Genomic DNA, 230686 nt, shown 5'->3' with positions numbered 1-230686 from the left:
AAACTTCTTGATATCCTGTACTCTTAAGCATATTTCTAGCTTGCTTTACTAAAGTTTCCTTTGATTTTTCTCTAACTGGTCTATAAATCATACCAGCTTGACAGAATCTACATCCATTTGTACAACCTCTGAAGGTTTCAAGAACTATTCTATCGTGAACAATTTCTGTATAAGGCACTATCATGTTTTCTGGGAATGATACTCTATCAAAGTTATTTATTATTCTCTTTTTAACAACTGCTGGAACATCATCATACTTTGGCTTAAAGCTCTTTATTGTTCCATCTTCATTGTATTCCACATCATAAAGTGAAGGTACATATATACCTCCAATCTTTGATATCTCTCTTAGGAAAGCCTTTTTGTCCCACTTTCCTTTCTTGTACTTGGCATAAACCTCAAGTACATCATCCATCATTTCTTCACCTTCACCAATTTCAAAGAAATCAACTATTCCAACTAACGGTTCTGGGTTGTAGGCACAAGGTCCCCCTGCCATAACTAAAGGTTCATCTTCTCCTCTTTCTTCTGCTCTTATAGTTACCCCTGACATATCAAGCATATTTAATATGTTTGTATAACTCATCTCATATTGAAGAGTGAAACCTAATATATCAAACTCTTTTAATGGAGTTTTAGTTTCTAATGTACATAGAGATATATTATTCTTTCTTAATTGCTCTTCCATATCTGGCCATGGAGCAAATACTCTTTCACAGTATGTATCTTTTCTTTCATTTATAGTATGATATAGTATTCTTGTTCCTAAGTGAGACATCCCCACTTCATAAACATCTGGAAAACAGAATGCAAATCTAATATCTACTTCTTCTGGATTTTTAATTATTTCATTTAATTCTCCACCTACATATCTAGCAGGCTTTTCTACTTTACATAGAATGTGATCTGTTATTTTATTCATTAATAGATCCTCCTAAGTTTATTTACATAATTTATTTCATATCTTCTAATTCTATCATAAAGCTTAGTGGCTTTCAAAAAGAAAAATAAGACAGCGTATAATTTGGATAAGAAAGATTCCAAAATTCTTTAAAGCAAATTTTCGATTCAATTTCTATAAAATTTAAAATACAAAAAATACATATTCAAATATTGTTTTAAATATAAAAAGAAACAAATATATAAATATATAAATATGGACCTAAATCCAAACAAAAAATTCTGCCTAAGCAGAACCTATCCTTATCTTTATTATTAATATTATTCTAATCAACTTATTTTTTTCTATAATTATTCGTGATGGAATCTTTCTTCTTACGTTCTTTAAAAAGTATTTTATTATTCTATTGCTTTAAGATTGTTAAATAAGAAACTCCCCTCTTCTTTTATTTCCTTTTCTAGCCTTCTAGGATGTTCAATAAACTCATCCTTATTTTCATCCAAATATTTGTTTATTAAATTTAATTGTTCAATTAGTAAATTCATGCCTTCCATCTTTTTATTATATATACCATCTATAATATCTGCCGTTATAGCTTCATATATATTTAATTCATCCCCACCAAAACTTTTTACGCCCACTTCTTTTATATAACTTTCTATATTTTCTACTGAAACTCTTGTATTTAGCTCTAAATTATCTGGATACTCACACTCATCTCTAATCCCCTTACACATCTTGCCTAAATAATCAAAGTTATCAATTAATCTTTTTGAAGATATCTTCTTTTTATCATTTATAGCAATTCCAAGCAATATATTAAGAGAAATTGATACTATAAGAACTATTATAAGAAAAATTGTTTTTCTCTTACTCATATTTCTCCCACTCCTTAATATTACTACGTACAAATTTCATATTTTCATTTAGAGAGTTAAGTCTACAATATTTAATTATCATGTATATATTTAAAAGTAATGAAATTAGCAAAATTATAAAAAAAAGAGAAACTGCATAGCAATTTCTCCACCTTATCTATATTAACTATTCTTACCTTATTATCTTAAGGAAGTGTATTTCCTGCTGCCTTAAATATATCGTACCATTCTTTCCTTGTAAGAACTATATCTGATGCCTTACAAATTTCCTTTAATCTTTCTACATTTGTAGTACCTGCTATACCTTGCATCTTAGCTGGATGTCTTAAAATCCAAGCCATAGCTATTGTTGTATTTGAAACCCCATATCTAGCTGCAATTTCATCAATTGTCTTATTTAACTCTGGGAACTTATCATTATTTAAGAAAACTCCTTCAAAGAATCCATACTGGAATGGTGACCATGTTTGTATTGTAATATCATTTAATCTACAATAATCAAGAACACTTCCATCTCTATTTATTCCTGCTTCATTTTCCATATTGACATTTAGTCCTGTTCTAATCATTCCTGAGTTAGTAACACTTAATTGAAGTTGGTTAAAGACAATCTTTTGATCTAAGTACTTTTGTAATAATTCTATTTGAAGTGAATTATGGTTAGAAACCCCAAAGTTTCTTACTTTTCCAGAGTTCTTTAATATATTAAACGCCTCTGCCACTTCTTCTGGCTCTACTAAAGCATCTGGTCTATGAAGTAAAAGAGCATCTAAATAATCAGTTTTTAGTCTTTTTAAAATTCCATCTACTGATTCTAAAATATACTCCTTAGAAAAATCATAGTTGCCATCCTTTTGATTTATTCCACACTTTGATTGAATGAACATCTTTTCTCTTAAAGAACTATTCATTCCTATAGCTTCTGAAAAAATTTCTTCAGACTTCCCTTTTCCATATATATCAGCATGATCAAAGTAATTTATTCCTTCATCTAATGCAGTCTTTACTAATCTTTCAACCTCATTGTTAGTAAGACCTGCTATTCTCATACACCCTAAAGATATTTGCGATACTTCCATATCTGTATTAGCTATTTTTATTTGCTTCATTTATATAACCTCCATCGCCTTTGAAAATGTTTTCTTTTATAGCTTACCACCATATATATAATTAAAGCAACTAAATTCTGTTCTTTCTAGTAATGTATATATAATTTATATAACAATATAAAATTAAAACTATAGGGATAAGTATTGCCCCTACAGAATATCCCCCAAAAAATTGAAATACCTTCGTAGATATTAGCTTATATGATATTAATTTTATCCCATCACCGCCTCCATTAACCCCCAATATTATTCCAATAAATATAATTACTCTCATTATTATTGAAACAGCTTTTTCACTAATCTTTACATCTCTAATTACCATAAATATATTTAAAATAAATGCCATTATTATAAAAGATACATATAATCCTCTTGCCCCTATTACTAAAGCATTACTTGATTGAATTACATACATAACTATAATTATAGGTGAAAAACCTACTAAAACTAACAGTTGTCTTATAAAGATACCAATTTGTATATCTTCCTTCTTTATAGGTAAATAATCTCTTATCTTTTCACCTTGAAATTTTAAATTCTCCCTATATTGACTATATTCAACCAGCAAAACTAGAACAGCACAAAGTACAACAAACATATACGCGTTAAATATATTTTCCATTAAAGGATTAGAACTGCTTAAGACATCTATAACCTTAATCCATCCTACAAGAAAAGATGCCCCTATACAAAAAAATTCAACTATATAAAAAACTACTCCATTTTTTAATCCACCTGAAACTACTCCTAGAAAATAAGGATTAAAATACTTTTTCCCCTTTTTTTCATTAACTATATAGGTGTAACTATAATAAACAGAGTAAAGTATAATGCCCATAACTACTATAGCTGCAGATCCCCTACTTCCAAAAAACTCTGGTATTGCCATGGAGCTTAAGGTTTGCAGTATTTCATTAGCTCTAACATTTATAATATCAACTTGTGGAACTCCTATATCTATAATTATTATAATATTCAACACAAATAATAGGATAAGTAGTAATCTATTAAGAATTTTTATTCTCTTACAATCTTTACCTAGGCTTTTATGGATATTTTTTTTAGTTATTAAATACACTACAAATATAGAATATAAAATTATTATTCCTTTTAATCCAGGCATCTCATCTCCAGATTTAAATAAGAATAACATTCCTATAGATGAAATAACTGTTCCAATATTAATTAACATTCCTATAAAATTTACAATAAAATAATCTCTATCCGTTATAGGTAAAACTTCTGATATTTTGCTCTTTCTACCAAATACAGGTCTATCCCCTATGTTTAATGAAATGCTAAGCAATATAAGTAGAACTCCACTAAAATTAAATTGAATAATATATTCATTTTCCCAAGGTTCTAAACTCCTCATCCCTATAAAAACTATACAAATACATATAAACAAATTTCCTATATTAGTTAATATACTTGCTCTTAAATCCCCACTTATTCCCTTGTAATAATCTAAACTAAGATACTTCCTCATAGTTTATTTCCCCCTCACCATAAACTATAGCATTAGATTTTTTATATGAATTAAAACAACTAAAAACAGCTATTACTATGCCTGCACTATACATTATTGACTTATCTACTATATTGAATTTATCGCTTTCTATTCCTAAGTAATAAAATACGATAGCTATCATTACCATTAATGCTGGAATTAATAATGCTCCATCTTCTTTATTATTTCTCAATCCCCTATCTGAATTTAAAAACAATAAAATATTTAATTCTATTATTACAACTGATAATTTATATATAAAATATCCTAGTTCAAGTTCTCCCTTATATGCTAATCCCACTCCCCCTAAAATAAACCCTAATATTACCTGAACATATGAATTTATATATTTAAGTTTTAAAATATCCTGTGTTTTCATAGGAAGGGTAAATAATAAATTATATTCTTTTTCTGTAATTAAAAGTGCAATTACTAATGGAAACATTACTACAACTAATTCTAACCCTGAATTATTTATAAATAACACTAGTGCAAATCCCATTATTCCAAGCAATGGACTAGGTAGAAAACCTTTCTTTGCTAATGTAATGTATATTTTTAATAAACTCACTATTTATTCACCCCTCTTTATATACCTGTCTTCTTACATACCAATAGTTAAAAATAAATATTAATATAATGATTGCTAATCCTAACCATAGCCCACTTTCACTTCCCCCAAGACTTTTAATAAATCTATTATTAAAAGATGAGTTAAAAATATAAAAAATACTTTCATCACCTGTAATTTCGAATATTATTAAGGGAATCAAATAAGGGGTTAACATTAAAATAAGTCCAAATATATTTACTAACTTTTCCCCTATACCTCTCTTTAAAAATCTAGCAATGTTTTTTACTGTAAAAAATAACAGTGCCATTATTATAAAAGCTGCTATTATTCCCCTTACTTCTATAATCAAAGAATTTTCCATCTTAATATTAAACATACCTATATAAGGAATTAGTAATAATAAAAATGCATATCCAAAGCTTAAAAATCTACTTATTACCAACTCTTCTTTATTTATAGGTAGAAATGTACTCATTTTAGTTATTTGACACTCATACTTTTGCTTTGGCAAAACCCAGAATACTACAAAGAAAACACTTGTAGATATTAAAGAAATAATATCTACAGCCTCAACTAAAACATTGAAATTTTCTGCATATACTTCTGAAAATAATGAAAACTCATAAATATTCTTAAAGGTATATTTAATAACTTTCATACTTACAATGCTTAAAATTAAATAAAGTATTAGATATAAATTAATACTTGTTCTCCCCTTGCCATCCATAGATAAATTCATAGTATATAACACTCTCTTAATTCTATCCTTCACTTTGCCCCCTCCAAATCAGATATTATTAATCACCTTATTGGGTAACTTTTTATGAAATTTAGTACTTATATACCTGTCTTTTTACATACCAATAGTTAAATATAAAATAAATACTAAACAATACTGCCCCTACAATAACACCAACGCTCTTATTACCTAAGGTTTGAACAAAACTACTTCCATGAATTGTATTTACTATATTATTAATTTCATCTTCATAATTAATTAAACTAAATAATGCTGGAATTAAATAAATTAAAAGTACCAATATAAAACCAATTATTTTTACTCTTTTATATGGCTTCTCATTTCTAAAGAATCTAGTTATATTTATAAAAGTTAGATATATAAATATTAAAATCATAATTACACATAACATTCCTCTTATACCCATTCCATAAAAGTTATTTATATCAATAGCATATAAGCTAAAATATAATACAAGAATTGATATTGAAACCAATAATAAATTAATAACTCCTTCAAGAAATATTTCTCCTTTTTTAGCAGGAAGAATTTCAAATATTTTTGATAACTTGTTATTGTTTTTTTGTGTAGGTAGAGCCCATTGTATAATTGATACAAGAACACCAGCAAATGGTGAATACATACGAAGTAAATTATTTAATATAAAACTATTATTTATAATGAATTCATGCTGAATATCATAAGCAATTGAATCAAACTGCATTTTAAAAAACATCATTCCCAAAAGGCATACTATAAATAAACAGACAAAGGATACAATATTCTTATTTCCATCAGTTACAAAATCCATCATTAAGGCTATTCTCTTAAATCTTCTCTTCATTTCTTATTACCCCAAATATGAAATGATAAGAAATTTTCTATATTAGGAACTATAGTTCTTAAATTCTTTAATTCTCCTACTAATTTTTCTCTTTTAATTAACCCCTCAAAGGAATTATCCCACTTTTTTATACCTATAAAGTCATCTTCATAGCCAACAATCTCAGATAAATCTCCCTTAACTATAGCAAAACTTTCTTGGATATTATCCATAGAATCAAATTCTAAAACTCTTCCTTCATGAATTAATGCTATATAGTCTGCTACCTTATCTAAATCAGAGGTAATGTGAGTTGATAAAATAACAGATTTCTCCCCATCTCCTACAAAATCTCTAAGCATATCAAGAAATTCTAGCCTTGCTACTGGATCTAACCCTGATGTTGGCTCATCTAAAATTAAGATTTGAGGGTCATGTGCTAATGCTAAAGCTAACATAGCTTTTGTCTTCATACCAGTAGATAAATCTCCACACTTTTTATTCATATCTATACCAAACTTCTTTATATACTCCATATAAACCTTGTGATCCCACTTATCGTAGAAAAACTCAAAGGTTTCTTCATGTTCTTCAATTGTTTTATTCTCTATAAGATAACTTTCTGCTGGTACATAACCTATATTGTTCTTTACAAAAACCTCATCTTTAATATTATCTTTTCCTAGAACTCTTATTTCCCCTGAAGCCCTTTTATAACTGTTTAGAATAAGCTTTAATGTAGTGGTTTTTCCAGCACCATTTTGACCTATAAATCCTAAAACTGTTCCTCTTGGAACACAAAATGATACATTTTTCAAAGAAAAATCCTTAAACTCAATACTTAAATCCTTAATCTCTAATAAATTCTCCATAATTTCAATTCCCCCTCAAAATCTTATTAACCCTTTTAATTATCTCTTCTTTTGTACACTTACCATCTAATAATTTCCCTACTATATCATCAAGTTCACAAAATAACTTTTCTTTATTTTCATTAATTAATTCTTCATTATCCTTAACTCTCACAAAGGTGCCTACCCCCGAAACAGAATATGTTATTCCGGCCTTCTCTAATTCTAAATAAGCCCTTTTTATAGTAATAGTACTAACATTAAGCTCCTGAGATAGCTTCCTAACAGAAGGTAGTAAATCGTTTTCCTTTAGACTACCATCTATAATTAAATCCTTTATTCCTTTTACTACTTGTTCATACATCGGCAAATCACTTGTATAATCTAAAATTATTTTCACTCATACACCTCCTTAAGTGTGTATACCATATATTCACAATATACACCCTTTATACAGTTTTTGTCAACACTTCAATTTTTAATCAATCCAATATAGTAGTTATATAAATAATCTGTCAATTAGGAGAACTTACAAAAAAAAATAGAGAAATTGCAAAGCAACTTCTCTTTCTAATCTTTTTTATTCTTTTTACTTACTAATAGTTCCTCAAGGGTCATGTTACCACTTTCCTTCAAGGTCTTTATAAGTTCGTCTTCATAAATTATTCCTAAAAGTCTCATATCATCATCTAAAACAAAAAAAGAATTAAACTTATTCCTATCTACTAGGCTTAAAACCTTAATTAAATCTCTCTTGTAATAGACAGAAATACTTTTATTCTCTATATACCCATCACTAATTAACCTTCTACTCTTTCTTACTATACTTCCCATAATTATATAAATAGTTTTTTCGTTCTCTAAGAAGGTTGTATATGTTAATAAAACTGATGCTAAAAGCAAACTAATATTGACCTTATGTATGTATATTGTTAATAAGAAACCTATCATAATAAATGCAGCTACCATAAAACTAGCTCTTACTAAAAGTTTCTTTGCTTTTTTATATAAGATTTTCTTACTTAAAAGTATCTCATATATTCTTACACCATCTAAAGGATACGCTGGCAACATGTTAAAGAAGAGTAACCCAAGATTTATCCATATGCTACTTTCAACATTTAATCCATATTCACTCTTTAAAAATATTAATACCATTGCTGAAACAAAGTTAAACAGGGGTCCAGAAACATATAAAATCAGTTTTCTATTTTCTGATAAATCATCGATATCATCTATCTCTGTTCCTGCCCCTGTTATATGAATTTTAAAACTACTTAATCTTAGCCCAAAATTATTTGCTACTAAGATATGAACTGCCTCATGCAGTATAACCCATATAAAACCAACCAACATTTGCTTATTTAAAGTACAAATTACTAATAAGAATATAAATTCTAATATTAGCTTCTTTCTTTTTCTGTCCATTTAAAACTCCTAAGGATTGCTAACAACTAAACGCTCTTTAAGGATGAAAAATCCATCATTTCTACTGGATCTTTTTCAACCCCCATATAACTTATCTTATATACTATTCCTTTAGTTCCTTCAGAGTCTAACACCCCTGTTTTACCTATTAACTGTCCCTTTTCTACCTTATCTCCTTCTTTAACATCAACGGTAGAAATTAATCCATAGTATGTCTCTATACCATTTCCATGGTCAACTATTATATGTTTTTCATCTCCATCTTCCTTAATTTCTCTTATCTTTCCATCAAAGCTTGCAATAACATCCATTTCACTATCTGTCTGTATTATAATTCCTACATTTTCACCTGATAAATGAGATACTGTCCCTACTACTGGTATTACATAGTTATCCTTTATATCTTCTTTAAGAGTTTTATCACCTGTTACAAAACTCTTAAAATTATCTATATAGTCTAAAATGTTTTCTTTATAATCCTCCACCCCAGGTATATTCATGGCCATTACTGCTTCTTCAACATCAAAATTCTTATCTAAAGCTTCTCTAGTTACAATATACGCTTCTTTTGCACCCTCTATAGGAATCACCCTTATTCCCATAAAAATCATCAAAAGGATTAAGGCTCCAGCAAGTTGAAAAATAAACTTTTTTACAAACCTATTTTCTATTCTATTATTACTACTTTTTCCTCTTCCTAAATAATCATAAGAAGAAGCTGGTTTAGGTGTTTTCCCCGGTACCTTATTCCTTAAGTTTTTATAGTATTTCTCGTATTGCGACTTGTACTCTCCCATCTCTTTCCTCCTAGTAGTTTTACTAATAAATTATATTTTCACTATATGGTTAATATTCCTATGTCATAATTTAACTCAATTTTTTAGAGAAAAGTTTAATAACTTTTAATAAAAAATGTGGAGTGGATATTTATTTTGTTTGTTCCGTCGCTACGCTCCAAGTCACATCAAAACAAATATCCACTCCACGCCTACTAAAGGTAAGGAAATTATAAACTTACTATCCTTGATTTTATATTTTTTTAATATGAAATTATAATAATACCTTTGAGTTATAGCCAATTGAAATTTTATACTTTCCTAGACATTAAAAAAAAGAAATTGCTTAAGCAATTTCCATTTTAAAAAAGTATCTTTTTCTTTCTCATAGAAATATTTAAGACCATTGCTACACCAATTACAGTAGTTAATAAAGAGCTACCTCCATAACTTATTAAAGGCAACGTTATACCTGTTATAGGCAAAAGCCCTATAGTCATACCTATATTTTGTGTAACTGCAAACATAAAATAAGATATAACTCCAACACAAACTATAGATGCAAATCTATCTCCACAATTTCTTGAAATTACTATCATCTTTGTAATTAACACTCCATATAAAAGTAAAACAAATACTCCTCCAATAAAACCCCATTGCTCTGCTATGGCTGAAAATATAAAATCTGTTTGTATTTCTGGTACATTAGTTCCTGCATATCCAGGATCAATATCAGAATCAAAGGATTTATCAATTCCAGTTAATCCCCCTGCTCCAATTCCTATAACTCCTTGAGTATATTGATATGATAAATCATCTGCATATTCCTCTGGATTTAAGAAAGAATTTATTCTATCAGCCCTATATCCTCCAAGTAATCCTGAGTACCAAACAAATACAATTCCTATAGCTAAAACGGATAAGCCTCCAATTATAACTCTCTTATCTAAACCTGCTATAAAAAACATTCCAAGCACTATAAAAAAACATACCATTGTCATTCCCATATCCCTTTGTAACAATATAAAGAATACTGGAACTGCTATATAAACCCCTAATCTAAGTAAATTTCTTATATCATTAATCTTATAATCCATCTCATTTAATAGCTTGGCTACCATCAATATAATTCCATACTTAGCTATTTCAGATGGTTGGAACAGACAAATTTTTAAATCTATCCATCCTCTTGCTCCATTAACTTCAACACCCACCTTAGGTATCCATACCATCAGTAATAATATTACTGATGCCCAATAAATTATAGGAATATAATTATAAATAACTCTGTAATCTACAGTTAATATTATGTAAAGAGCTACCATAGAAATTAAAAACCATATAATTTGTCTCTTAGTAAAATAAAATGGCCCAAGTACAGGAAAAACTTCTCCCTTAGTACATAAATATATATTTAGTATCCCAAACATTATTAATAATAACATTGATATTAATATCCCCTTGTCAATCTCTTTAGCAAATCTACTGTCCAATTTATATCTTTGTATAACCCTATTAGTATTCAGCATTTTCTCATCTCCATAATTTTACTAGCTTAATTATATATTTAAAGACCCCCAATATCCATATTACTTCTAAAACTGTAATAATTATTTAATTTATAGCATTAAAAAAGAGAAATTGCTAAGCAATTTCTCTTTTAACTATCTTTTTGCTAACTCATTTATTAGAATTTCTGCTGTTCCTATGTTAGTTGCAACTGGTACCTTATGGACATCACAGATTCTAATTAATGCTGAAACATCTGGTTCATGTGGTTGAGCTGTTAAAGGATCTCTTAAAAAGATTACTAAATCTATGTCTCCTTCAGCTAAACTTCCACCTATTTGCTGGTCACCACCATATGGTCCTGATAAATATCTATGAACTTTTAATCCTGTAGCCTCATTAATTTTTAATCCTGTAGTTCCCGTCGCTACAAGTTCATGATTTTTCAAAATATCCTTATGCTTCTTTGCAAAGTTAATTATTTCTTCCTTTTTCTTATCATGAGCAATTAATGCCACTCTCATAATCTCATCCCCCTAAATTCTTAGAAATGTATCTTTTTCTTTCTCATACCTATGTTTAGAACTAGTCCTACAGCCATTGTTGTTGTAAGCAAAGAACTTCCTCCATAACTTATAAGTGGTAATGTAATACCTGTTATAGGAATAAGTCCTATTGTCATACCTATGTTTTGAGTTATGGCAAATAAGAAATAGGATACTAGTCCAATACAAACTAATGATGCAAATCTATCCTTTGCTTTTCTTGCTATGTTAATCATTTTAGTAATTAGTATTCCATACAGTAATAATAACAGCATGGCTCCTAAAAATCCCCATTGTTCTCCTATAGCTGCAAATATAAAGTCTGTTTGAATTTCCGGAACATGAGTACCTGCATATCCAGGAGAAACCTCTGGATCTAATGATGGTCTTGTTCCTACAACCCCTCCTGATCCAATACCAATTAAAGATTGATTTAACTGATATCCTTGAGCTGATGTATCTGTTTCTGGATTCATAAAAGCTGTTATTCTTGCCTTTTGGTGAGGTAATATTAATCCTGAATTCCATAAAACAACTACTCCAATAAGTAATGCAGAGAATCCACCTATTATTATACGTCTATCTAACCCTGCAATAAATAACATACCTAAAACTATAAAGAAACAAACCATTGTCATTCCCATATCTGGTTGAATAAGAATCAAGCTTACTGGTATCATACAGTAAATACCTATCTTAATTATATTTCTTAAGTTATTAACCTCATAGTCCATTTCCTCTAAGAGTTTGGCTACCATTAAAATAATACCAAACTTGGCCAGCTCTGCAGGCTGAAGATTCGATATTCCTATATTAATCCACCCCCTAGCTCCATTAACCTTAACACCAATCCCAGGGATCCATACACATAATAGCAAAATAACTGAACCCCAATAAAAAACAGGTACATATCTATAGATAACAGAATAATCTACTGCCACTAAAAAATATAAAGCAACCATAGATATAATAAACCACATAAATTGTTTCTTTACAAAAAAGAATGGTGCTACATCGCCCTTTGTACATAAGTATATGTTAAGCATTCCATACAGCATAAGTGCTATAGCTGAAAATAGTAGTCCCTTATCTATCTCTCTAATAAGCTTAAAATCTAATTTATATCTACTTAAAATTCTATCTCTTCTCTCCAATGTTACACCTCCATACTTTCAGAGATTACAAACATAATTATATATTATTATTGCCTTTTTCTCTATAAAATAAATATAATATGACAAAATATAAGAAAATATTAATTTTTTTCTACCAAAAATAAGAAGAACTTCGAGCAAAGCTCGAAATTCTTCTATCTTCCTCTTACAGCTTTAATAGGAATATTAGCTACTAAAGACGAAGGGGCATCTCCTTCAATACACTCACTCTTAGTAACAGAAATTTCTACGTCATCTGATTGGATTTCTATATATTTAGATAATACTTCTAATATTTCATCTCTCATTTTATCTAAGGTTTCTCCAGGAATATCTCCTCTATCATGAATAAGTATTAATCTTAGTCTATCTTTTGCAACCTCTTTGGGTTTAATTTTTGCTGAAAAACCATCAAAAAGTCCCATATTCTCAGTCCCTCCTTTATTTACGTCCAAATAACTTCTTTAAAGATCCAAAGAATCCTGCCGAATTTTCTTGTAAATCCATTATAGGAACATCTTCCCCTGTAATTCTCTTTGCTATATTTCTAAACGCTTCACCTGCATAAGCTTTTTCTTCTAAAACAATTGGTTCCCCCTTATTAGTTGACACAGTAATATTTTTGTCATCTGGAACAACCCCAACAAGCTTTACTGATAGAGTTTCAATTATATCTGAAACATCTAACATGTCCCCTCTTCTAGTCATTTCATAATTTAGTCTGTTTACTATTACTCCATGATCTTCTAATCCTTTTGCATCAAGCTTACCAATTACTCTATCAGCATCTCTTACTGAAGTAATTTCTGGATTTACTACAACTATTGCTCTATCAGCTCCAATTACAGCATTTTCGAAACCTTGCTCAATTCCTGCTGGTGAATCTATAAGAATATAGTCAAAATCCTTCTTTAATTCATTAACTAACTTTAACATTTGTTGTGGACTAATATCATCCTTGTCCTTTGTTTGTGCTGTTGGAAGTAAGAATAGATTTTGAAATCTCTTATCTTTAATTAAAGCTTGTTTTAATCTACATCTTCCCTCTATAGCATCAACAATTGTATATACTATTCTATTCTCTAATCCCATTAACACATCTAAATTTCTTAATCCTGTATCACCATCAACAACTACAACTTTATTCCCTAATGCAGCTAATGCTGTACCTAGGTTAGCTGTTGTTGTTGTTTTTCCAACGCCACCTTTTCCTGATGTTATTACTATCGATACTCCCATTTACGAATCCCTCCACACTTTAATATATATACTTATTAGTTAAATACGGTTCAACAATTATGGCATCATCTTTTACTTTTGCCACCTCTGGATATTTAGGCTTTTCAAAATCATCTGGAGAAATTGTTATTATATCTCCTATTTTTAAAATTTCAGGTTGAAGTGCAAATGCTGCTATTATAGCTTTTCTATTTCCTCCAACTCCTGCATACACATTTCCTTTTATACTACCAAGAACAATTATATTGCCCCCTGCATATACTTCGGCACCACTATTTACATCTCCAACAATTACAATGTTTCCTTGAAAGTCAACACATTGTCCACCTCTTACAGTCTTTCTAATGAACTTAGTTCTTCCTTCATAAACTCCATTAAATATTTTTGATTCCGATTCTTTATCCTTTATATCCTTATCTTCAAACACTATATCCTTTATACCAATCTCTTCAAACAAAACAACTTTTAAACTTTCTACATCTTTTTCTGTTAAAGAGGAAAGCTTTGTTGTTATGCATAAAGTTGATCCTTTATAGAACTTCTTTCCTTTTGAAAGTTTTTCTATTAATGCATCTAACATCTCTTCAAAGTTGCCAAACTTATCTATATTTATTATTGCATTTAATCCTTCTTTATTTCCTTTTATAATTATTCTATCATTTCCCATTGGCTACCCTCCACCAATTACTAGCACTTATATAATTCAACAAAAAATATTGCATTCCTTCTTATTATAAGAAATCTATTTTATTATATCATTAAATATTATGATTTTGTAGACATTATCATAAATTTGCTGAAACTGGTAATATTTAATTACGATAAAAAAAGGAGAAATCATAACGTGATTTCTCCTTTAAATGTTTCTTATTAAAATTAATTACTTGACTTATTGTCCGCTGGAGCTCCTACTACATATTTTTGATAACTTTCAGAAGTATATCCCTCTGGTAATCTATCTTTAAAATATGCCTCATAAACAGCACGAGCTACTGACGCAGTATAATATCCATGTCCTCCATCATAAATAACCCCTACAAACGCTATTTCAGGATCATTTAATGGTGCAAAACTGACATATGTTGCATAAGGTGCTCTTCCTATATCAGATTGATTATCCCTAAAATCAGCTGTACCTGTTTTACCACCTGTTTCTATTGGGAATCCTCTAAATGCAGCTGCTGCTGTTCCTCCATCTTCATTGTTTGCTCTTCTCATACCATCTCTAATTGCATCTATAGTAGATTGTTTCATATCTATCTTTTCTACTACCTCTGATGGAAATTCTTGAACCACCTTACCATCTGGTGTGGTTATTTTATCAACAAAATGAAGTTTATATCTTGTTCCACCATTAGCTAAAGTTGCAATATACCCAGCAAGTTCCATAGGGGTAAAGTTATTCATACCTTGACCTATAGATGAGTTTACTTCTTGAGCTGGAGACTTTATAACAGTACCTCTATCATTTATTATAAATCTAGCAATAATTTCTGCTATAGTATTTGCTTGAGCTGCTTCATTATAAGTTTTACCTTTAGATTTATATTCCTCTACATTTTTCTTATATACATCTGAATTTTTCATTATAGTTTTAATATCGTCTACTAAAGTTTTTGCAAGTTCTTCATTGCTAGTTATTTCTTCATCAGTACCTAACTTCCAAAATGCAGATTCCACTTTATCTTTTAAACTCTTTTTAGCATTATAAACTTTTTCGCTATCTTCATCCCTATATGAATAATCAAAAGGAATAAAATTATACATATTCTCATATGAACCACTCTCTAAAGCTGCTGCCAAATCAAACTTAGCATAATATATTGCATTTTCCTTATATGCATCAAAACTATATACTTGCCCAATTCTTTCTTCTATTTCTATACCAGTTCCTCTCTCAGTTTTACTATTAACATCATATCCAAGACCAAACTTCCATGCATATCTTGCAATAGTGTCCATAGCATTAACACCACCACCTGCTTTTTGATATAATCTATAAGCAATTTCATAAAAATAGTAGTTACATGAAACTTCTAGTGCTTTTCCTACGTCTACAGCTCCATGAGTTTGATGCCTAGTAGTATATATTAAACACTCTGGTTGAAAGCTTCCATATACATCTGAATGCTCAGTAAACTTTCCTTTATCATAGATTATTGTATCTGGATTTACAACCCCTTCTTCTAAACCAGCAACTGCAGTTAAAGGCTTAAAAATAGATCCTGGTGGTAATAAACCTTGTGTTGCATAGTTAAAGAAAGATCTAGGATATAAATCGTATATATCTCTTCTTCCTTTACCATCTCCATAGTCTGGAAATAAATCATCTACTGTAACATCCTTCAAGTTTTTAGTTTTTATCAGTTCTTTTCCAAATGCCTCAAGATCCGGATTAAAATACTTTTTATACTCATCAGTAGTAAGCTGTCCTGGTATAGCAAATAAATTAGGATCAAAATCTGGATATGATGCAGATGCTAGTATTCTTCCAGTTTTCACTTCAACTGCTACTACAGCTCCTCTATTAGCTGTGTTAAACTCACCATTATTCTTTGCTTTAATCTCTTCCATCTTATCTTTTAATGCTTGCTCTGCAGCATATTGAACATCTTTATCAATTGTCAAATGAACATTATTTCCTGGGTAAGATTCTAGCTTAAATAACTCCTCAGTTACTCTACCTGTAGAATTTACTTTTACTGTAGTCCCACCTTTTACACCTTTTAATTGTTCTTCAAAGGCTGCTTCTATTCCTGAAATACCAATAAGGTCTGAAGATGCATCGTATCCTCTTAGCTCATAATTCTCTTTTTGAGATGTATCTATAGAAGATAAATATCCTAATACTGATGATGCAGTATTTTTATATGGATAATATCTAATTGGCTCTTGAACAACATCAATACCTGGTAAGTCATTAAGTCTTTGCATAATATTGAAGTATATATCTTTTTCTATATTGCTTGCAATTGTTACAGATTTATATCCACTATAACTTCTCATTTTTAATGCATCTTTTATTACAATATAATCTCTTTGTTGTGTAAGACTATATTTTTCAGATACAACTTTTGCAATTTCTTCTCCAGACATGTTTTTAATCATATCTTCCTCTTCTTTTGTAGGATTTGGATATATTAAACTAATTAATCCATAATCCTTAACAAGCTTATAATAGATTTGTTGAGGTGTAATTTTAACTAACTCCTCATCTATTTTAGCTTTTTGTTCATCACTAAGCTCATCAACGTCAGGATATAATTTCTTCTGTACTTCAGCATCAAAATTTCTATCCTTCTTAAATCTTAAATCTTCTATCCTAATTAAATCATCATCACTATTTTTATATTCCAAATACCACTGATTTTTATCATTTAACTTTAATATGAGAGTATCTTCAAAAGTCTTCCCATTATCCTTAAGTATCTTAAAAACTTCATCCATAGTAGTAAAGAATTGTTTGTTTGATAAATCTGTAGACGTATAGCTTATTGAATAAGTTTGCTTATTTGTAGCTAGAACATTTCCATCTTGGTCGTATATAATTCCTCTTGGCGCCTTTTCTGATACAAATTTTGTTGATGTTGTATCCGCCTTTTCCTTATAATCATCATGTTTATATACTTGAATATAAAGAAGCTTTACTGTCATCACTGTAAATATAATTCCCATAATTATTAGTAAGACAGAATATCTTGATAATTGTTTTTTCTTATTGGGTTTATTAACTATCATTTAAACCTCCACTTTGTTTTTTCCTCATCATTATATAAAAACTTATAAAATAAAGGATAAGCAAAAAACATAATTATAGAATTGTAAAGTCCAGCAAAAATACCTCTTAACACATCTACTTTAATTTTTAATAAATACATTATAATAAAGATTCCAAACACTCTTAATGAAGTAGTTACAAACATAGTTCCTACAGGAATAAGTTTCTTATTTCTCCATATACCTTCACCAACTAATCCTGCAAAAAGACAACATAACATATTGACTAATGCATTAATTCCAAATCCATTAAAAAAGAATATATCTTGTAATAATCCACTTATTACTCCTATAAATACTGCTTCTTTTTTTCCATTAATTATAGAATAGGCTATTGCAAATATAAACAAGAGACTTGGATATATACCTTTTATAGATATAAAGGGTAACAATGAATTATCTAATATCAATAATATTATTGATATTAATACTATTATAAATCTCCTCATATCTCACACCTCTTAGTCATATTTTATTTCTCTTTTATCTTTTGGAGCCACTATAAATAATTCCTCTATTTTATTAAAATCAACATAAGGTTTTACTATAGCACTCTTCATTACTCTAACCCTATCTTCTTCAACAGAAACTACTTCACCAATTTTAATTTCTTTTGGATAATATCCTCCTAGTCCTGAAGTAACTATAACATCTCCTTCTTTTACTTCTGAATCTATCGGAAGATTAAGAACCTTAGCTAAATTATTATTAAAATAATCTTTGTAGCCTTGTAGTATTCCTGTGTTTTCTCTAGTGCTGTCTACCATAACAGCAACCTTTACATTTTCGTTTACTATACATTGCACAATAGCCCAATTTTTCCCTACAGAAGAAACTTGTCCCACAAGACCATCAGCTGAAATTACTACCATTCCTTTTTCTATTCCATCGTCTTTTCCTCTATCGACAATGTATCCATTTAATATACTATCGCCACTAATTCCTATTATATTAGTCCCTATATAATCATAGTTATTCTTTTCATCTTTAAAATTTAAGACCTTTTGAAGTCTTTCATTTTCTTCTTTCAATTTAGAATACTCGTCTATTTCGGCCTTAAGCTTATCATTTTCTTTCTTTAATTCTTTATTTTCATCTCTAACATCTGAAAAATTTAAAAAGAAGTCAACAAAATCTTTTACACCTCTATTAAAACCGTATGCAACTTTTTGAACTGGATTTAAAGTGCTGCCTGCTCCACTTTCAAATCCTTTATCTTCTCTACTAACAGTAAGGGTAATTAACCCTAAAAATGCAACTGACAGCACTATAATAGTTACTGTCAGTTTGTTCTTAAGAAGCTTCATATATTATGCTCTATCTTTCTTCTCTACTTATTTTGTCGAAATCCTCTAGAGCTTTTCCTGCCCCTAGAACTACACAGTCAAGAGGTGATTCCGCTATATGAACAGGCATATTTGTTTCTTTTCCAATTAACACATCTAATCCCTTTAATAAAGCTCCTCCACCTGCAAGCATTATTCCTTTTTCCATAATATCAGCTGCAAGTTCTGGTGGAGTTTTTTCTAATGTTGTTTTAATAGACTCAATTATTGCATATACAGGTTCTTTAAGAGCTTCTCTTATTTGAGACTCTGAAACTTCAATAATCTTTGGAAGACCTGTTATTAAGTCTCTTCCCTTAATTTCAATTATTCTATCTTCATCTTCTACTTTGTAAGCAGATCCAATTTCCATCTTTACTTGCTCTGCAGTTCTTTCACCTATCATAAGGTTATACTCTTTCTTAATATAAGCTATAACTGCTTGATCTAATTCGTCTCCAGCAACTCTTAATGACTTACTAGTTACAATACCTCCAAGAGATATAATAGCTACTTCAGTAGTTCCTCCACCAATATCTACTATCATACTTCCTGTTGGTTCACTTACTGGAAGTCCAGCTCCTATAGCTGCTGCCATTGGCTCTTCCATTAAGATAACATCTCTTGCTCCTGCAAGCTTTGTTGCTTCTTCAATAGCTCTCTTTTCTACTTCTGTTACTCCTGATGGATAGCATACTATAATTCTAGGTGCTTTAAATCCACTCTTACTAGCAGCCTTTTCAATTAATGATTTAATCATAGTGTGAGCAACATCAAAGTCAGCTATAACTCCATCCTTTAAAGGTCTTATTGCAACTATGTTCCCTGGTGTTCTACCAATCATAAGTTTAGCTTCAGCACCTACTGCTAAAGGCTTCTTTGTTAAATTATTTATAGCAACAACTGAAGGCTCTCTTAAAACTACTCCCTTTCCTTTTACAAAAACAAGAGTATTCGCAGTACCTAAATCTATTCCCATGTCTTTACTTGTTCCAAAAAATCCCATTGTATTTTTCCCCTTTCAGTTATATAATTCCTTTTTCTTTTAAACTTGTATATTCATTATTTCCAATAATAATATGATCTAATAATTCTATTCCTATTATTTTACCACACTCTTTTATCCTTGCGGTTATGTTAATATCTTCCTTGCTAGGAGTAGAGTCTCCTGATGGATGATTATGACATATTATGATTGAAGCTCCACCACATCTTATAGCTTCCGAATAAATTTCTCTTGGATGTACTATAGATGTGTTTAAGCTACCTTTAAATACATCCTTGACTTTTATAATTTTATTCTTAGTATTTAATACTACTAACTTTAAAACTTCCTGATTTAAATAACTCATTTCATTCATAAGTAATTTATATATATCCTTTGGAGTTGATATTCCAACTTCAATTCTATTACTTTTTAGAGTATTAAATCTTTTAAAAAGTTCAGCTACAGCTAATATCTGTGATGCCTTAACCTTTTTTATTCCTGTTATTGAAGTTATTTCGTCGTATGATGCATTCATAATACCGTCTAAGCCTTGTAACTCACATAATATTCTTTGACTTAAAGAAAGAACATTTTCTCCTTTAACGCCACATCTTAATATTATTGCTAATAACTCTGAATTATTTAGACTTTCCGCTCCTAAAGAAAGTAATTTCTCTAGAGGTCTTTCACTTAATGGTAAATCTAAAATCTTAAGATTGTTGTCCATTTACACACTCCTCTTAAATTAGATTCCCCACCCCTTATACTATTTTATCCATCATACTTTTAAGCTTATTTAAAGGAAGACCTACAACATTATAGTAACATCCTTTAATTTCTTCTACAAAAATACCACCCTTACCTTGAATTCCATATGCTCCTGCTTTATCGAATGGTTCTTTGCTCTCTATGTATTTAATTATCTCTTCATCCTTAAGCTTTGAAAACTTCACTTCAGTACATAAGGAATCTTTTATAATTTTCCCTGTCTTTGTATTTATTAATACAATTCCAGAATAAACATTATGTGTTCTTTCGCTTAAATCTTTAAGCATACTAAAAGCCTCTGTCCCATCTTTAGGCTTACCTAAAATTTTATTATCTAAAGTTACGATTGTATCTGCTGCTATTATAATTGCGTCTTCATGTATACTCTTTTGTACATCTATAGCTTTACCTAAAGCTATATTTTCTACATATTCTTTTACATTTCCTTTAAAAACAACCTTATTTTCATCAAAATTACTTATAATAACTTCGAATTCTTCAACTAATCTAGATAATAATTCTTGTCTTCTTTCAGAAGCTGAAGCTAATACTATCTTCAATTTTCTCACTCCTAAAGTATACTATCAAATAGTATTGCCATTTTTATCATTTTATAGACATATTTTTTTTTGCATTTTTTATAAAATCTTAGGTGTAGTAAATGGTTGTAAGCATTACTACACCTAATATAGTTTATCATTATATATACTTATAAACAAGTATGTTCATTTAATTCTAATGCATTTTAATTTATTCTTAAGATTTTACTATACTCGATATTTTATGAGCAATTTATATAAGAAATCCTTAGATGCTTTAACATCCTTTTTAGTATATTCATCAGGTAATTCTTTAATAACTTTTACCAAGTTTTGAACTTCTTCACTAGGACTTTTTATATTTGCCGCTGTTTCTTCTGTCCACTTTTTAAAATCAACCGTTTTTACTGATTTCACGTCACTTTCTTCAAACTTATTTATTATCTGCAAGTATCCCTCTATTATTTGTGCCTCTATCTTTTTTTCTGAAGAGTCCTTTGGTATAGAGCACTTAATAGTAAAGTTATTAATTGATGCTTTAGTTAGCTCTTCTGTTTTTTTTGCACTTTCTTCATCAATATAGATACCAGCCATAACTTTGAACTTACCTTCCTCCTGAATTACAAATCCAGTCATAGAAGAAGGTAATGTTGTTAAGGCGCTATTGGCATTTTCCTCTTTAGAAAACAATCCACATTGAATTACTTTAAATATATTACTATCCGCATCTGTATTAACGCCTTCTTCTTGCTGATTTTTATTTGGCACTTTCAATGGATTACTTATTTCCCCATCACTAAAAAACATTTTGAATATAGTAATTCCTATAGCTACTGCTAAAATAATGATTAATAGAATCCATAAAAAAAAGCCTCCTCCACCCTTCTTCTTATAGTCATATCTTGTGTATCTCATATTCTACCCCCTTACTTTTTTAATATTATGTATATTAATTAAAAAGGATAAATATTCGTACTTAAAGTAATGAAATTATAAAATTATTATCCTTAACCTTATATTTTTAAATATGAAATTGTAATAATATCTTTGATTCTATAACAGAGTAAATCTTTATATTTTCCTAAAGAATAAAAAAAATCTCTACTTAAAATAAATTTAAGTAGAGACCTTATATATTCATACACTAAAAATTAAAATACTCTTCTTGCCCCTGCATATCTTGTTCTGTAGTATCCCTCACTAAGTGAGCTTATTTTCACCCTACCACTTGATGCTGCATGTATAAAATCACCGCCACCAATGTATAAACCAACATGACCTAAGTATCCTACTGTATTGAAGAACACTAAGTCTCCAGGCGCTAAATTATTTCTTGACACTGCACTTCCTGCACTAAATTGTGAGCTAGCTGTACGTGGTAAACTAACCCCAAAATGTCTATATACATAACTTGTAAAGCCAGAACAATCAAATGCATTTGGTCCATTTGCACCATATACGTATGGTCTTCCTAAGAAGTTATAAGCATAATTTGCTACTTGGCTTGATGACTTGTTCACTCCTCTGTTTATAGAAGAACTTGTATTTTTCTTACCTGTTGTGTTTGATGATCTTGAAGGTTGTACGGTATTTTGTTCTTCAACCTTTTTAGGTGACACAATTACTTTATTAACCTTAAGTTCACTTGTCTTAAGTACTACACCCTGTTTTGTCTTTGCACTTGTATCTGCGCTTATACTTTCTGCACCTACCATTGCAACTGCTGCACATACAACTGTAATAGCTACAGCCTTAGTAAGTATCTTTCTTTTTGAAATCATAGATACTCCCCTTCCTTTAAGAAAGTTTCACTTCCCACAATAGTTTTAGTAAACATTTTCACACACATTTATAGGACGTTTCCCTCACCCTACTTTTTAATTATAGTAATTTATTCCAAAATAGTCAAGCCACTTTATTTACATATTATTGTCTTTGCATAATAACAAGATTTCTTCCATTCTCTTCTTCGTCCTGAAAAAAATCTTTAGTCATCCTTTCTACTTTGAATCCTTTACTATTCCAAAAGGAAATGCCCTCTAAATTGTTTTGTACGACTCCAACTTTTATAGTATCTATTGTATATAGTCTCATAAAATATTCTATGACTCCTTCAACAATTTCAGAACCGTAACCTTCATTTCTTAATTCTTTTTTTATTATGAAAAGCCATATAAATAATTCTTTCTTATTTTCTAACTCTAATCTTCCTTTAAACACTCCAACTAGCTCATTATTTTTGTATATTTCTAAAAAGAATTCATTTTCTGTTACATAATATTCCAAAAATCTTCTATAAAACATTTGACTATCTAATGAATAGCAAGTATGATCTTCACTATTATTTATTTTTATCCAATTATTTAATTCTTCTAGCCCATCTTCCTCTACACTGGATACTATATAATCCTTAAATTCAAAATCAATATCTACCAATTAACTCCCCTCCCATTAAATCACTTAAATATAATAATTCTACAGAGAGTTTATATTCCCTTCCTTTAATTAATAGTTATCCATAGTTTTAGACAAAAAATGTTATAAAACTGTAATAGCACCTTTGACTTATAGTTAATTAAAATTTTATATTTTCCCAGACAGAAAAAAGAGACCATCAATAGATAGTCCCTATTCTAATTCCTATTTATTAGCTGCATAAAAGCATCTCTTTGGAGATATTATCTTTTCTTCCGACTTAAGAACCTTAATTGCCTTATCTACATCCTTCTTATCTAATCCAGATATTTCTGCAATTTGTCCTCCCTTTAAAGGTTCATCTGAATTATTTAAAACGTCTAACACTTTATCTTTAATATCCATCTTCTATTCCTCCTTGAATTTCATTACTATAATTCATATTATACCCATAATATGTTAATCAATCAATACTAATTATTAATTAATACAAATAATTAACATATTAAAGTTTTTTCTCACTCATTGATTGCCTCCATATTGCTAAATCATAAATTTAAATATTCAGCAATTCTTTATTTGCCTTTTCACCTTGTCCACACTCTTCTCTATTAACAAAAGAAAAAAACTGCCAAAAGCAGTTTCTTCCCTATCTTAATTATCATTATTATCTCATTTATTTTGCTTAACCTTATTTAATAGCCTTTAATACTTCTAATAAGTATTCCCACACCTTCTTAGTAGAAGAAATAGATAAATGTTCTTCTGGAGTATGAGCTCCTCTTATGTTAGGTCCGAAGCTTATCATATCTAAGTCACCAAGGATTTCTTCAAATAAACCACATTCAACTCCAGCATGTAAGGCATAAACTACAGGCTCATCACCATACATCTTCTTATATACATCTTTGCAAATCTCTCTTATTTTAGAATCCGCTTTATATTCCCAGCCTGGATATCCATCATTAGCAGAATACTTAGCTCCAGCTAACTCAGTAATTGTCTTAATCTTCTCTTCTATATCAGCTCTTAAAGATGGTACTGAACTTCTAACAGCACTATCAAAAATAACTTCTGAGTCAGTAGTTGTAAGTATACCTATATTGGTTGAACTTTCAACTAAACCATCTATGTTACGACTCATTGTATTTACTCCATTAGGATAAACAAATAATAAATTTACAGCCTTTTCAGTAGTTTCTTTATTAAATGCCTTCTTGCTTTCTACAGAAACTTCCTTAACAGTTAAAGAAACTCCTGGATCTTGTGCTTCTAATTCCTTTTTAAATACCTTATCCCATGTTTCAACTATTCTTACTAGCTTTTCTTCATCTGCTGACTTTATAGCTATTATTCCATCTGCTTCTCTTGGGATAGCATTATTCTTAGAACCACCATTAATAGATACTATTTTATAATCTATCTTTTCTAATAAGTCCTTTAACACTCTACCCATAAGTTTATTAGAGTTACCTCTCCATTCATGGATATCTGAACCTGAATGCCCACCTTTTAATCCTCTTACTGATATTTCAAATATCTTTTCATCATTTAAAGTTTCCCAAGTGATATCTAAAGAAGATTTAGTTCTTATTCCACCAGCACAACTTACTAGTAAATACCCTTCTTCTTCACTATCAATATTAAGAAGAATTTTTCCTTGTATGTCATCTTTATTTATGTTCATAGCACCAGTCATACCTGTTTCTTCATCTGTAGTTAAAAGAACTTCTATAGCTGGATGTTCTATTGAATTATCTGCAAGAACTGCCAGAGCATAAGCTACTGCAATACCATTATCTGCCCCTAAAGTAGTTCCATCTGCATATATTTCATCACCCTTAACAACTAGCTTTATAGGATCCTTAGTAAAATCATGTTCTGTATCCTTATTCTTTTCGCACACCATATCCATATGACCTTGGATTATAACTGTAGGTGCATTTTCATATCCCTTAGTTGCAGGTTTTTTAATTATTACATTTAAGGCTTTATCTTGAATTGTTTCTAATCCAAGATTCTTACCAAAGTTAACTAAGTAATCACTTATAGCTTTTTCATTACCTGATCCTCTTGGGATATTAGATATCTCTTCAAAATATTTAAATACTTCATAAGGTTGTAAGTTTTGTAAAATTTCCATTATTTTGACTCCTTTTCAGATATAATATGTTAAAATTATACTATAAACATCTACAGTATATCATAAAATTATTTTCTTATTTTAATTATGTGCAAAATAAATAAACATTACTTACTTTTTTAATGTTTGCACATAATAATTTTGACAAAAAACATTATTTTTTAGGAGGAATCTCAAATGCAAAAAACTAAAATGATTTTTACTATCGGGCCTGCTAGCGACAATGAAGAAACTTTAAGAAAATTTATTAAAATTGGTATGAGTGCTGCAAGACTAAACTTTTCTCATGGTACTCATGAAACCCATAAAGAAAAAATTAATCTTATAAAAAAATTAAGGGAGGAAATGAACTCCTCAACTGCAATAATTCTTGATATTAAGGGTCCTAAAATTAGAACTCATAATTTTGTAAATGATGGTATTGAATTAAAAAATGGTCAAGAGTTCTCATTTGTATGTGGAGAAGAACTTCTAGGAGATGATAAGCGCTGCTCTATCTCTTATGAAACTTTATATAAAGACGTTAAGGTTGGAGGTAGTATATTAGTAGATGATGGATTATTAAAGTTCGAAATAACAGATGTAATTGGAAAAGAAATTAAGTGTAAAGTTTTAGTGGGAGGTATGATTAAAAATCATAAGGGAGTAAATGTCCCTAATGTAAAAATACAACTTCCTTCTATTACAGAAAAAGATATAGATGATATTATATTTGGATGTAAGATGGGTGTAGATTTCATCGCTGCGTCATTTATTAGAAAAGCAAGTGATATATTAGAAGTTAGAAAAGTTCTTAAAGAAAATAATGGTGAAAACATTAAAATTATTGCTAAGATTGAAAGCCAAGAAGGTGTAGATAATATAGATTCAATAATTGAAGTAACTGATGGAGTTATGGTTGCTAGAGGTGATATGGGAGTAGAGATACCTATAGAAAGAGTGCCAATAATTCAAAAGAAAATAATAAAAAAGTGTAATACTGCAGGTAAGATAGTTATTACAGCTACTCAAATGTTAGATTCTATGATAAGAAACTCTCTTCCAACAAGAGCTGAAGCATCTGATATATGCAATGCAATATTTGATGGTACAGATGCCATAATGCTATCTGGAGAAAGTGCTTCTGGTAGCTTCCCAGTTGAAGCTGCCGAAACAATGTCTAGAATAGCTATTGAAGCCGAAGAAAACCTAGAGTATGACCATTTGCTTAATAGAAATATTGATCCTACAACATCTTCTTATGCAGATGCTATAAGTTACTCAGCCTGTAGAACATCCTTTGTACTAAATGCTAAAACAATAGTCGCAGCTACCAAAAGTGGTTCTACTGCTAGACTTTTATCAAAATATAGACCTCAATGTCCTATAATAGCTATTACTCCTTTTGAAGAGGTTAGAAGAAATCTTGCATTAAACTTTGGTGTTTTACCTCTTAAGTGTGAAATGTTTAATACAACAGATGAAATTCTTACCGAAGCTAAAAACAAAGCCGTTGAAGTTGACTTTGCTAATCCAGGAGACGATATTATTGTTGCTGCTGGAATGCCAACAACCCAAACTGGCGGAACAAATATGTTAAAAATAGAAAAGCTATAGAGATTAGATTACTACCAAATTCCATTTTTTTCTTACATTGAAATTTTTATAAATGATATAACGTTTATATATTTAACGTACAGTTTGCTAAGTGGAACATAAGTCCTGCTTACTAACCTGTACGTTTTTTATTTTAAAATTAATAATTAGAGTTGTGAATTTATCTGTAACACAGGTAGAATAATATGAAGATTATATATCTGATCTTGATAGAAAAATTAAATATAAGCTATAGGTAACACCACTCTATAGCTTATATTTATATATTTATATATTTATTTATTTTTATATTTATTTATTAGATACCTTATCCATTCTTCTAGCCTTTATGAATTCAATAACATTAGCTCCTATAACAGCTATGCATACTAAAAAGGCTATAATAATTATTACTGGTATATTACTAAAAGTATATATCTCTATCTTTCTAAAGAAAAAAGTTGATGCCACCATAGCTGATAATACAATAAAAATAATTATAAAAGACATTATAGCTTCCTTCTTATTTCCCTTTTCATTTCCCCCTGGATGAGTACATATATATTTTACTATACCAATAGAAAAAACAAGTGCAATTATAAGGGATATAAACGGTGCTAATGATATTGTATATTTCATATTTAAAATATTAGATATAGTTAGTGGTTTAACAGTAGGTATGCTTGAAATAATATCTAATGCCATAAAGAACACTAGCATATATATGGAAATCCCTCCAAAGTCATAGAAATATGATTTTAGAGAATACCACTTGTCACTTCCCCTATACGCATCTATTATATTATCGCAAAACTCCTCATAATCTCCAACTAATACCTCTAGATCCTCTCCCCTAGACTGAGCCCCTAATAAAATATCATTTACATCATTAATTGCTTCTTCTGCATCAACACTATTTAATTTACCTCTTAAATAACATACTATATTTGTAACTAAATCCTGATATCTCTTGTCTATCTTCAGCATATTGCTATAGTTTACTTTTATTTGTTTGTCTAACTTATTCATCAATCCTACTTCCCTTCATAATACTTAAATATTCCATCAACAAACCCCTTAAACTCACCCCAGATTCTTGTAAACTCTTCAAGTTCTTGTTCTCCTTCTTCAGTCAATGAATAATATTTCCTCTGAGGCCCAAGTGGAGATTCCTTCTTTTGTGAAGCTAAACTTTTTCTTTTTTCTAATCTTGTCAATAATGGATAAACCGTTCCTTCTGTACATTGACCAAAACCAAAGGTCCTTAATTCTGTTACCACTTCATATCCGTAAGTTTCCTTTTTATGCTTTACAATTTTCAATATACATCCTTCTAAAACACCCTTTAATAATTGAGATTTATCTTGCATAGTAAATCTATCCCTTCTCCTACTTTGTATAACATAGTAGTTCTTGTAAAAAGTAGGTACTATGTAATACATAGTACCTACTTATAATATATTCCTTTTCACACTTTTTGTCAATAAAAAAGGTGAAGTGGATATTTTTTTGCTTGTTCCGTCACTTCGCTCTAAGTCACATGGAAACAAATATCCACCTCAATCGTACTAAAAATAAGGAATTTATAAAATTATTATACTTGAATAGCTGGTTAAAATTTTATACCTTTCTACACAGTAAAAAATATGGAGAAATCTCTATATGATTTCTCCATATTTTTGTTTAATTAATTAGAACTTAAGATCTTTAAATAAATCTCCTAAACTTAATCCTTCGTCACTATCATTATACTTCATGTATTCTTTATTTCTTTCAACAGCTTCTTTAATGCTTAAGCTTAACTTCTTATCTTCTTTATTCACACTTAGAACTTTAACCTTAACATTTTGTCCTACTGTTAACACATCACTTGCTTTAGCTATGTTTTCATCAGTTATTTCTGTAATATGAACTAATCCTTCAACTCCAGGTAAAACCTCTACGAAAGCTCCAAAATTAGTTAGTCTAACTACTTTCCCTTCCATTACAGCTCCATCTTTTATAGAACTTCCATGAACCTTCCATGGTTCACTATTAACATCCTTTAAAACTAAAGCTAACCTTTCTTTTTCTCTATCTACTTCACCAACAAATACTTCAACTTGGTCTCCAACCTTAACTACATCTTCAACTCTCTTAACTCTTCCCCAAGCTAAATCATTTATATGAACTAAACCTTGAACTCCACCAATATCAACAAATGCTCCAAACTTAGCTATCTTTGTTACAACACCTGTTCTCTTTTCTCCTTCATTAACAGAAGCCCACATTCTTTTCTTTTCTATTTGGTACTGCTCTTCTTCTATTACTCTTCTAGAAGCAACAACTTTTCTATTTCTTAAATCTAATTCTATTAACTTAACTTCAAGAGTCTTTCCTACTACATCTGAAGACTCAACTCTTCCTCTACCTAACTGAGAACCTGGAATAAATATTCTAACTCCACCATAATAAGCTACAACGCCACCTTTTACAGCTTCCTTAACATTTACACTTATCAATTCTCCTGATTTAAATGCTTTCTTTAATTCTTCTCTTTCAGTAACTGCTAAAGCCTTAACTCTTGAAAGTAACACATATCCTTCTCCATCATTAGGCGATAAAACGTATACTTTAAACTCATCACCCTTCTTTACAACTTCTTCAGGACTTTTTCCTTCATAAGTTAATTCTTCTTTAGATATAACTCCATCAAAAGCATAATTTATATTAACTATTACTTCCTTATCATTTACTTCTATAACCTTACCATCAAGGATTTCTCCTTCTCTTATTCTCTTAACATCATAATCATTTAAAAACTCACTCATGCTATTCATGTTTGTTTCATTAGTCATATAAATCACTCCCTAAAATACAATTTTAATCCAATTTAAATTCTATATTATTGTTATTGCTAATACAAGTAGCATATACATTATATTATATATTTACCCCAAATAAGTTTATGGTATAATATAGAAAATAGGTAAAAAATGAATTATAAAGCTATATCAAGATAAATTACGGTATAAAGAGTTATTAAATACCACTTATCCTCACTTAACTCTTTTCTCCTTTTATAGGTTAATTTCGCCTTTGCTATTTCAATTTTTTACCACTATAATTTAGTTATAATATTATTTTGACAATATAATGTACTTGATATTTAAATTGAATACTAATAAAATTAGGAGGTTATGTTATGGGTATTTTTAACAGGATGTCAAACATGATTAAAGGAAAAGTAAACTCAACTTTAGATGAAATGGAAAATCCAATTGAATTACTAGATCAAAAAATTAAAGATATGGAAGAACAATTAAGCAAAGCTAAATTAAACTCTGCTCAAGTTTTAGGTAATGTTCATGAAATTGAAAAGAAAATGAACGCAGCTAAAAATGAATCTGTTGATTATGATTCAAAAGTTAAACTAGCTCTTTCTAAGAATAATGAAGATTTAGCCAAGAGAGCATTAGCAAAGAAGGTAGATGCTGATAAAAAGTATGAATCTTTAGTAACTACCTATAATACTTCTAAAGCTCAAGCAGATGCTCTAAAGAAAAACTTAAGAGCTTTAGAAGAAGAACTTGAAAAGACAAGGAGCTATAGGGACGAAGCTGCTGCAAGGTACTCTACAGCAAAAGCTTCTAAGAAGGTTAATGAAGTTTTAGCAAATGTTGAAACTAAAACCAATTCTATTAATATTGATAATATTGAAAGAAAGATTGCTAGAGAAGAAGCTATGGCTAATGGTCTTGGAGAATTAAAAAACCTTGATAACTTTGATAGTGAATTTGAAGAATTAGGTGACGTTGACCTAGATGCTGAATTAGAAAAATATAAATCAGGACTTTAATAGTTAATAGAGATAAAAAAGATTAGGAGGAGAAATTGCTTGAGCAATTTCTCTCTTCAATTTATTTTAGAAGTTCTAGAGACTTGTTACAGAATTTCATCCTTATCCTTATTATTTTAATTATCCTTATTAACAAAAAACTGCCCTAAGGCAGCTTTTTAATCAATCTTTTCTATCTTCACAACATCATATCCTTCATCTTCAATGATGTCTTTAATTTCTTCTTCTGTTAAATCTCCTTCGATTACAGCTTTATTTATTTCTACATCCATACCTCTAACTTTTCCACAATCTTCAAATGCATTTTTCACATGTCCTACACAATGCATACAAGACATTCCATTCATTTCAATTTTAAACTTTGCCATAATAAATCCCTCCAAAAAATATTTATATTCTATTAAAATTTAGGTTTAAATCTTTTTAATCTTAAAGCATTTAATAATACTGATACTGAACTAAAACTCATAGCAAATGCAGCTATCATTGGGTTAAGAAGTGGGCCTCCGAAGGCATATAAAATCCCCATAGCTACTGGTATTCCTAAAGTATTATAACCAAATGCCCATCCTAAGTTTTCTTTAATATTCTTTATTGTTGCCTTACTTAACTGGATAGCTCCAACAACATCTAGAATATCGCTTCTCATTAAAACAATATCAGCTGATTCTATAGCTACATCTGTACCTGATCCAATTGCTATACCTATATTGGCCATTGCAAGTGCTGGAGCATCATTTATTCCATCACCAACCATAGCAACATTCTTTCCTTCATCTTGAAGTCTCTTAACTTCATTTGCCTTATCTCCTGGTAATACATCTGAAACAACCTTATCTATTCCCACTTCCTTAGCAATAGCTTGTGCTGTCTTTTCATTATCACCAGTTAGCATAACTACTTCAATCCCAAGTTTATGAAGTGCTTCAACTGCTTTTTTACTATTTGCTTTTAATGTATCTGCCACTGCAATAACTCCAGCTAAAGTCCCATCTATAACCATATACATTGGTGTCTTTCCTTGAGATGCTAATAACTTAACATCATTTTCTACTGAATTTATATCTATATTGTTATTTTTCATTAACTTATTGTTACCAATAAGAATATTTTTATCATTAATTAAAGTAACTATACCTTCTCCTGGTACAGATTTAAAGGATTCTATTTCAAATAACTCTAATCCTCTTTCTACACCTGCTACAACTATAGCTTCTCCTAATGGATGCTCAGATCCTTTTTCTGCTGAAGAAGCATATCTTAATAATTCATCTTCACTTAACCCCTTAGTTATTATATCTGTAACCTTTGGTTTACCTTCTGTAATTGTACCTGTCTTATCAAATACAACAGTATTAATTTTATGAGCTCCTTCTAATGCAACTCCACTTTTAATTAAGATACCATTTTCTGCACCCTTACCTGTTCCAACCATTATTGCTGTTGGAGTAGCTAATCCTAAAGCACATGGGCAGGCTATAACTAGTACTGCTATAAATATTGTTAGCGAGAATTCTAGCCCCTTACCACTTATTGCCCAGACAATACTTGAGATAACTGCTAATGTTATTACTGTTGGTACAAAGTATCCAGAAATAATATCTGCCATTTTAGCTATAGGTGCTTTTGATCCTTGTGCCTGTTCCACAAGCTTTATTATTTGAGCTAATGCAGTATCCTTTCCAACCTTTGTAGCCTTATATTTAAACATACCAAATTTATTTATACTTGCTCCAAAAACCTTATCTCCAATATTCTTATCTATTGGAATACTTTCTCCTGTAAGCATTGATTCATCTATAGTAGTTGTTCCCTCAACAATCTCACCATCTACAGGAAGCTTTTCTCCTGGCTTTACTAAAATTACATCTCCAACCTTAACTTCATCAATGGAAATAACTTTTTCTACACCATCTACAATTATTGTTGCTTTCTTTGGAGCTAATCCCATAAGCTTTTTAATTGCTTCTGATGTCTTTCCTTTTGTCTTTGCCTCTAGATATTTACCTAAAGTAATTAAAGTTAAAATCGTTGCTCCTGATTCAAAGTATAGATCCATTGAAAAATGAGTATCTCCACCAGCAATTTTTACTATTGCATATATTCCATAAAGAAATGCTGCTGATGTACCAATTGCAATTAATGAATCCATATTTGGACTTAAATGAACTATGTTTTTAAATCCACCAATAAAGAATTTTCTACCTACTATCATTACTGGTATAACTAAAATCAATTGAATTAATGCAAAGTTCATTGCATTCTTCATAGGATCTATAATACTAGGTAGGGGTGCCCCCATCATGTGTCCCATTGATATATAAAGTAATGGAACCGCAAAAACTAACGAAAGCACAAATCTTTTCTTTAAAGAATTAATAGCATCTTCTTTATCTGTGTCATCAATCTTTGTATCTTCTTTTACTTCATAAGCTCCATAACCTGCTTTTTCTATTTTTCCTATAATGTCCTGAATCTTCAGTTTCGAATCATCATAATCTATGTGAAGGTCTTCAGTTGCTAAGTTAACTTCAGCCTTAGTAACTCCCTCCATCTTGCTTAAAACTCTTTCAACTCTACTTGAACAAGCTGCACAAGTCATACCTGTAACCTTAAAATCTTTTTTCATAAGCTATACTCCTCCTATTAAAACTACTTATCAATAAGCTTATTTACAATCCCCACAACTTCCTCAATCTTTATATCTCTTTCATCCTCATTGCTTGCAGCCTCTTTTAAGCAATGATGCATATGCTGCGTAAGAATTAACTTATTTGCTTTTTTTAATAATCCTTGAGCTGCAATTATTTGATTTGAAATATCTATACAATACCTTTCGTCTTCCAACATTTTAATTATTGCTTCAACTTGTCCCCTACAGGTTTTTAGTGTTTGTAACGCTTTTTGTTTATCAGAATTCATCTTTTACCTCCTCCACCCCCTGGGTAGGGGGTATGATTTGATATTAATACTCCAATTCTATTTTGTCAATACCTTAATATATTTATTCAATAATTTTTATTTTCCTATTAATTATAAAAAAGAGGAATCGTCTTGCGATTCCTCTTCTAAAACTCTTAACTATTTTTTTATTTCATTATAGCAATAATTAATTATATCACTTCTCTTTATAATCCCAATAAATATTCCATTGTCATCTACAACTGGAACAAAATTTTGATTTATTGCTAAATTAATTAAATTTTCTATATCTGAATTGATTGATACACTCTTATGAGATACTCTTCTATCTATCTCTTTTACTTTAACACATTCTGTGTTTTTAAAATTTAAATCAGGTGTATTCTTTAATTTCCATAAAAGGTCACCTTCTGTAAGAGTTCCAACATACTTTCCACTCTTATCTATTAATGGAATAGCTGTATAACCGTGATGCTCCATCTTCTCCATTACCTGTCTCATGGTTGCTTCACAACTTTCACACACTACTTCATTCTTTGGTGTAAGAAAAAACGCTATATTCATAACTCTCCCCTTCATATTAAGTAAAACTTTTTCATTACAACTTTATTGTAACATAATCCTAACAGCTTGTCAGATTTTCTAACCACTTTCTTATTGGAATAAAGTGAATTATTTTCAAAAATCTATACCAGCCAGCCTCATTAGATATACAGCATTTTGTGTATTACTCTTACCTTTTCTAAGCTTATAATCAAACTGAATTTTATTATCTTTATAGTATTCTCTAAAATTGTAGTTTTCTACTTCCTTCATCTCTTCTTCTAAATCACATAGTTCTAAGTCATGTGTTGAAACAAGACCTCTAGCTCCATTGGATATTAACTGTTTTATTAAAACAGTAGCACCTATGTGTCTATCCTTAGAGTTAGTTCCCTTAAATATTTCATCAAGTAATACAAATACCTCTTCTCCTCTTTTACAAGCATCTATAATAAGCTTTATTCTTAAAATCTCTGCATAGAAAGAAGATATACTTTCCTCTAAGTTATCCTTTGTTCTCATACATGTGTAAATATTCATAATAGGACAACTAAATTCATTTGCACAAGCTGGTGCGCCAATATAAGTTAGTAAAAGATTTATTCCTACAGTTCTTAAGAATGTACTTTTACCAGACATATTTGACCCAGTAATCAATGTTATTTGCTTTGGAGTCACTAATTCATATGTGTTTGCAACTGCTCTATCGCCAATTAAAGGATGAGCCATATTAACGCCCTTTATTTCTTTTTCAGTAATATTTCCAAAACACCAATCCTCATGGTCAAAGCTTATGTTAGATATACTTGATAGAGCATCAAATTCTCCCATAACCTCAAGCCACTTTTCTATAGAATCCCCATTCTTTTCTTTCCATTTATCTAAGTTAAATAATATAAATACATCTGCAAATACAAAGACATTTAAAATAAAATAATATGCATTTGCCATTGAGTCTCCAACCCAATCTAAAAGATCAGCTAATCTATTCATTTCCTTACTGCAAGAAGATTCCCCTCCTATAGTAAGTTTAGCTTTAGTTTCATTTAAATACTCACTTATAAACTCTTCTTTTTCTATTAAATTTAATATATTAGAATAAGCTCTTACACTATTTTTAATAGAATGAAATAACTCCATTACATGGTTCATATCCTTTGTTAGCATTTTAATAACAACGTAATTAATCATTAAATCTAAAATAACTATACTAAAAGGTAATATTTTAAATGTACATGCTATTATTAAAGCTAATGTAACTACTATAAATATCCCTGCAATTATCAGTTTTACAGAGCTTGTTTCAGAAGGTGTCTTTCCCCACTTTATTAACTCTTCAAGCTCTTCACCCTTATTTTTCTTAAAAGTACCATCTATATAAAGTTTTTGTCTCCATTCAACCTTTTCTCCTAATTCTTTTATTGCTTTCTGCTTTTTATTTACAACCTCTTTAGAAGGTAAGTTCTTAAGAAGTAATATTTCCTTTAACTTTTTACGCCCACTCTTAGTTCTTGTGGTATTTACCATCTGGAATAATGAATTATTTCCAAAAACATCTAAATCTTCACAAAATGGATGCCCCTCTTCAATTAATTCTTCTCCCTTATCCTCATCTTCTTTATATTTTCCATTTAATCTATTTAAACCTTTTTCATTTATCTCTAATAAAATGTTTAATTTATTTCTTTCATTAATTTTTTTACCATGTATTATAGCTACTAGAATAAATAGCGCTAAAATTAATAACTCTACTAAAATAAGATTTAAAAAATTACTTGATTTATATAACTTATATCCTGCAGCAATCCCAACTAATACAATTGCTAATCTCCCCCAGCCAATATAAGATATAGACTTATCTAAAATATTTATCTTATCTTTTGCACTATTTATTTTTTCTTTATAAAAGTTTTCTGCTCTGCTCATCTAATCCCTCACTTCATTCTTTTATCTAATAACATTAAATATTTCTTTAAACAGTTAAGCCTAATCCTTAAGTAGACTTAAAACTTACTCTAATGTTAAAACTTCAATTTATTTAAAGATACCATAACATCATTCTTTTTCCAATATTTACAACAACCTTTTCTATAATAATTTAAAAGAGAAATTGCATTGCAATTTCTCTTTTATATATATTTATTATTAACTATTTAAGTGAATTATATATTGTTTCAAGGTTATATCTCATTGCTTCAATATAACTTTTTCCTTCAACCTTAGTTTCTAAGCTATATATCGGCTCAACCTTTCCACCAATTTCATTGGCTATAGTTTCTGCTTCCTTTTGAGTTTCGCTTCCTTCTGAAAATATAACTGTTATCCCTTTTTCTTTGCAATAATTAATTGCTCCAGCATTCTTCTTTGCTGTTACCTCTCCTTCACCAAATATATCGTGAAGTGAATTTTCTGTTAATCCAAAGTCTCTACAAAGGTATCCAAAAGCTGCATGACTAGTCATAAAATATTTTTGAGTCTTTGAAGCAAACTTATCCTTATATTCATTATATAATGAATCAAGTTCATCCTTAAATTTATTATAGTTTTCTTCATAGAAATCTTTATTTTCCGGGTCTACTTCTATTAATGCATTTTTTATGTTGTTACTTTGAACTGTTGCTTCTCTTAAACTTAACCATAAATGCGGGTCTTGTTTTCCATCTATAACTCTAACATCAGCACCAGTACTACTATCTACCATTTTAACTTTATCTTTATCAATTTGTCCTTCAACATTCTCTAACCAATGTTCCATGCCTAATCCATTGTAAACAAATACTTGGCTTTTCATTAGCTTTTCTAGATCTTTTGGTCCAAAATCCATATCATGAGGTTCTGCATTTTCAGGAACAAGAGTACTAACTTCTATCTTGTCTCCACCTATTCTTTCAGCAAATTCCTTTAAAGGACTAATAGAAACCATAACATTAACTTTTTCACTTTGTTCATTATCATTACCACTTTTAGTTGAGCATCCAATTAACATAACTGGAAGTATCATTAGCACTGATAGTTTTACTAATAACTTTTTCATTTCGCACCCCTTATTGCATATGATTTGCATTTGCATTTTTTATTGTATACTCTCATCTATTTTTTGTCAATAAGAGAACCACATATATCTATTATTGCCAATATAACTAAAAAACATTGTATTGATATTTATTTTGCTTATTCAGTCGCATAGTTCATAGATATTTATTCCCCTCGTACTAAAGGTAAGGAAATTGCAAAAAAAATTAGGTTAACAGTATTACTGATAACCTAAATCTTTCCGTTCTATTCTTATATATGATTAAACGCTAATTATGTGCATATTCTTATAAACTTATTAAATTATATTTACAACAGATCTCATCTAATATTTCTTTCTCTTTTTGCTGGCAAGTAAATATTATTCCCTGGCCTTTTATTTTATTATAAATTAGCTCAATGGCCTTCTTTCTTCTAGTATCATCATATTGAATAAAAGCATCATCTAAAATTATAGGACATTCTTCATGACTAAATAACATATCTATAAAAGCTAATCTTAAGGATAAGTAAAGTTGGTCATATGCTCCATTACTTAAATAATTCCCTTTAAAGAGATTATCTTTATCTCTAACAAGCATCTCATAATTATCGCCAAGCTTAACATCCTCATATTTATTAAGAGATAATTTTTTAAAGTTATCCAATATCCTTCTATTAATTTCAGGGCCTACCTCTCTTCTAATTTCATTAAAGGACTCTTTTAAAGTTTCCATAGCTATATCTAAAGCCTTAACTTTTTTATCACCCTTTCTAACTTCCCCCTCTACAGTTTGTATTTCTTCTTCTATCTTTACTAAATCTCTTTTTCCTATAAGTCTAGTAGCTATATTATTTTCAAGATCCTTTATTCTTTTTTCACAATCTATTAATTCCCTTGACTTTTTCTTTTCTTCCCTTTCAATCTCATCTTCTGATTCAAAAGAATATTCATTTTCATCATTAACTATGCTCTTTAGTTCTTCTTTAATCTCAGCAATATTTCTATCCTTTAGTAATACCTTATAAGTTTCCTCAATAGACAGTATATTACTATGAATTTCAGCTCTCTTTTTAAGCTTTTCCTTATATTCCTTTATATATAGCTCTATATCTAATAAATTTCCTAGGTCTAAATCCATGGTCTTTAGCTTTTCTCTAAGCTTTTCCTCTTGAACTTCTATATTAGAACTTAGCTCATTTAAAAGTTCAGTTTTTATGTTCAGGTCCTCTTCTAGCTTTTCTTTTGTAATGGACAAACTTTCAAAAATATTTACCTTTTCTAGCACCTCATCTAAATCTTTAGAGGAGGATAGTCTTTCTATTGATGAAATCATCTCACAATTCTTCTTATACCTATTCTTATCTTGAAGAAGTCCCTCTTCATTTATCATTTTTTTCTTTTCTTCGATTCTAAGTAACAATCTTTCTTCATATTCCTTGTAAGAATTAAATCTTCTTATAGCAGTTATTAAATCTCCATAGTCTTTTGCATCAACTTTTTCCATGTATCTATCTAAGCTTAATTCTATTGAATCTATTTCCTTTGTTAAAGCTTCTACCCTTTTAGATGCATTCTTCTTTCCTTTAATGGTATTACCTTCAGTAAAACCTTTAACCCCTAAAAAAGCTCCTAAGCAAATTAATAATATGCCTAAAATCATTAAAGGTATTCCAAAAAAGGATAATACTATACCTATCCCCCCTAGAATCCCACCTAAATACATATTACTCATACTTTTCTTAAGTTTTATATCTAAATTTTTAGGAATATTATTTTGTTGAAGAATATCTTTTATTTCTTTTAGCTTATCTTCATAAGATGATAGCACTTCCTCTATTTCCTCTATGTATTCTCTCATTTCATGGAGGTTTTTCATTACAGCCCTTCTCTTTAAAAGCTCCCCTTCATCTTCAGCCAAGGATTCTTCTAAAGCTTTCATTGAGCTTATTTTAGCTTCTAAGTTTTGTTGTTCATATTTAAGATTTATAAGTTTTTCCTTAATGTTATCATCAAACATTTCTAAAAACTTATATTTATCTAGCTTCTCTTTATTGTAGTTAAATTGCCCTTTTATTTCTTCTACTACTTCCTTAAGCTCTTCTCTCTTATCTATTAGCCCTAAATAAAGCCTATTATCCTCCTTAAGATCATCAATAAAATCCTCATCTATTAGGTTTCCCAAGGCCCTTTCTTCTCTTTTAAGTTCTTCCGACTTCTTTAAGTACTCACTTATATCCTTGTATTCCTTATGAAGTTTCACCTTTTTTAAATACTTTTTATATAACTCAAGCTTTGTTACCTCATCATTTAATGTTTTTCTTTTCTCCTTCTCTAGTAAAAGTTCATTTTCCCAATTTAAATTTTGCTCTGCTATGTTGTACCCCTCATACCTTTCTTCTAATAATGAGGAATACTTCTTTTTTAACCCATCTAAAGCACCTACTCCTCTAGATGTAGTTAATTCTTTCTTTATTCCCTCTATCTTAGACAGTGCCTTAGCAGCTGGAACCTCCTCCTCTGCACAACCAAATAGAGATGTTATTCTCTCCATTATTTCCTCTTCTTTATCTTTTCCAAAAGACACCCCAAGCTGACTAATAAATAGTGTTTTTTCAAAGGTTGATCTATTTACTCCTAAAAAACTTTTTCCTGGCTCTTCTATATTAATATTTCTTGCAACTTCTCCTGTTAAAGCATCTAAAACTTCACAAGTATCTTCTTTTTTAGTTAATGCAAACATCCTTTTTATAATATATTCTCTTCCATCTTGCTCAAGGGTGAGCTCTCCTCTTATTCCGCCACCCTTGAAGGGTAAATATCTCTTTCTATCTCCATCGCCCTTACCTCTTTTTTGAGGAAAACCATATAACATTACCTTTATAAATTCTTCTATGGTACTTTTACCTGCTTCATTTTCACCATAAACTAAGTTTAAGCCCTTACTTAAATGTATAATCTTATTTTCTACTCCACCAAAGGAATCTATTTTTAACTCTTTAATAATCATTCATATTCACCTGCCCTTCAGATAGGCTTGATAATCCTACTTTAAGTGCCATCATTAGTACTTCTTTATCTTCTTCTGTCTCTGCTGAATCTATTAAATTCATTATTTTCTTTACAAATAGAGATTTAACTGAATATCCCTTTGTAATCTCTTTAATATTATATTTTACTCTGGTTTTATCAACTATCTTACAATAATAAAAATCTAGTCCTAATCTTTCCCTAAGCAATTCCTCGTCTATTGAAAAGTCTGGAGATATTTCTCCTTCAAGAACTATTTTATATAAATTATGCTTTCTATCACTTTCTTTAATAGAATCTATAATACTTTTCTTAACTTCTTCATATCCAAAACAATCTGAAATATCTATATGCTCCTCAATATAATTTCTTTTAGATGTTTTTACAAATTCTAAATCTACAGTTCCTTTAGATACATATCCATATATAATTCCCTTATCTCCTAATTCATCAAAGCCTCTACCTTGTGGACATCCACTATAGGCATAAAAGGTTTGCCCTTCCTTGTTTATACCACTAAAATTATGCCTATGGCCTAACGCAATATAATCCATCCCACTATTTCTTATATCATCAAAAGTAATTGGATTATATTCATTCCCTCTATTGGAACTTGAAATTTCCCCATGTAAAACCATAATATTTATTTTATCTGAAGGCTCTGAAAAATCTTTAAGTGCAGATTCTCTAATATACTTTTCTCTAAATCCATACCCCCATACATTTATATCTAAATCCTCTAAATATACCTTTTCTAAATCACCTTTAAAAATATAAACATTGTTGGGCCAATTTATTAATTTATAAAAAGACTTGTCTCCGTATGGATCATGGTTTCCTGGACTTATAAAAACTTTAATTTCATGGATTTCTCTTAATGATTGCTCAATAAAATACAAAGTTTCTCTATTTAACGTAAAATTATCAAATATATCCCCTGCTAATAGCAAAATATCCACAGCTTTTTCCTTGCAAAAGTAGATAATATTCCTAAAGACCTCTTTTAATTCTTCTTTATTTATTCTACTTTGACTTTCTCCCACATCTTTAAAAGGAGTATCAAAATGTAAATCACCTGTATGAACTATTTTTATCTTTTTCATATAATCACCTTCAAATCAATCGAACTTTTGTTCTCATTTTACCACATTTTATGTTTATAAGGAATATTATGTATCATCTATTCACATAGAATTATTTTCCATGCTAAAATATAAGTTTCAATTTTAGTGGTAAGATAAAAAGAAGACTCTAATAAAAGTGATGAATGGAGAGCTTGTATATTAACTATTGATGTACAAATAGACATAATGATATGTAATACTTAACTAATACTAAAAGCTTATTAAATTCAATTTATAAAACTATAAAATAAAAGGAGAATGACTATTGTCATTCTCCCGGTAGATGAATACGTGTTAAGCAAATTTTTCTGGCGGTGTAATTTCCATTGGTAATTCTGTCCTTCTAAAGTTAGTCAGTAGGTGCTTTTATAATCTACTTTCGTATTCTTCTACCATTCTTTTTACCATTTCGCCACCTACGGAACCACATTGTCTTGAAGTTAAGTCTCCATTATAATCTGAAAATGGAACTCCTAACTCTTGTGCAACCTCGTTTTTGAATCTGTTTAGTCCTAATTTAGATTCTGGAACTAATGCTTTGTTTGACATATTGATCCCTCCTCAGCTTAAGGTATTTTTATTAAGATTTATTGAGTTACTACTCAATTCATCTTACACTATTATATTGTCCATCTAGCACTTAACTATACGAATTAATAAACGGTAAAATACCCATTTTTAGTTTATTTCACCCTTATTTTCTGTCCTGCATATATCTTGTTAGGATTGGAAATTCCATTTAATCCAGCAAGCTTTTGGTACGTTGTTCCATATATAGCTGCTATTCCAGACAAAGTATCTCCATATTTAACAGTGTAGTATACAGGAGCTAATGACCCACCCGAAACTAACACTAAGTCATTTATATAAACCCAGCTTGTTATCTCTTTTATTAAAGCCTTATTTTCTGATATTTGTTGCACAGTATAAACATTATTTTTAACCCAAGCTGGTATAACTTGACCTGTAGCATAATTAGATCCTATAATTTTTACCCGTGAACCTACTGAGATTGTAGCAGATGAAACATTTCCACCAGAAGAACTTGTTCCTTTTATTATTTTAATAACTTGTCCAACATAAATTTTATTAGGGTCACTAATACCATTTAATTTAGCTAGCTCCTGATAAGTTGTTCCATACATAGTAGCAATTCCAGATAAAGTATCTCCAGCCTTTACTGTATAAGTTACATAATTATTTTCTGGTTCATGCGGAACTGATGAAGAATTTAAAAGGATTCCATTTTTAAATTCATTCATATCACAATTTCCTGATATACCTGGAACACTGCCAGTAGAACTATATTGGAATCCTACCCAACTGTTCCATATTGGATTGCTACCTGGGGTTGAAACTCCATAGTGAGCTATCCAAAGCGGATAAACTCCCAATCTTGAATCAATATTCGTCCTAGCAAAATAAGTGTAGGTATATACAACTATATCTAAACCTGTTAAACTTTTAAGTTCATTTATAAATGTTAATGCTTTATCTGTTAATGCACTCTTACTAAAATTATCAGCAACTTCAAGATCCAATGCTAATTTACAATCAGATACCTTGCCACTAATTGTATTAGCAAAATGTCTTGCTTGTGCCTTTGAATCTAAAGATGGTCTAAAGTAATGGTAAAATCCAATCTTCAAACCTTGAGCTTTTGCTCTAGAATAATTTTGATTTAATTTTTTATCAACAAAATTTATACCTTCAGAGGCTTTCATATATACTATTTCAATTCCACTTTGCTTAACTTTAGCAAAGTCAATATCACCTTGCCAGTTACTCACATCTATACCTCTGAAATTATTTGAATTTCTACTTTCCATAAAAATATACCCCCTTTTTATTAAAATATGTAAAATCTCATAAATGTTCCACTACTTCTTGTATAACTATGTTAATTAATTTGCTTAGGGAGTTTCTTATTAGAATTGCCTCTAGATTTATAATTAGCAACTATCTTCAAAAATTTTTTTAGAAATAATTTTTAATTTTAGATAAAAAATTTATAGAAAGAATGTACCTTCATATTTAATTTCCTAGACAAAAAAAGACTTAATGAAAATTCATTAAGTCTTTTTGTGGCAGGGGCAGTAGGATTTGAACCCACAACCAATGGTTTTGGAGACCACTACTCTACCGTTGAGCCATACCCCTATAACGAAGTTAATTTTATCATGATAATTAACTACTGTCAACAAATTATAATAATAAATATTTTATAAAAATATTGTATATGTCAATAATTTAAACTATAATAATTATAATTATTTGATTATCAAAATATTTGATTGTAGATTTATTGGGAGGTTATTATATTATGAAATTTAATCCATTAAAAATAGGAAATTTATCAGTTCCTCTTCCTATAATTCAAGGTGGAATGGGAATTGGAATATCACTTTCAAATCTTGCTTCTGCCGTAACAAACGCAGGTGGAATAGGTGTTATTTCAGCTGCTCAAATTGGATTTAGAGATAAAAACTTTGAAGATAATGCTTTAGAGTGTAACTTAAAAGCATTAAAAGAAGAGATAAAATTAGCAAAAGAAAAATGTAAAAACGGTATCCTAGGGGTAAATATAATGGTTGCTACAAAGGAATATGCTGAACATGTTAATGCTGCAATTGAAGCTGGTATTGATATTATCATATCTGGTGCTGGTCTTCCAACTATGCTCCCAAAGCTAACAAAGGGAAGCACTGTAAAAATTGCTCCTATAGTTGGAACTCCTAAGTCTGCTAAAGTTCTTTTAAAGTTATGGGATAAGCACGACAATATCACTGCCGATATGGTAATTGTAGAAGGTCCTAAAGCAGGTGGACACTTAGGATACTCTAAAGATAAACTTGAGCTTGAAGATGCAAATTTTGATAATAATGTAGTGCAAATAGTTGAAGAAGTAAAAAAGTATAGAGAAAAGTATAATAAAGATATACCTGTAATTGTAGCTGGAGGTATATTTGACGGTAATGATATAGCTAAATACTTAAAACTTGGTGCCAATGGTGTGCAAATGGCTACAAGATTTGTTGCTACAGAGGAATGTGATGCTTCTGAAGCATTTAAAAAAGCTTATGTTAATGCAAAAAAAGAAGACATATCAATAGTTAATAGTCCCGTTGGTATGCCTGGACGCGCTATATTAAACCCATTTGTCGAACATACAAGAAAAGAAAGAATTAAAATAACAAAATGTTATCAGTGTCTTGCTCCATGTAATCCAGCAATAACTCCATACTGTATAAGTAAAGCTCTTATACAAGCAGTACGTGGTAATTTAAATGAAGGTTTAATCTTCTGTGGAGAAAATGCATATAAAATAGATAAAATTTCTACTGTAAAAGATATTATGAATGAATTAAAACAAGATTTATTAAATGCATAGAAAAAGGGGTTGCTTTAGGCAACCTCTTCTTTAACATTAATCTGCTAGATAAACTAAGCCTATCTGTTTTCTTACTTCATCCATGATCTTCATAGTATTAACTGAGTTTTCATGTGAATTAATTTCCGACTCTCTCTTTCCTTCTTTAATAATCTTTATAAACTCTTCCACCTCATAAAACATACTTTCTTTTTCAAATTGCTCATTTGAAATTACTTCTTCCCTACCATCTCTATACCTTATAATAATCTTATTAAAGCTATTAATTTGTTCAATAATTATACTTCCCCCTTCTCCTTGAATTTCTGAAGGAATATATGAGTTTGATATCTTAGAATACTGAACAGTTCCCATCATCTCATCATAATTGAAAACTATAGAACCTTCTCCATCTACACCTGTTTTAAGCATATAAGCATCAGCCTTAATAGAATTAGGCTTTCCAAATAAGGCTACCATTGGATAGATTGTATAAACCCCTATATCCATTAATGCTCCATTAGATAATTCTCTTTTAAAAGTATTTTCTGTAATTCCAGCTTTATATTTATCATATCTAGAAGAGTACTGGCAGTAGCTACCAAAGTACTTTCTCACCTTACCAATCTTGTATAAATTATCTTTAAGTATCTTGAAGTTTGGCATTTGTACTGTCTTCATTGCTTCCATAAGAAGAACATCATTTTCTCTTGATGCCTTAATCATGTCTAAAACTTCTTTTACATTAGATCCAAAGGCTTTTTCAACTAAAACATGTTTCTTATTATTCATGCACAAGATTGCCTGTGATGCATGAATAGCATTAGGAGACGCTATATATATTGCATCTATCTCTTCACACTTTGCCATCTCTTCTAAGTTATCAAAAAAGATTTTAGCTCCGTACTGTTTACCAAATTCTTTTGCCTTACTTAAACTTCTTGAATAAACTCCAACTAACTCAAAATCCTTACACTCTTTAGCTCCATCTAAAAACCAATGAGATATATTACTTGTCCCTATAATTCCAAATTTAATTTTCCTCATAATAATTATCATCCCCTATGCTTTATTCTTATTGTTTCTTCCATATATCTTTTGCATACCTAACTTCATGTAGATCAACTATGCTATTAATATAATTCTATCTTATTAAAGAAAAACCTTTTCAAAAATATATAGAAATTTCTTTTCTAATTTTACTTATTTATATATTCTTATATTTATATATTTAAGCTATTTACAGTTTATATAATAAATATAAATAACATTAAAATGTTGAAGTTACCAAAAGTTAGTGTCAATTATAATTCCATAAAAAAAGAAATCGTCTATCGATTTCTCATCATCATCTTTTTAACCTGTCTAACTTATCTTATGTCTTTTGTCCATTATAAACTTTGATCCTACAACTGCTACTATTAAAACTGAAATAGGAATCAAAAATTTTGGTGATAATGGATTGTGTGCTTCCCTTCCTATTATTGAATAACATATAGTTTCTGGTATAACTCCTATTACGGAAGCAATTATAAAGTCCCAATACTTTATCTTTGTAAGACCACAAGCATAACTTAATGGATCATATGGAAGCACTGGTGGCAATCTAAGTAAAAATAAAATTTTAAACCCGTTCTTTTCCATATTGTTATCTAACTTCATTAACTTCCCACCAATGATACTTTCAACAAAGTCCTTACCTAAAAATCTAGAAATATAAAAAGCTACTGTTCCAGATAAAAAAAATCCAAACATAGTTAATAGAAATCCCTTTATTGGACCAAATACAATTCCTGCTCCTAAGGCTAAAATATTTGATGGTATTACTATAAGGAAAGGCTTTATAATATGCATTCCTAAATATACAAGCATTGCTACAGGACCTATACCTTCAAGATACTTAAGTAATTTATGAATTTTCAAATGTTTAATAGTATTCCAATTTAGTAAAACACAAACTAATATACATACTATAAAAGCAATAAAAATAGTAAACTTTATTTTATTAATCTTTTCTTTTTTCATTAATAAACCCCTTACACCTGTTATTGTTCCCTTTTTAATATCCTATCACATATTTAAACTTAAGTTTATTAATTTTTTCTAAAGATAAGAAAGGAGATGAATTAACACCTCCCTTTATTTTATTTAATATATTATAAATTATGCTTAATTAATATCTCATCAATAAACTTCCCATTCTCATAGAAAAGTTCACCATCAGCATAAATTCTCCCACAATTCCTCATATCACATAGCATATCCCAATGAATTGAAGACTTATTCTTTCCTCCTGCCTCTTCCATAGAATCTCCAATTGCCATATGAACAGTTCCACCTATCTTTTCATCAAATAGCATATTCCTTGTAAAGTTCTTAATTCCATAGTTAGTACCTATAGCTACTTCTCCAAACCTACTAGCTCCTTCATCTATAGATATAAGGCTTTTAAGTAAATCTTCCCCCTTCTTAGCAGTAGCTTCAATTACTTTTCCATCCTTAACTATTAGCTTAATACCTTCAACTTCTTTTCCCGCATAAATTCCTGGGAAGGAAAAAGTAATATATCCATTTACTCCATCTTCTACAGGTGATGTAAATATTTCTCCATCTGGGAAGTTAGCCTTACCATCACAATTTATCCACTTCCTTCCCTTAACATTTACTTTTATATCAGTTCCTTCAGATACTATATGAATTTCACTCTTTGTATCTAAATATTTAACCCATCTTTCTTGCTCTGCACTTATTCTCTTCCACTCTGCTACTGGATCATCAACCTCAAGTAAACCTGCCCCATATACAAAGTCCTCATACTCTGAAAAGCTCATAGAAGCTTCTTGGGCATCAGATTGAGTTGGATATTGTGTACCACACCATCTTAATTCACCACTACCCATTCTATCTGAGTAGAATCTTCTCCACTTTTTTGCTCCCTCTTGAGATTTTTTTAATATTTCTGCGTCCATATTAGTAAATGCCCTAGTATTTCTTCCTCCCCATGCACTTAACCATACATCTGCTTTTTCAAGTATTGTCTCCATTATAAGATCACCACGTCTTAATTGCTCATCATTTGAATATTTAAGTTGCATCTCACGAGCTTCTTGTGAACTTAATTTATATTCAACATATGCCCCAGCTTTAGTAGCTTCTTTTATTACTTCTGTCACCCATGGTGTACATACTTCATCTGCTGATACAAATACCAAATCTCCTGGTTTTACTTCTGTTGAGTAGTTAACTAACAGCTTTGCTAACTTATTTAACCTTTTATCTGCCATACACTCATCCTCCTAAAATAAACTTAATAGGATAATTATACCACACATTAACTGCTCTAAAGATAGTTTTAACTTAGTCCCCCTTGTAGTTGATCTACTAAATAAATACTATATTTTTTTATTATAGTAGTAGGTAAATCCTATATGGGCTACTGGCATAATTACTAATAAGGCTATTAGTATAGATATTGCTGACATTTCAAATATTGATACTAAAATACACATAAATAAAACTACTAAATATGATAGATTATATGCACTATATCCAGCCTTATCCCATATTTGATGAAGTCTTTCATCCTTTTCTTGAATTTTATAATTTTCATTATATTTTCCCTTCTTAAATAGGAAAGTTCCTAAAAAAGCTGCAACTCCACCAGATAAACATCCTATTCCAAAGCCAAAAACTAATTCTTCATGAACTAAAGCATCTCCTTGAATTTTGTGGACAATTAGTAAACTTACTCCTACCAAGATTAAAATTATCCCTTGAATTCTATTTTTATTTGTAATTGACATACACTCTCCTCCTATTCCTCTTCATAAATAAATATTTCTTCAATGGACCTTCCAAAAATGTTAGCTATCTTAAACGCTAGTATTATTGATGGATTATACTTTCCATTTTCTAAAGATATTATTGTTTGTCTTGATACTGTTAACTTTTCTCCTAATTCCTGCTGAGTTAATTTAGCTTCTTCTCTTAACTCCTTAATTTTATTTTTCATAAACACCTCCAACAAAGCACTTGATGTAAAGCTCACTTTACTTCAAAAACTACACAAATGTAAAGTTTCCTTTACCTTTATTCTAATCTTTTCCTTCATCTATGTCAAGCATGCTTTACATTATTTTTTTAATATTTTTGTTATTTTTATCCTATTTCTAATGATATAATTTAATTAATACACTTTTTTTAGGAAGGAAATAATCTTATGTATACTTATAATTTATTTCAATGGATATTACTATTTTTTATATATTGTTTTTTAGGATGGTGCGTTGAATCAACAATAGTTTCAACTAGAGAAAAAAGATTTATAAATAGAGGGTTTTTAAAAGGTCCTTTTTTACCTATTTACGGTACAGGCACAATATTAATTTTATTTGTCTCTCTCCCATTAATAAATCATCCTATTCTTGTTTATATAGCTGGTTTAATATCTACTACAATTCTTGAATATTTTACTGGATGGCTAATGGAAACAATATTTAAAATTAAATATTGGGATTACACTGATGATAAATTTAATTATAAAGGTAGAATTTGTTTAGTTAGCTCCTTATTCTGGGGAGTTTTAACATTGTTTGTTGTTTATATTATACATGCTCCCATATCCAATCTTATATCCAACTTAGGAAATACAACTATAATTGTTTTATCAATTATAGCTTCAATAATTTTTATATTTGATTTTGTATATTCTACTTATAACGTACTTGATTTAAACAGGATATTAAAATTTATGACAAAAATAAGAGAAGAAATGGAAACACTAAGTAACCAAATAAAGGAAAAGACTTCTTCATTATCTTCTACTGATTTAAGCCTAATAAAGGAAAAGTTATCTTCATTAAAGGTTGAATATGATAAATATGCTGAAAAAGTCAACTTCTTTCATAAACAAATTATAAAAGCATATCCAAGTGCTAGTTCTAAGAAATTTAATGAAGCATTTAAAGTATTAAAAGATAAAATTGGAAATACATTTAGAAGAAAATAATATTATTTTAAAAGGACCGAGTTATCGGTCCTTTTAATCCATTATTTCTTAACGATTGTTCCTTTATATGAAATTAAATCCTACAATTTAGAAATTATCATATACTTGCAAAATACCTATGTGCCTCATTCATCCATTTATGCGGACATAAAAGCATATTATTCTCATATACATAGTTAATATAATTTTTACATGCATTTTCTAATGATATACTTAATCCATCTTCTATAATATCTATATACGGTGGTTTTCCATCTTGATCCCACGATATTTTATCAGCAAGAAATAAGATCATTTCATATTTACTAGGTTTACTTCTTAATGTAGTATGACATTCAATTGAAGATAATATATTTTTTTCTGTAATATCAAAATAGTGAAATGCTATTAACTTAGAAATTCTTTGATGTAACAAAAAAGGATATTTTTGTTCAGAAATATCCAACCACATATTATTTTCATTTGCTATCACAATCATATCCTTTGGCTTTATTATTGAACTAATATCATGTAGTAACGCTGATTTATAACATATTTCAGAATCTAGCAGAAACCTATCAGCTAACTTTAAACTTGTTTTAGCAACTTCTAATACATGTTTTTTAGTATGATTCTTATTATTTATTTCAAGAAGCTCACATGCATCATTAGTGAAATCCCCTGTTTTCTCTATACTATTTATATAATCAAATTCATCTAATATAATTGACATAATTAAATCCACCCTTTAAATTACTATTTATCTAACTCATAAATTTATTTAATTATACATAAAAACAGTAAGTATTAAATATATATTTCTTTATTATTATACTGCAAATAAAAAGATGAACTACTATCAAAGGTAGTTCATCTTTTTATTGCTTCCTTAATTTCTCCGTAATACTCTTTTGTTATATCTGGCTTTTCCCCATTTATAAACACATAGGTATCCTTTAACTTAATTTTTAAATAAGGAGAGCTATTTCTATAAATATATATAGGTGTATTACCATATCCCTCTAATTTAAAATATCCAATGCTATAGTGGCTCCCTCCTATCCCATTAGTCTTAATAGTGGCTTTAGGCATTTCGTTAATTAATTCCACGCCTTCCACATCATTAATATTAAATTCTATTTCATAAGATGGTGCCTCTATTTTTATCACATTATTATTTATATTCATCTTAAATCCACTAATATCAAATCTTAATAAATATAGACATATACCTACAACAAGAATTACTACAAATATGTTCCCGACATAATTTAAAATTCTTCCCTTTTTATTTCCTAAGTTGAAGCACATTCCTACTCCTATACGCTTTTCAACCATAATTCTGTTATCATGAGGGTTGCAATAGTATCCTTCTTCCCAATACTCATCTGTATCAGTAAATAACCTGTCCTCTGATGCATATACAACTTTATTTATACTTTCTTTTATATTTATTGAAGTGCATATTATTATAATTACTGAAAAAATTGTAAGCCACATTCCTATTATACATAATATAAATCCTAAGCTTGTCTCTACTATTATTCCTTCAATTATTAAAGCCAAAGTTATACTATTACATGTTGATACTACAATCCAACAAAGTGACCACTTCTTTTTGTAAATTCTATTACACAACATATTAACTTCTGTATTATTGCTGTATACATTGGTTCTCATATTACTATACTTATTATATAAAAACATAAAGATCAATATTACTAATAACCCTATTAAAGCTATATATACTGTAATATTTCCTATACTCTCCCTCTTAAAAAAAGCTCTTATAACATATAAAATAGAAAGTACTACAGAAGGAATAAACCATAATATTGATATTGGCATATTGTCCTTTAAATTAGTTACTTTCGTATCAATTCTAATTATATTCTTCTCTCCAACATACCAATTATTACTTCTTTTCACCCCCATAAGTATCTTAATATACTTTTTAATTAGTAAGTCCGAAAGTCCAATTAGTGAAAATGTCCATATAAAAAAATATATTATTATAAAAGAATCACATTTTTTTATAAATATCATTGGAATAATTAATACTGCAGAAGCAAGCATTAGGTATTTATTTTCTTTCTTAAATCTATTAATTATTTCTAATACCTTTTCATCTTTTAGCTGCATATATGGTAAGGTTACACCAATTACTACATTGTTATTAGGCTTTGTGGCAGATAAATTTATAAAATACATAGTAAATAAAATTATTAATCCACTAAATAAAAAAATAAATATCACAAATCCCCCCCTAATTATTTACAATTCCCTTCATACCTGCAAAAACTGAATTGAACATATTTAAAAATTCCTCTTTACTTATTCCTTTAAGAACTGATTCGGCTACTAGTAATTCTAATTCACTTTCTAGTTTTTCTTTAAATTCAAAAGATAAGTTAATACTTGGATTAACCTTAGCACCATGTCTACGATCAATTTCAATATATCCTTCATCCTTTAATATCTTATACGCTTTATTTACTGTCATTGTATTTACACCTATATCAGCTGCCATTTGGCGTACTGTTGGAAGACTTTCCCCTCTCTTTAGTTCCCCACGTCCTATTCCCATAACTATTTCATTTCTTAGCTGAACATAAATAGGTACATCACTATTCATGTTTAAATTAATTATCATGTTATCGCCTCCATTTTGTATTATATATTGTAATACAAATAATACTTAATAACAATATATCTTCATAATAAAAAATGTGGGGGATATTTATTTTGCTCGTTCCGTCGTAAGCTCTAAGTCACATCAAAACAAATATCCCCCCCCACTCCTACTAAAGGTAATTAAAAAATGAGTTAACATATCCCTAAATTGCTGAAGTTATCCAGAATTTAATAATAGCTATAATTTCCTAAAGAATAAAAAAAGCGTACCTTAGTACGCTTACCCCCTCAAAAGATTCTATTTAAATGTTGCTAATGTTCTTTCATAATTTATCCCTGATAAGAAGTACATTACTCCAGAAGTAGCCAGAGCTCCACCTAAACCTAAATAGAAACTTCCTAAATAGACAGGATTAATAATTCCTGAACTTCTTATTGTTATTCCCCCAGCTATCATAATAGCCATAATTACATATCCTTTAATATCAAAAAATGAAAAAATACAATACTTCTCTTTTGCACTATCTATTATTCTTTTTAGATGTTTTTTAACCATCTTAGAAAAAATAAAATTATAAAAAAGTATATATACAATTATAGTTCCTAATATATAACTAAATGGATTCTGCGAATTATTAAATAAATCTCCATACCCTAAAGTAAAAATTCTTGCTCCAGCAAAAGTCCATAATAAACCACCAATAATGAACAGAATTCTATCATTTACACTTACAACTAAATCCTTTATAAGCTTCATAAAATATTCCTCCTTTATTCCACTTTTATTAATTTCATAATACTCCTCATTTTTTAAACAGTCAATTATAAATAATAACTTTTATTAATTAATCCTAATTATCCTATTTTATTAACAACTTTATTTATTTCTTATTTTTATGAATAAAACCTGTGAACTTGTCCATAATATTAATGAAATCATAAATTATAAAATTCATATGGAACACACACCCATATGAATCCCCCTATATTAAAAAATAACAAGCCTCTAAAGCTTGTTATTTTTTATTTCTATAAACAAAAAATTCTTATAGTTTTATCTATAAGAACTTTTCCCTTATTCTCTCTCATTCTTCTTTTATACTTCTAATTGAAAGTTATTAATATATTTATATTAATTCCCCTACCTTCAATTATAACGTTATCATATTTCTTCCGAAAAGTTTGTCGATTGTTGTAAGAAAATTATTTTTTTTTTATTTATTTTATCTGGAAGGTTATGGTATGATATTTTTAGAATTATTTGTAGAGGTGAATTATGTTTAAATTGTTAGCTAATTATATTATTTCAATCAATCTAATAGGAATTATATTAATGTTTTTAGATAAAAGAAAAGCTGTAAAAAATAAATGGAGGATTAGTGAGAATACACTAATGCTTACTGCCCTAATAGGTGGTGCACTTGGAATTCTTATAGGTATGTATACATTTAGACATAAAACTAAGCATAAGAAATTTACTATTGGCGTACCAGTACTACTAATTGTAAATATTCTTTGCATAATAATGATAATTAAGTAATCTAATTATCACTAGCATATCTATCATAGCTTCCATCATACATTTCTTCTTCTCTACTAGACTCTTTCATAATAAAAATATTTATATCTTCAAAAAAATACACATTTGTATAATGAATACCAGTGTGTACTCTTGCTATTAGTCCATTATCTTTATGCTCATGAGTATACATTATGCTTATAAGTATTAGCCCAATCATAAATATAATAACTGCTAATGTACAAATAAGATTAGAAAATAATTTAATTAATTTATATTTTGTTTTTATCTTTATCCATATAAATATAAGAAATGTGGCTGATAATGCTACAAGTAATTCCGCAAATTTTACATACATTCTTAAGAAACTTATCCTTAATATTTATCTCGTTATTCTTTTCCATAAGCCCCTCCACTTTTACTTTATATTCCTCATTTTAGCACATAACCTCCTAATCTATTTCTTACAAAATACTTAAGTATATAATAAAAAAACTGCCTTTTCAGGCAGCTTTATCTATAGTATCTAATTTAATTTTTCTCTAGTACCTTAATTTTTTTCTCTAGTACTTCTTAAAATCCATTATTTTCAGTTACTTCTTTAATCCATCTTCCAGACTTCTTAATTGTCTTCTTTTGTGTATCTAAATCAACTGAAATGTATCCATATCTGTTTTTATAGGCATTTAACCATGACCAGCAGTCTATTGGTGTCCATGTATGGTAACCAAAACAGTTTGATCCTTCTTCTATTCCTCTATGAAGGTGCTCTAAATGCTCTTTAATAAAGTCGATTCTATAATCATCCTCTATTATTCCATCTTCATTTTTATATCTATCTTCACCCTCTACGCCCATTCCATTTTCAGAAATGTACCAAGGAATGTTGTTGTAATTATTCTTTAAATTCATAGCTATATCATGCATTGCTTCAGGGTAGATTTCCCATCCTCTATATGGATTCATTCTTCTACCTGGCATAATGTAGTTATCAAAATACTTATCTGGCATCCAACCTAAAGTTTCGTCATATGCTTCTTCCTTAGACTTAACTCTTCTTGGTTGATAATAGTTAACACCTAAGAAATCTATAGTGTTGTTCTTTATTATAGCCATTTCTTCCTCTGTAGCTTCCCATAAAACCTTATCTTCTGTAAGTTTTTCAACTAAATATTCTGGGAACTTACCTTTTATAGCTGGATCTAAGAAAGAATTGTTAAAGAAATCATCTGCAAATTTAGCTGCAGCTAAATCTTCCTTACTTTCTGATCTTGGATATGAAGGAGTTAAATTAAGTACTATTCCAATCTTTCCTCCATCCTTGTTATATCCACCTTTTCTATAAGCTTCAATAGCCTTTGCTGATGCAAGATTTATATTAAACATAACTTGAACAGCTTTTTTACCATCTACTAAACATGGATAGTGGAATTTATATAAATATTGACCTTCAACAACTACTATTGGTTCATTGAATGTAGTCCAATACTTTATTCTATCTCCAAATAACTCAAATGCCTTTTCTGCAAATTTAACAAATAAGTCAACTACATGCTTTGATTCCCATCCACCATACTTTTTGTATAATTCAACAGGTAAGTCAAAGTGATGTAAATTCATAATTGGAGTAAGTCCATTCTTTAAACATTCGTCTATCATATCGTTATAGAATCTTACACCATCTTCATCAACTTCTGCAGTTTCAAAATCTTTTATTAATCTAGTCCATTGGATTGATGTTCTAAAAGAATTTAATCCAATTTCCTTTATCATAGCTAGATCTTCTTTATAGCTATTATAAAAATTAGATGCAACGTTTGGTCCTACTTTATCAAAAAAAGCATCTGGTTCTATATCATACCAATAATCAAACACACTATCATGTTTTTTATTAAAACGCCCTTCTGATTGTGGTCCAGATGTTGCTGACCCCCACAAAAAATTTTCTGGAAATATAAATTTCTTTTCCATGCCATTACCTCCTGCCCTTTCTTTAATTTTATTCTATACAATTTTTATTCCACAGTAACTATTTGTCTATACAATAAATTTTACTAATGATAAAATTAAATATGAAACATTTAGCATTTATGAGGTGGTTTTGTTGAAAAGTAAGGAAATAATAAGAGATATAATAGAAGACATTACCTTAGGAAAATATAAAGTTGATGAACGAATGCCATCAGAAAGTCAATTAGCTATAAAATATAACTGTAATAGACATACTATTAGAAAAGTTACTGAAAATCTAATTGAAAGAGGATATTTAAGAAGAATTCATGGTGGTCCAACTTACATAAACTCCTTACCATCTAATCACAGTTTAAACTTTTCATCTTTACTTGAATTATATGGAGAAAGTTCCGTTACATCTAAAGTGGTAAAATTCAAATTAGAAATAGCTACGCCTGAGATATGTAACATGTTAAAGTTGGATGAAGGGGCTAAAGTTTGGTCTATCATTAGAATAAGATACGTTTCTACAACTCCATCACATACAGAGGAAACATTTATTCCTTATTCTCTTTTACCAGACTTAAAGGAAGAGGACTGTTTACATAGTTTACTTCATTATGTAGAAAACTCCTTTGATTACGAAGTAAGTCATGCTATTAAAAATATTAGTGCTATAAAGCTTTCTAAAAAAGATTGTGAATATTTGCAATTACCAGAGGATTCTTTAGCCCTTCAAATTGAAAATACAGGCTATTTAACTAATGGAAGACCTTATGAATATTCAATAAATAAACATAGAGATAATAATATAACTTACTATGCAAAAAGATAAATTTTCATAAAGTAAAAGCTACAAAACAGATTGTTTTGTAGCTTTTATTTTATTTATGATTTTTCTTAGCGTTACCATTTCTCTTTTTTTCTAATTCTTGCTGACTTGAACAGCTTTTACACTTTTTTTCACTCACTCTAATCACCAGCCTTTAAGACCATTGATTATTTGTAGCACTCTTTGGATTTGGTTTTTCATCTTTTCCATGTCCGCATCCACAGTTACAGATATTTACCATGCTTCCTCTGTTACAGTTTAAATCATCTGCTCCATGGTTGTGATGGCAATGATGTTCATGATTCTTATCATGATGACAGTGACAATTATGTTCGCTCATAATATATCCCTCCTCAATTTTGATTACACTTATATTATCTGTAGTGGACAAATATTAATGCTATGAAATCACTGTATTAAAATCTTTAAATTCTCTATTCTTCCTCTTCTTTTTTATTATAAAAAACCATATATAATCCAATTGCAACTAGTATTATAGGAAACACTAAAGATCTATTCATCCAATGAAATACATTTCCAAATATCATAGAAAAAAATGCACCAAAGGTAACAAATGATAATATACAAATAGGAATCAATAAAGCCTTTTGTTTCCCACCATACAAATATAATTGAAATAAACCTATTGCTACAGCTAAAGTATAAATTGGCCAAGTATAAGCTGAAAAGCGCCATCTAGTTATCTCTTCAAATAGGAAAAGTAATCCTAATGTAGTTAGAATCCCTCCTGGCACTAACATTCCTGGGCTTTTCCTATTTGCAAAATAGGCCACTTCAAAAGACAATCCTGGTACTAGCAAAAAGATTGGCCATAAAGTTTCCATAGTAAACAACCTTATATTAAATATTTTGTCTACTATTCCTAATATACCTATTACAATTAAAGCAATCCCCAAAATATACTTTTTGTTATTCATTATTATTCCCCCCATTAACTTTATTTAATATTTTCATAATAAGTTTCTCTTCCAATAACGCTTGTCCCTTAAATGGGAACTTATCCTTTACTGATAATCCATCAAAACAACATATTTTTGCTTCCTCATAATCATTTTCAATAAACAGCTTATATGACGCTAAAGTTCTTCTACCATTGATATCTTTATCATTAAGTAATAATTTTTTAGCTTTCGTAAAATATTCTTTTGCTTTTTCTTCTCTTAATTCTATTGCAGAATAGTAATATATAAATTCGTTATAAAATCCTGGTCTTGAGTACTCTGGAATAATATCAATATGATTTTCCAAAAACTCTATGTTGTTTTTCACTTCTTCTATATTGTCTAAATCCAAAGCTTTAAAATATTCATATAACACTATTTGTATTGTTGTCACATCTACTTTTTCACTGCTTTTAATATCAAAGTTTAAATCTAAGTCTTTAAAACTCACTCCGAACCTTAATTTATTAGTTACGTCTAAAATTTTTAAGTAAATTTGTCCTGAAGGTTCATTTCTTAAAATACTCCAAAGAATATTACCATCGGTAGCTATTCCTACAGATTTTATTGGAACAAAGTTAATTATAGCTAACAAGCTAGTTACAACTATTCCTGTAATTAATATTCCTTTTAATAGCACTTTTCCAGAAGGCATTAAAAACAATCCACACAACATAAGTAATATACTTATAAAATTAAAAATAACTCCTCCAGAAATAAATAAAAGATGATCCTTTCTAGTACTCTCTTTAGTTGGCATCATGCAGCATAGTCCACCAATTTCTTTATTAAATTTCAAATAAAATTTTACTTTCCCATTTTCGTAAAACCAATTAAAACAAGCAATTGAATATCCAATCAACTTATATTTCGCTTTTTTACCAAAAATAAAATGACCAAATTCATGAATATTAATTGATATAAACATCCACACATACAAAGATATTAATATTATAAAAAAATCAATTGGTCTAAAGCCTATACTCTTAAGACTTATTGTTTTTCCAAGAAAAACTCCTCCCAAAAAACCTACAACTATACAGCCTATAAAGAATAAAATTCTTTTTTTATTTTTATTTTTTTCACTACTTGATTTATTCATAATCCCCCTACTTTTCCTTATTATTTCCACTTATTTAATTATACATTAATTTATTCCACTTAAAAAAAAATAAATAGTAATTTAATATAGAATTAAGGTAACAATTATTTGTTTTCTATTATTCCATAAGATAAACTTATAAAAAAAGAAATCCTCACGGATTTCTCTTTTTAATCTCTATTATTTAAATACTTCTTGTTTCCTTTTCTAAAAACTTCTTTTCTTCTTCAGTTAAATATGGACTTAACTTTTCATAAACAGTTCTATGATAATTGTTTAACCATTCTCTTTCTTCTTCATCTAATAAAGAAACATCTACCCCTTCTAAGTCAATTGGGCAATATGAAATAGTATCAAACTTATAGAATTCTCCCATTTCATCATTCTTAAATGCTTTAGTAACTAATAGAGTATTTTCTGTTCTTATTCCATGTTTATTTTCCTTATAAACTCCTGGTTCATTTGTAAGTATCATACCTGGCTCAAGTGCTATAGTATTACAAAAAGGCCTTATTCCTTGAGGTCCTTCATGAACATTTAAAAAGAATCCAACACCATGACCTGTTCCACATTTATAATCCATACCATACTTCCATAATGGTCTTCTAGCTATAGCATCTAGGTTACATCCATTAGTACCCTTTAAGAAAATAGTTGTAGCTAGGGCTATGTGAGATTTTAATACTAAAGTAAAATCTCTCTTCTCTTCTTCAGTTATTGATCCTAATATAAATGTTCTTGTTATATCAGTAGTTCCATCTAAATATTGAGCTCCTGAGTCTATAAGTAGCATTCCTTCACTATTTAATTCATATTGGCTTTCTTCTGTAGCTGAATAATGCATCATTGCTGCATGGTCTTTATAACCAGCTATTGTATTAAAGCTCAATCCCTTAAAGTACTCTCCCTTAGCTCTTATTTCTTCAAGCTTATCTGATGCTGATATCTCAGTCATATTTATTTTTCCTACATTCTCTTTAAGCCATTTAATAAACTTAACCATGGCTACTCCATCTCTCACTTGAGAAACTTCCATGTTCTTTATTTCAACTTCATTCTTAACTGCCTTAAGAGATGTTGTAATATTTAAGTTTTCTATTATTTTCACATCTTCTGAAATTAAATAATAAAGTTTTCCATTAACTTTAGCACCATCAATAATAATAGATTCAGTTACATTCTTTATATCTTTATAAATATCATTATATGGCTTTAGAGTTACACCTTGTGCTTCTAATCTTCTCTTATCATCATTAGCTACCTTTTCCTCATCAATATAAAGCACTGCTTCATTATCACTTATTAAAGCATAAGCTAAAGCTACAGGATTATAAGCTATATCATTCCCTCTTATATTAAATAGCCAAGCTATATCATCTAAGGAGGCAATTACATAGTTTTCTCCCTCTAGTTTTTTCATTTCATCTCTCACTTCTTGTAACTTTTCACTAGTACATCTTCCACAATATTTTATATCATGGATAAATATCTTTTCTTTTGAAAGTTCTGGTCTATCACTCCAAATCTCATTTAAAAAGTCCTTATCCATCTTTATATTAAATCCATTTTTTTCTGACAATTCTTTATAATTTTTATACTCATTAGTAGAGATTGTACTTCCATCAAAAGCTAAATTTTTTCCTTCTTTAACATTATTCTTTATCCACTCAATTAAACTTGGATAACCAGGTATATTCATCTTCATAAGCTTAATTCCTGAACCATTAAGTTCTTTTTCTGCTTGAATAAAGTATCTTCCATCAGTCCATAAATAACTTTCTTCTATCCCAACTAATAAAGTACCAGCAGAACCTGTGAATCCTGATACATAAGCCCTTCCTTTATAGTACTCTGGAACATATTCACTTTGATGTGAATCACCACTTGGAATTATGTAATAATCTACATTTTCTTTTTTCATGACTTCTCTTAAATTATTTAAATTACTCATTTTCAGTCCTCCCCAATGATTGTAAATTATAGTTCTATTATACAATTAATTAATATTCTATCAATAAAAATATAGGATAAATGACAAACTATGATATTATAGAATAAAAACTTTTATAAGAAGGTGAATTTAATGAAAAATGTAGCAATAATAAGCTGTTCAAATGGTCTTCAAGAAAGTGCAAGACCTACACTAGATAAACTTTTAGATATTCTTAGCTCTCTTGGGTTAAATGTAATCCTATCTTCAGCTATTTATGTTAAAGATGATGGGCTTTCTAGTGGTAGTGGCAAGGAACGTGGAAAAGAATTAATGAAACTATATAAAGATTCTTCGATTGATGCAATTTTTGATGTTTCTGGTGGGGACTTAGCTAACGAAGTTTTGGAGTATATAGATTTTGACATTATAAAAAATAATCCTAAGCCTTTTATAGGATATAGTGATTTATCAGTAATTTTAAACAGTATATATTCCCAAGTTGGTGACACTTCTTACCTTTATCAAGTTAGGCATATTGTCGCTAACAAGGAAAACTTAAATAGATTTAGTAACTTTATTAAAGATTCTAATAATGATCTATTTAATATTGATTATAGATGGATTCAAGGAGAATCTATGGAGGGCATAGTTATTGGAGGTAATATTAGATGTACTTTAAAACTAGCTGGAACTAAATATATGCCTAACTTCAAAGGTAAAATACTTTTACTTGAAAGTCTTGGTGGAGATGTTGCTAAAATGAGAACTTTTTTAACTCAGTTAAAGCTTATGGGAGCATTTAAAGAAATTAACGGAATTATACTTGGAACTTTTACTGAAATGGAGAAAAATAATTATAATCCTACTATTGAGGAATTAGTTAAAGAAATTGTTAATGATAAAAATATGCCTATAGTTAAAACTGAGGATATCGGTCATGGAAATAATTCTAAATGTATGGCTATTGGTAAAGAAATTAAATTAGTTAAGAATAATTAATTTACAATAAAAAGCATGACTAATTATAGCCATGCTTTTTTCTAATTTGTATAACTTGTTAACCAGGTATCTAGAACAAAAATATCATCATAATTTTCATCTTCCATAAGCTTCTTAACTTCCTCTACTGTTCCCTTTACCACTACCCCATAGCTATATATTCCATACTGCTCTACATAGGATACTATACTTTCATAATCAAAATAACTTCTAATAACCTTATTAAACTTCTTTTGGTCATTCATATAATTTAGTAATGTCATAAAGTGTTCTTCGTAAATCTCTGGAGGTATATCAACACCATCATACTGTAATAAATCAAGGTATGGATATTTTTCTTTATCATAAAAATTAGTCATTCCATATCCTGATCTGCCTAGTGTAATTCCAGTGTACCCTTGATAGCCAACTTCACTTATTTTTACTGGTGCATAGAAGAAGCCTACCTTATCATACTTTTTCATATAATCACACAACTCTTTTACAGTAATATTATTTTTAAAAGAAATAGCCACCTTTACTTTAGTTGTTGGTTTTAAATCATCAAATATTTCCCTTGCTCTATCTTCACTTTTATAATCACTTCCTACCTGTCTATTAAAAGAAAATGTTCCCCATTTCATTCCACTTCCAAGATATAAAAAACCATAATCACCTTCATTTACTAATCTTCCTCTTTTTATTGTTGCTGTTCTTTTTTCAAAATGTGAATCTAGTTGCGTTTCTAACGTAATCTGATACTTACCAAAGCCCTCTTTTTCAATTTTGGGCTTATAAATAAATCCTCTATCCACAGAATGTAAATCCATATATGCAAATATAGGTATAGCTATTTGATTAATAGAGCCATTATTCACTTTAATCTCCTTAGCTGGATTATAGAATATTAAATTCATAATTGGTGATAAGATAATATATATAAACATAATAAAAGTAACTACTGAACTTGCTACTATTATTGCATATTTTTTTAACTTATTATTAATAGCTTTGTTTATATTAATAGTTAGTTCATCTTGCTCTTTTCCCATTTCATCTAAATTATATTCTTCTACTTTATTTGTTCCAAATAATTCTTCATCAATTTTATCATTCAAATATTCATTTATAGCTTCAACTTTTTCTATCTCTTCTTCTATTTTAGCTTTTTCCCCTTCATTTAACTCTCCACTTTTATACTTTTTCAATATATCCTTATCCCCCATAAAATCCTCCTCCCTAACTTTATAGATCCTTATGGTCAGTAATTATTTTCTTTAGCTTAAGCTTTGATCTGTGTAAGGTTACTCTTATATTTCCTGGCGACATTCCAAGCTGATTGCTAATATCTTGTTGGTTCAATTCACTAAAATAATACAACTCTACTACTTCTTTTTCCTTGATAGAAAGCTTTAATATAGCTTTATATAATATCATCTTTTGCTCTTCAACTAGTAATTTATCTATTACATCATCTTCATTGTAGATATCAATATTTTCGATTCCTTGAACAATATATCTTTTCCTTTTTCGCCACTGATCAATATAAAGATTTCTAGCAACCTTATATAACCAATGTAAAATATCTTCATCACTACTCTCCATCGATATTAATGCCTTAAAAAAGGTGTCTTGCATAAATCCTGTGCCAATAGATTATCCTTACAGAGGGAATATATATAAAGATAAATTTGATTTGAATATTTTTTATACAAAGTATCTAATACTTGCCTCTCAATAATCACCACCACCCCTCACTTATATAACGGATAAAGATATATAATGTTACAACTCTTTTCTAAAAACTCCAAATTATTCCACAAAATCTCCATATGTATATTCTATATAACTATGGTAATTAAGAAAAGATTATAAAAAAATAGTAGCCTATTATTTATTTTGTAGACTACTACTAATTAACCTTATCTTATTTTAAAGTTCCAATCTCCATCCTTATATAAATCTACTCCACCAATCTGGAAATCTAACCTTCCAGTTATTCTTTCTGATAGTTTTAAGTCTTCATAATCAAAATTCATAATTATAGGGGAACCATCTGCTGAACCACTACAACCATGATTGCGGAAATTCGCATTTAATAAGAATATCTGTGAATCTTCCTTTTTAAACTTATGTACATCAAAATATAGTTCTACTGATTCTTCTGTTCCTTTTATGGACTTCAATAAAATTTTTTCGTCTATATCTTCTAAATAAATCTCTTTATTTACCTCTATTGTTTCTCCTTTTTCAGGAATCTTAACTTTTATCTTTGGCATATTTACTAAGTTATAGTCTACCTCTACTCTATTTATATTAATATTTAAATTTGATTTTACTTCTCCGCCTATTACAAACTCATTTCCTTGTCCTGAGTAGTTAGAAGAATTTACATTATAAGCTTTACCTTTATCGTCTGAAATTGAAAAGTAATCTTTAGGATAAAAAATATTAGATTGAATATTAATATCTTCCTTATTCCATAGAGATATATAAGTATTTTCTTCAAAAATATACTTATTACCTCCAATCATAATTCCACTATCTTTACTATTTCCTCCAACATCACTATATTTATATAACTTATCTTCTTCTACTAATGAAATACTAATAACATCTTTATTATCACTTACCAAAGTAAACTCTTTAACCATCCCTTCAGTTTTATAGCTTTGATTAAAAGAACTCCTTATGCCACCACTTCCTATTGAATACATCTCTGTTTTTACTAACTCTCCATTAGGAAGTCTTATACTGAACTTATCCTTTAAAGAATTTATATACTTTTCTTCTTCTATTTTTGAGTTATTAAAATCATATTCTATCCAAATCCCTATGGTTACTTCATTCTCTTTGCTAATTACACTCTTTATCAAAACTTCTTTTCCATCAATTTTAGTTACTATAGGCTCCTTTAATACGTATACTTCCTCACTTGTACTAACTAATCCTAAACCTGGATTAAAAAATAAAGCTTCTTTTATCTTAGCTACTACATTCCTTCCCATTGGTGAAACCAACATAAATACAACTGCTAAACTAGCTACTAAAGCAATCTTTAATCTCTTTGACATTCTTGTACTACTTACTCTGTTCTTTAATTGCTTCTTAAGCCTTTTCTTTTGAATATCATCCATAGGTATTTCCATTTCTGAGGTTATATCAAATTCTATATCATTTAACACTTTATATATATCATTATCATTACTCATAATTTTCTACCTCCTCTAAAGTAGTATACTTAGCTCTAAGCCTCTTCCTTGCCCTACTCACCTTAGTGTTTATAGTCCCTTCCCCTATATCTAACTTTTCTGATATTTTTCTAGAACTATATCCAAATAGAAACTTCATAACAAATATACTTTTATCTGGCTCTTTAAGAAAGTTTATTAAATCCAATACCTTTCTAGTTTCAATTCCTATAATTATATCTTCCTCTATAGACTGACTATCCTGTAAATTATGCTTGTCTATATCACTTGTCTTATACTTTTCATTACTATACTTTCTATAATAATCAATAGCCTTGTACTTACTAATTCCTGCTATCCAATTTTTAAATTTTTCATTTTCTCCACTAAACTTGCCTATGTTATTCCAAACACTAAAGAAAATATCTGATATACATTCCTCTATTAACCCATTGTTTTCTAAAGGAAGTAATACCTTTCTTACAACTCCGTTTACAATAGCAGAGTATTTGTCTATGATGTACTCTAATGCCTTTTCATTTTTCTTACAGAGCTCTATTAAATAATTTTCTTCATTTATTTTCATACAAAAACTCCTTTCAAGAGGCCTCTACTATTAATAACGAATATCCTAATTAAATCTTACACTATTTTTATATAACTTTATTAAATATCTTCTCAAATAAAAAAGGTGGGGTAGATATTTATTTTGCTTGTTCCGTCGCTGTACTCCAAGTCACATAGAAACAAATATCCATCCCTCTCATACTAACTGTAAAGAAATTATAATAACTCCTTTAATTTGTAGGCAATTAAAATTTTATACTTTTATATACAAAAAAAGAAATCGCAAAGCGATTTCCAATAAACTTATTTATCTTTTCTTGGTATAGTTATAATAAACTCTGTTTTTTCAATATCACTAGTTACTGATATTTTACCTTTGCATTTCTCTATAGTTTCTTTAACTATGGCTAACCCAAACCCATGCTCTTTATTAGAATTATCCTTAGTAGAAAATCCTGATTGAAAAATTTTATCTATTACTTCATCTTCTATCATAGGTCCATTATTTTGAATACATATAACTATATCATTAAATTTTTCAAATGTTCTAATAGCTAATATACCTTGTCCATTCATTGCTGTTACAGCATTACTAATAATATTAGAAAGAACTTTTTGTAATTCAAACTCTGCCATTTCAATATCATTTAAATCTGCATTTTCATCTAATATAACCTTAATACCTGTTTGTCTAATTCCTTTAGTAATTATGGCTATTACTGAATCTGAATTATTTGATACTTCTATTGCTGTATCTATACTATTATGTCCATTAATTATATCCTTTAATAACTCTCCTGCTCTTTCATAACGCTTCATTAAATGTAATCCATATAAATATGAAATTTGTGCTCCATAATCATGTTTTATCTTATTTAGTTCTTTTATTCTTTCTTCTAATGAATCATTTAACTTTTTTATCTCCCTTGACCTTTTTTCTATTGAAGCAAAATACAATGTTGCACCTGCAAAAGTTAATACTATTATTGCAAATACATAACCTCTATATATAGGGTCATCACTCCAATTAACTATCTTATCAAAAGATAGAAGTAAATCTAAAAATACTGTCAATAAAACTAAAAATATAATTGATATATTTCTACTTTTAATTGTTCTATATAATTTATAGAATATTTTCTTGTTCATAAGAATTAATAAAAAAAGTATATAATTTATACCGTATATAAACACCACTACTCCTAGTTCTATATACTCTTTAGGCAACATAGGCTGAATATATGCCCAATAAAGCTTACTACTAATTAAGGCTGATAATCCACCTACTAAATACAAAATACTATAGGATATGGTTACACTAATTTTATCCCTTCTGTAAAACATCAATACAATAACAAAAGGTACTAAATGACTCATTATAATACTTATGCTTGAGTTACCCATAAATTTCATTACTATTTGTAATCCTAGCCATACTGAACTAACAGCTAATATACTTCTACCCTTTTTACTTTTATATCTATCCTTTACGCAATAATTAGGCAATATTACAAATACAACTGCTTGAAGAATGCTGTTTATTATGTCCGTTATATTTAAAATCAAAATCTATCCCCCTAAACTTGTTATATCGTTTGCACTTCATTAATACCATTTATAGCAGCTTATGTCAACAAAAACATATCTTTTCCGACATAAATATTTTGTTTTCTATATCATTTTTTAAAATTCACATATACTTAATAAACTTTTTTAATATTGTAAAATTAACACAACTTTATTCATAAACAAAAAAGAGAATCCTGCATTAGATTCTCTTTTCTAAGTTACACCTTTTTTCTTGGTAATATTATAATAAATTCTGTTTTTTCAATATCACTAGTTACTGATATTTTTCCATTACATTTTTCTACTGTTTCTTTAACTATAGCTAATCCAAATCCATGTTCTTTATTAATATTCTTTTTAGTAGAAAAGCCAGATTCAAATATTTTATCTATAATTATATTTCCAATCATAGGGCCATTATTTCTAACACATATTATTATATCATTAAAATTTTCATATGTTCTAATAGCCAACGTACCTTGTCCATCCATTGCAGTAACCGCATTGCTAATAATATTTGATAACACTCTTTGTAGTTCAAGTTCTGTTATATCTATGTTATTCAAATCTGCCTGCTCATCTAATATTATATTTATGCCATTGTGCTTAATTCCCTTAGTAATAATAGATATTACTGAATCTGAATTATTTGATATTTCTATTGCATCATTTATACTATTATGTCCATTAATTATATCTTTTAATAGCTCTCCTGCTCTTTCGTAACGCTTCATTAAATGCAATCCATAAAGATATGAAATTTGTGCCCCATAGTCATGCTTTACTTTTCTTAACTCTTCTATTCTTCCTTCTAAAGCATTATTTAATTTCTCGATTTCTCTTGCTCTTCTTTCTATTACTGCAAAATATAATGTTGCTCCTATAAAAACTAATACTATTATTATTAATACACAACTTGTATATATAACTTCTTTGCTAGAATTTATAACTTTAGTAAAAATTAGAAGTAGATCTAAAAAAAACGTTAACAAAATAAGAAATACAATAGATATATTTCTTGTTTTTATTGTTCTATATATCTTATAAAATATATTCTTATTTATTAAAATTAACAAAATAAATATGCAATTTATACTATATACACATAATAAAGCACTTATCTCTATATATTCTATTGGAAATTGGGATTTAATAATCTCACAGAAAAAACTACTAAATAAAGCCATTAATCCGCATATTAAATATAAAATATTATAAGATATTGCTACGCTAACTCCATCTTCTCTATAGAACATCCATACTATAAAAAACGGTGCTAAATGGGTCATAATAATACTTACACTTGAGTTTCCTATACATTCCATTACTATTTGCAACCCTAAGGAAACTAAAACTACAGCTAAAATAAGTTTATTCTTTTTATTTTTATGATTATTTTCAACACAAGAATTTGGCACTATTACAAATACCATTGCTTGAAAAACACTATTTATTACATCAGCTATAATTAAAGTCAAAATTAATCTCTCCTAAACCTTCTATCTCTTATTTCTCATAGATTCTGGCATTTCTTCTGCAGCTATACCAAACATAGATGCTGTATTTATTGTAAACACAGCTGATAGAAATAAAATTAGACACCCTAAGCTCTTTCTTAATTTCATAATAACACCTCCTTTCTAAATATTAATTTATTCTTTTATTAAACATTAACATTATTTGTATAGTAATTGTCCACATTATTATTGAAGATACCCTTGCACTAAAAAATATAAGTGTTAAAAGAGTTAAAATTAATACATTAAAAACTCCAATCCTTCTATTTCTTCTTATATTCTCTTTCTTCTTCATGGGCATCTTATCATTAATAACAGGCGCTCTATGATAAACACAAAATATATTTATTCCACCTAAAACTAACTTACTAGTCAAATCCAACTCATTATTTATAGCCAAAATTATTATTAACAATTCTATTATAAGTGTTGCAATAAAACACTTAATCTGAGAATCTTCATGATATCCTCCTATAAATGGTTTTGTAATTACCATAACAAAAATTATAGTAATAGCTTCCTTACCATATCCAATAATATAAAATAATATAATTTCAAAAACAATCTTAGTTATTTCATATAAAAAAACTTTTAAGTTATATTCTATTTCTTCCAATTGATCTGTAATAAAACTATTATCCTTTGATATATAACATATTATACTTTTAGTTATCTTTTCAATCATATGTACACCTTGCAACAATTTTCATTATACATTATTATACTATTTTTGTTCATTTTTAACAATATATTAGAAATATTTCCCCGACTTTTTTTAGTGTTTATATATTAATAACTTTTCCATTTCCTATACCCATATTACATCATTCTCATTACATTTATTATGTAATATAACTCGAAAATTAAATATAAATTAACTCCCAAACTTTTTAGCATTGCTAACATAAATATAAGAACATATCTAATAAAAAAGTAGCTCATAAGCTTAAGAACTTATGAACTACTTTCTATATTATTCTAAGCTTTCACCATTTGATGAAATAACTTCTTTATACCAATCAAAAGATTTTTTCTTTCTTCTTTCTAATGTTCCATTTCCTTCATCATCTCTATCTACATATATAAAACCATATCGTTTTGACATTTCTCCAGTAGAAGCTGAAACTAAGTCAATACATCCCCAAGTTGTATATCCAAGTAGTTCTACTCCATCTATTTCAATGGCATCATGCATAGCTTTAATGTGCTCTCTTATATATTCAATACGATAATCATCATTAATTGCCCCATCCTCTTCAATTACATCTTTAGCCCCTAATCCATTTTCTACAATAAATAATGGCTTTTGATATCTATCGTAAATAGAATTTAATGTAATTCTTAATCCAAGTGGATCTATTTGCCACCCCCACTCGCTAGCACTTAAATATGGATTTTTAACAGATGCAAATACATTTCCCTCAGTGGTTGGAGCCATTTCTTCAGTACTTGCAACTTTACTTGAATAGTATGAGAATGATACAAAGTCTACAGTATTATTCTTTAATAGCTCTAAATCTCCTTCTTCCATTGCAGGCATAGTATCTTCTCTTTTCATCTTCTTTAGAGCATAATTAGGATACTGTCCCCTTGCTTGTACATCTATAAAGAAATAACCTTCTCTATCCTTTTCCATTGCCTTCCATACATCCTCTGGTTTACAAGTATAAGGATAAGTGTTTCCTGCAGCAAGCATACATCCAACCATATTATTAGGATCAATTTCATGAGCTATCTTTGTTGCTAAAGCACTTGCCACTAGCTCATGATGAATAGCTTGATATTTATCCTTCATTTCTGTTTCTTTATTCTCAATTAATAATCCTGCTCCCATAAATGGTGCATGAAGTATCATATTTATTTCATTGAAAGTTAACCAATACTTTACTAATCCTTTATATCTTGTAAATAAAACTCTACATAAATTTTCATAGAAGCCTACAAGCTTTCTATTTTTCCAACCACCATATTTCTTAATTAGATGAATAGGGCAGTCAAAATGTGTTATTGTAACTAAAGGCTCAATTCCGTATTTATGACATTCTTTAAATAGGTCTTCATAGAATTTTAGCCCTTCTTCATTAGGAGTTTCTTCATCTCCATTTGGGAAAATTCTTGACCAAGCTATAGACATTCTATAAACCTTAAAGCCCATTTCTCCAAATAAAGCTATATCTTCTTTAAAATGATGGTACATATCTATACCAACCTTAGCTGGATAGTATTCTCCTTCATGAAAGTCTAATGTATTATCTAAACCTAGCATAACCTTAAAACGATTCTTTCCATGTGGTGTTATATCCACATTTGCTAGTCCTCTTCCACCTTCGTTATATGCTCCTTCACATTGGTTTGCAGCTGTTGCTCCTCCCCATAAAAATCCTTCTGGAAAACTCATATTAACTCCCCCTTAATTAAAGTAGTTCAAAGTTAGTTTCTTTAACTTCTGATGAATTACATCCTATATATAGTTTGAACTTTCCTGGTTCTGATTTAAATTCCATACTAGCAGTATAGAATCTTAGCATTTCTTCATTTATTGTGAATTTAAACTCTTTCTCTTCACCTGGTTGTAGCTCAACCTTCATAAATCCTTTAAGTTCCTTAACTGGTCTTACTACGCTACCCTTTATATCTTGAATATATAATTGAACTGTTTCTAATCCTGCCACGCTACCTACATTTTTTACCTTTATAGTAGCTATTATTTCACTATCATTAGTTAGTTTATCTGAATTTAAGTTAATATCCCCATACTCATATTTAGTGTAAGATAATCCATATCCAAATGGATATAATGGACTGTTTTCTACATCTATATATCTAGAAGTAAATCTTGAATTGTGAATAGAAGTTTTTACTGGTCTCCCTGTATTAAATTCATTATAGTAAAGAGGTGCTTGCCCTACTCTCCTTGGGAAGCTCATAGTTAATTTTCCTGATGGATTCACATCTCCAAATATAACATCTGCAACTGCATTTCCCCCTTCTGTTCCTGGAAACCATGCTTCTACAATTGCATCAACTTTCCCTACTACATCAGTTAACACAAGTGGTCTTCCATTAAATACAACTAAGACCACTGGCTTTCCTAACTCTTTTACTTTTTCTAATAAATCTAGCTGTATCTTTTCTAGAGATAATTCTGTTCTACTTCCGCCTTCTCCACTTTGAAGAGGATGTTCACCTAAAGCCATAATAACAATATCAGATTTCTTAGCAGCTTCAATTGCTTCATCCATATCTTTTTGTGGATCAACTTCTATTTTTTCTTCTTCTACAGCTCTACCAAATCCACCTAATATAGACTTATCTTCAATCATTTCACATCCTTTTGCATAAGTGAAATTCTCTTCTGATACCTTTTCCTTTACTGCATCCATAAGAGTAATAACATCCTTTGGATTACTGTTAATAGCCCATGAACCAGACAACACTCTACTTTCACCATATGGCCCTATAACAGCAACCTTTTTATCCTTTGAAAGTGGTAATACACCATTATTCTCAAGTAATACTATTGATTCTCCTGAAATCTTTCTAGCAAGCTTACGTTTTTCTGGTGATAAGATTACTTCTTTTTCTTTATCAATATTTGCTCCTCTATATGGATTTTCAAATAAACCTAGCTTATTTTTAAGATTTAAAATACGCCATACTGCTTCATCAATAAATTCTTCGCTAATAACCCCATCTTTAACTAAACCTTCAAGCTGATTTGAATAAACAGGTGTCTTCATATCTATATCAACACCAGCTTCTATTCCAAGCTTTGCTGCTTCTCTATCATCTTCTGCAACTCCGTGAGCTATAAGTTCTTGAATTGCAGCATAGTCTGAAATTATTACTCCATTAAAGCCCCATTCTTCTCTTAACACATCTCTCATAAGCCACTTATTGCCTGATGCTGGTATACCATCAACTGTGTTAAATGATGTCATAACAAGCTCACATCCGCTATCAACAGCTGCTTTATAAGCTGGCAGATAATCTTCTCTTAATCTTCTTTCAGACATATCAACGGTATTGTATTCCCTACCACCTTCTGGTGCTCCATAAGCTGCAAAATGTTTTACGCAAGATGCTATATTTTTATCTGGATTTAAATCCCCTTGATATCCTTCAACAAATGCTTTTGCAAATTCACAGTTTAAATAATTATCTTCACCTGTAGACTCCATTACTCTTCCCCATCTAGCATCTCTAACCAAGTCAACCATAGGTGAAAATGTTATGTGAATTCCTGTAACTGCTGCTTCTTCTGCTGTATTACTCATACCTTCTTTTACTAATTCGGGATTCCATGTACATCCTAAAGCAAGTGGTATTGGATAAGTTGTCTTATAGCCATTTATAATATCAGCCATAAATAATAGTGGAATTTTATGTCTGCTCTTTTCTAAATATTCTTTTTGTATCTTTATTAATTGCTCTGCTCCAAATACATTAAATATTGATCCCACATTATCTACTACTTCTTGATCTATACCTAACTTTTGTTTTGGCCCTACTGCTAAAGTGTCTGACTTGAAAAATTCTCCTGATAATTGAACTAATTGATATATTTTTTCTTTTAATGTTAAATCATCAAATATTTTTTGTAATTCTACTTTATTCATTGCTACACCGCCTTAAATATTTATTTATATAGCCTTTTAAGGAATAGAAATTACATTAAATTTTTTGAAATGTAGTTCTACCCCTTAAAGTTATTTTATTTTTTCAATTCTTTATACATTGTTACCATCTCTTCTATTAACTCTTTAGCTAAAATGGATGTCATTAAATGATCTTGAGCATGAACCATAATAATACTGTAATTAGAATTATCTCCATTCGCCTCTGCTTGTAATAACTCGGTTTGTGCATTATGGGCAAGTAAAGAACTTTCTTCAGATTCTTTTAATAAAATTTTAGCTTCTTCATATTTTCCTTCTCTTGCCTTGTGAAGTGCTTCAAATGCCTTTGTTCTTGCTGTTCCAGAGTTTGATATTAAATTTAGTGCTATTAATTCTTGATCCATTATATTTTCTCCTTGTTCTAAACAGTTTTGCGGTTATACAGAGTCTCCTGAAGTTTCTTGTTCTTTTTCAGCTGCTAAGTATTGCTTATCTAATAATTTCATGAATGGTATCCATATAACAAATCCTAATGCAAAAGTTGCTATTGTTATAACTACAGACCAAGGATTAAAGTTAGTTGCAATTAATTGTTGTATAATTGGAGGACAAGTCCATGGTGCTTGGAATATTGGAATTGCTCCTGTTAAAATTACTAATAAATATGCTAATCCCGCTTGTAGTGCTTCAACAAATATCCATGGAAGCATTAATGTAGTATTCATGATTACTGGTAAACCAAATACAAATGGCTCGTGTATATTGAATAGTGCTGGTACTAATGATAATTTACCTATAGTCTTTGATTGTTTTGACTTACCTACAACACATAAAGCAACTATTTCTGATAATTTAGCTTGTCCTGTAAAACAAGTAAATGCTGCTGTTAAAACATATGGTAATGGTTCTCCTGCATTAAATGCTTCTAAATTTGCTGCCATTGCTACCATTGCAATTGGTTGCCATACAGTATTTAAAACTAAGTTTGTTCCATGAATTCCAAAGAACCAAAGTACTTGAGCTACGATAAGTATAAATAAGAATACCCATATGTTATTACCAAAACTTAAGAATGGTTTTGTAATAATTGTATCAACACAGTTTTGTAATGTACCAAATGAAGTCATTTCAAATATTAATCTAATAGCAAGTGCAACTAATATAGCACCACCAAATGGAATAATTGATAAGAATGGTTTTGCTACATTTTCAGGAACTGAGTCTGGCATTTTTATTGTAAAATCTTTGTTATGCAGATATGCTAAAACGCTTATTGATATAAAAGTAATTAATAATGCTGGGAACACACCTGATGCTCCTAATACATTAGTTGGAATAAGTCCATTTACAATTGCCCCTTTAATAGTTTCACCATTTACAACTACATCTGAAACTGCTGTAAATGGAGTTACTAATAAAAATGAAGCTAAAGCACACATAATACCATAAAGTGGATCTATATCTTTTTGCTTGGAATAACTTCTTGCTGTACCTACAATTACATATATTGCTAGTAACCCCAATGTAACAGGACTTATAGGTGCAAATATCTTCTTTAATATAGCATCTACGCTTGGTGCAAAATCACTTAAGAATGGAAAATTACTTAAGATAAGTGCTACTGATGCTATTAGCGTTACAGGTAATGAAGACATCATCCCTTCTTTAATTGCTGTCATTACTTTATTTCTATTTATTTTGTCTGCTAATGGCATTAAATATTTATTCAACCCATTTTCTAATTTTTCCATAAAACTATTCATTTCTATTTCCTCCTATCATATAAGACTATTTATTAATCATTTTCTTAATTTGTTTTAATATATTAGCTCCATTGCCCATACCATAATCAACTGGGCTTATTGTACTAAGTGGCTTATTGTAATTGTTAGCTATTTCTAAAAGTTGATCTTTTTTATAAGCAATTTGTGGTCCTAGTAATATAGCATCGTAATCTTTTATTACTGATTCTAGTTTTTCATATGCTTCTGCATTTATTGTCCATCCTTCTTCTTCTGGACCAAAAGCAGCAACAATTTTTTTCTTTACTAAACTTGTAGACATTCCAGCTGCACAAACCAATAAAATTTTCATTTATAATTCCTCCAAACCAAACGTTAATGATATCATTTACATTACTTTTATATAGCAATATCCATGCCATACACTTCTACTGCTTTATTTTTCTTATATAAAAATAAAAAAAGATGCTGTAACCCTTGTATTTACAACATCTCTAAATATTAATATTTTTTATTAATTTCACATGCTTTCCTAATTATACTGATTAACCCCTAAATATACACATCACAATTTTAAATATACACATTATTTTATACACATATACTATAGGTTTTTAATTAATGTGTATACATAATAAATTTCATCATCAACAAATTCCATATCACATTTCTTTTCTATGGGCTTTAAAATTTCTTTTATTTTACTTATCTCTTCTTTATCTATTGAAAGTTTATCTATAGCTATATACTTTTCCACATGTTCCCCAAGTTTAATTCTATCAATGCTAGATATCATATGCATTATGGCACCTACTATGGTATCTAAATTCAGAGTTAATCCAAACTTTTCTTCGACATTATAAATAAATTGAATTAGCTCATCTTTAGTAGAAGCTAAATCATAAGTTTTTATTTCACCTTTAAATGCCTCAATTATTTTGCCACACATATCTTCTGCATCATCTTTATCTTTATTTACAGATGTAAACTTAGAAGACTCCATATCAATAAGTTTTTCTATTTTATTAAATCCTTTATTACTAAATAATTCACTTGATGGAACAAATGGTATTCCATATATATCTGGATTTATACTCCCTACAATAGCTATAATATTTTTTTCATTAGAAAGTCTTTTTATCTTAATTAACATATCTTCTCTATCTAGTATAGACATAGCATAAATATCAATGTTTTTATCATTAACTACCTTATTATTTTCTATCATGCTCTTAAGCTTAACTGCAGCGCCTTCGCCAGTAATGCACAAAGTAACTATTATATTCTCTTTCTTATATTCATGCCTATTATAATTTGTATCATCATAGCTAAATGTATATTTAATATTATCAATAGTTTCCCTATATATTTCTTCAATATCATTATTGATCAGTGCTTTTCTTGCAACTTCTATGGCAATAAGAGTACTTACCATATTTATCACTTTAACCTTTATTCCAGTTTCACTATAAATTAAATCTCCGAACCTATCTAAAGATCCCATATCAACTAAAAGAATTACTCCTGAACCTTCATCGATATTTCTAACTATTTCTTTTATCTCTTCATAAGCTTCCTTTGTAGATTTATCTAAATCCATATCATACGAATAAGTATTATTGCTCCCAAGTAACCTATTAACAACATTTTTCATAGATGTTGCTGTACTCTCTCCATGCATAGCAATAAGCACTCTTGGCTTATTATCTATATATTCATTACTATTGGTATATTCTTCAGTTATAAACATTGTTATAAAAGCAACCTCATCCTTAGGAATACTAATCTCATATACCTTTTCTATGTTGTGCGCCAACTCTAAGGATATTTCAAATTCTTTACTATGATTTGTTTGTATTTCTTGTAACTTATGATTAACAATAAATCTTCCTTGCTTAATTCTTTCAATAGAAGTACTAATATGAAGACACAGACTATAAAATATTTGCTTTGTGAATACCCTCTTTAATCTTATTCCTACACATTCCATAAAATCTTCTACCATCTTTATAAGAACACCATCTACAATCTTAGATATTTCTTCTTTATTAATATCTGTAGAAATTTTATATATATAATTTTTAAAATATTTATCTATATCCATGCTCATAATCATATATATATCATTTTTATTTAAGCCTCTATTCTTAAGCTGTTCCATACGATTTTCGAGATTGTTATATAATGTAATAAGACTATCTTCCGATTCTCTTATAGTTTCAATTGGCTTTTCTCTATCCCTTGTAAACTTAAATAAACTCTTTTCAATAACTATTTTATCTATTTCTTTTTTATTTGATTTATAATTTAATATTCCCATCTTTACATGATTAGGGAATTGATTAATATCTACTACTATCTCTTTATTTCTATTTACCATACTGCTTAAAAAGGCATTAGCACAACCAAGCTGAATATCATTCATAAGTTGTCCAACATTTCCTGTACAATTGTATAATAAAAGGCTTTTTATAGCTTCAGGCGTTACTACTACCTCTCTATTAACTCTCTTTGCTTCCATATAAAATGATTCACTTATTAACTTAAATCTTTCTTTATATGTTCTTTCTGTAAGAGATGGTATGGCAATAGTCATAGGTATTCTTCTACTAAATGTACTTAATAAAACTTTCTCTTTCTTTTCAGTTGTTGCACATATAATTAGCAAATCAACCTTTTTATATTTTTCTACCTCTCCTAAAGGACGGTACTCCCCCTTATCAATTAGATAGAATAAAACTTCTTGCCCTTCTGGAGGTAATCTATGAATTTCATCTAAAAATAGTATTCCTCCATTTGCCTTTTCTACAATCCCCTTTCTATCTTCATTCGCTCCTGTATATGTTCCTTTTTTTACACCAAATAAATAAGAGAGTAATAATTGAGGATTGTTTGCATAATCAGCACAGTTAAAAGAAATGAAAGGAGCTTCTTCATCTAATACTTTAGTTGATTTAGCATACTTATATATTGTTTCTGCAAATAGTGTCTTCCCTACCCCTGTTTCTCCAAGCAACAAAGTATGTAATCCCCTTGGGGGATACATTATAGCTGCTTTAGCTTGTAAAATACATCCCTTTAAACTTTCTTCACTTCCAATTAATTCATCAAATACAGAAACTTCATCTACATGAATTTTATCTAACTTATTTTCAATTAATGATTCTTCAGTTATTTTATAGATAACAGGTTTCCCTTTTATTTTTATTAGTTTCTCTTCTCTACATAACTTATTTAAAACGGCACTTACATTGGACCTTTTTAACTTCATACCCTCTGCAATATAATTGGTATCACAACCAGTTATAATTCCATTTTTTCTTTCCTGTTCTCTACAGACGTTAGTAATAAAATTATAGATACTATCTTCGCTAGTTTTTTCCCTCATATTATTACCCCCTATTATCTTTTGCTATAAACACAAAGTAAATATTTACATAGAGATTATATCATTTATATACTTACTATAAAAGGAGTAGTATTAAACTACCCCTTTTATTAAATCTATTGATATATTACAGACTTTACTTTCCTTTTAACATCAATTCTATTAAACGGTTTTAATATATATCCACTTACCCCATATTTAGCCGCTTGCGCTACCACTCTTTTATCACTTATTGATGACACAATTAATATTGGAATATTTCTAAAATTATTATATTCTCGTATTTTCTTTAATAGTTTAAAACCATCTATATTAGGCATAATTAAGTCTAATATAAATAAATCTACTTTCTTTTTACTATTTTCAATAAAACTTATATATCTTATAGCATCATTTGCTGAGTCAAAATGCTCTACATTATATCCTTCTATAGTTAGAATATTATCTAATATAGCTAATGAGATTGAATCATCATCAACTATAATAATATTCTTATTTTCTTCAATGGATTTATTAACTTCTATCTTAGAATTATTAATATTCTCTACTAATTTAACTTTACATGACTCTAATACTTTTCTATACCTCTCTAAGAAAAACTTTTTAGATATTATTTTTAATATTTCTGTATCTAAGTAAGCTTCCTTATTATCAGAAATTAGTATTATATCACTTTCTTTACATGTTCTTTTTAATAATTTGGCACAGTTAAGCGAAAAATTATTTTCATTAATATCTTCAACAATTATTATTTCATAAAAATCCTTAGGTAAAGCTGAAATAATCTGAGTATTATAAGCGCTAATTATATTAACATTAATATTAGAGTCCATTAATTCACGAATTATATGTACATACCCATGTAAGTTATTTAGCAAAAACAAAACATTCTTCATAAGTCACCTCCAACACTTAAATACTCCTTTATTTCATCCAAAACATACTGGAACTCTCTTTTAAACTTAACTAAATAACTTTCAATAGCAACTTCATCTGCATCACTTAACGCATAACAAAGTTTTTCACTTACCACCTCTAAACTTTTCATACTTAAATTAGCAGCAGTTCCCTTAATTAAATGCACAACTTCATATGCCTCCATATAATCTGAATTATTAATTAAAAATTCTATCCTCTTTATATACTCCACATAACTCTCACTAAACTTTTTCAACAAATTAAAAAACAGTACATTATCTCCTTGTAATCTTATCATTGCATCTGTATAACATATAAATCTAAATTTCATTATTCATTCCCCTCAATTATACCTAAATGTTTATTAAAAAACTTTTTCTAACTTTTCTATAAATAAATTCTTATTAATTGGCTTAGTTAAAGAATCATTTACCCCAGATTTACTAATTAATTTCTCACTTTTATTTAATGAACCTGCAGTCATAGCAAGTATTATAATACTTTCTGCATTCCAATGATTGCTATTACGTATTTTATTACAGCACTCATAACCATTCATTTCTGGCATTATATGGTCAATTAATATAAGATCATAATAATCCTTATCTGAATCAATAAACTTTTTATATGCCTCTTTTCCATTAATAGCAGCATCAACCTCAAACCCCAGACTATTTAAAAGTTCACATTCTATAATTCTACTTATCTCATCATCTTCAGCAAGTAGTACTCTTTTGCCTTGTCCTATATTAGAAAAATTTTTGTAACAACCTGCATTTATAAAATTAGAATCTACAATTTTTAATGGTAATGTAATATCAAATCTAGTTCCATGGGCTAATTCACTTTCTACTTCAATTTCTCCCCCCATTAAATCCACAATTGATTTTGTTATTGATAAACCTAAACCTGCTCCACCATTATGTTTAGAATTGAACTCATCTGCTTGAGTGAAAGGAAGAAACATCTTATGCATAAATTCTTTTGTCATTCCTATTCCATTATCCTCTACTGAAAATACAAATTGGCCGATGTTATTAGATTTAACTTTTTTAAGTTGAATAGATAAATGGATTTCTCCATTCTCTTCAGTAAACTTTGACGAATTAATAATTAAATTAATTAATATCTGTACTATCTTGTTTTCATCACATATTACGCTAATATCCTCTAAAGAACTTATATCTATGGTATATCTTTTTTTCTTTTGCTCTAAAATTGGTAAAACTATTGAGTTTACCTTTTGAATTATTTCTCTAACACTTACACATTCCTCATATAGTCTAAGTTCACCTAATTTTCCTTTAGTCATGGTTAATAAATCATCAAATAAGTTTAATAAATTATTAGATGCAATTAGTGTATTATTCAAATAATACTGTAATTTTTGTTGATTATCTTTGTTCTTTAAAGCTAGTTCTACAGAACCAATAACTCCATTCATTGGTGTTCTTATCTCATGACTAATATTAGATAAGAATCTTTTCTTTCTATAATTTTCTTCTTTTAATTCTTTATTTTTTTCCCTATATATTAGTAATATAAATAAACTAAATCCTATTAAAAATAAAAATAGTATTATTAAAATAAAACTTACTTTTTCAATACCAATAACACTGTTCTCAATAGATTTAGAATCAATAGATATAATAGAATAAAAATCTTCTGTCAATTTAACAGGATAAATACTTAGAATTTGAGTTTTATCCATATAATTTAATAAGTTAGTTGTACTTTGCTTATCTTTTATTTTATCTTGTATATCTAAAACTTCATTAACCTTATTATAGTTCTTTAATTCATCAAATAAATTTTCTCCAGTTTCAAAACTACTAAAATCATCTCTATAAATAATAGTTCCATCTGAATGAATAATATATCTATCTAATTCACTAACATCTTCCTCATAACTTTCATATCCTTCTATTTCACTAACTATCTCTTTAGCAAAAAGAACTCCCGTAAACTTTTCTCCTTCATATACAGGTACAGCTATGTAAAATATATATTCATTAATTTCTTCATCAAATGCATATTCAAAATCATATTTTTTTCCATTTATAATCTCATTGAAAAACCTTTTGCTTTTAATATCGCTATTATTAGCAGTTACTATATTTCCATTGAAATTAATAAATCCAATATCATAAAATTTAGTATCTATTAATATATCCTTCAATAATTTATTTTTTTTATCTTTATTAGTTTCCTGACTATATATATCTATAAAATCTGATAAAAGATATAGTGATTTAATGCTTGTCTCAAGTTTATTTTCTACTATACTAAGCTGTGCTTCAGATATAGACCTTATATATTTTTTTCGATTAAGATTTAAATTTAACTTTACTAGTAATATATAGAATATAGAAATTAGTATTAGAATTGAAAAGACTCCAATAAAAAAAATTTCTTTCGTCCAATAATTATTGGATTTAATCCTTAAATTCATAACTAATTCTCCTTATCTCTTCAATATTATCTATATATCTATCAACTAAATAAGGATCAAACTGAGTTCCACTTTTCCCTTTTATATAATCTATTGCCTCTTCAATAGACCAACTATTCTTATAACTTCGTTTCATTAATAATGCATCAAATACATCTGCTATAGCTACTATTCTTCCCTCAATAGGTATCTCATTTCCCTTTAATCCATTTGGATACCCTAACCCATCGTATCTTTCATGATGAGATAAAGCTACTATACTTCCTTTTTTTAAATATTTACTGCTACGATTTTTTAATATATCATATCCTATTATTGTATGAGTTTTCATTATTTCAAACTCTTCTAATGTTAATTGACATCTTTTATTTATTATTTGGTCACTTATTCCAATCTTACCTAAATCATGTAGCTGTGCTGCATAATATATTTCTTCTTGCTCTTCTTCACTCATACCTAATACCCTAGCTAATAATTTTGAATATTTAGCTACCCTTACTACATGGTTTCCCGTATCCGAATCCTTTTTTTTAGCTGTTTCTACTAATACTTCTAAGGTTTCTTTTTCGCGCTCCATAATACTTGCAGTAGCTTCTTTTATTCCACGAGCTAATATGGAAGCTTTGTTTTCAACCCTTCTTTGATACTTTATTAACTCTAATAAATTTTTTATTCTCATAATAAATTCATATTTATTAAATGGTAAGTATAAAAACTCTGTAGCTCCACTTTCTAGTGCTTTTAACTTTATAGACTCATCACTAGCAGCAGTAATTAAAATAATAGGTACCTTTTTATCTAAACTTCTAACATTCTTAATAAATTCTAGTCCATTCATTTTAGGCATGATATAATCAACAATAATAATATCAGTTTTTTTCAAATTCACACACTTTAGAGCTGATATTGCATCATAAAAGTATTCTATATTAATATCTATATTCTTTAAAAATGAAGCAATAACATCATGATTAATTTTACAATCATCTATATAAAATAAATTAAAGTCTTTCATAATACTCTCCTTATGTAAACAAACCAACTTTCCAAAATAAAACAAACTTATTAATCAATTGTCATACTTATTAAATTATATTAAAAATAAACTTTTCATTAAACCTTTGTCATTTTTATTCACTGTGACACTTTGTGAATACAAATATATTATTATTACTATCCCGATATTCTTATTTATGTTAACCCAAAAAGTGTTTTACCAATTACTATATATACATATTGATAATATCTGTAAGCTATCTTATAATATACTCTTAATTATTTTGAAAATGGAGGAGATAAAATGTATTCTAATGGATTTAGTTACTTATTAAAAAGCTTGAAAATTTCTCCATCGAAAATGGCACAAGCTCTAAATGTAGATAGAAGCTTAGTAAGTAAATGGAAAAATGGTTCAAGAAAAATAGATACTAATGCTGCTTACTTTGATAATGCTATTGATTATTTAATTGAAAGAAATAGAGAGCTAGAAATCGAATTCCTTGAGAAATTATTTTCATCAATTTATCACACACCTAATAATTTATTAGGTAATACTTCTTCATTAATAGCTTCAACAAAAAAATTTATCTTTGACGATATTAGTAACTACCAACAAATTATTGATAATTCTATTAACAATGGTTCTATATATTCAGCTAATATATCAATTTATGATGATGAAAAGAACGCACTTTTAGGAATTCTTAATTTTCTAAATTCATCTATTTCATATGGGAAACCTCAAAATTTATTATTTGTATTTTGTAAGTCATTAGATTTAATGATGAATAATAAATATTTCAGAAATGAATGGTTAAAAAAAACTTTAATGCTTTTAGATATGGGCTGTCATTTGAACTTTGTATATTCAAATAGTAGTAGCTCAACGCTAGGATTATATTTATTTTCATTAATAAATCATAAAAATTGTAATTTTTCATATTTTGTTGATTCTCTTGATAACTATTACAATTATTCTTTTCACATAACGGAACATAATGGAGTATTTATGTCTTCAAACCAAATAGTTGGCAATGAAACACAGTTTTATAGTGCTTTATTTAAGGATCCAATTAGCATAAAATTTTATACAGGATGGAGTAAAAATATACTTTCCAGATCATATCCAACCTTTTACAACATAAATATTTCTGAAGTTTTAGATAAATTTGAGGTTAATAGCATTCAATTACCTAATAAGGATTCTATTAAAAATACTCATTATAACTATAGCTCCTTTCCAATACCATATATAATGAACGATGAACTATATTACGAAATACTTTGTAATTCAGTTGATAACGAAAAAGATATAGAATTTCATTTCAATTGTTTTAAATCTATTAAGAATTCATTATATAAGAATTCTAACCTTCTCGCTATAGATTTTTATTCTATTAATGATCTTATAGAGTTTTCAAACAAGGAAACTATTATATATGAAAGTATGTCAGAGCTAGTGCCAAAACTGATCCTTACCAAAAGACAATTTAAAAAACATATTTCTTGTTTAATAGATTATTTATTCAGTACTGACTCTTGTAACTTTTGTCTTATTCCTGATACATCTAAATTGAATAATAATTTATTCTACTGTTGGTGCAAGAAAAATGAATTTTTACTTGTTAATTATAAGAATAATTTTTTAGATTTTAAATTTACTACAAATACTCTTTTAGTTAATTCTGTTTCGCTCTTACTAGAGAATACATACTTAAATACACCAGATAACTTTAAATCAAAAGAATATATAGCTAACTTTTTAAAAAGTTTATAAAAATACTTAACATAGTGGATGGTTAATTATATTATTTACCATCCAACTTTTTTATTAATACATATCTTTTAAGCAACGCTCCTTAACTATAAAATTATTTACTACTTTCCTCTGCTTTTACTCTAGTAATTTTACTATCAATAATATAACTTTAAGACTAACTCTCAAACTTTTTATGACTTCTACCAAATAAATATATAAATACAAAAATATAAGAACTTTTATTTTGTACAAAGATAAATCACCTAGATTACATTGCCATTTTTTAAATGTTATGTTACAATTTCTGGTAAGTAAATACAAGATACATATTTGCCGCCGGGTAAATATGTTAAGCGTCAGCTATCCTATCCTTAGGCCTTTGGAGATAGGATATTCTGGCGCTTTATTTTTGGGGAGGTCTATATGGAAAATAAATCTCAACTTAAGGAATTCAGCCGCTACTGTACATTAAATGTTTTAGGTATGATTGGCTTATCATGCTATATACTAGCAGATACCTTTTTTGTTTCAAAAGGATTAGGCAGAAATGGTTTAACAGCACTTAACTTGGCTATACCTGTATATAGCTTTATTCACGGAAGCGGTTTAATGTTAGGAATAGGTGGTGCCACAAAATATTCAATTTTTAAAAGTAATAAAGAAAGAAAAAATGCAAATACCATATTCACAAACACTTTCTATTTAGCCACTGTTATATCTATTGTATTTGTACTAGTTGGTATTTTTCTTTCTAAATCTTTAACTACTGTTTTAGGATCAGATTCTGATGTTTTTAAAATGACAAATATATATTTAAAATGCATCCTTATATTTGCTCCTGCTTTCATTATAAATGATGTACTAATTTGCTTCATAAGAAATGATAACAATCCAAATTTATCAATGTATGCAATGCTAGGTGGAAGCTTATCTAATATAATTTTAGATTATATATTTATATTTCCATTACAACTTGGAATATTTGGAGCTGTATTTGCAACAGGACTAGCTCCTATAATTAGTATACTTATACTATCCCTACACCGTATAAAGAAAAAAAATCAATTTCATTTTATAAAAATAAAACCTAGCATTAAGATGTCACTCAATACTTTATCATTAGGTTTTCCATCGTTAGTTACAGAGGTCTCTTCTGGAATTGTAATCATTGTTTTTAATATGATCATACTTAATCTCATAGGTAACGCAGGTGTTGCTGCATATGGAATAGTTGCAAATTTATCTCTTGTAGTTATAGCAGTATATACTGGTATTGCCCAAGGAATTCAACCACTTATAAGCAAATTTTATGGACATAATGATATAAAAAATATTAAATTAATATTTAAATATGCAATGATAACTATGTCTATTATTTCATGCATAATCTATCTAATTATATTTTTCTTAGCAGACCCAATTGCTAAAATATTTAATAGTGAAAATAACCTTGTACTACAGAGTATTGCAACAAATGGCTTAAAAATTTATTTTATAGCTATAATATTTGTAGGATTTAATATTATTCTACCTATGTTTTTTACTTCTATGGAAAAAGCCTTTTTAGCTCAAATTATTTCTTTATTAAGGGGATTAATTGTTATAATTCCTATGGCTTTTCTACTATCTGCATTAGCAGACATAACTGGTGTGTGGCTAGCCTTTCCTATTACTGAAAGCTTAGTTTCAATATTAGGTGTAATACTTTATTTAAAATCAAGAATGTAAATTAGTTAATAAAACGTACCACATATTATAAAATGGTACCTGTAAGCAGTACACTTTGAAAAAAAGCGCCTCGTTTATAGGTGCCTTTTTATTTATAATATTAATATCTTGGAGGAATACGAAATGAGCAAAATAACATTTGATGAAGAAGCTAGAATCAAACTATTAGAAGAGCAGGTAGAAATTCTAAAAAATTAGACGTGACAGAAAGGAGACTGGTAAACAACAGAATAAAATTAAATAGCAACGAAACTTTTAAATTAATAAATTAGACTATATCTAGCAATGGTTTTAAAAATATGGTCTCCTATTTTTTCAACCTTCTAAATATTTCACGTTCGGGATATTATAATTATTTAAATACTTTGGATAAGAAAGAAGATAGAGAACTTAAATATCTAGAAGCTAAAAATAATATACTTAAAGCTTCAAAATACAAAGATTATAAGAAAGGATTTCGTTCAATAAAGATTCTTTTAGAAGGTGAGTTTTCTATTATTTATAGTAGAAAGAAAATTCAACGTATAATTAGAAAATATGATATTAAATATCCGATAAGAAAAGCTAATCCGTATCGCCGAATGCCAAAAGCAACAAATGAACATAGGGTTATTCCAAACTTATTAGAACGTAACTTCAAACAAGGTATACCTGGTAAAGTATTATTAACTGATATTACATACATACCATATGGAGATAATCATATGGCTTATTTGTCTACCATCAAAGATAGTAGTAGCAACGAAATACTTGCTTATCACGTCTCAAATTCAATAACTCTTGATATCGCAACAACTACAATAGATAAATTAATATCAAAACATAAAAACAATTTACATAAGAATGCATTTATTCATTCAGATCAAGGTGTACATTACACAAGTCCTAAATTCCATAGACTATTGAAGAAAAATAAATTAAGACAATCTATGTCCCGTCTTAGAAACTGTTGGGATAATGCTCCACAAGAATCATTTTGGGGACATATGAAAGATAAAATTGATTTTAGCAGTTATAAAATGCTTGAGGATGTAATTTATTCTATAGATAACTATATTTAATATTACAATAACTATAGATATCAATGTAGCTAAAAAAAGATGCCCCATAAACAATTTAGAAATCATCTTTTATTAGCTTCTTAACTTTTTTATTGTGACCTTGACTTAGGGTCCACTTTATTCTTTAATAATGTGGTACTTTCTTTTTATATTATTTAATCCTAAAATACATCTCTGGTGTGTTTTCATCTATAACTCTAAATTGATACCCTTCATTTTTATAATAATCTATTATATCTGGAAGAGCCTTGTAAGTATTTTTATTCATATCTGTGCAATGCATTAGTAATATTATAGGATGTAAATTTTCACTTCCCTTAATAGCCTTCTTATACAAAACATTAGGATCAAGTTTTTGATTCATTCCATCTGTATTATCTAAGTTCCAATCATAAACTTTAAAGTTATTATCATGCAACTTGGATAAAAACTGTTTACTTAAGTGTTTGTAGCTTCCTCCTGGAAATCTAATTATATTAGGAGAAATCCCAACTACTCTATTTATCTCATTCCTACATTCAACCATCTCTTTTATAAATGTATCCTCATTACGATAAACATACTTAAATTTATGATTATATGTATGCAAACCTATACCATGCCCCTCATTATAAATTCTTTTTACTACATCTTCTTTATCTTTTATTTGATTTCCAATAAGAAAAAATGTTGCTTTTACATCCCTTTCTTTTAATACCTCTAACACCCCATCTGTTACCTTAGAACTTGGTCCATCATCAAAGGTTAGATATATAATTTTTTTATTAGCATAGTCTTCATTATAAGTCTGATCCTCTATATTAAAAACTTTAACACTAGGAACACTTGCACCAAACATAAAGGTTAAAATAAGCATACCTAAAGAAAATAATAAAGATCTCCTTACTCTGTATTTCACTTTTTTTCCTCCTTATTACTTATAGATTAAAACCCATTACAATTTATCTTGTACCATTTCATATATTTAATTCATTTTTTATTTAATAAATAAAAAGATGGGGTGGATATTTATTTTGCTTGTCCCGTTACTACGGTCCAAGTCACATTGAAACAAATATCCACCCCACTCGTACTAAAGGTAAGAAAATTAAAAAATTAATACCATATCATTCCACTTAGCTCCTCCATGTGAGGAAGCTGAAACACCTTTATGCTCAAATCCAAACTTTTTATAATAATGCACTAAGTAATCTTTACAAGTAAGTACAATGCCCTTCTTCCCACGTGCCTTTGAAATTTGTATAAAGTAATTTAGTAAATTTTCTGCAATGCCGTTTCTGCGATACTTAGGTAATACATCTAATCCAAATACGGTTTGATATGCGCCATTGGGATTATGAAGGGAAGTATCATGATACAATTCGTCAGGTAACTCTGGTGAATTTGTAGTACATCCATTAATAAAGCCTACTACTTCACCATCTTCAATAGCTACAAAAAAATTTTCTTTGAATGCAAAAAATCTTTTTCTAATATCCTCTTCCTTTGCTGATTCTGATTCTGGAAAGCACTCTTCTTCAATAGCTATTATTTCATTTAAATCTTCGTTAATTGCCTCTCTAACTTCCATATAAATTCTCCTTTTCATCCTATCTAAAAAACTCTACGTTTTTTATTATAAACACTATTAAATACTTAGCCTGTAATATTATCAACTTAATTATTATATAAAAAAATGAGCTAGTCAATAGATTGTATCCACTAACTAACTCTAAACCAATATCTTAAACGGATGTCTGTAGCTCACAAATGTCCTTATTAATTTTTTTCATCTCTAATAATACAAGAGTATCTAAAATACTATTTAATTTTAAAATTTCTTCTGTCCCTCCATATTTGATGTATAGGTCCCCAACAATTATACCTAATTCTTCTCGGATCTCCTCCATCTAAATCTTCATCCTCCTTTAGTTTATCAGTATTAATTATATTTATATAGAATATTTAGTCAACTTTTGCTTATATTTGTAATTTATACATTTTTACTATGTAAGCGTTATTGTTTATTTTATTAATAGTTACAACAATACCCATTTAACACTCTGTAACTTTTTTATATAAATATTTATAAAATCGATATTTTTTCATTCTTATAATTTTGTTTTTGTAATTAAATTGTAACAATAATTACATATATATAACTTTCACCAAGATAAGATTAATTATCACACAATAATAGTTTTTTATCCTTTTATGAAAAAATAGAAAACTAGGATACTTATTTTATCCTAGTCTTCAACATAATTTAATAATTTCTTTCATTAAATACTTACAATAATAACAAAATAAAAAAACCGTAAGCATTTCGCTTACGATCTTTGTGGCAGGGGCAGTAGGATTTGAACCCACAACCAATGGTTTTGGAGACCACTACTCTACCGTTGAGCCATACCCCTTTGAGACAAGTTTGATTATATAATAATATTATTTAAAAATCAACTTTTTTGTTCAAAAAATATTTCTTTCTGAATTATTAAATGATTATATAACCTTTCATAACTTTTACATCTTGAACTTATAAAAATAAAGCATGAATAAAATCTATTCATGCCCATCATTATTCTCTTTAACCGAAAAATAATTATAAAATACATTATAATTATCCAATAATACTTTTCTAGCTGAATTAGCTCCACTATATCCATTCAATTCAATAATATTAAAATTTATATCTTCAGTAACTGTTTCCTTATCTTTTAAAACTATTACCTTAGCTGGATCTATCCTATTTTCCTTAATAACATCGTCTATAGTTTTACCATTAAGTTTTATTGGAGATATACCTATATTTCTATAGAAATAATCTAGCTTATCATCTAAAGCAATATAACTATATTCCTTTACAACTGACTTTTTATCATCATATGTTTTTAATACTTCATCTATACTCTTAATAACCTTATTGTAATTCTCTTCATAAAGCTCCCTATTTTTCGGATCTTTCTCCTGAATAGCAACTTTTATATTATATAATGCTATCTTATACTCATCATATCCAACCATATAATACGGATTTTCCTTACCCGAGTTTTCTCCTGTAAGATTAATTGTTCTAATACCTCTAGAAGAATTAATAATTCCTAAGTTGCCCTTATTAAGACTTGAAATCAACTCATCATGCCAAGGTTCCATTATATTTCCATTATAAAAGAACAAATCCATATTTGAAATATTACTTATGGTTTCATCTGTATATTTAAAATCCTTAGATGCTTGTTCATCATTAAACATATATTCAACATTATGCTTATTTCCAACAATATCTTTTACCATTTCATATTGTATCTTATTACAAGTGATAATATTTAAATAAACATCTCTGCTTGTATCTTCTCTATCAACAGTATTTGCTATTAGTGGATTAGAAGAAACTCCTATCCCCAAAAATAATAGAAATGTTATTAATAACATTCCAAAGGTAACTCTCTTCAATAATATCACCCCCTGGCCTTTACCAGTTAATTCCCTATTACATATTATATCAACATATGAAATTTAAATGTATACAAAATTACTACAAATTTTCTGTTCATATAAAAAAAATTTTACACTTTCCTCAAAAAATTTTCAACCTTTAATATGTGGTAAGGGCATAAACACTTTTCTTTTATCTCCTTTTTGGATAGAATAATAAGATAGAATAGTTTTTGAAAGGGATTTTATATATGATTTTTGAAATAAAAAGTATAGATGAAACTACCAAAATTGGTTTCAACTTAGGTAAACTTTTAAATCCTGGTGATATTGTTTGCTTAACTGGTGACCTTGGTACAGGTAAAACTCACATAACAAAAGGGATAGCTAAAGGTCTTGATATAAACGAAAACATAACTAGTCCAACATTTACTATTGTAAATGAATATGAAAGTGGCCGTTTAAAATTAAATCATTTTGACGTTTATAGAGTTAGCGACCCTGATGAAATTTATGCAATAGGATTTGATGATTATATTTTCTCAGATGCTGTTTCTATTATAGAATGGGCTAACTACATAGAGGAAATATTACCAAGAGAATACATACATATACACATTTCAAAGGACTTATCTAAAGGAGAAGATTTTAGAAATATTAAAATCACCCCTTATGGAGATAGATATGATTACGTAAAGGAGCTAAAAATATGATAGTTTTAAGTATAGACTCTTCATCTAAGGTAGCTACTGTTGCACTACTTAATGATGGTACTTTATTAGGTGAATATGTTATTAATGATAAGAGGGAACATTCCGTCTTATTAATGCCTATGATTGAAAATCTTTTAAAGGATTGTGAATTAACAATAAATGATCTTGATGGATTTGTTGTTTCTAAAGGGCCTGGTTCATTTACAGGTTTAAGAATAGGTATGGCTACAGTTAAGGGATTAAGTTTTGGAGCAAATAAGCCTTATATAAGTCTTTCTTCTCTTGATGGGTTAGCTTATAGCCTTTCTTACTTTAATGGAATAATTTGTCCAATTATGGATGCATTAAGGGAGAATGTTTATACTGCTCTTTATAAAAATGAAGATGGCGAATTTAAAAATATAATGGAACCAACCCCTATGGAACTTACTGATCTTTTAGAAATGCTAAAAGAAAAAAATGAAGAAGTTATATTTACTGGTGACGGATTACTTAAGCATAAGGAATATATTAAAGAAAACTTCCCTAATGCAAAATTTGCACCTAACCATGTAAGCTTAACTAGAGCTTCATCTATAGGTGAGTTAGGTCTTAATCTTTTAAAACAAGGATTTAAGGATAATCCAAACTCTGCTCCTGTTTATTTAAAGAAACCTCAAGCTGAAAGAGAATTAGAAAAGAGGATGAGAATGAGTGAGTAATATATCTATTACTTTAATGGAAGAGTGTGATTTAGAAGCTGTTTTAGAAGTTAGCTCTTTATCTTTAAAGGAATCTTGGAGTAAAGAATCTTTTAAAAAGGAACTTTCTAATCCTTTAGCTAAATACCTTGTTGCCAAAGGAAATAATAAGGTTATTGGTTTTGCTGGTGTTTGGACAATTGTTGACGAAGGGCATATTACCAATATTGCTGTACACCCAAACTTTAGAAAAAAAGGAATTGGTAGCATACTTCTCTCTTCTTTAATAGAACACTGTAAAAATTGGGGTTGTAACTCTCTTACTTTAGAAGTTAGAGCTTCAAACACCACTGCACAAAATCTTTATAAAAAATATAATTTCAAAGAAGAAGGTATACGTAAGAAATATTATAAAGACAATAACGAAGATGCTATTATAATGTGGTATAGATAATTTTTTGGAATTATATAGATAATAAAAATAATAAGGATTAATATGAACTCACTTAAATGGAGTTTTTTAGGATAATTATAATACTGAAGATAATACAGATATTGTAGAAATTCTAGCACTAGCAGAATTCTATCCTTATCTTTATTATCTTCAATAACCAAAAAGAGAAATGGCCCAGCCATTTCTCCTAATCATTCCACTAAATATTTTTCTAGTTCTTCTCTTAAAATACTTACATCTTTAAGATGAATTCCTTTTATCCCAACTTGTTCTCCAGCAATAACATTTTCATTTACATCATCAATAAATATACATTCTTCAGGATTTAGGTTATATCTATCTAATAATCTTCTATATATCTCTAAATTTGGTTTAATTATTTTCTCTCTATAAGATACTACTCCACCATCAAATAATCTAAAAAACTTATATTCTTCAGCTACAATTTGAAATGCTTTACCATGAAAATTAGATAGAAAGAACAAATTATATCCTTTTTCTTTTAACTCACTAATTATTTCTACTGTTGACTCTATTGGCTCTAACAAGGAATACCAATTGTCAAAAACTTTTCTAACGTCCTTTTCTAACTCAGGATTATTTATACAAATTTGTTCAATAGCAGTTTCCTCTGTTATTGTCCCTTCATCTAGCATAATCCACTCTACACCTCCAAATATGATATCACGTAGCTTGTCTATTTTGTCATTATCTTCAATTTTACTTTTCAAATACGCTAAATTATCATATTTAAGAACTACATTACCCAAATCAAAAATTATGTTTTTAACCATTTCCCATCCCCCTCTATTTGTATTATAACTTTAATTACTATACAATCCTAGTTTTTAATATTAAATATCAAACCTCATACTTGAGTTTTTCCTTATTTACTCATATAATTACATTAGCTAAATATTAGGAGATAATATAATGTTAAATAAATTTGATATAGACTTTTTAGAAAAACATACACAATTTTATAGTAAGTTAACCAAAGAAGATAAAGAACTCTTTAACTCTAAAGCTATTCTTATAAAATATTCCAAAGATAATTCTCTTAATTTTTCTGATAGAGATTGTAATGGCTTTATAACTGTAGTTAGTGGAACTCTTAGAGCCTTTCTAACTTCTGATGAAGGTAAAGAAATAACCTTATATAAGCTTCAAAAAAGCGATTCTTGTATATTATCAGCTTCTTGCATTTTTAAAAACATACATTTTGATGTAAACATAGATGCTCTAGAAGATACTGAAGCCATAGTATTACCTAGTCATTACTTAGAGATGCTTTCAAAAAATAATATGTCCCTTAATAAATATATCCTAGACTTAACTCAATCAAGATTTTCTGAAGTTATGTGGATTATGCAAGATATTGTATTTTCTAGTTTTGATAAAAGACTAATAAAATACCTTGAAGGTTTTAGTGAAAAAACTATAAAAATTACCCATGAAAGTATAGCTAATGACTTAGGAACAGCAAGAGAAGTTGTTTCTAGAATGCTTAAATACTTTGAAAAAGAAGGAATGGTTAAACTTTCTCGTGGATCAATTACTATAATAAATTTAAATAAAGACAAATAGGAAGTTATAAAGATAACCTCCTATTTTCATATGAAATAATTAACTAAAATTATATTCAGTAACTATCTTTTCTCTACCAGTTGTCTTATCATTAAAGTAATCATAGAAACTTAATGCCAAAAAGCTTCCTGCTACATTATATACCTCTTTATAACCTAAGCTTTGAAGCAATAGAGCTACATTATAACTTCTTTGTCCTGTCCTACAGTGAAGATAAACTGGTCTATCCTTTGGTATTTCATCTAATCTATCTCTTATTTCACTAAATGGAATGTTTTTAACACCTTTTATATGGCCTCTTTCATACTCTCCCTTTTCTCTGACATCTATAATAAACTCTTCATTCTTTAATAAATCTCTCATTTGGGTAATTTGAACTTGTTTAAACTCTTCATCTAATAAGTTTGATCCAACATATCCAGCATAATTTACTACATCCTTAGCTGTTCCAAAAGGTGGTGCATAGCATAAATTTAAGTTCTTAAGTTCTTTTACAGTTCCACCAAAAGCAATTGTAGTTGCTATAATATCAACTCTCTTTACTACATCTCCTTTTCCTATAGCTTGTGCACCTAAAACTCTTCCTGTAGGTTTTTCAAATAATAATTTAAAATGTACTGGAGAATTATCTGGCATAATTCCAACCTTATCATTAGCTATTATTCTTACAACCTCATAATCAATATTCATATCTAAGGCTTTAATTAATCCTTCACTTAACCCTGTAGACGCTCCACTATAATCAAACACCTTTATTGCAGATGAACCTATAAATCCATTATTATTTGTTTCTCTTCCATTAATATGGTCTGCTGCAATTCTAGCTTCAACCAGCGCTGGTCCTGCTAAAGATATTTTGCTCACCTTCTCTGTTAATGGATTAAATACTTCTACAGCATCTCCTACTGCATAAATATCTTTATCATTAGTTCTATAATCTTCATCAACTCTAATAGCTCCTGTTTCACCAAGTAATAATCCAGCATTAGTTGCTAATTCAACATCTGGAGCCACTCCAATGGCCATAACAACAGCTTCTGTATCAATAGCTTTTCCAGACTCTAATATTACCTTATTATTCTCAAAGCTACTTACCTTATCTCCTAAGACTAAATCTACTCCTTTGTCCATCATTTCTTTATGGAATATTTGAACCATATCATAGTCAAAAGGCTTTAAAATTTGGGGTAATGCTTCAATTAATGTAACATTAAAACCATCTTCATTAAGATTTTCTGCCACCTCTACTCCTATGAAGCCTCCTCCTATTACAGCAATATTTTTAAGATTATTTTCCTTTATATATCTATTTAAATATTCTATGTCTACAACATTTCTTATAGAAAATATCTTAACCTTATCTATTCCCTCTATTTTGGGTACAATTGGTTTAGCACCTGGAGATAAAATTAGCTTGTCATAACTTTCAGTATATTCCTCTCCTGTTAATACGTTTCTAACTAATACCTCTTTCTTTTCTCTATCTATATCTATAACTTCATTGTTAACCCTTGCCTCTATCTTATATTGCTTTTTAAATTTTTCAGGGCTCATCATTACTAACTTTTCACTACTATCTACTTTGCCACTTAAATAATATGGTAAAGAACAATTTGAAAATGATACATGAGGCCCTCTTTCAAACATTATAATATCGTCTTCTTCACCTAATCTTCTTAATCTTGCTGCTGCTGATGCTCCCCCTGCTACTCCTCCAACAATTAATATCTTCTTTTTCATCTTAATATTCCCCCTATTTTATTTTTGTTCCTACATATGATCCTATACCGCCAGAAACATTTATAATTTTGTATCCTTGTTTACTTAAAATATTTGAAGTTCTACTGCTTCTCATTCCTGATTGACACATAATGTAATACTCTTTTTCTTTATTTAAATACTTTTCAGGATTTTTTAATAAATTATTCATTGGTATATTTTTTGAACCCTTTAAGCTTCTCGTTTTAACTTCATAAGGTTCTCTAATATCAATTAAATTTATTTTTCCTAACATATTATCTAAATCATTAACATTAACACTTTTAAAATCTTTTTTCCCAAATAACGAAAACATACTTTTATTTCTCCTTTTAAATTTATCTTATACTCCTGTTATATTCCAAACTAGACTTTTTTTATGTGACTTTATCACAGAAGGTATTTTTTCTTTTAAGTATTATAAAAAAAATTAATATTGAGGGGAGAGTTTTATGTTAAAAAGGAAAGCAGTTGTAGACAAAAGTTACTGTGTAGCTTGTGGTCAGTGTGAAAAACATTGTCCATTAAATGCTATTTCAATCTTTAAAGGAATTTATGCAGAAGTTAATTTATCCAAATGTGTTGGATGTGGTAAATGCGAAATAATATGTCCCGCTTCAATAATTGAAATAACTAACTTGGAGGTAAATTAATGAAAAAGCAGAAAAAATACTGGTATGACTATATGTGGATACTTTCATCTATATATTTAATTCTTGGAATATTTAACATTCTATTTGCTTGGCTTGGATTATTATGCTTCTTTATACCTATAATTATGTCGCTATCTGGTGGAGAAAAGACTTATTGTAATAAATACTGTGGAAGAGGACAACTTTTAAATTTACTTGGAACAAAGTTTAAACTATCCAGAATTAAACCTATTCCAAAATTTCTAAAAGCCAAATGGTTTAGATATGGATTTTTAATATTCTTCTTAACAATGTTTATGAACATGCTATTTAATACTTATTTAGTATTCCAGGGCACTTCCTCTTTGAAAGAAGCTATAACAATTTTATGGACATTTAAACTTCCTTGGAACTGGGGAAATGTTTCCTTCGTAACTCCTTGGATTGCTCAATTTGCTTTTGGGTTCTATAGTGTTATGGCAACTTCAACTATATTAGGTTTAATAACTATGGTCTTATTTAAACCTAGATCATGGTGTGTATATTGTCCTATGGGAACTATGACTCAAGGAATTTGTTTACTAAAAAACAGAAAAGTGTTGTAGCCATCTATATAATCATTTCTTAAATGGATTTTAGATTCTATTTATTAGATAAATAATGATAATATACAAAAAATAGGCTTTCAATACCAAAAGAATATTATATAAATTAAATCTTATAAATTGAAAAAGTAACTTCGCTTTTAGGAGAAAGTAGAAGTTACTTTTTCATAGTCTTTGATATAATTAAATTAATTGATATTTGTCCTGAGCATATTAGGAGGATAAATTTTAATACTATTTTATTAAAATTTATAAATAATTCTCTCTTCAGTTATTATTCCTGAAACATCATCTAATTTAGCAAATTTATAGAATTCATCATAGTTATACTTCTCTTCTTCCATAACTAAATAGCTCTTATTAGAATTATCTATTATTGTTTTCTTTGTAGCTCCGTCCTCCATATTTAATGTACTCACCCAACCTGTATCTTCATTTATTCCACAAACCCCTACAAAGGACTTATCAAAGGTAAACTGACTAATATATTGGTTGGTAAAAGCTCCAATCATTGCCCCAACCTTTTTATTAAATTCTCCACCTACTATAATCAAAGTAATATTATCTTTGCTATCATTTAATACGGCTGCTACCTGTGGCATATTAGATACTACAATTACTTTTTTAGAACCACTCCCAATTATTTTCGCAAGCTCTAGATTTATTGAAGAAACATCTAAAAATACAATGTCCCCATCTTCTATCTCATTAAATGCTCTTTTAGCTATCTCTTGCTTTTTACCACTATTTATTTCTTTTCTCTCATTTATATGTTTAATATCATTATGGCTTCTATTTGTTATGGCTCCTCCGTGAACCCTTTTTACTTTACCACGCTTTTCTAGCTCTCTTAAATCTTTACGGATACAATCTTCTGTCACTTTAAAAATTGAAGATAGATCTTTAACAGACATCCTTCCTTTATCTTCAACCATTTTGACAATTTTATCATAACGTTCTTCTAAAAACATCTAATCATCCCCTTGAATGTATTAACTTAATTATATCACACTTTATCAATTTTTATTATTTTTTATTGTTTTTTATTATTTATTATTGTTTTTTATAGTTTTTAATTATATAATTTGATTATAATATAGCGTAATAGGACATTTAGATTCCTAGCGTAATATATTAAAAAAGAGAGCTAATTGAAGCTCTCTTTTTATCATCACCACTTTCCTATAAAATCTTTTGCCAATATCCAACGTTTAACCACTTATTATTTTTAAATCCTATTTCCTTAAACTCTGCTATCTTTTTAAATCCAAACTTTTCATGAAGCGATATACTTTCTGCATTAGGAATTGTTATTCCTGAAACAATAGTATGTACACCATAGTCTTTAGAAACTTCTAATAAGTTGGCAAACAGTTTTTTTCCTATACCATGCCCCTTTTCATTCCTATCTAAATAAATAGACGCTTCATTTGAATATCTATAAGCAGATCTACTATGCCATCCACTTAAGTATGCATATCCAATAACTTGTCCATTCATTTCATAAACAATCCAAGGATGCTTAACCGTCTTTTCAATTATTCTTTCTTCCATATCATCCACAGTTAACTGTTTTTCTTCAAAGGTTATATTAGTATTTAATATATAGTAATTGTATATATCAACTATCGCCTTTGCATCACTTAACTTCACTTCCCTAATCATAAATAGTCCCCTCTTTCTTTTTTTTAATTATAACAAAAAATGGCTAAGATTTTTATCTTAGCCATTTTTTATTCTATAAAGCTTTTAATGCAATAGCATTTAATAAGCTCCACGGTTTATTAAAGTGCGGTTGGAAGAAGAAATCAGTCATTGCTAACTCTTCAACTGTCATTTTATTTTGAATTACAACTGATAAAGTGTTCATCATTTGTGTTAAATCAATCTTTGATATAATTTGACCTCCCAATATTTCCCTTGTATCTTTGTTATATACAAGCTTAACCATTGCATCTTCAAAAGTAGGCATAAACTCTGGTCTGTAATTCTCTTTAATTGAAACAGACGCAATATTAAAATTAGTTGTAGCCTTAGCTACTTCTTCTGTCATTCCAGTAGATGCAATACATTGGTCATATATTTTTATACCTGAAGTTCCTTGAGTCCCCATATACTTAAGTGTAGGTTTCTCAATATTTTTTGCTACTAAAGTCCCCATTCTAACAGCATTTGTAGCTAGAGGAATATATCTTTCTTCATTAGCAGGATTATATTTAACAACACAGCAATCACCAGCTGCAAATACATCTTCTCTACTTGTTCTCATATATTCATCAATTATTATTGCACCATTCTTTAATGTATCTAATTTACCTTGAATAAGCTTAGTTGCTGGTGCAAATCCAATACAAAGTACTACTAAATCTCCTTCATAGCTTCCCTTATCAGTTACAACTTTTTGAACTTTACCATTCTCTCCTTCAAATCTTGCAACCTTTTCTCCAAGAACTAATTTAACCCCTTTAGACTTAAATTCATTTTCAGCTATATCTGTGAATTCCTTATCTAAGTATTTTGCCATTATTCTTTCTTCAGCATCTATTAAAGTAACCTTCTTTCCCTTTAATTCAAAAGCCTCAGCAAGTTCAACACCTATATATCCGGCACCAATAACAACTACATTTTTAGCATGTTCTGTCTTTTTAACAATAACTTCTGCATGGTCATGATTCTTACATAAAACTATATTTTCTAAATCTCCACCCTCAAACTTAGGTACTATTGGCCATGATCCTATAGTTAGAACTAACTTATCATAGTAATCTTCAAATTCTTCTCCATTTAATAAATTCTTAACCCTTAATTTTTTATTATCAAAATCTATATCTAATACATCATGTTTCATTTTAGTTACTACACCGGACTTAGCTAAATTTTCTGGAGAGTTATAAAATAACTTCTCCGGTTCAGCTATTACTCCTCCAACTTGTAACGCTATTCCACAAGAAAGAAAAGAAATATTATCATTTCTTTCATATATAGTAACATCACATTCTGGATGCATTTCCTTTAAATTAACTACTGTTGCTGTGCCAGCATGAGTACAACCTACAACTACAACTTTCATTGTTTCCCCTCCTTGGATAATTTATTTCTATTAATAATAATTCTCCTTAATTGTATATCCTAAACAGCTTTTTGTAAATGTTAATTTTTTATCACTATCTCTGTTACATATCTATTATCTCACTATAAATCAGCTATTATTCCTAATTTCTTTCATTTGCATACTCTTAGAGCAAATATCTATATAATCTTCCAAATTGTTGACATCTCCAAAGAAAGTACTCTCCTTAGGAAATATATATCTAACACTTATATACTTTAATAATTCTTTAACTGAATAATTTTTCTTTTCAATTGAAGATTTTATTATATCATTTACTTTTTTATCATAAACTCCACAAAGAGGTTGGGATGAACCATTAGTAAAAGTTATTAAAGCATCTTCGTCAAATTCATATGTACCCAGTTTTTTTATATATTCTTCCCTTACCAATGGCATATCACTTGAAAGCATTAAGACTTTGCTGTTTCTGCTTTCATTTAAAGATTTGTACATTCCTGAAATCGGACCTATCTCTTGAATATCATCTTCAACTATTTTGGATACGCCACTATAATTACTAAATATTTTTTTATTGCTACACGAAATTATAATTTCATCAAAGTTTGATATTTTCTCTATAATAATGTCCAAAAACTTTTTCTCTCCTATCCTTAAAAAAGCTTTGTTTTTATATCCCTTACTACTTTTTCCCCCACATAGAATAATTGCAGTCCTTTTTATCAACATGTTTACCATCCTTTATTAATTTAATTTGATTTATCATACTTTCTAAGTTTTTATCTATAGTTTTTTTTAGGGCATTTAAACATCCGCTAAGTCCTAAAATATATCTCTTTGAATCAAAAGCTATAAATATATTGTCAGTTTTACTTAAATCGTTCTTCCAAAAGACTTGATGGAAATTTTTATTAATTACTTCTTTTCTTACTTTAGCCAAATTAGATGTATAAATAATAGTTGCATTAAAGTTATTATATAAATTACCTTCCTTAATAACTTCTCCTCCAAAATCTATTACTTTTTCTTTTATATATCTTTCTACTTCCTCTACCCCATCTTCAATAATTATTGCCACAGGTACTCTATTTAAATCATTTTGATACTTGCTCATATTCCAATTCCCCCAAATTATTTCTCTGATATATTTCTATTCATAAAAAAAGAGAAATTGCTATTAACAACTTCCCTTTTAACACAATATTATTTCTTTAATTGTAGGCTCAACTTTTAATAAGTAAATTCAAGATTCTCTTTTATATTAAAAAAGTCTGCATAATCAATATCAAATAAAGGTTTCTTGACTCTAGATACATCTATTTTCTCTTTAATAAGTTGGGTTAAAACACCAGAATAAGATAAATCACCTTGAATGATAGCACCATAAATCTTTCCTTCTTTGTGAATTATCTTCTTATAATCTTCGCCTTCAATATCAATAACTTCTTCATAGCTATCATCAGGTTTAATTACTGTCCCTAAAGACATTGTAGCTAAATTACATATATTCATAGTATTTTTGCTTCCAAAAAAGTCTGTCATAAATAATTCCCTTCCAATCATATTGCTAGCAGCAATTATTCCTTCCTTAACAGCAGTTGGCCATATAGGGTTTCGTCCAGTAACATCACCTGCACCATAAACATCTTTAGTATCTGTTTCACCTTTTTCATTTATAACTAACCCAAACTTATCACAGTCTATCCCTGCATCCTTTATAAAACCTACATTTGATCTAACCCCAGTTGCTACAATTACTAAATCACAAGGGACTTTATCTCCTGTATTCAACTCAAGTTCCTTTGGATTATTATCTTCATCAACTATAAGTTTCTCAGCTCTTACACCAAATCTTAAGTCTACTCCTCTTTCTTCTAACCTTTTGTTATAAGCATCTGCTGCATAATGATCTAATTGAAGGGGAAGAATTCTATCTCCCATTTCTACCAAATGAATTTTTACATCATACTTTAGCAAACCTGCTATTGCATCTATTCCTACTAATCCTCCACCTAAAACTATAACATCCTTAATATTAGGTAATAAATCTTTTATCAAAATAGCATCTTCTAAATTTCTAAGACCTACAACATTTTTTGCTTCTCTTAGATTTTCAATAGGAGGCATAAAAGATGATGAACCTGTTGCAAGACATACTTTATCATACTCAACCTCTTCACCATTGTCTAAACTAAGCTTATGCTCCTTTGGATCTATTTTTGTTACTTCTCTACCTTTAATCCACTTAACACCATAAACTTTAAAGAAGTCATAAGGAGCAAAATTCAAATCGTCGATACTTCTAACATCTTCAATATAATGATGTAATATACATCTAGAAACCACATGCTCATCCTTAGAAATCAACGTAATTTCAACATCTTTATTTAATTCTCTTAAAGTCTTTGCACAGCTAATTCCAGCCGCCGAAGCACCAACTACTACACACCTCATATTTCTTGTACCTCCTCTAAAGTAATAGCATTTGTAGGACACCTTGCAACACATTGAGGATATTTTTCTTCTGTATTCCTACACATATCACACTTCATAATAACGTGATTTGTTCTAGCATCAGTTTTTAGAACTCCATAAGGACATGCCATTATACACATAAAACAATGTGCACATCTTGATTCATCATATAAAACATATCCTGTTTCATTATCCCTACTCATAGCACCAGACATACAGGTATAAACACATTCTGGTCTATCACAATGTCTACAAAAAATAGGAGAATATCTTCCATCACTATTAATAGCTATTCTATTTCTTGTATCATGTCCTCCATGGGAAACAATACAGGCTGTAGTACATGTTAAACATCCAATACATTTCTTCCTATCTATTTTTATTCTTTTCATTTATTATCCCCTCCTATATTGCCTTCTTAATATTTACATGAATAAATTTATATGAAGGCTCCTTTGAATAAGGATCATAAACTGATGGAGTAATCTTATTACATTCAATGTAATGCATTGGCGCATATATATGATTTTTCTTAACTGTCCTAGAAAGCTTTGCTATAAATGTAGCACTTTCTCCATTTTGTGAATTTACAATAACCTTATCATTCTCTTTAATTCCATACTCTTCTGCTAATTCTGGATGAATATTTATATAAGCTTCTCCTGGAACTATTGCAGTTACAAATTCAATCTCATTAGTTCTTGTTTGCGTATGCCATTGACCAACGGTTCCTCTTCCAGTATTAAAATAGTATGGATAATCTTCACTTGGCTTTGGATTTTCTTCTGCTACTTCTTCATATATAAACTTAGCTTTTCCACTAGGAGTAAAGAACTTATTATCTTCATATAGTCTTCTTTGATTACTCTTTAATTCATCACCCTTTTTAAATGGCCATTGAATTCCATCACCGTCTTTTAACATATCATACTCAATTCCTGTGAAATCACAAGGCATTCCCTTAGTACATTCCCTTATTGTATTAAAGGCATCTTCAGGTGTTTTCCACTTATCTAGATATTTTCCCATACCTAGAGCCTTACCTACTCCTAAGAAGATATCATAATCAGTATATTCATTCTCTTCCTTTCTTAAAGCTGGAACCACCCTTGATAAACGTCTTTCACTATTTATTAAAACTCCCTCTTTCTTAAGTCCAGATTGAGAAGGTAATAATAAATGGCACATCTTAACACTTTCAGTATTATCATAAATATCTTGAACAACAAAGAACTCTAAATGTTCAGTGGCTTCTCTAAACTTTCTACTATTAGTCCATGAAACTATTGGATTAGTAGCAACAATCCATAATCCCTTTATTTCTCCAGTAATACATCTTTCTATTATTTGATCATATGGAATTGTTGGTTTTGTTGGAAGCATTTCTTCAGGCATATCTAAAGCTTTAGATATCTCCTCTCTTCTATTCTCATCATCATAATCTCCACCACCATAAAAACCTGTGGTATTACTAAACAATCTTGATCCCATAGCATTACATTGACCAGTTATAGAGTTAGCCCCTGTTCCTGGTCTTCCAATATTTCCAGTCATAATTGCAAGATTAATTATTGCTTGTGCTGTTCTAACTGCTTGATAAGACTGATTTACCCCCATAGTCCACCAGAAAGATACTCTCTTTCCTTTATGAATTGTTTCTGCTAACTTCTCAACTCTTCCCTTTGATATTCCTGTTTTTTCTTCTACTTCATCTAAAGTATACTTTTTAACATGCTCCTTAAAGCCTTCAAAATCTTCTGTATACTTTTCTATATAATCTTTATCTATCCAATCTTTTTCTATAAGATAATTAGCTAATGTATAAAGTAATCTTAAATCTGCTTTTGGCTTAATATCTATCCATTCATCTGCTCTAATTGCAGTTTCTGATTGTCTTGGATCTATTACAATTATCTTTGGATTATTCTTGTTATTTCTAACTCTAGTCCAAAGGATAGGATGAGCTACAACTGGATTTGCTCCAATGAATATTAAAGTATCTGATAATTCTAAATCATCAAAAGTATATGGTGGCGCGTCAAAACCATAACTTTGCTTATGTGCAACTACTGAAGTAGCCATACATAGTCGTGTATTACCATCACCATTCATTCCAAGATAGTTTCTACCTATATGACCTAACAAAGCCATTTCTTCTGTTGTAAGCTGACCTGTACTTATAAATGCTACACTTTCTCTGCCGTACTTATCCTGAAGTTCTTTTATTTTAGAAGCCATTACCTTAAATGCTTCATCCCAAGATATTTGTTCCATCTCTCCATCTTTACCTCTTACTAAAGGATAAACAGGATTAGGATATTTAGTATTTTGTTTATCTAAGTTTAATCCCTTAATACAACAGAAACCATTATTTACTGGATATCCTTGTGTTGGTACTACAGAGACTATTTCATTATCTTCTATATTGAAGTCAATGTTACAAGCTATTGAACAATAATTACAAGTTGATTGAACTTTCTTCATATCCACTATACAACTCCATTTCATTAAATTTCTTAATTTAGTCTTTGTAGTAATTTAAGCATTTATACCAATCATTATAAAACCTCCATTAAAATGAAGGTCATATATATTAACTAAAGTGATAATTCTATGGAATAAGATATAACTTAGCTCTTCATAAATACAAGTATTTTATAAACTTTATAATTATTAATGAATCACTATTCTTTTGAATATAATATTATTAAAGAAATAATATATTGAGATTTTATATGAATGGAGATGTTTTTTATGAAAGATAAAGAAACTTTAAATGAATCTAATTTTTACGGTCAAGTTTTAGAAGAAGAAAAGAAGGTTGATACATCAAAGCCATGTGATCCAAGAAATCCTGATTATCCTTGGGTTCCATGTGGAGTAGATAAAAATAAGGAAAAGGAATAGATTAAATAAAGTTAGTGATTTTAACTATAATTATAATTTTATAAAAAACAAAAAAGGTTGTAGTTTTAACTACAACCTGAAAAATCTAAAATTATCTTCTATTTTGTTCTTTTTTAGCTCTTCTACAAGCTACGCATCTTGTTGGTTCATTTTCGAATCCTTTTTCTTTGTAGAATTCTTGTTCTCCTACTGAAAATACGAATTCACTTCCACAATCTCTACATACTAATGTCTTATCTGTCATAAATATTCCTCCTAAAAATTAAAGAATGTACATGGATATAATAATCTCTAATTTTCGAGAAACTATCTATCTATATAAAACTTTTTTTGTTAGCATCTTTGCTACTTATTTAGTATATCATGTTCTTTTCCAAATAGCAACATTTATTTTAAATTAGGCATCCTATAATTATAGTAACTATATAAATAACATTAGTTATTACAAAGTTCTTAACGGCTAATACAAAAGTATCCTTTTTTGTTTGTAGTTCGAAAAATCTTTTGATATTTACATTAACAGGCTTTATAGCTACTAACGCCAGTATTGATACTGTTGGTAAAATTCCAAGAACAATACCAACAACTATACCTATAAATCCTATGTAATATAATGCTCTAAATAATTTTAACGCTTTTTCTTTACCTATGTATATTGGCAATGTAAATCTTCTATTTACGAAGTCATCATCTATATCACAAATATTATTTGCTAACATTATATTTGATATGCCTGTAATTGCTGGAATAGTAATTATGAATATAGACATTATCATTTTCATATCAATTAATATGCTTAAGCTCCAATTACTTATATTAATGTTTAATACACCTTGATCAAATATATGTATATATATCGCTAGAAATGTTATAAAGAACCCCATTGTTAGACCTGAAAATATTTCACCAAATGGAGTTCTTGAAATTGGAATAGGACCAAATGAATAAAATATACCTATACCAAAGCATACTACTCCTATTATAAGAATTGCTATATCAGTATTTAAAAATAACATTATTCCTAAAGTAGCTGATATTATCAGCATTGTTATTATAATTCCAAAAACTCTTTTTGGCTTTAATCCATACTTAGTTATAGCATTATGCTCTTCATATCCGAACCCTTCTTTTTTAATAGCTTTCGTATAATCTACATAATTGTTTATTGCTGTAGTAGTCATATCAAAAACTATCATTGATAAAAAGAATAACACTGCTTGTTTTACATTAAAATTATCAAATTTATATAATGCAAAAACTGTACCTAAAATATATGGAATTACACTTGCAACCTTTGTTTGAATCTCTACTAGCCTAAAAAAACTTTTTATTCCCATTAACAATATTCCTCCTTCGTTTCTTTTAATTTTCTTCATTTTTCACCTTATAATATCATAAAAAAAGTGGCCTCTCCACCCTTTAGCGAAGAAGTCACTTTTTTAATTCATACCATAATTAACTACAATCCAACTTATATAATCTAAGTAGTATTGTATATTTACTATTTTACATCAAACATATAAAGCGATTGAGATAAGAAGTTATCCACTTTATCTTCATATACTATATACATACTATAAACAGCTTTATCAAGGTTTGAAACATCAAAAAAAATAACTCCATTTTCATCTACTAATTCTTCTAAAGTTAAATCGACAACTTCAAAAGTTTTATTACTTCTTATAATTATTTCTCTTGGTTTTAATCTCTCACCATTTCTGTTTAAAACCCTATAATCTAAAGTTATTGTATTATCTTTTGCATAAAGCATCCCCTCTGTTATTATTTGAGGATTTCCATTTAAATTAGTTAACTTTTTAAGATTTTTAAGTGGTGATAAATCCTTAATTTCATTATATGATATATCTAGTTCCTCTAAGTTTTTAGCATATTGTAAGCCTTCTAAACTTGAAATCCATGAACCTACTACTGATAACCTTGTTAATTTATACATATCACCAATAGTTATATTATCACTTGATAACTTAAGTTCTCTCTTGATACTATCTTTTAAAGACTTATCTTTAATAGTTATAATCTCATTTAAATCTACTCTCTCCTCTAAGTTAGATATAGATATTTTTAATTCATCAACCATTAACTTTATTTCATCTTGAATGCTTATTTTATCTGCTAACATCTCCTCAGCTTTCTTTAAAGCTTCTTGCAATACTTTAAAAGATTCTTCACTATATATATCTTGCTCATAATTCTTAACTTCATTTACTAATGACTCTAACTCTTCATAATTTCCTTGTGCATCCTTTGCAAAATGAAGTTTAGAATCTCCCCAAGTACCATGATCTGATCCATTTCCATTTCCACCATCAGTTACTACAAGTTTCAATTCTTTAGCTCCATTTATATCAACTTCTAAATACTTCATTGGTTCCTTTGAAGTCATTAATCCACTATCGAATTTCTTCTCGCCATCTATATATACTTCAAACGAAACTGATCCTACTGTATTATACATGCCTCTATCTACACCTACATATGAACTAAAGTATACATAATCTTTATCTGTTAAATCATATGTTATTGTTGAAGTTGAGTGAGCCCCTACCCCTCTTTCAAATGATACTTCTTCTCCATTTTCATCTGTTAATCTTAAAGTATTACCACTTATAGATATGTCCTTTTTAGGTACAGTATAGTTATATTGAGCAGCGTTCCAGTCATAGTCTGTTAAGTAGCTATAATCATTCATATCAACTACTGCTATAGTTCTAGTTTTAACTACTTTATTACCATCACTATCAGTTACTTTATAAGTTATTGGATACTTTCCTGTTTTATTAAAGTTTACTTTTCCAGATACTTCAACCTTATCAGTTATATCTCCATCCTCAGTATCTATTGCACTATACGCTTCATTTAAATTTATTTCATCTCCAAGCTTAGTTGATAAGGATTTTGGTATAGTTAATTCTGGCTTTGCATTTGTAGTATACACTTTAGGGTCTGCCCATGAAGCAAAATCTCCAAGACCATTTTTATCTGCATCATCTGCTACTAGCTTAAGTTCTTTTACTCCTGTAACATCTAGATTCACAAATTCTGCTTCACTATCTTTTCTTATTACATCTGAAGAATAAACCTCTTCTCCATCTGCAAATATTTTAAATATTATAGTAGTCCTATTATCATCATAGTTTTTATCAGTACCTAAATACGTTGAGAAATTAGTATAATTTCCATCTAATTCATATACTATTTCTGCATTTGTTGCAGCTCCTATACCCTTATCAAATTCTTTTATTTCACCATTAACATTAAGCTTTATTTTTTCACTTAAATTAACTGCTGAATCTTTATTTACCTTCTTCCATCCTGATACTGCAGATGCCCAGTCTAAATCAGATAAATAATTACTTTCACTATAAACCACAACTTTCCTATCTTTAGTTATTATATTTCCATCATTATCTGTTACAGAGTAAGTTAAAGTATACTTCCCTGGTCTACTTACATTAAAGTCCCTCTTATATATAGTAACCTTGTTAGTTATATTACCATCTTCCTGGTCATTTGCAGTAACGCCAGAACTTAAGTCAAACTCACTGTTTAATTTAATATAAGTTATATCTTCAACATCTATTGTTGGGAACTTAGCCCTTATAATTTCTTCAGCCTTCACCAAATCTTCTTCAAATAAGTTAGCTGCTGGATGTTCTTTAACTTCTTCTCTTAAAGCTTGTACATTATCTAAAGTATTATAGCTTTCAGTTACTTCTGTCTTACTGTTATCAGTAAATAAGCTGTTTACCTTATCAGCTAAAGTATCCTCTTTATAGAAGGCTACTTCACCTATACTAGCCCAATTTTGATTAGCTTCTATAAATTTAAACATTACTCTTCTTGCTGTAGTTTTATTAATTTTGAAGTCAATAACATCATTAACATTTCCAGTATACTCACCTTTCCCTGCTAATATAAAGTCATTGCCTTCTGCTTCATTAGAAATATATATTTCAAATTTTCTAGCGAATCCTTTTCCACCATTTCTCGCTTTATAGGATACTCTACTTATTTCCTTACTTTCACCTAAATCAAATATAACTTCATTCTTAAAGGTATCACTGTTTTGTCTGTAAGTTTCCCAGTGTGTATTGGGATTACCATCAATAGCATAATCTATAAAACTATGAGGGTAATTACCTCCATTATTAGTTACTGAAGCTACTGGTATCTTGAATTCTTCATTATACTCATTTAATCTATCAAATTGACCAAACTTAGATTTATTTACTATGAAATCTTCGTATATTGTAACATATGCTTTCTTATCTACTGTGTTGTTATCACTATCTGTTACTCTATAAACAACTTCAAATCTCCCGATCTTACCTTCTTCATAATTATTTGAAACTATTTTAACTGAAGAAGTTAAATCATAATCTTCAGCATCAATTGCTTCAATGCCTGACATAAAATCAACATCTTCACCTAATTTATAAATTTTATCTTCAACTTTAATAACTGGTTTTGCATTATTAGTAGTTAATTTAGGATTAGCTATTACTCCATGGTCTGAAGTATTTCCATTTCCAGCATCAGCAACCTTTATTACTAATTGTTCTACACCATTAACCGGTACATTTACATATACCATATTATCAGCATGCTTTAAAACTTCAGTATTAGCTAGAACATTTCCATCACCTATTATTTCAAATTTTAAACTAGAATGATTTTGTGCTGAAATTCCACCATCAACTCCAAGTAAAACTTCAAAGTTATCATATTCCTTACCTGATAAATCATAAGTTATTGTGCCATTTGCATGTATTCCAAATCCTTTTTCAAAGTCTTTCACATCTCCATTTACTCTACCTTTTATATTCAAGTTTCTTCTTGGAGTTCCCCATTGAGTTTCTACAGATACCCACTCTTCATCAGATAAGTATTCATAATCACTTACCACCTCAACTTCTACAAGCTTTTCTGATACTATTCCTTCATCTTCTAACTTATACTTAAGTTGATATATTCCCCTCTTGCTAATATCTACATTATGTGTAACTTCTACCCTAGAAGTTATATCATTTCCTTCATAGCTTAATCCTTTAATATAAGCCATAGGATCAAACTCTTCTCTTAATTCTAAAGTTATTTTACCTTGTTGAATGCTTATACTTGGTGCAAATGAATATATTGAAACAGCATCACCTGTTCCTAAATTAATATCATAAGGTATTACTTCATACCTAGAGTTTTTAGTCATATCTGCATTAGTATCTACAAAGGAACTTGTTGAAGTAAATCCTATTAATTCACCATCTCTAAATATTTCATATCCTAGTAAATCTGATTTAACATTATTATTTACGCTAAATCCTAACTTAATTCCATTTTCTACTCTACTTAATGTAACATCTAAATCAGTTTCTTGAGTAAATCCATTTCCTTTATAATTAATTTTACTATTATTTAGATACCATATCTTTTTATCTGGTCTTGGATATTGACTAGTTTCTTCTCTAGTTTCATCATTAACCTCAAATCCATGTCTAGCAAAATATTCGCTTAAATCTTCTCCTACAACTTCTGAAGAGAATTTAACTAAATATTGCATTTTTGCATTATCTGGATTTTCATTACCTAAATTAACATTTCTTTCTCTATATATACTATTTAATTCTCCCCAATAACCTGGCTTATACATTTCTAACTGCCAAAATACTGCTAAGTTTTCTGCAAGTTCACCTTCTGAATACCTATTAGAATTTTCACTTATAACATTCTTATAGACTTCATTTTCATATGGTATTCTATTATCTATGTTATTGTAATATGCAGACATATACATAGGTAACATATTATTTGTAACTTCTCCATATAATCTTGCACTTACATCCATTCTATGGCCTATCTCATGATTTAATCCCCAGCCTGGATCACCGACTAGTAAGCCTGTCATTACATCACCTTGTACTCCTATATGATTTGTGTATGCATACATATATCCAAAAGGTTGTGCTAATCTAACATTTTCTCTAATGAATTTAGGATCATTTTGCTCATTTCTACCATCTAGTCCATAGTATCTAAAAAGCTCTTTCATATGATTATTGTAACGATTTACTGTATCTAGTGGATTTGCACCTTGTTCTATATATGCTTCATATGCACCTGTAGCAGTACCTGTCCACACTATATGATCACTTACAAATTCGAAAACATCTAATACCTCTCTATCTAATACGTTAGAATTTTTAGCTATATCCTCATCTATAGCTTTCTTATACTCTATTAGAAAGTCCTTAAATTCATCCACATTAGTATTTTCAGTAAGGAATGGATATTTATTCCCAGATTCAAATCTTATAACTGGAGCTTTTGATTGCTCTTCAGGAGTATATGGGTTTATTATATATATCGATCCCCCTCTAGTTACATCATGATTATACCAACTATCAATTGCTATATCAGGAACAGTTATTACATTTTTACCTGCATTTAAATTAACTGTTCTCATCCAGTTAGCAAAGCTTCCTTCTTGTTGAGAAAAGGCTAACTTTGGCATTGGTTGACTTGGGTCGGCATCTACATAAACTGTTATTTCATCACCTGGTTTTGCAGATATTCCTGTTGGTTGATTATTATTACCAAATCCGAATTTTAAATTTTTATTAGCATGAGCTACCATATCTCCATGTTGCTCCGCTGTAATAACTTTTACAGTTTCTAATTTACCATTTAGTATTTTATTAGCTATTTCAAATGAGTCTCTAAATGTACTTTCCAAAGGATGTCCATTAGTTTCATCTTTTAAAGCCTGTAATTTTTCTTCAGTATTAAAATCTTCTGATAATTTATTCATTAATCCATTAGTAAATAAGCTTTCAACCTTATCAGCGACTTTATCTTGTTTATAAAACGCTATTTCTGATAATGTAGCCCAATTTTGATCTGAATTTTTAAACTTAAATTTAACTCTTTTAAACTTAGTTGGATTGAACTTTGCTTCAACTAATCCAGACACTTTGTCATGCTTACCAGTTGCTACAAGTTGATATGTCTCCCCTGCAGATGTTGTAGAAGCATATATCTCAAATTCCTTAGCAAATCCCTTATTATCAGATTTTCTTGCTCCATATACTATTCTATTTAATTCTATAACTTCCTTAAATTCTACCTCAACTTCATTTGTAAATTCATTTGTATTATAGGTGTTTGTTTCCCAATAAGTATCTAAATTGTCATCTATAGCATTAGCTATTACTTGTGAAGCATAATGCCTTCCATTGTTTTTGATTCCTTTTATATTGCTATTATCCATTTTAAAGAAACTTGAATATTCGCCGTTAGAATACTCTTCAAATCTTTTGGTAATTGCTGTTGTTGCCTCAATTCTATTTTCTTGTAAAAGTATTTCAGCATTCTCTATATATTCTTTAAACTCTTCATAAAGAGGATGATCTTTAGCTTCATTTTCTAAAGCATCTAGCTTTTCTATTGTATTGAACTCCTCGCTAACTTTACTCATTGTAGCATCAGTAAATAAATTTGCTATCTTATCACTTACTTTATCTTCTTTATAAAATCTAAACTCAGCTACAAATGGTCTATCTATATAAGCCTTTACAAATTTAAATTTTATTCTTTTAAATTTAGTTGGTTGAAATTTAAATTCCAAGAAATCATTTGTACTTTGTGCACTTCCTGTTGCTACCAACTGGAAAGTATCACCCTTTGTTGTTTCTGAAGCGTATATTTCAAACTTTTCTGGGAATCCCTTTCTATTATCTCTTGCTAAAAATGCAATTCTATTTAAAACTTCCGGTTTATCCAATGTGAATATTACTTCATTTGTAAAATTCTCAGTATTATTAGTTCTTGTTTCCCAATGTGTATCTGGATTATCATCTAACATATATTCTAGCTTAGTAGTTGGATAAACTCCTCCATTTGCACTTACATTAACTATATTAGAGTTAGGCATTCTATAAAATTTACTATACTCAGAATCTTTTCCATTATGATAGGCTTCTAACCTTGAAACCTTTACAGTTGAAGGTTCAATTTTATTTTCTTCCAAAAGTATTTTTGCATTTTCTATATCTTCTTTAAAAATACTATACAGAGGATGTTTTTTTGCCTCTTCTTCTAACGCACTTATCTTTTCTATAGTATTAAACTCTTCGTTAACTTTACTCATTGTATCATCAGTAAATAAAGTCTTCATTTTATCACTTAATTTATCTTCCTTATAAAATATAAATTCTGATGCTGAAGCCCAATTTTGATTAGCCTCTTTAAATACAAATTTTATTCTTTTAAATGTTGTTTTATTAAATCTAATTTCTACAACATCTCCAGTAGAACCTGTGTATTCACCACCACTTATTAATCTAAAATCATCCTCTTCATCCGTAATTGATCCATAGATTTCAATCTCTTTAGCAAAACCCTTACCTTTAGCTGAAGATTGTCTTGCTGCATACACTATTCTGTTTAAATCTGTTAATTCTTTAAACTTAAATACTACTTCATTTGTAAAATCAGAGCTATTTTGTTTTCCTGTTTCCCAATGCGTACTAAAATCTCCATCTATAGCTTTTTCAACAGCAGAAGCACTATTATAGTTACCTCCATTAGTAGCTATAGTATCAATGTTTGAGTTATCCATTTTGAACACTTCATCATAAGCAGCTATATTACTACTATTTAGTAATTCAAATTTACTTATGGTTGCTTTCGTAGATTGAACACCCTCCGTTAAAGTTAAATTACTTGATATTTCATCAGCTAAAACCTGTATTGACGGTGCTGAGAAATTAAGAATTACTGCTGTGGCCATTATGGCTGCAATTTTTCTTTTATTCATTTGTTCCCCTCCTGATTATTATCCCCCTCAGAAGTACATTAAAAAAAGCTACTCTAAAAGAGTAGCTCTGTATTATCCTCATAAATCAGTATTTGTGCATAACAAATAAAAGCACTGATACTAATTAACCTTAGAAACAAAAAGTATAATGTACTCTTTGGCAACTGGCTGACGTAGTTATTAACCTTAGTCCCTATAGCTTTGCGTCTTTAGGTTTCCCTAAATTTGCCTATTAAATTTTAATTACAAATGAATATTATCATTATTTTTAAAAAAACTCAATAAATTTTAACATTTTTCTTACTAATGAATATCTCCTTTTTAATTAACTAATCCTAATAAATATAAATCATTATCATAGGATGTGTTTGCATATGAAAAAATATCTAAAAATATTTTCTACTATTCTTTTAACACTAATCTACTTCATTGAACCTATTTACCATAAATTTAATCCCTATATACAAACCTTTAACCACTCTATTATAGATAATTCTGGTTCTTATATTAAAAATTCAATTATACCAAAAAAACTTTATATTATTTCTGAAAATGATATGACTAAGGCAGAACAAACAATGATTACTACCCTTCAAGGAATAGTTTCTTCTAAATCCAATGAACAAATTTATATACTTAGTGATTCTGAGCCTGATTACAAACTATGGCTTGAGGATTTAAAGAAAAACTACAATGTTAAATACAAAGTAATAAAAGATCCTTGGAAGTTATTAAAAACTTTTAAATCATATGTAAATGGGTATATTTTATATACAACTTTCAATCCGCCCTCTATAAATAACGCCTGCTCCCTTGCTTCATTAAAAAATTCCCTTGCTATTGATGAATCTCTAGAAGAGAAGGTAAAAGAACAAGGCTTAACAAAGTTAGTTAAAGATTGTAGAGATACAGATAAATATTGGGCATTCAATACCCTTTGGAATTCAGGATTAAATCATTCTACAGTTATAGAAATATCTCCAGATAAACCCATGGCCTTAAGAGATTATGCTATAACATCAAAATCACTAGTTTTTTATGAGGATAATGTAAATGACTTCTCATTTAGAGAGTCAATTTTTAAATCCATGGATGATAATGGTCACTGTTTAGGTTGGGGACCTGATGAACATACTAACGTAACCATAGCTTCTAAGTATGGAATAGATGTGACTGCTGCTGATTGGTCTTATAATCTTTCTGTACTAAGCTCTTATCCTTCTGTCCCACGAAAACAAAAGCAAGAGAGTAACTTTAAAGGGGAAGATGGAGTTCATTATGTTACATTTATTATGTCTGATGGTGATAATCAGCAATGGATGCTTGGAAGCAATTATAGTTCAAAAAATTGGTTTGGTTCCCCCTATAGAGGAGATTTCAATTTAGGTTGGTCTATAAATAAATCACTTTACTACTTAGCACCAACAGTTTTCCATAAGTACTATGAGAGTGCAGGTTCTTCTAAATACTTTGATAACTTTGTAAACTCACCATCTGGTAACGGATATATGTATCCTAGCAAATTTCCTATAAACAAATTAGATAGTTATACTAATAAACTAAGTGAATATATGAAAAAGGTAGATCAAAATTATGTTCTTATATTAGATGATGAAGCTTTATATAAAACAAATATCTGGGATAAATACACCTGCCATGATAATATCCATGGGCTTTTATATCTTAACTATTATAAAAATAATAGCTATGAAGGTAAGATACTATGGTCTAATAATAAACCCATAGTTTCCTGTCGAGATTTACTTTGGCGGGGATTAGAAAGTGAAACTAACCTTATTGATAATATTAATAAAAGAATTAAATTAGGCTACACAGACATAAAAAACCCTAACTCCTACTCCTTTGTTTACGTTCATGTATGGAGTAATACTATGGATAACGTTAATAATGTGGTTAATAAATTAAATCAAAATCCAAAAGTTAGTGTAGTAACTCCAAATACTTTTATGAAACTTATTAATGAAAATGTAAAACCCAACTCATAATTATGTTCAGTCCTCTATTGAGGATAACCTAAATAAGCAAAATAAAAGGAAAGAAATCGCAAATGAATTTCTTTCCTTAATTATTTCTAATAAGTTTATCCTAATAACCTATCAAGAAAATATATATAAATTATTATTAGAGGCTTAATTACTATCTATGCTTTATTCTCACATCCACATACTCTTATTTTTTCTTTTACAAAAGCTTTGACTTCTTCCATTCCAGCCTTATTATATTTTTTAGGGTCTATTGTATCAGGTTTTTCTGCAAGATATTTATTAACTCCATTTGTAAAAGCTATTCTAAGTTCTGTTGCATAATTAACCTTACAAATTCCTCTTCTAATAGATTCTTGTACCTTTTCATCTGGAATTCCTGATCCACCATGTAATACAAGTGGAACTGATACAACTTTTCTTATTTCCGATAATCTATCTAAATCTAGGTGAGGTTCACCCTTATACATTCCATGAGCAGTACCAATTGCAACTGCTAGTGAATCAACACCTGTTCTTTCAACAAATTCCTTAGCTTGAAGTGGGTCTGTATATGCATCACCATCACCACCATCTAAGTCATCTTCTTTTCCTCCAACTTTACCAAGCTCAGCTTCAACTGCTATACCTGAAGGCTTGCACATATCTACAACTGATTTAGATATTTCTATGTTACTCTCAAAATCACTATGAGATCCATCTATCATAATGGAAGTATATCCTGATCTATAAGCTTGTGAAGCTAATTCAAAGCTTGATCCATGATCTAGATGCATAACTACTGGCACCTTTGCTTTGCTAGCTGCCACCCTAACATTTGCTAAGAAATAATCAAGTCCCGCATACTTTACTGTAGATGGAGTAGTTTGCATAATAACTGGAGCATTCATTTCCTCAGCTGCACTAATAACCGCCATTACCATTTCCATATTTTCAACATTAAATGCTCCTATTGCATAATGCCCCTCTTGAGCTTCTTTTAAAATCTTTTTTGTTGTAGTTAATTCCATAATAAATCTCCTTCCAAACCTATAACTTTTTCATCTTTGAAAAAGCAATCATATTAATTACTGCTGAATACACACTATATATCGCAACTAATGCGCTTAAAGCTATAAATATAAAATTAAAATTTTGTTGTATTGCATTTATAACAATAAGAATTCCAAAAAGCACATATGCACATGCCTTCATAACTGCCTTATCTTTTTCTTTACTGTTTATTATTTGATATAACTTAGAAGTCTTATTTTCTTTATTAAAGTTTTTTACTACCTTCAATTTATTAAGAAAGAATCCTCTGAAATATATTTCGCTTAATACTATTGCTCCAATACCTACTAAAAGAGTATTTTCTAATGACTTAAAATAATCTCCCAATAAAACAAGAACAATTACAATTAGCGAATATCTATAATAAATCAGCCTAAATTTTTGTTCACTATTCTTATCTACAAGATAGGCTGTCTTATTAAAAATATTGTAATAAACAGCATTTCCATATCTATCTAAGTAAATATTAGGACCAGCTAAGCTAGATGTGTTCTTTCTCATTACAACATCACCTTTCCAAGACAATATGTTTGATGTACTGAGTAATCATCATTAAGCACTACTAAATCACTATCATACCCAACACCAATTCTGCCCTTATGATTATCTACCCTTAAACACTTTGCAGGATTAATTGTGCATGCATTAATAGCATAATTAAAAGGAACCATAGCATCTTCAACTAATATTCTAAGACCTTCATTCATTCTTAATGTTGAACCTGCTAACCCCTTTGTTTCAACTAAATGAGCACTACCATCTTCATATATTTCAATTTCATTTCCACCAAACATAAATCTAGTACCTGGTTCAAATCCTTTTGCCATTAGAGCATCAGTAACCATAATCCCGTAATCTGGTCCCTTAGCATTAAAGAAATTATATAATGCTGCTACAGTTGAATGATTTCCATCGCAAATTACTTCTCCATACATTCCCTTAACTCTATAGGCTGCTCCAACCAGTCCGTTTTTTCTATGATTAAATGGAGTCATGCCATTATACACATGTGTTTGAGACCTTGCACCATGTGCAAATCCCATTATTGCTTCTTCATATGTAGCTGCTGAATGCCCCATACTAACTACCACTCCATTTTTAAATAAGTACTCAGTTAATTCATGTTCATCATCTACTTCTGGAGCTAAAGTTACATATTTTATTAGTCCTTTTGCCACCTTTTGATAATATTGAAACTCCTTAATTGTAGGCTTAGTAATATACTCCTTGGGCTGAGCTCCCTTATACTCCATATCAAGATATGGTCCCTCAAAATGTATTCCTAATATTTCTGCGCCTTCATACCCCTCTTCTACAACTTTTGCCACATTAGCTAAAGCATTAGTAAGAACTTCTTTGCTTTGAGTTATTGTTGTAGGTAATATTGAAGTCACCCCTTCATTTACTATCTCCTTTGTCCACTTTCTAAGTCCTTGAGCATTAGCATCATTAGTATCAAATCCATAGGCCCCATGGCAATGAATATCTATAAAACCTGGAAGAATTCTTTTATCTCCATAATCAAAAGCTCCAGCTTTTTCATTATAGTTATAAATATCCGTTATTTTATTATCATCAATTTCAATTTGGGCTGGAATAAATTGATCTGCTATCCAAACCCTTTTACTTTGTATTAACATCCTATTCCCTCCTTATCCCACTTTACCTCTATTATACCTAGGTTTATTCATCGAATATTTGCACTTTTTAGCATACATATTATATCTTTCAGTACTTGCATTGTATAAAAAAAACTCTCAACTATAATTAAAATTAATAAAACTATATTCAAAATAAAAAGGGGGATGTATATGAACATTTTCAATATCAATGAAGAAGAAATGAATCAAACTTCTTCAACTAATACATTAAATGAAATTTATCAACAACCTAAAACATGGGAAAAAACATTATCTCAAATTACAGAAAGTAAAGACTCAATAAAAGCTTTTATAGATCAAGTTATTAAATGCGATGACTTCGATGTTATATTAACTGGCGCAGGTACCAGTGAATTTATTGGAAATTCATTGTATCCTTATTTAAATAAGGAACTAAATAATAAAGTAAAATCTTATGGAACAACTGACATAGTTGCATCTCCAGAAAATTATTTATCAAAAAACAAACCAACTTTATTAATAAGCTTTGGTCGTTCAGGCAATTCACCAGAGTCTATAGGTGCAGTACAAGCTGCTAGTGCCGTTTGCAAAAATCTTTATAATTTATTTATTACTTGTAATAAAAATGGTGCCTTATCGAAAATAGCAGAAGAGTTAGATAATTGCTATGCAATAAATCTTACTGATGAAACACATGATCAATCTTTTGCTATGACATCAAGTTTTTCTAATATGTATTTAGCTGCATATCTTTGTTTTAATCTTGACAAATTAAACGAAAAAACAAAAGTAATAAATGATATATGTTCATCTGTTGAAAAATTCTTAAATAATGGATATGACGTAGCTAAAAGAATAATAGATGAATACAATTTTGAAAGAATAGTTTACTTAGGAAGCAATACCTTAAAGGGAATATCTCAAGAATCATCATTAAAGATGCTTGAATTAACTGCTGGAAAAACAGTTTCAGTATTCGATACTCCGTTAGGCTTTAGACATGGACCAAAATCTATAATAAATGATTCCACATTAACAGTTGTATATGTAAGTGATGATAAACATACTTATAAATATGAATTAGATTTAATAAAAGAAATAAGTAATCAAAGAAAGAATAATCAGTTAGTTATAATCGCTAACAATCCTTCTGATGAATTAGCCTTCTTAGCTGATTACATAATTCCTTACAATATTAAATCTCATGTAAATAATGTTGAATTAGGATTAGCTTATATTACATTTGCTCAAACATTAGCAGTATTAAAATCTTTATCTATTGGGTTAACTCCAGACAATCCTTGTCCATCAGGAGAAGTAAATCGTGTAGTTAAAGGTGTTACTTTATATCCATATACTTGCATTTAGTATATGGATATAATCTAAAGTATAATTTAGTATAGGAGAGGATTACTATGGTAGGATTAATAATTAGTGGTCATGGAAATTTTGCATCTGGTCTTCGTACATCATTAAAATTAATAGCTGGAGAGACTTCCAACATTGAATATGTTGATTTTATAGAAACAGATTCAACTGAAAGTTTAATGGACAAGTATCTTAATGCTTTAAAAAATTTAGATAACTGTGATAGCATTCTAGCTCTTAGTGATTTGGCTGGAGGTTCACCATTTAAAACTTTAGTTGAACTAAAAACAAAAATAGAAAAGCCAATGGAGGTAATAGGTGGGACAAACCTACCTATGGCTCTTGAAATTTCTATGACAAAAGATATTATAGATGACTTATCTTCTTTATCTGAAACAGCTCTAGAAGTTGGTAAATCTGGGGTTGTTAAATTTGAGTTTATAGTTCATGAAGATATTGATTGTGAAGGTGGGATTTAGTAATGATAAACTGGGAAGTTGTTGCTTGGACCTGTATAACTATTGCTGTATTAGCTGGTATTGCTGCTCTAATACTATTCTTTATATCAGCAAAAAATGTAAAGAAAAGACGTTTAGAACTTAATGATCTACATGTAGATTTAAAGCCTGGAATGAAGGTAATGTTCTGTGGTGGGGTTTATGGAAAATTAGTTAGGGTAGGAAAAGAAACTGTTGAAGTTGAGGTTGCTAAAAATGTAATAATAACAGTATCTAGATATGCAATTCAAGGTACTATATAAAAAATCGACGGCTGTAAAGCCGTCGATTTTTTAGCGTTTTCTAGCTTTTGCAAATGTATGCAATCAAGAAAACAGATGTAATTTTATTTTTTTATTCTAGAGGTATAAATAACCTTATATACTATTTAAACACTGTTTGTGCATATTCACTAGGACTCATTTCATAATGTTGTGTAAAAGCCCTAGAAAAATAATGTATCGAATTAAACCCTAGCATAAATGCTATTTCACTAATAGTATATTTATTTTCTTTTATTAATTGTTTACTCTTTGATAATTTTAAATCATTAATATATTTTTTAGGAGATGTATCTAAATTATTTTTGAACAAAGTTTGCAGTGATGATCTTGATACTGAAAACTTGCTACAAAGTTCCTCTACTGTGATTGGCTCACAAACCATCTTGTTAATATAATCTACTATTCCTTCTAATAATTCATCCTGAAAATGCTGCTGCACTTCAGTAGGTAGCTTGGACTGTTCTTCTCCTAAATAATCATATTGAAATAACCTAATAATTATCTCATGAAAATTACTTAAAATTAAATTCTCTGAATATGGTATGGTAGATGATATATTTTTTGAAAAAACTCTTATAGCTTTGTAAAGTTCCTTTCTACAATGAAAAACTTTATTACAAATTAGGCTATCATCTTCGCATTCCATATTAAACATAACAGTTAAATAGGAACATGATGAATCACTATTTACTGTTTGTGTATGAAATTGGTTCTTACCATAAATTATTAAATCATAGGGATTCAAAGTATAATCCACATTATCAATTGATGTATCTAATATACCATTATCAACAAATGTAAGCTCATATACATTATGACTCTCACCCTTAAACTTATAATTGGGGCTCTTAATAGTATAATAATAAGCTATAATTTCAGGAATATTTATTGTTGATAAAATCCTATTATATACATATGGTGGATTTAAAAACTCAATATTAAGATTATAGTTAGAATGTATTACTAAGTTAAATGTAGTTTGCTCTGTTAAAGGAATTATGTTAAAAAACATATTTGCTTTTATTTCTAAATTTCTATGAATTGCAAAAAGCTTAAATTCCCCATTACTTGAATCACTTATTAATATTGATGCAATTCCCTCTATCACTTCAATATATACTGGTTCAGAAAAATTATATAAGCTAGAAATCACCCTATCACTTGTCACAATCTTTTTTCGTATTAAGTCATCACTTTGTACGTTTTTAGTCTCATCATAAATAGAACCGTACTTTCTAAATTGAGGACTTGATGTTTTATTATACATAATAAATCACCTCTCTATTAAATATATCTACAATATCCTTTAATAAATTCCCATACTTCCCCAACATAAGTTTTAAATTTTCTTACCAGTGTATTCCTAAAAACTACAAACTTAATATTTTCTTCAACTATCTATTCTTATGTTAACACACTCCATTTTATTACAAAATATAATTTTATTAAATTTCTATATACTTTTATAAGATTATACTTCCAAACTTTATATTTGTAAACGTTACTAAAAAAAATAAAATATATACCAAAAAGTGTAAAGATTCCTTTTAATCTTTCTCCTATAATTATTATCAAAGAGTAGATAACTTTTTACAAACTAATTAATGGAGGTGAAAATATGCCAAATATTATTTTAACAAGAATCGATAACAGATTAATTCACGGACAAGTTGCAACACAATGGTGTGGCTCTATTGGAGCAAATTTAATTTTAGTAGCCAATGATGTTGTAGCTGGGGACAAGCTTAGACAAGGGTTAATGGATATGGCTGCTCCAGCCTATGCTGCAACTCGTTACTGGACACTAGAAAAAACAATAAGCACAATCCATAAAGCTAGTGCTAAACAACTTATTTTTATTGTATGTGAAACTCCTTCTGATGTTCTAACTTTAGTTGAAGGCGGAGTTCCAATAAAAAAGGTTAACATTGGTAATATGCATATGTCTCAAGGAAAGAGACAAGTTGCAGGATCTGTTGCTGTAGATGACAAAGACGTAGAAGCATTTAGAAAATTAAAAGAATTAGGAGTAGAACTTGAAATTAGAAGAGTTCCTACTGAAAACTCAGAAAATATCGAAAAGATATTTAAATAAATTTTAGAAAGGAGAATGTCATATGGATTTTAATGTTGTACAAATTCTTCTGGTTGCATTATTTGCTTTTATAGCAGGTATTGACCAATTCAACTTCTTGGAATCATTATATCAACCAATTGTATCTGGTGCTGTTATCGGTGCAATACTTGGAGATTTACAAACAGGACTTATTGTAGGTGGTACTTATCAATTAATGACAATAGGTAACATGCCAGTTGGAGGTGCTCAACCACCAAATGCAGTTATCGGAGGAATAATGGCTGTTATATTTGCCATTTCATCTAAGTTAGAACCAGCTGCCGCTGTTGGACTAGCTGTTCCATTCTCTTTAATAGGACAATATTGTGTTACTTTCGTATTCACATTAATGTCACCATTAATGTCAAAAGCAGATAAATATGCTGAAAACGCTGATACAAAGGGAATTGAAAAATTAAACTACGGTGCAATGGCTGCTTTAGGATTATTCTTTGCTGTTGTAGTTGTAGCTGGTTTATTAGGCGGTAGTGCATTAGGTACTACATTATCAAACTTATCAGATAAATACTCTTGGTTCATGGATGGACTTAGTGCTGCTGGTGGAATGATGCGTTACGTTGGATTTGCTATTCTTTTACGTATCATGTTATCTAAAGACCTATGGGGAATTTACTTTGGTGGATTTGCACTTGCAACCATCATAGGTAGCATAGAATCATTATCTGGTTCAGCATTATTACTAATCGCATTTATCGGTATAGCTGTAGCTATCTATGACTTCCAAACTAATGTAAAAATTAAATCTACTGCTGGTGAAATATCTGTAAGAGGAGGCGATGACGAAGATGGAATCTAATAACACATTATATAAAGATTTGACTCCTGCTCCAAAGCTTGATAAGAAAACGCTTAATAAGATGGTTTGGCGTTCATTATTCTTGCAAGCTTCATTCAACTACGAAAGAATGCAAGCTGCTGGATGGTTATATGGTATATTACCTGGATTAGAGAAAATCCATACTAATAAAGATGACCTTTCTAAGTCAATGACACATAATTTAGATTTCTTTAATACTCACCCATTCTTAGTTACTTTCGTTATGGGTATTATATTATCATTAGAGCAACAAAAGGCTGATACAGCTACTATTCGTGCTGTCCGTGTTGCTGCAATGGGACCTTTAGGTGGTATTGGAGATGCTATCTTCTGGTATACACTAGTTCCAATTACAGCTGGTATTACTGCTAATATGGCAATAGGTGGATCTTTAGCTGGTCCTATACTATTCTTATTAATATTTAACGTAGTTCAATTTATAGCCAGATATTGGTTAATGCATTGGTCTTACAACTTAGGCTCTAAGGCAATTGATATATTAACTAAGAACGCTAAAGAATTTACTCGTTCTGCTTCTATGTTAGGTGTATTTATAGTTGGTGCTTTAACTTCTAACTATGGTGCTACATCATTAGCAATAGAAATAGCAAATGGTGATAAACCAATCGTTATCCAAAGTATATTAGATGGTGTATTACCAAAAATAATTCCATTAGGATTAACACTAATGCTATACTACTTAATTAAAAAGAGAAAATGGAGCCCTGTTGCTTGTATAGGTCTTCTACTTTTAATTGGTATCATTGGAGGATTCTTCGGAATATTCGCTGTTTAATACAAACAATTTAGATTTAAAAAGGAAGTTGTAAATAATACAACTTCCTTTTGATTTAAATAATATATTACTAAAATTCAAGTCATATTCTGAAATATACCTAGAAGATTTAATAAGCCATATCCTAATTGTGGATTAGGATAAATATCACCTGGTCTTTTTGATGCCCCTCTAATTATATAGGTTTTTATAGTCTGCGAATATATATATGGATCATTTCCCTCTATTATTCCCCATTCTAACAACAATGCACATGCCCCTGCTAACACTGCTGCCGCAACACTACTACCACTTACATATATCTCTTTTCCACCAGGATATAAGGCTAAAGTACTAATACCACCTGCTGCTAAATCTATTCTATCAATATAATCATACTTATTAGCAACCCCTGAAAAATTTACCAAATTATTATTATTTTGATTATAAACCGCTGCTGTTACAATATACTTTGATGATGCAGGATTCATAATTGTTCCATATGGGTCAGAAGGATTAAAAAAAGCTTTAGAATTAATAATTCCACTTTGTAAAAGCCATCCATTGTATATTCCATCAGTTATAAATTGACCAGTTAATCTAAATAACCATATGCCCTTTTTTATATTTTTAAACTTAATACTTATTAATTCATCTCCTGATAACTCTTCTGGAATATAATACTTAACTGCTATAGATGTATTTTCAAAAATAAATGTATAGTAATCTTTAGAATTTATAATTGATGGTGTTATACCAGTATTTTCTCCTGATGGTGAAATAACTTCAATTGTCATTATATTAGGTGAATCTATCCAAAACTCTACTGATAAAAAATCCATATCTTCAACTACATCTAATTGAATTGAACTTTTTTCTCCCGAATATGATAATTTTCCGGACACATGCCCTCTTGCAGAGCCTTCATTTCCAACTCCAGTTACAAATATAACTCCTCTATTCATTGACATATCTTCAATAAACTCTTCTAAAACCCCATTTCCCTTATGATTTCCCGAATTAGTCCCTAATGGTAAATATAATACTAATGGCATTTTTTCATTTTGAGCATGATCATACAAATACTGTATGGCAGTAAATAATGAAGTTATATTATATACAGGTACCTCAGCTTTAAATTTCTTTTCAGCTATTTTATCTTCTGCAAGCTTTACAACTGCTAAATTACACTCAGGAACCACTCCCTTTAGTCTATGTTTACTACCTCTTGCAGCAATAATACTACTCATAGAAGTACCATGTCCAACTTCGTCTCTACTTGGTACTATTTCATAAGGGTCGCCACCTTTTCTCCATAAATTAATTGCTTCATTTATTTTATCAGAAAAATAAACAGTTCCACCTGGAATTCTAGTATCTTCTTTCTCTGACTTAACAGTTTGATCCCAAATACAATGCAATCTTGTTTTTCCGTATTCATCCATAAAATCTTCAGATAAATAATCTATACCTGTATCTATAATCCCTACTAATACCCCTTTTCCAGTTAAGCTTAAAGTTTGAGAAATTTGAAACGAACGTATTTGAGCAGCATCAATAGGAGATATACTTTGTAATGTATAAAATTCAGGCTCTTTTATATAAACAATTGAATCAAATTTTATTTTTTCTAAATTACTACTTTCATCAAAATTACTACTTTTATCTGACTTAAAAGATAATATTGCATATTTATCGTTTATAACAGTTACATAATAATCTGGATTTTTAGAAACCTCTTCAACTATATTACCCTGATACTGAACTACAATATTTAAGTAAGTCTCAGTATCAAAAACCTTTTTAGGTGTATTATATATATTTCCTATCTTAATCACCTCTTAACTCATGGTAGTCTTATAAATAGACTTCCTATATAAAATTCTTTTTCTCCATTACTGCTTCTATTACCAGTGCTTGTATACACGCCACTAATAAATTGAAATGTTCCCAATAAGTTTAACTTTCCAAATCCAATTTCCCTGCTTGGATACTCAATATTTAAACTTCTATCTGCACCGTACATCAAATATGTTCTTACTTTAGTTGAATACATCGTCTTATCATTCCCCTCTATAATTCCCCATTGGAGCAATAATGCACAAACTCCACTAGTTAAAGCAGTTGCTGCTGAACTTCCAGACAATGTTGACTTTTTCCCATCAACTGATGTTGTTCTAATATTTATACCTGGTGCAGTAATATCAGGATTAACTAGATTATTACTATTAAATCCCCTTCCAGAATCAGATACAAAAGTATCGTTTATACTATTATAAAAACTAGGTGTAACTACTTTTCTTGCTGTAGAAGGAATAGTTAATGTAGTATATGGATCTGGAGTCAAAAATATTGTCCCTTGAGGTAACATTTCTTTTGGGGGTAACCAAATATCTATTCTTCCATCAATAACATATTCACCTTTAAATTGTAACTTCCATAGTCCTGCTTTTATACTATTAAAATACATTATAACTAATTGATGTCCCGTGAAACGCTCTGGTGCAAAGTGGTATACTTCTAATGTTGTATTAGTAAAAATGAATTTCACCTGCTCCTTTTTACCAATCTTAGGCTGTATAAATCTTGAGGCTTCTCCTGTTGGCGAAATTATATTAACCGATGCCTTATTGGGTCTTTTAACCCAAGCACCTATAGATAGAGTTTTAATCTCTTTAGGAATCTTTAGTTCAAATTCCTTAGTATCACCTACACTTGCTAAATTAGCAGATACATGGGTGCTTGATGCCCCTTCATTTCCAACTCCAGCTACAACTACTATTCCTCTTATATTCCCAATTGAAGTTATATATCTAGATAATAAATTATTTCCATCATGTGACCCTTCTGTTGTTCCTAATGGTATACAAATCACCATAGGTTTTTTTGACTTTATTGAATAATTCTTTAGATATTCTATTCCTGCTAATATTTCAGATTCATTATAGATTGGCTTATATTCAACTCCATTTTCTATTAACATTTTTCTATAATATAAAGATTCAAAAAGCTTTACTACTACATACTCACAATCAGGTGCTATTCCTTCTACTTCTTCGTCATATCCCCTAGCACCTATTATACTAGCGACCTTTGTTCCGTGACCAACCTCATCTTTAGTTGGGACTATACTATATGGATCTCCACCACTTTTAAAAAGATTAATGGCATTATTTATATCCTCTTCTGAGAATACTCTTCCTATAAACACATCTTTACTAGATGAACCTTGAATACTTTGATCCCATATACTTAATATTCTTGTTCTTCCGTCTTCCCTAATAAATTCATTATTTAAGTAATCTATTCCAGTATCAACTATGCCTACTAAAACTCCACCACCTCTTAGTGCCAAATAAGGATTTTTCTTAATTTCCACAACTCCTTCTATATCATTAGGAGCCATCTCTTGTAGTACATATGGGGCCCTTATCTCTATAAAGATAATTGATGGTACATCCTTTTTTAACCGTTCTATATTTTCATAAGCAGTAGATACTACACCTAGGTTTTTTGTAATTTCATCTCCACAGGCATAATCAACTCTATCAATCTCCTCCTTAAAATTTCCTCTATACTCAACTATGAAATCAGGTGAATCTTCGCTAAAATAGTTCCAACAGCTTCTTTTCTTCTCTTTCATAATGACATCCCTTTTTATTACTTTAATATATATTTAATAATATGATTATTATAGGAAAACTATTTATATATGCATCTTAATTGCATATTTTCCAAATAAATAAGAATGAACCTAAATCATTATTTAATCTAGGCTCATTCTTATTTATTTTTATCTGCTTGGTAAATTCTCTATCTTATTATTACAAACACCATTTATATGTTTACCAAATTTCAATTTTTAATAGCTTATAATAAGAAAGAGAAATCTAAAAACGATTCCTCTTACTTATTATAAAAGCTCTCTAATGAAAGCTTATTATTCAATTATTCTTCTTGCTCTTGTAACTCTACTCCATGGGACATCAACTATTCTTACATCGGCATTTGTGTTTGGAGACTCTATCCACTTACCATCTCCTATATACATACCAACGTGATCTAAGCTTGAATAGAAAAGTAAATCTCCTGGCTTTATGTCACTCAAAGATACTTCTCTTCCTTCACCTATTTGAGCCCAAGTAGTTCTTCCTATTACAACACCAGCTTGTCTAAATCCCCATTGCATAAGACCTGAACAGTCAAATGATCTATAACCCTTATCTACATATCTTTCAGCTCTTACATACCATCCTTTGGCAGTCTCATTTGGAAATTTTGCTTTTAAAGAGTTTAATGATGCTGTTGTTAAATACTCCCCTGAGCCTCCCCATACATATGGGCTACCTAGTTGAGCCTTCATAGCAGCAAAAGCCTTTTCATAAATTGAACTGCTTTCATCTTCAGTTAAATCTTCAACTATCTTTATATACTTTGAGCTCACATACCCAGACTTACCATTAAAGATAATTTTATACCAATCTCCTGATGTTCCAGTTATCTCAACAACTTGACCTTCAAGTAGATATCCTAACGCTAAAGAACTTGTAGTAGCTTCAGTTCTTACAGTTAAGCCTGAACCTCCAGTATTATACACTTTACCTCTTTTATTCTCAATTACTGGTGAATCGCTTCCACCTGAATTAGAACTTCCTTCGCTAACTTCTTTAACATATTCCTTACTTACGTAAGCCGTCTTTCCATTGTAATTTACCTTATACCAGTTTCCACTTTCACCTGTTATATCTACTTTGTCTCCTGTATAAAGATATCCAAGTATTAAAGAATTAGTATTTGCTTCCGATCTTACTCTTAATCCAGCACTTGCATTTATTACTTCTCCCTTTTTAGATGTAACTTGGGAATCACTGTTATTATTATTATTATTTGAATTACTATCTGTAACCTTCTTTATGTAATCCTTACTTGCGTAAGCTTCTTTACCGTTATAATTTATTTTATACCAACTACCACTTTCACCTATAACATCTACTTTAGTACCAGTATAAATATGTCCAAGTATTGATGAACTAGTTGACGCTCCCGCTCTTACTCTTAACCCAGCATCTGCATTTATCACTTCACCTTTAAAAGTAGTTGGTGTGTTTGGTGTACTTGGCGTTGTGTTAGTAGAACCATTTGAATTATTATCTGATGTACTATTACTAATTTTCTTTACATAATCCTTAGAGCAATAACCGGTTTCACCCTTATACTTAATAGCATACCAATTTCCACTCTCTCCAGTTATTTCAACTACTTCTCCATTTAGAAGATATCCAAAAGTAGATGCACTTAAGCTTGGTGCTGTTCTAACTCTTAAGTTACTTCCTTCTACCCCATAAACCTGTCCTTTTGTAACTGTTACTCCAGGTGATGGATTTGTTGATGTATTTGGTGAATTATTTTCTATAACTTGTACATAATCTCCATGGACAAAACCAACTATTCCTGCTGTTTTAATATTATACCATTGTCCACTTTTAGCTATTATATCAAATGTTTCACCCTCTCTAAGGCTTCCTAAAATAGCAGAAGATGTACTTGCTGATTGTCTTATTCTTAAAGTAGAATTCCCTAAATTTACTGCCTTTCCCTTAGATGCGGATGTAGTATTATCATTAGAATTAGATAATTTATGAGTGTAATCCTTTGATACATATCCACTCTTTCCATTAAAGTTAATCTTGTACCAATTCCCCTTTTCTCCCGTTATCTCAAAAGTATCTCCTGCCTTTAAGTACCCTAAAATAGACGATGATGTATTTGCATCAGATCTAACTCTTAAGTTTAAAGTAACATCACTATTTACTTGTCCTTTTTCTATACTTCTTTGATTACTTAAAATAGATTGTCCATTAGTATTGTTATCGCTTGGTAATGGTGATGCACTTACAACATTGCCTGTTAAAGTAACTCCACCTGTAACAGCAGATGCTGCTGCAACAAACCTCAAAACTCTTCTCTTTTCCATATTTAAACGCCTTCCTTGACAAAATAATCCTTATTACCTTTAATTATACTTTAATTCATACCATTTTACATTATTTTTTTTTATTTTTTTGTAACTTATTCGTAATAATTTCCTAGGAAATAATAAAAAAATAGGAGTATTTGCATACTCCTCTCTATAATTGACTAAAACTTATTAGTTCTATATTATTTTCCTTAATATATTCTTTTACCTTTCTACTTACTAATGTCTCCAATTCAATAGTTCTTTCTATTGCGTATGAAGTCCTATTTAATATATTTTGATCCAAATATCCTGGATGAGACATAAGCTCAACTGTTTCAAAATCTTTATATTCTTCTAGTAATCTAATTAAGTTATCTTCAGTAACCATTTCTTTTTCATAAAATAATTCACTAAACTTGCTTGTAGATTTTATTCCTTTATACATACTATCATAAGTTTCACCCATTAATCTAACTGGCAAATTATTTTTAATAGCAATTTCTTTAACCACTTCAAAAACTTTCTTTATCCTATGAACATGATGATGAGTATCTATATGTGTTGGCTTTATTCCATAAGATAAAAATTTATTAAACTGACACTCTAGTTCTTTTCTTATATCATCTTTTTTTGCTTTTTCTTCAATTCCTTCACTCTTTATAAATTTCCCTTCTTCATCCACTAATGAATCTACTCCCTGAGCTAAAGGTTTTCCAGCAGTTAAAACGAAGTGTATTCCAACCCCTATCCCCGGATTTTCATTTGCTAATTTAACTGCATGATCTACAGCTTCCATGTTGCACATTAAAGTAGTAGATTTTACAATTCCCTCATTATACGCTTCAATAATCCCTAAATTAATCGCTTTTGATATACCAAAATCATCAGCATTTACTATTAACCTCATATTCATTCATCCCTTACATTAATACATATTTTTTTAATTATAGTAAAACTTTATCATTATTTTGCGAGTTTTTAAACAGTTTGGAAACTTAAACTAATAATTATTTCTTTAAAACGAAAACTTTAAACATTTTCTATCCTTTTTCACTTTTTTATTTTTCAATATATGTATATCTATATAAAAAGGGGGCTTACTTTTGAAAATTAAAATATTAGCTTTGGTTATTTCTACCTTAATAGTAGTATTTATAGCCTTATATTCAATACCACTAAAGAAAAATATTGACCTTGTAGTAAATGGTGTGCAATGGAACATAGATAATGAAGATTATTCAGAAAAAACCACTATATCTATAAAAGGAACTTACAGCAGTTATCTACTAAAAAAGATATATTCAAAGGGGATATTATTATTGATCTTTATGGCTTTACCAATAATTCATTTCCTCTAAATATTACCTTTGATGATGGAATTGGTAGCTTAATATATGTAGACAAGGATAATCCATCAAATATAAATTCTTTAGGATTTTTAATATCAACATCCGATTTTGATAAAGTTTTAATTGGGGTAAATACTCCAGTAAAGTCACATTCACAAAGTTGGTCAGGTAAAAATGGAGTTGTTATAAGTGGTACAGCAGAAAATCGTGAGGAAGCATTAGAAATAGCAAAATTACTTTCACAAAAAAGTAAGTGGCTTTCTAGTGGAAGCTTTTTAAAATAGTACTAAATTATTAAAAAACATAGTTTTTTTAATAATTTAAGGACTGTATAAACAATACAGCCCTTTGCATTTTCCCTAATTTTCTTTTCCTAATTCTTTAGATTTATCAAAACCAGGATCAACTTTAAATATACTTATAGATAATTTCTTATATACTAACATAGTTATTGCTGATACCAAAATAGCTTTTAGTCCGTTAAATGGTATTAAACCTACCATTACATATTGAGTTATATCAATCTTTCCTGACATACCAAAAACAGGCAGTAACAAGTATATATTTGCAAAAATTCCTGCTACCTCCATAAATAGTCCACCAACTATCATTCCAATAATAGCACTCTTCTTACTTTTATTTCTATGATAAATCATTGCTGCTGGTACTACAAAAGATACACCTATTATGAAGTTTGCAAGTTCCCCTACAAAACCTGTTCCAGTTCCTGTAATTAATAGATTTAAAAGTATTTTTAAACCTTCTATAATAACACCTGACATTGGTCCAAAAGCAAAAGCTCCTATAAGAACTGGCAACTCACTTAAGTCCATCTTTAACCATGGAAATAATGGTATTAGTGGTATTTCAAAAAGCATAATTACCACTGCAATTGCACTAAGTAATGCAATTTTAACAAATTTACTAAGATTTTTTGAAGTATTCATTTTCCCTTCCCCTCCCAAAAGTTAATCTTCTGGGGTAGCTTATTAGAATTTAGCTTTTTAATCATATTTAATATAGCCTCCGGAAAACTATTTATACATTTTATTGCATAAAAACATAATTAAAAAATAAAAAATCCCTGATAATAATTATCAGGGCCACAAAAAACACACTTATTATAGAGCTAGCTCTACTAAATCCTAATACGTTACCTTCTTTCATCCAGACTATACTGTCGGCCTCGGAGTTTCACCGAATCTGCTAAAAATAGCTCGCGGGCTTTACCGCCGGTGGGGAATTACGCCCCGCCCTGAAGATTTATTTAATTTACAAATATATTATACATATATGTACAAGCATATTCAAGTTATTACTATATTTTTTTATACAACCACAAGAGAGAAGTCTCCTTAGACTTCTCTCTAAACATTATATTCTACTCATCTTCCTTAATATCTTTCATAGTTAAAGCAATTCTATGTCTCTTTGTATCTACTTCCATTACTCTAACCTTTATTACATCTCCAACCTTAACAATATCAAGTGGATGCTTTACAAATCTATTAGCCATTTGGCTCTTATGAACTAATCCATCTTGGTGAACTCCAATATCAACAAAGGCACCAAAATCAGAAACATTTCTTACAGTTCCCATAAGAACCATGCCTGATTGTAAGTCCTCAAGGTTAATTACACCAGTCTTTAAAATAGGTTTTGGCATTTCATCTCTTGGGTCTCTACCTGGCTTTTGAAGTTCTTTAATTATATCCTTTAATGTCATTTCACCAATTTCTAATTCTTTTTCTATATTCTTTAAGCCCTTTTCTGCAACTCTATCCTCAATATCAGAAAGCTTATTGTTCTTTAAATCTTCACTAGTATATCCCAGTAACTTTATAAGTTCCTTAGCTTCCTTATATGATTCTGGGTGAACAGCAGTGTTATCTAAAGGTTCTTTACTTTCTTGAACTCTTAAGAAACCAGCACATTGTTCATATGCCTTTTGACCTAATCTCTTAACTTTTAAAAGTTCTTTTCTTGCCTTAAATCCACCTTGTTCATCTCTATAATCAACTATATTCTTAGCTATAGCTGCATTTATACCTGAAACATATGTTAAAAGACTTGGAGTTGCTGTATTTAAGTCTACCCCAACCTTATTTACTGAATCTTCAACAACACCTTTTAAAGATTCCTCTAACCTTTTTTGAGTAACATCATGTTGATATTGACCAACTCCTATTGCTTTAGGATCAATTTTAACAAGTTCTGCCATAGGATCTTGTAATCTTCTACCTATGGATATTGCTCCTCTTACAGTAACATCTAAATCAGGATATTCCTTAGTTGCAAGTTCTGATGCTGAATAAACTGAAGCTCCTGCCTCTGAAACTATAACATAAGCTACTTCTTTTCCACTTTCTTTCTTAATTTCAGAAATCATTTCTGCAATAACTTCTTCAGATTCTCTTGATGCTGTACCATTTCCTAAAGAAATAACATCTATATCATATTTATATATTAATTCCTTTAATGTCTTCTTAGTTCCTATAATATCTCTCCTTGGAACTGTTGGATACACTGCTACATTTTCAAGAAATTTACCTGTACTATCTAATACTGCTATCTTACATCCTGTTCTAAATCCAGGGTCATATCCCATAACAGTTTTTCCTTTAATAGGAGCTTGCATAAGTAAAGCCTTAAGGTTTTCCTTAAAAATTAAAATTGCTCCTTCTTCACCCTTATCAGTTAATTCACTTCTTATTTCTCTTTCTATTGAAGGGAATATTAATCTCTTGTAAGCATCTCTAATTGCTAACTTTAACTGCTCATCTGAAACTTCGTTTCCCTTAAGAATTTCTCTTTCTAAGTAAGATATAATCTTATCTTCTCCAATTGTTATCTTAACAGAAAGAATCTTCTCTTTTTCTCCTCTATTAATAGCTAATATTCTATGTGGAGGTATCTTTCTAACCTCTTCACTATAGTCATAGTACATTTCATAAGGAGTTGTTTCTTCTGAAGATCCTTTAGACTCTATTAACCCTTCTCTCATTACTAATTCTCTTATGAACTTTCTGTACTTAGCTTCTTCTGAAATTCCTTCTGCAATTATATCTAAGGCACCTGATACTGCATCTTCTGCTTTTTCAACTCCCTTTTCTTCATCTATATACTTAGAAGCTTCCTGAAGTAAATCTCCTTTGAATGCACCTTCTAATATAAGATTAGCTAATGGTTCTAATCCCTTCTCTTTAGCTATAGTTGCTCTTGTTCTCTTCTTTGGCTTATATGGTCTATATATATCTTCCACTTCAGTTAAAGTTTCAGCTTTACCTAATGCTTCTGTTATTTCTTCAGTTAACTTTCCTTGCTCCTCTATAAGCCTAGAAACATCAGCCTTTCTCTCATCTAAATTCCTTAAATAAGTTAATCTTTCAGAAAACTTTCTTAAAACTTCATCTGAAAGTCCACCTGTTTTTTCTTTTCTGTAACGAGCTATGAAAGGAACTGTGTTTCCTTCATCTAGCATTTCTACTACATTATTTACTACTCCAAGCTTTAGTTCTAATTCCTTGGCTAATCTTTCTTCAATACTTACCATTTTTTCCTCCTAAGATTTACCTCTATATTAATAGTATTTTTCTATTATATGCTTTTTTATTCCTTTTGAAAATAATAGTTACTCTTCTAATAACTTCTTAAGCTCTATCCAATTATTAATTTCTATATAATCAACCATTGGTGTATATTTTTCTTCCCTAAGTGCTCCTTTAAACCATATAGGTTTTATGCCACTTAAACTAGCTCCTTCAACATCAGCAATTACATTATCTCCACAAAACCATACATCCTTACTCTCTAAATTAGCCTTCCTAAGTGCTAATTCAAAAATTCTTTTATGAGGTTTCTTAAACATATATTCACTTGATGCAATAATAAACTCAAAATGATTATTAGGAAGAAGGGCATTTATCCTATTTTTCAAGGTTTCTCCACTATAGCTTAAATTACTAATAACTCCAGTTCTTATTCCTTTTTCATGTAAAAAGTTTAATAAAAGTTCAATATTCTCTACTGGTCTTCCTGGTGCTGAAGCATCCCAGAATATTCTATCTATCTCATTTTGAGTAAGATTAAACTCAATTCCAAAATAATCATACAAATAATTTTGAAAACAGTAATTATGGACCTCTATACTATTAAAAAACTTTTTGCCATCACCTTCTCTTCCAATTTCAATATTTAGTTCAGTATAAAAATCAAATACTTCCTCTGCACTAATATTATTAGGATTCTTAGTTGCTTTACCTAAAAGAACATTTAATCCTTCTAACCTATTAAATTTTTCTTCTTCAATAAGAGTCTGTCCATAGTCAAAAAGTATCATCTTTGGATAATCCATATATTCTTCCCCCTTTAAACCCTTTTACTATCCTATAATATCATTTTTTTCAATATTATTGAAATTACTTTTTTCTTTCTTGTTATTTTTTCTTGCTCTCTTTATAATAATTATTATTTATACTGCAAAGGAGAAAGTGTTAATGGAAAAGATAAACATGCTTGGTACAGGCTCTGCTATGGTTACTAAATGCTATAATACTCCTTCAATTAAACGTGATTATTTTTAATATACTCACTTTTTCTTAGAATTTCATTACACTTATTTTTTTATACTATTCTCATACTCAATAAAAAAATATATAACTACTCAATATATATTTAATTGCATAACAAATAGACCTTAACACTTTCTTTAAAAAAAATAGTGCAAAAGCCTAGACGAATAATTAAATCGTATGCTTTTACACTATTATAATTATGTATAACTGCTAACACTCCTGTTTCTCCGTATAAACATAAATGCTTTACTAAAACACCTAATCCGCATGTTATACTATGGTGTAATGTGATTAATTCTTGCTTTCCGAGTCAATTTAATGCTCTAAGTATTATAGCCCACCTACATTACGATTTAATTATATATCATTCGATTGTCATACTCAAATTCAATATTCCTTATTATTAACGATATCTTCTCTAACCTTTTCTTAAATTATCTTCTCTTACCTATTATTTACTACCACATTTAGGAATTAACTATAATTTATAAATATACTATATGCTAATTTATAATTCTCTATTTTTTTACTTCTCTTTTCTCCTTCAAATTCTTCTTTAAACACTTTAATATTACAATCACCAAAATAGTATCCTTTTAACATCTCTTTATAATCAAAAGGGGTATTATATTTTAACATTCCATACATTACTCTAACAAACTTACACATTACTGCAATTTGCATTGACCTTTTCTTTGTTGGGTTCTTATGATTATATGACTTGTAATAACAATAGGCTATTCTAAAATACTCATTATGTTTTACTAAAGTATCCATTATATTAAATAGATGTTTTCTAACTATACGTGAACCAGCTTTATTTATTTTTCGTTCACCTATGTATTTTCCCGAAGCGTTTCCTTTTAAGCTCAACCCCAAAAATGCTAATATTGATCTTGTATTTTTAAAATTTCTAATATCCCCTATTTCACTTAAAACCGATATTAACTGTATTAATGGAATACCTTTTATCTCCTCAAACTCTGAATATAAAGGAATTATATTTTTTGCTATTTCTTTTATTTGCTTATCCAAATGCTCCTTAGATTCATTCTGTAATAAAAATTTATCTATGTAAGCTATCATCTCTACTTTTTCAGCATATGAAGGCTCTTTAATTAGCCCACTCCAAATTTCACACTCTTCCTTATATAAACTCACCATTCTCATATTAGGTTTGTCTACAATTTCACCCAACTCTTTTTTAATATTATCTAGTTCAACATTTATTATATCTTGTGGTGAAGGATATAGCTTTATTAGTGCTACTCCTGTTTTACTATTCAAGTTTTCAAAAATCTTAAAAAATACCGGATTGCATATATCTATACATCTATGTATTTTATTCTTTAATGCTACTACTTCATCACTTATATCATTTCTCATACGTGTCAGCTTTTGCAACGCTCTTAATTCTCTTTCATTATCTCTTATATAAACATAATTACCATTTCTAAGACAACTTGCTATGACCCTAGCATCTAATGTATCATTTTTCCCTTTCTGCCCTTCCTCTAATGCCCTTCTATGCTTTACTGAATCTGTTTTTATCATTACTGTTTCAATTCCGATATCTTTTAAATAATCTCTAAGATTAAACCAATAATGTCCTGTTGATTCAACACCTGCTATACAATCCTCATAAGTAAAACCATAATTATTCATAATTAAATCTATTTTCTCCTCTAGTTTAGCAAATCCATAATAGTCATTTTCAATACTGAGTCCTTTTTTTACAATTGAATTTCCTTCACTATCTACAATACTAATACTATTTTTAAATTTCCCTACATCAATCCCAATAAATACTTTCTTCACAAATGTTTCCTCCATACCAAAAATCCACAACAAAAAGTATATATTGGTAACTTTAATAAATCCATATTAATTTTCTCCAGAAATGAAGAAAGTCAAACTGACTTTCTTAAATTACTGTTGTGTTTTGAATCACCAGCCTACCATATTTTCATTTGCACTGTTCAAAAATCATAAAAAACTTTTTATTGACCATGAGGGTCATAGCAGCTAAAAACTTCATAATAAATATACTTTTATCTGGTTCCTTAAGAAGATTAATTAAACCCATCACCTTACTAGTCTCAATTTCATGAATTATATATTCCCTATTAAAATCTTATCTTGTATAACATGGTTTTCTATATCACTAGTTCTATATTTCTCATGGCTATATTTTCTATAATAATCTATAGCCTTATACTTATTAATTCCATCTATCCAATTTTTGAAGTTATTGTCATCTCCTTTAAATTTATGTATATTATCCAAAGCACTAAAGAATACATCTGAAATACATTCTTCTATTAAACCTTCATTCTCGAAAGATCTTAATACATTTCTTATTACTACATTTACAATAGCAGAATAGTTATCTATAACATACTCTAAGGCTTTTTCATTTTTATTACAGAGCTGTTTTAAATAATTCTTTTCATCTATTTTCATAAGCTAACTCCCTTATTGAGGCCTATACTATTTATAACGACTATTATAATTAAATCTTACAATAATTATAAAAAACCCCTACTATGATTGACTTATATCAATCATAGTAGGGATTATTCTATATCTTATGCATTTGCTGTTGTATTAATATATACTCTCTTTGCAAGTTCATCATCCATTAAGTATAATCCTGCTGGGTTATCTTCTACTCTTCTTATCTTCCTAAGTAAGTTATTAAAATTGTTTTCTTCCTCTACTTGTTCATCTATAAACCATTTAAGTAAGCTCATTGTAGCATGCTCTCTTTCTTCATGAGCAATATCAGCTAAAGCATATATCTTTCTCGTAATAAGCTGCTCATGTTCATATGCTCTTTCGAATACATTAATCATTCCATCATAGTCTGCTTCTGGTTTTTCAATTGCTTTTAACTCAATATGACCATTTTTTTGATAAACATAATCATATAGTTTCATTGCATGATCTAGCTCCTCTTTAGCTTGCACTCTAAAGAAGTTTGCAACCCCAACTAAATCTATTGATTCACAGTAACCTGCCATCGCAAGATAAATATAAGAAGAATAAAACTCGAAATTAACTTGCTCATTAAGCTCATTTAATAAATTTTTACTTAACATTACTTTCATCTCCTTTTAATCATTGGCTACTTTACTATTATCATAATATAAATTACAATAATATAAATATTTTAATTTAACTCCTTATTTTTCTTATAAATCCAATAAATTCTTGTGAACAATTACCTTTATTTACAATATACCCCTGATTTCTAGCTATCATAATATAGAAGTTCGTATCTGTTTCAACTATCATATATATCTTATCATATACAACCTTTGTATTACCTACTGTATTCTTTTGTTCAAAATACTCTTCATAAAACTCATAATTTAGGGTTATGTCCTTTAACATCTTATTAGACTCATACACCTTCTTAGCTATAATTACTTCTATAACCCTAAATGTTATTGGAACAAGTATAGCAATAAATACATAAACTAAATCCTTCTTTAAACAGGCTAGTAAAAATAACATGCCCATCATAACTGCAATAAGTACTGGAAGCTTATTTATTTTATTCATTATAGCTCTATAAAATCTTTTATATTCCTCAAAATTACATTCTGTTTCTACTTTAAACAATGGTTCCATAATTCTTTCCTCTCAAATTTTTATTTATTTATTCTCACACTTATATTTTAACAGTTTTATGCAATTCATTCCATATATGTAATTTTATATTGCAACTATAATGTTAGAACTATAAAAAGAACTGCTATAAAGTATTATCAACTTTTTTGCAGTTCTATTTATATTAACCTAAATTTTCACCATTTGTTTCAATAACTTTCTTATACCAATAAAATACTAATTATATTTATATTAGAAAAGATTTATAAATTCTTATATTTTAAGAACCTATAAACCTTTTTATATCTATATGAATTCAATTATATCTTTAAAATTCTTTATACTATAATCAGCAAATTTACAATCACTAGCTGAATATATACCCGCTACATACATACTTGCACTTTTAGCTGCAATACAACCAGCCTCCGCATCTTCTACTACTAAACACTTTTTACAATTTATATTTAATAATTGTGCTGCTTTTATAAACACTTCTGGATGAGGTTTAGAATATTCTATCATTGTCCCATCACTTATAGCATCAAAATATTCTCCTAACCCTACCTGATTTAATATAAGCTTCGTATTTTTACTAGATGACCCTATTGCTAATTTAATATTCATTTTTCTTAACTTCTCTAAAGTTTCTTTAACCTCTTCGGAAAGGTCCTTTTCAGTGATTTGCTTTAATAATTCTTGGTATAATTTATTTTTCTTTTCAGACATCTTTAATTTCTCTTCTTTAGAGTATTCCCTACTACTATTTTCTACAATTATATCTAAACTTTCCATTCTAGAAACTCCACGAAGACGCTGATTTATATTTTTATCAAAATAAATTCCTTCTTCATCAGCAATAGCTTTCCATGCTTTATAGTGGTATTCATCTGTTGATACTATTACTCCATCTAAATCAAAAATTACACATTCAATCATTGTATACTCCTTTATAATTTTAAAATCTTGCTCCCCATATATTACAAAATGGATCTACTGGGTTTACTCCTTTAAACTCAGACTCACCAGTTATTTTTTCTACTACTGAATCAATAACATATTCACTAGCTGAATACCCATTAATAAATGTTTTTATCATAGGAACATCCACTAAATGATATGGGTTTGCTAGGGATATAAACATAGTTGGTATATCTTTGACAAACCAAGGTGCATTAGCAGCCATTAAATGAATCCAGTCTATTCTAACTGTAGTTTGATTACTTGCAGTTTCAACATTTGCAACATATAAAGCTAAATCATATTTAGATTTTAAATCTTCAATTCCGCCATTAAATATTTCTCTAAAATCTAAATTCTCATCATTATAAACATCTACTAAAAAACCTTTTTTCTCAAGCTTGTCCTTTATCGAGTAAGTTGCACTATCACCATCTTTAAATCCACCCTCTCTACTTTCCCCTAAGATATATAATCTTATTCTCTTATATTTTTCAGGTGTTATAGGAAGTAAACCTTGTGTATCTTTTACTAAAGTAACTGATTTATCGGCACATTCTTTTGCCCACATTTCATGCTCATAGCTTTTTAACTTCTTAAGTTCTTCATCTAAATTTTCTTCAATTAGAGTTGATTTATGCAATCCTAATGACGCCTTTGTTGCTAAAATTCTTGTAACTGCCTCATCTACTCTTGCTTCACTTAAAATACCCCTTTTAATTCCAGACATCATAAAATTAAAATCTTCTTCTATATTTTTATTAAATAAGAACATATCACACCCTGAAGCAATTGCCTTTGGAACTGCATATTCTCTTCTTTCAGCCACATTAAATCCTATCATTGGGGTTGCATCTGTAACAATTAATCCGTTAAAACCTAGTTTTTCTCTTAATAAACCATTTAATAACTCCTTTGATAATGTCGCTGGCATTATTTCTTCATCCTTTAATGATGGATTAAGTTTCTTGCTATACTCAGGCATTAAAATATGTCCTACCATTATAGTTTGAGCACCCTCATTTATTAATTCCTTATATATTCTTCCATATGAATTATCCCATTCCTCAACAGATAGTGAATTAACTGAGCTTAATAAATGTTGATCTCTTTCATCTACCCCATCTCCCGGAAAGTGCTTTATAGATACAGCTAGACCACTTTCATTAACTGCAGACATATATGCTTTAGACATTTTTATTATCCTATCAACATCACTACCAAAGGTTCTAACATTAGTTATAGGATTTCTATAATTTATATCAATATCAACTATAGGAGAAAAAGTCCAATTACATCCCACAGTTTTTCCTTCTACTCCACATACCTTTCCAAGCTTATATGCCATATCAATATCATCTGTTGCAGCTACTTGCATCTGCTTTCCAAAATATGTTCCATCTGTAGCTATACCATTCCCCCCTGCTTCTAAATTAGCTGAAAGTAGTAATGGCACTTTCGAATTTTTCTGAATATAATTATGAATAGCTTTTATCTTTTCTCCCTTTTGCGGTCTATACATCATGCCACCCGGTTTATATTTTTCAAGAAATTCTTTTATATCTTTTTCTTCTTCTAAAGAACCTGCTATGCAAAACAATTGTCCAACCTTTTCTTCAAGTGTCATATTAGCAAGAGTATTTACTACCCAATTTATATCTTCTTCATGTAAATTAAACGGTTTTTTATCTAATCTAATCATAAAACTTTCCTCTCCTTATATAACTCCTTCTTTACTTGTATAGTATCATCTAGTACTGTGGAATCACACCTCAATACACTAGGATAAATTTCACTTTAAATAGCTAATTTTCTAATCTTGAAAAACAAATATTATCCAAAATAAAAAGGATTCGCAATTACGAATCCTTCTTGTAATAAATCTATTCTGCTATTTCATCCATTTCCTCTTTTAATGCTTGATTATCAAGAACCTTAAAGAATGGATAGTATATTGCCATTGATATTATTGTTGCAAATATCTCAAAAATACCAAATGATAAACTTCCTTGTACTATACCATGGATTACTGGTGGAAGTGATCCAGCCCCTAAAACACCAATTGTAGGTGTAATAATTCCAATTTGAATTAAAAAGTATCCTAAAGATACAATTATTACAGGTGTAATTAAAAATGGAATTAACATCATTACATTTAACATTAAAGGCATTCCAAATATAACTGGCTCATTAACACTAAATAACCCACATGGTAATACAACTTTAGAAAATGCCTTATATCTCTTACTTTTCGAGAAGAAGAACATTACTATAACAAGCCCTATAGTAGCACCACACCCTCCAAGACATGCTAAATCATATAAACCAAAATTAATCGGATTTGGAGCTGTTAATCCAGCTTCTACTGCTGCTGTATTTTCAGCTAAGTATCCTAAGAATATAGGGAATAAAATTGGCAATACTGTCATAGAACCATGGATACCAAAAAACCATAATAGTTGTGCTATAAGAATTAAACATAAAAATGCTGGTAAACTACCTGTTAATGATTGTAATGGAGCTTGTAATATGGTATAAATAAATCCATTTGCTGTTTCATATTCTGTAGCAGCAAATCCTATCTTAGCCAGTCCAAATAGTAGTACTATTACTACAGCTGGAATTAATGAAGTAAATGATTCTGTAACTCTTGTTGGTACACCCTCTGGCATTTTTATTACTATATTTCTTGTAACAAAAAATTGCATTACCTTAACAGTGATTACTGCTACTATTAGTGCTGCAAATACTCCCTTTGCTCCTAAATAACTAACATCTAGAAAAGTCGCTCCTTCTAAAGCTGTTGTATTTAGCGGTGTTAATAGTAGAAATGATACTACTGATATAAGTCCTGAGTTAAGAGCAGATTTTTCAATGCCAAAAATCTTTGCTCCATTATAAGCAACAGAAAATGCCATATATAATGCTAATAAATCAATTGTAAAATCAGGAACATAAGATAATAGTGTTCCTATCCATGTGGAAGCTAAAAAGTTTTGGTATGGTTCCCAAGCAATACTAGTTATTACTGTAAATAAAGAACCTAACATTATAATTCCAAGAAGATTCATCGAACCATTACTAATAGTCTTTAGATAAAGATTGTTTGATATCTTATTTGCTAATGGAACGAACTTGTCTTCCATAAATTGAATAAATTTTTTCATAATAACCCCTCCCGGATTTTATTTGTAAATGTTTTCTTGATTACATTTTTATCATATCACCAATAATTTAAATATTCGTCTTCAAAAATACTTACAATTTTTCAATTTATATAGTGTTTTTTCAAAATTTGAAATTACTTCTTTCCCTCTAGAACAATATTCATTTCATCTATATTGTTACTAGCGATATTAACGACTATATCTTCATTACTTATATTTCTTCTAATAATAGCTAACACCTTTCCGTTATAAGTTGTTCTCTCTGCCTCGTTAAAGTATTCTAAACTCTTAGGATCTGAACTGCCAAATCCAATAAGATCTCCACCGCCATGTACTTGAACTTTCACTTTATGTTCATTGAAAGTATCACAAATCTCATGATCATCAACTATACTTATATTTAAATATGACAACTCATCTTCTTTGTAGCTTAATGAATATTTGCTTATTTCAACTAAGAACTTTGTAGCTTTCTTGCTAGACTTTAATTTACATTCTCCCGTTAAAATCCCATCCTTATATGATTTAGCAACTATTTCTCCTTCTTTATAAATAGTTTTGAAAATTGCCATGTATGGTTTTTCTTCTCCAACAATCTTCTTATCAATACTCTTACCATTAATGTATAATTCTACCTCGTCTGCATTTGAATATACTTCAATTTCTATAGGTTTGTCCTCATATCCATGCCAAGTCCAACTATTTATGCTATCACTCCAACTCCAGTTAGTAACAGCGGCTTTACATTCATAATATTTTGGATTTATCACTGCTATATATGGGTCATTTCTTAGTCCCCAAACAATTTCTCTATAGTATGATTGCGGTCTACGGTTACCACATATATCAAAATCTCCAACATTAGCTAAATACCACGGAAATGGACCATATATGCCTTTTGACTTTTCAAAGTTATAATCTACTTTTCCAACTCCTGATTCACCAATATAATCCCATCCACACCATACAAAATCTCCAATTAAATATGGAAGTTTTTTTACCATGCTCCAGTTGTTTGCTATGGCATTAGGTCTAGTTTCTGAGCCTACAATTACTCTATTAGGATACTTCTTTCCATCAATCATGTACCTGCTATCCATATAATTATATCCACATATATCAACACCAAAGCATGATTTCTCAATTGACTCACTAACAATATCATGACTAATGATTTCAGGCATAAACTTATCTAGTATAGTCATAAAATCATTTACATCACCAGCTGCCTTAGGTTTATCATCATCTTCTTGTTTAATGATATCTTTTAGAATCAAATCCATTTTCCCCATAGCCGCGAACATCCCATTTATTGCATTTCCTACAAATCTAGTATTATCAAGCTTTCTTAAGTATTCAGCTATCTCTCTGTTTTTTATAGAACCATGTCCTGTACCAATATCCTGAATTTCATTTCCTATATTGTACATAAATACAGATGGATGATTATAGTTTTTATTTACTATAGCATCTATATCGTATTTCCACCACTCTTCAAAGAATAAAGATGAATCATGATCAGCCTTTGAGTGATTCCAAACATCAAATATTTCCTCTAAAATTAGAATTCCTTCCTCATCACAAACTTTTAATAAATGTTTTGAACATGGGTTATGAGCCATTCTAACAGCATTGAAGCCTGCTTTTTTCATTAATGAAATTCTTCTCTTCTCTGCATCATAAAATGACGCACTTCCTAATACTCCATTATCATGATGAATACATCCACCCCTTAAATTTATAGATTGACCGTTAATTCTAAAACCATTTTTTGAGTCAACCTCTATTTTTCTTATACCAAATGTATCAATATGTTTATCTAGACTTTCATCGTCTTTTATTATTTCAACCTCTATTTTATATAGGTATGGATTATCTAAATCCCACAAATGGCAATCTTCTAGGAATAATCTATTTCTTAATGTTGTTTCTGTATTACCATAAATACTAAATGGATATACTTCACTAATAACTACATTATCATACCTATCCATAATATTTATTTTTGCTGTAGCTTCAGTATAGCCTATACCATCATATCTAATATCAGTTGATATATTTATAATAGACCCTTCTTTAGAAACTGATGACGTAGTTATCTTTACTCCATCTTCTTTTATTCTTAATGGATTTCCTATAAGAATATTAACATCTCTATAAATACCACTTCCACTATACCATCTAGAGCAAAGTTCCATATCTGTTTTTACTACAACCTTAATCTCATTCTCTTCATCATAGTTTAAGAAATTAGTTATATCTACGTAAAAATTTACATATCCATTAGGACATTTTCCTGCAAAAGTTCCATTTACATACACCATTGCATTCATGTAAACTCCCTCAAATTCAAGTTTTATATACTTACCTTTTAACTTGCTATCTACATAGTATTTTTTTATATATACATAAGAACCACCTGAACAAAATCCTGTTGTATTTCCATTTATATTATCTTCAGTACGCTCATTATCCCTCATAGCATCATGCGGGAGTTTAATATCATGAAAATCTGGTTCACTATCAAATATATCTTTACACTTTCCAAAATCAGCGTATTTCCAATTATCATTAAACTTTACTTTAATCATAATTACCTCTCTCTTTTACTCAAAGTAAATACCATTATTAGCTATAACATTTTTATACCAATAATAACTATCCTTTGGAATTCTTCTACATTCTTTAATATCTATATCAGTTCTATCTACAAAAATTAATCCATATCTCTTAGAAAATCCTTGATGTGAACTAACTAGATCTAATAATGACCATGGACAATATCCTAATAACGGATACCCCTCTTCAACTAACCTTTGACATTGTTCTATGTGGGCTTTTAAATATTCGATTCTATATTCATCATGTACCTTTCCATCTACCAACTCTTCAGAATAAGCCATTCCATTTTCAGTAACCATCATTGGAAGATTATAACGTTCATACATCTTTCTCATTCCTAAATAAAGACCACTTGGATCTATTCCAAATTCCATCCATCTTGTTTTTTGTAAGAATTCATTATTACCTAAAGTAAATAATTCATTTCTAAAGAATGGTGGTAGCTTAGAAACGTCTTCTCCTTCTTCTCTTACTCTAATGCATGTACTTGCATAATAATTTACCCCTATAAAGTCTGGTACATATTTTTCTAATAGTTCTTTATCTTCTTCCATTGTTTCTGGATAATAATTTTTAAGTTTTAGATAGTTTTCACAACGCTTTGGATACTTACCTTTTACACTCATATCTAAGAATATATTTTGTAGCATATCTTCTGCATCATTTGCTGCAATAATATCTTCTGGTGCAGAAGTTCTAGGATATATTACTTGCATAGAACAAACAGGACCTACTAAAGCTTCTGGTATGATTTCTCTTATAGCTTTAATTGCTTTCTTTTCTGCAACTGACATATTATAGCTCATCTGGTACATGTTTTTCATTTTTTGATTTTGGTCACTTTCATGATTTCCATTTAAATCGCTTGCAGCACTTACTATTAACTGTTCATTTATAGTTCCCCAGTACTTAACCCTATCCTTAAATCTTTCAAAACAAACTTTTGCATACTTTTCAAATGCATCAATACACTTTCTTGACTTCCAACCGCCAAACTCCTCAACTAATTTTTGTGGCATCTCAAAATGATATAATGTTGGGAAAGGAATAATATTATTTTCTATACATCTATTTATTAAATCATCATAAAACTCCAATCCCTCTTCATTTACATTCCACCCATCTGGCATAATTCTTGCCCAACAGAATGAAAAACGATATATATTAATCCCTAATTCCTTCATTAACTTAACATCTTCTTCATAATGATGATAATGATCTGATGCAATCTTAGAATCGGCTATTCCCTCTGGAACATTTCTAACATCAGTTGTTGATATTCCTTTTCCACCCTCACCATATCCGCCTTCTACCTGAAATGCACTTGTAGATGCCCCCCATAAAAAATCCTTTGGCATATTTTTATATATTTTTTTCATATTTAGTTCCACCTCCGTAATTATTACAACTATAATTTATCATAGGTAATCGTTTTTTTTACCATCATAAAAGACCAAGCAATTACAAAATTGCTTGGTCTTTTTCATAACCTGAAATTATTTATTTAAATTTTTATAGTTTATACAGTAATTCATTAGAATTAGCTCTATCATATATAATAAAGTTATTCTTCCTTGAGTACTGCTATTATCTTTATTACATACTAATATTTCATCTACATCTCTTAATAACTTTGAATTATTATTCATAGTTATCGCTACAATAGTAACATTTTTTTTCTTTAAAAAATTAAATACCTCATCCCCCCTATAGAAGTACCCTCCCTCTAATGAAATAATAAATACAAGTGATCCATCACTTAAAGACTCAGCAATTTCCTTTTGCTCATCATATGTAATTCCTATTTTAACAAATTTATTCATACTAGCCATCTTAATTTGAAAATGCTGTCCTAGTAATGTTGCAAACTCTAACCCAAATAAAGCAATATCATTTGATTTATAAATAAGTTCACTAATTCTATTCATCTGATCAACATCTATATTTTCTAAGGTATATGCAATATTTTCTTTTACACTTTCAGTATATTTGGTAAACACTTCTTCTATTTCATTTGGCAATGAATTTGAGATATCTTTTGAATAATCTACATCTATTCCAAAAGATTCCCTACACTCTTTTTTAAAACTAGTATAACTATCATATCCAATATTTCTTATAAACCTAGAAATAGATGCTGGTGAAACATAACATCGATCAGCAAGATCATGTATTGTCATTCTAGGAATATCATTAAAATTATCTAACATTGCTTTAGCAATATCGTAATTATTATCTTTCTTGTGACCATTGTTAATATATCTTAATAAAATAGAACTAACGGGCGTAATCATTCTCATTTTCATCATCCTCCCTAAAGTAATTATAATGTGTATGTTTACAGATTACAATTAATCTAAGTAACTCTAATTACTTTTATAAAAAAGGACTGCTATAAAACATCATTAGTTCTATAGTAGCCCACCTATTCTGTGCATTAAATATTGACATAATGGACAATTCTAATCCTTGACTTGAAAATCCTATTCCCACTACATATTTAAAATTATATTAACCTAAATCTTCACCTTTTATTTTAATAACTCTCTTATACCAATCAAATAATTTTTTCTTTCTTCTTTCTAATGTACTATTTCCTTCATCATCTCTATCTACATATATAAATCCATAAAGTTTAAACATTTCACCAGTAGATGCTGAAACTAAGTCAATGCATCCCCAAGTTGTATATCCTAATAACTCTATTCCATCTAATTCAATGGCATCATGCATAGCTTTAATATGCTATCTTATATATTCAATACGATAATCATCATTTATTGAACCATCTTCTTCAACTATGTCTTTAGCCCCTAAACCATTTTCTACAATAAATAATAGTTTTCGGTAACTATCATATGTTTAATCCATCTTCATTTGGTGTATCTTCATCTCCATTAGGGAAGATTTTTGACTATGCTATTGATAGACGATAAACCTTAAATCGCATTTCTCCAAATAAAGCAATATCTTCTTTAAAATGATGATACATCCCCTTCTTTCTTTTTATCAGATTGTATCAAATTTATTCTGATACAGCCCTTTTATCATCACATTCTTATCTAGAAGATATTAAGTTATTATATTTCTCTTCATCTCCAAAGTTTGTTGAAAAATAGGTATTTACATCAGTTGAGTTCTTAAGTGTAATTGGTTCAGCTCCATTAATTTTACCTATCAAAACATCAAAACTATTATTATCTTTTAACACTACTTCAAACTCTTGTTTATTGCTTTTAAAGGTATAATTACTATTAGTATTTTTATGAATAGTTCCCCTATCAACCTCTCTTTGATCGATATATTCAACAAAAGTATTAGATTCTTTATCAACAGTTATTTGCACTATATAATTATTATCCTTATTACTACTTATATAAGTACCCTTTAACTCACTACTTCCTTCAGAAATAAAGAAGCAAATTCCTAGCATACCCACTGCAACTAATGCTATAGTTAAAATCTTTTTCATACAGCACCCCACCTTTTAATATTTAATAACAAACGTTCTTATGTAAATATTATATTGTATGTAAAAATTTAACACAATGTTAATAAACAATAAAATTTACAGAAAAATAAAGTAGAACTTATCCTTTTATATTATGTAACCTTCTGATATAATATAATTTGTAAATATTTTACAGTAGGTGATTTTATGAATAAAATGATACAAAAAATAATCTCTCTAGCATTACTTTTTTTAATAAGCCTCTTAGTATTAGATTATTTTAAAATAATAGAATTTAATAATGTTTTAGGAAGTTCCCTAGCTTTTATAACAATTGTTTTAATAGTTTTTTCTTCTACATCTGTAATATGTACAAGCAAATCTGGATTAAATAAATTTATAAACTATTTAATTTTAACTGCAATCACTGTAGGAATAGTTCTTAGAATTACTTACGGAAAATTAAATATGGTTATATATGCCGCACTATTACTTACAGTTGTTTACGCATTAATGGATATGCTCTATAAAAGACCAGACTAACATAATCATAATATTGCCCCTGAATTAATAGTATTAAATGAATAACTATTAATTCGGGGTTTTATTATGAAAAAAATTATTTACAGCATTGCCACCTTACTTTCCTTAACTGGACTCATAGTTTGTATATTTTTCAAAAGTAGTTACTACAACTTCAATCCTTCAAATGTAAAAAAAAATATAGAATATCTTTCTTCAGAAGAACTTAAAGGAAGACTTTCTGGAAGCTCTGAAAATGAAAGAGTTGCAAATGAAATAGAAGGACTATTTAAAGAACTTAATCTTAAACCTTTAAATAATGAATATAAACAAAGTTTTAATGTAAATGCTCCTATTTTCACAGGAGGTACCCCTACTCTTAAATTGTTGGCAGGTGAATCTGTTGTGCAAGAATTTAAATTAGGTGATGAATTCAAAGAGGACATGCTTAATTTCAAAACAACCTCTATTCAATTTACAAAGAATGATAAGTATGACATCTATAAAAGCGGATTTGCATTTCATAAAAATAATGAAACATACTTTTTTACCTCTAACTTAAATAAAGAATCCTCCTTTAGAAGCTCTTTTTGGAATGAGGCTCCATATTCTTTTGTTATAGAGATAAATATTGATACTTTTAACGCAATACTAGATGGTATAAGAATGGGATATACCTTAGATGTAAGTTTGCCATATAAGGTTGAAGAAAAAACTATATACAACGTTTGTGGTATGATAGAAGGCACATCGAAAGACCTACCTCCTTTAGTATTTACTGCACACTTTGACCATTTAGGTGCCGATAGTTTAGGAACAGTTTATTCTGGAGCTTTAGATAATGCATCAGGTACAGCTTTTTTATTTGAACTAGCAAAAACCTTTTCCACTTTAAGACTTCCTGAACGTGATATTATATTTGTTGCTTTAAATGCAGAAGAATTTGGTCTACTTGGTTCTAAGGCTTTTGCAGATAAATATAAGGATGAATTAAGTGGTGCAGAAATAATCAATTTTGATATGGTAGGATGTGAAGATTATCCAATAACTATGATGAGTAGTGCATCTAACCTTGATAAAACTACTCCTTTAATAGATAGCTTAATTGAAATATGTAATAACTTTGATATTGAAAATAAGGTTACTTATCAAGATTCAAGTGATCATGCTAGTTTCTGTAACGATGGCTTTGACTCATTAACATTATCTCATTCTAATACCACCAATATCCACACTCCAAATGATACTGTAGACAAAATATCAACTAGAGGAATCTCTCAAGTCTATGAAGTTGTAGAGTGCAAGACAATAGATTATGCTTACAATAATATAATATTAATTTTCTATAACTCAAAAACACTAATCCTTTTTGCCTTAACTTCTATTGCCTTATTACTTATTGGATTAGTTAAATTAAAACATATTGTAATAAAAGATGAAGATTTAAGTACTTAAAAAAGGTGGAGTGGATATTTATTTTTCTTGTCCCGTCGCAAGTTCTAAGTCACAGAAAAATAAATATCTATTCCCTTTCTACTAAAGGTAAGGAAATTATAAAATTATTATCTTTGATTTTATATTTTCCTATGTCATTTTATAATCTTCTTTCAATAAGGAATACCATGCTGCATCACAAATCCCCTGATTATTTATATCGGATTGTCTAAGAATCCCTTCATACTTTAAACCGCACTTCTCCATAACCTTGCCAGAGTTTGTATTCCTCGGATCATGTCTTGCCTCTATTCTATTTATTCCAACCTCTTCTGTTAAAAATTTTATAACTGCTAAAAAGGCTTCAGAAGTAATTCCTTTATTCCACCAACGTCTTCCAATACAATATCCTATATGAGCACTTCCTACTTCTTCATTCAATCTAACTACCCCAATTGAACCAATTACCTGACCAATTTCTTTTAGCTCTATCCCCCAATCATAGGTTCTGGGATCACTATAATTACTTATTAAAGACTTTATATATTCTTTAGATATATCTAAACTATTATGGGCAGGCCACATCAAATACTTAGTAACCTCACTATCACTTGCCCAATTATGAAACATAACTTCTCCATCATCTATGTTAAATTTTCTTAAAATTAATCGATTAGTTTCTAATGTTACTGTGCCTAAATTCTCCATACTACACCTCCAAAATAATTATACCATTTTTATCCACAAATATATAAATATGTGAATATATAAATACATAAACATAATCCCACAAAAAAGAAGCTACCCAAGGTAGCTTCCTTTTATTCTACTTTCTTTTTCTTCTTAATAAATACTATTGCTGCTCCAGAGCATAGCATTAAAGCAACAAGTACTATTACCACTGTCATTGAATTACTGTCCCCAGTTTTTGATGGTGTTCCTTGAGTATTATTTGTAGTTCCACCAGTATTATTTGTATTACCAGGTTTTGTTGAATCTCCAGGCTTACTTGGATTATCTGTATCTCCTCCACTAGGTGGGGTTATTACACCAGACTCTGAAACAATCTTAAAGTGTCTTGTAACAACTAAAGATTTATTTCCAGCCTTATCTGTAGCATAAGCCTCTAAAATATATTCTCCTTCAGCTATAATTTCCTCTCCATCATATGAATTTCCATTTAATAAAAGAGTAATTGTAGCTTCTTCATCATTACAAACAACATTAGGTGTTACTGATTTTGTGAATTCTTGTCCTTCACCTATATTTGTAATGTTTACTTGTGGAGCTTCAGTATCTATCTTAACCTCAGCTAATGCAACTTCACTTACATTACCTGCATAATCAGTTACTCTTGCATATACCTTAGAAGATATACCTACTGAGAATTGTCCGTTATATTCAGTATAATTTTCTCCATCAAAACTGTATTCAATCTTATCAATTTGAGTTTCATTAGAACTAATTGTTACATTAACAGGTTTATTGGTTAATTCTGTAGTGCTTAAGTTTATAGAAGGCTTTACTGGAGCTTCCTTATCTAAAATAACAGGAATATATTGAGTAACACTATTGCCTATCATATCAACAACTTCAACTAATACATTATTAACACCTTGTTGTAATTTTATATCCTTAGAGAACTCTCTTTGTAATTTATCTTCACCCTCTACAAACATTTGATCTAAAGTTAATACTGCTTCACCATTTATATATAGGGAATATCCATGTAAATTATCGGTAACTTTTCCTTTTAGAGTAAAGTTTTCATTATTAGTGTAAACTTTATTATCATCTCTAATATTTAAAGCAAATGATACTGATGGTGCCTTTGAATCATAAAGAACTTTATAGTTCTTATTAACAATAACTTTTCCATCCTTATCTTCCAAATAAACATTAATCCTATTTGTGCCTTGTTCTAGTTTTTGCTTAAATTCAAATGTTAAATCATCCTTTACAGTTACATCTTCTCCAGAAATCTTAAAGACTCCAGGTTTATTATTTAACTTACCTTCAATTGTATAAAAATCATTTTCTGTTAATTGAGCTGAAATAATATTAAATGCTTCTAAATTATAGAATTCAACTGATAAATTATTATCTTCACTATACTTAGAAATAACCATATCTTTATAAGATATATTTCCAGCTGCATCTGCTGCTATTATAGATATACCATTTAATCCATCTGTAAGATTCACTTCCACGCTTCCTTTTCCATTTTCATCTAAAGATATAGGTTGTAAATCTTCACTATTAACTCCTAGATATGCCCCAACATAATTTCCAGTAAACTCATTCATTTCAGAAACTGATACCTGAAGATTTATAGAATCTTCTTTAGTTGTATAGTAAGGTGATACAGCTCCTATATCAGGTGTAACAGAAAGATCTGGTGCAATAGTATCTAATAATGCTAGTATGCTTGTTCTAACTATAGTATTTCCGTCCCTATCTTCTGCATATAGACTGACTTCATTAACTCCCTCAGCTACTGATAATGGGTAATTAAATCTATTATTTTCTATTTCTACATCTTCACCATTTATCTTTAAAACTCCCACTGAATCATTAGCTAAACCATTTACAATATACTTACCATCAGCTAACATATCTGCTGAAATAATCATGCCATTAGATATATTAGTAAATTTAACATCTGCATTTGTAACATTTGAAATAACCTCTTCATCTAATCCAAAGTTACCTGCATTATCCATTGTAGCAACTACTACATCATTAGTAGTTTCAAGTGCAAAAGGAATTATAGCATAGTAGTTACCATTAGAATCTTTACTTATATTATCTTCAGATAATACAAGCATTTTATCTCCAATTATAACTACGAAAATATCACTTAATCCTGAAGCTTCATCATTAGACTTCCATTTTAAAACATAGTTAACACTATTATTATCACTTGCAATACTCTCAACTCCAAGAATATCTATTTCTGGAGCAACTGTATCTACCATAATTGGCATATCTAAATTTTGAGGTGTTGCATTTGGTAAATCAACTTTATTAACTACTCTAATATAATAATTACCGTCTTCAACATTTTCATATCTACCAGTATTCATATTATATAATGTTCCATCCCAAGCTCCTTCACTAACTAGCTTAGGACCACTAGTTCCATTAATATATTCTTCAAGAAGATTCTTCCTAACATTATTTTCTTTATATATTTCAGATAAAATATCTCCATTTTGATCTAAAACTTGAATCTTAAGTTCTTTAGAATTTCTAAGCATATATAAATATGGCATTACTTCATCTAAAGTACCATCATTATTAGGAGAGAAGGCCATCTTACTCTTATCAAATACTGTATATTGTCCATTGCTAACTGCTCCAATATAAGATAAATTTTCACCGGAAACTCCAATTAAAGCTGTTTCTGCAGTAATACTAGAAGTTGATCCATCAGTGTATTCAGGATCATCTACTATTTTTTCAGCAGACCAATCTCCATAGAAGCCCATAAATGGCATTACTAAAGAAGGTACATTTTCATTACCTACAAATTTTACAAATCCTTCAACAAACTTTTGTGCTGTAACAACTGATGAAAGATTTAAATTGCAAATTACTGTAGCAGTTCCATTCGCTGGTACTGTTACTGATGACTTATCAAAAGTTATTGAAGCACCTTCAAGTTCAACTTCATGAATATATCCAACTTCATCAGTTACCTCACTATATACCTTAACTTCTGGAATAGAATAAGTTATCTCTTCATTTCCATAATTCTTTAAATTTAAGGTAAAGCTTGTATTATTTCCAATTTCCTTTAACGCTACAGATGCTTGTCTATTAGAATTAGTAACTATTACCTTATTATTTATTGCATTTCTTATTTGTAAAAGCCCAGCTCCTTGTCTTCTTGGAGAATAAGGAATTGTTCCATTTCCATACTTGTCAGTCATAGGAACTGATGTATTCATTGCAGTATTCTTTGCAAATGTAACTAAATCTCTTCCTGATAAATTTAGTCCATTAGCTTTAACGCCCTGAATAATTAATGCTTGAGCACCTGAAGTATGTGGTGCTGCCATAGATGTACCACTCATACTTTGATAACTATTATTATTTGCAAGAGAATAAATATCTCCACCTGGTGCAGTTATTTCAGGCTTAAATTCTAGGCTTGATGTTGGGCCCCATGAAGTAAATTGAGACATATCACCCTTATCTATATTTTCGCTTGATAACGCTCCACCTTGCTCAAACTTTATTGTACTATCCCCTGATGTTATTAGAGATTTTAACTTTTCACCATCTGAATATCCTACACTAAATATAGGTTTATCAGCCACAACATTATCAACTGCCATAGAGATAGTTTCATTTCCACCATCTGCATGGTTATATATAATAACTGCCGAAGCACCTGCATTTATAGCATTGTTATATTTTTCTGAAAAACTTATATCTCCCCTAATAATTAAAGCTATTTTACCATCTGAGTTTGTACAATCACTTTCGCTACCTATACCACAATAAACTAATTCATGGTTATTAGATAATGAATCATACTTGCATCCACTTACCTTTGAATATTGAACTTTTCCAGTAGCATTGCCAATTGTTGTATAAGTTAATGCTGGCCCTATTGCTGATGTATTTTCCATGGATGCAACTGATAAAGCATCAGAAGCTGTTGATGGAGAACCTATTAAACCTGTATCAATAGTTCCAAATAAGTTATGAGGTTGTTCCCATGAGCTTGAACTTGTAGATACTTGTGCATTACCAGCTGATATTACACATAAAACACCCTTATCTGTAGCATTCTTTATGGCTACTTCTTGTGGATCATCAGGATCACTAAAACCTGCATCTGATCCTAAGCTCATGTTAATTACATCTGCTCCTAATTTAACAGAGTCTTCAATAGCAGCAATTATATCATCATCATATGCTCCTTTTATTTCAGGATTATTAGAAAATACCTTCATTGCTAGAAGTTGTGCCTCTGGGGCAACCCCCTTAACACCCATTAATCCTTCTACTTCATCTGAGGATCCGTTAGCTCCCACAATTCCAGCTACATGCATACCATGTTCTCCTGCAGCTCCAACATCAATAATGTCATTATTTCCGTCTGCATAGTTATATCCATATGGAATCTTATTGGTAAAGTACTTACCGTAATCAAGTTGTTCAATAGCAGTATTCATATTACTTTGTGTTAACTTAACATCATTATTTGTAACCTTTAAATCCTTATGCCTATAATCAATACCACTATCAATTATGGACACTACCATTCCTTCACCCTTATAACCTAATTCATTCCATACACCAGTAGCTCCTGTTATCTCATCTGCATATGCCATGGTTGGATAATATCTTCTAACCTCAGTTACAGACTTAACTTCTGATATAGCTCTAATTTTATTTACATTTTTCCTTGTAGTACTTATTGAGAAACCATTAACTAAATATCCAAAGCTTCTTTTCACCTTTGTTCCTGTTATTGCTTCTACCTTCTTTATAACACTTTGTTGGGCACCTTTAACTGTGTTTTCCTTAGTTTTTACATTAGAATCATAACCATTAGATTCTGAAATAATAGCAGGCGAATCTTTTAACTGAACTATAACTCTAATCTCCTCATTTTCGTCTAGCTTATTGCCATTCTCATCAAAGTCTTTTCCAAATTCACTTTGGCCTTTGCTATGCTCTGAAAGTTCTCCTTGTGATTCTCTCATCTGTTTTAATAACTCAGATTTAAGTTTTGATGCTAAATCTTCTTTAGCACTAATCTTAACTCCATTACCGAGAATCATAGTAGTTCCTAACGCAATAGCCGTAAGCAATGATAAGAACTTCTTGTTTTTCCCCCTCATAATTACCTCCCCATTAATAATATTTATATATAAACATTACTTAAATTAAGTAATGATAATTTTTAATGATGAATAGCAATTAAGCTAGTACATGTTTATTTTTCTATTTTATAATTATACTATTTTTGTTTTATTTTACAATATATGTATTCTAAATCTATCAATAATTTAAGATTATTTTTATATAAGATATTTACCAATCTGTTACCACACACAAAGGTTGGGTTGATATTTATTTTATTTTTCCTATACAGCAAAAAAAGAGAAATTTAAAAACTTCTCTCTTTCTGATATTCAAACTTATATATAACTTTCTACTAATTCTTTATACTTTTCTCTAAGCTTAATAACTTCTTTGTTATTATTTTTCTCTTTTTCATATAATTCTTCTTTACATCTATCTAATTTATTTTTTACATTTCTCACGCTACCTAAAGATGAATCTATTTTGTTACTTACACTTATATCTGTAAATATATTATCAAAGAATACATCTACCAAATAACTTGATTCTATATTATTAAAATTTCCTGATATACTTATCATATTAATATCACTTAGCTCTTTTTCTAGCTTTGTTATAGCATAACCTAATCTCTCTATTTCTTTTTTAGCTGAGTTAACAGCATCATGTTTCATAATAGATGTAATAGCTCCTCCACCTAATACATCCCAAGTTGCCAACCCTGATGCATCATTAAGATATTTTAATGCAGAATTAACTGTAAAATCACAATTAATAGCTTCATCTATTGCTTCTTTTATCTCTATACCTTCTTTTACATATCTGTTTATTGAAGCTTCTATTTCTTCAATCTCTAACCTCTTATTTAAGTCTATTCCCTTTAATAGCTCTGACTTTTCTTGAATAAGCTCTTCATATCTTTCCTCATAATTACTAATAGATTTTATTCTACTTTTTGTAGTTTCTAAATCATTCTTTAACTCTTCAACAGTAACTCTATATTCTTCGTATCTTAACTTTGCCTCTAAATATTCTTGCTCTTCCTTGTATAACTTTTCTTCCCTATAATTAAATATAGTACTTATTATATTAGCCACTGATATTTTATTGAATTTCTCTACATCCTTAAACTCTTTATTCAGCTTTTCTTCTAACCCCTCTAATACCTTATTCTTTCTATAGTAGGTATCTTCTAAAGTAACTAATTTTTCTTCTAAAGTTTCCTTTAATAAAATATTATCCTTACATTCTCTTAGTTCTCTATTAATATCTTCAAACACTTATATCCCCCCTATAACTATTTAATCAACCAGTATACTTTATCATCTGATATGTCATAGCCTAATTTCTTCTGTAAATTTAAAGACTTAATGTTATCTTCTATAACTTGTCCATAAGCATAAGCTCCAGACTTTATTCTTTTGTTTGTAGCTACAGCCTGAAGTCTTAATGCTATACCCCTTCCCCTATATTCAGGTAACACCTCAAGCATACCTATTGAGCCTTCTTTATGATAACCAATAAAACCACATAAATCTCCATCAATAAAAGCTCCATATACTGCCTCATTTCTTATTCTATCTTCTATATATCCATCTAATACAGTTGTAGATTTAGAATATACTTCACTAACTTTATAAGCATAATCTTTTGATAATAGCTTTACTGTCACTTCTGAATTTCCAATATCAATTGGTTCTTCCTTCTTATATACTACATTAAAACACACCATCTTTTCATCAAACTTAAATCTATCTTCTAACAACCTAAAATCTAACTCCTTATGACCAACTATCAATTCAGCGTCTTTAGGAATTATATTAACTATATTTTTAGTTATCTTTTCATCTGATGCATACATCATATAAGCTTTAGAGACCTTTTCATATATCAATATTCCTTTCGAAGATAAATAAAGAATCTTTGCACTCCCTCTTCTAATAGGTTCTAGCATATCTACTGTCAACATAAAATTCTTCATTAATAATTCTACTGCTTTTCTCATAACACCCTCTCCTATAAACATATTTTACCACAAAATATTAATATCTTTTATAAACTTTTAATATAGGTAAATACTATGCAAATTTGTTAAATAAAAAAGAAGTCATCTCTTGATAACTTCCCTTTAACTGTTATTTCCTTTTTTAATAGTTAACCATAATAGAATTAAAGCAATTATAGTAATTATAAGTTTAATACTACCTTCATTTGTATTTATGAATTCATAACTTACCAAAGCCTCTAAGGCTATTGAAGGTATCTTTCCTAAAAAAGTTGTTACAACAAATATAAATGAATTTACACTGCTTAATGCTGCTCCTAAAGTTATAAATCCTGAAGGAATAAATGGTATTAATCTTCCTTCAAAAATAAGAACACCAGCTTTCCACCCTTTACTCTTTACTAAATTATCAACTAACCTATACTTTCCTAATATAGAGGTAATACTTTTTTTTAAACCTAACCTATAAACTTTAAAGCTTATATATCCCCCTATACTTTCACCAAGTAAGGATATTATAAATCCCCAAATTGGTCCAAAAAATATAATATTAGCTCCAGTTACAAATATGGATGGAACTACTCCTAGTAAAGCAATTATAATACTAATTATTATTGATATAAAAATTGCAAATTCTCTATATTGTCCTAAAATCTCTAATACACTATCAATACTAAACATTTTCTAATATATCAATTACATCTAATAAACTTTCGCATATTCTATATGATTTAGATTTCATATTTTCATCTGGCTCCTTCATATCTGGAATATTTACTCCTAACATTCCTGCACTATAAGCTGCCTCTATTCCAGCACCCGAATCCTCTAGAACCATACACTCTTTTGGTTCTACTCCTAGCTTTTCTGCAGCTTTTAAGAATATCTCTGGGTCTGGCTTAGAATTTACAACTTCATCCCCACAGATAACATAATCTGCTTTTTCTAATACACCGCCTAATTTAAGTAAATACTCTGCTCTATCTCTTGAAGTAGAAGTAGCAACAGCAACCTTATACCCATTCTCCTTAAGGTAATTTAAAAGTTCATGAATTCCTCTTTTTAGTGGTATACCATCTTTTTCAATAGCCTTCATTTGATGCTTTATCTTTTTCTCATATAAGCTTTCTAGCGGAAAATCTTCACCGAATTTTTCTATCATAAGCTTTCCAAATCCCTTAAGATTTCTTCCAATTAAAGTACAGTAGAAAGCTCTATCCATCTCATATCCTATTTCTGCACAAATATCTCTCCATGCATTAAATGATAGTCTTTCTGTATCAAAAATAAGACCATCCATATCAAATATTACGCCATTCACCCTTCTCATATATAGCCTCCTTAGTTTATCTGAGTTTATTTACTACTTGAAAGATATGAATTTATAAACAAATCAATATCTCCATCCATAACTCCATTAACATTTGATGTTTCCACATTAGTTCTATGATCCTTAACCATGCTATAAGGATGGAATACATAAGATCTTATTTGACTTCCCCATCCCATATCCTTTAAATCTCCAGTTAAGTCTTCTATTTTTTCTTTATGTGCTCTTTCTTTTAACTCTATTAACTTTGCCTTTAACATAGCCATAGCAGTATCTCTATTAGCAAATTGACTTCTTTCATTTTGGCATTGTACAACTATTCCAGTTGGAATATGAGTTATTCTTACTGCTGATTCTGTTTTATTAACGTGTTGACCACCAGCTCCACCTGATCTATAAGTATCTATCTTTAAGTCATCCGACTTTATATCAATATCTTGTTCTTTTGTAAGCTCTGGTAATACTTCAAGTGAAGCAAAGGATGTTTGTCTCTTACCATTAGCATTAAAAGGAGATATTCTTACAAGTCTATGAACGCCTTTTTCAGCTTTTAAATATCCATAGGCATTCTCACCTTTAACTCTTAGGGTAACGCTCTTTATACCAGCTTCATCACCTTCTAATAAGTCTAAAGTTTCAACCTTATACCCTTTCTTTTCACACCATCTTATATACATTCTAAGAAGCATTTCAGTCCAATCATTAGCATCTGAACCTCCTACTCCTGCATGCAAAGTTAAGATGGCATCATTACCGTCATATTCTCCTGATAATAATATCTCTATTTTATATTGATAAAGTTCCTTTTCCAATTCCCTTACTTCAGAGATTATTTCTTGTGCTGACTCTTCATCATCCTCTTCCATAAGCTCATAAAGAACATCTATATCCTCAACTCTTCTTACAAAATCATCATGTCTAGAAACTTTATCTTTAATTCTTTTACTTTCTTTTGTAACTTCTTCTGCCCTTTTTATATCATCCCAAAATCCATTTTCCTGCATTTGAAGTTCTAATTCTTTTAATTGTTTTTCTAAAGCTTCCTTGTCAAAGTGAAGCCCCCATTTCCTCTATAGTCTCTTTTAAGCTAGGAACCTTACTCATTTCCTTTTCTAGCTCAATTATCATATAATCATCTCCTTCACTATTAAAAAGGCTAACCATCAAATGGTTAGCCTATACATATTCTATGCTTCTCTTCCACAGCAGTTCTTATACTTTTTACCACTACCACATGGACATGGTTCATTTCTACCAATTTCTATTTTCTTTCTTACAGGCTCTCTCTTTGTTGACTTTGAATCCCCATCAGCTCCTGCATGAACAGCTGAAGTTTCCTTAGCTACTCTTTCTCTTTCTGGAGCCTTTTCCATTTGAACATGGAAGATATATTTAACTGTATCAGTTTTGATTCCTTGAATCATTTCATCAAACATTTGACTACCTTCCATTTGATAAGCTTGAACAGGATCTTGTTGCTTAAATGCTCTTAATCCCATACCTTGCTTTAAGTGGTCCATGTTATCAATATGATTCATCCACTTTGAATCAACTGTTCTAAGAAGAATTACTCTTTCAATTTCTCTCATCTTTTCAGAACCAAATTCTTCTTCTTTTCCATTGTAAATTTCAGTTGCTATATTCTTATACTTTTCAATGATTTCATCATTAGTAATCTTCATTAATTCTTCAACAGTTACTCTGTTATCTGGAACACATATATCATCTAAATATGCTATAAGCTTCTTCATTTCAACTTCAACATCGTCACCCTCAACACCATTTAAGTGGCTTAATACGGCATTTGAGATGACATCTGAAGTCATATTTAGAATTTGATCCTTTAAGTCTTCGCCTTCTAAAACTTGTGCTCTTTGCTTGTAGATAACTTCTCTTTGCATATTCATAACATCATCATATCCTAATAATGTTTTTCTTATGTTAAAGTTATTACCTTCAACCTTCTTTTGAGCATTTTCTATTTGCTTAGTAATTATCTTATTTTCTATAGCATCATCTTCTTCTAATCCTATCTTATCAACAACTGCTTGAATCTTATCAGAACCAAAGATTCTCATTAAGTCATCATCTAATGATATATAGAATGTAGAAGAACCTGGATCTCCTTGTCTTCCTGAACGCCCTCTTAATTGGTTATCAATTCTTCTAGACTCATGTCTTGCAGTACCAATGATCTTAAGACCACCAACTTCAACTACACCTTCTCCAAGCTTAATATCAGTACCTCTACCAGCCATGTTAGTAGCTATAGTTACCATCCCTAACTCACCTGCATGGGATATGATTTCTGCTTCTTGTTCATGATACTTAGCATTTAATACTTGGTGAGGAATTCCTCTCTTTTTAAGTATTTTTGATAATTCTTCTGACTTTTCAATACTTACAGTACCAACAAGAATTGGTTGACCTGTCTTATGAGTTTCTATTATATCCTCAACTATTGCATTAAACTTACCTTTTTCATTTTTAAATACAAGGTCTGCATTATCTACTCTTTGTACTGGTCTATGTGTTGGAACAACTATAACATCTAGTCCATAAATTTCTCTAAATTCATTTTCTTCTGTTAACGCTGTACCTGTCATACCTGATAATTTATTATACATTCTAAAGTAATTTTGGAATGTAATTGTAGCTAAAGTCTTAGATTCTCTTGCAATCTTAACTCCTTCTTTAGCTTCAATAGCTTGATGAAGACCATCTGAATATCTTCTACCTTCCATAAGTCTTCCTGTAAATTCATCAACTATGATAACTTCTCCATCCTTAACCATGTAATCCTTATCTCTTCTCATAGAGTAGTTAGCTTTTAAGGCTTGAGTTACATAGTGTTGAAGAGCCATATTGTCAGCATCTGCATAGTTATCTAGCTTAAATGCTCTTTCTGCTTTTTCTACACCTGCATCAGTTAACATAACTGCATTAGCTTCTTCATCTATTGTATAATCTTCTTCTTCTCTTAAAGTCTTTACAAAGTAATCTGCTACTTTATAGAATTCAGTTGATTTTTCACCTGCTCCTGAAATTATAAGTGGTGTTCTAGCTTCATCGATAAGAATAGAGTCAACCTCATCCACTATACAGAAGTTAAGTTGTCTTTGTACTCTTTCCTCTTTGTAAATAACCATGTTATCTCTTAAGTAGTCAAAACCAAATTCATTATTTGTTCCGTAAGTAATATCAGAACCATATGCCTCTCTTCTTTGGTCATTTGTAAGTTCATGAACAATAACACCTGTAGTTAAACCTAAAAAGTTGTAGATTTGTCCCATCCACTCCATATCTCTTTTTGCAAGATAATCATTAACTGTTATTATGTGAACTCCATTTCCAGATAAGGCATTTAAATACGCAGGTAATGTAGCAACTAAGGTTTTACCTTCACCAGTTTTCATTTCCGCAATTCTTCCTTGGTGAAGTACAATTCCCCCAATAAGTTGCTCTCTATAATGTTTCATTTGAAGAACTCTCCAAGATGCCTCTCTAACAGTTGCAAAAGCTTCTACTAGTATATCATCAAGAGTTTCTCCATTTGCTAATCTCTCTTTAAACTCAACAGTTTTATTCTTTAATTCTTCATCTGTTAACTTAGACATTGACCCATCTAAAGCTTCAATCTTATCAACAATAGGTTTTATTCTATTAACTTCTCTTTCACTGTATGACTTGAACAATCCTCCAAAAAGTCCCATAATTTCATCCTTTCAACTATATTATTAATAACGTTACTATATAATTTCATATTCTAATTTCTATATTTATAAATTATACCATTGTAACTTATATATATACAACAATTATAACTATTTATTAACATAAATGCAAAAACTCCATAGAGCCTTTGGATTTCTCCTTAACCCTATGGAGTATACACGCTTTATTTATATTCTGGTTCTATTAAACCATAATTTCCATCTTTTCTTTTATAAACAACACTTACGTTGTTTGTATCAGCATCTTGATATACAAAGAAGCTATGTCCTAATAATTCCATTTGTAGTACAGCTTCATCCGCAGACATTGGTTTTACATTGAAAGACTTAGTCTTTACAATTCTTGAGGTATCTTCATCAGTATCTTCATTCTTAAATTCTAGCGAATTAAATTCTGGATACCTTAATGACCCTGAATTATTCTTTCTAGAAAGCTTGGTTCTTTGTTTTCTTATTTGTCTTACAAGCTTCTCTTCTACAAGGTCAATTGACTTATACATGTCGTCTGTGACTTCTTCTCCTCTTAGAATAACCCCGTTAAATGGAATTGTCACTTCTACTCTTTGTCTATTCTTTTGTACACTTAATGTAGCTCTTGCTTCTACATTAGGTCCAAAATACTTTTCTAGCTTAGAAATCTTTTTTTCTACCATTTCCTTTAACGCAGGTGTTAATTCAATATTTTTTGCTATTACTGTCACTTTCATAAGCCCAGCCCCTCTCATAATTATTATGATTCTTTAGACCTTTATTAAGTTGTTTTTTATATTTTAATTTTACATAACATCTGAAAATATAGCAACTTTAAATTTTCAGAATATTCTCTTACTTCAATCATACTACTTCAACTATCTTAATATTCCTCTTTTTTTTGCAAAATATGTATACATTTTATCATTTGACATAATGCACTAATTATCTAATAAATAATTATACTCAAAACTCTGCTAACAGCATTTTTATTGAAGATACAAAAGTTCATATTGGACAATTAACTAATTATTTCAATAGGTTTAGCTAAGAAACCACTGCAATCAGCTTGCCCATTTTTCACAAACTTTACTATATCAAAATTTCCACCTTATCCTTATTATCTATCTTATCTATTTTATCTTTATTCTCTCTTACATTCTTAACTTTTTCAGGCAATAAAAAAAGAGCAGCATCACTACTACTCTTGTTAAGCTAGCTGACCTGGTCTTTGCCCCCACACTCGCCTACTGGAGATTTCGCTACCCAGAATTACCCTCTCACTACTAACCCTCTCAATTAAAATTGGTAGGACTTACTTCTATACCGCACCATGCTCATCAAAACTTTGTTTGAGTTACGTGGATCGTTTTGCCTGCGACTAGCCTCGACTTTCAACCACAGACCTAGCTTACATTAATATTATACATACGATTTTGCCATAGTCAACAATTTTATTTGAACAACCCCTGCTTCTTTTAATACTCGCTCTGCTTCATGAAGAGTTGCACCTGTTGTAATTACATCATCCAATATTATAAATTTCTTTCCTTTTACTTCTTCTCTATTAATAACTTCAAATACACCTTTAATATTTTTTAATCGCTCTTCTCTTTTTAAAGTCTTCTGTATCTTGTTATCTTTCACCCTTTTTAAAGTATTTAATATGGTAAAATTATTTCTTAATCCTAATTCCTTAGCTAAATACTCACATTGGTTAAAACCTCTTATCTTAAGACTTTCTTTTCCTATAGGAATATATGTTATTATATAATCCTTTTCTATAAAATTAACCAGTCTTTCCTCAACTAGCTTAATTAGTTCTTCTCCTGCATCAAATCTTCCCTTAAATTTAAACTTTAATATTAATTCCTTTAATACACCTTTATAATATCCAAGACAAAGCTCCCCATTATCACAATATGTAATTGAAAATTTACATTTATGACATAAACCATAGGTATTTTCTTCACCACATACTATACACTTACTATCCCTTGGATAAATTATTTCCAATAAACTTCTTTTTATTATTGATAAAACCTTTATAATCCTTTTTCCCATAACATCTTATTAAAATCTCTAGATACATCCCTAACCCTATCTATAGTATTATTTACTTCATTTGCTATAAATAATATCTCTGAAGTTTTACTTAATGTTTTTGATATTTGACCACATATATACATAAGTTGTTTATAGCTATACTCATTACTATCTGCAAATAGTACTATAGCATCTCCAATGTTAGTCCCCTCTAAAGATATCTCCTTAAAATCTGTTATTATAAATGTTGCCTTATCTTTTACTTTTAAAACATTTATCTTATTACTTTTATCTTTGTATACTTTTTTTATTTGAACCTTATTTAATTTAAGCTTATTTAAATAATATTCATATACATTTTCTAAAGCTTCACTATTAGGAACATATATGACTAAATTTCTTTTATTATCCTTAAACCATTTTATATAATCATATAAAATATATGGAATATCCTTATTTAAATCAATTCTAGTATTTATAACTCTAGGCTCTATAAATGGCTTTTTAGTAACTATAGGAGTACATTCTATTTTATCTCCTAACATAGTTACCTCTTCTAAGGAATATACTATTATTCTTTCTGACTTGCTAATTATAAAGTTATAAATATCTCTTAACTTTCTATTATCTATAGTAGAAAAATTTGATATATCATCTAAAATAACTAAATCGTATTTTCCTTCTATATCCTTTATATGTTTATACTTTACAAAGTTAATATCGCATTCTCCAAGACCACTTTCTAATTTACAATAAGTCATATGTTTATACTTATTACTTAATCCATCTAATAGTTTCTTTTCTTGATACCCTTCATCTGATATATATAAAACTTTCTTTCTCATGGAAATAAAATAGCTTACTATATCTACAAAAATTGTATTTGTATTAAAAGGACATGTACTTATAGATAAAGTTTTTATACCACTTTTATACCAACTATATATTCTTCTAGAAATATCTACTATCTCTTCTGATATATTTTTATTAAATATAACCATATTACCCTCTCTTTTTTTATTCTATTACATCACTATTAAGTAAATCTTTTATTCTGTTCTCTAGTGATGAATATCTCTCAGTACTATTAGTGTTTGTAACCATGTATTGAAGTGCCCTTGGATATCCAACCACTGTTACTAGATCCTTTGCTCTGGTTATTCCAGTATATATTAAATTTCTATTCATCAAGAAAGGTGATCCCATAAATGATGGAATAATTACAACCTTAAATTCACTTCCTTGACTTTTATGTATTGTAATTGCATAAGCCAATTCTAATTCATCAATATTTTCAGCATCGTATATTACCTTTTTTTCGTCATCAAATATTACTGTAATACTTCCTCTTTCGTTATCAATACTTTGAATAAATCCCATATCTCCATTAAATACACCTTCACCATCAAGATCTCCCTTGTCACTTATAGAAGTCCACTTTATTAAGTAATTATTCTTAGTTTGCATAACCTTATCCCCTTCTCTAAGAACAAGATTCTTTATCTTTTTCTCTTTTTTATCCTTTGAGGGTGGATTTAATATTTCTTGTATTTTTTCATTCAAATTTATTATTCCTAAAACTCCTTTTTTCATAGGACTTAAAACTTGAATATCTCTTCTTCTATCCCATGACTTATTGAAGTTTGGCAATCTCCTATTAACTAAGTCTAAAGTAACAGAAAGTATATTATCTATATTCTCTTCCTTTAAAAAATAAAAATCTTTATTCTTTTGATTCAAATATGGCATCTCTCCATTATTTATTCTATGTGCATTAGTGATAATTAAACTCTCGGCTCCCTGTCTAAATATTTCTTTTAATCTAACAACCTTGATTAAACCACTATTTATTAAATCCTTTAATACATTTCCAGGCCCTACTGATGGTAATTGATCAACGTCTCCCACTATAATAAGCCTTGTTCCAACTCTTATGGATTTTAATAAGCTGTGCATTAAAAATATATCTATCATAGAAGCTTCATCTATTATTACTACATCTCCATCTAAGGGTTCATCTGATTCATCATCTAAAGGTGTATCCTCATCCCCAGCCCCTATATCTAATAATCTATGTATGGTTTTTGCTTCTCTTCCAGTTGATTCAGTCATTCTCTTAGCCGCTCTTCCTGTTGGGGCTGCTAAAAGTACTTTCATTCCCTCATTTTCATAAATTTCAATTATGCTTTTTATAATTGTTGTTTTACCTGTTCCTGGACCTCCAGTTATTATTTCTATTCCATCAGTAAAAGCTCCAATAATAGCTTCCTTCTGAGAGTCTGCAAAGTTAATACCACTTTTCTTTTCAAACAAAGAAATTTCAAATTCTATATCTGTATTTATAGTTTGATAGTTTTGAATTGATAACCTTGCTATTCTTTCTGTTATACCTAATTCACTATAATAAAATATAGGTATAAATACACATTCTATATCATTTATTTTTTGTACTATTAGCTTTTTCTCTAAAAATGCATTATATATATTTCCTTCTATTAGTTCTTCCTTAACCAATAAAAGTTCTTTAGTTTCTTCTATAACCTTATTCTTAGGCATATATGTATTTCCAGCAGCACAGAATCTATTTATTACGAAGTCTATTCCACTCTTTATTCTAGAATCAGACTCTCTATTTATTCCTATCATTGACCCAATTCTATCTGCTGTAGCAAAACCTATTCCTTTTATTTCTCTACAAAGAATATAGGGGTCCTTCTGAACAATTTCTTTAGCATTAGGTCCAAATCTTTTATATATTTTTAAACACTGCCCATGAGTTATGCCAAAGCCTTGAAAATATATCATTATATCTTTTAAATCATGTTGTTCTAAATATGATTCATAGATAATGCTAAATTTCTTTTCTCCAATACCATCAATCTCTTTTATTCTTTCAATATTATTATCTAATATATCCATGGCCTCTTCACCAAAATGGTCAATGATTTTTTTTGCTGTAACAGGACCAATTCCTCTAATTATTCCAGATGATAAATACTTCTCTAAACCATCTATTGTAGTTGGCATAATCTCTTCACATTTACTAATACTAAACTGTTTACCAAATTGTTTATGCATTATCCAAGTACCAGTTAACTTTACATGTTGACCTTCTCTTAAGTAAGGAATTGTTCCTACAGCTGTTATAGGCTTATTCTCTATATTAATTTTAGATACTACATATCCTGTATCACCACTTTTAAAAAGTATTACTTCAACAAAGCCTTCTAAGACTTCCATATTATCTCTCCATATCCAATAAACTTATTTTTATTCTTGACTATATATATTATAATTATATCATAGGATTATAAAGTTTCTAAAAATTGATGGAGGTGTTTTAATGCTAATAAAAAATTGTAATATTATTTATTTAGACAAAATTGAAAAAGGTTCTGTACTAATTGAAAACGGAAAGATTAAAGAAATTAACCCTTCTAACGTTAACGATACAGAAGTTATAGATGCTGAAGGTTTATACCTTTCACCAGGATTTATTGATGTTCATATTCACGGTGCTGGTGGTTGCGATACCATGGATGGTACTGTTGAATCTATAAATACAATTGCAAAAACAATAGTTGAACATGGTACAACATCTTTTACACCAACTACAATGACAGTTGCTGCTGAAGATATCAGAAAATCTATGAAAGTTATTAAAAAGCTTAAAGAAGAAGGAACTGAAGGTGCTAATGTATTAGGAGCTCACTTAGAAGGACCTTTCATAAGCCCAAAAGCAATTGGTGCTCAAAATCCAAACTTCTTACTTGCGCCATCAGTAGAAAACTATAACAAAATAGTTGGTGACTATGGTGATGCTGTTGTATCTATCACAATGGCTCCTGAAGTTGAAGGTGCAAAAGAATTAATAAAGTATCTTTCTGACAATGGTGTTACAGTATCTATGGGGCACACAAAAGCTACTTATGATGAAGCTATAGAGGGAATAAAATGTGGTGCATGCCACTCAACTCACCTTTACAACGCAATGACTCCTTTTACTCATAGAGAACCAGGTGTTGTAGGTGCTACATTCGATACTGATATAACTACAGAAACAATTTCTGATGGTATCCATATTTCTTACCCTGCTTTAAGAACAGCCTATAAGCAAAAGGGAACTGATAAAGTTTTATTAGTTAGTGATGCTATGGAAGCTTGTGGTATGCCAGATGGCCAATATTCTTTAGGTGGTCAAGATGTTATAGTTAAAAATGGTGCTGCAAGATTATTAGATGGAACTTTAGCTGGTTCTGTTCTTACTCTTGATAAAGCTGTTAAGAATATATATAGCAACTCAAATTATCCTTTAAATGAAGTTGTAAGAATGGCTACTTACAATGGTGCAAAACACTGTCATGTTGAAGATCATAAAGGTTTGATAAAAGAAGGTTATGATGCTGACCTTATATTATTTAATGAAGATATAGAAATTCAAAAAGTTTTCGTTAAGGGAAAAAAAGTTTATAATAAATAATAAAAAGACTTATTGCAAATTATTGCAATAAGTCTTTTTTCTATAATAATTTTTTAATTTCTTCAACCTTGTTTAATTGTTCCCATGGAAGATTTAAGTCTGTTCTTCCAAAATGTCCATAAGCAGCAGTTTGCTTATAGATTGGTCTTCTTAAATCTAACTCTTTAATTATTGCACCTGGTCTTAAGTCAAATACCTTTTCAACTATATTAATTATAGTTTCTTCATCAACTTTTCCAGTTCCAAATGTCTCAACTTCTATTGATACTGGCTTTGCAACACCTATAGCATAAGCTAATTGTATTTCAAGCTTATCTGCAAGGCCAGCGGCTACTAAGTTTTTAGCAACCCATCTTGCTGCATACGCTGCTGATCTATCAACCTTTGTTGGATCTTTTCCTGAGAATGCTCCACCACCGTGTCTTCCCATTCCTCCATAAGTATCAACTATTATCTTTCTTCCTGTTAATCCCGAATCTCCTTGAGGCCCCCCTACAACGAATCTTCCAGTAGGATTTATATAATATTTAGTGTTTTCATCTAATAATTCAGCTGGAACCACTTCTCTTATTACGTATTCCATTAAATCTTTTTCTATTTGTTCTAAAGTAACTTCTTCACCATGTTGAGTAGAAATAACTATTGCATCTATTCTCTTAGCTGTGTTATTTTCATATTCAACTGTTACTTGTGTTTTACCATCTGGTCTTAAATAATCTAGTGTTCCATTCTTTCTAACTTCAGTAAGTCTTCTAGAAAGTCTGTGAGCCATAGCTATTGGTAGTGGCATAAATTCTGGAGTTTCATTTGTTGCAAAACCAAACATCATACCTTGGTCTCCAGCACCTACTGCTTCAACATCATCCTTATCACCCTTTTTAGATTCTAAAGCTTCATCTACTCCCATTGCTATATCAGCTGATTGTTCATCTATAGTAGTCATAACTGCACATGTATCACAGTCAAATCCATACTTAGCTCTATCATAACCTATTTCTCTTATTGTTTCTCTAACAACTTTAGGAATGTCAACATAACAATTTGTTGTTATTTCCCCCATTACCATTACTAATCCTGTTGTTGTACATGTTTCACATGCTACTCTTGCATTTGGATCCTTTGATAAAATCGCATCTAACACTGCATCAGATATTTGATCACATATTTTATCTGGATGTCCTTCTGTTACTGACTCTGATGTAAATAATCTTTTCATAATTTGTCTTCTCCTTCCAAATGTTTTTAGGCAATAAAAAAACCCTTCGATAAGAAGAGACTTTACTATATAATCTCTCTCATCTCGTAGATAAAAAATCTACAGGAATTGGCACCTTGTAATATAACAGGTTGCCGGGTTTCATCGGGCCCTTTCCCTCCACCTCTCTTGATAAGAGTTTTTTATTTAATTTTTGCAAACTTATTGTAACATATTATTTTTTTAAACTCAATAGTATTTATTATATAATTTCAACTTTTATCCACAGAAGCTTTTTTTCTATCCACAGATTTTATTAACTTAATACACATTATCAACTTTTAAGGAATAAAAAATGTGGAGTAGATATTTATTTTACTTGTTCCGTCACAAAACTCCAAGTCACACGGAAATAAATATCCACCCCTCTCATACTATTAGAATTTTATACTTTTATAGACATTAAAAAAAGCAAGTAAACTTGCTTTTAAATGGTGGAGGAGGACGGATTCGAACCATCGAAGCGAATCGCAACAGATTTACAGTCTGCCCCCTTTGGCCACTCGGGAACTCCTCCATTTGGAGCTGGCAATAGGAATCGAACCTACAACCTGCTGATTACAAGTCAGCTGCTCTACCGTTGAGCCATGCCAGCATATTATATTTATTTTTTAAATTTTAAATGGTGGGCACAACAGGGATCGAACCTGTGACCCCCTGCTTGTAAGGCAGGTGCTCTCCCAGCTGAGCTATGCGCCCATTTAAATGGTGGAGGAGGACGGATTCGAACCATCGAAGCGAATCGCAACAGATTTACAGTCTGCCCCCTTTGGCCACTCGGGAACTCCTCCATTTGGAGCTGGCAATAGGAATCGAACCTACAACCTGCTGATTACAAGTCAGCTGCTCTACCGTTGAGCCATGCCAGCATATTATATTTATTTTTTAAGTTTTAAATGGTGGGCACAACAGGGATCGAACCTGTGACCCCCTGCTTGTAAGGCAGGTGCTCTCCCAGCTGAGCTATGCGCCCATTTAAATGGTGGAGGAGGACGGATTCGAACCATCGAAGCGAATCGCAACAGATTTACAGTCTGCCCCCTTTGGCCACTCGGGAACTCCTCCAATTTTTAGTTTTCTTCAAATGCTGTAAGCACCGAATCAACAATAGTTAGTATATATTCTATGCTCTTATATTTCAACTCTCAAATGAATGCATATATCAAGATTATCCTTAATTTACTCTACATCTATCGGTTTTACTCTCATTTAATATTACATCCGTTTTTTCTACACATTTTCTTTGATATTATTAAAATTTACATATGGAGATAATATACTCTTTATTTTCTCATAATCCTCGCTACTTAATCTAGTCTTTAAAACTGATATAGCATTTGTAATTCCACTTTCCTTATCTTCACTATTTATAGCATCTTCTATCATACCTATATCACTTGTTGACATTGTTGTAATAACCTTTTTTAGTTCTTCATAATCTTTCCTAGGCATTTCATTATATATATCCTCTACACTTACCTTTAATATAGGATTTACATCAACAGATACTTCTTTACTTTCCTCTTTTTTCTTGCTCTCCACTTCTTTTTCATCATTTTCACTTTTAACATCTTCATTTGTAACTCCACCTAAGTTCACAATATCTGCTACTGACTTTGGTTCCCATATAAAAATAGTATATATAGTAATAAAACTTGCCAAAAAAATTACTAATCCAACAAAAACTTTTTTCATTTTTTTCACTCCCTTCATATTTGATTTATTGCCACTTAGCATTTTTTTATTCTTATATACTATTTATTAACTCCCACTCATATATTATTGAAGGGGGTGTTATGGCTTGAATAAAAGGAAGGTTCATTATAGATCTGCACTTGCTTATTATGAAATTGCAGAAGGAATAAAAGATTTTATAAAGGATAATACAGCTATAGTTTGTATAGGAACTGATAAATGTATTGGAGATTGTTTAGGACCTTTAGTTGGTACTATATTAGAAGAGAATCTCTTTCCTTTACCAATCTATGGTACTATATCAAATCCCATTCATGCTTTAAATATAGATAAACGATTGGAAGAGATAAATAAATTACACCCTGATGCTTGCATAATCGGTATTGATGCTTGTTTAGGTGAAAATAAATCAATAGGTGAAATTCATACTAGAGACTATGCTATACATCCTGGAAAAGGAGTAGGAAAGACACTTCCTGATGTAGGTATGGCCTCTATAATAGGTATAATAGACTCAAGTGATAATGCTGACTTCTTTTCTTCTAGATCTATTCGCTTATCTCTAGTTCTAGATATGGCCAAAGTTATTTCAAGAGGAATTATACATGCATATTATTTAAACAAAGGAATAAATTTAAAAACATAATAATTTTCTTATATATAAAAAGTGAGAAACTCTATAAAGCTTCTCACTTTTTATGTTACTCTATTAAAATTACTTCTTGATTATTCAAGTTATTATCCAACTTATCAAAATAAGCAAGAACCTTTCCAGTTCCTTCTGCAACACATTCAACTGAGTCAGCTGCAACTATAGCACTTACTCCAGTTTCAAATTCAATAAGCTTGTCTAATCCGTCTAATAAAGCACCTCCACCAGTTAAAAGGATTCCCTTTTCTATAATATCTGCCGCTAATTCTGGAGGAGTTTTTTCTAACACTGCTTTTACAGCCTCTACTATTAAAGTAACAGGTTCTTGTAATGCTTGTCGAATTTCTTCAGTTGTTATTTCTACCTCATCTGGTAAACCAGTAACTAAATTTCTACCCTTCATACTTGAAGTTAAATTTCTGCCCCCTTTAAAGGCTGAACCTATTGTAACCTTTAATTCTTCTGCAGTCTTTTCTCCTATCATAATTTTATGTTTACTTCTTACATACTTTATGATAGCTTCATCAAATTTATCTCCAGCACTCTTTATTGATGATTTAACAACGATACCACCAAGAGAAATTATAGCTATATCACATGTCCCCCCACCAATATCAACTACCATTGATCCATTTGGCTTTGTTATATCTAATCCTGCACCAATTGCTGCTGCTAAAGGCTCTTCTATCAGATTAACTCTCTTTGCTCCGGAATTTCTTGCTGCATCTATTACGGCTCTTCTCTCTACTTCTGTAGCCTGTGAAGGAATGCAAACCATTACCTTAGGAGCAACCATATTTTTCTTACCAACAGCTTTAACTATAAATGCCTTTAACATTTTTTCAGTTACATCATAATCAGAAATAACCCCGTCTCTTAATGGACGAACTGCTACTATATTTCCTGGTGTTCTTCCAATCATCTTTCTTGCTTCTTCCCCAACAGCCAATACCTTATTATTAATTTTGTTTATAGCAACAACTGATGGTTCTTTTAATATAATACCTTTACCTTTTTCATAAACAAGCACAGTAGCTGTACCTAAGTCTATTCCCAGCTCTACCCCTGATCTCCAAAACCACATTTTTTTCACTCCCATATATAAAAATTACATTTAGATAACAATTTCTTCAAAATTCTGCCTATTCTTTATTATATATGGAATATTCCTATCATTCAATAGCTTTATACTTTAATTTAGTGGCTTTTCCGCCTCTAATATGTCTTTCTGCTTTATTAAGTTCTAAAATACTATGAGTTTTTTCTGCAATAATTGGATTTATTTTTGGTAATCTCTCTGTCATATCTTTATGAATTGTACTTTTACTTACTCCAAAAACTTTAGCAGTTTTCCTAATAGTAGCTTTTGAATCAATTATATATTGTGCTACCTCAAGAACTCTTTCTTCAATATAGTCTTTCAAAATGCTACCTCCTTCATTTTTTATTTCTTTATTCTTTTTAATTATTGACCAGTCATTCCTTTTTCAAGGAATGACTGATTAATATTATTTCTAACAAATTACTTTAGCTTATATGAAAAATACTTTAATGGATCTACTTGTTTTCCTTGTGAATTTATTACTTGTATATTTAAAAATTCACCAAACTTATCTCCAAATATCTTTACAGTATTTCCAACTTTACCGATAACAGTGCTTGATGTTACCTTATCTCCAGCCTTAACATTAACTTTAGGATCAAGATTAGCATAAACAGTCTTTAATCCATTAGCATGCTTGATAACAACTCTTGTTCCTTCTTCAACATCGCCAACACCTACTGTTTCTACAACACCTTCTGCTGCTGCTTTTACTTCCGAACCTATCTTAGATTTAATATTTACTCCAGATAAAACACGTTGATTTCCTTCATCATCAATAATTTGAGGAGTTGTCTTAAACTCTCTAATTAAAGTTCCTGAGATTGGATTAACAAATTTCACTTCCGTAGTATTTGATACAGCAGTAGTCTTTTCGGTATTCTTATTAGTTGTACTCTCCACTCTTTCTGCATTTTGCATGTTATTACTTACATCTTTATCATCAACATTCAACGAAATTTCTTTATTATTCTCTTCTTTTTTAGGATCTGTTTGTAAATTACGTGATTTCTTAAAATATACAGTTCCAAGTGTTGTGATAATACACAAACATAGGAAAAGTACTACGTAAAAACCCTCCTTCCTAAAAAAATCTTTTACCTTTTGTAAATTATTTTTGTCCATATAAACACCTCCTTTTTCTATTGTTTCCTTTTTGTATAAAATAATACATATTATCCATATTTTATTTATTTTTATTTTAAAAAAATAAGGATATAAAATAAGCCTTTGACTTATCTTATATCCTTACCTTATTAAAAGTTTTTAATCGCTATTTATATACTATTTTTTCAATTTCTATTCCTGAATAATAATGTTTTAATATATCTTTATAATTCTTTCCGTCCTTGCCCATAAAGTTTGCTCCCCATTGGCTCATTCCAACTCCATGCCCATAGCCTTTACAATTAATTTTAACCACATCATTACCATACTCTATTGTAAAATTTGATGACCTAAGATCAAATAATTTTCTAAAATCAATTCCCGAAATTGTTTTTTCTCCTAATGCTATACTTTTTACATACTCCGCATTAGTTCTAGACTCTATCTTTACCTTATCTTTTAAATTTGTTTTTGTAACTCCAGAATCCTTATATGTTTTATTTATTGTATTTACAAATTCATCAAATCCAATTTCCTTTGTTGTACTATATTTTGTAGCATCTTCATCCCAAGAACTATCTACTGATTTTAAATAAGGAATATCTCCTGAGAACACTTCTAAGGAATCCTCTGTCTTACCTCCACTTATAGCAAAGAATTGAGGATACTTAACTATCTCATCGCCATATATCATAACCTCACCCTCTGTAGCTTTAACAGAGCTAACAATCTTCTCCCAATAAGTTTCTGCTTTCGCACTTTCCCACTTCTGCATTCTTTCATCCTTACTCATATATGCCTGACAGTGAGTTGATGAACAAATTTCTGCTCCATGCTCTTTAGCTGATTTACAAGGAGAAATTCTCTTAGAAAAATAAAAAGTTCTAGCTGCTATAGATTGAGCCTTTATTGCCTCTTCATTAAATTCTGCAGGCATTTCTGCAGCTACTACTCCAACTATATAATCTTCTAAACTTATTTCTTCTACCTTTCCTGTGATAGTATTATATACCTTTACTTTATCATCGCCCTTAACTATTACCCCTTCATCTTTAACATACTTTATAGTATCATCGCTAAGTTCAAAAGAGCTTGTACGTTTAAATGGAGATGCAATGAATATACTACAAATTATTATTGTAAAGGAAATTATAAATATGCTTATATAAGAAATAACTTTAAATTCATTTTTCGCACCATTATAATTCATTTCTCCCTCCTAAAAAATAATTTCCTTTAATTATATGCTTACATAATTTTACTTATCACTACTCTCAATAAGCTTTATTATTTTCTAATATATACATAAGAATATATATTTATATATTTTTGCATAAAAGAAGCTACATCTTAACGATATAGCTTCTTTATAAAAAAATTATAATTCCTTTTTAATACTTAATTCTTTCAATATCAGCTCCAAGACCTCTGAATTTCTTTTCAATATCTTGATAACCTCTATCTATATGATAAATATCTCCTATTTCTGTTGTTCCTTCAGCTACTAATCCAACCAATATCATAGCAGCTCCTGCTCTTAAGTCTGTAGCTTTAACCTCACATCCAGTTAGTTTGTTAACACCTTCAATAAAAGCTGTTCTACCATCTATTTTTATTTTAGCTCCCATTCTAGTAAGCTCTGCTACATGCATAAATCTATTCTCAAATATAGTTTCTGTTACTATGCTAGACCCCTCAATTAAGCATAGCAAGCTCATCATTTGAGGTTGCATATCTGTAGGGAACCCTGGATAAGGTAAAGTTTTAATATCTACAGGCTTCTTAGGACCTGTTCCATCAACTATTACAGATTCTCCTAATTCTTCAAAGTTAATTCCACACTCTTTTAACTTTTCTATTAATGGTCTTAAATGTTCTCCATTTATACCATTAATTTTAATTCTACTGTTTGTTATTGCAGCACTTATCATAAATGTGCCAGCTTCAATTCTATCATATATTGGTTTATATTTAATGCCACCTAAATGATCTACACCTTCTATTGTAATCTTTCCTGTACCAGCACCGACTATATTAGCTCCCATTGAGTTTAAAAATTCTGCTAAATCCCATATTTCAGGTTCTTCTGCAGCATTTTCAATTATAGTTGTTCCTTCTGCTAATACAGCAGCCATAATTATATTCTCAGTTGCTCCAACTGAAGGGAAATCTAAATAAATTCTATTTCCTTTTAATCTATCTACCTTAGCTTCTACATATCCATGTCCAATATTTATTTCAGCTCCTAAGGCTTTAAAGCCTTTCAAATGAAGATCAATAGGTCTACTACCTATATTGCATCCTCCTGGAAGTGATAATTTGCAATAACCAAACCTTGCTAACATAGGACCCATTATTAGAAATGAAGCTCTCATTTTCCTTATTAATTCACTATTAGCATCAACAGGAATCAATTTACTTGTATTTATTTTTATCTTTTCATCCATTATTTCTAAATCGCAATTTAAACCACTAAGTAGGTTACATATAACCAAAACGTCTTCTAGCATAGGTATATTTTCTAATTCAATATTCTCTTTTGAAAGAATTGTTGCTGCAATTATAGGCAAAACCGAATTCTTCGCTGCGCTTATGTTTACCTCACCACTTAGTTTCTTTCCACCTTTAACTACTATCTTTTCCATATTCTCCTCCATAATGACTTATTAGTATGTTGAAAAAATTATTGGTGTACCAATAACTAAGTAAGTCCCTTTATCGTAGTTACTTACTGCAAAATTGACCCTTTCTCCATCTTGTAATTTAGCTGTTCCAACATAACCATTATGGATATCTAGGGCATTTATGTCTTTTATGTTTTGTACTTTATTAATAATATCTAATCCTTCTTCTGTATTATTTATTTTTCCCTTTATATATTTAAAATATCTAGGTTTACTTGAAGTATTAACTTGTAATTGTGATAAATCTTGTATTAAATTTAATAACTTTTTGTCTTTACTAAAATTAGTTATTACCGCATCTACTAATGTTTTTCCCTTATTTTCATAAACAATAATATTTATTTCTATATTATTGCACTTTATAGAAATACCATCATTAGTTATTTCAGAAACACTTGAACTATAATGCTTTTTTATTTTCTTTTGTATTAAACTTAAAGTATCTTCTAGTGAAATATTGCTTTCATATTCTATCTTCACGCCACTTTCTACAAAGGTACTTTCTTCTTTTATTAATTTTTCAATAGAATAAAAATCATTACATGACCAACTAACTATAGGAAAAGCACTAATAAAAATAACAGAAAAAAGGAAACTTAATACAAGGCATACTCTAACCTTCACATATACCCCCACCTTTCCTTCATAATTATGGTCATTTATTCCATTTTTTATACAATTACTTTATTTACTATTAGTATATAAAAGTCGTATTTTTTTGTGAAAGATTGTCAAAAAAATATAATTTTTTACATAAAAAAAAGCATTCATTAAATTGAATGCTTTTTTAAACCTATTCTTATATTTGCTCTAATTAATGCTGCCTGTGCTCTTGCAACATCAAACTTAGATGAATCTTTTAATCTTTCTTCAGCTCTTCCTTTTGCTTCTTCTGCTCTAGCTAAATCAATATCTTCAACTAATTCTGCTGCATCACTACAAAACATTATTTCATTATTGCTTAAATTAATTACTCCTCTAGATGTAAATAGCTCTTTCTTATTTCCTACTTTATCATAAAACACAGTAACACTTGGTACTGTACTCATTATAATAGGTGCATGATTAGGTAGAAACTCAACCATACCATTAATTGTATTTACAAATACTTTTTCTACCTCTTCGTTTACAACCATCTTACTAGGAGTTAAAATTTTTAATATAAAGGTTTTGGCCATTTTCCTCCACCTCTTATCCTAATGTTTTAGCTTTTTCAAGAGCTTCTTCTATAGTACCAACAAATAAGAATGCTGATTCTGGTATATCATCATATTTTCCATCTAAAATTTCCTTAAACCCTCTTACAGTTTCTTTTATTGGAACATACTTACCTGTCATTCCCGTAAATTGTTCTGCTACTGTAAATGGTTGTGATAAGAATCTTTGAATTCTTCTTGCTCTTGAAACTACTGCTTTATCTTCATCTGATAATTCATCCACACCTAAAATAGCAATTATATCTTGTAATTCCTTATATCTTTCAAGTATATTCTTTACATCCATTGCCACTTCATAATGCTCTTTACCAACAACTCTCGGATCTAGAATTCTTGAAGATGATTCTAATGGATCAACAGCTGGGTAAATACCTAATTCTGAAATACTTCTTGATAAAACTGTTGTTGCATCTAAGTGAGCAAAAGTAGTAGCTGGTGCTGGGTCAGTAAGGTCATCTGCTGGAACATATACTGCTTGAACTGATGTTATAGACCCATTAGTAGTAGATGTAATTCTTTCTTGAAGAGCACCCATTTCAGTTGCAAGAGTTGGTTGATATCCAACAGCTGATGGTATTCTTCCTAATAAAGCTGATACTTCTGAACCCGCTTGTGTAAATCTAAATATATTATCTATAAATAACAGTACATCTTGGCCTTTATCTCTAAAATATTCAGCCATTGTAAGTCCTGTTAAAGCTACTCTCATTCTTGCTCCAGGTGGTTCATTCATTTGACCAAACACTAATGCAGTCTTTTCTATAACCCCTGAATCCTTCATTTCATGGTATAAATCATTACCTTCTCTTGATCTTTCACCAACACCTGTGAATACAGATAATCCACCATGTTCTTTAGCTATATTATTAATAAGCTCTTGAATAAGAACAGTTTTTCCTACACCTGCTCCACCAAAAAGACCTATTTTTCCACCTTTTTGATAAGGAGCTAGTAAGTCAATAACCTTTATTCCTGTTTCAAACATTTCTGGTTCAACTGATTGATCTTTGAAGCTAGGAGCTGGTCTGTGGATTGGATATTCTTCTTTTGCATTTACATCTCCAGCATTATCCATAGTTTTTCCTAAAACATTAAATAGTCTTCCTAGTACTTCTTCACCAACTGGAACTGCTATTGGTCTACCAGTATCTACAGCTTCCATACCTCTTCTTAGTCCTTCAGTAGCTTCCATTGCTATGGCTCTTACTATATCATCTCCCATATGTTGCTCAACTTCAGCTACTAATACATCTTCTCCCATATTTATATGAATAGCATTATATAAATTAGGAAGAGAGTCTGAATTAAACTTTATATCAACTACTGGTCCTATTACTTGAACCACTTTTCCTATCTTGCCAGGCATCTAATATACCTCCTTACTATTTTTGTGCTTCTGCTCCTCCAACTATTTCTGAAATTTCTTGAGTAATCATGCTTTGTCTAATTCTATTATATCTTATATTAAGTTCTTGAATTATATCATTTGCATTGCTTGTTGCTCCATCCATAGCTTGCATTCTAGCACTTTGTTCACTGCATTTTGCACTTAACATTAAAGCCCTTAGCTTTCCTTTTAGATATATATCTAAAGAATCTGTAAGAACAGTTTTTAAATCAGGTTCTACTATTTGTTCTCCTACCTCTCCTACTGCTCTTTCAACAGGCAATAGTTTTTCGCTCTTAACTTCTTGTTTTATAGGAGATATAAATTCTGTATATACAACATTAACCTCTGAAACTTCAGCTGAAACAAAAAGCTTTAAAGCTTTTTCATAAACTAATTTAACTTCTTTTATAGTTGGTATATCAGGGATATCAACATATTCATCTATAGTTTCTAATCCGTTCCTTCTTAAATAAGATATTCCCTTACTACCTACACTAATTATTTTGCAATTATCCTTATCATCCTTGATTAAGCTATCTAAAAAAGCAACTACATTATTATTGTATCCAGCACATAATCCAGTATCAGAAGTGATTATTATATAAAGCTTATAATTACCATCATTTCCATCAAAATATGAAGTAGTAAGTTTTTCTTCTGATATTCTTGCTAAAGACTTCATGGTTTTTTCAGCTATTTCTAGATATTGCTCATTTATAGATAACTCTTTTCTACATTTTCTTAATTTAGAAGTGGCAACAAGTCCCATTGCATTTGTTATTTTCTTGGTACTTTCTACGGACTTTAATCTTCTCTTTATCTCTATAAGTCCAGCTGCTCCCATTATTCCACCTCCTAAAGAATTGCATAGCTTTTAAAAGCTATGCCTCTTGTAAAAATATCTTTTTATATTCAACGATTGTTTCTTCTAATGTTTTCTTTATTTCATCAGTTAAAACTTTTTCTGTTACTATTTTCTTTAATAATTCTCTTTGATGAGTATCCATATATTCTAAGAAACTTTTCTCAAACTTTCTTATATCACTAACTTTTATATCTGAAAGGAAGTCATTAACTGTTGCATATAAAATAACAATTTGCTTTTCAACAGCCATTGGTTCGTACTGATCTTGCTTTAATACTTCAATTAATCTCTTACCTTTTTCAAGCCTTCTCTTAGCATCTCTATCTAAATCCGATCCAAATTGAGAGAATGCTGCAAGTTCTCTATATTGCGCCAATTCTAATCTTAAAGTACCTGAAACTTGCTTCATTGCTTTAATTTGAGCATTACCACCAACTCTTGATACAGAAATACCTGCATTTACTGCTGGTCTTTGACCTTGATTAAATAAATCTGATTCTAAGAAAATTTGACCATCTGTAATTGAAATTACATTAGTTGGAATATATGCTGTAACATCCCCTGCTAACGTTTCTATTATAGGAAGAGCTGTTAGTGATCCTCCTCCATTTTCAGCTGACAACTTAGCTGCTCTTTCTAACAATCTTGAATGAATATAGAATACATCTCCAGGATATGCTTCTCTTCCTGGTGGTCTTCTAAGAAGTAATGACATTGTTCTATAAGCAACTGCATGCTTAGATAAATCATCATAAATAATTAGTACGTCCTTACCTTGATGCATAAAATACTCACCCATACTACATCCAGCATATGGTGCTAAATATTGTAATGGTGCTGTATCTGATGCTGTAGAACTTACTATTATTGTATAGTCCATAGCTCCCATTTCAGTTAATGTATTAACTATATGAGCAACTGTAGATTGTTTTTGACCTATAGCAACATAGATACAAATAACATCTTTACCTTTTTGATTTATAATTGTATCAATCCCTATAGCAGTCTTTCCTGTTTGTCTATCTCCAATTATAAGTTCTCTTTGTCCCTTACCTATCGGAATCATAGAATCTATAGCTTTAATACCAGTTTGTAGTGGTTCATTAACTGAACTTCTGTCAATAATAGATGGAGCTGGAATTTCCATTGCTCTAGTATTACTAGTTTTTATAGGTCCTTTTCCATCAATAGGATTACCTAATGAATCAACAACTCTTCCTATTAATTCTTCACCAACTGGAACTTGAACTATTCTATCAGTTCTCTTTACTATATCTCCTTCTTTGATTCCTTCTTCTGACCCTAGTAGAACACAACCTACATTGTCTTGTTCAAGGTTAAGAGCCATACCATATACATTATTAGGGAACTCTAATAATTCCCCTTCCATACAATCATCTAATCCATATACTCTAGCGATACCATCACCAACTTGGATTATTGTACCAGAATCTACTTTTTGAATATGCTTTTCATATCTTTCAATTTCTTTTTTTATAATTGAAGTAATTTCTTCTGGTTTTATATTCATGGACTCACCTCTATTCTCTCTTAAGCATTATGTCTTTCATTTCCTCTAGTTTAGATTTTATTGTTCCATCAATAACATCATTTCCAACTCTTACGTATACTCCACCTAGAAGACTCTTATCTATTTCTGTAGTCATAATAATTTTCTTATTATACTGCTTTTCAAGTTTTTCTTGTAAATTAGAAATTTCACTCTCTAATAATGGTACTGCCGTCTTCACCACTGCTGATAGAATATTTTTTCTCTCAAGATCAATCTTTTCCATTTCGTTAAGCTTTTCTCTTAAGTACAATATTCTATCTTTCTCTATAAGTATCAATAGAAATGAAAGTAATTCTTCATCTATTTTTCCTTTAAAAATATTTATAAATGTTCTCTTTTTATTTTTAGTACTTATTTGAGGATGTTTTACAACCTCATAAAAATCCTTATTATTTTCTATTAAGTCACAAATTTCTCTAAGGTCATTAATATACTCATCTACTTTGTCTTTTTCTTTGGCTACTTCATATAATGCTAAGGCATATCTCCTATCTAAATATTCATACATATTTAACTACCTACCTTAGTTATAAAATCGCCTATTAATTCCCTTTGAGTACTATCTTCAAGCTTTTCTTCTAGAGCCTTTGTAGATAATTCAATTGCTAAATTAACTACTTGTTTCTTTATTTCATATTGAGCTTTTTCTTTTTCTCTTTCTATTTCTAACCTTGCTCTATCAACTATAGCCTTAGCTTCTTTATTAGCATCATCTACAATTTCACTATATACTTTATTAGCTTTTTGTTTTTTCTTCTCTATTATCTTCTTACCTTCTTCTTTAGAAGACTTAAGAATTCGTTCATTTTCTATTAAATATAATCTTGCCTTTTGAGATTCATCCTCTGCATTTGACAATTGTTCTTGTATAAAATCTTCTCTGTCTTGTATAGCAATACGAATTTTTTCCCAAAAGAAGTGTTTAAGTATTAGTACTAAAATAAAAAAGTTTATTAACGTCATTAATAGAACTGATGGATCTATATCCATATTCTCTCAGCCTCCCTTCGGAGTCAATAATATCAACTCTTCTTAAACTATTTTATAACTATTAACATGATAGCTACTATTAACCCGTAAATAGCTGTTGCTTCTGAAAGACCTGCACCTAATATTAAAGCACTTTGAATCTTACCTGCTGCTTCTGGTTGTCTTGCAATTGATTCTGTTGCCTTTCCTGTTGCTATACCAATTCCTATACCTGCTCCAATTCCTGATAATACAGCGATACCTGCTGCAATTACTGATAAATCCATTTAAATTTCCTCCTTCAAAATTACATTCTAATGATGTTCTGCTGTCATTTTAATATTTATTATTGTTAGCATTGTGAATACTAGCATTTGAATGCTTCCATCAAATAAATCAAAGTATCCATGTGCTATAATTGGTGCTCCTATTTGAGCTAGCATTCCTATTGAACCTAAAGCTTCATAGATCATTTCTATAAGCATAGTAGCTGCCATCATATTACCAAAAAGTCTAAGGGCCAATGATATTGGCAACATTACTCTTTCCATAATATTTAATGGAAGCATCATTAAGAATGGTTCTCCCAAGCCTTTTGTATAACCCCACACACCATTTCTCTTAATTGCTGTATAGTTAATAACTAAGAATGATGTTAACCCAAGTCCTAAGGTAACGCTTAAGTTTTGAGTTGGTGGCGCGATTCCTATTATTCCCATCAAGTTAAGAACTAGTAAATATATAACTAAAGTTCCAACATAAGGAATATATCCCACATAACTTTCGCCCATATTATTTTTAACAAGTCCTTCTATAGTAGTATATAGGGTTTCTAATACTACCTGTCTCTTATCTGGCACCCTTTTAAGATTTCTTGTTAAAATATAGGCTGCGATTCCTAAAATCAGAATTACCGCCCATTGAACAATTATGTCTCTTGTAATGTTTATGGGGAAACCTCCGATATTAAAGGAAAAGATAGGTGCTACTGATTCCAACCTAAACACTTCCTTCCACTGTTAATGTACAATAAAGTCTTATTCCTTGGTCTAGTATTATTCCAACTAAATATGACAATACTAGTATAATATTGTGGATAAATGGTAATATAACTATTAATACTAAAAGAACTCTAAGAATAGATGTTGTTAAGATTAATATTTTATTTTTATGAAGCCACCTTTTAGTAGAGAATGATATTGCCAAATAATTTAGCATTCCAACTATTACACCCAAGAAAAAAACTATTGCAGGCTTAAACGAAAATACTAAGCTAATAATTAAAGACATAAATAAACCAACTAGCATATCATATTTTGTGATTTTTCGTTCCAAGTTATTCATCTCTTTACTCATTGAGCACTCCCCTCTCGCTTACCCTTATGTATTATAGCCCCACTATAAACTTTAAGAAAACCTTATTTTTACTTAAATAAACTTAAAATTGTTTAAATTTTGAATTTATACATGTAATATTAGCCATTCTCTTAACAAACATCGATAGTCTTCCTATTTTCAACAATAATACATAAATTTATTCATAATTATTCATTTGTCTTAATATTCTGAAAATTTAAATGTTATGCAAGTTTACTTGATAACATTTTCATTTAATACTTTGTTTAAATATTTTATTATATTTTCTAAATTTATTCATAGTTATAGTGTATTAACTACCATTTACTCTACCTTTTCATTATTATATTGAAATAGATTATTCCTATTTATTCATTTATTTATTTAAAATAAATGTTGCTTTCTTTAGAAATACTCCTATGATTATTTAATACATCAATATTTTTAATAGAAAATGCTCAAGTTTTTAACAATTTACTTCTTTATATATATCGAAAAATACTAGATTATGGTTATATTTTGAACTTTCTTATATACAAAAAGAATGTATTAGAATACCTCTAATACATTCCTCAAAATATGTGTATACTATACTCTTTCAACAATAAGAGCTGTTCCCATTCCGCCACCTATACAAAGTGTAGCTAAACCTCTCTTAGCATCTCTCTTTTCCATTTCATAAAGTAAAGTTGTTAATATTCTAGCTCCTGAAGCTCCTACTGGATGTCCTAAAGCAATAGCTCCACCATTTACATTAACCTTGCTCATATCAAAGTTAAGGTCTTTAGCAACCGCTAAACTTTGAGCTGCGAATGCTTCATTAGCTTCTATTAAATCCATATCTTCAACAGTTAAATTAGCTGCTTCTAATGCTTTCTTTGTTGCATGGAATGGTCCATAACCCATTATTGCTGGATCTAGTCCCTTAGAGCCATAAGAAACAATCTTAGCTAAAGGTTTAACCCCTAATTCAGCTGCTTTTTCTGCACTCATAACAACAAATGCAGCTGCCCCATCATTAATTCCTGAAGCATTACCTGCTGTAACTGTACCATCTTTAACAAACGCTGGCTTTAATTTAGCTAACTTTTCAACAGTTGTTCCGAATCTTGGGAATTCATCAGTATCAAATATTATTGGATCTCCTTTTCTTTGTGGAATAACAACTGGAACTATTTCATCTTTGAATTTTCCAGCCTTTATTGCTGCTTCTGCCTTAGCTTGTGAAGATGCTGAAAATTCATCTTGCATTTCTCTAGTTAATCCCCATTGTTTAGCTATATTTTCAGCTGTAACTCCCATATGGTAGTTATTAAATGCATCCCAAAGAGCATCTTTTATCATTGTATCAACTAATTTTCCATCACCCATTCTTTGTCCCCATCTTGCTTTATCTAAAACATATGGAGCCGCAGACATATTTTCCATTCCACCAGCAACTACGATATCAGCATCTCCTGCCTTAATCATTTGTGCTGCTAATGCAACAGTTCTTAAACCTGAACCACAAACCTTATTTATTGTCATAGCTGGTACTTCATTTGGTAATCCAGCTTTTAAAGTAGCTTGTCTAGCTACGTTTTGTCCTAGACCTGCTTGAATAACATTCCCCATTACTACTTCTTCAACTTGTTCTGGATTTATTCCTGCTCTCTTAACTGCTTCCTTAATTACTATAGCTCCTAATTCTGCTGCTGGAACATCTTTTAAAGTTCCACCAAATGAACCTAAAGCTGTTCTTGCTGCACTTGCAATAACTACTTCTCTCATTTCATATACCTCCTAAATTCAAAAAAACTCATTTATCTTTGTTAAACTATTAACACAATTACAATTATACCATTTTTCACATATTTTTCAAGGAAATTTTGTTAAATTTTAAACAAACTACCTCTTAAATTCCTCTACTTCTTTATCACTTAAATCAAAATATCGTAATATAGCATCTGCAATTCTCTCTGATGCCTTTCCATCACCATATGGGTTTACTGATTTACTCATTTTTTCATAAGCTTCTTTAATTTGAATTAATTCATTAGCTTCACTTACAATTTTATCTATATCTGTCCCAACTAATTTTACTGTACCGTATGCCACTGCTTCTGGTCTTTCTGTAACATCTCTAAGAACTAAAACCGGCTTTCCTAAGTGTGGTGCTTCTTCTTGTAATCCACCTGAATCAGTCATTACCATAAAACACTTATTCATTAAATTATGTGTTTCTTTTGTGTCTAATGGTGGCAATAAATGAATCCTATCGTTTCCACCTAATCTTTCATGAACAACATCTTTTACTACAGGATTTAAATGTACTAGATAAACTAATTCCACATCATTATTATCCTCTACAATTTTATTTAATGCTGTACAGATATTCTCTACTCCTTCTCCCCAATTTTCTCTTCTATGGGCAGTTATCATTATTACTTTCTTATTTACATAATCTATTTTATTTAATTCTTCGTTTTCAAATTTATAATCTTCCTTAACCGTATGAAGCATAGCATCTATTACAGTATTTCCTGTAATATAGATATCATTTTCGCTTATACCTTCTCTTAAAAGATTGTTTTTTGACCCCTTTGTTGGTGCAAAGTGTAAATCAGCTAATGACCCTGTTAGCTTTCTATTCATTTCTTCTGGAAATGGAAAGTACTTATCAAAAGTTCTTAATCCTGCTTCAACATGACCAACCTTTATTTGTTGATAAAATGCTGCTAATGCACCTGCAAAAGTAGTTGTTGTATCTCCATGAACTAATATCATATCTGGTTTTTCTTTTATAAAAACCTCTTCTAATCCTTCAAGCACTCTATTAGTAATACCAGTTAAAGATTGTTTACTTTTCATTATATTCAAATCAAAATCTGGCTTAATCTCAAAATACTCTAGAACCTGGTCTAACATCTCTCTATGTTGTGCAGTAACACATACCTTAGATTCTATTTCTTCTCTTTTTTCTAATTCCTTAACTAACGGTGCCATCTTAATGGCTTCTGGTCTTGTTCCAAAGATGGTAATAATCTTCTTTTTCAATTCACTTACCTCCAAATATAATTGTTAATATCCAAATTCTTTACTTATTGCTAATGAATCATCCTCATCTACCCATGATAAAACATCTATAACTCTATACTCACTTTTACTATCTCTAATAATTACATTTTCTATGCCTGAATTTATTATCATTCTTTTGCACATCGAGCAAGAATTTGCATCTTTTACATACTCTTTAGTATTAGCATCTTTACCTACTAAATATAATGTTGCTCCAATCATATCTCTTCTTGAAGCACTAATTATGGCATTAGCTTCACTATGTACACTTCTACACAACTCGTAATGAGTGCCTCTTTTAACATTTAATTTTTCCCTAATGCAAGTTTGCATATCTATACAATTCTTTCTTCCCCTTGGTGCCCCAGTATATCCAGTAGAAATTATTTCATCATTTTTTACTATTATAGATCCATAATTTCTCCTTAAGCATGTCCCTCTTTCTGCCACAGTTTCCGCTATATCAAGATAATAATTATCCTTATCTCTTCTTCTCATAACCTACTCCTTATTTACTAAATATAATTTTTATATTCTTATTAAATTATATATTAGTTTAATATCTCTGTAAATCACTGTATATTTTCACAAAAAGGTTGCGTAAATATTTATTTTGCTTGTTCCGTGACAAGCTCCAAGTCACAGAAAATAAATATATATTCCCTTAGTACTTAATCCTTGATTTTATATATTCCTAGACAGCAAAAATAAAGAGAAATTGCAAAGCAATTTCTCCCCCTTAGCTATTTAATTATCTACTAACTATTTAGTTCCAAATAGTCTATCCCCCGCATCACCAAGACCAGGAACTATATATCCTTTTTCATTTAATTGTTCATCTATTGAAGCTACGTATATGTCTACATCTGGATGTGCTTCTTGTACTGCTTTTATTCCTTCTGGAGATGAAATTAAACAAGCAAGTCTTAAATTCTTAGCTCCTCTTTCCTTTAATAAAGTTAATGCATCAGCTGCAGAACCTCCAGTTGCTAGCATTGGGTCAACAACTATTACTTCTCTTTCAGCTATATCTTGTGGTAACTTACAGAAATACTCAACTGGCTTTAAAGTTTCTTCATCTCTATATAAGCCTATATGTCCAACCTTAGCTGCTGGAATTAAACTTAGCATTCCATCTACCATACCTAATCCAGCTCTTAATATAGGAACTATAGCAACCTTCTTACCTGCTAACATCTTACATTTAGTCTTGCAAATTGGTGTTTCAATTTCTACTTCTTCCATGCTAAAATCTCTAGTTACTTCATAACCCATTAACATAGCAACTTCACTTACTAATTGTCTGAAGTCTTTAGCCCCTGTATCCTTACTTCTAATAAATGCTAACTTATGTAGTATTAGCGGATGATTGATTTCAACTACTTTACTCATTTCTTATCCCTCCAAGTTATTTATAATATTTTTTTTCAATCTCAGTTATTTTATTTATTCTTGCTAAGTGTCTATCACCTTCAAATTTAGCACCTAAAAATGTTTTTACAATATCTAGTGCTAATCCAGGTCCAACAACTCTTGCACCTAAAGCTAATATATTTGCATCATTATGCTCTCTTGTTGCATGTGCACTAAAAGTATCTGAGCATAAAGCCGCCCTTATTCCTGGAACCTTATTAGCTGCAATGCTTATACCTATTCCTGTTCCACAAATTAGAATTCCAAGATCACATTCCTTTGATGCAACAGCTTCTGCTGCCTTTAATGCATAGTCAGGATAATCACATGACTCTTTAGAATACGTTCCATAATCCTCTACATCATACCCATTATCTTTTAGGTACGATATAATCTCCTCTTTTAATTCAAATCCACCATGATCTGCTCCTAAAGCTATCTTCATAGTGCCACCTCCATTGCTATGTATATTCATAAAAAAAGAAAGAATAGGTATATACATACCTTAATCTTTCTTTATTTTTGACAATAATAAAGATACTGATTCTCTTATCTGATTGTAAGTGTTTTTATAAACAGAAACTGTGCCACCGTAAGGAGCTTTAATTTTATCCCCTACGCCAACATACTCAGATAATATAAATATCTTATTCTTATAATATTTTATTAAATGATCTCTCACATACTTAGTCATTGCTAAAACTAAGTATAATTCTTCTAGTAATTCATTCTCTATTTGTTTAGCTTTTTTATTTTTTAAATCAAGTTTAAGTCCTTTATAAATTAATTCAGCTGATTCCTTACTTATCTTGCTTCCTGGTATAATTGATATTCTAGCTGAATTTGAGGTAATATTATCATCTGTATTTAAGCTGTTAAAAACAGCTTCTGCTATAGGACTTCTACAAGTATTTCCTGTGCATACAAAGAGAACTTTCATATTTACCTCCAACTAAACATTTATAATATCAAAACCTGCAGATTTCTGTAATCTATTCATTATAGCTAAGCCTACACCTTCTTCTTCATAAGCCTCTGCAAGAATTATATCAACCTTTTTATCATCTAAACTTCTTAGTGCTTCAAATAAATTTTGAGCTACTTCAGATAGATTTTCCTTACTTCCAACTACTAGTACATCACCCAATTTATAGTAAGACGAGTTTTCCTTAGAAGATAGAATTCCAACCTTTTTACCTTCATCTATATAATTGTGTACCATCTCATTAATTTTTTCAACAGTTTTTTTTCTATTTCCTTTTATAATTTTAACTTTTGCATTTGGTGCATAATGACGGTATTTCATTCCAGGGGCCTTTGGCTTAAAATCCTCGCTTGGTTTTTGCATTATAGCTTTATCAATCTCTATATTAGGATCAATTTCTCTTAGCATCTCTAATGTTATGCCACCCGGTCTTAATACTATAGGAGGAGTAACTGTGCAGTCTACTATAGTTGATTCTACTCCTACTTCACTCTTTTCTCCACCAATAATATAGTCTACCCTTCCCATTAAATCTTCTACACATCTTTCAATATCCGTAGGGCTTGGTCTTCCACTAATATTCGCAGAAGGTGCTGCAATAGGTGTATTTGCAAGTTCTATTAGTTTCAGTGCAATGTCATTACTTGGCATTCTTATCCCTATAGTATTTAAATTAGCACTAGTTACATTAGGAATTATACTCTTTTTCTTCATTATAATAGTTATTGGTCCTGGCCAAAATTTATCCATTATCTTTTTTGCTACCTTTGGAACTTCTTCTACCAAATCACTTATTTCTTTACTTGCAACATGAATTATTAAAGGATTATCCTGAGGTCTACCTTTTGCAATAAATATTTTTTGAACTCCATTCTCATCTAAAGCATTAGCTCCCAATCCATATACTGTTTCTGTTGGAAATGCTACAATCCCCCCAGACTTTATTACTTCTGCTGCTTCTTTTATGTATATTAAATCATTTTCTAAATCATTAACTATGGCTACTTTTGTTTCCAAGTTTATTCCTTCCTTCTTTACACTAAAGTTTGTCCTCTTGCTATTTTTATATTCTGAATACATTCATCAGTATATGTAGCTCTCACACAATTTTTATATATCGTATCTAAAATCATATACTTCTTAAGGCCGCCTCTTCTTATTACTTGATAATAATATATGTTCTCTGGCTGAAGTTCTTTAATTCTCTTGTATTCCTCAGATGCTAGAGGATATCTCTTTAAAAATATAGAACCTATTGGTTTTAAGGACTTATTCTTAAAGTTTACTGTAGTTACAATAATAATATCCATATCTTCTTCCATTTTTTCAGTATGTACTAAAGCAACCTTATCACACAAAATCACACTTTCATTTGAAAGCAATCCATTCTTAAATCTTAATTTATTATTGCTACAACTATATTCTAATTTATAATAATTCATTTTATTTATAACAGCAACAAATATAAGAAATTCAATAAATAACAGATAACTTAAATAAAATGTATTATTAAGTCCAGTTAAAAATAGAATAATAGGTAAAGTAATAGCAAGAACAATCATTAAAATATAAAACTTTTTTAAGAACTTCTTTTCTCTTTTTATTGCCTTATATATATTCATACCATCCCCCACTAGCATAAAAGCCCTACATTTTTAAATGCAAGGCTTTCTTTAATATTACATATCTGTATTTCCCATTTGTTTCATTTTTTCAGCTTGATCTGCAGTTATAAGTGCATTTACCACTTCATCTATATCACCATTTAAGAAGGCCTCTAGCTTATAAAGAGTTAATCCTATTCTGTGATCTGTAACTCTACCTTGAGGATAGTTATAAGTTCTTATTCTTTCACTTCTATCCCCTGTACCAACTTGACTCTTTCTATCTTCAGCAATGCCTGCATTTCTTTCTGCTTCTGCTTGTTCATAAAGTCTAGCTCTTAATATTTTTAAAGCTTTTTCTTTATTCTTTAACTGAGACTTTTCATCTTGACATGAAACTACTAAACCTGTTGGTAAGTGAGTCATTCTTACAGCTGAGTCAGTAGTATTAACGCATTGTCCACCGTTTCCTGATGCTCTAAATACGTCTATCTTTAAATCTTTTTCGTTAATTTCTATTTCTACGTCATCAACTTCTGGTAAAACTGCAACTGTTGCAGTTGATGTATGAATTCTACCACTTGATTCAGTATCTGGAACCCTTTGTACTCTGTGAACTCCACTTTCGTACTTAAGCTTTGAATATGCTCCGTTACCCTTAATCATGAATACTACTTCTTTAAAACCACCAATGTCAGTTTCATTAGCACTCATTAATTCAACAGTCCATCTATTGTTTTCTGCATATCTTGTATACATTCTAAATAGGTTTGCTGCAAATAGAGCTGCTTCGTCTCCACCAGCACCTCCTCTAATTTCGACGAATACGTTCTTATCATCATTAGGATCCTTAGGTAATAATAAAATTTGAATTTCTCTTTCTAATTCTTCTTCTCTAGCAGTTAAATCAGAAATTTCTTCTTGAAGCATTTCTCTCATTTCTTTATCATTTTCTTCTGCTAACATCTCTTTATTAGCCTCTAGATCCTCAGTAACTTGTTTATAATTTCTATATGCATTAACTATTATTTCTAACTCGGCATGCTCTTTACAAAGCTTTCTCCATTCATTTTGATTGGCCATTATTGATGGATCACTTATCTTTACAGATAATTCATCATACTTATTTTCTATGAAAGCTAATTTATCTAATAACATGATATCACTCCGTACTTCATTTTTTCACATTTTAGTATTATATCATATAATCTTCGCTATTTTCAACAAGCAAACTTTCCTAATACTACTCTGTCTAATCCTGCTAAGTCCTTTACCACCTTAACATCTACAAATCTATTTTCTTCTAACAAGTTTTTTACACTTTCACCTTGGTCATATCCTATTTCAAAACAAAGCATTCCACCTTCTAATAAGGTTTCTTTACTTTGCTCTACAATCTTTCTATAGAATACAAGACCATCATCTCCACCACTTAAAGCAGTTTTAGGTTCATAATCCTTTACGTCTTCCATTAGTGTTTCTATTTCCTCTTCTTTTATATAAGGAGGATTTGAAACAATGATATTATATCTTTTATTTACTTTTATTACTTCATCTAATAAATCACTCTTTATAAAGCTCACCCTATCTTCTAAATTATTCCTTATTATATTCTTTTTAGTCACCTTTTCTGGAACTGGATATAAATCTATCTCATCAACTTTAATATCAGGTCTATAATGGGCTAATGAAATTCCAATTGCGCCACTTCCAGAGCATAAATCACATACTTCTAATTTTTTGTTTATAGGAATTAATTTCAGAACCTCTTCTACCAGCACTTCAGTATCACTTCTTGGGATAAGCACTCCTTCTTCTACATAAAAGTCTAACCCCATAAAATCACATTCTCCTAGTATATATCTAACAGGCATTTTATCTTGACGTTTTTTTATTAAATTAAAATATTTTATCTTATTTGAATTTGATACCTTTTCTGTAGAATTTGTAATCAAATATAATTTATCCTTTTCTAAAACTTTTCCAAGTAATAATTGTGAATCTAATCTAGATGTATCTATATCAGCATCTCCTAGTATTTTAGTCCCCTCATTTAAAAGCTCACCTATTGTCTTTTCCCTCTCTTCGATACCTTCAGCTGCTTTTAATGAAGCTATTGCAACTTCTATTTGTTTATCATCTGGTTCTCTTGTTGTTAACCCCTGAAGTTTTAGTCCTGGATAAGAAATTATTCTAGCTATAACACCATTGCTTTTACCTAACCACTTTATAATTTCATATGTTATTCCAGCTACAATTGGTATTAATAATATCCTTAATACTATCCTCTGTAAAAATCCTCCCCATCCTGTAAATGAGAAAATAAACACACTTACAAACATAATTAAAAATAAAAAGTTAGTACCACATCTTGGATGAAATCTTGAAAACCTCTTTACATTTTCAACTGTAAGTTCTTCTTCAGCCTCATAACAAAAAATAGTTTTATGTTCTGCCCCATGATATTGAAATACCCTATACATATCATCTAACTTTGCAATTCCCCATATATATATTATCAAGATTGATATCCTTATAGCAGCTTCTATTAAATTTAATAATATAGGTGAAATACCAAATCCTTTAAATATAGTTGCTATAGCTGTAGGTAATCCTATAAACAATCCAATAGCTAGTAAAAATGCTATCCCCATTGTTATACTCATAATTATATCTTCAGCTTTTTCTCCATATTTTTTTCTAAGCCATCCTTCAAACCTATCTAATAGCCTTTCAAATTTTGATTCTGGTTCATAATCTTCATCCTCTTCAATAAATGAAGCTGAATGATTTAAAGAATCCATTCCTATTTTTAATGAATCAACTAATACAAATATCCCTCTTATAAGTGGAATATTTAAGAACTTATATTTTTTAGTTAATGGTACTACTTTTTCAACTTTAACATCAATCTCTCCATCTTCTTTTCTTACTGCTATTGCCATTCCTTTAGAGCCTCTCATCATTACTCCTTCAATAACAGCTTGCCCCCCAACATCTTTTCTTTTCATATTATCACTCACTTACTTCTCTTCATTTTTATATTTATAGTAGCATTGTCCACATAAAGATTCATATTCGACATTATCTACTGTATCAATAGCTATTTGATCTCCTGAAAAAACAAATTTTCCATTAATCTTTCTACCATTTAATAAAGCTTTATTCCCACATTTACATATAGTCTTCATTTCTTCTATACTATGAGCAATTAAAAGAAGTCTTTCACTTCCTTCAAAACCTTCCATCTTAAAGTCGGTTCTTAGTCCATAGCATATTACTGGAATTTCTAAGGTAACAGCTATCTCAAATAATTGATCTATTTGATACTTTTTCATAAATTGTACCTCATCCACCAATATACAATCTAATTTTCCACTTAATTCTACATTCTCCTTAACTTCACTAAGAATACTTGTATCTTTATCTACAATCATATCAACCTTTACTTCAACACCTAATCTAGAAACAAGTCTATCTCCACCCTTTTTATCAGTAGAAGGTTTGATTAATAAAACTCTCATTCCTCTTTCTTTATAGTTATATGCCACCTGCATTAAATGAGTTGATTTACCTGAATTCATAGCACCATATCTAAAATATAACTTACTCATCTAAAATAATCTCTCCTCTTATCTTTTGTTATAAAAATTATAGCATTTTACAAATTGATTAAAAAGTACTTTTAAAAATTACCTCTTCTTGACTCGAAATATACCTTGTGATATACTCTAATAGTTATTTAAGATGTTCATATTTAGTGGACAATTTCGAAAGAGGTGAAATAAATGAGAGAAGGCATACATCCTGAATACCACCACGACGCTGTGGTTAAGTGTGCATGTGGAAATACTTTTACAACAGGTTCAGTTAAAGACGAACTTAAAGTAGAAATATGCTCTAAATGCCACCCATTCTTCACTGGTAAGCAAAAGGCTGTGAACGTCGGCGGAAGAGTTGACAAGTTCAATAAGAGATTTAACCTTAACCAAGGTAAGTAAGAAATTATGGGAAAGACTACTAGTCTTTCCCATTTTCTTTTTCTTAAAATTACTTTAACATTGAGATTTTTTACATAAATCATGTTAAACTATACCTAGGAATTATATAACATGATAAAAGCGAGTGAATTAAATGAAAAAAATTTTAATCTTAACTACTTCTACAGGTCAAGGGCATAATCAAGCTGCAAATTCATTATTAGAAACTTTTGAATCTGAAGGCTTTACATGTATTAAGCATGACTTCCTTGAAGGCAATAATAAGTTTCTAAATGACATTATAGTTCAAGGTTATGAAATATCTGCATCAAAGTTTCCTAAGATATATGGCTGGGCTTATAAATTAACTGACCATAAATTTATATATAAGTTTTTACCTTTAGTTTTTAGAGGAACAGATAAAAAATTAAGCAAACTCATTCAAGATAAAAAACCTGATATAATAATTGGTACTCATCCTTTTACCGTTAACATAATATCTAGATTAAAGAAAAAAGGTATGAAGATACCATTTATCTCTGTGGTTACTGATTTCAAAGCACACTATACATATATTCATCCATCTGTTGATGCCTATATAACTGGTAGTAAATTTACTAAGAACTCTCTTATAGAACAGGGTATAGATTCTTCAAAGATTTTTCCTTATGGTATACCTATACGAGAAAGTTTCTTTGAAAGAAATGAAACGATACCTGAAATTAAAGATGATGAGTACTTCAATTTATTATTAATGAGCGGCAGTATGGGATTAAAAAATATATCTTATGTCTTAGATGAGCTTTTAAATAATAAACATAAATTAAGAATAACAGTTGTATGTGGAAAAAATAAAAAACTAAAATACTCTTTATTAAAGAAATCTCAAAACACTTATATAGATAAGAAACTTCATATTTTAGGCTTTTCAAATGATATAGCTTCATTTATGGAATATTCAGATTTAATAATTTCAAAACCTGGTGGGCTTACTGTAAGTGAAGCAATAGTAAAAAATCTTCCTTTAATAATTCCATTTGCAATTCCTGGACAAGAAATGGAGAATACTGAATTTTTAACATCTAATGGATATGCATATTATATAAATAATGTTAAAGAAATTAATAATCTCATAGATATGTTAATTGATAATCCTAAATATTTAATTGATGCTAAAAAAAATTTAAAAGAATTAGCTTCTACCTATACAATAAAAGCAATAGTAGATTTAGCTAACAATCTTATAGAAAAAAAAATAACTGGAAACTAAGTTTCCAGTTATTTTTTATTTCTTATCTATATCACTTTTTTCAAATATACGTATAAATTCTTTATTGTTTTTTGTTTTGGATAACATATTAATTAGCTTCTCTGTTATATTCTCAATATTTCCATCTCTGTACATAACTTTTCTAATTGAATATGCCACTTCTTTTTCTTCATCTGTTAATAATAGATCTTCTTTTCTTGTACCAGACTTATAAATATCTATAGCAGGGAATATTCTTCTCTCTTGAAGCTTTCTATCTAAGTGTACTTCCATATTACCAGTACCCTTAAATTCTTCAAATATCATATCATCCATTCTTGAACCTGTATCAACAAGTGCTGTAGCTAATATTGTTAAGCTACCGCCTCCTTCTATATTTCTAGCAGCTCCGAAGAACTTCTTAGGCATAATTAATGCTCCTGGATCTAACCCACCTGATAAAGTTCTTCCTGTTGGAGTAATAGTTAAGTTATATGCTCTTGATAACCTTGTTAAAGAATCCAATAGGATTACGACATCCTTACCTTGCTCAACTATTCTCTTAGCTCTTTCTAAAACTATTTGTGATACTTTTGCATGATTTTGCGGTTCTTCATCAAATGTAGAATAAATTACCTCTCCATTTATACTTCTTTGCATATCAGTAACTTCTTCTGGCCTTTCATCTATAAGTAACACTATCAATACAACTTCTGGGTTATTATTAGTTATACTTTGAGCAATCTTTTTTAAAAGTGTAGTTTTACCTGCCTTAGGAGGTGCTACGATTATTCCTCTTTGTCCTTTACCGATAGGACATATTATATCCATCATTCTAGATGATAAATCTAAAGGATTACTTCCCTCTAATCTAATTCTTTCTGCTGGATATATTGGAACTAAATTTTCAAAAGCTCTTCTTCCTATAGCCTTCTCAGGATGTTCTCCATTTACCTTTTCAACGTATAATAAAGCTTTAAACTTTTCTCCCTCTTTAGCTTCTCTAACCTTCCCAATAACTTCATCTCCAGTTTTCAGGTTAAATCTTCTTATTTGGGATGGAGAAACATATATATCTTCACTACTTGTTAAATAATTTTTACATCTTAAAAATCCAAAATTATTATTTTCTAATATTTCAAGTATTCCTCTAGCCATATGAGAATCATTTATCATAGCTTTCAGCTCTTCTTTTTTCTCACTACTTCTTACTTCTTCCCTATTAGTACTATTAACAACATTATTTTTAGGAGAAATCTTCTCTCTTAAAACTACCCCATCCTTTTTTATTGCATGAGCTTTTGTTGCTATTATTTGATCTATAAGTTCACTCTTTTTTAACTTTGATATGTTCTTAATTTCTAATGACTTAGCCACTTCTTTTAACTCTACTAAAGTCATATCCTCGTATTGTTCTTTGGTCAAATTGACACCTCCAAAAATATAAAATTATTAATAACTTAGTGAAAATAATTTCGAATGCACTTGAGATGAAAATAGATATGCATCTACGATTATAAAATAATTATATCATTAATGGCTATTTTAACAAGTCTTCTTCCATTTCAAAAAACTTTTTTCTAAAGTCTCTATTTATTAATAATTTTTCCTCTGCTCTTCTCACATTATTAGTTATAGTTCTTTTATTCTTAACATTAAATACTTCTTTAACTTTTTCTTGATCCATACATTTATATTTCTTTAGTAATAATAATAGTAAGTATTTATTATCTCTTTCTTCTAGAAGCTTTATCAAATCATCTGTACTCATCCCATAATACGTACATATTACATGTAATATTTTTAAATACCTATCTTCTAAACTCATAATAAACACCACCCTTACAATTATCACCTATAAGAAATTATTTCCATTTAATATAAATACTAATCACTATAAAAGACTTTTATATATTTTTGTCAATAAAAAAGGTGAGTGAATATTTATTTTACTCGTTCCGTCGCAAGCTCCAAGTCATAAAAAAGAAAAGTTAATTAAAATTTTATAACTGGTCTAGATACTAAAAAAGAGAAATTGCACAAACAATTTCTCCATATATATTACCTTACTTATTAGCCCTTACATTTAATGATAAAGAGGTTGTTAAAACTTCTTGACCTGCAATAGCCATATCATAGTCTATTTTAATATTCCCCCCATTATCATTAACTTCAACGTTTAATTTCTTTGTGTTAATTGTTATTTCCATCATTCCATAAGGAGTATTGTATAAAGATACTGAAGGTTCCTTTTCATTAAACAACATCTTTGTGCTAGTTGTTCCTTCCCTCTCTAATAATACTTCCTTATCTTTTATTGTTAAAATTGTAGTTGTTCCTTCCATACCAGATATCTCTGTTTCTTCATAAACAGCTTTATATCCGCTATCCATTTTTATGTACTTTCCTGGAGAAACTACTTCAATAACGTCTCCATCTTCCATACTAGCATTACTGACTATACTTATAATCGCTTTCTTTTCCATATGTTCCTCCTATTAAAGCAAATACTTAGAAACTTCTTCTTCAGTTGCTGGCTTTACTCTCAACTCATTTTTAAATGGAGTACCAAAGTTTCCAAACTTAACATCCACTTCAGCTTCATCTCTTCCTTTACTATATCTTGAAACTAACTTACATGCTAGCTCTTTATCTTCGTCCTTTGCATCACCATGAATTATTGCCATAGCTCCATTAAAATGTGATGGTAAAAACACTAAATCTTCCTTACTTAATATTTTCTTTATTTCAGTTCCTTCTTCTGCAGTTCTAGTAACAATTATTTTAACATTATTAGAAGATATAAAATGTCTACCAAATCTTAATAAATCTATCTCCTTTTGAGTTAGATTTTCGTTTCTATTTAAAGCATCTCTTAATCTAAGAGAATAGTTAGGTTCTGTAAGTTTACAACCACCAGCAGGAGATGGATATTCCTTTATCCCCCACTTTTCTGCTAATTCCATTTGTGGTTTTCTGCTTCTACCAGAAATCTTTAATAACTTTTCTCTATCAACTAATCCATTAATCTCCATCTCTGTTGGATCAAGGTTCAAAGCACATAATGGTCTTAATATTTTATTTGAAAATCCTGATTCCTTTTTAACTATATTTAAAGCTTGTCTATTTTGAGACATAGGTCTTTGATTCAATACTTCTCCAGTTATTATAAAATCAGCATTAAACTCTTCTAATAATCTTCCTGAATGTTTCATCATTAAAGAATGACAATCAATACATGGATTCATATTTTTCCCCCATCCATGCTTTGGATTCTTCACCACTTCAAATTGCTCTTCTGAAAAATCTACAACCTCAAGTCTGATTCCTATTTGCTTTGTCATCTTTATTGCATTTTCTTCATTAAAGAAATATGATTTAAAGCATATTCCTATCACTTCTATACCTTGATCTTTTATTAACTTTGCAGCTAGAATACTATCCAAACCACCTGAAATCATTGCTAATGCTCTAGTCATATTCTTTTCCTCCTAAAACTTTATTCAAATTATAGTTTATGATTATTACATTTATTAATCAAGTGGTAATTTATTTTTATTGTAATTTTACCCAAATATACTTTTAAAAAACTCCACTATCCTAAACTTGATTACAGGTTTATCTTCTTCTGTTTCCTCTGTTTTCTTATCACTTAATATTTGAGAATCTAAAGTTTCCTTACTCTTATCTTCTTCCACCTTTCCTTTAGTGACATCTATAAAACATAAAGGTGGAAACATAACACACCACCAGTTCTTCCCTTGTCCACTTCCTATAATAATTCTAAAAGCTTCATATCGACCTTGAGGTAAAGTTATATTACCATAAGACTTCTCTGGAAAATTCTCATGAGATAACTCAATTTTAACATTATAATTATAGCCATTATCAGTTATTACTTTATTGGCAATTTCTTTTACCTTATTTTCATTTTCTAAAAGGATACTTCTTGATTTTTCTATTGAATCAGAGTCCTTCAAATATGGATATAAATAATTAATAACCTCATCCCTAACCTTTAGCTTTAAACTCTGATCCTCATCAGTATCACTATTTGCTATTACATGAAACCTTATTAATGTATCCTTTACATCCTCATAATTATATACAGTTTGTCCATCTTTATCATAGTCTAAATTTGTACATCCACTTATAATGCTTGTACATAAAATAATTAACAAGACTAAAGTAATTCTCTTTTTCATAATAAAAAACCTCCTTATGGTTTAAATTGTTGCCATAAGAAGATTTTTTATACACATTTATACGGTTCTTGTTATAAAAGTATCATTATATTTCTTTTTCATTTCATCATAACATCTTTGTGCTTTCATCATATCATCAAAGAATGCAAAAACTGTTGGCCCACTACCACTCATCATTGCCTTTATAGCTCCTAAAGACTCCATTTCTGATTTTATAGAAGAAATAACCTTATGTTTTTTTAATGTTACATTTTCTAGTAAGTTCTTCATATTTTTTGCTACTTCATATAAGTTATCTTCATTCATATAAGCAATAACTTTATCAGTTTCAGGATGATTTTTAACTCTACCTAAGTCAAAATTCTTATATACCTCTTTAGTAGAAACACCAAATGGTGGCTTAACCAAAACAATTATATGATTTTTAAATGGTTTAAGAGTAGTTAACACTTCCCCTATACCTTCACAAAGAGCTGTTCCACCATCAATACAATAAGGAACATCTGCACCTAATTTCACTCCCAATTCCATTAGTTTTTCATTATCTGCATTCACTTGAAATAACTTATTCATTATTTTTAATACAGCTGCGCAGTCTGTACTACCACCTGCAAGGCCTGCAGCTACGGGTATATTCTTTTTTATATTTATTGATACCCCTGACGTAATATTAAATGTATCTTTAAATAGTTTAGCTGCTTTATATGCTAAATTTCTTTCATCTGTTGGAACATAAGGCTTATTACATGTAATTTCAATTCCACTTTTTATTTTTTCTATTGTTATAACATCATAAATATCAATATTTTGCATTATCATTTTCAGCAAATGATATCCGTCTTCTCTTTTCCCCACAACGTCCAAGGTAATATTAACTTTCGCATAAGCCTTTTCTCTCATGTGCTTCTTTCCTTTCTCCTATATATAATTAAATAAATTTTATCATATAGAAAAAAAATATTAAAGTTTTATACATAAATCCAAAAAATGGACATTTTCTAAATCGAAAATGATCCATTTCTTATAATCCTATTTAGAGATTTGCTAAATTCAAATTATCCTCTTCATGTTTATATTCTTTAATTAATTCTACAAGTGGCTCTAACTCCTCGTAAAATACTATAATAGTATCTCCTATAATACTGGAACTCAATGCCTTTCTAAGAGCCTCAACCTCATTCAAAATTACTCTACAATCTTTGCAGTTGCTTTCATTAACACCTTCTTCAATCAGCTTAGCAACTTCATTTATCTCTCTTCCCCTTCTGTCCTTATCCTCTTTTATAATAACCCTATCCATAGATTCACCACATAGCTTACCTATATCCTTCATCATCTTATTAGTTCTATCTCCAGGCACACCAATAACACCTATTAAATTATTTTTTATATCTATGTTAGATAAAGCTTTTAGCACTCTCTTATAACCATCAATATTATGGCCATAGTCTAGAATAACTCTTACTCCATCTATATCATATATATTAAACCTCCCAGCATTACAACTGTCATTCAGCTTAAAAGATTTAAAGCCTTTAGCAATCATGCAGTAATCAATTTCTAATCCTATAAGCGCTGCACATGCTGCCATGACATTTTCTAGGTTATAATCAAGTACACCATTTAATGTTATTGGAATATTATTAACATTTAAAATCTTATACTCTCTATTATTATTCATAACTGTAAGGGTATTATCTTTAATATATATAGCTATTCCACCTGATTTTATATTTTCTATAATTAGTGGATTATCGCTATCTTTAGAAAAGAAAATCTTTTTAGATTTAAATCTACTTAATATATTTTTACTCCATTTATCATCCGCATTAATGACAACATATCCATCCTCTTTAACAGCTTCACCTACTAATGCTTTTACAAAGGCTAATTGTTCAATGTCATTTACATCATCAATTCCTAAATGGTCTTCTGTAATATTAGTTATAACAGCCACATCCGCTACATCATAGGCTAACCCTTTTCTTATAAGCCCTCCTCTAGCAACCTCCAATACAGCAACTTCTACATCCTTGTTTTCAAGTATTGTTTTAGTACTGTTATATCCTGTATCATCACCTTTATCTATACATTTCCCATCAACATATATCCCTTCAGTTGATGTCATTCCCACCTTATGTCCCATTTGTTGCAATACATGAGATATCAACCTAGTAGTTGTCGTTTTTCCATTAGTACCTGTTATAGATATAACAGGTATATTACTAGGTACTCCATTATATTGCATATTTAATATAGCTTCACCTATATCTCTTGGTTTTCCTTCACTAGGATACAAGTGCATTCTTATTCCAGGAGCTGAATTTACTTCCATAACTGCTCCTCTACCATACAAAGGTTTAGATATATCATCAGTTTTAATATCAACTCCACATATATCTAATCCTATAGCTTTAGCAGCACGTATACATATTTCTTTATTTTCTTCACATATATCATCTGTACAATCTATAGCCATACCACCAGTTGATAGATTTGCATTTGCTCTTAAGAATATTCTCTTTCCTTTTTCAGGCACAGATGACAAAGTAACCTCTTGGTTATTTAACTCATTTATTATTTGATTATCTATCTTTACCTTAGTTAAAGGTTTTTCATGGTCATACCCTCTATTAGGGTCATCATTAAGCTTTCTAATTAACTCTTTTATATTATTAACTCCATCTCCAACTACAAAAGGAGGTACTCTTAATGAGACTGCCACTACATTATAATCAACAACACAAATTCTATAGTCATTACCTTCAATATACTTTTCTATCAATAGATCATCAAATTCATTTTTTAACAAATTATAATGTCTTACTAAATCATTCTCATTTCTTATATTAATTATTACGCCTCTACCTTTACTCCCAAATCTAGGTTTTATAGCAAGTGGATATCCTATTCTTTCTCCCTCTTTCAATACCCCTATTATGTTACATACTTTATCTCCTTCTGTAACAGGAACATTTTGTCTCTTTAAAAGCTCCTTAGTAAGAAGTTTATCAGATGCTATATCAGATGCAACACAACTAGTATTAGCACCTATTGTTGCCTCAATAATTCTTCCTTGTTTTCCATACCCTATTTGATAGAGTCCACTATCTCCGAGTTCAAAGAAAGGTATTCCATACCTCTTAGCTGCATCCAAAATAGACTGTGTGCTAGGGCCTACACTCTCCTTAACCATAAACTCTTTTAATAATTTAAACCTTGCTTCGTAATTTATAGCTTCCTTATCTATTAGAGAATTTATTATATCAATAGCTAATCTAGCTACTTCCACTGCTGTATTCCTATATTCATATTGAAATATAATATAGTAAATGTCCCCTTTTATTTCTCTAGACTTACCATATGCAACTTCTATTCCTAACTTATTTTGAATAGCTATTATTATATGCTCACAAATATGAGCAAGATATGTTCCTTCTTTTAATCTTTTAACAAATCCATGTTCTTCATCAATTCCGCATCTATGTTCATATAGCTCTGGAATAATTTTTAATAATCCTTCATTAAACCCATCTATATTCCTACTTGGAATTTCAGAATAACCACATAAATCAACATCTAATCTAATACATTTTTTATGAGAGTATATATTTTTCCCTTCAAATACTCTCTGACTTATTATCTTCATTGTTAATTAAATCCTCCTCAAAAGGTACCTTTCTAACAAGATCAAATTTATTTCCTTCTTTTAAAACATGAAGCTTAACATTGTATATGCTTAATACCTCTTCAGAATATTGCTCTGATACATTTGTATACGATATTTGGCTTCCATCTATAAAATATACTGCCCCTTCTCCTATAACTTCCACATTTCCATTCTTATTAACAATAATTGCTGTATTTTCATCTATTCCTATCCCCAACACTTCTGGATTCTGAGCAACTCCTGATAATAATCTTCCTACTCTACCTCTTTGAGCAAAATGTTGATCAATTATTACATTATTTATTAAGCCTAGCCCTGGAGACATCTTTAATGTACACTTTCTTGGTGCTTCTTCATCATTTCCCTCTATTATCATAGTATCGCTCATAACAGAAGCTCCTGCTGAAGTCCCGACTATATATATTCCGTTATCTGACACTTCCTTAAGAGCATCATAAACTGGAGATCCTCCAATAAGACTAGTTATTCTAAGCTGGTCTCCTCCTGTAAAAAAAATTAATGATGCATCTTTTATCATGGCTACATTCTCATTCTTAAATGCATCTTCTCTCTTACTTATATCTAATATATCTATGTTTAAAATTCCCAACTCTCCAAATGCTTTTCTATATTTTTCTGCTGCTTCTTCTGGATATTCTGTTGCAACTGTTGCAATAACTAAATCATCATCTTCCTTCTTAATACATTCACATACTTTTTTTAATATTTCTTTTCTACCCTCTTTATCTTCAGCTCCTCCGATAATAATTAAATTTCCACTTAATTTTTTATTCATTAGATCACCTCAAATCATGCATTTGTTATTGTTTCCATTGCTCTAAGTAATTATTCAAAAATGTATATAAAATAAAAATTTCATCTATACCATTCTAAAATATACATTCTACTTTCTTAGACATAAAAAAGGCAGATTAAAAGCCTATATGCCTTTAACCTACCTTTTGACTCTAGTTTTAAGTATTAAAAAATTGCTCGTCCAGGTATTATTAACTTATCTCCAATTTCAATACTGTCTGGATTTTCTATGGAATTCATCTTAACTATAGCATCCACAGTTGTATTATATTTTTTTGCTAATGACCACAAAGTATCTCCCTTTGTAACAACATATATAGTAATACTAGCCTTTTTCTTTTTAGGTTCTTCATCTAATTCAATTACATCAGAAATAAATTCTTTATTTACTTCATAGGAAAGTTTAGCCCCTACAGATATTGTAGCTTTAACGGCAACTGTATTGGCTTCTATAGATGCATCAATAGCTTCTAGATTACTATTAACTATTGCTTTCATACCTTCTTTAGCTCCATTAATATCTAATACAACAGTAAATGGTATATCACCACTTATTTGTGAATAGCCAACCTCTTCATCTGTTGTCTTATATATAACATTAGCCTTAATTACGCCTTCTACTGTAACCTTATCATCTGTAACTTTTTTGTCTGTAACTATTATACTTCCTGTTGCTCCCACAATAAATTCAGGCTTATAATCACCTTCCTTTACTGTAATATTATCCTTTATTATAGCCTCTGTAGCTTGAGACCCATGAATAACTCCTATTTCATAGCTATCTTTTCTAAGTTCTAATGGGAATTTTGGAGAGTAAGCGTCTTTAATTATTTCTAATACTTCATCAGAGAATACCTTAATGCTACATTTTACCAAAAATTCAATATTCATTATTCTAGTTTCGCCTAGGTCATCTTCTTCTAGACCTATATCAGTATTCTTTATTTCATAAATAGCTGATGGTAACATATTAGATAGTACACCAACCATTTCTTCTTCTTTTGAAAGGTACACATCATCTTGTAGGCTTACTATTTCTTTAGAATCAGCACCTAAATATAATATGTTTAACTTACAGTAACATCCTAAATAAACCTTATCTTCTGCAACTTTAACCTCTCTTTTATGAAGGGTCATAGAACATTTAAGGATTTTTGAAACTTGTGGTTTATCCATGCCAACTCTTAGAACTGATTTTCCTATAAGGTCAACCTCTTTGCTACTTACTAACCTGTTGATCGATTCTGTATTTTTTAATACTTCTACACCTTCAGTACCTTCTATGTCTTTTACGAAATCAAATTCAACACTTTTATAAACTTTCCAGTCTAGGTCAATAACGCCTTCAATAGCTATCTTTCTTTCATTCATAATATTAGCATCAATATGTTCTACCTTGCATTCTACTTCACAAATAACTTTATGTTCTCCTTCATCAAGGTCCAAGTAATTAGTAAACTTCTCAGCATAGCTCACAGAATTAACCATCATATTATCTTCTCTTGGAATGTAAAGCACTGAATATTCTACCTTACCTTCCACCATGACTTTATCCCCTAAAACCTCTTTATTACTAATAACAGGTCTAGCTTCTACTGATAGAATCTGTTGTACATCTGGATGAGTATCAGGAATTAAATACTCATCTTTCAATATTGATGTTGAGCCATTTTCTCTTATCAATTGTTGAAATTGAACATTTTCTTTTATAACATCTATCTTTGACATTTTATCCCTCCCATAAAATACCTACTATTATTTATATAATTCACACGGGAGATTTATGACTTAAATTTAAATTTATGTTTAACTTTATAAATGTAATCGAATTCTGTCTATTTATTAAATTTTTTTCGTATTTTTCACTAAAATTATGTTGACAATTAGTTTTATTTGTCGTAATATTATCTTGGTTATTGACCATATAACCTCTCATAAATTCTCAATACCCTTTTATACCATAGTTGAAAGATGGAAACCCACCATCTTTCTTTTTTTATTTATATTTATATCTATACCGCACTTGGAAATATGCTCTTCTTATATAGTTAATCTAAAAATGTTAACAAAAGAAAAAAACTCCGATTTAAAAATCGAAGTTTATTAGTTAACTTGGAAATACCAATTGAACTGTCTTAGTTAACACATCTGAATAACTATATGTCACTGTCCTTTGGGTGTCACTTTCTAATCTAATTACAAAAATGCTAGGATAAACGCTTTCTAATACTCCATCATTAACTAAAATCTTTTTGCGTCCACCGTTAGCCTTTAATGTAACCTTCTCACCTAAGTGCCTTTCGATGTCTTTTTTAATGGTAGCAATAGTTTTAATCTTTTCCATTCAAACACCCTCTTTCCTGACTTTAGTATACATCTTTTCCAGTTTTATGTCAATAGAAATTTAATATTTTATCATTTCTAAACACTATTTGTCAATATATTTTGTAATTTTTTTTACTTACTTTTATATTATTCTAAAAGAAGACTATTTTTATGCATCAATTAAAAAAGATATAACATTAAAGATAACTTTTATATTATCTAATAAACTAGATTCAAATTTACTTTAAAATATATTTAGTTTATATATATGGAGATTTAGGATATCCTTCCCTATACTTGCCCCTAGTTTGTAAACCTCCAATCCCCTTTATACCAGTAATTGTGTTTTCAATAACATCAGTTATAGAAACAACTTGATCAATTCTTGTATAGGCTATCTTTTCACATACAAACACAGGATCCAAACAGTGAATTAATACTCTATTAGGACTAGATGCAAAATTAGCTCCAGCATCTAACATACATTCATAACAACTTTGGCATGCACCTGCAAAAATAACTAATTCATCGTAACTTGCATTATAATTTCTTAAAGCCTTCACTGCTTCAATATAATACTTGGAATTTCTATAGCACTCCACATCTAAATAGTTATCTGCATTTTTTAAAACACCATCATGACCAGTAAGTACTACTATGTCTGGTTTAATTTCTTTTACAAGATCTACAATAACTTCTGGTTGCTGCCTCTCACTAATTGCTTTACCAACAGCATCCAAAGACAATTGTTTATATACCTTTAAGCAAGTCTCCATATACTCACTATCTCCATCCACATGAAGTATCTTACCCGGCCTACCAAACATTAATTCCTTACTGGTCATGAGTTTTGGGGATTTACTCATTCTAGTTAACACATCCCCTCTAAGAGCTACTGCATTCTTAATTGCTTTTGAAACTCTACTATTAAGTATTTTTTCTTGTGTTCCAACATAATCTTCATTTACCGTCTCTAAATCCTCTGCTTTTGAATCAGCAATTATTCTTATGCTAATGCCTTTAAGAATATATACTGGCTCTCCATTCTCTTCTCTAATATCAATTACCTTAAAAGTAATATCCCTATCATAAGATTTTCTAACTACTGTATCTCCTATAACCATAGCTTCCTCACTTTTATTGTTGTTACTATTATATGAAAGCAAACAAGAAACTGTTCCTTTGTCCAAAAGCTTATAAAAATAAATAATCATAATTTCTAATATTCATATATTTTTATATTTATATATTTATATATTTTTATCCTAAGTAATTGGACACTGGTCAATATCTTAGCATATTTTCACTACTCACTCTCTTTATTCATAAGGTTTTTCTACTCGCAACTTTTTATATTTTCAAAACGTAAAAAAAGACGACCTTCTGGTCATCTTTTTTTACAACTCATATTCAGATTTAAAGTCATCTAATAACTTCAAATATTTTTCTTTTTCATTTATTATACTTTGAAGTTTATTAGTAAAGGTACCTTGTCCCCAATTCACTTCATTGTAATAGTACCTATTTGCTAATCTCCAATATCTTTGAGGAAATTGTAAATATGCATATAAAACCTGATATTCTTCTTTTGATAATGGTGATACAGAGTTATAGGATTCAACTATTGCTTTTGCAAAATTAATATCCCAATCAACCCTTTTAAGTACTTTAATCATAAAATTAGATATGTCAAAGGTTCTAACTTCACGCTTACAAAAATCGAAATCAATAACATGAACGTCATTATTATCATCTAAGATTATATTATGATAGGTAAAATCATGATGGCAAAAACTCTTTTCTTTTTCTGTTACTGAACATAAATCATAATAGGCTGAACCTTGTAAGGTATCAAACGCCTTTTTACCCATTTCCTTGTAAAACTCCATAGATTTTAAGTATAATAGGTCAAACTCACTCTTGTTATTTTTCTTTCTTATCATATCCCTCATTTTATCTAGTGACTTAATTCTTTTTTCCATTAGATGTGGCCAACGACCTAAATCACTTTTTAACTTTGAGTTTTCAGGAGGATCATATCCCTTAGAAGCTTCATGCATAGTGGCTAATGTCTTAGCTGCAAGCTTTACTTCCTCCACATTATGAAAGTCACACTCCCTACCTTCTAACCACTCAGAAAGTGTATATAAGTCTTCATTAACTAGTGCATAAGGTTCTCCTTCTATATTCAAGAAGTATCTATCAACCATATTAAAACCATTTTTAATAAGATGTTCTTTCGCACCATATACAAATAGTAATTTTTGAGGCCCGTAGTTAATCTTTTTTAAACACCTTTCTCCTTTGTTAGTCCTTAAATAGTAGACTCCTTTGTTTGCTTTTAATACCTCAATTTTAATGTCAAACTGTCTTTCTATTTCAAATTCTCTCATCATAGTCCTCACCTCCTTTATATTTATATGTACCTTTTATTTCTTTTATTAACAAAACTTAACTCATTTTAATATAATAGAGCGAGAGTACTATGAAAGGATACATCATGAAGATTGGCATAGACGGCAGGGCCGCAAAATGGTACAGGGGGACTGGTATAGGCACCTATACTCATCAACTTATTTCCAGCTTAAATAATGTAGACAAAGATAATGATTATCTAATTTTTTTGCCAGATGGTTCTTCTTTAAAAAATTTAAATGATAATTTTCGTGTTGAACCAGTAAAAGCAAATTTACAGGAAAACTTTTGGGATGAAGTTAGCGTTCCTAATATCCTAGATGATCATAGTATGGAGCTTTATCATGTTCCTCAAAATGGTGTTGGACTTTCAGAAAATATAAATTGCCTAAAGGCCATCACATTACATGATATAATTCCTTTAAGAATGCCTGAAACTGTAAGTGACAGATACCTAAAAATATTTAATAATGAATTACCCAACATGCTTAAGCAATGTGAAGGTATAATAACTGTGTCTGAATTTTCTAAAAAGGATATTGCTAAAGAATTTAATTTTCCTGAAGAAAAAATATTCGTCACCCCTTTAGCTGCCGAGGATATTTATAAACCACTAAGTAAATGTAAATGCAAAAAAATAATAAAAGATAAATATGGTATAGAAGATAATTTTGTTCTTTATGTTGGTGGATTTAGTCCTCGTAAAAATATTATAGGATTAATAGAAGCTTTTTCTTTAATCCCACCTGCTAAAAGAAAAAATTCTAAATTAGTCATTACAGGCAATAAAGGCTTTTCCTATCCTAAATATCAAAAAAGGGCTGATGATTTAGGAATTTCAAATGATGTTATATTTACTGATTTTATTCCATTAGAAGACCTACCAATATTTTATAATGGTGCTGAAGTTTTAGTATATCCTTCTCTTTATGAAGGTTTTGGTCTTCCACCACTTGAAGCTATGGCATGTGGAACACCTGTTATAGCCTCAAATATAACTTCTATTCCAGAAGTTTGCTATGATTCTGCTCTACTAATTAATCCTTACAATATTGATGATTTAAGCTATGCAATTGAAAGAGTATTAAATGATAGTCTTTTAATGCTTACCATGGTTAAGAAAGGATTATTGAGAAGTATGAATTTCTCATGGCAAAAGACCGCCCAATTAACTACTAACGCCTATAAGACAATGATTAATAATGAACATCGTTAAAAAACGAGTTAATAAAAAGGAAGACGTAAAAGTCTTCCTTTTTAAATTAATTATTTAATAAAATAACTCTTTATATTTTTCTTTATATTTAACTAGAAATTCATGTCTAAATTCCTCATTCATAAGCTTATTATTTAATCTACTTATAAATACTTCTTCATCCCAATCTTTTTGTTTATGATAATAATCTCTAACTATAGAATAAAAATCTCTTGGATAAGAAAGTAATATATAAATAAATTTATACTCCTCTTTTTCTAAAGGACATACTTCGTTATATGCTTCTATTATATTTACCGCCTTATCTACGTCAAAAGCAGCATTCTTTATCCCCTTTAAAATTAAATCCGTTAAATCCATAATTCTAAGATCTATCGAGCAATAATCAAAATCAATTAAATACATATCATCATCTTTAATCAAGAAATTATGCTCAGCTAAATCATTATGACATACCACTATATTTTTACTATTTTCCCTATAAGAGCTATAAACACTAAAAGATAATAATTCTGCAGCTCTTTCAATCTCTTTTATATAATCATCTACTACCTTTAAAAATTCTTTATCAAATTCATTTTTAAACCTATATGATTTAACCAGTTTTTTTATATACTTTATATCCTCTAAACTATCACTAAATTTCTTAACTAAACTTTCCTCCATTAATTCTTTTGCATTACAGTTCAGCTCTTCTTCTATTTTTACAAGCCCAGCTTGTGAGGCTAAATGCATTTCCCCTAATAATCTACCGCTCATCTCATATTCTATAGGATTAGTAAATGTAACCTCTCTGCCTTCAATAAGATCCATAATTAAATAGTAATCACCTTTCCACTTCTTATATACATTACCATCTTCAAAGGTTCTAAAAGATATCACATAAGGAAATTCTTTATATATATTTTTCAAACATATATTAATAAAATCAATTCTTTCTTTACTTAAATCCATCTTCTTTAATATCTTTTTGCCTTCATCAGTATGAAGAATAAATACCTTTCTTAAAGGTGTAACATCCAAAACCTCTAAACCTAATTCATCAAAAAAGTCCAAACTTAAATCATATGTGGATAGATACTTCTTTTCAGGATATCTAACTCTAATCATTCTCTCACCTCTTATTTTATATTTCATACTCCATTGATGCTTTAATATTTTTTAAGTACTCTTCTGGAAGTAGATTTTTCTTATTATATTTATATCTATACCATTGCTTTAAACTATCATATGGAATTGATAGTAATATAGAAATATAATCCTTACTATGCTTATTTAGATGAGATAACCTTATATATTCATCAATATATTTATCTAAATCTCTCTTTTTATTTCTTCTCTTTATCCTTTTTAGATAATTATAAATATCTTCTTCAACAAGATTATAGGTTGCCCCTTTTAAGCTTCCAACTTCAATTGTTTCAACTATTCTAAGGTTTCCTTCATCCACTCTTCCTAAGCAAATTTCATTTTTTTTCATACTTCTTTTTATAATTCCTAAATAATCAATTTGATTCAAATCTTCAATAGCTTTACCTACTCTATTTAATAACTTTTCTCCATTCTCCAAAATAAATAAATCCATACAATTTATCTCTTTTATATCCCCTCTTAAAGCTATATCTTTATTTAATCTTTTTTGCATTACTTTTATACTCTCTACTCTTTTACCAATACTACTATTAATTCTAGTAAGGCCACTACAATAATATCCTGCTAATACCTTATGAACACTTTGAATCACAATAAATTGACAAGAAATATCCTCTTCTGTAACACCTCTATATCCTCTGAAGTATTCTTCTGTAACTACAATATCATTTTCTAACAAATAATCTTTTAGAGTTAATTCTTTAATACTAACCCCCTCCTTTAAGAAAAAAAACTTTCAACAAACTGTTCTCTCTCTTCTCTATCATTTAGATACTTCTGAAGCCTTTCAATAAAGAATTTCTCTTCCCACGGCTGTTGTTCCCAATACATTTGTATACCTAGTTGCCAAAAGCCTTGAGGAAACCTAATAAACTCTTTCATTAATGGAAGTTCCTCTTTTATCAAACCAGATGTCTTACAGTAATTATTAATTATTCTTTCTGCTTTATTTTTATCCCACTTTCCATTTTTCATGGCTCTAATTAATAGTGATGATAAATCATGTATATGAGTATCTAAAATACAGTAATCAAAATCAATAATATTTATTTCTCCCTTATTATCTATAAGGACATTATGATTAGCATAATCATGATGACAAAATCCTCTTTTAAACATTTCCTTTTCCATAAGTTCATAGTAATTTAATTTAGATAACTCCCTTACACTCTGCTCCGCTCTGTTTACTTCACTCTCTATATTTTCTAAGTATATCTTGTCGAAGTCAGATTTATGGGCTTTTTGGCTAATGCGATGTTTAAAATCTAACATTTCATCTTTTCTAGTATCAAAAACCTTTAACCAAGAAAACCACCCTATTCTAGGTTTCATACTATCTGTTATAGTAAAACCTTTGCTACACTCATGTAGCTCACCTAATTTCTGTGCCACTAAATCAAGCTCAATGGGATTATCATAATTACTTTCTCTAGATGGAATCCACTCTGTTAAATAAGCAAATCTTCCTAAAAGTTCAATATAATATTCATCTCCCTTAGTCTTTAAAATAGTTGGGATTTTATCAAATCCCCTTTGCTGAAGATGAAGTATAGCTGATAAAATAAAATAAAAATGAGGGAATTGATATTTTATTACTTTTACACAATACATCCCCTCCTTTGCATTTACTTTATAGGTGTTTTTAACTTTTTCTATAGATTTAATGTCCAAATTATAGTTAAGGGTGATAATTCTTTTTATCTCTTCCTCATTCATGCACTTCACCTAAGGATTAATTCTATTTATTATATGTATGGTATCTTTTCTGTGTGATTTCATTCACCAAATCAATTTCCTTTTAATACTTTATACTATAAAAATTTATAGAGGTGACCTTATGAAAATAGGTATTGATTCTAGAGGAGTAAACTTATACTCAGGATCTGGTATAGGTACTTATACAAAGAATTTGATTATAAATATGATAAATAATAATACTAAAGATACATTTAATTTAATTTGGACTGGAAAAAAGAATGCTAAATTTATAAGAGATAACACAAAGCTCTTTTATACCTCTGGAAGATATGGTGGATTTTACGAAACATACTTCACCCCTAACCTAATGAAAAAGGAAGATATAGACCTATTCCACATCCCACAAAATGGCATAGGCTACCCTTTTAACTGGGACTTAGATGTTGTAGTAACAATACATGATTTAATTCCATATACAATGCCAGAAACTGTTGGAAGAGGTTACTTAAATAGATTCTTAAAAGATATGCCAAATATAATAGAATCAGCTAAAGGTATACTAACTGTATCAGAGTACTCTAAGAGAGATATTTTAAGATTCTTCCCTAATATATCTCCTGATAAAATCTACGTAACCCCATTAGCTACTAATGAAAACTTTAAACCTATACCTAAGGATGTATGCAAAAATTATATAAGTAAAAACTTAAAAATAAATGACCCCTATATTCTCTATCTAGGTGGATTTAGTGCCAGAAAAAACGTTAAGGAATTAATATTATCCTTTGGTAAAATTATAAAGGACCTGAAGAAACCTCATAAGCTTTTATTAGGGGGTGCAATAAGAGATGAGGGTAATATTTTAAGGGATATAGTTCTAGAGGAAGGTCTACAGGAGCACATTTTATTTACTGGCTATTTAGACGATTCAATATTACCAATATTATATAGTGGTGCTGAAGCTTTTATATACCCTTCCTTGTATGAAGGATTTGGATTACCTCCTTTAGAAGCCATGAGCTGCAAAACCCCTGTAATAACTTCAAATTTAACTTCTATTCCTGAAGTTACTAAGGATGCAGCTATATTAATTGATCCCTTTAACAAAGATGAGCTTAGTTATAATTTACTAAAACTATTAAATGATGATTCTAAAAAAGAGGAGCTTTCTGAAAAAGGGTATAAAAGAAGTCTCCAATTTTCATGGAGACAAACTGCTAATGCTACTTTAGATGCCTATAGAGATATATTTAAATCATTGACCTAAAATTTTATTTTTTACTTCTAAATATACTTCATAATCATTTATTTCAGGAGCCTTCTCATATATGTTGCTCATAACAACTAGAGGGCTCTTTCCACTAAAATTCTTTATTGACTCTTCTATTGATTTATTTTTATAAGTAGACAAATAACTGGAAAAAAACTTACCTTCTTTAACATACTTAATAGATTCTTCTGTATTTGTAGCTAAAAACTCCAAAAACCTCTTAATAAGAGCACTATTTTCTTCAGATTCATTTAATACTAATAAGTTATATCCCTCTGCTACATAAAATTTATTACTTCCATTTAATTTAGCTGGTGCATTATTAACAGTCCACTCACATGGAACATCTAAAGCTGTTAGTTCTCTCATAGAATTTATTGATGATATTCTAGCTAAAAACTTACCATCTACCTTTGTGTTCATAATATTGCTTATTTCACTTAATTTAGTTTTAACTAGTTCTTCTATCTTTCCTTTATCATTACTCCCTTCCATTGCTTGCATTACAAGTAGTGAAATTATATCTTCATAATCTTGACCTACTCCATTAAGTATTCTTACCTCTCCAGAGGTTTTCTCTAAAATATCTTTACCAACTCTTTTTAAATCATCCCAGGTATTGATATCTTCATATGTATACCCATACTGTGCCAACATATCTTCTCTTAAATATAATGCTAAAGGTCTTGATGTTAACGGTACTCCCACCAATCCTTCCTTATCATTGGCCTCTTTAATTCTTGCAACTGAGAAGTTACTTGAGTAATTATCTACTATACCTTTTTCTTCTGAAATATATTTTCTTAAATCATTCTCTTTTATTAACCTTCTAGACTCATTAGTGGATAATTGGATTATATCGGGAGTTGAATTATCATTTATGGAAGATAATATCTTATCTTTATAATTACTACTATATATTAACGATATTTCAATCTTAGTTTTATCATATGATTCCATAAATAAATTAGCATATTCGCATAAATAATCATATGTGTCTTCATTTGCCCAAATCACTATATTCCCTTTTATATTTTCCTCTTTATTACTACTTCTTATATTATTTAATAAAAAAATGCTTAATACTATAAAAATAATAATAATAAAATATCTAACCTTTTTCATACTCTCCTACCTCCCTTATTAAATTATATTATAAACTTATTCTACATCATAGTTCTTTACATTATCTAATACTTTTATTATAATAAGTAAACACACTAAAGAAAAATAAATATTATAGGAGAGTCTTTATGCATATAGAAAACTTAAGATTCTTTTATGAAGTTGCAAAAGCAAAGAGTATTTCAACAGTAGCGAAATCCTCTCATATATCACAATCAGCCTTAAGTCAACAGCTCTTAAAGCTTGAGGATAGTTTAAACGCCAAATTATTTATTAGAAGTAATAAAGGTGTAACCTTAACAACTGAGGGTGAAATTGTATACAAACATTGCAAAGTTATATTGAATACCTATGAGAAAATGCTATATGAAGTTGAAAGTTCAAATTCACAAGAAAGTCACATTAATATTGACGGGATAAATATCTTAACATCTACATTAATACCTTCTGCTATAAGTAAGATAAAAAGATCATTCCCAAATCATATTATAAAAATCACATCTTCTGAAGATAATTCTAATAATATAATACATAATATTTCAGATATAAATATATCATACAATAATTACAATAATATAAATTCTATAGTTTCAAAGGAAATATACTCAGATAGAATAGTTTTTGTAGCTGACTCTACATTTAAAAGTGATAACTTAACCATTAACAAGTTTATGAATACTCCTTTTATAATGGTTAATGATAACTTAAAATTTAGAGATATGCTTGCATCAAAACTAGAAAACTTAGATTATGATATTCAATTATTAAATATTCTATTTTCAACTGATTCCTATCAATCTGCTATAATAGGAATTAAGAATATACAGGCTATATCCGCAATCCCATATGGGATATATAATTCTGTATACAAAGATTTAGGATATAAAATTATTGACATCGAAGGCTTAGAATTTCCTCTTTCAATGTATATAAACTTTGAAGAGCAACTTTATAAGAGAGAAAAATTGTTTATCAACAAATTAATATCAACAATAAAAGGATTCTTAAAATCTTAAGAATCCTTTTAATATTTTCTAAGTATTAATTTTTCTGCAAGTGCTCTTAGCACCTCTTTATATTCATTTTCAGGCAGCTTATCTATATCTTTAAAAGCTTTGTCCGTATACTTTTGAGCTAAATCTATCGCTTTATTTACTCCATTATTTTGCTTTACCAATTCAATTATTTCTTTTACTTCATTATTAGTTATAGAATCAGCTTCTAAGTATTTCTTAAAAGCATCTTTATCATTATTATAAGCATAAATAAATGGTATGGTAAAAATACCTTGCTTTAAATCATTTGCTGCTGACTTCTTAATACTCTCATCATTACCTACATAATCTAAAACATCATCAATAATTTGAAATGCCATTCCAATATTATGTCCTATATTCCATAATCTTTTAGCAAGTTTTTTTTCACAACCACTTTCAGCTGCTCCTAAATATAGAGACAATGAGAATAATTCTGCGGTTTTACCTGATATTCTACTTAAATAATCCTTTACTGACAACTTAGTAGAAAATCTAGAATTAAGTTGATTAACTTCACCCATACAAATTCTAGACATTGACTTAGAATCCATTTTTATGCTTGCTAAAGATGCATTGCTAGCTAATATCTTAAAACATACACAGAATAGGTAATCTCCTATATAAACTGCATAATCTTTTCCATACCTTGATTGAACTGTTTCATTACCTCTTCTTAACTTAGCATCATCTATAACATCATCATGAACTAAGGTTGCCATATGAAATAATTCTAATACAGCACCTAAAGCTTTTACTCTTTCCTTATCTCTATTACCAAAGTGAGATCCAATTATAACAAAGGCTGGTCTAACCATTTTGCCGCCTGATTCAATTAAATCTTTTATAGAATTTTCTATAACTTTATCTTTGCATTTTGTTTCTTTCTTCATTAAAGCAACTATGTCTTCTAATTCTCTTTTTACTTCAACATAGTTATCCCAAATCTTATCCATATCTATTTACCTCATGTAACTTGTTTGAAATATGGTATTTTTTTTAAATGTTCAACTAAATAATTTGATGTAATTCCTATAAATATTCCAGTTAATATACCAACTATAGATAATACCGGTAAATATAGTGTAACACCTATATTATGTACAATTGCAGAAGCTACTAAAATTTGTCCAATATTATGAAATACAGCACCAGATGCACTAACACCTATTATACTTATCTTGTCCTTAAATACTTCTTTTATAAAAACCATAGATAAAAAGCTTAAAATTCCACCTGCAGCACTGTACATAAATGCTGAAAGACTTCCACCAAAGATAGACCCTAAAGTTAATCTTAAAAATAGCACCAACAATGCTTCTTTTTTGCTTAAAGTATATAAAGCTAAAACTGTCACAAGATTGGCTAGTCCAAGTTTTGCCCCTGGAGTAACAAAGGGTACTGGAATCATATTTTCAAAAATATGTAAAACAAGTGCTTGAGATACTAATAGACCTATATATACAATTTTTCTACTTCTCTTCATTTGTTTTTTCTCCTAATATGAAAGTATTATATCATCGTCATTTTCTCCGATAACTTGTACCATTACTCTGTGAGGTAAGCATACTATGCTTTGGCCTGGTTTTGATATAAATCCTGGCTCTAAACATACCTGATCTGAACAATCTGCATCTACTACTGCTATCTGCTCATCTTTTACAAGTATCAAATTATTACCCCACTTAGTGTTTACTTCTATAGTTTCTTCTCCCTTATGTCCCGTAAGTGCTACCTTTTTATATAGCTTGCCACCTATAGTAATTTCAGCGTATGTAATATTATAATCTTTTTTCATTTTTGCACCCAAAATTATTTCAGGTGTAAATGATCCTAATAATAATAGAATTATTATTATAATATCCCATTTTTTAAAAATATTCTTATCTTTAAACATAAAATATCCTCACCTTTATATCCTTATGTTATTTATATAACATAGGCTTGTCTATCTTATTATAACTTCAAAAATAAAATAAGGTAAGGATGGTTATCTACCATCCTATCCTTATTTATGTCAAATTACTATTTTTGTTTATAAACTGGAACTCTCTTACCTAACCACCAGTTACCAGCAATCTTATTTATCCATGGCATAACATAATAATCTAATCCAAATGTTCTACCAGCTCCGCCCATTAAAGCAATTGAACCGAAGAAGAACCATAGTATATCCCATCCTGCCATAGCTGAAAGAACAAAGTTACATACCATAAATGCAGATGCTCCTGAAGCTAAGAATGTGAATAATCCTGCGATTAAGCATAAACCTATACCAATTTCAGTTATAACAACGATTCTTTGGAACCAAACAGCTATTTCTGGGTTTGGTATAAATATTTGCATTATTGCTTCATAGAACTTAGGCATTTTTTCTAATATTGGAGTTGCAAATTCAGTTGTTGCTTCTCCTGATGCAGAAGCACCTGAATCAGCAGCAGTTTGTAACCAAGCAAATGGCATTTTAATGTTTCCAGCCTTTAACCAGCTGTCTCCACCAACCATGTTTCCATTAAATAAAGCTTTTATTCCATGATTTTCCCATGTTCCTTCACCAACAAATTTCTTAAGACCTTCTAATAACCAAAGTACACCAATATATAATCTTAATGGTACTAACCATAATCTATTTGACTTAGATGATAAATGACCTCTCATTATGCATCTGTTATCTTCCATTGAGAAGAATTCATGTTGTAGGTAGTGATAACAAGCATTAACATTGTTAACACCCCATAAGTAGTGTAAGTTAACTAAATGCTTCATTATCATTGCAAAGAATCCAGCAAGCTTGATTCCAGCTAAGTTAGCAACACAGTACTTACCACCTATTGATACCATAAATCCATGGTAGTTTGATTTAAACTTAGTTAAATCCTTCTTCTTATCCATTAAAGCTATTATATTCTTAGCGATAACATCACCAGTTTGAATTGCAGCTTCAACTATTTGAGGCGTTCCTTTTCCTTCTTCTTCTTCATAGTAGTTTAAGTCACCAACTACGAATACTTCTTCTTTATTAACTGCTTGCATAAATTCGTTAGTAGCTAATCTACCAGCTCTTGCAGTTTCTAACCCATATTCTTTAACTTCTTCATTTGCTTGAATACCGCATGTCCAAATTAATGTGTTAGTTTCGATTTCTTCTCCACTCTTTAACACTATTTTATTTGGAGCAACTTCAACTATTGGGCTATTCTTAAGAATAGTCATTCCCTTCTTAACCATGTACTTTTCAGCCTTATCAGCTTGTTTTCTATCTAACATGTTAAGAATAGTTCCCATAGCTTCAACAACCATTAGTCTTACTTCATTTTCGTCAACATTATGTTCTTTAGCTAATCTAGTCTTCCACTCTAAAAGTTCTCCAGCCATTTCTATTCCTGTGAAACCAGAACCAGCCACTACAAATGTAAGCATTTCTTTTCTCTTAGCTTCATTTCTTTCTTTAGCTGCAAGCTTGAACATTTTTTGAACGTGATGTCTAATTTTCATAGCATCTTCAAATGACCATAAAGTAAATCCATTTTCTTTTACTCCTGGAACACCAAAGAATGCTGGTTCACTTCCTGTACCTACTACTAGATAGTCATAAGTATAGTTACCATTTGTAGTTTTTACTGTTTTATTATCAGTATCAACTTTTTCTATTAAATCAGTAACAACATTAACCTTTGTTCTAGCAAATATTTTACTTAATTCAATTTGAACTGATTCAGGATGAACTCTTCCTCCTGCTACTTCATGTAATTCAGTCATTAATGTATGGAATGGATTCTTATCAATTAATGTAATTTCTACATTATTATTCTTCTTATATTTTTTTGCTAATTTTTTAGCTACATGGACTCCACCATATCCAGCACCTAATATAAGGATGTTTTTCTTATCTGACATAATTTCACCTCATATATAAATTTTTTGTTAAAAATAAAACTTAACCAAAACAACAAATCTGATTCTATAGATTTCTATATGGTATGTCTATAAGAATAAACTAGTATCATATACCTCTTATATTTTTACTTTTTTATACAAATTCCCTAAACCCATTGATATTACTACCTTTTTCTTTAATTAAATCAAATTTGTTATAAGAATTATTAATGTACCATAACTTATTTTAATACCCATTAGTTTGTTTTTTGTGTATAATTAACTAGTAATGTCGAATTTGAAAACTTTTTCGACATTCACTTGTCATAATTTTAACGTAATATAAAAATGTTATTTTTTTAAGGGGGATTTTACTCATGAACAAAAAGAGAATTTTAAGCTTAGTTGCTGCTACAATGCTTTCTGTTGCTGTTTTAGCAGGATGCGGAAGCAAAGAAGAAGGAATGAAAGATGGTAAGTACGAAGTTGAAGCTGCTGCAGCTGATAAAAACGGATACAAGTCAACTTTAACTTTAGAAGTTAAAGATGGTAAGATTGTTGCTGCTGACTATGATGAAATAAGCACTGAAGGAGCTTCAAAGCAATCTGATGCAGAATACAACAAGAAGATGAAAGAATTCGGAAAGGTTACAAACCCTGAAGAAGCTTTCCCAGCATTAGAAAAAGCTATCGTTGAAAAGCAATCTGCAGAAGTTGATGCTTTCACTGGTGCTACAAGCTCAAGCAATAATTTCAAGAAATTAGCTGCTAAAGCTATCGAAAATGCTACAGCTGGAAATACTGAAAAGGCTATAGTGGAATAGTTTAATCCATATTCAAAGACTTTAGGGATTCCCTAAGGTCTTTTTTTCTACATATTATATTATCTTTGGGAATACTAAATATAATAAATCTTAGGAGGTAACTTATGAAAAATAGAAATAAAGTAATCAGCTTATTAATAGGAATTTTTCTTATTTTTTCTCTTATCGGATGTACTAATAGTAAAGATGATTCAAAACCACTTTCTAAAACTGAATATTTCATGGGAACTGTTGTAACAGTTACCCTATATGATAATAAAAGTGAAAAAATAATAGATAAGGCTTTTGAAGAAGTAAAAAAAATAGAACAACTTGTTAGTATAAATATGGATGGTACTGAGCTAGATGAAGTTAATAATAACTCTGGAATAAAACCTGTAAAAGTAAGTGATGATACTTATAATATAATAAAAAAAGGTTTAGAATACTCTAGTCTTACCAATGGCTCCTTTGATATAACTATTGGTCCCCTAGTTAAACTATGGAGTATAGGACTACCAGAAGCAAAAGTCCCTACACTTGATGAAATAAAAGGAACCCTTAAATACATAAACTATAAAGATGTAGAAATTAATGATTCTGAAAAAACTGTATTTTTAAAAAAACCTGGTATGATTATAGATTTAGGGGGAATAGCAAAAGGATATACTGCAGATGTTATTGCTCAAACCCTAAAAGATGAAGGCGTAGAAAAAGCTATTATCGACTTAGGAGGAAATATCTATGCATTAGGCGAAAAATCTGAAAATACACTATGGAGAATAGGAATTCAAAACCCTGATCAAACTCGTGGAGAAATAGTAGGATCCATAAATGTAAAAGATAAGTCAATAGTTACCTCTGGAATATATGAACGTTTCATAGAACAAGACGGAGTGAAATATCATCATATCTTATCTCCAGAAAGCGGATATCCTTATGATAATGAAATAGCTGGAGTTACTATAATTAGTGATAAATCTATAGATGGCGATGCCCTTTCTACTTCAGTTTTTTCTATGGGAATAACTAAAGGATTGGAATTTATAAACTCACAACCTGATACAGAAGCAATCTTTATCACAAAGGACCATAAGATTTACTTAACAGAAGGTTCTCAAGAAATATTTAAATTAACAAATGATGATTTTGAGATAATGAACTAATTAAGGTAAAAAGGTAAGGAAAAAAGCTCGCCATTCGGCGAGCTTTTTGTACCTTGTACCTATTTTTCTATATAATTCATAACATGTTTTATTATCATGTTTATACTTCCATCTCCATTACGTTGAATTTCAAATCTATTATTATCATGATACACTTCTTCATTTATGTAAAGATCTATATCCTTATCTATCTTAAGCCTTACTCTTTTTAGTTTCTTTTCTACCCATGTTTTATCTACTTGAACATCATCATTTAATCCTTGAGCTTTTACAAAAGTGCAGAACTCTTCTTTTGCTTTTGGCTCATCCTTAAACAATTCATGAGATAGTTCATCTATGTTAACTATATCCTCTTCCTTAAGTTTTCCCTTTACAGTCGTTCTTACCTTTTCTGCAGTAACAGCATCTTCAGAAAAGTTTTTTCTAGTCCATGTTTCTGCAGCTTTTAAAAATGTTTTAGTCATATCCCTTTCATTAGCTACAATAGTACAACCTAAGAAGCTGTTTATAAAATAATTAGCCCCATATTCATCTTCTTCTTTGCTCTTCTTCTGTTTATCTAGCACCATTAAATTATATGTATCTTCTTCTTTTATAGGTTTTATAAATGCTGCTTTTTGTATCTTCTGACCACTTCCAGGTAAACCTGCTGCTTGTGGAACTATACCAATTCCAATCTTATCATCAACAAATTCTATTTCATGAGTAAAATTCTTTACATAATCCATCTTTAATATAGCAATCATAGGGCCTTGGTCTGTTATTATAGATGCCACAATTAAATCACAAGAAGGTATATTTACATTTCCCTTCATTATAGAAAATAACTGCCTAGACAATTCTTTAGAAAGAGTAATTAAATCATTATTCTCTCCATTAAGATAATCTTGACCAATTTCTTTAACAATATTTCTCTCTTCATTAAATTTAGCATATTTTAATTCTTCATCATTAAAACATTTCTCTATATGTTTATATATAAATTTATATGTATCTTCTTCCATCTCTAACTTATATTCGTTTAAGATAGGCTCTATGCTATTGTTATCTAATATATGAATAACAGCTTCATTTATATTTATGTCATTAACGTAATCCATTATCTTCACCTCTATTATTATTCCATTATTATTTTAACAATGAAAATTTATATTAACAAGGTAAAGAGTCTTAACTACATAATTGCTTCAGCAATATTATTAGAATGATCTCCTATTCTTTCTAAATTACTTATTAAATCTAAGAACATTGTACTAGAATTAGCATTACATGATTTTTCATTTAATCTCTTAATATTATTATTTCTAAGCTTCTTTTCATACTTATCTATTCTTTCTTCTATAACAGAAATACTTTTTGCACCCTCACTATCTTCATTCTTATAACTCTCTATAGCTAAAGTTAATGCCTCTAGTGTCTTATTATACATTGATACCACTTCTTCAGTAGCTTCTTCTCCAAAATATATTTCTTTATTCATCTTTTCAATTGCCATATCAGCTATGTTCTCAGCATGATCTCCAATTCTCTCTATATCATTAATAACGTGGAATGTAGCACTTAATATTTTACTGTCCTTCTCTGGTAATTCATGTGATGACAATAATACAAGATAGTCTGTTATTTCTTGTTCTAAATTATTTATTACCTTTTCTCTCCTATAAACCTCTTTTACTTTTTCTTCATTACTATTTAAAAGTGCATCCATTGCCTCTTCAATATTCTTCTTTGCTATCTCACCCATTCTAACTGTCTCTTTATAAGCTTGTCCAATAGCTAATATAGGAGTTTCTAGTAAATTTTTATCAAGATATATTGATCTATCTGTTTCTACTTCATCCTCTTCATTCTCCGGCATCATAGCATCTACAATCTTTATAAGATACTCACTTAATGGCAATAGGATTAATGTTACAGAAACATTGAATATAGTATGTGCATTAGCAACTTGTCTTGCTACATCTGTAGGATTTATATACTCAACTATAATAGCAAGATAATTTAAGAATGGTAATACTATTATTACACCTATCACCTTAAATAATAAATGTATTATTGCAGCTTTCTTTGCTTTTTTATTAGCACTAGCTGAAGCCAATAATGCTGTTACACATGTTCCTATATTGCATCCTAATATGATAGGTAAGGCTACATGTATATCTATAGAACCTGTTGTTGCAAGAGCTATAAGCATACCTGTAGTGGCTGATGAACTTTGAACTATAGCTGTCATTCCAAGTCCTGCTAGAACGCCTAAGAATCTATTACTTCCCATTACTTCAACAACATTCTTAAAGGCATCTGATTGTGTTAATGGCTTCATAGCACCAGACATTATACCCATCCCTAAGAACAAAATACCAAACCCTAATACAATAGAAGCTAAATCTTTAGATTTCTTTTTCTTTACTGATAATAGAGCTATTGCACCAATACCTACGAAAATAGGTGCTAATTGATTTAAATTAAAAGAAACCATTTGTGCTGTTATAGTAGTTCCTATACATGCACCCATTATTACTCCTGTTGCTTGGCTTAAAGTCATTAATCCAGCGTTAACAAAACTTACAACCATTACAGTTGTTGCACTTGAACTTTGTATTACAGCAGTTACAACTGCTCCAACTAATACTCCAATAAACTTGTTACTAGTAACCTTTTCCAGAATATTTTTCAACTTATTTCCTGCTGCATTCTCTAGGCCATCTCCCATCAGTTTCATACCAAATAGAAATAAACCTAATCCTCCAAATAATTCAATGATCATATTGAACTTGTCCACTATAATATCTCTCCTTCAAAATGCTCTTTTTAACTTATTCTTAATACATTTTTAATTTTTCTAACAATATTATAACGTGAATTTAACAATTAGAACATAAAAAAATGTAGAAACACCTACGACTTTCTACATTTTTTATTTAAACTATATATTTAAATCTATTTATTTATTAGTTTTCCATGGATTAAAAGCCTATTATTTTCTTGTTCATAGGAACATGTTGACAAAGTTACTATTTTATCCTCACTTGTAAGTTCATAATCCACAAGTTTATGCATAGACTTGTTCTTAAGTTCATTCAAATACTTTACATACTCTTCATCTGAACTAAAATTAAATCTATATGGATTAGTATTTGCTTGCTCAATGTATATTGAAAATATCTCATACTCTAAAGTTCCATCTTTTGTAGTTATATAAAACTTATTATTTAATT

Annotated in this window: 214 protein-coding genes, 9 tRNA genes, 1 pseudogene and 3 riboswitches (2 of these 227 cut by a window edge); of the genes and pseudogenes, 36 read left to right on the top strand and 188 right to left on the bottom strand. The window is 29.5% G+C overall.

Annotated elements, in window-relative coordinates; translation table 11 throughout:
• The 28 genes from DR024_RS02245 to DR024_RS02110 form a co-directional block, all read right to left on the bottom strand.
• On the bottom strand, positions 1 to 922 hold the 5' portion of the coding sequence (locus tag DR024_RS02245; RefSeq protein WP_027096907.1) for a TIGR03960 family B12-binding radical SAM protein. Its footprint begins 944 nt before the window's first position; 922 of the gene's 1866 nt are visible here — the first part of the coding sequence; it begins with the start codon at positions 920 to 922; its stop codon lies beyond the left edge, outside the window.
• Positions 923 to 1299: 377 nt separating this feature from the next.
• Positions 1300 to 1779, bottom strand: coding sequence for a hypothetical protein (locus DR024_RS02240; protein WP_027096908.1), 480 nt, complete (start codon positions 1777 to 1779; stop codon positions 1300 to 1302).
• 185 nt (positions 1780 to 1964) lie between these two features.
• Positions 1965 to 2888, bottom strand: coding sequence for an aldo/keto reductase (locus DR024_RS02235; RefSeq protein ID WP_027096909.1), 924 nt, complete (start codon positions 2886 to 2888; stop codon positions 1965 to 1967).
• Positions 2889 to 2958: 70 nt separating this feature from the next.
• Positions 2959 to 4377 (bottom strand): hypothetical protein, encoded by a 1419-nt coding sequence (locus DR024_RS02230; RefSeq protein WP_111918086.1) that lies wholly within the window; start codon positions 4375 to 4377, stop codon positions 2959 to 2961.
• On the bottom strand, positions 4361 to 4969 hold the full coding sequence (locus tag DR024_RS02225; protein ID WP_027096911.1) for a hypothetical protein: 609 nt from the start codon (positions 4967 to 4969) through the stop codon (positions 4361 to 4363). The genes DR024_RS02230 and DR024_RS02225 overlap by 17 nt, the downstream gene beginning before the upstream one ends.
• Before the next feature lie 7 nt (positions 4970 to 4976).
• A complete protein-coding gene (locus tag DR024_RS02220; RefSeq protein ID WP_027096912.1) occupies positions 4977 to 5744 on the bottom strand; it encodes a hypothetical protein in 768 nt (255 codons plus the stop codon).
• A 58-nt stretch (positions 5745 to 5802) separates the two neighbouring features.
• Positions 5803 to 6555, bottom strand: a complete 753-nt coding sequence (locus DR024_RS02215; RefSeq protein WP_027096913.1) for a hypothetical protein — start codon at positions 6553 to 6555, stop codon at positions 5803 to 5805.
• The gene (locus DR024_RS02210; protein WP_027096914.1) at positions 6552 to 7406 is read right to left on the bottom strand and encodes an ABC transporter ATP-binding protein; all 855 of its coding nucleotides are present in this window, start codon (positions 7404 to 7406) and stop codon (positions 6552 to 6554) included. The genes DR024_RS02215 and DR024_RS02210 overlap by 4 nt, the downstream gene beginning before the upstream one ends.
• 4 nt (positions 7407 to 7410) lie before the next feature.
• Positions 7411 to 7785, bottom strand: coding sequence for a GntR family transcriptional regulator (locus DR024_RS02205; protein WP_027096915.1), 375 nt, complete (start codon positions 7783 to 7785; stop codon positions 7411 to 7413).
• Between the two features lie 170 nt (positions 7786 to 7955).
• The gene (locus DR024_RS02200) at positions 7956 to 8813 is read right to left on the bottom strand and encodes a site-2 protease family protein (protein ID WP_027096916.1); all 858 of its coding nucleotides are present in this window, start codon (positions 8811 to 8813) and stop codon (positions 7956 to 7958) included.
• Between the two features lie 26 nt (positions 8814 to 8839).
• The gene (locus DR024_RS02195; protein ID WP_027096917.1) at positions 8840 to 9610 is read right to left on the bottom strand and encodes a M23 family metallopeptidase; all 771 of its coding nucleotides are present in this window, start codon (positions 9608 to 9610) and stop codon (positions 8840 to 8842) included.
• Positions 9611 to 9951: 341 nt separating this feature from the next.
• The gene (locus DR024_RS02190; protein ID WP_027096918.1) at positions 9952 to 11118 is read right to left on the bottom strand and encodes an FtsW/RodA/SpoVE family cell cycle protein; all 1167 of its coding nucleotides are present in this window, start codon (positions 11116 to 11118) and stop codon (positions 9952 to 9954) included.
• Between the two features lie 135 nt (positions 11119 to 11253).
• Positions 11254 to 11622 carry a methylglyoxal synthase gene (gene mgsA / locus DR024_RS02185; protein ID WP_027096919.1) on the bottom strand — a complete coding sequence of 123 codons (369 nt, stop codon included), beginning with the start codon at positions 11620 to 11622 and terminating at the stop codon, positions 11254 to 11256.
• Between the two features lie 20 nt (positions 11623 to 11642).
• Positions 11643 to 12779: a rod shape-determining protein RodA gene (rodA, locus tag DR024_RS02180; RefSeq protein ID WP_027096920.1), complete on the bottom strand. Its 1137-nt coding sequence runs from the start codon at positions 12777 to 12779 to the stop codon at positions 11643 to 11645.
• A 173-nt stretch (positions 12780 to 12952) separates the two neighbouring features.
• Entirely contained in the window at positions 12953 to 13222 is a 270-nt protein-coding gene (gene minE / locus DR024_RS02175; RefSeq protein WP_027096921.1) for a cell division topological specificity factor MinE, read from the bottom strand.
• 16 nt (positions 13223 to 13238) lie between these two features.
• Positions 13239 to 14036, bottom strand: coding sequence for a septum site-determining protein MinD (gene minD / locus DR024_RS02170; RefSeq protein ID WP_027096922.1), 798 nt, complete (start codon positions 14034 to 14036; stop codon positions 13239 to 13241).
• A 19-nt stretch (positions 14037 to 14055) separates the two neighbouring features.
• Complete coding sequence (minC, locus tag DR024_RS02165; protein ID WP_027096923.1) at positions 14056 to 14703, bottom strand: septum site-determining protein MinC; 648 nt, start codon at positions 14701 to 14703, stop codon at positions 14056 to 14058.
• A 209-nt stretch (positions 14704 to 14912) separates the two neighbouring features.
• Positions 14913 to 17774 (bottom strand): penicillin-binding transpeptidase domain-containing protein, encoded by a 2862-nt coding sequence (locus tag DR024_RS02160; RefSeq protein ID WP_027096924.1) that lies wholly within the window; start codon positions 17772 to 17774, stop codon positions 14913 to 14915.
• Positions 17771 to 18262 carry a rod shape-determining protein MreD gene (mreD, locus tag DR024_RS02155; protein WP_111918084.1) on the bottom strand — a complete coding sequence of 164 codons (492 nt, stop codon included), beginning with the start codon at positions 18260 to 18262 and terminating at the stop codon, positions 17771 to 17773. The genes DR024_RS02160 and mreD overlap by 4 nt, the downstream gene beginning before the upstream one ends.
• Positions 18263 to 18274: 12 nt before the next feature.
• Positions 18275 to 19120 carry a rod shape-determining protein MreC gene (mreC, locus tag DR024_RS02150; RefSeq protein ID WP_027096926.1) on the bottom strand — a complete coding sequence of 282 codons (846 nt, stop codon included), beginning with the start codon at positions 19118 to 19120 and terminating at the stop codon, positions 18275 to 18277.
• Between the two features lie 10 nt (positions 19121 to 19130).
• The gene (locus DR024_RS02145; RefSeq protein ID WP_027096927.1) at positions 19131 to 20144 is read right to left on the bottom strand and encodes a rod shape-determining protein; all 1014 of its coding nucleotides are present in this window, start codon (positions 20142 to 20144) and stop codon (positions 19131 to 19133) included.
• Positions 20145 to 20163: 19 nt separating this feature from the next.
• Positions 20164 to 20853 carry a RadC family protein gene (radC, locus tag DR024_RS02140; RefSeq protein WP_027096928.1) on the bottom strand — a complete coding sequence of 230 codons (690 nt, stop codon included), beginning with the start codon at positions 20851 to 20853 and terminating at the stop codon, positions 20164 to 20166.
• Between the two features lie 34 nt (positions 20854 to 20887).
• Complete coding sequence (locus tag DR024_RS02135; protein ID WP_027096929.1) at positions 20888 to 21454, bottom strand: Maf-like protein; 567 nt, start codon at positions 21452 to 21454, stop codon at positions 20888 to 20890.
• Positions 21455 to 21661: 207 nt separating this feature from the next.
• Complete coding sequence (locus DR024_RS02130; protein ID WP_027096930.1) at positions 21662 to 22348, bottom strand: SPOR domain-containing protein; 687 nt, start codon at positions 22346 to 22348, stop codon at positions 21662 to 21664.
• 236 nt (positions 22349 to 22584) lie between these two features.
• A complete protein-coding gene (locus DR024_RS02125) occupies positions 22585 to 23214 on the bottom strand; it encodes a C40 family peptidase (RefSeq protein ID WP_027096931.1) in 630 nt (209 codons plus the stop codon).
• Between the two features lie 145 nt (positions 23215 to 23359).
• On the bottom strand, positions 23360 to 23869 hold the full coding sequence (locus tag DR024_RS02120; RefSeq protein ID WP_027096932.1) for a GNAT family N-acetyltransferase: 510 nt from the start codon (positions 23867 to 23869) through the stop codon (positions 23360 to 23362).
• A 204-nt stretch (positions 23870 to 24073) separates the two neighbouring features.
• Positions 24074 to 24253, bottom strand: coding sequence for a MarR family transcriptional regulator (locus DR024_RS02115; protein ID WP_027096933.1), 180 nt, complete (start codon positions 24251 to 24253; stop codon positions 24074 to 24076).
• 286 nt (positions 24254 to 24539) lie between these two features.
• Positions 24540 to 25991, bottom strand: coding sequence for an aminoacyl-histidine dipeptidase (locus DR024_RS02110; protein WP_055183499.1), 1452 nt, complete (start codon positions 25989 to 25991; stop codon positions 24540 to 24542).
• Positions 25992 to 26168: 177 nt separating this feature from the next.
• Between DR024_RS02110 and pyk the strand changes: the two genes are divergently transcribed.
• A complete protein-coding gene (pyk, locus tag DR024_RS02105; RefSeq protein ID WP_027096935.1) occupies positions 26169 to 27587 on the top strand; it encodes a pyruvate kinase in 1419 nt (472 codons plus the stop codon).
• Between the two features lie 291 nt (positions 27588 to 27878).
• On the opposite strand, the gene DR024_RS02100 is transcribed toward pyk, so the two are convergent.
• From DR024_RS02100 to rpsA, 3 genes are all read right to left on the bottom strand, one after another.
• A complete protein-coding gene (locus DR024_RS02100; protein ID WP_027096936.1) occupies positions 27879 to 28595 on the bottom strand; it encodes a hypothetical protein in 717 nt (238 codons plus the stop codon).
• Between the two features lie 5 nt (positions 28596 to 28600).
• On the bottom strand, positions 28601 to 28936 hold the full coding sequence (locus DR024_RS02095) for a PadR family transcriptional regulator (protein ID WP_027096937.1): 336 nt from the start codon (positions 28934 to 28936) through the stop codon (positions 28601 to 28603).
• Between the two features lie 321 nt (positions 28937 to 29257).
• Complete coding sequence (rpsA, locus tag DR024_RS02090; RefSeq protein WP_027096938.1) at positions 29258 to 30403, bottom strand: 30S ribosomal protein S1; 1146 nt, start codon at positions 30401 to 30403, stop codon at positions 29258 to 29260.
• 347 nt (positions 30404 to 30750) lie between these two features.
• Between rpsA and DR024_RS02085 the strand changes: the two genes are divergently transcribed.
• Entirely contained in the window at positions 30751 to 31404 is a 654-nt protein-coding gene (locus DR024_RS02085) for a PspA/IM30 family protein (RefSeq protein WP_027096939.1), read from the top strand.
• Positions 31405 to 31562: 158 nt separating this feature from the next.
• On the opposite strand, the gene DR024_RS02080 is transcribed toward DR024_RS02085, so the two are convergent.
• The 11 genes from DR024_RS02080 to DR024_RS02030 form a co-directional block, all read right to left on the bottom strand.
• Positions 31563 to 31772 (bottom strand): heavy-metal-associated domain-containing protein, encoded by a 210-nt coding sequence (locus DR024_RS02080; RefSeq protein WP_027096940.1) that lies wholly within the window; start codon positions 31770 to 31772, stop codon positions 31563 to 31565.
• Positions 31773 to 31804: 32 nt separating this feature from the next.
• Positions 31805 to 34033: a heavy metal translocating P-type ATPase gene (locus DR024_RS02075; RefSeq protein ID WP_055183500.1), complete on the bottom strand. Its 2229-nt coding sequence runs from the start codon at positions 34031 to 34033 to the stop codon at positions 31805 to 31807.
• A gap of 23 nt (positions 34034 to 34056) precedes the next feature.
• Positions 34057 to 34326, bottom strand: coding sequence for a metal-sensing transcriptional repressor (locus tag DR024_RS02070; RefSeq protein WP_027096941.1), 270 nt, complete (start codon positions 34324 to 34326; stop codon positions 34057 to 34059).
• Positions 34327 to 34485: 159 nt separating this feature from the next.
• Positions 34486 to 34890 (bottom strand): CBS domain-containing protein, encoded by a 405-nt coding sequence (locus DR024_RS02065; RefSeq protein ID WP_055183501.1) that lies wholly within the window; start codon positions 34888 to 34890, stop codon positions 34486 to 34488.
• A 114-nt stretch (positions 34891 to 35004) separates the two neighbouring features.
• Positions 35005 to 36795 carry a MutS family DNA mismatch repair protein gene (locus tag DR024_RS02060; protein WP_055183502.1) on the bottom strand — a complete coding sequence of 597 codons (1791 nt, stop codon included), beginning with the start codon at positions 36793 to 36795 and terminating at the stop codon, positions 35005 to 35007.
• A gap of 223 nt (positions 36796 to 37018) precedes the next feature.
• Entirely contained in the window at positions 37019 to 37903 is an 885-nt protein-coding gene (locus tag DR024_RS02055) for a metal ABC transporter substrate-binding protein (protein WP_027096944.1), read from the bottom strand.
• A gap of 286 nt (positions 37904 to 38189) precedes the next feature.
• The gene (locus DR024_RS02050; protein ID WP_055183503.1) at positions 38190 to 40892 is read right to left on the bottom strand and encodes an AAA family ATPase; all 2703 of its coding nucleotides are present in this window, start codon (positions 40890 to 40892) and stop codon (positions 38190 to 38192) included.
• A complete protein-coding gene (locus tag DR024_RS02045) occupies positions 40882 to 42015 on the bottom strand; it encodes a metallophosphoesterase family protein (RefSeq protein ID WP_055183504.1) in 1134 nt (377 codons plus the stop codon). The genes DR024_RS02050 and DR024_RS02045 overlap by 11 nt, the downstream gene beginning before the upstream one ends.
• 387 nt (positions 42016 to 42402) lie before the next feature.
• Positions 42403 to 42585: an alpha/beta-type small acid-soluble spore protein gene (locus tag DR024_RS02040; RefSeq protein WP_027096947.1), complete on the bottom strand. Its 183-nt coding sequence runs from the start codon at positions 42583 to 42585 to the stop codon at positions 42403 to 42405.
• 134 nt (positions 42586 to 42719) lie between these two features.
• On the bottom strand, positions 42720 to 43865 hold the full coding sequence (locus tag DR024_RS02035; protein ID WP_099313716.1) for a GH25 family lysozyme: 1146 nt from the start codon (positions 43863 to 43865) through the stop codon (positions 42720 to 42722).
• A 256-nt stretch (positions 43866 to 44121) separates the two neighbouring features.
• Positions 44122 to 44196, bottom strand: a tRNA-Trp gene (locus DR024_RS02030).
• A gap of 163 nt (positions 44197 to 44359) precedes the next feature.
• Between DR024_RS02030 and DR024_RS02025 the strand changes: the two genes are divergently transcribed.
• Positions 44360 to 45427, top strand: a complete 1068-nt coding sequence (locus DR024_RS02025) for an NAD(P)H-dependent flavin oxidoreductase (RefSeq protein WP_027096948.1) — start codon at positions 44360 to 44362, stop codon at positions 45425 to 45427.
• Positions 45428 to 45463: 36 nt separating this feature from the next.
• Here DR024_RS02025 and DR024_RS02020 read toward each other — a convergent pair whose 3' ends face one another.
• The 5 genes from DR024_RS02020 to DR024_RS02000 all read right to left on the bottom strand — a co-directional run bounded on the left by DR024_RS02020 (position 45464) and on the right by DR024_RS02000 (position 49418).
• Positions 45464 to 46453, bottom strand: a complete 990-nt coding sequence (locus DR024_RS02020) for a Gfo/Idh/MocA family protein (RefSeq protein ID WP_027096949.1) — start codon at positions 46451 to 46453, stop codon at positions 45464 to 45466.
• Between the two features lie 318 nt (positions 46454 to 46771).
• Positions 46772 to 47431: a TVP38/TMEM64 family protein gene (locus DR024_RS02015; protein WP_051195874.1), complete on the bottom strand. Its 660-nt coding sequence runs from the start codon at positions 47429 to 47431 to the stop codon at positions 46772 to 46774.
• A gap of 131 nt (positions 47432 to 47562) precedes the next feature.
• Positions 47563 to 48690 carry an aminopeptidase gene (locus tag DR024_RS02010; RefSeq protein WP_027096951.1) on the bottom strand — a complete coding sequence of 376 codons (1128 nt, stop codon included), beginning with the start codon at positions 48688 to 48690 and terminating at the stop codon, positions 47563 to 47565.
• 108 nt (positions 48691 to 48798) lie between these two features.
• Positions 48799 to 49209: a DUF2178 domain-containing protein gene (locus DR024_RS02005; protein ID WP_027096952.1), complete on the bottom strand. Its 411-nt coding sequence runs from the start codon at positions 49207 to 49209 to the stop codon at positions 48799 to 48801.
• 11 nt (positions 49210 to 49220) lie between these two features.
• Positions 49221 to 49418 (bottom strand): helix-turn-helix transcriptional regulator, encoded by a 198-nt coding sequence (locus tag DR024_RS02000; protein WP_027096953.1) that lies wholly within the window; start codon positions 49416 to 49418, stop codon positions 49221 to 49223.
• A gap of 207 nt (positions 49419 to 49625) precedes the next feature.
• Here DR024_RS02000 and DR024_RS01995 point away from each other — a divergent pair, with 207 nt between their 5' ends.
• Positions 49626 to 50414, top strand: a complete 789-nt coding sequence (locus DR024_RS01995; RefSeq protein ID WP_051195875.1) for a putative ABC transporter permease — start codon at positions 49626 to 49628, stop codon at positions 50412 to 50414.
• A 97-nt stretch (positions 50415 to 50511) separates the two neighbouring features.
• Here the strand turns inward: DR024_RS01995 and yqeK are convergent, their stop codons facing one another.
• The 4 genes from yqeK to DR024_RS01975 all read right to left on the bottom strand — a co-directional run bounded on the left by yqeK (position 50512) and on the right by DR024_RS01975 (position 53784).
• Complete coding sequence (yqeK, locus tag DR024_RS01990) at positions 50512 to 51126, bottom strand: bis(5'-nucleosyl)-tetraphosphatase (symmetrical) YqeK (protein WP_034865801.1); 615 nt, start codon at positions 51124 to 51126, stop codon at positions 50512 to 50514.
• Positions 51127 to 51263: 137 nt separating this feature from the next.
• The gene (locus DR024_RS01985) at positions 51264 to 52649 is read right to left on the bottom strand and encodes a PH domain-containing protein (RefSeq protein WP_027096955.1); all 1386 of its coding nucleotides are present in this window, start codon (positions 52647 to 52649) and stop codon (positions 51264 to 51266) included.
• Positions 52650 to 52659: 10 nt separating this feature from the next.
• The gene (locus DR024_RS01980; RefSeq protein ID WP_027096956.1) at positions 52660 to 53046 is read right to left on the bottom strand and encodes a GntR family transcriptional regulator; all 387 of its coding nucleotides are present in this window, start codon (positions 53044 to 53046) and stop codon (positions 52660 to 52662) included.
• Positions 53047 to 53325: 279 nt separating this feature from the next.
• Positions 53326 to 53784: a hypothetical protein gene (locus DR024_RS01975; RefSeq protein ID WP_027096957.1), complete on the bottom strand. Its 459-nt coding sequence runs from the start codon at positions 53782 to 53784 to the stop codon at positions 53326 to 53328.
• A 519-nt stretch (positions 53785 to 54303) separates the two neighbouring features.
• On the opposite strand from DR024_RS01975, the gene DR024_RS01970 reads away from it, so the two are divergent.
• Positions 54304 to 54567 (top strand): DUF1294 domain-containing protein, encoded by a 264-nt coding sequence (locus DR024_RS01970; protein WP_027096958.1) that lies wholly within the window; start codon positions 54304 to 54306, stop codon positions 54565 to 54567.
• Between the two features lies 1 nt (position 54568).
• Here the strand turns inward: DR024_RS01970 and DR024_RS01965 are convergent, their stop codons facing one another.
• Both DR024_RS01965 and DR024_RS01960 read right to left on the bottom strand, forming a co-directional pair.
• Positions 54569 to 54904 (bottom strand): hypothetical protein, encoded by a 336-nt coding sequence (locus DR024_RS01965; RefSeq protein WP_055183506.1) that lies wholly within the window; start codon positions 54902 to 54904, stop codon positions 54569 to 54571.
• A 215-nt stretch (positions 54905 to 55119) separates the two neighbouring features.
• Positions 55120 to 56517, bottom strand: coding sequence for a glycoside hydrolase family 1 protein (locus DR024_RS01960; RefSeq protein WP_055183507.1), 1398 nt, complete (start codon positions 56515 to 56517; stop codon positions 55120 to 55122).
• A 133-nt stretch (positions 56518 to 56650) separates the two neighbouring features.
• Between DR024_RS01960 and DR024_RS01955 the strand changes: the two genes are divergently transcribed.
• The gene (locus DR024_RS01955) at positions 56651 to 57334 is read left to right on the top strand and encodes a GntR family transcriptional regulator (protein ID WP_055183508.1); all 684 of its coding nucleotides are present in this window, start codon (positions 56651 to 56653) and stop codon (positions 57332 to 57334) included.
• A gap of 151 nt (positions 57335 to 57485) precedes the next feature.
• Here the strand turns inward: DR024_RS01955 and DR024_RS01950 are convergent, their stop codons facing one another.
• From DR024_RS01950 to DR024_RS01935, 4 genes are all read right to left on the bottom strand, one after another.
• On the bottom strand, positions 57486 to 57671 hold the full coding sequence (locus DR024_RS01950; RefSeq protein ID WP_027096962.1) for a hypothetical protein: 186 nt from the start codon (positions 57669 to 57671) through the stop codon (positions 57486 to 57488).
• A 94-nt stretch (positions 57672 to 57765) separates the two neighbouring features.
• The gene (locus tag DR024_RS01945) at positions 57766 to 58269 is read right to left on the bottom strand and encodes a hypothetical protein (protein WP_055183509.1); all 504 of its coding nucleotides are present in this window, start codon (positions 58267 to 58269) and stop codon (positions 57766 to 57768) included.
• Positions 58262 to 59395, bottom strand: a complete 1134-nt coding sequence (locus tag DR024_RS01940; protein ID WP_055183510.1) for a site-2 protease family protein — start codon at positions 59393 to 59395, stop codon at positions 58262 to 58264. Before DR024_RS01940 ends, DR024_RS01945 begins: the two co-directional genes overlap by 8 nt.
• Before the next feature lie 184 nt (positions 59396 to 59579).
• Entirely contained in the window at positions 59580 to 61352 is a 1773-nt protein-coding gene (locus DR024_RS01935; protein WP_055183553.1) for an aminopeptidase P family protein, read from the bottom strand.
• 126 nt (positions 61353 to 61478) lie between these two features.
• Here DR024_RS01935 and DR024_RS01930 point away from each other — a divergent pair, with 126 nt between their 5' ends.
• Positions 61479 to 62327: a S66 family peptidase gene (locus DR024_RS01930; protein WP_055183511.1), complete on the top strand. Its 849-nt coding sequence runs from the start codon at positions 61479 to 61481 to the stop codon at positions 62325 to 62327.
• 41 nt (positions 62328 to 62368) lie between these two features.
• On the opposite strand, the gene DR024_RS01925 is transcribed toward DR024_RS01930, so the two are convergent.
• The 18 genes from DR024_RS01925 to DR024_RS01845 all read right to left on the bottom strand — a co-directional run bounded on the left by DR024_RS01925 (position 62369) and on the right by DR024_RS01845 (position 83284).
• On the bottom strand, positions 62369 to 63532 hold the full coding sequence (locus tag DR024_RS01925) for an anti sigma factor C-terminal domain-containing protein (RefSeq protein ID WP_055183512.1): 1164 nt from the start codon (positions 63530 to 63532) through the stop codon (positions 62369 to 62371).
• Between the two features lie 19 nt (positions 63533 to 63551).
• Positions 63552 to 63944, bottom strand: a complete 393-nt coding sequence (locus DR024_RS01920; RefSeq protein WP_055183513.1) for an RNA polymerase sigma factor — start codon at positions 63942 to 63944, stop codon at positions 63552 to 63554.
• Positions 63945 to 64228: 284 nt separating this feature from the next.
• Positions 64229 to 65518 carry a hypothetical protein gene (locus DR024_RS01915; RefSeq protein WP_055183514.1) on the bottom strand — a complete coding sequence of 430 codons (1290 nt, stop codon included), beginning with the start codon at positions 65516 to 65518 and terminating at the stop codon, positions 64229 to 64231.
• Positions 65511 to 66083 carry a sigma-70 family RNA polymerase sigma factor gene (locus tag DR024_RS01910; RefSeq protein WP_027096970.1) on the bottom strand — a complete coding sequence of 191 codons (573 nt, stop codon included), beginning with the start codon at positions 66081 to 66083 and terminating at the stop codon, positions 65511 to 65513. The genes DR024_RS01915 and DR024_RS01910 overlap by 8 nt, the downstream gene beginning before the upstream one ends.
• A 284-nt stretch (positions 66084 to 66367) precedes the next feature.
• Positions 66368 to 67630 (bottom strand): sensor histidine kinase, encoded by a 1263-nt coding sequence (locus tag DR024_RS01905; protein WP_055183515.1) that lies wholly within the window; start codon positions 67628 to 67630, stop codon positions 66368 to 66370.
• A 221-nt stretch (positions 67631 to 67851) separates the two neighbouring features.
• On the bottom strand, positions 67852 to 69111 hold the full coding sequence (locus tag DR024_RS01900) for a sensor histidine kinase (RefSeq protein ID WP_055183516.1): 1260 nt from the start codon (positions 69109 to 69111) through the stop codon (positions 67852 to 67854).
• 21 nt (positions 69112 to 69132) lie between these two features.
• Positions 69133 to 69258 (bottom strand): hypothetical protein, encoded by a 126-nt coding sequence (locus tag DR024_RS18135; RefSeq protein WP_271841468.1) that lies wholly within the window; start codon positions 69256 to 69258, stop codon positions 69133 to 69135.
• A 22-nt stretch (positions 69259 to 69280) separates the two neighbouring features.
• Positions 69281 to 69835 (bottom strand): accessory gene regulator B family protein, encoded by a 555-nt coding sequence (locus DR024_RS01895; RefSeq protein WP_055183517.1) that lies wholly within the window; start codon positions 69833 to 69835, stop codon positions 69281 to 69283.
• Positions 69836 to 70123: 288 nt separating this feature from the next.
• The gene (locus DR024_RS01890) at positions 70124 to 71548 is read right to left on the bottom strand and encodes a 6-phospho-beta-glucosidase (protein ID WP_055183518.1); all 1425 of its coding nucleotides are present in this window, start codon (positions 71546 to 71548) and stop codon (positions 70124 to 70126) included.
• Between the two features lie 16 nt (positions 71549 to 71564).
• Positions 71565 to 73769 (bottom strand): beta-glucosidase BglX, encoded by a 2205-nt coding sequence (gene bglX, locus DR024_RS01885; RefSeq protein ID WP_065254562.1) that lies wholly within the window; start codon positions 73767 to 73769, stop codon positions 71565 to 71567.
• Between the two features lie 95 nt (positions 73770 to 73864).
• Positions 73865 to 74173, bottom strand: coding sequence for a PTS lactose/cellobiose transporter subunit IIA (locus DR024_RS01880; RefSeq protein ID WP_172458910.1), 309 nt, complete (start codon positions 74171 to 74173; stop codon positions 73865 to 73867).
• 33 nt (positions 74174 to 74206) lie between these two features.
• Positions 74207 to 75532 carry a PTS sugar transporter subunit IIC gene (locus DR024_RS01875; RefSeq protein ID WP_055183520.1) on the bottom strand — a complete coding sequence of 442 codons (1326 nt, stop codon included), beginning with the start codon at positions 75530 to 75532 and terminating at the stop codon, positions 74207 to 74209.
• A gap of 25 nt (positions 75533 to 75557) precedes the next feature.
• Positions 75558 to 75863, bottom strand: coding sequence for a PTS sugar transporter subunit IIB (locus DR024_RS01870; RefSeq protein ID WP_027096978.1), 306 nt, complete (start codon positions 75861 to 75863; stop codon positions 75558 to 75560).
• Positions 75864 to 76115: 252 nt separating this feature from the next.
• Positions 76116 to 78899: a sigma-54-dependent transcriptional regulator gene (locus DR024_RS01865; protein ID WP_055183521.1), complete on the bottom strand. Its 2784-nt coding sequence runs from the start codon at positions 78897 to 78899 to the stop codon at positions 76116 to 76118.
• 116 nt (positions 78900 to 79015) lie between these two features.
• Positions 79016 to 79795 (bottom strand): response regulator, encoded by a 780-nt coding sequence (locus DR024_RS01860; RefSeq protein ID WP_055183522.1) that lies wholly within the window; start codon positions 79793 to 79795, stop codon positions 79016 to 79018.
• On the bottom strand, positions 79792 to 80148 hold the full coding sequence (locus DR024_RS01855; RefSeq protein WP_027096981.1) for an Hpt domain-containing protein: 357 nt from the start codon (positions 80146 to 80148) through the stop codon (positions 79792 to 79794). The genes DR024_RS01860 and DR024_RS01855 overlap by 4 nt, the downstream gene beginning before the upstream one ends.
• 33 nt (positions 80149 to 80181) lie before the next feature.
• The gene (locus DR024_RS01850; protein WP_055183523.1) at positions 80182 to 82269 is read right to left on the bottom strand and encodes a hybrid sensor histidine kinase/response regulator; all 2088 of its coding nucleotides are present in this window, start codon (positions 82267 to 82269) and stop codon (positions 80182 to 80184) included.
• Positions 82253 to 83284, bottom strand: a complete 1032-nt coding sequence (locus DR024_RS01845; protein WP_055183524.1) for an HD domain-containing phosphohydrolase — start codon at positions 83282 to 83284, stop codon at positions 82253 to 82255. The genes DR024_RS01850 and DR024_RS01845 overlap by 17 nt, the downstream gene beginning before the upstream one ends.
• Before the next feature lie 285 nt (positions 83285 to 83569).
• Between DR024_RS01845 and DR024_RS01840 the strand changes: the two genes are divergently transcribed.
• The 3 genes from DR024_RS01840 (at position 83570) to DR024_RS01825 (ending at position 87816) form a co-directional block, all read left to right on the top strand.
• Positions 83570 to 85045: a helix-turn-helix transcriptional regulator gene (locus tag DR024_RS01840; protein WP_055183525.1), complete on the top strand. Its 1476-nt coding sequence runs from the start codon at positions 83570 to 83572 to the stop codon at positions 85043 to 85045.
• Positions 85046 to 85450: 405 nt separating this feature from the next.
• Positions 85451 to 86755 carry an MATE family efflux transporter gene (locus DR024_RS01835; protein ID WP_055183526.1) on the top strand — a complete coding sequence of 435 codons (1305 nt, stop codon included), beginning with the start codon at positions 85451 to 85453 and terminating at the stop codon, positions 86753 to 86755.
• 365 nt (positions 86756 to 87120) lie between these two features.
• Entirely contained in the window at positions 87121 to 87816 is a 696-nt protein-coding gene (locus DR024_RS01825) for an IS3 family transposase (RefSeq protein WP_242829688.1), read from the top strand.
• A 151-nt stretch (positions 87817 to 87967) separates the two neighbouring features.
• On the opposite strand, the gene DR024_RS01820 is transcribed toward DR024_RS01825, so the two are convergent.
• The 5 genes from DR024_RS01820 to DR024_RS01805 form a co-directional block, all read right to left on the bottom strand.
• On the bottom strand, positions 87968 to 88714 hold the full coding sequence (locus DR024_RS01820; RefSeq protein ID WP_055183527.1) for a polysaccharide deacetylase family protein: 747 nt from the start codon (positions 88712 to 88714) through the stop codon (positions 87968 to 87970).
• Positions 88715 to 88903: 189 nt separating this feature from the next.
• Entirely contained in the window at positions 88904 to 89386 is a 483-nt protein-coding gene (locus DR024_RS01815) for a GNAT family N-acetyltransferase (RefSeq protein WP_027096987.1), read from the bottom strand.
• A 154-nt stretch (positions 89387 to 89540) separates the two neighbouring features.
• Positions 89541 to 89705 (bottom strand): hypothetical protein, encoded by a 165-nt coding sequence (locus DR024_RS17600; RefSeq protein WP_155849275.1) that lies wholly within the window; start codon positions 89703 to 89705, stop codon positions 89541 to 89543.
• A gap of 432 nt (positions 89706 to 90137) precedes the next feature.
• A tRNA-Trp gene (locus tag DR024_RS01810) sits at positions 90138 to 90212 on the bottom strand.
• A 145-nt stretch (positions 90213 to 90357) separates the two neighbouring features.
• On the bottom strand, positions 90358 to 91248 hold the full coding sequence (locus tag DR024_RS01805; RefSeq protein ID WP_051195881.1) for a metal ABC transporter substrate-binding protein: 891 nt from the start codon (positions 91246 to 91248) through the stop codon (positions 90358 to 90360).
• Between the two features lie 233 nt (positions 91249 to 91481).
• Between DR024_RS01805 and tsaE the strand changes: the two genes are divergently transcribed.
• The 3 genes from tsaE to rimI are packed head-to-tail and all read left to right on the top strand — an operon-like array spanning position 91482 to position 93077.
• Positions 91482 to 91943, top strand: a complete 462-nt coding sequence (gene tsaE, locus DR024_RS01800) for a tRNA (adenosine(37)-N6)-threonylcarbamoyltransferase complex ATPase subunit type 1 TsaE (protein ID WP_055183528.1) — start codon at positions 91482 to 91484, stop codon at positions 91941 to 91943.
• Positions 91940 to 92644, top strand: coding sequence for a tRNA (adenosine(37)-N6)-threonylcarbamoyltransferase complex dimerization subunit type 1 TsaB (tsaB, locus tag DR024_RS01795; protein ID WP_055183529.1), 705 nt, complete (start codon positions 91940 to 91942; stop codon positions 92642 to 92644). The genes tsaE and tsaB overlap by 4 nt, the downstream gene beginning before the upstream one ends.
• A gap of 16 nt (positions 92645 to 92660) precedes the next feature.
• Positions 92661 to 93077, top strand: coding sequence for a ribosomal protein S18-alanine N-acetyltransferase (gene rimI, locus DR024_RS01790; RefSeq protein ID WP_055183554.1), 417 nt, complete (start codon positions 92661 to 92663; stop codon positions 93075 to 93077).
• Positions 93078 to 93268: 191 nt separating this feature from the next.
• Here the strand turns inward: rimI and DR024_RS01785 are convergent, their stop codons facing one another.
• Entirely contained in the window at positions 93269 to 93871 is a 603-nt protein-coding gene (locus DR024_RS01785; RefSeq protein WP_055183530.1) for an HAD family hydrolase, read from the bottom strand.
• Between the two features lie 139 nt (positions 93872 to 94010).
• On the opposite strand from DR024_RS01785, the gene DR024_RS01780 reads away from it, so the two are divergent.
• A complete protein-coding gene (locus DR024_RS01780) occupies positions 94011 to 94664 on the top strand; it encodes a Crp/Fnr family transcriptional regulator (protein ID WP_055183531.1) in 654 nt (217 codons plus the stop codon).
• A 39-nt stretch (positions 94665 to 94703) separates the two neighbouring features.
• Here DR024_RS01780 and DR024_RS01775 read toward each other — a convergent pair whose 3' ends face one another.
• Together DR024_RS01775 and DR024_RS01770 are read right to left on the bottom strand one after the other, a co-directional pair.
• Positions 94704 to 96404 (bottom strand): FAD-dependent oxidoreductase, encoded by a 1701-nt coding sequence (locus tag DR024_RS01775; RefSeq protein ID WP_111918082.1) that lies wholly within the window; start codon positions 96402 to 96404, stop codon positions 94704 to 94706.
• 13 nt (positions 96405 to 96417) lie between these two features.
• The gene (locus DR024_RS01770) at positions 96418 to 96738 is read right to left on the bottom strand and encodes a rhodanese-like domain-containing protein (protein ID WP_055183533.1); all 321 of its coding nucleotides are present in this window, start codon (positions 96736 to 96738) and stop codon (positions 96418 to 96420) included.
• A 136-nt stretch (positions 96739 to 96874) separates the two neighbouring features.
• Here DR024_RS01770 and DR024_RS01765 point away from each other — a divergent pair, with 136 nt between their 5' ends.
• Together DR024_RS01765 and DR024_RS01760 are read left to right on the top strand one after the other, a co-directional pair.
• The gene (locus DR024_RS01765; RefSeq protein WP_055183534.1) at positions 96875 to 97075 is read left to right on the top strand and encodes an ATP-binding protein; all 201 of its coding nucleotides are present in this window, start codon (positions 96875 to 96877) and stop codon (positions 97073 to 97075) included.
• Complete coding sequence (locus tag DR024_RS01760; RefSeq protein ID WP_055183535.1) at positions 97075 to 97659, top strand: hypothetical protein; 585 nt, start codon at positions 97075 to 97077, stop codon at positions 97657 to 97659. The genes DR024_RS01765 and DR024_RS01760 overlap by 1 nt, the downstream gene beginning before the upstream one ends.
• 242 nt (positions 97660 to 97901) lie before the next feature.
• On the opposite strand, the gene DR024_RS01755 is transcribed toward DR024_RS01760, so the two are convergent.
• The 8 genes from DR024_RS01755 to DR024_RS01720 all read right to left on the bottom strand — a co-directional run bounded on the left by DR024_RS01755 (position 97902) and on the right by DR024_RS01720 (position 105688).
• On the bottom strand, positions 97902 to 98630 hold the full coding sequence (locus DR024_RS01755; protein ID WP_055183536.1) for a DeoR/GlpR family DNA-binding transcription regulator: 729 nt from the start codon (positions 98628 to 98630) through the stop codon (positions 97902 to 97904).
• Positions 98631 to 98841: 211 nt separating this feature from the next.
• Positions 98842 to 99324 carry a GNAT family N-acetyltransferase gene (locus tag DR024_RS01750; RefSeq protein WP_055183537.1) on the bottom strand — a complete coding sequence of 161 codons (483 nt, stop codon included), beginning with the start codon at positions 99322 to 99324 and terminating at the stop codon, positions 98842 to 98844.
• Positions 99325 to 99397: 73 nt separating this feature from the next.
• Positions 99398 to 100729 carry an FAD-dependent oxidoreductase gene (locus DR024_RS01745; protein WP_055183538.1) on the bottom strand — a complete coding sequence of 444 codons (1332 nt, stop codon included), beginning with the start codon at positions 100727 to 100729 and terminating at the stop codon, positions 99398 to 99400.
• A gap of 129 nt (positions 100730 to 100858) precedes the next feature.
• The gene (locus DR024_RS01740; RefSeq protein ID WP_055183539.1) at positions 100859 to 101458 is read right to left on the bottom strand and encodes a molybdenum cofactor guanylyltransferase; all 600 of its coding nucleotides are present in this window, start codon (positions 101456 to 101458) and stop codon (positions 100859 to 100861) included.
• Positions 101412 to 101843 carry a hypothetical protein gene (locus tag DR024_RS01735; RefSeq protein ID WP_055183540.1) on the bottom strand — a complete coding sequence of 144 codons (432 nt, stop codon included), beginning with the start codon at positions 101841 to 101843 and terminating at the stop codon, positions 101412 to 101414. The genes DR024_RS01740 and DR024_RS01735 overlap by 47 nt, the downstream gene beginning before the upstream one ends.
• 116 nt (positions 101844 to 101959) lie before the next feature.
• On the bottom strand, positions 101960 to 103183 hold the full coding sequence (locus DR024_RS01730; RefSeq protein WP_055183541.1) for an NAD(P)/FAD-dependent oxidoreductase: 1224 nt from the start codon (positions 103181 to 103183) through the stop codon (positions 101960 to 101962).
• Positions 103180 to 103596, bottom strand: coding sequence for a 4Fe-4S dicluster domain-containing protein (locus DR024_RS01725; protein WP_049179531.1), 417 nt, complete (start codon positions 103594 to 103596; stop codon positions 103180 to 103182). Before DR024_RS01725 ends, DR024_RS01730 begins: the two co-directional genes overlap by 4 nt.
• A 13-nt stretch (positions 103597 to 103609) precedes the next feature.
• Complete coding sequence (locus DR024_RS01720; protein WP_055183555.1) at positions 103610 to 105688, bottom strand: molybdopterin oxidoreductase family protein; 2079 nt, start codon at positions 105686 to 105688, stop codon at positions 103610 to 103612.
• A gap of 270 nt (positions 105689 to 105958) precedes the next feature.
• Between DR024_RS01720 and DR024_RS17595 the strand changes: the two genes are divergently transcribed.
• Positions 105959 to 106111, top strand: coding sequence for a hypothetical protein (locus DR024_RS17595; protein WP_172458909.1), 153 nt, complete (start codon positions 105959 to 105961; stop codon positions 106109 to 106111).
• Between the two features lie 91 nt (positions 106112 to 106202).
• Here DR024_RS17595 and DR024_RS01715 read toward each other — a convergent pair whose 3' ends face one another.
• From DR024_RS01715 to DR024_RS01705, 3 genes are all read right to left on the bottom strand, one after another.
• Positions 106203 to 106355: a zinc-ribbon domain-containing protein gene (locus tag DR024_RS01715; protein ID WP_027097005.1), complete on the bottom strand. Its 153-nt coding sequence runs from the start codon at positions 106353 to 106355 to the stop codon at positions 106203 to 106205.
• A 148-nt stretch (positions 106356 to 106503) separates the two neighbouring features.
• Positions 106504 to 107487: a 1,4-dihydroxy-2-naphthoate polyprenyltransferase gene (gene menA / locus DR024_RS01710; RefSeq protein ID WP_242858071.1), complete on the bottom strand. Its 984-nt coding sequence runs from the start codon at positions 107485 to 107487 to the stop codon at positions 106504 to 106506.
• 125 nt (positions 107488 to 107612) lie between these two features.
• Positions 107613 to 114944: an NPCBM/NEW2 domain-containing protein gene (locus DR024_RS01705; RefSeq protein WP_055253257.1), complete on the bottom strand. Its 7332-nt coding sequence runs from the start codon at positions 114942 to 114944 to the stop codon at positions 107613 to 107615.
• Positions 114945 to 115100: 156 nt separating this feature from the next.
• Positions 115101 to 115184, bottom strand: a riboswitch (cyclic di-GMP riboswitch).
• A gap of 134 nt (positions 115185 to 115318) precedes the next feature.
• Between DR024_RS01705 and DR024_RS01700 the strand changes: the two genes are divergently transcribed.
• Positions 115319 to 116950 (top strand): GxGYxYP domain-containing protein, encoded by a 1632-nt coding sequence (locus DR024_RS01700; RefSeq protein ID WP_055183543.1) that lies wholly within the window; start codon positions 115319 to 115321, stop codon positions 116948 to 116950.
• A 155-nt stretch (positions 116951 to 117105) separates the two neighbouring features.
• Here the strand turns inward: DR024_RS01700 and gatY are convergent, their stop codons facing one another.
• Genes gatY through nagA (DR024_RS01685) form a run of 3 tightly spaced genes read right to left on the bottom strand, consistent with a single transcriptional unit; the run spans position 117106 to position 119640 of the window.
• Complete coding sequence (gene gatY, locus DR024_RS01695) at positions 117106 to 117957, bottom strand: tagatose-bisphosphate aldolase subunit GatY (protein ID WP_055183544.1); 852 nt, start codon at positions 117955 to 117957, stop codon at positions 117106 to 117108.
• A 19-nt stretch (positions 117958 to 117976) separates the two neighbouring features.
• Positions 117977 to 118501, bottom strand: coding sequence for a hypothetical protein (locus tag DR024_RS01690; RefSeq protein ID WP_055183545.1), 525 nt, complete (start codon positions 118499 to 118501; stop codon positions 117977 to 117979).
• Positions 118501 to 119640 carry an N-acetylglucosamine-6-phosphate deacetylase gene (gene nagA, locus DR024_RS01685; RefSeq protein WP_055183546.1) on the bottom strand — a complete coding sequence of 380 codons (1140 nt, stop codon included), beginning with the start codon at positions 119638 to 119640 and terminating at the stop codon, positions 118501 to 118503. Before nagA (DR024_RS01685) ends, DR024_RS01690 begins: the two co-directional genes overlap by 1 nt.
• 171 nt (positions 119641 to 119811) lie before the next feature.
• Here nagA (DR024_RS01685) and DR024_RS01680 point away from each other — a divergent pair, with 171 nt between their 5' ends.
• Genes DR024_RS01680 through yajC form a run of 3 tightly spaced genes read left to right on the top strand, consistent with a single transcriptional unit; the run spans position 119812 to position 121750 of the window.
• On the top strand, positions 119812 to 120990 hold the full coding sequence (locus DR024_RS01680; protein WP_111918080.1) for an SIS domain-containing protein: 1179 nt from the start codon (positions 119812 to 119814) through the stop codon (positions 120988 to 120990).
• Positions 120991 to 121037: 47 nt separating this feature from the next.
• Positions 121038 to 121469: a PTS galactosamine/N-acetylgalactosamine transporter subunit IIA gene (agaF, locus tag DR024_RS01675; RefSeq protein WP_055183547.1), complete on the top strand. Its 432-nt coding sequence runs from the start codon at positions 121038 to 121040 to the stop codon at positions 121467 to 121469.
• Positions 121470 to 121471: 2 nt separating this feature from the next.
• Entirely contained in the window at positions 121472 to 121750 is a 279-nt protein-coding gene (gene yajC / locus DR024_RS01670; RefSeq protein WP_055183548.1) for a preprotein translocase subunit YajC, read from the top strand.
• Between the two features lie 121 nt (positions 121751 to 121871).
• Here the strand turns inward: yajC and DR024_RS01665 are convergent, their stop codons facing one another.
• Positions 121872 to 123038, bottom strand: coding sequence for a helix-turn-helix transcriptional regulator (locus DR024_RS01665; RefSeq protein WP_055183549.1), 1167 nt, complete (start codon positions 123036 to 123038; stop codon positions 121872 to 121874).
• Between the two features lie 351 nt (positions 123039 to 123389).
• Here DR024_RS01665 and agaV point away from each other — a divergent pair, with 351 nt between their 5' ends.
• Genes agaV through DR024_RS01650 form a run of 3 tightly spaced genes read left to right on the top strand, consistent with a single transcriptional unit; the run spans position 123390 to position 125521 of the window.
• On the top strand, positions 123390 to 123866 hold the full coding sequence (gene agaV, locus DR024_RS01660; RefSeq protein WP_055183550.1) for a PTS N-acetylgalactosamine transporter subunit IIB: 477 nt from the start codon (positions 123390 to 123392) through the stop codon (positions 123864 to 123866).
• 22 nt (positions 123867 to 123888) lie between these two features.
• Positions 123889 to 124704, top strand: coding sequence for a PTS mannose/fructose/sorbose/N-acetylgalactosamine transporter subunit IIC (locus DR024_RS01655; RefSeq protein ID WP_055183551.1), 816 nt, complete (start codon positions 123889 to 123891; stop codon positions 124702 to 124704).
• Positions 124694 to 125521 (top strand): PTS system mannose/fructose/sorbose family transporter subunit IID, encoded by an 828-nt coding sequence (locus DR024_RS01650; RefSeq protein WP_081663508.1) that lies wholly within the window; start codon positions 124694 to 124696, stop codon positions 125519 to 125521. The genes DR024_RS01655 and DR024_RS01650 overlap by 11 nt, the downstream gene beginning before the upstream one ends.
• A gap of 77 nt (positions 125522 to 125598) precedes the next feature.
• Here DR024_RS01650 and DR024_RS01645 read toward each other — a convergent pair whose 3' ends face one another.
• From DR024_RS01645 to chbG, 4 genes are all read right to left on the bottom strand, one after another.
• Positions 125599 to 127338 (bottom strand): S8 family peptidase, encoded by a 1740-nt coding sequence (locus DR024_RS01645; RefSeq protein WP_242858070.1) that lies wholly within the window; start codon positions 127336 to 127338, stop codon positions 125599 to 125601.
• Positions 127339 to 127346: 8 nt separating this feature from the next.
• Positions 127347 to 129143, bottom strand: a complete 1797-nt coding sequence (locus tag DR024_RS01640; RefSeq protein ID WP_055253255.1) for a S8 family peptidase — start codon at positions 129141 to 129143, stop codon at positions 127347 to 127349.
• A gap of 297 nt (positions 129144 to 129440) precedes the next feature.
• Positions 129441 to 131474 (bottom strand): C40 family peptidase, encoded by a 2034-nt coding sequence (locus tag DR024_RS01635; RefSeq protein WP_111918078.1) that lies wholly within the window; start codon positions 131472 to 131474, stop codon positions 129441 to 129443.
• A gap of 154 nt (positions 131475 to 131628) precedes the next feature.
• Entirely contained in the window at positions 131629 to 132366 is a 738-nt protein-coding gene (gene chbG / locus DR024_RS01630) for a chitin disaccharide deacetylase (protein WP_055253251.1), read from the bottom strand.
• A 196-nt stretch (positions 132367 to 132562) separates the two neighbouring features.
• Between chbG and DR024_RS01625 the strand changes: the two genes are divergently transcribed.
• Positions 132563 to 132817, top strand: a complete 255-nt coding sequence (locus DR024_RS01625; protein ID WP_055184039.1) for a hypothetical protein — start codon at positions 132563 to 132565, stop codon at positions 132815 to 132817.
• A gap of 350 nt (positions 132818 to 133167) precedes the next feature.
• On the opposite strand, the gene DR024_RS01620 is transcribed toward DR024_RS01625, so the two are convergent.
• The 16 genes and pseudogenes from DR024_RS01620 to DR024_RS01545 all read right to left on the bottom strand — a co-directional run bounded on the left by DR024_RS01620 (position 133168) and on the right by DR024_RS01545 (position 151218).
• Positions 133168 to 133755: an ECF transporter S component gene (locus DR024_RS01620; RefSeq protein WP_055184040.1), complete on the bottom strand. Its 588-nt coding sequence runs from the start codon at positions 133753 to 133755 to the stop codon at positions 133168 to 133170.
• 204 nt (positions 133756 to 133959) lie between these two features.
• Positions 133960 to 134075, bottom strand: a riboswitch (FMN riboswitch).
• 114 nt (positions 134076 to 134189) lie between these two features.
• Positions 134190 to 136361 carry a Tex family protein gene (locus DR024_RS01615; protein ID WP_055184041.1) on the bottom strand — a complete coding sequence of 724 codons (2172 nt, stop codon included), beginning with the start codon at positions 136359 to 136361 and terminating at the stop codon, positions 134190 to 134192.
• Positions 136362 to 136439: 78 nt separating this feature from the next.
• Positions 136440 to 137162, bottom strand: a complete 723-nt coding sequence (locus DR024_RS01610) for an HAD family hydrolase (RefSeq protein WP_055184042.1) — start codon at positions 137160 to 137162, stop codon at positions 136440 to 136442.
• A 694-nt stretch (positions 137163 to 137856) separates the two neighbouring features.
• Positions 137857 to 139200 carry an IS110 family RNA-guided transposase gene (locus tag DR024_RS01605; RefSeq protein ID WP_055184043.1) on the bottom strand — a complete coding sequence of 448 codons (1344 nt, stop codon included), beginning with the start codon at positions 139198 to 139200 and terminating at the stop codon, positions 137857 to 137859.
• 294 nt (positions 139201 to 139494) lie between these two features.
• Positions 139495 to 139845 carry a sigma factor gene (locus DR024_RS01600; protein ID WP_055184044.1) on the bottom strand — a complete coding sequence of 117 codons (351 nt, stop codon included), beginning with the start codon at positions 139843 to 139845 and terminating at the stop codon, positions 139495 to 139497.
• A gap of 125 nt (positions 139846 to 139970) precedes the next feature.
• On the bottom strand, positions 139971 to 140483 hold the full coding sequence (locus tag DR024_RS01595) for a ferritin (protein ID WP_055184045.1): 513 nt from the start codon (positions 140481 to 140483) through the stop codon (positions 139971 to 139973).
• Between the two features lie 76 nt (positions 140484 to 140559).
• Positions 140560 to 141018 carry a YcxB family protein gene (locus tag DR024_RS01590; RefSeq protein ID WP_055184046.1) on the bottom strand — a complete coding sequence of 153 codons (459 nt, stop codon included), beginning with the start codon at positions 141016 to 141018 and terminating at the stop codon, positions 140560 to 140562.
• Positions 141019 to 141303: 285 nt separating this feature from the next.
• Entirely contained in the window at positions 141304 to 141936 is a 633-nt protein-coding gene (gene pgmB, locus DR024_RS01585; protein WP_055184047.1) for a beta-phosphoglucomutase, read from the bottom strand.
• A gap of 19 nt (positions 141937 to 141955) precedes the next feature.
• Complete coding sequence (locus DR024_RS01580) at positions 141956 to 143659, bottom strand: glycoside hydrolase family 3 protein (protein WP_055184048.1); 1704 nt, start codon at positions 143657 to 143659, stop codon at positions 141956 to 141958.
• Between the two features lie 181 nt (positions 143660 to 143840).
• Positions 143841 to 145124 carry a PTS sugar transporter subunit IIC gene (locus DR024_RS01575; protein WP_055184049.1) on the bottom strand — a complete coding sequence of 428 codons (1284 nt, stop codon included), beginning with the start codon at positions 145122 to 145124 and terminating at the stop codon, positions 143841 to 143843.
• Positions 145125 to 145258: 134 nt separating this feature from the next.
• Positions 145259 to 147715 carry a glycoside hydrolase family 2 TIM barrel-domain containing protein gene (locus tag DR024_RS01570; protein WP_055184050.1) on the bottom strand — a complete coding sequence of 819 codons (2457 nt, stop codon included), beginning with the start codon at positions 147713 to 147715 and terminating at the stop codon, positions 145259 to 145261.
• A gap of 15 nt (positions 147716 to 147730) precedes the next feature.
• The gene (locus DR024_RS01565; RefSeq protein WP_207643360.1) at positions 147731 to 149125 is read right to left on the bottom strand and encodes a glycoside hydrolase family 1 protein; all 1395 of its coding nucleotides are present in this window, start codon (positions 149123 to 149125) and stop codon (positions 147731 to 147733) included.
• Positions 149126 to 149242: 117 nt separating this feature from the next.
• Positions 149243 to 150046, bottom strand: coding sequence for a MurR/RpiR family transcriptional regulator (locus DR024_RS01560; protein WP_055184051.1), 804 nt, complete (start codon positions 150044 to 150046; stop codon positions 149243 to 149245).
• Between the two features lie 211 nt (positions 150047 to 150257).
• Positions 150258 to 150605: pseudogene (locus tag DR024_RS01555) on the bottom strand (family 1 glycosylhydrolase); the annotation flags it as partial.
• A gap of 55 nt (positions 150606 to 150660) precedes the next feature.
• Entirely contained in the window at positions 150661 to 150738 is a 78-nt protein-coding gene (locus DR024_RS18270) for a family 1 glycosylhydrolase (protein WP_111918220.1), read from the bottom strand.
• A gap of 66 nt (positions 150739 to 150804) precedes the next feature.
• Positions 150805 to 151218, bottom strand: a complete 414-nt coding sequence (locus DR024_RS01545) for a hypothetical protein (protein WP_055184053.1) — start codon at positions 151216 to 151218, stop codon at positions 150805 to 150807.
• Between the two features lie 186 nt (positions 151219 to 151404).
• Here DR024_RS01545 and DR024_RS01540 point away from each other — a divergent pair, with 186 nt between their 5' ends.
• Together DR024_RS01540 and DR024_RS01535 are read left to right on the top strand one after the other, a co-directional pair.
• On the top strand, positions 151405 to 151740 hold the full coding sequence (locus DR024_RS01540) for a hypothetical protein (protein ID WP_055184054.1): 336 nt from the start codon (positions 151405 to 151407) through the stop codon (positions 151738 to 151740).
• Between the two features lie 66 nt (positions 151741 to 151806).
• On the top strand, positions 151807 to 153174 hold the full coding sequence (locus DR024_RS01535; RefSeq protein ID WP_055184055.1) for a M28 family metallopeptidase: 1368 nt from the start codon (positions 151807 to 151809) through the stop codon (positions 153172 to 153174).
• A gap of 129 nt (positions 153175 to 153303) precedes the next feature.
• Here DR024_RS01535 and DR024_RS01530 read toward each other — a convergent pair whose 3' ends face one another.
• From DR024_RS01530 to recD2, 12 genes are all read right to left on the bottom strand, one after another.
• A complete protein-coding gene (locus DR024_RS01530; protein ID WP_111918076.1) occupies positions 153304 to 153861 on the bottom strand; it encodes a GNAT family N-acetyltransferase in 558 nt (185 codons plus the stop codon).
• A 113-nt stretch (positions 153862 to 153974) separates the two neighbouring features.
• Positions 153975 to 159014, bottom strand: coding sequence for a S8 family serine peptidase (locus tag DR024_RS01525; protein ID WP_111918074.1), 5040 nt, complete (start codon positions 159012 to 159014; stop codon positions 153975 to 153977).
• A gap of 300 nt (positions 159015 to 159314) precedes the next feature.
• On the bottom strand, positions 159315 to 160259 hold the full coding sequence (locus DR024_RS01520) for a hypothetical protein (protein WP_027097038.1): 945 nt from the start codon (positions 160257 to 160259) through the stop codon (positions 159315 to 159317).
• Positions 160260 to 160276: 17 nt separating this feature from the next.
• Positions 160277 to 160984 carry a GNAT family N-acetyltransferase gene (locus DR024_RS01515; protein ID WP_027097039.1) on the bottom strand — a complete coding sequence of 236 codons (708 nt, stop codon included), beginning with the start codon at positions 160982 to 160984 and terminating at the stop codon, positions 160277 to 160279.
• A gap of 123 nt (positions 160985 to 161107) precedes the next feature.
• Entirely contained in the window at positions 161108 to 161599 is a 492-nt protein-coding gene (locus DR024_RS01510; protein WP_242829698.1) for a TVP38/TMEM64 family protein, read from the bottom strand.
• A gap of 58 nt (positions 161600 to 161657) precedes the next feature.
• Positions 161658 to 162314, bottom strand: coding sequence for an HAD family hydrolase (locus tag DR024_RS01505; protein ID WP_027097041.1), 657 nt, complete (start codon positions 162312 to 162314; stop codon positions 161658 to 161660).
• Positions 162315 to 162340: 26 nt separating this feature from the next.
• A protein-coding gene (prfB, locus tag DR024_RS01500; RefSeq protein WP_099313579.1) for a peptide chain release factor 2 occupies positions 162341 to 163442 on the bottom strand; the annotation gives its coding sequence in 2 pieces (ribosomal slippage) (positions 162341 to 163363 and positions 163365 to 163442; 1101 coding nt in all).
• Between the two features lie 59 nt (positions 163443 to 163501).
• Positions 163502 to 166027 carry a preprotein translocase subunit SecA gene (gene secA / locus DR024_RS01495; protein WP_027097043.1) on the bottom strand — a complete coding sequence of 842 codons (2526 nt, stop codon included), beginning with the start codon at positions 166025 to 166027 and terminating at the stop codon, positions 163502 to 163504.
• 185 nt (positions 166028 to 166212) lie between these two features.
• Positions 166213 to 166755, bottom strand: coding sequence for a ribosome hibernation-promoting factor, HPF/YfiA family (hpf, locus tag DR024_RS01490; RefSeq protein ID WP_027097044.1), 543 nt, complete (start codon positions 166753 to 166755; stop codon positions 166213 to 166215).
• Between the two features lie 685 nt (positions 166756 to 167440).
• Complete coding sequence (locus DR024_RS01485) at positions 167441 to 168082, bottom strand: ComF family protein (RefSeq protein ID WP_027097045.1); 642 nt, start codon at positions 168080 to 168082, stop codon at positions 167441 to 167443.
• A complete protein-coding gene (locus DR024_RS01480) occupies positions 168064 to 169065 on the bottom strand; it encodes a hypothetical protein (RefSeq protein WP_034865804.1) in 1002 nt (333 codons plus the stop codon). The genes DR024_RS01485 and DR024_RS01480 overlap by 19 nt, the downstream gene beginning before the upstream one ends.
• Before the next feature lie 16 nt (positions 169066 to 169081).
• Positions 169082 to 171304, bottom strand: coding sequence for an SF1B family DNA helicase RecD2 (recD2, locus tag DR024_RS01475; protein WP_027097047.1), 2223 nt, complete (start codon positions 171302 to 171304; stop codon positions 169082 to 169084).
• 103 nt (positions 171305 to 171407) lie between these two features.
• On the opposite strand from recD2, the gene nagA (DR024_RS01470) reads away from it, so the two are divergent.
• Positions 171408 to 172544: an N-acetylglucosamine-6-phosphate deacetylase gene (gene nagA / locus DR024_RS01470; protein WP_027097048.1), complete on the top strand. Its 1137-nt coding sequence runs from the start codon at positions 171408 to 171410 to the stop codon at positions 172542 to 172544.
• A 40-nt stretch (positions 172545 to 172584) separates the two neighbouring features.
• Here the strand turns inward: nagA (DR024_RS01470) and metK are convergent, their stop codons facing one another.
• The 9 genes from metK to DR024_RS01425 all read right to left on the bottom strand — a co-directional run bounded on the left by metK (position 172585) and on the right by DR024_RS01425 (position 175494).
• Positions 172585 to 173760, bottom strand: coding sequence for a methionine adenosyltransferase (metK, locus tag DR024_RS01465; RefSeq protein WP_027097049.1), 1176 nt, complete (start codon positions 173758 to 173760; stop codon positions 172585 to 172587).
• Positions 173761 to 173836: 76 nt separating this feature from the next.
• A riboswitch (SAM riboswitch) is annotated at positions 173837 to 173938 on the bottom strand.
• A gap of 293 nt (positions 173939 to 174231) precedes the next feature.
• A tRNA-Tyr gene (locus DR024_RS01460) sits at positions 174232 to 174316 on the bottom strand.
• Positions 174317 to 174319: 3 nt separating this feature from the next.
• A tRNA-Thr gene (locus tag DR024_RS01455) sits at positions 174320 to 174394 on the bottom strand.
• Between the two features lie 28 nt (positions 174395 to 174422).
• Positions 174423 to 174498: transfer RNA gene (locus tag DR024_RS01450), tRNA-Val, on the bottom strand.
• A gap of 7 nt (positions 174499 to 174505) precedes the next feature.
• Positions 174506 to 174590, bottom strand: a tRNA-Tyr gene (locus tag DR024_RS01445).
• A gap of 3 nt (positions 174591 to 174593) precedes the next feature.
• Positions 174594 to 174668, bottom strand: a tRNA-Thr gene (locus DR024_RS01440).
• A gap of 28 nt (positions 174669 to 174696) precedes the next feature.
• Positions 174697 to 174772, bottom strand: a tRNA-Val gene (locus DR024_RS01435).
• A gap of 7 nt (positions 174773 to 174779) precedes the next feature.
• Positions 174780 to 174864, bottom strand: a tRNA-Tyr gene (locus DR024_RS01430).
• 165 nt (positions 174865 to 175029) lie between these two features.
• Positions 175030 to 175494 carry a hypothetical protein gene (locus tag DR024_RS01425; RefSeq protein WP_027097050.1) on the bottom strand — a complete coding sequence of 155 codons (465 nt, stop codon included), beginning with the start codon at positions 175492 to 175494 and terminating at the stop codon, positions 175030 to 175032.
• A gap of 106 nt (positions 175495 to 175600) precedes the next feature.
• Here DR024_RS01425 and yyaC point away from each other — a divergent pair, with 106 nt between their 5' ends.
• Positions 175601 to 176140, top strand: coding sequence for a spore protease YyaC (yyaC, locus tag DR024_RS01420; RefSeq protein ID WP_027097051.1), 540 nt, complete (start codon positions 175601 to 175603; stop codon positions 176138 to 176140).
• Positions 176141 to 176195: 55 nt separating this feature from the next.
• Here yyaC and mreB read toward each other — a convergent pair whose 3' ends face one another.
• From mreB to DR024_RS01290, 26 genes are all read right to left on the bottom strand, one after another.
• Positions 176196 to 177230, bottom strand: coding sequence for a rod shape-determining protein MreB (gene mreB, locus DR024_RS01415; RefSeq protein WP_027097052.1), 1035 nt, complete (start codon positions 177228 to 177230; stop codon positions 176196 to 176198).
• A gap of 88 nt (positions 177231 to 177318) precedes the next feature.
• Complete coding sequence (spoIIID, locus tag DR024_RS01410; protein ID WP_027097053.1) at positions 177319 to 177570, bottom strand: sporulation transcriptional regulator SpoIIID; 252 nt, start codon at positions 177568 to 177570, stop codon at positions 177319 to 177321.
• A 98-nt stretch (positions 177571 to 177668) separates the two neighbouring features.
• Positions 177669 to 178373 (bottom strand): M23 family metallopeptidase, encoded by a 705-nt coding sequence (locus tag DR024_RS01405; protein WP_027097054.1) that lies wholly within the window; start codon positions 178371 to 178373, stop codon positions 177669 to 177671.
• Between the two features lie 148 nt (positions 178374 to 178521).
• Positions 178522 to 179565 carry a stage II sporulation protein D gene (spoIID, locus tag DR024_RS01400; RefSeq protein ID WP_027097055.1) on the bottom strand — a complete coding sequence of 348 codons (1044 nt, stop codon included), beginning with the start codon at positions 179563 to 179565 and terminating at the stop codon, positions 178522 to 178524.
• A gap of 181 nt (positions 179566 to 179746) precedes the next feature.
• Positions 179747 to 181000, bottom strand: coding sequence for a UDP-N-acetylglucosamine 1-carboxyvinyltransferase (murA, locus tag DR024_RS01395; protein WP_027097056.1), 1254 nt, complete (start codon positions 180998 to 181000; stop codon positions 179747 to 179749).
• 21 nt (positions 181001 to 181021) lie between these two features.
• Complete coding sequence (locus tag DR024_RS01390; protein WP_027097057.1) at positions 181022 to 181663, bottom strand: hypothetical protein; 642 nt, start codon at positions 181661 to 181663, stop codon at positions 181022 to 181024.
• A 146-nt stretch (positions 181664 to 181809) separates the two neighbouring features.
• Positions 181810 to 182217, bottom strand: coding sequence for an ATP synthase F1 subunit epsilon (gene atpC / locus DR024_RS01385; RefSeq protein WP_027097058.1), 408 nt, complete (start codon positions 182215 to 182217; stop codon positions 181810 to 181812).
• A 13-nt stretch (positions 182218 to 182230) separates the two neighbouring features.
• Positions 182231 to 183622 carry a F0F1 ATP synthase subunit beta gene (gene atpD / locus DR024_RS01380; protein ID WP_027097059.1) on the bottom strand — a complete coding sequence of 464 codons (1392 nt, stop codon included), beginning with the start codon at positions 183620 to 183622 and terminating at the stop codon, positions 182231 to 182233.
• A gap of 16 nt (positions 183623 to 183638) precedes the next feature.
• Positions 183639 to 184490, bottom strand: coding sequence for an ATP synthase F1 subunit gamma (atpG, locus tag DR024_RS01375; protein WP_027097060.1), 852 nt, complete (start codon positions 184488 to 184490; stop codon positions 183639 to 183641).
• A 37-nt stretch (positions 184491 to 184527) separates the two neighbouring features.
• Positions 184528 to 186042, bottom strand: coding sequence for a F0F1 ATP synthase subunit alpha (atpA, locus tag DR024_RS01370; protein WP_027097061.1), 1515 nt, complete (start codon positions 186040 to 186042; stop codon positions 184528 to 184530).
• Between the two features lie 10 nt (positions 186043 to 186052).
• Positions 186053 to 186592 carry a F0F1 ATP synthase subunit delta gene (locus DR024_RS01365; RefSeq protein ID WP_027097062.1) on the bottom strand — a complete coding sequence of 180 codons (540 nt, stop codon included), beginning with the start codon at positions 186590 to 186592 and terminating at the stop codon, positions 186053 to 186055.
• A gap of 2 nt (positions 186593 to 186594) precedes the next feature.
• Positions 186595 to 187074 (bottom strand): F0F1 ATP synthase subunit B, encoded by a 480-nt coding sequence (locus tag DR024_RS01360; RefSeq protein ID WP_027097063.1) that lies wholly within the window; start codon positions 187072 to 187074, stop codon positions 186595 to 186597.
• A gap of 47 nt (positions 187075 to 187121) precedes the next feature.
• Positions 187122 to 187340 (bottom strand): ATP synthase F0 subunit C, encoded by a 219-nt coding sequence (gene atpE / locus DR024_RS01355; protein ID WP_027097064.1) that lies wholly within the window; start codon positions 187338 to 187340, stop codon positions 187122 to 187124.
• Between the two features lie 27 nt (positions 187341 to 187367).
• The gene (locus tag DR024_RS01350) at positions 187368 to 188051 is read right to left on the bottom strand and encodes a F0F1 ATP synthase subunit A (RefSeq protein ID WP_027097065.1); all 684 of its coding nucleotides are present in this window, start codon (positions 188049 to 188051) and stop codon (positions 187368 to 187370) included.
• A 1-nt stretch (position 188052) separates the two neighbouring features.
• Positions 188053 to 188409, bottom strand: a complete 357-nt coding sequence (locus tag DR024_RS01345; RefSeq protein ID WP_027097066.1) for a hypothetical protein — start codon at positions 188407 to 188409, stop codon at positions 188053 to 188055.
• Between the two features lie 588 nt (positions 188410 to 188997).
• Positions 188998 to 190179: an acetyl-CoA C-acetyltransferase gene (locus tag DR024_RS01340; RefSeq protein ID WP_027097067.1), complete on the bottom strand. Its 1182-nt coding sequence runs from the start codon at positions 190177 to 190179 to the stop codon at positions 188998 to 189000.
• Positions 190180 to 190296: 117 nt separating this feature from the next.
• Positions 190297 to 191445 carry a non-hydrolyzing UDP-N-acetylglucosamine 2-epimerase gene (gene wecB, locus DR024_RS01335; RefSeq protein ID WP_271815509.1) on the bottom strand — a complete coding sequence of 383 codons (1149 nt, stop codon included), beginning with the start codon at positions 191443 to 191445 and terminating at the stop codon, positions 190297 to 190299.
• Between the two features lie 24 nt (positions 191446 to 191469).
• Positions 191470 to 191964: a deoxycytidylate deaminase gene (locus DR024_RS01330; protein ID WP_027097069.1), complete on the bottom strand. Its 495-nt coding sequence runs from the start codon at positions 191962 to 191964 to the stop codon at positions 191470 to 191472.
• Between the two features lie 264 nt (positions 191965 to 192228).
• A complete protein-coding gene (gene upp, locus DR024_RS01325; RefSeq protein ID WP_027097070.1) occupies positions 192229 to 192858 on the bottom strand; it encodes a uracil phosphoribosyltransferase in 630 nt (209 codons plus the stop codon).
• Between the two features lie 16 nt (positions 192859 to 192874).
• A complete protein-coding gene (rpiB, locus tag DR024_RS01320) occupies positions 192875 to 193324 on the bottom strand; it encodes a ribose 5-phosphate isomerase B (protein ID WP_027097071.1) in 450 nt (149 codons plus the stop codon).
• Positions 193325 to 193384: 60 nt separating this feature from the next.
• The gene (locus tag DR024_RS01315) at positions 193385 to 193819 is read right to left on the bottom strand and encodes an arsenate reductase/protein-tyrosine-phosphatase family protein (RefSeq protein ID WP_027097072.1); all 435 of its coding nucleotides are present in this window, start codon (positions 193817 to 193819) and stop codon (positions 193385 to 193387) included.
• 12 nt (positions 193820 to 193831) lie between these two features.
• The gene (locus DR024_RS01310; RefSeq protein WP_027097073.1) at positions 193832 to 194881 is read right to left on the bottom strand and encodes an L-threonylcarbamoyladenylate synthase; all 1050 of its coding nucleotides are present in this window, start codon (positions 194879 to 194881) and stop codon (positions 193832 to 193834) included.
• A gap of 17 nt (positions 194882 to 194898) precedes the next feature.
• Positions 194899 to 195486: a hypothetical protein gene (locus DR024_RS01305; protein ID WP_027097074.1), complete on the bottom strand. Its 588-nt coding sequence runs from the start codon at positions 195484 to 195486 to the stop codon at positions 194899 to 194901.
• 57 nt (positions 195487 to 195543) lie between these two features.
• The gene (prfA, locus tag DR024_RS01300) at positions 195544 to 196626 is read right to left on the bottom strand and encodes a peptide chain release factor 1 (protein WP_027097075.1); all 1083 of its coding nucleotides are present in this window, start codon (positions 196624 to 196626) and stop codon (positions 195544 to 195546) included.
• A 62-nt stretch (positions 196627 to 196688) separates the two neighbouring features.
• On the bottom strand, positions 196689 to 198479 hold the full coding sequence (gene prmC / locus DR024_RS01295) for a peptide chain release factor N(5)-glutamine methyltransferase (RefSeq protein ID WP_055184124.1): 1791 nt from the start codon (positions 198477 to 198479) through the stop codon (positions 196689 to 196691).
• Positions 198480 to 198491: 12 nt separating this feature from the next.
• Positions 198492 to 199082 (bottom strand): thymidine kinase, encoded by a 591-nt coding sequence (locus tag DR024_RS01290; RefSeq protein WP_111918070.1) that lies wholly within the window; start codon positions 199080 to 199082, stop codon positions 198492 to 198494.
• A gap of 174 nt (positions 199083 to 199256) precedes the next feature.
• Between DR024_RS01290 and rpmE the strand changes: the two genes are divergently transcribed.
• Together rpmE and DR024_RS01280 are read left to right on the top strand one after the other, a co-directional pair.
• Positions 199257 to 199469 (top strand): 50S ribosomal protein L31, encoded by a 213-nt coding sequence (gene rpmE / locus DR024_RS01285; RefSeq protein ID WP_027097078.1) that lies wholly within the window; start codon positions 199257 to 199259, stop codon positions 199467 to 199469.
• 133 nt (positions 199470 to 199602) lie between these two features.
• On the top strand, positions 199603 to 200718 hold the full coding sequence (locus DR024_RS01280) for an MGDG synthase family glycosyltransferase (RefSeq protein ID WP_027097079.1): 1116 nt from the start codon (positions 199603 to 199605) through the stop codon (positions 200716 to 200718).
• Positions 200719 to 200733: 15 nt separating this feature from the next.
• On the opposite strand, the gene rho is transcribed toward DR024_RS01280, so the two are convergent.
• The 12 genes from rho to DR024_RS01220 all read right to left on the bottom strand — a co-directional run bounded on the left by rho (position 200734) and on the right by DR024_RS01220 (position 214109).
• Entirely contained in the window at positions 200734 to 202122 is a 1389-nt protein-coding gene (rho, locus tag DR024_RS01275) for a transcription termination factor Rho (RefSeq protein WP_027097080.1), read from the bottom strand.
• Positions 202123 to 202237: 115 nt separating this feature from the next.
• Positions 202238 to 202525 carry a hypothetical protein gene (locus DR024_RS01270; protein WP_055184063.1) on the bottom strand — a complete coding sequence of 96 codons (288 nt, stop codon included), beginning with the start codon at positions 202523 to 202525 and terminating at the stop codon, positions 202238 to 202240.
• A gap of 238 nt (positions 202526 to 202763) precedes the next feature.
• Positions 202764 to 203183 (bottom strand): YwiB family protein, encoded by a 420-nt coding sequence (locus DR024_RS01265; RefSeq protein WP_027097082.1) that lies wholly within the window; start codon positions 203181 to 203183, stop codon positions 202764 to 202766.
• 12 nt (positions 203184 to 203195) lie between these two features.
• On the bottom strand, positions 203196 to 204176 hold the full coding sequence (locus tag DR024_RS01260) for a queuosine synthesis (RefSeq protein WP_027097083.1): 981 nt from the start codon (positions 204174 to 204176) through the stop codon (positions 203196 to 203198).
• An 87-nt stretch (positions 204177 to 204263) separates the two neighbouring features.
• Positions 204264 to 204902 (bottom strand): stage II sporulation protein R, encoded by a 639-nt coding sequence (gene spoIIR, locus DR024_RS01255; RefSeq protein ID WP_027097084.1) that lies wholly within the window; start codon positions 204900 to 204902, stop codon positions 204264 to 204266.
• A 57-nt stretch (positions 204903 to 204959) separates the two neighbouring features.
• On the bottom strand, positions 204960 to 205802 hold the full coding sequence (gene ispE, locus DR024_RS01250) for a 4-(cytidine 5'-diphospho)-2-C-methyl-D-erythritol kinase (RefSeq protein WP_055253223.1): 843 nt from the start codon (positions 205800 to 205802) through the stop codon (positions 204960 to 204962).
• Positions 205803 to 205935: 133 nt separating this feature from the next.
• Positions 205936 to 208551, bottom strand: a complete 2616-nt coding sequence (gene cphA, locus DR024_RS01245) for a cyanophycin synthetase (protein WP_027097086.1) — start codon at positions 208549 to 208551, stop codon at positions 205936 to 205938.
• Positions 208523 to 209368, bottom strand: coding sequence for a cyanophycinase (locus DR024_RS01240; RefSeq protein ID WP_027097087.1), 846 nt, complete (start codon positions 209366 to 209368; stop codon positions 208523 to 208525). Before DR024_RS01240 ends, cphA begins: the two co-directional genes overlap by 29 nt.
• Positions 209369 to 209553: 185 nt before the next feature.
• A complete protein-coding gene (locus DR024_RS01235; protein WP_027097088.1) occupies positions 209554 to 211116 on the bottom strand; it encodes a DUF3794 and LysM peptidoglycan-binding domain-containing protein in 1563 nt (520 codons plus the stop codon).
• Between the two features lie 379 nt (positions 211117 to 211495).
• Complete coding sequence (locus DR024_RS01230) at positions 211496 to 211732, bottom strand: Veg family protein (RefSeq protein ID WP_027097089.1); 237 nt, start codon at positions 211730 to 211732, stop codon at positions 211496 to 211498.
• Positions 211733 to 211973: 241 nt separating this feature from the next.
• Positions 211974 to 212837, bottom strand: coding sequence for a sporulation peptidase YabG (gene yabG / locus DR024_RS01225; protein ID WP_027097090.1), 864 nt, complete (start codon positions 212835 to 212837; stop codon positions 211974 to 211976).
• Between the two features lie 273 nt (positions 212838 to 213110).
• A complete protein-coding gene (locus DR024_RS01220; protein ID WP_027097091.1) occupies positions 213111 to 214109 on the bottom strand; it encodes a CotS family spore coat protein in 999 nt (332 codons plus the stop codon).
• Between the two features lie 104 nt (positions 214110 to 214213).
• Here DR024_RS01220 and DR024_RS01215 point away from each other — a divergent pair, with 104 nt between their 5' ends.
• On the top strand, positions 214214 to 215344 hold the full coding sequence (locus DR024_RS01215; protein WP_027097092.1) for a glycosyltransferase family 4 protein: 1131 nt from the start codon (positions 214214 to 214216) through the stop codon (positions 215342 to 215344).
• Positions 215345 to 215398: 54 nt separating this feature from the next.
• On the opposite strand, the gene DR024_RS01210 is transcribed toward DR024_RS01215, so the two are convergent.
• Genes DR024_RS01210 through DR024_RS01200 form a run of 3 tightly spaced genes read right to left on the bottom strand, consistent with a single transcriptional unit; the run spans position 215399 to position 218212 of the window.
• Positions 215399 to 216454 carry a CotS family spore coat protein gene (locus tag DR024_RS01210; protein WP_027097093.1) on the bottom strand — a complete coding sequence of 352 codons (1056 nt, stop codon included), beginning with the start codon at positions 216452 to 216454 and terminating at the stop codon, positions 215399 to 215401.
• A 16-nt stretch (positions 216455 to 216470) separates the two neighbouring features.
• Entirely contained in the window at positions 216471 to 217175 is a 705-nt protein-coding gene (locus DR024_RS01205) for a hypothetical protein (protein ID WP_051195883.1), read from the bottom strand.
• A 41-nt stretch (positions 217176 to 217216) separates the two neighbouring features.
• A complete protein-coding gene (locus tag DR024_RS01200) occupies positions 217217 to 218212 on the bottom strand; it encodes a CotS family spore coat protein (RefSeq protein WP_111918068.1) in 996 nt (331 codons plus the stop codon).
• Positions 218213 to 218333: 121 nt separating this feature from the next.
• Here DR024_RS01200 and DR024_RS01195 point away from each other — a divergent pair, with 121 nt between their 5' ends.
• On the top strand, positions 218334 to 219461 hold the full coding sequence (locus DR024_RS01195; RefSeq protein ID WP_111918066.1) for a glycosyltransferase family 4 protein: 1128 nt from the start codon (positions 218334 to 218336) through the stop codon (positions 219459 to 219461).
• Here the strand turns inward: DR024_RS01195 and DR024_RS01190 are convergent.
• Positions 219450 to 220589 carry an ABC transporter substrate-binding protein gene (locus DR024_RS01190; RefSeq protein WP_099313573.1) on the bottom strand — a complete coding sequence of 380 codons (1140 nt, stop codon included), beginning with the start codon at positions 220587 to 220589 and terminating at the stop codon, positions 219450 to 219452. The genes DR024_RS01195 and DR024_RS01190 overlap by 12 nt on opposite strands.
• Before the next feature lie 128 nt (positions 220590 to 220717).
• Here DR024_RS01190 and DR024_RS01185 point away from each other — a divergent pair, with 128 nt between their 5' ends.
• Entirely contained in the window at positions 220718 to 221605 is an 888-nt protein-coding gene (locus tag DR024_RS01185; protein ID WP_027097098.1) for a LysR family transcriptional regulator, read from the top strand.
• Positions 221606 to 221613: 8 nt separating this feature from the next.
• On the opposite strand, the gene DR024_RS01180 is transcribed toward DR024_RS01185, so the two are convergent.
• The 4 genes from DR024_RS01180 to DR024_RS01165 all read right to left on the bottom strand — a co-directional run bounded on the left by DR024_RS01180 (position 221614) and on the right by DR024_RS01165 (position 225520).
• Positions 221614 to 222579 (bottom strand): polyprenyl synthetase family protein, encoded by a 966-nt coding sequence (locus DR024_RS01180; protein WP_099313572.1) that lies wholly within the window; start codon positions 222577 to 222579, stop codon positions 221614 to 221616.
• An 11-nt stretch (positions 222580 to 222590) separates the two neighbouring features.
• On the bottom strand, positions 222591 to 223109 hold the full coding sequence (locus DR024_RS01175; RefSeq protein WP_111918064.1) for a Gx transporter family protein: 519 nt from the start codon (positions 223107 to 223109) through the stop codon (positions 222591 to 222593).
• Positions 223110 to 223121: 12 nt separating this feature from the next.
• Positions 223122 to 223520, bottom strand: a complete 399-nt coding sequence (locus DR024_RS01170) for a NusG domain II-containing protein (RefSeq protein ID WP_207735469.1) — start codon at positions 223518 to 223520, stop codon at positions 223122 to 223124.
• Between the two features lie 128 nt (positions 223521 to 223648).
• On the bottom strand, positions 223649 to 225520 hold the full coding sequence (locus tag DR024_RS01165; RefSeq protein WP_027097102.1) for an FAD-dependent oxidoreductase: 1872 nt from the start codon (positions 225518 to 225520) through the stop codon (positions 223649 to 223651).
• Between the two features lie 356 nt (positions 225521 to 225876).
• On the opposite strand from DR024_RS01165, the gene DR024_RS01160 reads away from it, so the two are divergent.
• A complete protein-coding gene (locus DR024_RS01160) occupies positions 225877 to 226323 on the top strand; it encodes an FMN-binding protein (protein ID WP_027097103.1) in 447 nt (148 codons plus the stop codon).
• A 104-nt stretch (positions 226324 to 226427) separates the two neighbouring features.
• Positions 226428 to 227468, top strand: a complete 1041-nt coding sequence (locus DR024_RS01155) for an FAD:protein FMN transferase (RefSeq protein WP_027097104.1) — start codon at positions 226428 to 226430, stop codon at positions 227466 to 227468.
• 59 nt (positions 227469 to 227527) lie between these two features.
• On the opposite strand, the gene DR024_RS01150 is transcribed toward DR024_RS01155, so the two are convergent.
• The 3 genes from DR024_RS01150 to srtB form a co-directional block, all read right to left on the bottom strand.
• The gene (locus tag DR024_RS01150) at positions 227528 to 228568 is read right to left on the bottom strand and encodes a nucleoid-associated protein (protein ID WP_027097105.1); all 1041 of its coding nucleotides are present in this window, start codon (positions 228566 to 228568) and stop codon (positions 227528 to 227530) included.
• A 74-nt stretch (positions 228569 to 228642) separates the two neighbouring features.
• The gene (locus DR024_RS01145; protein ID WP_111918062.1) at positions 228643 to 230250 is read right to left on the bottom strand and encodes a Na/Pi cotransporter family protein; all 1608 of its coding nucleotides are present in this window, start codon (positions 230248 to 230250) and stop codon (positions 228643 to 228645) included.
• 158 nt (positions 230251 to 230408) lie between these two features.
• Positions 230409 to 230686, bottom strand: the 3' end of a protein-coding gene (srtB, locus tag DR024_RS01140; protein ID WP_027097107.1) for a class B sortase. It continues 496 nt past the right edge of the window; only the last 278 of its 774 coding nucleotides appear in the window; the start codon falls outside the window, past its right edge; it ends in the stop codon at positions 230409 to 230411.

The sequence above is a fragment of the Clostridium paraputrificum genome, assembly GCF_900447045.1.
Taxonomy (GTDB): domain Bacteria; phylum Bacillota; class Clostridia; order Clostridiales; family Clostridiaceae; genus Clostridium; species Clostridium paraputrificum.
Note: the sequence above shows the minus strand (reverse complement) of the source record. Positions and strands in the feature narration are given on the sequence as shown.

Bases quoted from the DNA above. Each gene is read 5' to 3' on its own strand.
- DR024_RS02240 (WP_027096908.1), bottom strand. From the start codon at position 1,779: ATGAGTAAGAGAAAAACAATTTTTCTTATAATAGTTCTTATAGTATCA.
- DR024_RS02235 (WP_027096909.1), bottom strand. From the start codon at position 2,888: ATGAAGCAAATAAAAATAGCTAATACAGATATGGAAGTATCGCAAATA.
- DR024_RS02230 (WP_111918086.1), bottom strand. From the start codon at position 4,377: ATGAGGAAGTATCTTAGTTTAGATTATTACAAGGGAATAAGTGGGGAT.
- DR024_RS02215 (WP_027096913.1), bottom strand. From the start codon at position 6,555: ATGAAGAGAAGATTTAAGAGAATAGCCTTAATGATGGATTTTGTAACT.
- DR024_RS02210 (WP_027096914.1), bottom strand. From the start codon at position 7,406: ATGGAGAATTTATTAGAGATTAAGGATTTAAGTATTGAGTTTAAGGAT.
- DR024_RS02200 (WP_027096916.1), bottom strand. From the start codon at position 8,813: ATGGACAGAAAAAGAAAGAAGCTAATATTAGAATTTATATTCTTATTA.
- DR024_RS02195 (WP_027096917.1), bottom strand. From the start codon at position 9,610: ATGGGAGAGTACAAGTCGCAATACGAGAAATACTATAAAAACTTAAGG.
- DR024_RS02190 (WP_027096918.1), bottom strand. From the start codon at position 11,118: ATGCTGAATACTAATAGGGTTATACAAAGATATAAATTGGACAGTAGA.
- mgsA (WP_027096919.1), bottom strand. From the start codon at position 11,622: ATGAGAGTGGCATTAATTGCTCATGATAAGAAAAAGGAAGAAATAATT.
- minE (WP_027096921.1), bottom strand. From the start codon at position 13,222: ATGGGACTTTTTGATGGTTTTTCAGCAAAAATTAAACCCAAAGAGGTT.
- minD (WP_027096922.1), bottom strand. From the start codon at position 14,036: ATGGGAGTATCGATAGTAATAACATCAGGAAAAGGTGGCGTTGGAAAA.
- minC (WP_027096923.1), bottom strand. From the start codon at position 14,703: ATGGGAAATGATAGAATAATTATAAAAGGAAATAAAGAAGGATTAAAT.
- DR024_RS02160 (WP_027096924.1), bottom strand. From the start codon at position 17,774: ATGATAGTTAATAAACCCAATAAGAAAAAACAATTATCAAGATATTCT.
- mreD (WP_111918084.1), bottom strand. From the start codon at position 18,262: ATGAGGAGATTTATAATAGTATTAATATCAATAATATTATTGATATTA.
- mreC (WP_027096926.1), bottom strand. From the start codon at position 19,120: ATGAAGCTTCTTAAGAACAAACTGACAGTAACTATTATAGTGCTGTCA.
- DR024_RS02145 (WP_027096927.1), bottom strand. From the start codon at position 20,144: ATGGGATTTTTTGGAACAAGTAAAGACATGGGAATAGATTTAGGTACT.
- radC (WP_027096928.1), bottom strand. From the start codon at position 20,853: ATGGACAACAATCTTAAGATTTTAGATTTACCATTAAGTGAAAGACCT.
- DR024_RS02130 (WP_027096930.1), bottom strand. From the start codon at position 22,348: ATGAGATACACAAGATATGACTATAAGAAGAAGGGTGGAGGAGGCTTT.
- DR024_RS02125 (WP_027096931.1), bottom strand. From the start codon at position 23,214: ATGATTTCAAAAAGAAAGATACTTACTAAGGCTGTAGCTATTACAGTT.
- DR024_RS02115 (WP_027096933.1), bottom strand. From the start codon at position 24,253: ATGGATATTAAAGATAAAGTGTTAGACGTTTTAAATAATTCAGATGAA.
- DR024_RS02110 (WP_055183499.1), bottom strand. From the start codon at position 25,991: ATGGAAATTTTACAAAACTTACAACCTTATGAAGTATTTAAATATTTT.
- pyk (WP_027096935.1), top strand. From the start codon at position 26,169: ATGCAAAAAACTAAAATGATTTTTACTATCGGGCCTGCTAGCGACAAT.
- DR024_RS02100 (WP_027096936.1), bottom strand. From the start codon at position 28,595: ATGAATAAGTTAGACAAACAAATAAAAGTAAACTATAGCAATATGCTG.
- DR024_RS02095 (WP_027096937.1), bottom strand. From the start codon at position 28,936: ATGCAAGATAAATCTCAATTATTAAAGGGTGTTTTAGAAGGATGTATA.
- rpsA (WP_027096938.1), bottom strand. From the start codon at position 30,403: ATGACTAATGAAACAAACATGAATAGCATGAGTGAGTTTTTAAATGAT.
- DR024_RS02085 (WP_027096939.1), top strand. From the start codon at position 30,751: ATGGGTATTTTTAACAGGATGTCAAACATGATTAAAGGAAAAGTAAAC.
- DR024_RS02080 (WP_027096940.1), bottom strand. From the start codon at position 31,772: ATGGCAAAGTTTAAAATTGAAATGAATGGAATGTCTTGTATGCATTGT.
- DR024_RS02075 (WP_055183500.1), bottom strand. From the start codon at position 34,033: ATGAAAAAAGATTTTAAGGTTACAGGTATGACTTGTGCAGCTTGTTCA.
- DR024_RS02070 (WP_027096941.1), bottom strand. From the start codon at position 34,326: ATGAATTCTGATAAACAAAAAGCGTTACAAACACTAAAAACCTGTAGG.
- DR024_RS02065 (WP_055183501.1), bottom strand. From the start codon at position 34,890: ATGAATATAGCGTTTTTTCTTACACCAAAGAATGAAGTAGTGTGTGAA.
- DR024_RS02060 (WP_055183502.1), bottom strand. From the start codon at position 36,795: ATGAGCAGAGCAGAAAACTTTTATAAAGAAAAAATAAATAGTGCAAAA.
- DR024_RS02055 (WP_027096944.1), bottom strand. From the start codon at position 37,903: ATGAAAAAGTTATTAGTAAAACTATCAGTGCTAATGATACTTCCAGTT.
- DR024_RS02050 (WP_055183503.1), bottom strand. From the start codon at position 40,892: ATGATTATTAAAGAGTTAAAAATAGATTCCTTTGGTGGAGTAGAAAAT.
- DR024_RS02045 (WP_055183504.1), bottom strand. From the start codon at position 42,015: ATGAAAAAGATAAAAATAGTTCATACAGGTGATTTACATTTTGATACT.
- DR024_RS02040 (WP_027096947.1), bottom strand. From the start codon at position 42,585: ATGTCAAACAAAGCATTAGTTCCAGAATCTAAATTAGGACTAAACAGA.
- DR024_RS02035 (WP_099313716.1), bottom strand. From the start codon at position 43,865: ATGGAAAGTAGAAATTCAAATAATTTCAGAGGTATAGATGTGAGTAAC.
- DR024_RS02025 (WP_027096948.1), top strand. From the start codon at position 44,360: ATGAAATTTAATCCATTAAAAATAGGAAATTTATCAGTTCCTCTTCCT.
- DR024_RS02020 (WP_027096949.1), bottom strand. From the start codon at position 46,453: ATGAGGAAAATTAAATTTGGAATTATAGGGACAAGTAATATATCTCAT.
- DR024_RS02015 (WP_051195874.1), bottom strand. From the start codon at position 47,431: ATGAAAAAAGAAAAGATTAATAAAATAAAGTTTACTATTTTTATTGCT.
- DR024_RS02010 (WP_027096951.1), bottom strand. From the start codon at position 48,690: ATGGCAGATAAAAGGTTAAATAAGTTAGCAAAGCTGTTAGTTAACTAC.
- DR024_RS02005 (WP_027096952.1), bottom strand. From the start codon at position 49,209: ATGTCAATTACAAATAAAAATAGAATTCAAGGGATAATTTTAATCTTG.
- DR024_RS02000 (WP_027096953.1), bottom strand. From the start codon at position 49,418: ATGAAAAATAAAATTAAGGAGTTAAGAGAAGAAGCTAAATTAACTCAG.
- DR024_RS01995 (WP_051195875.1), top strand. From the start codon at position 49,626: ATGTATACTTATAATTTATTTCAATGGATATTACTATTTTTTATATAT.
- yqeK (WP_034865801.1), bottom strand. From the start codon at position 51,126: ATGTCAATTATATTAGATGAATTTGATTATATAAATAGTATAGAGAAA.
- DR024_RS01980 (WP_027096956.1), bottom strand. From the start codon at position 53,046: ATGATAATTAATTTAAACATGAATAGTGATGTACCTATTTATGTTCAG.
- DR024_RS01975 (WP_027096957.1), bottom strand. From the start codon at position 53,784: ATGAAGCTTATAAAGGATTTAGTTGTAAGTGTAAATGATAGAATTCTG.
- DR024_RS01970 (WP_027096958.1), top strand. From the start codon at position 54,304: ATGTTTAAATTGTTAGCTAATTATATTATTTCAATCAATCTAATAGGA.
- DR024_RS01965 (WP_055183506.1), bottom strand. From the start codon at position 54,904: ATGTATGTAAAATTTGCGGAATTACTTGTAGCATTATCAGCCACATTT.
- DR024_RS01960 (WP_055183507.1), bottom strand. From the start codon at position 56,517: ATGGAAAAGAAATTTATATTTCCAGAAAATTTTTTGTGGGGGTCAGCA.
- DR024_RS01950 (WP_027096962.1), bottom strand. From the start codon at position 57,671: ATGAGCGAACATAATTGTCACTGTCATCATGATAAGAATCATGAACAT.
- DR024_RS01945 (WP_055183509.1), bottom strand. From the start codon at position 58,269: ATGAATAACAAAAAGTATATTTTGGGGATTGCTTTAATTGTAATAGGT.
- DR024_RS01940 (WP_055183510.1), bottom strand. From the start codon at position 59,395: ATGAATAAATCAAGTAGTGAAAAAAATAAAAATAAAAAAAGAATTTTA.
- DR024_RS01930 (WP_055183511.1), top strand. From the start codon at position 61,479: ATGAAAAATGTAGCAATAATAAGCTGTTCAAATGGTCTTCAAGAAAGT.
- DR024_RS01925 (WP_055183512.1), bottom strand. From the start codon at position 63,532: ATGGGGGATAAGGATATATTGAAAAAGTATAAAAGTGGAGAGTTAAAT.
- DR024_RS01920 (WP_055183513.1), bottom strand. From the start codon at position 63,944: ATGCAAGACACCTTTTTTAAGGCATTAATATCGATGGAGAGTAGTGAT.
- DR024_RS01915 (WP_055183514.1), bottom strand. From the start codon at position 65,518: ATGAGTAATGATAATGATATATATAAAGTGTTAAATGATATAGAATTT.
- DR024_RS01910 (WP_027096970.1), bottom strand. From the start codon at position 66,083: ATGAAAATAAATGAAGAAAATTATTTAATAGAGCTCTGTAAGAAAAAT.
- DR024_RS18135 (WP_271841468.1), bottom strand. From the start codon at position 69,258: ATGAAATTAAGAAAGAGCTTAGGGTGTCTAATTTTATTTCTATCAGCT.
- DR024_RS01895 (WP_055183517.1), bottom strand. From the start codon at position 69,835: ATGATTGAAAAGATAACTAAAAGTATAATATGTTATATATCAAAGGAT.
- DR024_RS01890 (WP_055183518.1), bottom strand. From the start codon at position 71,548: ATGAGTTTTCCAGAAGGATTTTTATGGGGAGGAGCAACAGCTGCAAAC.
- bglX (WP_065254562.1), bottom strand. From the start codon at position 73,769: ATGAATAAAGTAGAATTACAAAAAATATTTGATGATTTAACATTAAAA.
- DR024_RS01880 (WP_172458910.1), bottom strand. From the start codon at position 74,173: ATGGATCAAGAATTAATAGCACTAAATTTAATATCAAACTCTGGAACA.
- DR024_RS01875 (WP_055183520.1), bottom strand. From the start codon at position 75,532: ATGAATAGTTTTATGGAAAAATTAGAAAATGGGTTGAATAAATATTTA.
- DR024_RS01870 (WP_027096978.1), bottom strand. From the start codon at position 75,863: ATGAAAATTTTATTGGTTTGTGCAGCTGGAATGTCTACAAGTTTAGTA.
- DR024_RS01865 (WP_055183521.1), bottom strand. From the start codon at position 78,899: ATGAGGGAAAAAACTAGCGAAGATAGTATCTATAATTTTATTACTAAC.
- DR024_RS01860 (WP_055183522.1), bottom strand. From the start codon at position 79,795: ATGAAGAATGTTTTGTTTTTGCTAAATAACTTACATGGGTATGTACAT.
- DR024_RS01855 (WP_027096981.1), bottom strand. From the start codon at position 80,148: ATGAAATTTAGATTTATATGTTATACAGATGCAATGATAAGATTACAA.
- DR024_RS01850 (WP_055183523.1), bottom strand. From the start codon at position 82,269: ATGAATTTAAGGATTAAATCCAATAATTATTGGACGAAAGAAATTTTT.
- DR024_RS01845 (WP_055183524.1), bottom strand. From the start codon at position 83,284: ATGAAAGACTTTAATTTATTTTATATAGATGATTGTAAAATTAATCAT.
- DR024_RS01840 (WP_055183525.1), top strand. From the start codon at position 83,570: ATGTATTCTAATGGATTTAGTTACTTATTAAAAAGCTTGAAAATTTCT.
- DR024_RS01835 (WP_055183526.1), top strand. From the start codon at position 85,451: ATGGAAAATAAATCTCAACTTAAGGAATTCAGCCGCTACTGTACATTA.
- DR024_RS01815 (WP_027096987.1), bottom strand. From the start codon at position 89,386: ATGGAAGTTAGAGAGGCAATTAACGAAGATTTAAATGAAATAATAGCT.
- DR024_RS17600 (WP_155849275.1), bottom strand. From the start codon at position 89,705: ATGGAGGAGATCCGAGAAGAATTAGGTATAATTGTTGGGGACCTATAC.
- tsaE (WP_055183528.1), top strand. From the start codon at position 91,482: ATGATTTTTGAAATAAAAAGTATAGATGAAACTACCAAAATTGGTTTC.
- tsaB (WP_055183529.1), top strand. From the start codon at position 91,940: ATGATAGTTTTAAGTATAGACTCTTCATCTAAGGTAGCTACTGTTGCA.
- rimI (WP_055183554.1), top strand. From the start codon at position 92,661: ATGGAAGAGTGTGATTTAGAAGCTGTTTTAGAAGTTAGCTCTTTATCT.
- DR024_RS01785 (WP_055183530.1), bottom strand. From the start codon at position 93,871: ATGGTTAAAAACATAATTTTTGATTTGGGTAATGTAGTTCTTAAATAT.
- DR024_RS01780 (WP_055183531.1), top strand. From the start codon at position 94,011: ATGTTAAATAAATTTGATATAGACTTTTTAGAAAAACATACACAATTT.
- DR024_RS01775 (WP_111918082.1), bottom strand. From the start codon at position 96,404: ATGAAAAAGAAGATATTAATTGTTGGAGGAGTAGCAGGGGGAGCATCA.
- DR024_RS01770 (WP_055183533.1), bottom strand. From the start codon at position 96,738: ATGTTTTCGTTATTTGGGAAAAAAGATTTTAAAAGTGTTAATGTTAAT.
- DR024_RS01765 (WP_055183534.1), top strand. From the start codon at position 96,875: ATGTTAAAAAGGAAAGCAGTTGTAGACAAAAGTTACTGTGTAGCTTGT.
- DR024_RS01760 (WP_055183535.1), top strand. From the start codon at position 97,075: ATGAAAAAGCAGAAAAAATACTGGTATGACTATATGTGGATACTTTCA.
- DR024_RS01755 (WP_055183536.1), bottom strand. From the start codon at position 98,630: ATGTTTTTAGAAGAACGTTATGATAAAATTGTCAAAATGGTTGAAGAT.
- DR024_RS01750 (WP_055183537.1), bottom strand. From the start codon at position 99,324: ATGATTAGGGAAGTGAAGTTAAGTGATGCAAAGGCGATAGTTGATATA.
- DR024_RS01745 (WP_055183538.1), bottom strand. From the start codon at position 100,729: ATGAAAGTTGTAGTTGTAGGTTGTACTCATGCTGGCACAGCAACAGTA.
- DR024_RS01740 (WP_055183539.1), bottom strand. From the start codon at position 101,458: ATGTTGATAAAAAGGACTGCAATTATTCTATGTGGGGGAAAAAGTAGT.
- DR024_RS01735 (WP_055183540.1), bottom strand. From the start codon at position 101,843: ATGAGCAAGTATCAAAATGATTTAAATAGAGTACCTGTGGCAATAATT.
- DR024_RS01730 (WP_055183541.1), bottom strand. From the start codon at position 103,183: ATGAGGTGTGTAGTAGTTGGTGCTTCGGCGGCTGGAATTAGCTGTGCA.
- DR024_RS01725 (WP_049179531.1), bottom strand. From the start codon at position 103,596: ATGAAAAGAATAAAAATAGATAGGAAGAAATGTATTGGATGTTTAACA.
- DR024_RS01720 (WP_055183555.1), bottom strand. From the start codon at position 105,688: ATGAAGAAAGTTCAATCAACTTGTAATTATTGTTCAATAGCTTGTAAC.
- DR024_RS17595 (WP_172458909.1), top strand. From the start codon at position 105,959: ATGAAAGATAAAGAAACTTTAAATGAATCTAATTTTTACGGTCAAGTT.
- DR024_RS01715 (WP_027097005.1), bottom strand. From the start codon at position 106,355: ATGACAGATAAGACATTAGTATGTAGAGATTGTGGAAGTGAATTCGTA.
- menA (WP_242858071.1), bottom strand. From the start codon at position 107,487: ATGAAGAAAATTAAAAGAAACGAAGGAGGAATATTGTTAATGGGAATA.
- DR024_RS01705 (WP_055253257.1), bottom strand. From the start codon at position 114,944: ATGAATAAAAGAAAAATTGCAGCCATAATGGCCACAGCAGTAATTCTT.
- DR024_RS01700 (WP_055183543.1), top strand. From the start codon at position 115,319: ATGAAAAAATATCTAAAAATATTTTCTACTATTCTTTTAACACTAATC.
- gatY (WP_055183544.1), bottom strand. From the start codon at position 117,957: ATGGAATTAACTACAACAAAAAAGATTTTAAAAGAAGCTCAAGAGGGG.
- DR024_RS01690 (WP_055183545.1), bottom strand. From the start codon at position 118,501: ATGAGAAAGAACACATCTAGCTTAGCTGGTCCTAATATTTACTTAGAT.
- nagA (WP_055183546.1), bottom strand. From the start codon at position 119,640: ATGTTAATACAAAGTAAAAGGGTTTGGATAGCAGATCAATTTATTCCA.
- DR024_RS01680 (WP_111918080.1), top strand. From the start codon at position 119,812: ATGAACATTTTCAATATCAATGAAGAAGAAATGAATCAAACTTCTTCA.
- agaF (WP_055183547.1), top strand. From the start codon at position 121,038: ATGGTAGGATTAATAATTAGTGGTCATGGAAATTTTGCATCTGGTCTT.
- yajC (WP_055183548.1), top strand. From the start codon at position 121,472: ATGATAAACTGGGAAGTTGTTGCTTGGACCTGTATAACTATTGCTGTA.
- DR024_RS01665 (WP_055183549.1), bottom strand. From the start codon at position 123,038: ATGTATAATAAAACATCAAGTCCTCAATTTAGAAAGTACGGTTCTATT.
- agaV (WP_055183550.1), top strand. From the start codon at position 123,390: ATGCCAAATATTATTTTAACAAGAATCGATAACAGATTAATTCACGGA.
- DR024_RS01655 (WP_055183551.1), top strand. From the start codon at position 123,889: ATGGATTTTAATGTTGTACAAATTCTTCTGGTTGCATTATTTGCTTTT.
- DR024_RS01650 (WP_081663508.1), top strand. From the start codon at position 124,694: ATGGAATCTAATAACACATTATATAAAGATTTGACTCCTGCTCCAAAG.
- DR024_RS01640 (WP_055253255.1), bottom strand. From the start codon at position 129,143: ATGAAAGAGAAGAAAAGAAGCTGTTGGAACTATTTTAGCGAAGATTCA.
- DR024_RS01635 (WP_111918078.1), bottom strand. From the start codon at position 131,474: ATGGAAAAGAGAAGAGTTTTGAGGTTTGTTGCAGCAGCATCTGCTGTT.
- chbG (WP_055253251.1), bottom strand. From the start codon at position 132,366: ATGAGGTTAATAGTAAATGCTGATGATTTTGGTATATCAAAAGCGATT.
- DR024_RS01620 (WP_055184040.1), bottom strand. From the start codon at position 133,755: ATGAATACTTCAAAAAATCTTAGTAAATTTGTTAAAATTGCATTACTT.
- DR024_RS01615 (WP_055184041.1), bottom strand. From the start codon at position 136,361: ATGGTAAGTATTGAAGAAAGATTAGCCAAGGAATTAGAACTAAAGCTT.
- DR024_RS01610 (WP_055184042.1), bottom strand. From the start codon at position 137,162: ATGGATTATCCAAAGATGATACTTTTTGACTATGGACAGACTCTTATT.
- DR024_RS01600 (WP_055184044.1), bottom strand. From the start codon at position 139,845: ATGAAAATAGATGAAAAGAATTATTTAAAACAGCTCTGTAATAAAAAT.
- DR024_RS01595 (WP_055184045.1), bottom strand. From the start codon at position 140,483: ATGTTAAGTAAAAATTTATTAAATGAGCTTAATGAGCAAGTTAATTTC.
- DR024_RS01590 (WP_055184046.1), bottom strand. From the start codon at position 141,018: ATGGAACCATTGTTTAAAGTAGAAACAGAATGTAATTTTGAGGAATAT.
- pgmB (WP_055184047.1), bottom strand. From the start codon at position 141,936: ATGATTGAATGTGTAATTTTTGATTTAGATGGAGTAATAGTATCAACA.
- DR024_RS01580 (WP_055184048.1), bottom strand. From the start codon at position 143,659: ATGATTAGATTAGATAAAAAACCGTTTAATTTACATGAAGAAGATATA.
- DR024_RS01575 (WP_055184049.1), bottom strand. From the start codon at position 145,124: ATGAAAAAATTTATTCAATTTATGGAAGACAAGTTCGTTCCATTAGCA.
- DR024_RS01570 (WP_055184050.1), bottom strand. From the start codon at position 147,715: ATGATTAAAGTAAAGTTTAATGATAATTGGAAATACGCTGATTTTGGA.
- DR024_RS01565 (WP_207643360.1), bottom strand. From the start codon at position 149,125: ATGAAAAAAATATATAAAAATATGCCAAAGGATTTTTTATGGGGGGCA.
- DR024_RS01560 (WP_055184051.1), bottom strand. From the start codon at position 150,046: ATGAGAATGATTACGCCCGTTAGTTCTATTTTATTAAGATATATTAAC.
- DR024_RS18270 (WP_111918220.1), bottom strand. From the start codon at position 150,738: ATGTATCATCATTTTAAAGAAGATATTGCTTTATTTGGAGAAATGCGA.
- DR024_RS01545 (WP_055184053.1), bottom strand. From the start codon at position 151,218: ATGAAAAAGATTTTAACTATAGCATTAGTTGCAGTGGGTATGCTAGGA.
- DR024_RS01540 (WP_055184054.1), top strand. From the start codon at position 151,405: ATGAATAAAATGATACAAAAAATAATCTCTCTAGCATTACTTTTTTTA.
- DR024_RS01535 (WP_055184055.1), top strand. From the start codon at position 151,807: ATGAAAAAAATTATTTACAGCATTGCCACCTTACTTTCCTTAACTGGA.
- DR024_RS01530 (WP_111918076.1), bottom strand. From the start codon at position 153,861: ATGGAGAATTTAGGCACAGTAACATTAGAAACTAATCGATTAATTTTA.
- DR024_RS01525 (WP_111918074.1), bottom strand. From the start codon at position 159,014: ATGAGGGGGAAAAACAAGAAGTTCTTATCATTGCTTACGGCTATTGCG.
- DR024_RS01515 (WP_027097039.1), bottom strand. From the start codon at position 160,984: ATGAGAAAAGCAGTAGAATTATTAATGAAGAATTTTATGTTGACAGTA.
- DR024_RS01505 (WP_027097041.1), bottom strand. From the start codon at position 162,314: ATGAGAAGGGTGAATGGCGTAATATTTGATATGGATGGTCTTATTTTT.
- secA (WP_027097043.1), bottom strand. From the start codon at position 166,027: ATGGGACTTTTTGGAGGATTGTTCAAGTCATACAGTGAAAGAGAAGTT.
- hpf (WP_027097044.1), bottom strand. From the start codon at position 166,755: ATGAAAGTGACAGTAATAGCAAAAAATATTGAATTAACACCTGCGTTA.
- DR024_RS01485 (WP_027097045.1), bottom strand. From the start codon at position 168,082: ATGGGAAAAAGGATTATAAAGGTTTTATCAATAATAAAAAGAAGTTTA.
- DR024_RS01480 (WP_034865804.1), bottom strand. From the start codon at position 169,065: ATGGTTATATTTAATAAAAATATATCAGAAGAGATAGTAGATATTTCT.
- recD2 (WP_027097047.1), bottom strand. From the start codon at position 171,304: ATGGAAGTCTTAGAAGGCTTTGTTGAAGTAATACTTTTTAAAAGTGGT.
- nagA (WP_027097048.1), top strand. From the start codon at position 171,408: ATGCTAATAAAAAATTGTAATATTATTTATTTAGACAAAATTGAAAAA.
- metK (WP_027097049.1), bottom strand. From the start codon at position 173,760: ATGAAAAGATTATTTACATCAGAGTCAGTAACAGAAGGACATCCAGAT.
- DR024_RS01425 (WP_027097050.1), bottom strand. From the start codon at position 175,494: ATGAAAAAAGTTTTTGTTGGATTAGTAATTTTTTTGGCAAGTTTTATT.
- mreB (WP_027097052.1), bottom strand. From the start codon at position 177,230: ATGTGGTTTTGGAGATCAGGGGTAGAGCTGGGAATAGACTTAGGTACA.
- DR024_RS01405 (WP_027097054.1), bottom strand. From the start codon at position 178,373: ATGGACAAAAATAATTTACAAAAGGTAAAAGATTTTTTTAGGAAGGAG.
- spoIID (WP_027097055.1), bottom strand. From the start codon at position 179,565: ATGAATTATAATGGTGCGAAAAATGAATTTAAAGTTATTTCTTATATA.
- murA (WP_027097056.1), bottom strand. From the start codon at position 181,000: ATGGAAAAGATAGTAGTTAAAGGTGGAAAGAAACTAAGTGGTGAGGTA.
- atpC (WP_027097058.1), bottom strand. From the start codon at position 182,217: ATGGCCAAAACCTTTATATTAAAAATTTTAACTCCTAGTAAGATGGTT.
- atpD (WP_027097059.1), bottom strand. From the start codon at position 183,622: ATGCCTGGCAAGATAGGAAAAGTGGTTCAAGTAATAGGACCAGTAGTT.
- atpG (WP_027097060.1), bottom strand. From the start codon at position 184,490: ATGGGAGCAGCTGGACTTATAGAGATAAAGAGAAGATTAAAGTCCGTA.
- atpA (WP_027097061.1), bottom strand. From the start codon at position 186,042: ATGAATATAAAACCAGAAGAAATTACTTCAATTATAAAAAAAGAAATT.
- DR024_RS01365 (WP_027097062.1), bottom strand. From the start codon at position 186,592: ATGTATGAATATTTAGATAGGAGATATGCCTTAGCATTATATGAAGTA.
- DR024_RS01360 (WP_027097063.1), bottom strand. From the start codon at position 187,074: ATGGATATAGATCCATCAGTTCTATTAATGACGTTAATAAACTTTTTT.
- atpE (WP_027097064.1), bottom strand. From the start codon at position 187,340: ATGGATTTATCAGTAATTGCAGCAGGTATCGCTGTATTATCAGGAATT.
- DR024_RS01345 (WP_027097066.1), bottom strand. From the start codon at position 188,409: ATGAGTAAAGAGATGAATAACTTGGAACGAAAAATCACAAAATATGAT.
- DR024_RS01340 (WP_027097067.1), bottom strand. From the start codon at position 190,179: ATGAGAGAAGTAGTTATTGCAAGTGCAGCAAGAACAGCTTTAGGTTCA.
- DR024_RS01330 (WP_027097069.1), bottom strand. From the start codon at position 191,964: ATGAGAAGAAGAGATAAGGATAATTATTATCTTGATATAGCGGAAACT.
- upp (WP_027097070.1), bottom strand. From the start codon at position 192,858: ATGAGTAAAGTAGTTGAAATCAATCATCCGCTAATACTACATAAGTTA.
- rpiB (WP_027097071.1), bottom strand. From the start codon at position 193,324: ATGAAGATAGCTTTAGGAGCAGATCATGGTGGATTTGAATTAAAAGAG.
- DR024_RS01315 (WP_027097072.1), bottom strand. From the start codon at position 193,819: ATGAAAGTTCTCTTTGTATGCACAGGAAATACTTGTAGAAGTCCTATA.
- DR024_RS01305 (WP_027097074.1), bottom strand. From the start codon at position 195,486: ATGAATATATATAAGGCAATAAAAAGAGAAAAGAAGTTCTTAAAAAAG.
- prfA (WP_027097075.1), bottom strand. From the start codon at position 196,626: ATGTTATTAGATAAATTAGCTTTCATAGAAAATAAGTATGATGAATTA.
- prmC (WP_055184124.1), bottom strand. From the start codon at position 198,479: ATGAAAAGAAAAGATGTTGGGGGGCAAGCTGTTATTGAAGGAGTAATG.
- DR024_RS01290 (WP_111918070.1), bottom strand. From the start codon at position 199,082: ATGAGTAAGTTATATTTTAGATATGGTGCTATGAATTCAGGTAAATCA.
- rpmE (WP_027097078.1), top strand. From the start codon at position 199,257: ATGAGAGAAGGCATACATCCTGAATACCACCACGACGCTGTGGTTAAG.
- DR024_RS01280 (WP_027097079.1), top strand. From the start codon at position 199,603: ATGAAAAAAATTTTAATCTTAACTACTTCTACAGGTCAAGGGCATAAT.
- DR024_RS01270 (WP_055184063.1), bottom strand. From the start codon at position 202,525: ATGAGTTTAGAAGATAGGTATTTAAAAATATTACATGTAATATGTACG.
- DR024_RS01265 (WP_027097082.1), bottom strand. From the start codon at position 203,183: ATGGAAAAGAAAGCGATTATAAGTATAGTCAGTAATGCTAGTATGGAA.
- DR024_RS01260 (WP_027097083.1), bottom strand. From the start codon at position 204,176: ATGACTAGAGCATTAGCAATGATTTCAGGTGGTTTGGATAGTATTCTA.
- spoIIR (WP_027097084.1), bottom strand. From the start codon at position 204,902: ATGAAAAAGAGAATTACTTTAGTCTTGTTAATTATTTTATGTACAAGC.
- ispE (WP_055253223.1), bottom strand. From the start codon at position 205,802: ATGAGAGAAAAGGCTTATGCGAAAGTTAATATTACCTTGGACGTTGTG.
- cphA (WP_027097086.1), bottom strand. From the start codon at position 208,551: ATGAAGATAATAAGTCAGAGAGTATTTGAAGGGAAAAATATATACTCT.
- DR024_RS01240 (WP_027097087.1), bottom strand. From the start codon at position 209,368: ATGAATAAAAAATTAAGTGGAAATTTAATTATTATCGGAGGAGCTGAA.
- DR024_RS01235 (WP_027097088.1), bottom strand. From the start codon at position 211,116: ATGTCAAAGATAGATGTTATAAAAGAAAATGTTCAATTTCAACAATTG.
- DR024_RS01230 (WP_027097089.1), bottom strand. From the start codon at position 211,732: ATGGAAAAGATTAAAACTATTGCTACCATTAAAAAAGACATCGAAAGG.
- yabG (WP_027097090.1), bottom strand. From the start codon at position 212,837: ATGGTTATAGGAGATACAGTAGTTAGAAAATCTTATGATAGGGATATT.
- DR024_RS01220 (WP_027097091.1), bottom strand. From the start codon at position 214,109: ATGATGAGAGAATTTGAAATAGAAAGACAGTTTGACATTAAAATTGAG.
- DR024_RS01215 (WP_027097092.1), top strand. From the start codon at position 214,214: ATGAAGATTGGCATAGACGGCAGGGCCGCAAAATGGTACAGGGGGACT.
- DR024_RS01210 (WP_027097093.1), bottom strand. From the start codon at position 216,454: ATGATTAGAGTTAGATATCCTGAAAAGAAGTATCTATCCACATATGAT.
- DR024_RS01200 (WP_111918068.1), bottom strand. From the start codon at position 218,212: ATGAATGAGGAAGAGATAAAAAGAATTATCACCCTTAACTATAATTTG.
- DR024_RS01195 (WP_111918066.1), top strand. From the start codon at position 218,334: ATGAAAATAGGTATTGATTCTAGAGGAGTAAACTTATACTCAGGATCT.
- DR024_RS01190 (WP_099313573.1), bottom strand. From the start codon at position 220,589: ATGAAAAAGGTTAGATATTTTATTATTATTATTTTTATAGTATTAAGC.
- DR024_RS01185 (WP_027097098.1), top strand. From the start codon at position 220,718: ATGCATATAGAAAACTTAAGATTCTTTTATGAAGTTGCAAAAGCAAAG.
- DR024_RS01180 (WP_099313572.1), bottom strand. From the start codon at position 222,579: ATGGATAAGATTTGGGATAACTATGTTGAAGTAAAAAGAGAATTAGAA.
- DR024_RS01175 (WP_111918064.1), bottom strand. From the start codon at position 223,109: ATGAAGAGAAGTAGAAAAATTGTATATATAGGTCTATTAGTATCTCAA.
- DR024_RS01170 (WP_207735469.1), bottom strand. From the start codon at position 223,520: ATGTTTAAAGATAAGAATATTTTTAAAAAATGGGATATTATAATAATA.
- DR024_RS01165 (WP_027097102.1), bottom strand. From the start codon at position 225,520: ATGTCAGATAAGAAAAACATCCTTATATTAGGTGCTGGATATGGTGGA.
- DR024_RS01160 (WP_027097103.1), top strand. From the start codon at position 225,877: ATGAACAAAAAGAGAATTTTAAGCTTAGTTGCTGCTACAATGCTTTCT.
- DR024_RS01155 (WP_027097104.1), top strand. From the start codon at position 226,428: ATGAAAAATAGAAATAAAGTAATCAGCTTATTAATAGGAATTTTTCTT.
- DR024_RS01150 (WP_027097105.1), bottom strand. From the start codon at position 228,568: ATGGATTACGTTAATGACATAAATATAAATGAAGCTGTTATTCATATA.